This is a genomic window from Kribbella sp. NPDC056951 (genome assembly GCF_042674205.1).
Classification (GTDB): domain Bacteria; phylum Actinomycetota; class Actinomycetes; order Propionibacteriales; family Kribbellaceae; genus Kribbella; species Kribbella yunnanensis.
Map to the genome: position 1 here is coordinate 507,899 of NZ_JBHUQZ010000001.1, position 229,261 is coordinate 737,159.

At 67.4% G+C, this 229,261-nt stretch carries 206 protein-coding genes, 2 tRNA genes, 1 other RNA gene, 1 pseudogene and 1 riboswitch (1 of these 211 only partly in view); of the genes and pseudogenes, 119 read left to right on the plus strand and 91 right to left on the minus strand.

Annotated features, from left to right (window positions below; all coding sequences use genetic code 11):
* Nucleotides 1–87: 87 nt before the first annotated feature.
* On the plus strand, nt 88–663 hold the full coding sequence (locus ACFTSF_RS02465) for a hypothetical protein (RefSeq protein WP_380152115.1): 576 nt from the start codon (nt 88–90) through the stop codon (nt 661–663).
* Nucleotides 656–1,405, plus strand: coding sequence for a class I SAM-dependent methyltransferase (locus tag ACFTSF_RS02470; RefSeq protein WP_380152116.1), 750 nt, complete (start codon nt 656–658; stop codon nt 1,403–1,405). The genes ACFTSF_RS02465 and ACFTSF_RS02470 overlap by 8 nt, the downstream gene beginning before the upstream one ends.
* On the opposite strand, the gene ACFTSF_RS02475 is transcribed toward ACFTSF_RS02470, so the two are convergent.
* Nucleotides 1,396–2,211, minus strand: a complete 816-nt coding sequence (locus ACFTSF_RS02475) for a nitroreductase/quinone reductase family protein (RefSeq protein WP_380152117.1) — start codon at nt 2,209–2,211, stop codon at nt 1,396–1,398. The two genes, ACFTSF_RS02470 and ACFTSF_RS02475, sit on opposite strands and share 10 nt — an antisense overlap.
* A gap of 175 nt (nt 2,212–2,386) precedes the next feature.
* Here ACFTSF_RS02475 and ACFTSF_RS02480 point away from each other — a divergent pair, with 175 nt between their 5' ends.
* The gene (locus tag ACFTSF_RS02480; protein ID WP_380152118.1) at nt 2,387–2,932 is read left to right on the plus strand and encodes a TetR/AcrR family transcriptional regulator; all 546 of its coding nucleotides are present in this window, start codon (nt 2,387–2,389) and stop codon (nt 2,930–2,932) included.
* Here ACFTSF_RS02480 and ACFTSF_RS02485 read toward each other — a convergent pair.
* Entirely contained in the window at nt 2,914–3,642 is a 729-nt protein-coding gene (locus ACFTSF_RS02485) for a dihydrofolate reductase family protein (RefSeq protein ID WP_380152119.1), read from the minus strand. The genes ACFTSF_RS02480 and ACFTSF_RS02485 overlap by 19 nt on opposite strands.
* A 110-nt stretch (nt 3,643–3,752) precedes the next feature.
* On the opposite strand from ACFTSF_RS02485, the gene ACFTSF_RS02490 reads away from it, so the two are divergent.
* Nucleotides 3,753–4,502 (plus strand): SDR family oxidoreductase, encoded by a 750-nt coding sequence (locus ACFTSF_RS02490; RefSeq protein ID WP_380152121.1) that lies wholly within the window; start codon nt 3,753–3,755, stop codon nt 4,500–4,502.
* Here the strand turns inward: ACFTSF_RS02490 and ACFTSF_RS02495 are convergent.
* Both ACFTSF_RS02495 and ACFTSF_RS02500 read right to left on the minus strand, forming a co-directional pair.
* Entirely contained in the window at nt 4,471–4,899 is a 429-nt protein-coding gene (locus ACFTSF_RS02495; RefSeq protein WP_380152122.1) for a zinc-binding dehydrogenase, read from the minus strand. The two genes, ACFTSF_RS02490 and ACFTSF_RS02495, sit on opposite strands and share 32 nt — an antisense overlap.
* Nucleotides 4,835–5,491 carry an alcohol dehydrogenase catalytic domain-containing protein gene (locus ACFTSF_RS02500; RefSeq protein ID WP_380152123.1) on the minus strand — a complete coding sequence of 219 codons (657 nt, stop codon included), beginning with the start codon at nt 5,489–5,491 and terminating at the stop codon, nt 4,835–4,837. The genes ACFTSF_RS02495 and ACFTSF_RS02500 overlap by 65 nt, the downstream gene beginning before the upstream one ends.
* Here ACFTSF_RS02500 and ACFTSF_RS02505 point away from each other — a divergent pair.
* A complete protein-coding gene (locus ACFTSF_RS02505) occupies nt 5,480–5,881 on the plus strand; it encodes a hypothetical protein (RefSeq protein ID WP_380152124.1) in 402 nt (133 codons plus the stop codon). The two genes, ACFTSF_RS02500 and ACFTSF_RS02505, sit on opposite strands and share 12 nt — an antisense overlap.
* A complete protein-coding gene (locus ACFTSF_RS02510; protein ID WP_380152125.1) occupies nt 5,878–6,279 on the plus strand; it encodes a VOC family protein in 402 nt (133 codons plus the stop codon). Before ACFTSF_RS02505 ends, ACFTSF_RS02510 begins: the two co-directional genes overlap by 4 nt.
* Nucleotides 6,280–6,391: 112 nt before the next feature.
* On the opposite strand, the gene ACFTSF_RS02515 is transcribed toward ACFTSF_RS02510, so the two are convergent.
* Nucleotides 6,392–6,479, minus strand: a tRNA-Ser gene (locus tag ACFTSF_RS02515).
* A 63-nt stretch (nt 6,480–6,542) separates the two neighbouring features.
* On the opposite strand from ACFTSF_RS02515, the gene ACFTSF_RS02520 reads away from it, so the two are divergent.
* Entirely contained in the window at nt 6,543–7,172 is a 630-nt protein-coding gene (locus tag ACFTSF_RS02520) for a CatB-related O-acetyltransferase (protein ID WP_380152126.1), read from the plus strand.
* On the opposite strand, the gene ACFTSF_RS02525 is transcribed toward ACFTSF_RS02520, so the two are convergent.
* Nucleotides 7,165–7,980, minus strand: coding sequence for a TIGR03620 family F420-dependent LLM class oxidoreductase (locus ACFTSF_RS02525; RefSeq protein WP_380152127.1), 816 nt, complete (start codon nt 7,978–7,980; stop codon nt 7,165–7,167). The two genes, ACFTSF_RS02520 and ACFTSF_RS02525, sit on opposite strands and share 8 nt — an antisense overlap.
* A gap of 106 nt (nt 7,981–8,086) precedes the next feature.
* On the opposite strand from ACFTSF_RS02525, the gene ffs reads away from it, so the two are divergent.
* Both ffs and nadE read left to right on the plus strand, forming a co-directional pair.
* An RNA gene (gene ffs, locus ACFTSF_RS02530) (signal recognition particle sRNA small type) lies at nt 8,087–8,183 on the plus strand.
* A gap of 38 nt (nt 8,184–8,221) precedes the next feature.
* Nucleotides 8,222–9,040: an ammonia-dependent NAD(+) synthetase gene (gene nadE, locus ACFTSF_RS02535; protein ID WP_344148084.1), complete on the plus strand. Its 819-nt coding sequence runs from the start codon at nt 8,222–8,224 to the stop codon at nt 9,038–9,040.
* On the opposite strand, the gene ACFTSF_RS02540 is transcribed toward nadE, so the two are convergent.
* The 3 genes from ACFTSF_RS02540 to ACFTSF_RS02550 are packed head-to-tail and all read right to left on the minus strand — an operon-like array spanning nt 9,033 to nt 10,809.
* On the minus strand, nt 9,033–9,884 hold the full coding sequence (locus ACFTSF_RS02540) for an alpha/beta fold hydrolase (protein WP_380152128.1): 852 nt from the start codon (nt 9,882–9,884) through the stop codon (nt 9,033–9,035). The genes nadE and ACFTSF_RS02540 overlap by 8 nt on opposite strands.
* Nucleotides 9,885–9,928: 44 nt before the next feature.
* The gene (locus ACFTSF_RS02545) at nt 9,929–10,327 is read right to left on the minus strand and encodes an SRPBCC family protein (RefSeq protein ID WP_380152129.1); all 399 of its coding nucleotides are present in this window, start codon (nt 10,325–10,327) and stop codon (nt 9,929–9,931) included.
* Between the two features lie 2 nt (nt 10,328–10,329).
* Nucleotides 10,330–10,809 carry a MarR family winged helix-turn-helix transcriptional regulator gene (locus ACFTSF_RS02550; protein WP_380152130.1) on the minus strand — a complete coding sequence of 160 codons (480 nt, stop codon included), beginning with the start codon at nt 10,807–10,809 and terminating at the stop codon, nt 10,330–10,332.
* Between the two features lie 117 nt (nt 10,810–10,926).
* Here ACFTSF_RS02550 and ACFTSF_RS02555 point away from each other — a divergent pair, with 117 nt between their 5' ends.
* On the plus strand, nt 10,927–12,552 hold the full coding sequence (locus ACFTSF_RS02555) for a long-chain fatty acid--CoA ligase (protein WP_380152131.1): 1,626 nt from the start codon (nt 10,927–10,929) through the stop codon (nt 12,550–12,552).
* A gap of 704 nt (nt 12,553–13,256) precedes the next feature.
* Here the strand turns inward: ACFTSF_RS02555 and ACFTSF_RS02560 are convergent.
* Complete coding sequence (locus ACFTSF_RS02560; protein WP_380152133.1) at nt 13,257–14,072, minus strand: aminoglycoside 6-adenylyltransferase; 816 nt, start codon at nt 14,070–14,072, stop codon at nt 13,257–13,259.
* A gap of 87 nt (nt 14,073–14,159) precedes the next feature.
* Between ACFTSF_RS02560 and ACFTSF_RS02565 the strand changes: the two are divergent.
* From ACFTSF_RS02565 to ACFTSF_RS02595, 7 genes and pseudogenes are all read left to right on the plus strand, one after another.
* Nucleotides 14,160–16,415, plus strand: a pseudogene (locus ACFTSF_RS02565) (DNA polymerase III subunit gamma and tau); the annotation flags it as partial.
* Between the two features lie 552 nt (nt 16,416–16,967).
* A complete protein-coding gene (locus ACFTSF_RS02570) occupies nt 16,968–17,597 on the plus strand; it encodes a LysE family translocator (protein ID WP_380152134.1) in 630 nt (209 codons plus the stop codon).
* Between the two features lie 195 nt (nt 17,598–17,792).
* Nucleotides 17,793–18,212 carry a YbaB/EbfC family nucleoid-associated protein gene (locus tag ACFTSF_RS02575; protein ID WP_380152136.1) on the plus strand — a complete coding sequence of 140 codons (420 nt, stop codon included), beginning with the start codon at nt 17,793–17,795 and terminating at the stop codon, nt 18,210–18,212.
* Between the two features lies 1 nt (nt 18,213).
* On the plus strand, nt 18,214–18,813 hold the full coding sequence (recR, locus tag ACFTSF_RS02580; protein ID WP_344148108.1) for a recombination mediator RecR: 600 nt from the start codon (nt 18,214–18,216) through the stop codon (nt 18,811–18,813).
* Nucleotides 18,806–19,450 (plus strand): DUF5063 domain-containing protein, encoded by a 645-nt coding sequence (locus tag ACFTSF_RS02585; protein ID WP_132175992.1) that lies wholly within the window; start codon nt 18,806–18,808, stop codon nt 19,448–19,450. Before recR ends, ACFTSF_RS02585 begins: the two co-directional genes overlap by 8 nt.
* 8 nt (nt 19,451–19,458) lie before the next feature.
* Complete coding sequence (locus tag ACFTSF_RS02590; RefSeq protein ID WP_380152137.1) at nt 19,459–20,109, plus strand: hypothetical protein; 651 nt, start codon at nt 19,459–19,461, stop codon at nt 20,107–20,109.
* Entirely contained in the window at nt 20,106–20,582 is a 477-nt protein-coding gene (locus ACFTSF_RS02595) for a GNAT family N-acetyltransferase (RefSeq protein WP_380152138.1), read from the plus strand. Before ACFTSF_RS02590 ends, ACFTSF_RS02595 begins: the two co-directional genes overlap by 4 nt.
* Here ACFTSF_RS02595 and dinB read toward each other — a convergent pair.
* Nucleotides 20,579–21,772, minus strand: coding sequence for a DNA polymerase IV (gene dinB / locus ACFTSF_RS02600; protein ID WP_380152139.1), 1,194 nt, complete (start codon nt 21,770–21,772; stop codon nt 20,579–20,581). The two genes, ACFTSF_RS02595 and dinB, sit on opposite strands and share 4 nt — an antisense overlap.
* Before the next feature lie 86 nt (nt 21,773–21,858).
* On the opposite strand from dinB, the gene ACFTSF_RS02605 reads away from it, so the two are divergent.
* A complete protein-coding gene (locus ACFTSF_RS02605) occupies nt 21,859–23,067 on the plus strand; it encodes an MFS transporter (protein WP_380152140.1) in 1,209 nt (402 codons plus the stop codon).
* Here ACFTSF_RS02605 and ACFTSF_RS02610 read toward each other — a convergent pair.
* Together ACFTSF_RS02610 and ACFTSF_RS02615 are read right to left on the minus strand one after the other, a co-directional pair.
* Complete coding sequence (locus ACFTSF_RS02610; RefSeq protein WP_380152141.1) at nt 22,953–23,549, minus strand: dihydrofolate reductase family protein; 597 nt, start codon at nt 23,547–23,549, stop codon at nt 22,953–22,955. The two genes, ACFTSF_RS02605 and ACFTSF_RS02610, sit on opposite strands and share 115 nt — an antisense overlap.
* 57 nt (nt 23,550–23,606) lie before the next feature.
* Nucleotides 23,607–23,933 (minus strand): ArsR/SmtB family transcription factor, encoded by a 327-nt coding sequence (locus ACFTSF_RS02615; RefSeq protein ID WP_380152142.1) that lies wholly within the window; start codon nt 23,931–23,933, stop codon nt 23,607–23,609.
* Between the two features lie 233 nt (nt 23,934–24,166).
* Between ACFTSF_RS02615 and ACFTSF_RS02620 the strand changes: the two genes are divergently transcribed.
* From ACFTSF_RS02620 to ACFTSF_RS02630, 3 genes are read left to right on the plus strand one after another with little or no spacing between them, the layout of a single operon-like run.
* Complete coding sequence (locus ACFTSF_RS02620) at nt 24,167–25,435, plus strand: aspartate kinase (RefSeq protein ID WP_344148129.1); 1,269 nt, start codon at nt 24,167–24,169, stop codon at nt 25,433–25,435.
* Nucleotides 25,432–26,538 carry an aspartate-semialdehyde dehydrogenase gene (locus ACFTSF_RS02625; RefSeq protein ID WP_380152143.1) on the plus strand — a complete coding sequence of 369 codons (1,107 nt, stop codon included), beginning with the start codon at nt 25,432–25,434 and terminating at the stop codon, nt 26,536–26,538. The genes ACFTSF_RS02620 and ACFTSF_RS02625 overlap by 4 nt, the downstream gene beginning before the upstream one ends.
* A 52-nt stretch (nt 26,539–26,590) precedes the next feature.
* Nucleotides 26,591–28,294, plus strand: a complete 1,704-nt coding sequence (locus ACFTSF_RS02630) for a glycoside hydrolase domain-containing protein (RefSeq protein ID WP_380152144.1) — start codon at nt 26,591–26,593, stop codon at nt 28,292–28,294.
* On the opposite strand, the gene ACFTSF_RS02635 is transcribed toward ACFTSF_RS02630, so the two are convergent.
* Nucleotides 28,289–29,278, minus strand: a complete 990-nt coding sequence (locus ACFTSF_RS02635; RefSeq protein ID WP_344148138.1) for a helix-turn-helix domain-containing protein — start codon at nt 29,276–29,278, stop codon at nt 28,289–28,291. The genes ACFTSF_RS02630 and ACFTSF_RS02635 overlap by 6 nt on opposite strands.
* Before the next feature lie 1,049 nt (nt 29,279–30,327).
* On the opposite strand from ACFTSF_RS02635, the gene ACFTSF_RS02640 reads away from it, so the two are divergent.
* From ACFTSF_RS02640 to ACFTSF_RS02705, 14 genes are read left to right on the plus strand one after another with little or no spacing between them, the layout of a single operon-like run.
* Nucleotides 30,328–31,194, plus strand: coding sequence for an ABC transporter permease (locus ACFTSF_RS02640; protein WP_344148141.1), 867 nt, complete (start codon nt 30,328–30,330; stop codon nt 31,192–31,194).
* A 16-nt stretch (nt 31,195–31,210) separates the two neighbouring features.
* Complete coding sequence (locus ACFTSF_RS02645) at nt 31,211–31,999, plus strand: ABC transporter ATP-binding protein (RefSeq protein WP_344148144.1); 789 nt, start codon at nt 31,211–31,213, stop codon at nt 31,997–31,999.
* A 2-nt stretch (nt 32,000–32,001) separates the two neighbouring features.
* Nucleotides 32,002–33,090 (plus strand): glycosyltransferase, encoded by a 1,089-nt coding sequence (locus ACFTSF_RS02650; protein ID WP_344148147.1) that lies wholly within the window; start codon nt 32,002–32,004, stop codon nt 33,088–33,090.
* A gap of 17 nt (nt 33,091–33,107) precedes the next feature.
* Complete coding sequence (locus ACFTSF_RS02655; protein ID WP_344148150.1) at nt 33,108–34,439, plus strand: glycosyltransferase; 1,332 nt, start codon at nt 33,108–33,110, stop codon at nt 34,437–34,439.
* Nucleotides 34,436–35,215: a hypothetical protein gene (locus ACFTSF_RS02660; RefSeq protein ID WP_380152145.1), complete on the plus strand. Its 780-nt coding sequence runs from the start codon at nt 34,436–34,438 to the stop codon at nt 35,213–35,215. The genes ACFTSF_RS02655 and ACFTSF_RS02660 overlap by 4 nt, the downstream gene beginning before the upstream one ends.
* Nucleotides 35,216–35,225: 10 nt before the next feature.
* Nucleotides 35,226–36,395 carry a hypothetical protein gene (locus ACFTSF_RS02665; RefSeq protein ID WP_380152146.1) on the plus strand — a complete coding sequence of 390 codons (1,170 nt, stop codon included), beginning with the start codon at nt 35,226–35,228 and terminating at the stop codon, nt 36,393–36,395.
* Nucleotides 36,392–37,003 (plus strand): DapH/DapD/GlmU-related protein, encoded by a 612-nt coding sequence (locus ACFTSF_RS02670; RefSeq protein WP_380152147.1) that lies wholly within the window; start codon nt 36,392–36,394, stop codon nt 37,001–37,003. Before ACFTSF_RS02665 ends, ACFTSF_RS02670 begins: the two co-directional genes overlap by 4 nt.
* On the plus strand, nt 37,000–38,091 hold the full coding sequence (locus ACFTSF_RS02675; protein ID WP_344148310.1) for a DegT/DnrJ/EryC1/StrS family aminotransferase: 1,092 nt from the start codon (nt 37,000–37,002) through the stop codon (nt 38,089–38,091). Before ACFTSF_RS02670 ends, ACFTSF_RS02675 begins: the two co-directional genes overlap by 4 nt.
* A 1-nt stretch (nt 38,092) precedes the next feature.
* Nucleotides 38,093–39,088, plus strand: coding sequence for a Gfo/Idh/MocA family protein (locus tag ACFTSF_RS02680; RefSeq protein ID WP_380152148.1), 996 nt, complete (start codon nt 38,093–38,095; stop codon nt 39,086–39,088).
* A complete protein-coding gene (gene wecB, locus ACFTSF_RS02685) occupies nt 39,085–40,137 on the plus strand; it encodes a non-hydrolyzing UDP-N-acetylglucosamine 2-epimerase (protein ID WP_344148162.1) in 1,053 nt (350 codons plus the stop codon). The genes ACFTSF_RS02680 and wecB overlap by 4 nt, the downstream gene beginning before the upstream one ends.
* Before the next feature lie 4 nt (nt 40,138–40,141).
* Complete coding sequence (locus tag ACFTSF_RS02690; RefSeq protein WP_380152149.1) at nt 40,142–41,287, plus strand: acyltransferase family protein; 1,146 nt, start codon at nt 40,142–40,144, stop codon at nt 41,285–41,287.
* Nucleotides 41,288–41,312: 25 nt separating this feature from the next.
* Nucleotides 41,313–42,614: a nucleotide sugar dehydrogenase gene (locus tag ACFTSF_RS02695; protein WP_380152150.1), complete on the plus strand. Its 1,302-nt coding sequence runs from the start codon at nt 41,313–41,315 to the stop codon at nt 42,612–42,614.
* A complete protein-coding gene (locus tag ACFTSF_RS02700) occupies nt 42,611–44,098 on the plus strand; it encodes a hypothetical protein (protein ID WP_380152151.1) in 1,488 nt (495 codons plus the stop codon). Before ACFTSF_RS02695 ends, ACFTSF_RS02700 begins: the two co-directional genes overlap by 4 nt.
* Complete coding sequence (locus ACFTSF_RS02705) at nt 44,088–45,251, plus strand: glycosyltransferase (RefSeq protein ID WP_344148173.1); 1,164 nt, start codon at nt 44,088–44,090, stop codon at nt 45,249–45,251. The genes ACFTSF_RS02700 and ACFTSF_RS02705 overlap by 11 nt, the downstream gene beginning before the upstream one ends.
* Nucleotides 45,252–45,285: 34 nt before the next feature.
* On the opposite strand, the gene ACFTSF_RS02710 is transcribed toward ACFTSF_RS02705, so the two are convergent.
* Nucleotides 45,286–47,214 (minus strand): CocE/NonD family hydrolase, encoded by a 1,929-nt coding sequence (locus ACFTSF_RS02710; protein ID WP_380152152.1) that lies wholly within the window; start codon nt 47,212–47,214, stop codon nt 45,286–45,288.
* Between the two features lie 268 nt (nt 47,215–47,482).
* Here ACFTSF_RS02710 and ACFTSF_RS02715 point away from each other — a divergent pair, with 268 nt between their 5' ends.
* Nucleotides 47,483–48,382, plus strand: a complete 900-nt coding sequence (locus ACFTSF_RS02715) for a hypothetical protein (protein WP_380152153.1) — start codon at nt 47,483–47,485, stop codon at nt 48,380–48,382.
* Here the strand turns inward: ACFTSF_RS02715 and ACFTSF_RS02720 are convergent, their stop codons facing one another.
* The gene (locus ACFTSF_RS02720) at nt 48,383–49,243 is read right to left on the minus strand and encodes a hypothetical protein (RefSeq protein WP_380152154.1); all 861 of its coding nucleotides are present in this window, start codon (nt 49,241–49,243) and stop codon (nt 48,383–48,385) included.
* A gap of 97 nt (nt 49,244–49,340) precedes the next feature.
* Nucleotides 49,341–50,336: an SPFH domain-containing protein gene (locus ACFTSF_RS02725; protein ID WP_380152155.1), complete on the minus strand. Its 996-nt coding sequence runs from the start codon at nt 50,334–50,336 to the stop codon at nt 49,341–49,343.
* A gap of 75 nt (nt 50,337–50,411) precedes the next feature.
* Here ACFTSF_RS02725 and ACFTSF_RS02730 point away from each other — a divergent pair, with 75 nt between their 5' ends.
* Nucleotides 50,412–51,095 (plus strand): NUDIX domain-containing protein, encoded by a 684-nt coding sequence (locus tag ACFTSF_RS02730; protein WP_380152156.1) that lies wholly within the window; start codon nt 50,412–50,414, stop codon nt 51,093–51,095.
* A gap of 276 nt (nt 51,096–51,371) precedes the next feature.
* Nucleotides 51,372–52,052: an SDR family oxidoreductase gene (locus ACFTSF_RS02735; protein ID WP_380152157.1), complete on the plus strand. Its 681-nt coding sequence runs from the start codon at nt 51,372–51,374 to the stop codon at nt 52,050–52,052.
* On the opposite strand, the gene ACFTSF_RS02740 is transcribed toward ACFTSF_RS02735, so the two are convergent.
* Nucleotides 52,009–52,929: a carbohydrate kinase family protein gene (locus ACFTSF_RS02740; protein ID WP_380152158.1), complete on the minus strand. Its 921-nt coding sequence runs from the start codon at nt 52,927–52,929 to the stop codon at nt 52,009–52,011. The two genes, ACFTSF_RS02735 and ACFTSF_RS02740, sit on opposite strands and share 44 nt — an antisense overlap.
* Before the next feature lie 59 nt (nt 52,930–52,988).
* Here ACFTSF_RS02740 and ACFTSF_RS02745 point away from each other — a divergent pair, with 59 nt between their 5' ends.
* A complete protein-coding gene (locus ACFTSF_RS02745) occupies nt 52,989–54,302 on the plus strand; it encodes an alpha/beta hydrolase family protein (protein ID WP_380152159.1) in 1,314 nt (437 codons plus the stop codon).
* 182 nt (nt 54,303–54,484) lie between these two features.
* On the opposite strand, the gene ACFTSF_RS02750 is transcribed toward ACFTSF_RS02745, so the two are convergent.
* The 9 genes from ACFTSF_RS02750 to ACFTSF_RS02790 form a co-directional block, all read right to left on the minus strand.
* Entirely contained in the window at nt 54,485–55,114 is a 630-nt protein-coding gene (locus tag ACFTSF_RS02750; RefSeq protein WP_380152160.1) for a CoA transferase subunit B, read from the minus strand.
* A gap of 3 nt (nt 55,115–55,117) precedes the next feature.
* Entirely contained in the window at nt 55,118–55,879 is a 762-nt protein-coding gene (locus tag ACFTSF_RS02755; RefSeq protein WP_380152161.1) for a CoA transferase subunit A, read from the minus strand.
* Nucleotides 55,880–55,889: 10 nt separating this feature from the next.
* Nucleotides 55,890–56,801, minus strand: coding sequence for a hypothetical protein (locus tag ACFTSF_RS02760; protein ID WP_380152162.1), 912 nt, complete (start codon nt 56,799–56,801; stop codon nt 55,890–55,892).
* A 38-nt stretch (nt 56,802–56,839) separates the two neighbouring features.
* Complete coding sequence (locus tag ACFTSF_RS02765; RefSeq protein ID WP_380152163.1) at nt 56,840–57,541, minus strand: carbohydrate-binding family 9-like protein; 702 nt, start codon at nt 57,539–57,541, stop codon at nt 56,840–56,842.
* The gene (locus ACFTSF_RS02770; RefSeq protein ID WP_380152164.1) at nt 57,534–57,926 is read right to left on the minus strand and encodes a hypothetical protein; all 393 of its coding nucleotides are present in this window, start codon (nt 57,924–57,926) and stop codon (nt 57,534–57,536) included. Before ACFTSF_RS02770 ends, ACFTSF_RS02765 begins: the two co-directional genes overlap by 8 nt.
* An 18-nt stretch (nt 57,927–57,944) precedes the next feature.
* Nucleotides 57,945–58,574, minus strand: a complete 630-nt coding sequence (gene lipB, locus ACFTSF_RS02775) for a lipoyl(octanoyl) transferase LipB (RefSeq protein WP_380152165.1) — start codon at nt 58,572–58,574, stop codon at nt 57,945–57,947.
* Nucleotides 58,575–58,578: 4 nt separating this feature from the next.
* Nucleotides 58,579–58,911, minus strand: a complete 333-nt coding sequence (locus ACFTSF_RS02780) for a hypothetical protein (RefSeq protein WP_380152167.1) — start codon at nt 58,909–58,911, stop codon at nt 58,579–58,581.
* A 59-nt stretch (nt 58,912–58,970) separates the two neighbouring features.
* Nucleotides 58,971–59,047 (minus strand) — tRNA-Pro (locus tag ACFTSF_RS02785).
* Nucleotides 59,048–59,055: 8 nt separating this feature from the next.
* The gene (locus ACFTSF_RS02790) at nt 59,056–60,009 is read right to left on the minus strand and encodes a metallophosphoesterase (RefSeq protein ID WP_380153072.1); all 954 of its coding nucleotides are present in this window, start codon (nt 60,007–60,009) and stop codon (nt 59,056–59,058) included.
* Between the two features lie 32 nt (nt 60,010–60,041).
* Here ACFTSF_RS02790 and ACFTSF_RS02795 point away from each other — a divergent pair, with 32 nt between their 5' ends.
* Nucleotides 60,042–60,509 carry a GatB/YqeY domain-containing protein gene (locus ACFTSF_RS02795; protein ID WP_380152168.1) on the plus strand — a complete coding sequence of 156 codons (468 nt, stop codon included), beginning with the start codon at nt 60,042–60,044 and terminating at the stop codon, nt 60,507–60,509.
* Nucleotides 60,510–61,036: 527 nt separating this feature from the next.
* On the opposite strand, the gene ACFTSF_RS02800 is transcribed toward ACFTSF_RS02795, so the two are convergent.
* The 4 genes from ACFTSF_RS02800 to ACFTSF_RS02815 all read right to left on the minus strand — a co-directional run bounded on the left by ACFTSF_RS02800 (nt 61,037) and on the right by ACFTSF_RS02815 (nt 68,110).
* Complete coding sequence (locus ACFTSF_RS02800; RefSeq protein WP_344148225.1) at nt 61,037–63,433, minus strand: transglycosylase domain-containing protein; 2,397 nt, start codon at nt 63,431–63,433, stop codon at nt 61,037–61,039.
* A gap of 145 nt (nt 63,434–63,578) precedes the next feature.
* Nucleotides 63,579–65,930 carry an endopeptidase La gene (gene lon / locus ACFTSF_RS02805; protein WP_344148228.1) on the minus strand — a complete coding sequence of 784 codons (2,352 nt, stop codon included), beginning with the start codon at nt 65,928–65,930 and terminating at the stop codon, nt 63,579–63,581.
* A gap of 117 nt (nt 65,931–66,047) precedes the next feature.
* On the minus strand, nt 66,048–67,163 hold the full coding sequence (locus tag ACFTSF_RS02810) for an ArsA family ATPase (RefSeq protein ID WP_380152169.1): 1,116 nt from the start codon (nt 67,161–67,163) through the stop codon (nt 66,048–66,050).
* Nucleotides 67,160–68,110 carry an ArsA-related P-loop ATPase gene (locus tag ACFTSF_RS02815; protein WP_344148234.1) on the minus strand — a complete coding sequence of 317 codons (951 nt, stop codon included), beginning with the start codon at nt 68,108–68,110 and terminating at the stop codon, nt 67,160–67,162. The genes ACFTSF_RS02810 and ACFTSF_RS02815 overlap by 4 nt, the downstream gene beginning before the upstream one ends.
* A 61-nt stretch (nt 68,111–68,171) precedes the next feature.
* Here ACFTSF_RS02815 and ACFTSF_RS02820 point away from each other — a divergent pair, with 61 nt between their 5' ends.
* The 5 genes from ACFTSF_RS02820 to ACFTSF_RS02840 all read left to right on the plus strand — a co-directional run bounded on the left by ACFTSF_RS02820 (nt 68,172) and on the right by ACFTSF_RS02840 (nt 71,670).
* Complete coding sequence (locus tag ACFTSF_RS02820; protein ID WP_132413438.1) at nt 68,172–68,333, plus strand: DUF4177 domain-containing protein; 162 nt, start codon at nt 68,172–68,174, stop codon at nt 68,331–68,333.
* Entirely contained in the window at nt 68,330–68,788 is a 459-nt protein-coding gene (locus tag ACFTSF_RS02825; RefSeq protein ID WP_380152170.1) for a RidA family protein, read from the plus strand. Before ACFTSF_RS02820 ends, ACFTSF_RS02825 begins: the two co-directional genes overlap by 4 nt.
* A gap of 127 nt (nt 68,789–68,915) precedes the next feature.
* The gene (locus tag ACFTSF_RS02830; protein WP_380152171.1) at nt 68,916–69,761 is read left to right on the plus strand and encodes an NUDIX hydrolase; all 846 of its coding nucleotides are present in this window, start codon (nt 68,916–68,918) and stop codon (nt 69,759–69,761) included.
* Nucleotides 69,758–70,576, plus strand: coding sequence for an MBL fold metallo-hydrolase (locus ACFTSF_RS02835; protein WP_380152172.1), 819 nt, complete (start codon nt 69,758–69,760; stop codon nt 70,574–70,576). The genes ACFTSF_RS02830 and ACFTSF_RS02835 overlap by 4 nt, the downstream gene beginning before the upstream one ends.
* Nucleotides 70,577–70,713: 137 nt before the next feature.
* Nucleotides 70,714–71,670 carry a type IV toxin-antitoxin system AbiEi family antitoxin domain-containing protein gene (locus tag ACFTSF_RS02840; RefSeq protein WP_380152173.1) on the plus strand — a complete coding sequence of 319 codons (957 nt, stop codon included), beginning with the start codon at nt 70,714–70,716 and terminating at the stop codon, nt 71,668–71,670.
* Between the two features lie 108 nt (nt 71,671–71,778).
* On the opposite strand, the gene ACFTSF_RS02845 is transcribed toward ACFTSF_RS02840, so the two are convergent.
* The gene (locus ACFTSF_RS02845) at nt 71,779–72,456 is read right to left on the minus strand and encodes a cyclic nucleotide-binding domain-containing protein (protein ID WP_171678263.1); all 678 of its coding nucleotides are present in this window, start codon (nt 72,454–72,456) and stop codon (nt 71,779–71,781) included.
* A 134-nt stretch (nt 72,457–72,590) separates the two neighbouring features.
* Between ACFTSF_RS02845 and nth the strand changes: the two genes are divergently transcribed.
* From nth to ACFTSF_RS02875, 6 genes are read left to right on the plus strand one after another with little or no spacing between them, the layout of a single operon-like run.
* Nucleotides 72,591–73,382, plus strand: a complete 792-nt coding sequence (nth, locus tag ACFTSF_RS02850; RefSeq protein WP_380152174.1) for an endonuclease III — start codon at nt 72,591–72,593, stop codon at nt 73,380–73,382.
* On the plus strand, nt 73,379–73,945 hold the full coding sequence (locus tag ACFTSF_RS02855) for a TlpA family protein disulfide reductase (protein ID WP_380152175.1): 567 nt from the start codon (nt 73,379–73,381) through the stop codon (nt 73,943–73,945). Before nth ends, ACFTSF_RS02855 begins: the two co-directional genes overlap by 4 nt.
* On the plus strand, nt 73,942–74,703 hold the full coding sequence (locus ACFTSF_RS02860; RefSeq protein ID WP_380152176.1) for an NUDIX hydrolase: 762 nt from the start codon (nt 73,942–73,944) through the stop codon (nt 74,701–74,703). The genes ACFTSF_RS02855 and ACFTSF_RS02860 overlap by 4 nt, the downstream gene beginning before the upstream one ends.
* On the plus strand, nt 74,700–75,872 hold the full coding sequence (locus ACFTSF_RS02865) for a MarP family serine protease (protein WP_344148259.1): 1,173 nt from the start codon (nt 74,700–74,702) through the stop codon (nt 75,870–75,872). The genes ACFTSF_RS02860 and ACFTSF_RS02865 overlap by 4 nt, the downstream gene beginning before the upstream one ends.
* 51 nt (nt 75,873–75,923) lie before the next feature.
* Nucleotides 75,924–76,415 (plus strand): SigE family RNA polymerase sigma factor, encoded by a 492-nt coding sequence (locus ACFTSF_RS02870; protein ID WP_380152177.1) that lies wholly within the window; start codon nt 75,924–75,926, stop codon nt 76,413–76,415.
* A gap of 1 nt (nt 76,416) precedes the next feature.
* Complete coding sequence (locus tag ACFTSF_RS02875; RefSeq protein ID WP_380152178.1) at nt 76,417–77,016, plus strand: hypothetical protein; 600 nt, start codon at nt 76,417–76,419, stop codon at nt 77,014–77,016.
* Here ACFTSF_RS02875 and ACFTSF_RS02880 read toward each other — a convergent pair.
* The 4 genes from ACFTSF_RS02880 to ACFTSF_RS02895 all read right to left on the minus strand — a co-directional run bounded on the left by ACFTSF_RS02880 (nt 77,009) and on the right by ACFTSF_RS02895 (nt 80,541).
* Complete coding sequence (locus ACFTSF_RS02880; RefSeq protein WP_380152179.1) at nt 77,009–77,857, minus strand: alpha/beta fold hydrolase; 849 nt, start codon at nt 77,855–77,857, stop codon at nt 77,009–77,011. The two genes, ACFTSF_RS02875 and ACFTSF_RS02880, sit on opposite strands and share 8 nt — an antisense overlap.
* A gap of 53 nt (nt 77,858–77,910) precedes the next feature.
* Nucleotides 77,911–78,303 (minus strand): phage holin family protein, encoded by a 393-nt coding sequence (locus tag ACFTSF_RS02885; protein WP_344148271.1) that lies wholly within the window; start codon nt 78,301–78,303, stop codon nt 77,911–77,913.
* 31 nt (nt 78,304–78,334) lie between these two features.
* Nucleotides 78,335–79,522, minus strand: coding sequence for a Na+/H+ antiporter NhaA (gene nhaA / locus ACFTSF_RS02890; RefSeq protein WP_380152180.1), 1,188 nt, complete (start codon nt 79,520–79,522; stop codon nt 78,335–78,337).
* Between the two features lie 65 nt (nt 79,523–79,587).
* Complete coding sequence (locus tag ACFTSF_RS02895; RefSeq protein WP_380152181.1) at nt 79,588–80,541, minus strand: glutathione S-transferase family protein; 954 nt, start codon at nt 80,539–80,541, stop codon at nt 79,588–79,590.
* A gap of 187 nt (nt 80,542–80,728) precedes the next feature.
* Between ACFTSF_RS02895 and ACFTSF_RS02900 the strand changes: the two genes are divergently transcribed.
* From ACFTSF_RS02900 to ACFTSF_RS02910, 3 genes are all read left to right on the plus strand, one after another.
* Complete coding sequence (locus ACFTSF_RS02900; protein WP_344148280.1) at nt 80,729–81,487, plus strand: GntR family transcriptional regulator; 759 nt, start codon at nt 80,729–80,731, stop codon at nt 81,485–81,487.
* 410 nt (nt 81,488–81,897) lie between these two features.
* Nucleotides 81,898–82,392, plus strand: coding sequence for a nucleotidyltransferase family protein (locus ACFTSF_RS02905; protein ID WP_380152182.1), 495 nt, complete (start codon nt 81,898–81,900; stop codon nt 82,390–82,392).
* The gene (locus ACFTSF_RS02910; protein ID WP_380152183.1) at nt 82,389–82,805 is read left to right on the plus strand and encodes a hypothetical protein; all 417 of its coding nucleotides are present in this window, start codon (nt 82,389–82,391) and stop codon (nt 82,803–82,805) included. The genes ACFTSF_RS02905 and ACFTSF_RS02910 overlap by 4 nt, the downstream gene beginning before the upstream one ends.
* Before the next feature lie 459 nt (nt 82,806–83,264).
* Here ACFTSF_RS02910 and ACFTSF_RS02915 read toward each other — a convergent pair whose 3' ends face one another.
* Nucleotides 83,265–83,927 (minus strand): sugar isomerase domain-containing protein, encoded by a 663-nt coding sequence (locus ACFTSF_RS02915; protein ID WP_380152184.1) that lies wholly within the window; start codon nt 83,925–83,927, stop codon nt 83,265–83,267.
* Nucleotides 83,928–83,973: 46 nt separating this feature from the next.
* Entirely contained in the window at nt 83,974–84,588 is a 615-nt protein-coding gene (locus tag ACFTSF_RS02920) for an NAD(P)-dependent oxidoreductase (RefSeq protein ID WP_380152185.1), read from the minus strand.
* 51 nt (nt 84,589–84,639) lie between these two features.
* Between ACFTSF_RS02920 and ACFTSF_RS02925 the strand changes: the two genes are divergently transcribed.
* The 7 genes from ACFTSF_RS02925 (at nt 84,640) to ACFTSF_RS02955 (ending at nt 90,774) form a co-directional block, all read left to right on the plus strand.
* On the plus strand, nt 84,640–84,993 hold the full coding sequence (locus ACFTSF_RS02925) for a winged helix-turn-helix transcriptional regulator (RefSeq protein ID WP_380152186.1): 354 nt from the start codon (nt 84,640–84,642) through the stop codon (nt 84,991–84,993).
* A 26-nt stretch (nt 84,994–85,019) separates the two neighbouring features.
* Nucleotides 85,020–85,631, plus strand: coding sequence for a hypothetical protein (locus ACFTSF_RS02930; protein WP_380152187.1), 612 nt, complete (start codon nt 85,020–85,022; stop codon nt 85,629–85,631).
* A gap of 185 nt (nt 85,632–85,816) precedes the next feature.
* The gene (gene acs / locus ACFTSF_RS02935) at nt 85,817–87,745 is read left to right on the plus strand and encodes an acetate--CoA ligase (RefSeq protein ID WP_380153073.1); all 1,929 of its coding nucleotides are present in this window, start codon (nt 85,817–85,819) and stop codon (nt 87,743–87,745) included.
* 60 nt (nt 87,746–87,805) lie between these two features.
* Nucleotides 87,806–88,453, plus strand: coding sequence for a hypothetical protein (locus ACFTSF_RS02940; protein WP_380152188.1), 648 nt, complete (start codon nt 87,806–87,808; stop codon nt 88,451–88,453).
* The gene (locus ACFTSF_RS02945) at nt 88,450–88,893 is read left to right on the plus strand and encodes a hypothetical protein (protein WP_380152189.1); all 444 of its coding nucleotides are present in this window, start codon (nt 88,450–88,452) and stop codon (nt 88,891–88,893) included. Before ACFTSF_RS02940 ends, ACFTSF_RS02945 begins: the two co-directional genes overlap by 4 nt.
* A 63-nt stretch (nt 88,894–88,956) precedes the next feature.
* Nucleotides 88,957–89,379, plus strand: a complete 423-nt coding sequence (locus tag ACFTSF_RS02950; protein WP_344148304.1) for a MarR family transcriptional regulator — start codon at nt 88,957–88,959, stop codon at nt 89,377–89,379.
* A 417-nt stretch (nt 89,380–89,796) separates the two neighbouring features.
* Nucleotides 89,797–90,774, plus strand: coding sequence for a winged helix-turn-helix domain-containing protein (locus tag ACFTSF_RS02955; RefSeq protein WP_380152190.1), 978 nt, complete (start codon nt 89,797–89,799; stop codon nt 90,772–90,774).
* A gap of 316 nt (nt 90,775–91,090) precedes the next feature.
* On the opposite strand, the gene ACFTSF_RS02960 is transcribed toward ACFTSF_RS02955, so the two are convergent.
* The 10 genes from ACFTSF_RS02960 to pseB form a co-directional block, all read right to left on the minus strand.
* Entirely contained in the window at nt 91,091–91,558 is a 468-nt protein-coding gene (locus ACFTSF_RS02960; RefSeq protein ID WP_380152191.1) for a hypothetical protein, read from the minus strand.
* Nucleotides 91,559–91,716: 158 nt separating this feature from the next.
* Entirely contained in the window at nt 91,717–95,295 is a 3,579-nt protein-coding gene (locus ACFTSF_RS02965) for a discoidin domain-containing protein (protein ID WP_380152192.1), read from the minus strand.
* A gap of 193 nt (nt 95,296–95,488) precedes the next feature.
* Nucleotides 95,489–97,135: a cation acetate symporter gene (locus ACFTSF_RS02970; protein ID WP_380152193.1), complete on the minus strand. Its 1,647-nt coding sequence runs from the start codon at nt 97,133–97,135 to the stop codon at nt 95,489–95,491.
* Nucleotides 97,132–97,473 carry a DUF485 domain-containing protein gene (locus tag ACFTSF_RS02975; protein ID WP_344152725.1) on the minus strand — a complete coding sequence of 114 codons (342 nt, stop codon included), beginning with the start codon at nt 97,471–97,473 and terminating at the stop codon, nt 97,132–97,134. The genes ACFTSF_RS02970 and ACFTSF_RS02975 overlap by 4 nt, the downstream gene beginning before the upstream one ends.
* A 65-nt stretch (nt 97,474–97,538) precedes the next feature.
* Nucleotides 97,539–98,354, minus strand: a complete 816-nt coding sequence (locus tag ACFTSF_RS02980) for a class I SAM-dependent methyltransferase (protein ID WP_380152194.1) — start codon at nt 98,352–98,354, stop codon at nt 97,539–97,541.
* A gap of 38 nt (nt 98,355–98,392) precedes the next feature.
* A complete protein-coding gene (locus ACFTSF_RS02985; RefSeq protein WP_344152731.1) occupies nt 98,393–99,130 on the minus strand; it encodes a glycosyltransferase family protein in 738 nt (245 codons plus the stop codon).
* Nucleotides 99,118–99,933, minus strand: a complete 816-nt coding sequence (locus tag ACFTSF_RS02990) for a hypothetical protein (RefSeq protein WP_380152195.1) — start codon at nt 99,931–99,933, stop codon at nt 99,118–99,120. The genes ACFTSF_RS02985 and ACFTSF_RS02990 overlap by 13 nt, the downstream gene beginning before the upstream one ends.
* Nucleotides 99,933–101,360, minus strand: coding sequence for a hypothetical protein (locus tag ACFTSF_RS02995; protein ID WP_380152196.1), 1,428 nt, complete (start codon nt 101,358–101,360; stop codon nt 99,933–99,935). Before ACFTSF_RS02995 ends, ACFTSF_RS02990 begins: the two co-directional genes overlap by 1 nt.
* Nucleotides 101,361–101,370: 10 nt before the next feature.
* On the minus strand, nt 101,371–102,495 hold the full coding sequence (locus tag ACFTSF_RS03000) for an aminotransferase class I/II-fold pyridoxal phosphate-dependent enzyme (RefSeq protein ID WP_380152197.1): 1,125 nt from the start codon (nt 102,493–102,495) through the stop codon (nt 101,371–101,373).
* Nucleotides 102,495–103,478, minus strand: a complete 984-nt coding sequence (gene pseB, locus ACFTSF_RS03005) for a UDP-N-acetylglucosamine 4,6-dehydratase (inverting) (protein ID WP_344152742.1) — start codon at nt 103,476–103,478, stop codon at nt 102,495–102,497. The genes ACFTSF_RS03000 and pseB overlap by 1 nt, the downstream gene beginning before the upstream one ends.
* Before the next feature lie 99 nt (nt 103,479–103,577).
* On the opposite strand from pseB, the gene ACFTSF_RS03010 reads away from it, so the two are divergent.
* Nucleotides 103,578–104,585 (plus strand): PseG/SpsG family protein, encoded by a 1,008-nt coding sequence (locus tag ACFTSF_RS03010; RefSeq protein WP_380152198.1) that lies wholly within the window; start codon nt 103,578–103,580, stop codon nt 104,583–104,585.
* Here ACFTSF_RS03010 and ACFTSF_RS03015 read toward each other — a convergent pair.
* Nucleotides 104,570–106,747 (minus strand): hypothetical protein, encoded by a 2,178-nt coding sequence (locus ACFTSF_RS03015; protein WP_380152199.1) that lies wholly within the window; start codon nt 106,745–106,747, stop codon nt 104,570–104,572. The genes ACFTSF_RS03010 and ACFTSF_RS03015 overlap by 16 nt on opposite strands.
* A 38-nt stretch (nt 106,748–106,785) precedes the next feature.
* Complete coding sequence (locus tag ACFTSF_RS03020) at nt 106,786–109,089, minus strand: hypothetical protein (RefSeq protein ID WP_380152200.1); 2,304 nt, start codon at nt 109,087–109,089, stop codon at nt 106,786–106,788.
* 42 nt (nt 109,090–109,131) lie between these two features.
* Here ACFTSF_RS03020 and ACFTSF_RS03025 point away from each other — a divergent pair, with 42 nt between their 5' ends.
* Genes ACFTSF_RS03025 through ACFTSF_RS03040 form a run of 4 tightly spaced genes read left to right on the plus strand, consistent with a single transcriptional unit; the run spans nt 109,132 to nt 114,986 of the window.
* Nucleotides 109,132–109,884, plus strand: a complete 753-nt coding sequence (locus ACFTSF_RS03025) for an N-acetyltransferase (RefSeq protein WP_344152754.1) — start codon at nt 109,132–109,134, stop codon at nt 109,882–109,884.
* Between the two features lie 47 nt (nt 109,885–109,931).
* On the plus strand, nt 109,932–112,226 hold the full coding sequence (locus ACFTSF_RS03030) for a glycosyltransferase family 2 protein (protein WP_380152201.1): 2,295 nt from the start codon (nt 109,932–109,934) through the stop codon (nt 112,224–112,226).
* Nucleotides 112,226–113,056 carry a hypothetical protein gene (locus ACFTSF_RS03035; RefSeq protein ID WP_344152760.1) on the plus strand — a complete coding sequence of 277 codons (831 nt, stop codon included), beginning with the start codon at nt 112,226–112,228 and terminating at the stop codon, nt 113,054–113,056. Before ACFTSF_RS03030 ends, ACFTSF_RS03035 begins: the two co-directional genes overlap by 1 nt.
* Nucleotides 113,049–114,986, plus strand: a complete 1,938-nt coding sequence (locus tag ACFTSF_RS03040) for a hypothetical protein (RefSeq protein ID WP_380152202.1) — start codon at nt 113,049–113,051, stop codon at nt 114,984–114,986. Before ACFTSF_RS03035 ends, ACFTSF_RS03040 begins: the two co-directional genes overlap by 8 nt.
* A 721-nt stretch (nt 114,987–115,707) precedes the next feature.
* Here ACFTSF_RS03040 and ACFTSF_RS03045 read toward each other — a convergent pair.
* The 3 genes from ACFTSF_RS03045 to ACFTSF_RS03055 all read right to left on the minus strand — a co-directional run bounded on the left by ACFTSF_RS03045 (nt 115,708) and on the right by ACFTSF_RS03055 (nt 118,735).
* Nucleotides 115,708–116,820 carry a class I SAM-dependent methyltransferase gene (locus ACFTSF_RS03045; RefSeq protein WP_380152204.1) on the minus strand — a complete coding sequence of 371 codons (1,113 nt, stop codon included), beginning with the start codon at nt 116,818–116,820 and terminating at the stop codon, nt 115,708–115,710.
* A gap of 377 nt (nt 116,821–117,197) precedes the next feature.
* Entirely contained in the window at nt 117,198–118,250 is a 1,053-nt protein-coding gene (gene pseI, locus ACFTSF_RS03050) for a pseudaminic acid synthase (protein WP_380152205.1), read from the minus strand.
* Nucleotides 118,247–118,735, minus strand: a complete 489-nt coding sequence (locus tag ACFTSF_RS03055) for a GNAT family N-acetyltransferase (RefSeq protein WP_380152206.1) — start codon at nt 118,733–118,735, stop codon at nt 118,247–118,249. The genes pseI and ACFTSF_RS03055 overlap by 4 nt, the downstream gene beginning before the upstream one ends.
* Before the next feature lie 83 nt (nt 118,736–118,818).
* Here ACFTSF_RS03055 and ACFTSF_RS03060 point away from each other — a divergent pair, with 83 nt between their 5' ends.
* Nucleotides 118,819–120,384, plus strand: a complete 1,566-nt coding sequence (locus ACFTSF_RS03060; RefSeq protein ID WP_380152207.1) for a glycoside hydrolase family 10 protein — start codon at nt 118,819–118,821, stop codon at nt 120,382–120,384.
* A gap of 92 nt (nt 120,385–120,476) precedes the next feature.
* Nucleotides 120,477–121,751 (plus strand): ATP-binding protein, encoded by a 1,275-nt coding sequence (locus ACFTSF_RS03065; RefSeq protein WP_380152208.1) that lies wholly within the window; start codon nt 120,477–120,479, stop codon nt 121,749–121,751.
* A 12-nt stretch (nt 121,752–121,763) separates the two neighbouring features.
* Here the strand turns inward: ACFTSF_RS03065 and ACFTSF_RS03070 are convergent, their stop codons facing one another.
* Entirely contained in the window at nt 121,764–124,733 is a 2,970-nt protein-coding gene (locus ACFTSF_RS03070; protein ID WP_380152209.1) for a hypothetical protein, read from the minus strand.
* A 104-nt stretch (nt 124,734–124,837) separates the two neighbouring features.
* On the opposite strand from ACFTSF_RS03070, the gene ACFTSF_RS03075 reads away from it, so the two are divergent.
* Genes ACFTSF_RS03075 through ACFTSF_RS03090 form a run of 4 tightly spaced genes read left to right on the plus strand, consistent with a single transcriptional unit; the run spans nt 124,838 to nt 127,238 of the window.
* Nucleotides 124,838–125,059: a hypothetical protein gene (locus ACFTSF_RS03075; protein WP_344152784.1), complete on the plus strand. Its 222-nt coding sequence runs from the start codon at nt 124,838–124,840 to the stop codon at nt 125,057–125,059.
* Entirely contained in the window at nt 125,016–125,267 is a 252-nt protein-coding gene (locus ACFTSF_RS03080; RefSeq protein WP_380152210.1) for an acyl carrier protein, read from the plus strand. Before ACFTSF_RS03075 ends, ACFTSF_RS03080 begins: the two co-directional genes overlap by 44 nt.
* Entirely contained in the window at nt 125,264–126,505 is a 1,242-nt protein-coding gene (locus ACFTSF_RS03085) for an AMP-binding protein (protein WP_380152211.1), read from the plus strand. Before ACFTSF_RS03080 ends, ACFTSF_RS03085 begins: the two co-directional genes overlap by 4 nt.
* Nucleotides 126,498–127,238 carry an SDR family NAD(P)-dependent oxidoreductase gene (locus tag ACFTSF_RS03090; protein WP_380152212.1) on the plus strand — a complete coding sequence of 247 codons (741 nt, stop codon included), beginning with the start codon at nt 126,498–126,500 and terminating at the stop codon, nt 127,236–127,238. The genes ACFTSF_RS03085 and ACFTSF_RS03090 overlap by 8 nt, the downstream gene beginning before the upstream one ends.
* Before the next feature lie 14 nt (nt 127,239–127,252).
* On the opposite strand, the gene ACFTSF_RS03095 is transcribed toward ACFTSF_RS03090, so the two are convergent.
* Nucleotides 127,253–128,623 (minus strand): FAD-binding oxidoreductase, encoded by a 1,371-nt coding sequence (locus ACFTSF_RS03095; RefSeq protein WP_380152213.1) that lies wholly within the window; start codon nt 128,621–128,623, stop codon nt 127,253–127,255.
* Nucleotides 128,624–128,789: 166 nt separating this feature from the next.
* Here ACFTSF_RS03095 and ACFTSF_RS03100 point away from each other — a divergent pair, with 166 nt between their 5' ends.
* On the plus strand, nt 128,790–130,010 hold the full coding sequence (locus tag ACFTSF_RS03100; RefSeq protein WP_380152215.1) for a DUF2786 domain-containing protein: 1,221 nt from the start codon (nt 128,790–128,792) through the stop codon (nt 130,008–130,010).
* Nucleotides 130,007–130,522 carry a dTDP-4-dehydrorhamnose 3,5-epimerase family protein gene (locus ACFTSF_RS03105; RefSeq protein WP_380152216.1) on the plus strand — a complete coding sequence of 172 codons (516 nt, stop codon included), beginning with the start codon at nt 130,007–130,009 and terminating at the stop codon, nt 130,520–130,522. The genes ACFTSF_RS03100 and ACFTSF_RS03105 overlap by 4 nt, the downstream gene beginning before the upstream one ends.
* Here ACFTSF_RS03105 and ACFTSF_RS03110 read toward each other — a convergent pair.
* A complete protein-coding gene (locus tag ACFTSF_RS03110) occupies nt 130,503–131,081 on the minus strand; it encodes a TetR/AcrR family transcriptional regulator (protein WP_380152218.1) in 579 nt (192 codons plus the stop codon). The genes ACFTSF_RS03105 and ACFTSF_RS03110 overlap by 20 nt on opposite strands.
* A 135-nt stretch (nt 131,082–131,216) precedes the next feature.
* Here ACFTSF_RS03110 and ACFTSF_RS03115 point away from each other — a divergent pair, with 135 nt between their 5' ends.
* Nucleotides 131,217–132,716: an MFS transporter gene (locus ACFTSF_RS03115; RefSeq protein ID WP_380152219.1), complete on the plus strand. Its 1,500-nt coding sequence runs from the start codon at nt 131,217–131,219 to the stop codon at nt 132,714–132,716.
* On the opposite strand, the gene ACFTSF_RS03120 is transcribed toward ACFTSF_RS03115, so the two are convergent.
* The 4 genes from ACFTSF_RS03120 to ACFTSF_RS03135 all read right to left on the minus strand — a co-directional run bounded on the left by ACFTSF_RS03120 (nt 132,615) and on the right by ACFTSF_RS03135 (nt 138,429).
* Nucleotides 132,615–133,583, minus strand: a complete 969-nt coding sequence (locus ACFTSF_RS03120) for a GNAT family N-acetyltransferase (RefSeq protein WP_380152220.1) — start codon at nt 133,581–133,583, stop codon at nt 132,615–132,617. The genes ACFTSF_RS03115 and ACFTSF_RS03120 overlap by 102 nt on opposite strands.
* Nucleotides 133,580–134,608, minus strand: coding sequence for an alpha/beta hydrolase-fold protein (locus ACFTSF_RS03125; protein ID WP_380152221.1), 1,029 nt, complete (start codon nt 134,606–134,608; stop codon nt 133,580–133,582). Before ACFTSF_RS03125 ends, ACFTSF_RS03120 begins: the two co-directional genes overlap by 4 nt.
* Before the next feature lie 20 nt (nt 134,609–134,628).
* The gene (gene argS / locus ACFTSF_RS03130) at nt 134,629–136,308 is read right to left on the minus strand and encodes an arginine--tRNA ligase (protein ID WP_380152222.1); all 1,680 of its coding nucleotides are present in this window, start codon (nt 136,306–136,308) and stop codon (nt 134,629–134,631) included.
* Nucleotides 136,309–136,392: 84 nt separating this feature from the next.
* On the minus strand, nt 136,393–138,429 hold the full coding sequence (locus ACFTSF_RS03135) for a CDP-glycerol glycerophosphotransferase family protein (protein WP_380152223.1): 2,037 nt from the start codon (nt 138,427–138,429) through the stop codon (nt 136,393–136,395).
* 24 nt (nt 138,430–138,453) lie between these two features.
* Here ACFTSF_RS03135 and ACFTSF_RS03140 point away from each other — a divergent pair, with 24 nt between their 5' ends.
* Nucleotides 138,454–139,227, plus strand: coding sequence for a cell filamentation protein Fic (locus ACFTSF_RS03140; RefSeq protein WP_380152224.1), 774 nt, complete (start codon nt 138,454–138,456; stop codon nt 139,225–139,227).
* Nucleotides 139,228–139,516: 289 nt separating this feature from the next.
* On the opposite strand, the gene ACFTSF_RS03145 is transcribed toward ACFTSF_RS03140, so the two are convergent.
* Entirely contained in the window at nt 139,517–140,341 is an 825-nt protein-coding gene (locus tag ACFTSF_RS03145; protein ID WP_344152825.1) for an HAD family hydrolase, read from the minus strand.
* A 494-nt stretch (nt 140,342–140,835) separates the two neighbouring features.
* Between ACFTSF_RS03145 and ACFTSF_RS03150 the strand changes: the two genes are divergently transcribed.
* Both ACFTSF_RS03150 and ACFTSF_RS03155 read left to right on the plus strand, forming a co-directional pair.
* A complete protein-coding gene (locus tag ACFTSF_RS03150; protein ID WP_380152225.1) occupies nt 140,836–142,521 on the plus strand; it encodes a chitinase in 1,686 nt (561 codons plus the stop codon).
* Nucleotides 142,521–143,438, plus strand: coding sequence for a helix-turn-helix domain-containing protein (locus ACFTSF_RS03155; protein ID WP_344152831.1), 918 nt, complete (start codon nt 142,521–142,523; stop codon nt 143,436–143,438). Before ACFTSF_RS03150 ends, ACFTSF_RS03155 begins: the two co-directional genes overlap by 1 nt.
* Here the strand turns inward: ACFTSF_RS03155 and ACFTSF_RS03160 are convergent.
* From ACFTSF_RS03160 to ACFTSF_RS03175, 4 genes are all read right to left on the minus strand, one after another.
* Nucleotides 143,427–144,497 (minus strand): FAD-dependent monooxygenase, encoded by a 1,071-nt coding sequence (locus ACFTSF_RS03160; protein ID WP_380152226.1) that lies wholly within the window; start codon nt 144,495–144,497, stop codon nt 143,427–143,429. The two genes, ACFTSF_RS03155 and ACFTSF_RS03160, sit on opposite strands and share 12 nt — an antisense overlap.
* A complete protein-coding gene (locus ACFTSF_RS03165; RefSeq protein WP_380152227.1) occupies nt 144,494–145,888 on the minus strand; it encodes an MFS transporter in 1,395 nt (464 codons plus the stop codon). Before ACFTSF_RS03165 ends, ACFTSF_RS03160 begins: the two co-directional genes overlap by 4 nt.
* A gap of 83 nt (nt 145,889–145,971) precedes the next feature.
* Entirely contained in the window at nt 145,972–146,421 is a 450-nt protein-coding gene (locus tag ACFTSF_RS03170) for an aminoacyl-tRNA deacylase (protein WP_380152228.1), read from the minus strand.
* On the minus strand, nt 146,418–147,617 hold the full coding sequence (locus ACFTSF_RS03175) for an MFS transporter (RefSeq protein WP_380152229.1): 1,200 nt from the start codon (nt 147,615–147,617) through the stop codon (nt 146,418–146,420). Before ACFTSF_RS03175 ends, ACFTSF_RS03170 begins: the two co-directional genes overlap by 4 nt.
* Before the next feature lie 71 nt (nt 147,618–147,688).
* Here ACFTSF_RS03175 and ACFTSF_RS03180 point away from each other — a divergent pair, with 71 nt between their 5' ends.
* Nucleotides 147,689–148,576 (plus strand): LysR family transcriptional regulator, encoded by an 888-nt coding sequence (locus tag ACFTSF_RS03180; protein WP_380152230.1) that lies wholly within the window; start codon nt 147,689–147,691, stop codon nt 148,574–148,576.
* Between the two features lie 45 nt (nt 148,577–148,621).
* On the opposite strand, the gene ACFTSF_RS03185 is transcribed toward ACFTSF_RS03180, so the two are convergent.
* Together ACFTSF_RS03185 and ACFTSF_RS03190 are read right to left on the minus strand one after the other, a co-directional pair.
* Nucleotides 148,622–150,163, minus strand: a complete 1,542-nt coding sequence (locus ACFTSF_RS03185) for a cellulose binding domain-containing protein (protein ID WP_380152231.1) — start codon at nt 150,161–150,163, stop codon at nt 148,622–148,624.
* Nucleotides 150,164–150,191: 28 nt separating this feature from the next.
* Entirely contained in the window at nt 150,192–151,919 is a 1,728-nt protein-coding gene (locus ACFTSF_RS03190) for a glycosyl hydrolase family 18 protein (protein ID WP_380152232.1), read from the minus strand.
* Between the two features lie 206 nt (nt 151,920–152,125).
* Here ACFTSF_RS03190 and ssd point away from each other — a divergent pair, with 206 nt between their 5' ends.
* The 7 genes from ssd to ACFTSF_RS03225 all read left to right on the plus strand — a co-directional run bounded on the left by ssd (nt 152,126) and on the right by ACFTSF_RS03225 (nt 157,249).
* Nucleotides 152,126–153,184: a septum site-determining protein Ssd gene (ssd, locus tag ACFTSF_RS03195; protein ID WP_380152233.1), complete on the plus strand. Its 1,059-nt coding sequence runs from the start codon at nt 152,126–152,128 to the stop codon at nt 153,182–153,184.
* The gene (locus ACFTSF_RS03200; protein WP_380152234.1) at nt 153,181–154,338 is read left to right on the plus strand and encodes a TadA family conjugal transfer-associated ATPase; all 1,158 of its coding nucleotides are present in this window, start codon (nt 153,181–153,183) and stop codon (nt 154,336–154,338) included. Before ssd ends, ACFTSF_RS03200 begins: the two co-directional genes overlap by 4 nt.
* Nucleotides 154,339–154,484: 146 nt before the next feature.
* Entirely contained in the window at nt 154,485–155,285 is an 801-nt protein-coding gene (locus tag ACFTSF_RS03205) for a type II secretion system F family protein (RefSeq protein WP_380152235.1), read from the plus strand.
* A 293-nt stretch (nt 155,286–155,578) separates the two neighbouring features.
* Nucleotides 155,579–155,995: a type II secretion system F family protein gene (locus ACFTSF_RS03210; RefSeq protein WP_380153074.1), complete on the plus strand. Its 417-nt coding sequence runs from the start codon at nt 155,579–155,581 to the stop codon at nt 155,993–155,995.
* A 104-nt stretch (nt 155,996–156,099) separates the two neighbouring features.
* Complete coding sequence (locus tag ACFTSF_RS03215) at nt 156,100–156,318, plus strand: DUF4244 domain-containing protein (protein ID WP_380152236.1); 219 nt, start codon at nt 156,100–156,102, stop codon at nt 156,316–156,318.
* A 146-nt stretch (nt 156,319–156,464) separates the two neighbouring features.
* Nucleotides 156,465–156,824 (plus strand): TadE family type IV pilus minor pilin, encoded by a 360-nt coding sequence (locus ACFTSF_RS03220; protein WP_380152237.1) that lies wholly within the window; start codon nt 156,465–156,467, stop codon nt 156,822–156,824.
* Nucleotides 156,821–157,249 carry an Rv3654c family TadE-like protein gene (locus ACFTSF_RS03225; RefSeq protein WP_380152238.1) on the plus strand — a complete coding sequence of 143 codons (429 nt, stop codon included), beginning with the start codon at nt 156,821–156,823 and terminating at the stop codon, nt 157,247–157,249. Before ACFTSF_RS03220 ends, ACFTSF_RS03225 begins: the two co-directional genes overlap by 4 nt.
* Nucleotides 157,250–157,619: 370 nt before the next feature.
* On the opposite strand, the gene ACFTSF_RS03230 is transcribed toward ACFTSF_RS03225, so the two are convergent.
* A complete protein-coding gene (locus ACFTSF_RS03230) occupies nt 157,620–158,639 on the minus strand; it encodes a GNAT family N-acetyltransferase (RefSeq protein WP_380152239.1) in 1,020 nt (339 codons plus the stop codon).
* A 770-nt stretch (nt 158,640–159,409) separates the two neighbouring features.
* Here ACFTSF_RS03230 and ACFTSF_RS03235 point away from each other — a divergent pair.
* Entirely contained in the window at nt 159,410–160,030 is a 621-nt protein-coding gene (locus ACFTSF_RS03235; RefSeq protein ID WP_344152873.1) for a response regulator transcription factor, read from the plus strand.
* A 390-nt stretch (nt 160,031–160,420) separates the two neighbouring features.
* Here the strand turns inward: ACFTSF_RS03235 and ACFTSF_RS03240 are convergent, their stop codons facing one another.
* From ACFTSF_RS03240 to ACFTSF_RS03280, 9 genes are all read right to left on the minus strand, one after another.
* Complete coding sequence (locus tag ACFTSF_RS03240) at nt 160,421–160,828, minus strand: hypothetical protein (RefSeq protein WP_380152240.1); 408 nt, start codon at nt 160,826–160,828, stop codon at nt 160,421–160,423.
* Between the two features lie 333 nt (nt 160,829–161,161).
* Nucleotides 161,162–162,406 (minus strand): CehA/McbA family metallohydrolase, encoded by a 1,245-nt coding sequence (locus ACFTSF_RS03245; RefSeq protein ID WP_380152241.1) that lies wholly within the window; start codon nt 162,404–162,406, stop codon nt 161,162–161,164.
* Nucleotides 162,406–163,689: an ABC transporter ATP-binding protein gene (locus tag ACFTSF_RS03250; protein ID WP_380152242.1), complete on the minus strand. Its 1,284-nt coding sequence runs from the start codon at nt 163,687–163,689 to the stop codon at nt 162,406–162,408. Before ACFTSF_RS03250 ends, ACFTSF_RS03245 begins: the two co-directional genes overlap by 1 nt.
* On the minus strand, nt 163,689–164,510 hold the full coding sequence (locus ACFTSF_RS03255) for a carbohydrate ABC transporter permease (protein ID WP_380152243.1): 822 nt from the start codon (nt 164,508–164,510) through the stop codon (nt 163,689–163,691). Before ACFTSF_RS03255 ends, ACFTSF_RS03250 begins: the two co-directional genes overlap by 1 nt.
* The gene (locus tag ACFTSF_RS03260; protein ID WP_380152244.1) at nt 164,507–165,430 is read right to left on the minus strand and encodes a carbohydrate ABC transporter permease; all 924 of its coding nucleotides are present in this window, start codon (nt 165,428–165,430) and stop codon (nt 164,507–164,509) included. The genes ACFTSF_RS03255 and ACFTSF_RS03260 overlap by 4 nt, the downstream gene beginning before the upstream one ends.
* Complete coding sequence (locus ACFTSF_RS03265; RefSeq protein ID WP_380152245.1) at nt 165,430–166,848, minus strand: extracellular solute-binding protein; 1,419 nt, start codon at nt 166,846–166,848, stop codon at nt 165,430–165,432. Before ACFTSF_RS03265 ends, ACFTSF_RS03260 begins: the two co-directional genes overlap by 1 nt.
* Before the next feature lie 597 nt (nt 166,849–167,445).
* A complete protein-coding gene (locus ACFTSF_RS03270) occupies nt 167,446–168,213 on the minus strand; it encodes a hypothetical protein (protein WP_380152246.1) in 768 nt (255 codons plus the stop codon).
* Between the two features lie 404 nt (nt 168,214–168,617).
* Nucleotides 168,618–169,022: a hypothetical protein gene (locus ACFTSF_RS03275; RefSeq protein ID WP_380152248.1), complete on the minus strand. Its 405-nt coding sequence runs from the start codon at nt 169,020–169,022 to the stop codon at nt 168,618–168,620.
* 15 nt (nt 169,023–169,037) lie between these two features.
* On the minus strand, nt 169,038–171,344 hold the full coding sequence (locus ACFTSF_RS03280) for a DEAD/DEAH box helicase (protein WP_380152249.1): 2,307 nt from the start codon (nt 171,342–171,344) through the stop codon (nt 169,038–169,040).
* 213 nt (nt 171,345–171,557) lie between these two features.
* On the opposite strand from ACFTSF_RS03280, the gene ACFTSF_RS03285 reads away from it, so the two are divergent.
* The 6 genes from ACFTSF_RS03285 (at nt 171,558) to ACFTSF_RS03310 (ending at nt 178,528) form a co-directional block, all read left to right on the plus strand.
* Complete coding sequence (locus ACFTSF_RS03285; RefSeq protein WP_344153611.1) at nt 171,558–171,887, plus strand: STAS domain-containing protein; 330 nt, start codon at nt 171,558–171,560, stop codon at nt 171,885–171,887.
* A 238-nt stretch (nt 171,888–172,125) separates the two neighbouring features.
* Complete coding sequence (locus tag ACFTSF_RS03290; protein ID WP_344152902.1) at nt 172,126–174,432, plus strand: sodium-translocating pyrophosphatase; 2,307 nt, start codon at nt 172,126–172,128, stop codon at nt 174,430–174,432.
* A 65-nt stretch (nt 174,433–174,497) separates the two neighbouring features.
* Nucleotides 174,498–175,697, plus strand: coding sequence for a DUF4142 domain-containing protein (locus ACFTSF_RS03295; RefSeq protein WP_380152250.1), 1,200 nt, complete (start codon nt 174,498–174,500; stop codon nt 175,695–175,697).
* 209 nt (nt 175,698–175,906) lie between these two features.
* A complete protein-coding gene (locus ACFTSF_RS03300) occupies nt 175,907–176,881 on the plus strand; it encodes an ABC transporter ATP-binding protein (RefSeq protein WP_344152908.1) in 975 nt (324 codons plus the stop codon).
* Nucleotides 176,881–177,627 carry a hypothetical protein gene (locus ACFTSF_RS03305; protein WP_344152911.1) on the plus strand — a complete coding sequence of 249 codons (747 nt, stop codon included), beginning with the start codon at nt 176,881–176,883 and terminating at the stop codon, nt 177,625–177,627. Before ACFTSF_RS03300 ends, ACFTSF_RS03305 begins: the two co-directional genes overlap by 1 nt.
* Before the next feature lie 109 nt (nt 177,628–177,736).
* Nucleotides 177,737–178,528 (plus strand): DUF2785 domain-containing protein, encoded by a 792-nt coding sequence (locus tag ACFTSF_RS03310; RefSeq protein WP_380152251.1) that lies wholly within the window; start codon nt 177,737–177,739, stop codon nt 178,526–178,528.
* Here the strand turns inward: ACFTSF_RS03310 and ACFTSF_RS03315 are convergent.
* Nucleotides 178,519–179,517, minus strand: a complete 999-nt coding sequence (locus tag ACFTSF_RS03315) for an iron-siderophore ABC transporter substrate-binding protein (protein WP_380152252.1) — start codon at nt 179,515–179,517, stop codon at nt 178,519–178,521. The two genes, ACFTSF_RS03310 and ACFTSF_RS03315, sit on opposite strands and share 10 nt — an antisense overlap.
* Nucleotides 179,518–179,860: 343 nt before the next feature.
* Between ACFTSF_RS03315 and ACFTSF_RS03320 the strand changes: the two genes are divergently transcribed.
* The 4 genes from ACFTSF_RS03320 to ACFTSF_RS03335 all read left to right on the plus strand — a co-directional run bounded on the left by ACFTSF_RS03320 (nt 179,861) and on the right by ACFTSF_RS03335 (nt 185,631).
* Nucleotides 179,861–181,168, plus strand: a complete 1,308-nt coding sequence (locus tag ACFTSF_RS03320) for a cytochrome P450 (RefSeq protein ID WP_380153075.1) — start codon at nt 179,861–179,863, stop codon at nt 181,166–181,168.
* 207 nt (nt 181,169–181,375) lie between these two features.
* Nucleotides 181,376–182,329: an ABC transporter substrate-binding protein gene (locus ACFTSF_RS03325; RefSeq protein WP_380152254.1), complete on the plus strand. Its 954-nt coding sequence runs from the start codon at nt 181,376–181,378 to the stop codon at nt 182,327–182,329.
* Nucleotides 182,330–182,483: 154 nt separating this feature from the next.
* Nucleotides 182,484–184,058 (plus strand): diguanylate cyclase domain-containing protein, encoded by a 1,575-nt coding sequence (locus tag ACFTSF_RS03330; RefSeq protein ID WP_380152255.1) that lies wholly within the window; start codon nt 182,484–182,486, stop codon nt 184,056–184,058.
* 10 nt (nt 184,059–184,068) lie between these two features.
* On the plus strand, nt 184,069–185,631 hold the full coding sequence (locus tag ACFTSF_RS03335) for a GGDEF domain-containing protein (protein ID WP_344152931.1): 1,563 nt from the start codon (nt 184,069–184,071) through the stop codon (nt 185,629–185,631).
* Here ACFTSF_RS03335 and ACFTSF_RS03340 read toward each other — a convergent pair.
* Nucleotides 185,625–187,046: a methyltransferase gene (locus ACFTSF_RS03340; protein WP_380153076.1), complete on the minus strand. Its 1,422-nt coding sequence runs from the start codon at nt 187,044–187,046 to the stop codon at nt 185,625–185,627. The genes ACFTSF_RS03335 and ACFTSF_RS03340 overlap by 7 nt on opposite strands.
* Nucleotides 187,047–187,265: 219 nt before the next feature.
* Nucleotides 187,266–190,916, minus strand: coding sequence for an NPCBM/NEW2 domain-containing protein (locus ACFTSF_RS03345; protein ID WP_380152257.1), 3,651 nt, complete (start codon nt 190,914–190,916; stop codon nt 187,266–187,268).
* A gap of 156 nt (nt 190,917–191,072) precedes the next feature.
* Here ACFTSF_RS03345 and ACFTSF_RS03350 point away from each other — a divergent pair, with 156 nt between their 5' ends.
* From ACFTSF_RS03350 to ACFTSF_RS03370, 5 genes are all read left to right on the plus strand, one after another.
* On the plus strand, nt 191,073–192,461 hold the full coding sequence (locus tag ACFTSF_RS03350; protein ID WP_380152258.1) for an alpha/beta hydrolase family protein: 1,389 nt from the start codon (nt 191,073–191,075) through the stop codon (nt 192,459–192,461).
* A gap of 116 nt (nt 192,462–192,577) precedes the next feature.
* The gene (locus ACFTSF_RS03355; RefSeq protein WP_380152259.1) at nt 192,578–193,594 is read left to right on the plus strand and encodes a hypothetical protein; all 1,017 of its coding nucleotides are present in this window, start codon (nt 192,578–192,580) and stop codon (nt 193,592–193,594) included.
* Between the two features lie 143 nt (nt 193,595–193,737).
* Complete coding sequence (gene topA / locus ACFTSF_RS03360) at nt 193,738–196,506, plus strand: type I DNA topoisomerase (protein WP_380152260.1); 2,769 nt, start codon at nt 193,738–193,740, stop codon at nt 196,504–196,506.
* Nucleotides 196,507–196,517: 11 nt separating this feature from the next.
* Nucleotides 196,518–196,949, plus strand: a complete 432-nt coding sequence (locus ACFTSF_RS03365; protein ID WP_344152949.1) for a Fur family transcriptional regulator — start codon at nt 196,518–196,520, stop codon at nt 196,947–196,949.
* A gap of 67 nt (nt 196,950–197,016) precedes the next feature.
* Nucleotides 197,017–199,785 carry a glycoside hydrolase family 2 TIM barrel-domain containing protein gene (locus tag ACFTSF_RS03370; RefSeq protein ID WP_380152261.1) on the plus strand — a complete coding sequence of 923 codons (2,769 nt, stop codon included), beginning with the start codon at nt 197,017–197,019 and terminating at the stop codon, nt 199,783–199,785.
* 487 nt (nt 199,786–200,272) lie between these two features.
* On the opposite strand, the gene ACFTSF_RS03375 is transcribed toward ACFTSF_RS03370, so the two are convergent.
* A complete protein-coding gene (locus ACFTSF_RS03375; protein WP_380152262.1) occupies nt 200,273–200,443 on the minus strand; it encodes a hypothetical protein in 171 nt (56 codons plus the stop codon).
* 30 nt (nt 200,444–200,473) lie between these two features.
* Entirely contained in the window at nt 200,474–201,895 is a 1,422-nt protein-coding gene (locus tag ACFTSF_RS03380) for a PLP-dependent aminotransferase family protein (protein WP_380152264.1), read from the minus strand.
* Between the two features lie 64 nt (nt 201,896–201,959).
* On the opposite strand from ACFTSF_RS03380, the gene ACFTSF_RS03385 reads away from it, so the two are divergent.
* The 7 genes from ACFTSF_RS03385 (at nt 201,960) to ACFTSF_RS03415 (ending at nt 210,689) form a co-directional block, all read left to right on the plus strand.
* Nucleotides 201,960–203,072, plus strand: a complete 1,113-nt coding sequence (locus tag ACFTSF_RS03385) for a pyridoxal phosphate-dependent aminotransferase (protein WP_380152265.1) — start codon at nt 201,960–201,962, stop codon at nt 203,070–203,072.
* Nucleotides 203,073–203,082: 10 nt separating this feature from the next.
* Nucleotides 203,083–205,065, plus strand: coding sequence for a dTMP kinase (gene tmk, locus ACFTSF_RS03390; RefSeq protein WP_344152962.1), 1,983 nt, complete (start codon nt 203,083–203,085; stop codon nt 205,063–205,065).
* Nucleotides 205,065–206,234, plus strand: coding sequence for a DNA polymerase III subunit delta' (locus ACFTSF_RS03395; RefSeq protein ID WP_380152267.1), 1,170 nt, complete (start codon nt 205,065–205,067; stop codon nt 206,232–206,234). Before tmk ends, ACFTSF_RS03395 begins: the two co-directional genes overlap by 1 nt.
* 109 nt (nt 206,235–206,343) lie before the next feature.
* Nucleotides 206,344–207,012, plus strand: a complete 669-nt coding sequence (locus ACFTSF_RS03400) for a DUF4190 domain-containing protein (RefSeq protein WP_380152268.1) — start codon at nt 206,344–206,346, stop codon at nt 207,010–207,012.
* Between the two features lie 33 nt (nt 207,013–207,045).
* Nucleotides 207,046–208,128 carry a DUF4190 domain-containing protein gene (locus ACFTSF_RS03405; RefSeq protein ID WP_380152269.1) on the plus strand — a complete coding sequence of 361 codons (1,083 nt, stop codon included), beginning with the start codon at nt 207,046–207,048 and terminating at the stop codon, nt 208,126–208,128.
* A gap of 27 nt (nt 208,129–208,155) precedes the next feature.
* On the plus strand, nt 208,156–209,157 hold the full coding sequence (locus ACFTSF_RS03410) for a stage 0 sporulation family protein (protein ID WP_380153077.1): 1,002 nt from the start codon (nt 208,156–208,158) through the stop codon (nt 209,155–209,157).
* Complete coding sequence (locus ACFTSF_RS03415; RefSeq protein ID WP_380152270.1) at nt 209,154–210,689, plus strand: alpha/beta hydrolase; 1,536 nt, start codon at nt 209,154–209,156, stop codon at nt 210,687–210,689. Before ACFTSF_RS03410 ends, ACFTSF_RS03415 begins: the two co-directional genes overlap by 4 nt.
* Here the strand turns inward: ACFTSF_RS03415 and ACFTSF_RS03420 are convergent, their stop codons facing one another.
* Complete coding sequence (locus ACFTSF_RS03420) at nt 210,690–211,301, minus strand: hypothetical protein (protein WP_344152979.1); 612 nt, start codon at nt 211,299–211,301, stop codon at nt 210,690–210,692. It abuts the gene before it with no gap.
* 82 nt (nt 211,302–211,383) lie between these two features.
* On the opposite strand from ACFTSF_RS03420, the gene ACFTSF_RS03425 reads away from it, so the two are divergent.
* On the plus strand, nt 211,384–211,725 hold the full coding sequence (locus tag ACFTSF_RS03425; protein ID WP_380152271.1) for a sterol carrier family protein: 342 nt from the start codon (nt 211,384–211,386) through the stop codon (nt 211,723–211,725).
* Between the two features lie 128 nt (nt 211,726–211,853).
* On the opposite strand, the gene ACFTSF_RS03430 is transcribed toward ACFTSF_RS03425, so the two are convergent.
* Nucleotides 211,854–212,657: a hypothetical protein gene (locus ACFTSF_RS03430; RefSeq protein ID WP_380152272.1), complete on the minus strand. Its 804-nt coding sequence runs from the start codon at nt 212,655–212,657 to the stop codon at nt 211,854–211,856.
* Between the two features lie 120 nt (nt 212,658–212,777).
* Here ACFTSF_RS03430 and ACFTSF_RS03435 point away from each other — a divergent pair, with 120 nt between their 5' ends.
* The 6 genes from ACFTSF_RS03435 (at nt 212,778) to ACFTSF_RS03460 (ending at nt 219,128) form a co-directional block, all read left to right on the plus strand.
* Nucleotides 212,778–214,079, plus strand: a complete 1,302-nt coding sequence (locus tag ACFTSF_RS03435) for an MFS transporter (protein ID WP_380152273.1) — start codon at nt 212,778–212,780, stop codon at nt 214,077–214,079.
* Nucleotides 214,080–214,275: 196 nt separating this feature from the next.
* Nucleotides 214,276–215,031 carry a hypothetical protein gene (locus ACFTSF_RS03440; RefSeq protein WP_380152274.1) on the plus strand — a complete coding sequence of 252 codons (756 nt, stop codon included), beginning with the start codon at nt 214,276–214,278 and terminating at the stop codon, nt 215,029–215,031.
* 22 nt (nt 215,032–215,053) lie between these two features.
* A riboswitch (cobalamin riboswitch) is annotated at nt 215,054–215,235 on the plus strand.
* A gap of 24 nt (nt 215,236–215,259) precedes the next feature.
* Entirely contained in the window at nt 215,260–216,282 is a 1,023-nt protein-coding gene (locus tag ACFTSF_RS03445) for an ABC transporter substrate-binding protein (RefSeq protein ID WP_380152276.1), read from the plus strand.
* On the plus strand, nt 216,279–217,271 hold the full coding sequence (locus ACFTSF_RS03450) for a FecCD family ABC transporter permease (RefSeq protein WP_380152278.1): 993 nt from the start codon (nt 216,279–216,281) through the stop codon (nt 217,269–217,271). Before ACFTSF_RS03445 ends, ACFTSF_RS03450 begins: the two co-directional genes overlap by 4 nt.
* The gene (locus ACFTSF_RS03455; RefSeq protein WP_380152280.1) at nt 217,268–218,290 is read left to right on the plus strand and encodes a FecCD family ABC transporter permease; all 1,023 of its coding nucleotides are present in this window, start codon (nt 217,268–217,270) and stop codon (nt 218,288–218,290) included. Before ACFTSF_RS03450 ends, ACFTSF_RS03455 begins: the two co-directional genes overlap by 4 nt.
* Before the next feature lies 1 nt (nt 218,291).
* Entirely contained in the window at nt 218,292–219,128 is an 837-nt protein-coding gene (locus ACFTSF_RS03460; RefSeq protein ID WP_380152281.1) for an ABC transporter ATP-binding protein, read from the plus strand.
* Nucleotides 219,129–219,413: 285 nt separating this feature from the next.
* On the opposite strand, the gene ACFTSF_RS03465 is transcribed toward ACFTSF_RS03460, so the two are convergent.
* Complete coding sequence (locus ACFTSF_RS03465) at nt 219,414–220,871, minus strand: PLP-dependent aminotransferase family protein (protein ID WP_380152282.1); 1,458 nt, start codon at nt 220,869–220,871, stop codon at nt 219,414–219,416.
* 28 nt (nt 220,872–220,899) lie between these two features.
* Between ACFTSF_RS03465 and ACFTSF_RS03470 the strand changes: the two genes are divergently transcribed.
* The 3 genes from ACFTSF_RS03470 to ACFTSF_RS03480 are packed head-to-tail and all read left to right on the plus strand — an operon-like array spanning nt 220,900 to nt 223,336.
* A complete protein-coding gene (locus ACFTSF_RS03470) occupies nt 220,900–221,691 on the plus strand; it encodes a methyltransferase (protein WP_380152283.1) in 792 nt (263 codons plus the stop codon).
* Nucleotides 221,688–221,831 (plus strand): hypothetical protein, encoded by a 144-nt coding sequence (locus tag ACFTSF_RS03475; RefSeq protein WP_380152284.1) that lies wholly within the window; start codon nt 221,688–221,690, stop codon nt 221,829–221,831. Before ACFTSF_RS03470 ends, ACFTSF_RS03475 begins: the two co-directional genes overlap by 4 nt.
* A gap of 20 nt (nt 221,832–221,851) precedes the next feature.
* Entirely contained in the window at nt 221,852–223,336 is a 1,485-nt protein-coding gene (locus ACFTSF_RS03480; RefSeq protein WP_380152285.1) for a CHAD domain-containing protein, read from the plus strand.
* A 117-nt stretch (nt 223,337–223,453) separates the two neighbouring features.
* On the opposite strand, the gene ACFTSF_RS03485 is transcribed toward ACFTSF_RS03480, so the two are convergent.
* From ACFTSF_RS03485 to ACFTSF_RS03510, 6 genes are all read right to left on the minus strand, one after another.
* Nucleotides 223,454–225,097: a cation acetate symporter gene (locus ACFTSF_RS03485; RefSeq protein WP_380152286.1), complete on the minus strand. Its 1,644-nt coding sequence runs from the start codon at nt 225,095–225,097 to the stop codon at nt 223,454–223,456.
* Nucleotides 225,094–225,432 (minus strand): DUF485 domain-containing protein, encoded by a 339-nt coding sequence (locus tag ACFTSF_RS03490; protein WP_344153021.1) that lies wholly within the window; start codon nt 225,430–225,432, stop codon nt 225,094–225,096. The genes ACFTSF_RS03485 and ACFTSF_RS03490 overlap by 4 nt, the downstream gene beginning before the upstream one ends.
* A 190-nt stretch (nt 225,433–225,622) precedes the next feature.
* On the minus strand, nt 225,623–227,161 hold the full coding sequence (locus tag ACFTSF_RS03495) for a cation acetate symporter (protein WP_380152287.1): 1,539 nt from the start codon (nt 227,159–227,161) through the stop codon (nt 225,623–225,625).
* Between the two features lie 11 nt (nt 227,162–227,172).
* Nucleotides 227,173–227,559 carry a hypothetical protein gene (locus ACFTSF_RS03500; RefSeq protein ID WP_380152288.1) on the minus strand — a complete coding sequence of 129 codons (387 nt, stop codon included), beginning with the start codon at nt 227,557–227,559 and terminating at the stop codon, nt 227,173–227,175.
* A gap of 1 nt (nt 227,560) precedes the next feature.
* Nucleotides 227,561–228,304, minus strand: coding sequence for a LytR/AlgR family response regulator transcription factor (locus ACFTSF_RS03505; protein ID WP_380152289.1), 744 nt, complete (start codon nt 228,302–228,304; stop codon nt 227,561–227,563).
* A gap of 9 nt (nt 228,305–228,313) precedes the next feature.
* Nucleotides 228,314–229,261, minus strand: partial view of a histidine kinase gene (locus ACFTSF_RS03510; protein WP_344153032.1) — the 3' portion only. It continues 183 nt past the right edge of the window; the window shows 948 of its 1,131 coding nt (coding positions 184–1,131); the start codon falls outside the window, past its right edge; its stop codon occupies nt 228,314–228,316.

Consider the following 229,261-nt stretch of genomic DNA (forward strand, 5'->3'; position numbering starts at 1 on the left):
ACCCTTTTCCAGAAATCGTCACATCACGCACAGTCACGATGACCCTGAGTAGCCAAAAGTGTCATAACGCAGAGGCAGACTGACCTGATGCCGATCCTCTTCGTCGATCTTGAGACCACCAGCGTTCGTGAGCCGTGGCTGCCCGGCGGGCGGCAGATCTGGCAGTTGGCGGTGATCCGGCGCGAGGACGATGGGCGCGAGACTGCGTACAACCGCTTCGTGCCGTTGCAGGAGTTGGATCTCGCGCGTGCCACCGAGCAGGCGCTGACGATCAGCCGGTTCGATCGGCATCCGGAGTCGCACGGGTCTGCGGCCGATGTCGCCTCCGGGCGCGAGATTGCCGAGCTGATGGTCGAGCTGACTGCGGATCAGCCGGTGTGGGTTGGTGCGGCGCCTTGGATGGATGCGAGCGACGTACTGCATCTGATGCATCTGCAGGGGCTGGTGCCGTTGGAGGCGGCGGATGTGCCGTGGGACTTTCGGCTGGTTTGTGTGATCAGTCAGTTGCTCGGGCGGACGCGGATGGGGCCGACGACCTCGGTTGGTGAGATGGCGGCGTTGGTCGGGATTGATCAATCGGTCTATGCGATCCACGATGCGCTCGCGGATGCTTATTTCGTTCGCGACCTGTTTGATGCGCTGACAGACTCGGCGGATGGATGAGGCTGTGCGGGGCAACCAGGCGGTCTGGGAACGGGCTGCGACCAAGTACGTCAACGAGTACGACGAGATGCTGGACCTGGCTCGCGGTCGGTGGGAACTGTTTCCGCGAGAGCTGGAGTTGTTGGAGCCGGTGCTGTCGCGCGGTCCGGTGGTCGTGCACTTCCAGAGTGGGCACGGGTTGGATGACACTGCACTGATCCGGGCGGGGGCGCGGAGCGTGGTCGGCGTCGACTACAGCGTGGTGACAGCGGGTGCGGCGCAGCGGCGGGCGGCGGAGGTCGGCGTACCGTGTCACTACGTTGCTGCTGAGGTTCCCGGCGTACCGGTGCGGGACGAGTGTGCGGACCTGGTGTACACCGGCAAGGGCGCTGTGATCTGGATGCGCGATATCGACGCGTGGGCGCGGGATGCGGCGCGGGTACTGCGGCCTGGCGGCAGCCTCTTCGTGTACGACGCGCATCCCGCCGTACCGATGTGGTCGTGGGATGAGGACGAGCCGCGGATCCGCCCGGACCGCAGCTACTTCGCCGAATCGCATGTCAACGACAGCTTCCCCGGCAACGGCGCGCGCGAATGGCAATGGACGCTCGGCCAGATCGTCACCGCGATCACGCGCGCCGGGCTGCGGCTCGACGTACTGGAGGAGTACGCCGAGCCGTTCTGGCGGCCGGACGACGGCTACACGGCTGCTGCCTGGTCCGGGCGCCTGCCTAACGCCTATGCCCTACTCGCTCACAAGTAGGACAGCAGCGCTGCCTCCTCGCGATCGAGGTGGGCCGTCAGGAGAGCGACGATCCGGTCGATCTCGGGGAGCAGGTCGGGCTGCGGTGTGGTGAGGAGCTGCTCCAGCTCCTCCAGGTGTACGGCGAGTTGGTCGTGCTCGGACTGCAGTACGGCGATCTCGTCGGCCAGCTCGGGGTATTGCTCGAGCATGGCCGGGAAGATGCCGCCCGACTCGCCGGTGTGGTGATGGTGCAGGCCTTGGCACAGCGTGAGGCAATTGACGCGCAGTTGCGCCCCGATCCCCGCCGTACCGGAGGTCGCGACCTCCTTGCGGATCAACGCGAGCTCCTGCCGGAAGACCGTATGGATTCGAATGAGCAGATCCGCGAACGAACCGCTCCCACGCTGCGGCCCGATCTGCTTCTGCGCAAGGGCGATCACGGGGATCGTCCGCGTCGTACCGGCCTGGTAATCACCCCAGCCCTTGTCCGCCTCGACGAGCCGGGCGAACACCTCGTCCCGCTCCGCGCCTTCAAGCGGGACGGCGTCGGCCTGGTAGGTGAACAGACCTGTCTCGACGGTGACCTCTGGGTTGGTGAGCAGGTTGAGGTACCAGTCCGGGTGCTTGTCGGAACCGCCGGCCGACCCGACGACCAGCAGGCGGTCGCCGTCGGGGTAGTACCCAATAAAGGCGGTGTGGGACCGGCCCGTACGGCGGCCAAGCGTTGTCAGAAGCAACATTCGTTCGTCGGCGAACGGCCCGCTCAGCTGGCCGTTGTTCGCGCGGAACTCGGTGATCAGTGCATCGGTAAAAGGGTTCGGCATTCTCTTCTCTCGGTTGGGGATACTGCGCTGGTGCGGTGAGAGAAGACGAGGGCGGCCCGCGGGCGGCCCCTTCGGCGCTCAGAGAGCGACCGGGAACCCAACTCGTGAATGGCGCAAGGCCGACCCGGTAGTCACGTTCGCCAGCATACCTGCCGCCAGGGGCCACAATGGGCCGGTGACCTCATTGCGCGACCGCCTGGTCGAGGCCGGCGTCGAACTCCTCGAAACCGACGGCCTCGCGAACCTGTCCCTCCGCGCGATCACCCGCCGTACCGGCGTCTCCCACGGCGCCCCGCGCCGGCACTTCCCCACCCACAACGCCCTACTGGCCGCCATCGCCAGCACCGGCCTCGCCGACCTCGCCGCCCGCCTCCAACTCCCGGCCGAGGGCTCCGTCGAGGACCGCTTGGTCGCGGCCGCCGACCGCTATTTGGAGTTCGCAGCGGAACGCCCCGGGATGTTCGACCTGATCTTCCGGCACGACCTGCTGGAAGGCGCAGGCGGGAACCTCCGCGAGCAATCCCTCCCGCTCCTCCAGACCTTCATCGACCTGGTCGCACAGTCGCACCCCACCGACGCACCCGCCCGAGCCGTAGCCCTGTGGACCAACCTGCACGGCCTAGCCACCCTCCGCGCCACCCACACCCTCGAACTCCTAGAGGACCTGGACGTACCGGCCCTCACCCGCCACATCGTCCAAACTCACTTGACCACCTCATAACGCAACCCCAGCACCCCATCCGCCGTCGGCTCCGCACTGACAAGCTTCAATTCCACCGGTGCGCCCTCCTCGCCATCGAACACAGTCGGTACGCCGGCCCCGCCCACCGCAGCCGGCAACACCACCAGGTGCAACTCATCCACCAGCCCGGCCCGGAGCAGCGCCCCGTTGAGCCCACCACCCGCCTCCGAAAGGACGCACGTCACCCCAAGTACGTCGTACATCCGTTGCAGCGCAAGTCGCAGGTCAACCCGCTCATCTCCGGCGACCAAGTACGGGATGCCCTCGCGGCGCAGGTATGCCAAATACCTAGCGGGGGTTGAGCGCGCAACCAAGAGCAGCAGGTTCGTCACGCCGTCGCCCTGCTGCGTCCACTCCACCCGCCCGCGGCCGTCGACCACTGTGAACCACTTCCGATGCCCTGCGGGCGGCTCCGGCAGGAAGTCCTCAAAGACTCCCTCAGCCTCCGGCAACTCCAGCGGCCCCGCATCCACCGTCACAAACGTCCCGCTACCTTCGAGGATCGCTGTCGGCGCATACAACTCCTCGATCAATGCCGACCGCGCCGCCTCCGCATCGTCCGCCCCAGCCGGCCGCAACCCGCGCCACACCGCCCCCGCCTCGGCGTCCATCAACAACCGCCGACGCCCGACCGTCACCCGCGCGTCGACCGACGAGGTCACCGAAACCACCACCCGAGGAAAACCCATACCTCGTTCCTACCAATCCCCACCGACATTCTTCGCGGCTCGAGATGTCACACAGTCGGGCTGCGGCGGGTCCTGGTGTGCGTGAACATGAGTGAGCGAAAGGACATGAGATGAAGACCATCCTCGTCACCGGCGGCACGGGGCGTCTCGGGCGGCCGACCGTCGAGCGGCTTCGTGCTGCTGGTCATACGGTTCGGGTGCTCAGTCGACGTACCGGCTCGGGATTGATGACTGGCGACTTGAGCACTGGCGACGGGATCGCGGCCGCGGTTGACGGTGTTGATCTGGTTGTCCATCTCGCGACTGGACTCGGGCGGCGTGATGTTCAGCAGGCGCGCACGCTGCTCAGCGCGACCCCGGCGGCCACGCACGTGATCTACATGTCGATCGTTGGTGTGGACGAGATCCCGCTCTCCTACTACCGCTACAAGCTCGAGGCCGAGCGCCTCGTGGAGGCTCATCCGGCTCACACGATTCTGCGCGCCACGCAGTTCCACAGCTTGCTGGACAAGATCTTCAGCTTGAAGCTCCCAGCGCTCTTTGCGCCAGCGGCGATGCTCCAGCCGATAGCGGTCGAGGACATCGCGGCACGCCTGACCGAGCTCGTCGCCGACCCCATCCCGGGCCGAGCGGCCGACATCGGCGGTCCAGAATCCGTGTCGATCCCCGACCTCGCCCGCACCTGGAAGGCCGCTCGGAACTCGCGTCGGCCAGTCGTCCCACTCCGAATCCCCGGCAAGATCTTCCGCGCCTACACCGCCGGCTCCGCGCTCGTCCCCGGACCGCCGTACGGGACGATCACCTTCGCCGACTACCTCGACGGCGGGGTCAGTCGACGTGCAGGACGGCCTTCCCGGTGATCCGGCGGTCCAGCAGAGCCTCGATCACGGCCGGGGTCTCCCGCCAGGATGATTCCAGTTCGATCTGACCGTCGAGGCGCCCAGCGGCGAGTAGGTTGCACAGCCGGGCCAGGTCGGCGGCCACGCTCGACGGTTCGTCGAAGTTGTTGAGGGTGTAGATGCGGGCGCCGGGTGAGCGGGAGTACCACCCGGCGCGGAAGGTGATCGGCTGCTCCTCATCCTGAGTGGCGAGACTGACCACCACGCCATGCGGTGCCAGGTGCTCAATGGCCTGCCCGAACACCGTGCCTCCGACCGCCTCCACGATCAGGTCGAAATCACCCTCGATCCGCTCAGTGACCCACGTCCGCGCCTCGCAAGTCGGACGCTCGACGTACCAGCGCTGTGACGTGCGCACCAGCCAACTGCGCAAGCTGTACGGCGAACCGTCCGACCCCGCCCGTTGCGCCGGTGACCAGCACCCGCTTGGCGAGCAGGAGCCCGCCGATCTCGAGCGACCGCAAGGCCGTGAGCGCGGCAGTCGGCAACGTCGCAGCCTGTACGTCGGCCACGCCCTCGGGGATCGTCGCCATCCACTGCGTTGAGATCGCAGCCAGTTCCGCCCAAGCGCCCTTCCGTCGTACCAGCCCCACAACCCGGGACCCGACCGCCGGCCCACTGCCATCAGCCGCAGCCTGCACGACAACGCCGGCCGCGTCCCAGCCAGTGACCGCTCCCTCCGGCAACTTCGCCAGATCGAGCACCTCACCCTGGTTCAACGAGAACGATCGAACCTGAACGATCGCTTGATCAGGAAGCGGCACCGGGTCGGCAACAGTGGTCAAACGAACAGACCGATCAGCCTTGACGAGAGCAAGCACCTTCCCGACGATAAGCCGGGTCACGGACGCCGGCCACGCCCTTGCCCGGAAAGGCAACTTCCTCGTCCTGACATGTATTCTGACCGGCGCTTCTTCCGCCGAATCAGGGACACAGGGATGCCGACACACGAGTGGGCCACAGCCAGCGACGGATACGGCTCGCCCCGGCGCCCCTACCGGAAGGCTCAGCTGATCCTCGGCGTGGCCTTGCTGATATGCATGGGTGTCGTCGTTGTGCGCCAGCTGACCGGTGCGCCGGGTACCAAGAACTACAAAACCAGCGTCGATTGCCAGGTGAACACAGTCGGCTCGCAGGGCACCGTGACGATCAACGGCACCATCACCGGCGACTCCACGAGCTACTCGGTGACTGTCGACGTACTGGACGTAGCCTCACAGCAGCGGATCGGCGGCCAAACCTTCGAAGTCCGCGGCACCAACACCTTCAGCGGAACCACCCCAGCCGAAGCCCCCATCGGCGCCTCAGGCATCGACTGCAAAATCACCAAGATCTCATGACCCAACCGCGGATGCAGATCGGCGCAGTCACCATCACCGCAGCCCCGCCTCCGCACACCCGCGACCTGGCCAGCTTCTACGAGCGCCTGCTCGGCTGGCGAATCGTCGACGAAGGACCAAAGAGCGGTTGGTTCCAGCTCCACCCACCCGAGGGCGAGACGGACGGGACCCTACTCGGCATCAACATCGAGTCCGACCACGAGCACGAGCGCCCGGTATGGCCGAGCAAACCCGGCCACCAGAACGCCACGATGCACCTCGACATCGGCGTCGAAGACCTCGACGAAGCGGTCGCCTGGGCCCTGGAAGCAGGCGCGACCCTCGCCGACGCCCAGCCCCAGGAGCACGTCCGCGTCATGCTCGATCCCCACGGCAACCCCTTCTGCCTGTGCCGCTGAACTGAAGAAGGGCCGGTCGCTGATGCGATCGGCCCTTCCTTTGTTCAGCCCCTGCGGGTGACCACGTCGTGCGTTGCCCAGTGGAAAGCTGGTCGGGTGGCCGCTCGGAGAGTGGCGGAGGATACGAGATTCGAACTCGTGAGGGGTTGCCCCCAACACGCTTTCCAAGCGTGCGCCCTAGGCCTCTAGGCGAATCCTCCAAGCGGAGAGGATACGCGAGAACGAGTTGACTTCGGAAATCGGGGCTCGTCTAGGGTCGGGACATGGGTGCTCCGGATCCGAATGTCGTCCATCCGATGCCTGAGGCTGAGCGGGTGGTGTTGCTGAAGGCGGTGGTGAAGTCGCCGTTGATCGAGGTGGGGGACTTCACGTACTACGACGATCCGGAGGATCCGACCGCGTTCGAGACCGCGAATGTGCTCTATCACTACGGGCCGGAGCGGTTGCGGATCGGGAAGTACTGCGCGCTGGGCGAGGGGACGACGTTCATCATGAACGGGGCCAACCACCGGATGGACGGACCGTCGACGTTTCCGTTTCCGATCATGGGTGGGGATTGGGCGGAGCATTTCGACCTGATCACCGGGTTGCCGGGGCGTGGGGACACGGTGGTGGGGAACGACGTGTGGTTCGGGTACCGGACGCTGGTGATGCCGGGGGTGACGATCGGTGACGGGGCGATCATCGCGTCCGGGGCGGTCGTGGTCGACGACGTACCGCCGTACGGGATTGTTGGTGGGAACCCGGCCAAGCTGATCCGGCAGCGGTTCGGGGATGAGGACGTGGAGCGGCTGTTGCAGATCGCTTGGTGGGACTGGCCGGCGGAAACGATCACTGCGAACGTTCGAACGATCATGGCCGGCCAGATCGAGGACCTCGAGCAGGTTAGGTAAGCAGGGTGGGCGCCAGGGCTCGCCACTGTTCGGTCGGCTGAGGGCCGGTGATGCCCGTGATCACGTTGATGGCGACGTGGTCCGCGCCGGCGGCCAGGTGTTCGGAGAGCTTGGCCTTGATATCGGCCGGGGTACCCCAGGCGGCCAGGGCGTCGACCATGTGGTCGGGGAGCTCGGCTTGGTCGGCTGCGCTGAAGCCTTGGCGTTCGAGAGAAGCGGCGTACGCCGGGATCGTCGGGAAGAAGCTGATGGTGTCCCGAGCGATGGCGCGAGCCTTGTCCGCGTCGGTCTCCTGTACGACGAGGTGGCTCACCGCGAGCAGTTTGTCCGGCCCGAGCCCCTTGCGCGCCTCGGCGGTGTACTCGGGCGTGATGAGGAACGGGAAGGCCCCGGCAGAGTGGTCGCGCGCCAACTCCAGCATCCGGGGCCCGAGGGCTGCGAGGAGTCGGTGCTCGACGGGCACCTCAAGCTCTTCCAGGTATGCCGTGAGTCGCTCGATCGGGCGTGGTCCATGCGCCCCGCCGAGACCGACCGTGAATCGGCCCGGCGCGCTCGCCTCCAGAGCCGCGTACGTCGCTCCGACGTCGGCGGCCGGATAAGTCACGATCGCCAGGACCCCGGTGATGAACTTGATCGAGTTTGTCGCTTCGATCAGGTCAGTGATCGTCTGCAATCCGGGCAGTGGGCCGCCGGACAACCAGATGGCCGGGTAACCGAGTTCTTCGGCGGTCTGCGCGGCCGCGAGCGAATGTGGGCTGCTGTCCAGGCCGGTCGCGATGCCGAACCGGCCGAATTGATGATCTGTCACGTACTCAGCTTGCGGCGCTGCGGGTTCGCAGAGCCAGGGTGTTCGCTCACAGCGTGGGGGGAGCGGCCCGATTCCCGGTCGGCCGCTCGCATCCCGTACACTTTCGACTGGTTCCCCGCGTGGCGGTATCTCGCCCAACTCCCCCAGGGCCGGAAGGCAGCAAGGGTAAGTGAGCTCTTCCGGGTGCGCGGGGAATCCTCATGTCCAGGCCCGATCACACCAGGCCCGTGAGGGAGCCCCGATGAGCGACGAGCGCCGCTACCTGCAGGAACTGATCATCGCCGAGCTGGGTGTGCCGGCGTCGTTCGATCCGGAGGCCGAGATCGAGCGCCGGGTCGAGTTCCTCGCCGACCAGCTCCGCCGTACCGGCGCGTCGTCGTACGTGCTGGGGATCAGTGGTGGGGTCGACTCCGCGACCGCGGGGCGGCTGTGCCAGCTCGCGGTCGAGCGGGTCCGCGGTGAGGGCGGTCAGGCGACGTTCGTCGCGATGCGCCTCCCGTACGGCGTTCAGGCCGACGAGTCGGATGCGCAGCGCTCGCTGAAGTTCATCCAGCCCGACGAGACGCTCGTGGTCGACGTGAAGCCGGCCACCGACGCCATGGTCGAGTCGGTGCGGCACGCCGGGTTCGGGGAGCGCGAGGACTTCCACGTCGGCAACGTCAAGGCGCGGCAGCGGATGATCGCGCAATACACGGTCGCCGGCGCGCGTGGTGGTCTGGTGGTCGGGACGGATCACGCGGCCGAGGCCGTGATGGGCTTCTTCACCAAGTACGGCGATGGCGCGTGCGACCTGACTCCGCTGTCGGGGCTGACCAAGCGCCGGGTTCGCGAGATCGGCGCCCGTCTCGGCGCGGCTCCCGAGATCACCGGCAAGGTGCCGACCGCGGACCTCGAGACGAACAATCCCGGCGTACCGGACGAGGTCGTTCTCGGTGTCACGTACGACGAGATCGACGACTTCCTCGAGGGCCGTGAGGTCGACGAGAAGGCCGCGAGCACGATCATCGCGACACACCGCCGGACGGCGCACAAGCGCGTCGTACCGCTTGCTTTCAGCTGAGGACGAAGTCGGTCACCAGTCGCGTGTAGGCGTCCGCCGCCTCGGCATGCACGAAATGCCCTGCAGTGGCAGCGGAGTAAAAGGTCCCGTCCGGTACGTCGGTCTCGAACCGCGCGATCTCCTCCGGACTGGTGACCGGGTCGCAGGCACCCTTGATCAGCAACGCCGGCTGGGTGATCTGCGCGAGCAGCGGTAGCAACGACTCGAGGAACTCCGGAGTCTCGGTGATCACCTGTGAGAAGTGGCCGGACCGGGCGTGGAGCTCATCGGGGATCTCGGTGTCGGCGGGGAGCACTAGGTCCTGGGTGTCGGGGCCGAGGTAGATCTCCATCCGGCGGTCGCCCAGCTGATGCAGGAGCGCGATCCGGTCGTCCCACATCTGCTTGGTCGGCGGGCCCTCGTGCGGCGGGAGCTGTACGTCGGGCGCGATGCGCTGTGCTGCTCGGACCAGGGTCTCGGAGTTCAGCTCCACGTCCCAGGCTGGGTTCTCGAAGATGACCTTCGCGACGGAGTCCGGGTGGGCAACGGCGTACCGGAGTGCCAGGCGGCCGCCGAACGAGTGGCCGAGAATCGACCAGCTCTTCAGACCGAGCGTCTCGCGGAGGGCCTCGAAATCCGCGATCAGATCGAGCTCGGTGATGGGGCCGGTGAGTGGATCGGACTGCTGTACGCCGCGTTGGTCGGCGCCGATCACGTGGAGCCGCTCGGCCAGTCGGTCGCCCTGGAACGAGAGGAAGTCGTACGAGCCGGAACCCGGCCCGCCGTGCAGAAACAGCAGTGGCGGCGCATCTGCGGCACCACGCCGGTCGACGTACAGCCTGGTTCCGCGGACCTCGATCAGCATGCCCGGGAGCCTAGGCGCTCGGTGCATCGGTTGGCAGCTTCTGGTCAGGCGCTGTGGGCCAGCTCGCGGAGGCGGTTGGCGAGGCGGGCCAGGCGGATGGTGGCGATGTTGCGGTACGCCGGGCGTAGGACGGTGGCGAGTGGGCCGGTCTGCTCGAAGGTGTGGGTGACCTGGCTGTCCGGGCCGATGGTCCAGCTGCCGACCTCGCGGAAGCCGGGGACCTGCCAGGTGATCTCGATGCGGTCCGCCTCGACGGCTGTGTAGTGCAGCTCGCCGGACAGGCCGGGGCGCACGCGCAGCTCGTAGTGGGAGCCCTCCGCCGCGGCCGGCGGGCCGTCGATGGCGAGGAAGGCCTCGTTCCACTCGGGGAGGGTGAGGGCGTCCAGCAGGAGGTGCCGGATGGCGGTCGGACGGGCCGGGATGGTGTCGGTCGCTTGCTCCATGTCTATCTCTCCTGGGCGAATGCTTGGGCGGGGTCTCGTCGGCGGGCCAGGGCGGCGCCGGCGGGGAAGCCGTCGGCGACGGCGCGGAGGGTCGCGATCGTCTCGCTGAGCTCGCGGCCGGTGACCAGGCCGTCGATGGTCCGGTGCAGCCGGTTCTCCGCGGTGACAACGCGGCGGTGCAGCGCGCGGCCCTGGGCGGTCAGGCTCAGCGCGAGGTAGCGCCGGTCCGCCTTGTCGACGCTGCGCTGCACCAGGCCCTGGGCAACGAGTCGGTCCACGAGGCGGCTGGGGCTGTTACCTGTCTCACAGACCAGCAGTCCGCCCAGTGCATTCAGTGTGAGTGGGCCGTGGTCGCGCAGGACCCGCAGAACCTCGGCCTGTGAGGGCGTGATCCCCAGCGGGCGCAGCTCTGCGGCGAGCAGCCGGTTGCCCTCGCGCTGGATCGCCAGCACGAGATAACGCAGCTCCTCCAGGACCTTCATGCCCAATAGATTACACGACACGTATGTCATGTCATCTATCTGAGGGCAGGAAGAGTGCCGGAAAAAGTCCTGCTGAGGTCATGGTCAATGCGACATCGGGACTGGCACAGTGTCTGCATGAAGGGTCTGATGCAGGACTACCAGCTGTCCCTGGACACCATTTTTCTCCGGGCCGAGCAGTTCTTCCCGGACCGGACCGTGCACACCGGCGGGCCGGCGCCGACCACGGTGACGTACGGCGAGTGGGCCGCGCGGACCAGACGCCTGGGCGGCGTACTGGACACGCTCGGGATCACCGCGGACGGCCGCGTCGGCACCTTCGCCTGGAACTCTGGACGCCACCTCGAGCTGTACTTCGCCGCGCCGTGCACCGGCCGCGTGCTGCACACACTCAACATCAGACTCTTCCCCGACCAGATCGTCTACATCGCCAATCACGCGGAGGACGAGGTCGTCTTCGTCGACCGCTCGCTGCTGGGGCTGTTCCTGCCGCTACTCGATCGGCTCCCGCTGCTCAGACATATCGTGGTGATGGACGACCTGCCTGCCGGCGCACCCGGTGTCGAGGTGCCGGATGACCCACGCTTCCACGACTACGAGGAGCTGCTGGCCGCTGCCGAGCCGGTCGAGTTCCACGTCGAGGACGAGAACCAGGCGGCCGCCATGTGCTACACGAGCGGTACGACGGGGAATCCGAAGGGTGTCGTCTATTCGCACCGCTCCACCTGGCTGCACTCGATCGGTGTCCTCACGAACTCCGCCATCGGCCTGGCCGAGACGGACACCGTGATGCCGGTCGTGCCGATGTTCCACGCGAACGCCTGGGGTCTGGCCCACGCGGCACCGATGGCCGGCTCGAGCCTGGTCTTCCCGGGACCGGACATGAGCCCCCAAGGCATCCTCAAGCTGATGAAGGAGCAGGACGTCACGCTGGCGGCCGGGGTCCCGACGATCTGGCAGGGCCTGCTGCCGCTGCTCGACGGGGTCGAACTGCCCCACCTGCGGCGGATCCCGTGTGGTGGTTCCGCGGTGCCGCTGGCGCTCTCCGAAGCCTTCCGCGCCAAGCTCGGCAAGCCGATCCTGCAGGCCTGGGGCATGACCGAGACCAGCCCGGTCGCGACGGCTGCTCACGTCCCGCCGCGCTACGCACACCTCCCCGAGGAGGAGCAGGCCCACTTGCGAGCCAGGCAAGGCGTCCCGATCCCCGGCGTCGAGGTGCGAATCGTCGAGCCCGGCACGATCACCCCACTGCCCTGGGACGACGAGGCCACCGGCGAACTGCAAGTCCGCGGCCCCTGGATCGCCGCCGACTACTACCGTCCCGACGCCGGCGTCCAGCTCAACACCGAAGACGGCTGGATGAAGACCGGAGACGTCGCGGCGATCGACAAGTTCGGATCAGTACGCCTGGTCGACCGAACCAAGGACCTGGTGAAGTCCGGCGGCGAGTGGATCAGCTCCGTCGAGCTAGAGAACCTCCTGATGGCCCACCCCGACGTCAAGGAAGCCGCCGTCATCGGCGTCCCCCACCCGAAATGGGACGAACGCCCCCTAGCCTGCGTCGTCCTCCACGAAGGCGCCTCAGTCACCGGCGCCGACATCCTCGACTATCTCCGCCCCCAGGTCGCCAAGTGGTGGCTCCCGGACGCAGTCGAATTCATCGAAGAAGTCCCGAAAACCTCAGTAGGCAAGTTCTCCAAGAAAGACCTCAGAACCCGCTTCGCCAACTACCACCTGGAGTAACAGGCTCACTCCACTTCTGCCGGGTGGGTTCGTACGGCGGTGGTTGCTCGCCGCTGCGGTCGGCTCACAGAGGGGTGTGGCTGGGGTCGCCTGTGGCTGGGCTGCTTGGCGAGGTGGGTTACCGAGGTGGGCGTTGCTTGGGGCTGACGGGCTTGGGTTGCGGTCGGGGGTGATGCGACCTGTTGGGTGACCCGTCGCGGTGGTTTCTGCTGGTTCACGGTTGTCCTGCGGCACTAGGCATCCGTGAACCGCTTGCCCGGGTGCCGTCTCGCTCCGAAAGGTGCAGGGTGGGGTGCATCTTGGGCCGGTCAGGGCGGTTATCGTCCCCATCCGCTGTGGGGTGGCCGGTCCGCCACGGTTAGCTGCCCGACTGCACCCACCGCGGGCTGCTGCCCGCAAGCACCCCCGCGGGTGGCTGCCTGTAGCACCATCGGGGCGGGCCGGCTTCCAGGCCTCCGTTGTTGCTGGCGGCAACCAAAGCCTCGCGACCCCCGCCGCGCCCAACAACCGGGGGCTTGGACAGGACATGGTGGGCAGGAACAGGTGATTTCTTGTTGACACCCACCGTGCGGTCTCCACACCCCCGAGAAATGGCACCCCGGTCAGGCGAAGGCCGGAGCTGAGATGCGTGAGGCAATCGGGGATGCATTGGTCGTAGAGGGTGGGCGGCGAAGAGGTTCCGGGTAGCGGAGTGGTGGGGGTGGTTAGGTGAAGGGGACGCCTAGGTGGTGGTGGAGGTGGGTGAGGGTGGCGTTGATGAAGGGTGTGGGCCAGGGGGTGCCGGTTGCGTCGGCTAGGGCTTGGCCTCGGTGGAGCATTTCGTGGCAGAGGTATTGGTTGGCGGCGATGATTTCGGTGGGGTTGTAGGTGGCTGGTGGGACGGCTTCCAGGGTTGCTCGTTGTTCGGGCGACAGGAGGGCGTTCAGGCGTTTGGCGCCGCTGGTACGGCGGACTCCGCGTTCGGCGAGCATCAGGCGGATCAGGAGGTCGCGGACTACGCCGATGCCTTGGTTGGCGACTACCAGTTCGTCGCGGCCTAGGACGGTGACCAGGTTGCCTAGGAAGTAGAAGAACATCGGAACGACGTGTTCGGGCCAGTACGGCGTTCCTGGGCGACCGTGTTCGGCGGGCTGATCGCCGTCGGGGAACAGGGTGCCGTCGCGGTCGAACAGTACGCGGACGCCGTCGTACTGGAAGCGGTCGAACGACGTGAGCGGATGCGCGATCAGGTCTACGTGCAGCCAGTCCGGGGTGATGCCGAGGCCGCCGGCTAGTCCGGGGAGGCGGTCGGTGAAGACGGTTGGTCCGGCGACTTCGTGCAGGACGTCGTCCCAGTGCTGTTCGAACCAGTTGATACTCGCGTCGGTCACCACCAGGTGGACGTCCAGGTCGCTGAAGCGGTCCTCGGCGCCGGTTGCGTAGCTGCCGATCAGGTAGACGGCCAGTACGCGGTCGTCGGCCGGGAGGCGCTCTTGGGCGCGTTGGATCATCACGTCGTACCGCTCGTCACCGGAGCCCATCCGCTCACCCTAGGTGGGGCGGGACCGGCGCGCGGATCCGATCCGGGCGGCGGTGGTTTTGTCGGCGGGCGGCGCTAGGGTTGCGGCGTGGAAGCACCCCTTGCGTTGTACCGCCGGTATCGCCCGGAGACGTTCGCCGAGGTCATCGGCCAGGATCACGTCACCGCGCCGCTGCGGAACGCGCTGAGCAACAACCGGGTGAATCACGCCTATCTGTTCTCCGGGCCGCGCGGGTGTGGCAAGACCACCAGCGCCCGGATCCTGGCCCGGGCGATCAACTGCGAGAAGGGCCCGATCGCCGAGCCGTGCGGGGTCTGCAAGTCGTGTACCGACCTGGCTCGCGGTGGGCCGGGCAGTATCGACGTGATCGAGATCGACGCCGCGTCGCACGGTGGTGTCGACGACGCGCGGGACCTGCGGGAGCGGGCGTTCTTCGCGCCGGTCGAGAGCCGCTACAAGATCTACATCATCGACGAGGCGCACATGGTGACCACGCAGGGCTTCAACGCCCTGCTGAAGCTGGTCGAGGAGCCGCCGCCGCATTTGAAGTTCATCTTCGCTACCACTGAGCCTGACAAGGTCATCGGGACGATCCGGTCCCGGACGCACCATTATCCGTTCCGGCTGGTGCCGCCGAAGGTGCTCGGCGACTACATGGCGACGCTGTGCGAGGCCGAGGGTGTTGCGATTGAGCCGGCCGCGCTGCCGTTGGTGGTGCGCGCGGGTGCTGGGTCGGTGCGTGACTCGCTGAGTGTGCTCGACCAGTTAATCGGTGGGGCGGGGCCGGCCGGGGTGACGTATGAGCTGGCGGTTGCGCTGCTCGGGTTCACGCCGGATTCACTGCTCGATGCGTGTGTGGATGGGTTTGCGGCGCACGACAGCAAGGCTGTGTTCGAGACGGTCGAGAAGGTGATCGAGACCGGGCAGGACCCGAAGCGGTTCGCGGAGGACCTGCTGCGGCGGTTGCGGGATCTCGTCGTGCTGTCCGCGGTGCCTAATGCGGTGGTGTCCGGGCTGATCGAGGCTGCTGAGGACCAGGGTGAGCGGCTGCAGACTCAGGCGGCGGGGATTGGTTCTGCTGAGCTGACGCGGGCTGCGGACATTGTTGCTGCTGGCTTGTTGGAGATGCGTGGTGCAACGGCGCCGCGGCTGCAGCTCGAGCTGATCTGCGCGAAGGTGCTGTTGCCGGGGGCGGATGATTCCACGAATGGGATTCAGGCGCGGCTCGATCGCATGGAGCGCCGGCTGTCCATGGGTGTTCCCGCTGCGGCGGACGGTGGGTATGTCGCATCCGAGCCCGCCCCCGACGCCGCCTCCAGCCGAGCAGCTGCCCGAGCCGCCGCTGGTGGAGGAGCTGATGGTGGCGCGGCTCAGAGCGCGCCTGTGCAGGCAAGCTCTGGTACGGCGGGCGCTGTCGCACCTGACCGTGGTCAGGTAGCCGGTGGTCCCGCCGGCGGCGATGCGGCGGGTGGCGCCGTGCCACCTCACGCCGCTGCCGCCGGAAGTTCTGTGAGTGGGGCGGGCGCAGGAACTGGTGCCGGGGGCGACGCGGGCCGTGCGGCTGACGCCGCGGGTGGAGTGCCCGGTGGCGTGAGCGGTGGAGCAAATGCCGCAGGCGGAGTGCCGGGCGGTGCGGGCGGCGGAGCAGGTGCCGCGGGCGCTGCGGGTGCTGGTTCGAGCGCTGGTGGTGGGCGGCAAGGGGCGTGGGGGGATGAGTCGGGGGGTGTGAGCTCGCAGGCTGCTGCGCCTCCTGCGCCTGCGTCTGCGGCGGCTTCTGCTGCTGGGGGGGCGTCGGTGGGGGCTGTGGGGTTGGCGGATGTTCGGCGGTTGTGGCCTCAGGTTTTGGAGGCTGTTAAGGCTAAGCGGCGGTTCGCTTGGATCATGCTGAGCCAGAATTCGCAGGTTATTGCGGTTGATGACCAGACGTTGACGCTGGGGATGGTTAATGCCGGGGCGCGGGAGAGTTTTGCGCGGTCCGGGAGTGACGAGATTCTGCGGGAAGCCATGATCGACACGATCGGGTTGAACCGGCGGATCGAGGCTGTGGTTGATCCGTCCGCTGATCCGGGTGCGGGTGGTGGCGGGGTTGCTGCGCCGCGGGGTGGTGGGCCGCAGGGTGGGGCAAGTTCGCCGGCGCCTGGTGGATCGAGTGCCGCGGTGAGTGGGGGAGCCGGTACGCCGGCAGGTGGACCCACTGGCCCTGCGGATGGAGGTCCGGGAGCTAGCGGTGACTCCGGGGCGGGCGGCGGAGCAGGTGCCGTGGGCGGTGGTGCCGGTGCTGCCGGTGCCGCAGGTGGTGGTGCTGGCGCTGCGGGCGGTGGTGTGGGTGCCGCAGGTGGAGTGCGGAGCGGCGATTCGGCTGGTGGCGGGTCGGTTGGGGGAGGCGGTGTCTCGTCGACCCCCGCGGCAGTCGTTGCCAAGAGTGGAAGTGCTGGGGCGGGAGCTGGTGCTGCTCGGTCGGGGAGTTGGGGGGACGAGGCGGGGGCTGTGGCTTTGCAGGAGCCGCCGCCGGACCCGGAGTACGACGTACCGGAGCCTGAGGCGTGGGAGCAGAGCACACCGGCAGTAAAGGCCCCGGCAGCGCCGACGGCGCCGGCGGAAGCAGCGGCTGGCGGCGATGGGGATCGGGGGCAGCAGGCTGCTAGTAAGCGGCGGGCGGCTGAGGCTGCGGTGGCGGCTGAGCAGGCTCGGCGTAGTGCGGCCGCGCCTGTCGTCGAGGCGAAGGCGTTGACGCCGGAGGAAGAGGCGGACGCGATCGGTGAGGACGATGTGGTGCTCGAGGAGGACTCGCGGTCGCACACGGATCTGCTGCGGGACACGCTCGGGGCCGAGATCATCTTGGAAGAAACCAACGGGACCAGGTGAGAATGCACCCCGTCGTGTGACGATCGAGGGGTGCCTATCGATGAGCAGGTCTTTGTTGCGTTCGTTCTGACGACGTTGCTGGCGATGGTGGTGCCGGGGCCGGACATGTTGTTCGTGCTGGGTTGTGGGATCCGCGGCGGCGCCAGGGCCGGGATCCTGGCCACGGCTGGAGTCGCCACCAGCGAGATCATTCATGTGGCGTTGGCGGCGGCTGGGCTGGTCGCGTTGTTCCACGCGGTGCCGGCCGCGTTCACGGTGACGCGGATCGTGGGTGGTGCCTACCTGGTGTACATGGGGATCCAGTTGATCCGCAAACGAGGCAAAGGCTTCGATGAGAACGCGGAGAATGCCGGTGTGTCCGGTCGGCGGGCGTACTCGATGGGTCTGCTGACCAACCTGATCAATCCGAAGATGGTGACGTTCACGCTGGCGTTCCTGCCGCAGTTCGTCGACCCGTCGCGGGGCGCGCTGTGGGTGCAGTTCGCGATCCTCGGGGTGGTGCTGGTCGCGCTCGAGTTCCTGGTGGACGGCGCGGTCGGGGTGACCGCTGGGCGGATCGGCGGCTGGCTGCGGACCCGGGAGAAGGCCCGGCGGCGGCTCGATGCGACCACCGGTGGATTGTTCATCGGACTCGGTGCGCGGTTGGCGCTGCAGCGCTAGTTGTCCACCGGTTACCCACAGTGTCTGTGGGTAACCGGCGCAGGTTTCCACACGTTCCACAGGGGTGTGGGTGAAGCTGTCCACAGCCCTGTGGAAAACTTGGGGAGACTGGTCGGTTTCCGGGGGATCGAGGGGTTGTCCGAGTGACCGGCTAGGGTTGGTGGGAATTCGGTGGCGGCTCGACGAGGAGATCGCGTGTTCGACGGTGGCGGTGCTGGTGGTTTCGACATGTCCAACCTGCTCGCGCAGGCTCAGGCCATGCAGGACCAGCTGATGAAGGCGCAGGCCGACCTGGAGACCCAGGAGGTCGCGGGCTCGGCCGGTGGTGGGTTGGTGACCGCGCTGGTCTCGGGCACCGGTGAGCTGCTCAGCCTCGACATCAAGAAGGAAGCCGTCGACCCCGACGACACCGAGACGCTGGCCGATCTGATCGTGGCCGCGGTCCGGGACGCCTCGGAGAACGCGAAGGCCGCCGCCGCACAGGCGATGGGCCCGCTGGCCGGTGGCCTGCCCGGTTTCGGTGGCCCGGCCGGTGACGTGCCGAGCCCTGAGCTGCCCGGTGGCGGGATCGGTTTCACCAAGCCGTCCGGTCCGCCCGGCCAGAACCCGGTCTGACGTGTACGAGGGGGCCGTTCAGGACCTCATCGACGAGCTCGGCCGGTTGCCGGGCGTAGGGCCGAAGTCTGCCCAGCGGATCGCGTTCCACCTGCTGGCGTCCGACGAGACCGACGTACGGCGGCTCGCGCACGTGCTGGTGCAGGTGAAGGAGAAGGTCAAGTTCTGCGAGATCTGCGGCAATGTCGCGGAGGAGCCGCAGTGCCGGATCTGCCGGGACCCGCGCCGCGACCTGAGCCTGATCTGCGTGGTCGAAGAGGCCAAGGACGTGGTCGCGATCGAGCGGACCCGCGAGTTCCGCGGCCGCTACCACGTGCTCGGCGGGGCGATCTCGCCGATCGAGGGAATCGGGCCGGACGAGCTGAGGATCAAGGAACTGCTGCAGCGGCTGGCCGGTGGCGAGGTCATGGAGATCATCCTGGCCACCGATCCGAACCTCGAGGGCGAGGCGACGGCGACGTACCTGAGCCGGTTGCTGCGGCCCATGGGCTTGCGCGTGACCCGATTGGCTAGTGGACTTCCAGTAGGCGGTGACCTCGAGTACGCCGACGAGGTCACACTCGGACGGGCGTTTGAAGGGCGACGATCGATCGATGACTGAATCAACCGATATGGCAGAGCGCACGCTGAGCATCGGCTCGGACGACCTGACCGAGTTCGCGGAGCAGATCGCCGACCAGGTGCAGAGCTTCCTGATCTCGGTGCGCGACATCGCCGCGCAGCCGGACGAGGACGGTGTCGACGAGGGACTCGCCTCGTTGCCGTACCTGCTGCTCGAGGTCAGCCAGCTGCTGCTGGCCGGCGGCCGGCTGGGCGCCTTCGAGGACTTCGTCCCGGAGGAGCGTTTCGAGTCCGACGCGGGCCCGGATCCGGACCTGGACGCGATGCGGGACCGGCTGGCGGTGCTGTTCGAGGGCCTCGACGAGTACGCCGAGGTCTTCGACCCGTATGCCGCGCCGCCGGAGATCACCGTGAACCGGCTCTCCGACGACCTGACCGCGATCGCGACCGACCTCGTGCACGGCCTGGCGCACTACGAAGAGGGCCGGATCGTCGAGGCGCTGTGGTGGTGGCAGTTCTCGTACGTGTCCACCTGGGGTGCGGCCGCGAGCGCCGTACTGCGGGCGATCCAGTCGCTGATCGCGCACGACCGGCTGGAGCCGGCCCACGACCCGGAGACCGAGGCCACCGACCGCGAGCTGGTCGAGGTCGCCGAGGAAGCCGTCCAGCGCCGGTAGTCCGCGCGGTGTCGGTCTATGAGGTGATCCGGCGACTGCCCGATATCGGAGCGGTCCGCCGGGTCAGTCGCGCGCTCGCGGTCCTCGATCTGGTGCTCGGCGGCGACGACGACATCCTGCCGTTCTTCGCGTTCGACGCCCGCTGGTCGGAGACCGAGGAAACCGCGTTGATGCGGGACGGTTCGGGGAACGAGTACTCGATCGTGTTCTCGCCTGATGGTGCGTTCGCGTACGGGTTCGACCACGAGTCGCCGATGTCGCCGTACGCGAACGGCAGGAAGGTCTGGCCGGGACTGCTGGACGGCGTCCCGGAGGTCTTCCACGCGGCACGCGACGAACCGGCGTTCTGCGATGAGGGTGTCCCGCGCGCGACCGTCTGCTTCTGGCGAACCACCACCGACGACGCCTGGCGAACCGGCCCGGTGGAGGTGAACCGCGATGGGGCCGACTACCTGTTCGAGCTCCTCGCGGACGGTCGCCCGGAGGCGTACCTGTCCTTCGCCGAGGACTACTTCGGCGTCGAACTCGACATCGAGCCCATCCGCCACATCTACGCCCTGATGCCACTCACCGAGTACGTCGTAACCTCCCTGAACCGCGAACGCCGCCTCCCCGACCTCGCCGAAGGAATAGCCGAAATCGGCTACCCCCGCTCATGACCGCGGTTCGCGCGATCGGTCCGGACGACCAGCGAGCGGTCTCGCAATTCCTCGCCGTGGCCGGCAGCGGTACGACGGTCGTCGTCCACGGCACCACCTTCGACGCAACAACTCTGCCGGGCCTCATCGTCGAGCGCGACGGCGAAATCGACGGCCTGCTCACGTACGACGTACAAGGCGAGGACTTCGAGGTCGTCACCCTGCATGCAGCCGAACGACAAACCGGAGTCGGTACGGCGTTGCTCCAAGCAGCGACCGAGATTGCGCGGGAGTCCGGCGCCAGGCGGTTGTGGCTCGTCACCACGAACGACAATGTCGATGCGCTGCGGTTCTACCAGCGTCGCGGACTGCGGTTGGTCGCGGTTGCGAGCGGAGCGGTTGACGAGTCGCGCAAGCTGAAACCCACGATCCCGCTGGTCGGCGACTACGGGATTCCGTTGCGGGATGAGCTGACGCTGGAGCTCGTCTTCTAGTCCGGGAGCATGGGGACGGTTAGGCCTTGGTCTCGGCCTAGGAGGATGCCTCGGGTGATGGCGTTGGTGCCGAATTTGTCTTTGACCTGGTCGAGGGCTGCGTCCAGTTCGTTGTTGGCGGCTTTGTCGAAGGGGAGGGCTAGTTGGAGGGCGGCTTCGTTTTCCAGGTTGCCTACTGAGATGCCGATCATGGTGAGGCCTTGGGTGGTGATGAGGGGTTGGGCGGCGGCTAGGAGGGCGCGGGCGGTGATGAGGACGGCTCGGGTCTGGTCTGTTGCTTGGGGCAACGTGTGGGAGCGGGTGGCGCGGGTGAAGTTGTCGAAGCGGAGGCGGAGGGTGACGGTGCGGCCGGAGCGGCCGGCTGAGCGCATGCGGCGGGTGATGCGGTCGACGAGGCCGGCCAGGATGGCGTCGAGGGTTGCCGGGGATTTCGGGGAGCGGCCGAGGGCGCGTTGTGAGCCTATGGATCGCCGGCGTTTGCCGACCTCGATCGGTCGGGGGTCGCGGTTGTGAGCGAGTGCGTGTAAGTGGCGTCCGGAGGCTCGGCCGAGCATGGCGACCAGTGCGGCCTCGGGTAGTTGGGCGACGTCGCCGACCTTGGTCAGGCCGCGGGTCCGCAGCTTCTCCGCGGTCACCTCGCCGACGCCCCACAATCGCGAAACGTCCAACGGATGCAGGAATTCCAGCTCGTACGCCGGGGGCACCTCGAGCAGCCCATCCGGTTTGGCGATCCCACTCGCCACCTTCGCCAGGAACTTCGTCCGCGCGACCCCGACCGTGATCGGCAGCCCGACCCGTGCCAGTACGTCGGCACGCAATCGGCGCGCGATCTCGACCGGTGTACCGGAGATCTTGGCGAGGCCGCCGACGTCGAGGAATGCTTCGTCGATCGACAGTCCTTCGACCAGCGGCGTGGTGTCTTCGAACACCTTGAAGACCGCCCGGCTGGCCTCCAGGTACGCCGACATGCGCGGCTCGACCACGATCGCCTGCGGGCAGCGCTGCCGGGCCTGGCCGCCGTTCATCGCCGTCCGCACGCCGAGCGCCTTGGCCTCGTAGCTGCAGGCGAGCACGACCCCGGCGCCGACGATCACCGGGCGGCCGCGCAGGCGCGGGTCGTCCCGCTGCTCGACCGATGCGTAGAACGCGTCCAGGTCGGCATGCAGGATCTTCGCCGTGTCCGCCGCCACGAACATATGTTCGCATACTCTCACGCGATCAAGATAGGGAGAAATCCCGAGGCGCCGCACGACTTTGTCAGGACAGAATCGTCCTCATGGACCTGACGGCGTACCGCGATCTCTGGCGAACCCCTGGTGTGATGACGCTGCTCGCGGCAGCGCTGACTGCCCGGATGCCGGTGATGGCGACGATGGTCCCGCTCGCGTTCCTGGCCAAGGACGCCTCTGGGAACTTCGGCTGGGCCGGTGTGGTCGCAGGTGCCTACTCCATCGGTACGGCGGTCGCCAGCGTCGTCTGGGCCCGGATGGCGGACCGTCGGGGCGCGCGCCGGGTCGTGATCGTCACCGGGATGGCGTGGGCGCTGATGATGGCCGTGACGGCGGTGCTGCCGTACAGCTGGTACCGCGTGCTGCCGGTGGCTGCCGCTCTGGCTGGTCTGTGCGTCGCCCCGGTCGCCTCGACCTCCCGGGCCGCCTGGCCGCGGTTGGCGCAAGGCGGTCGGCTCCGAGTGCTCTACGCCCTCGACGCGTCGGCCACCGAGCTGCTGTTCGTCGTGGGACCAATGCTCGGTGCGGTCATCGTCAGCATCGCCAGCCCGCGAGCCGGTCTGCTGTCCTGTGCGGTGCTGGCTGCCGCGGCGATCTGGTGGTTCGGGCTGAAGCAGCAGTCCACGTCTACCAGTCTCCCGGCGGACACTGAGCGGCCCACTGCCAAACAACTGCTGCTGCATCGCCACCGGCTGCCGTTGGTGCTCGCGTTCGCCTGCATGGTGACGGGCTTCGCCGCGATGTCGCTCGGCATCGTCGCCTTCGCGGATGAGCACGGGAACCGGCTGATCGCGGGCATCCTCGAGACCGTGGCCGCGCTCGGCAGTCTGATCGGTGGGCTCGTCGGCGGAGCGCTACCGGGTGGCCGCGACTCCTACGTCTGGAAGCGGATGCTGGTCTTCACCGTGCTCATCGCCGGCTGTTTCTTTGCGACCGCTTCAGTGGTCGCCCTGGCGATCGGACTGTTCGCGTCCGGCTGTCTGATCGCGCCGACAGTCGGTGCGCTCTACGAGCGGCTCGGCGCGATCACCCCGGCCGCTGCCCGGACCGAGATGTTCGGCTGGGTGCTCAGCGGCGGGATGCTCGGCTCTGCGGCCGGTTCGGCCATTGGTGGTGTGGTGGTCGAGACCTTCGGCGTTCGTTACGCGTGGGCCCTGATGGCGGTCCTCGGAGTGCTCGGCACACTCGCCGTACTGCGGGTGCCGCCCCATCGCCCGGCCGAGTCCACACTCGAGAGTGCTCCGGTCGCCGCGTAGTGCACCTTGTAGCCCGCCTCGAGAGTGCCGGAAAGCCCAGCGCACAAAGAGACGAGCTTGAAGGAGCGCCGGTCCAGCGCAGTGCCCTGTCCGGCGCGCACCGGGTGGATCTGCAACGTCACATCGTCCAGCAGCCGCCACCGCAGCAATGAGCGGATCAGACCAAGGCTCCCGATCACATGCAGGTCCGGGCCGGGCACCTGCTTGAGGGCGGCGAGCACTCGGCGCGGATCGCCCTTCAGGACTTCGCTGTGCGGCTGGTACGCCACCGGGGTCGACGCGAGCACGAGCTTGCGGACGGACCGCAGTCCCGCGACCGATCCGGCGTACTGCTCATAGGTACGGCGGCCGAGCAGCACGGTGTTCGCGCCTGCAGCCAGTTCGTCGATCACACTGCCGAGTGCCGGTGCTGGCAGCCAGCGCTCCGGCCGGTCCACGATCCCGTCTTCCGACATGCACAGGTTGGCAATGATCGCTCGCATCCGCGTCTCCTTGGTCGTCTACAACCTCGATGCAGGGAGTGGGCGGAAGGTTGCGGCTCAGCGGCGGCCGCGGTGAATCTCGGTCTCCAGGGCGTCCAGCCGGTTGTCCCAGAACTTCCGGTACCGGTCCAGCCACCCGTCGATCTCGCGCAAGGGTTCCGGGGCGACGGCGTACAGGCGACGCGTCCCGGCCACGGTAACCGTGGCGAACCCGTTGTCGCGGAGGACGCGCAGATGTTGCGAAACGGCCGGTTGACTGATGCCGAATTCCGCGTTGATCGTCGCGGCGATGCTGCCGGCCGGCAGTTCGCCGTCGGCCAGCAGCTCCAGGATCCGGCGCCGGACCGGGTCGCCGAGGATGTCGAACGCGTGCACGCCGGCCATTGTTTCAGTGATGACTTATATGAACAAGTGGTCCACTCCGCCGGAGGCCTTCCGGCTCGGCCGGGCCGGCACGGGCGAACCTCCCGGCGCCCCGGCGATTCCCCGCAGCATCCGCCCGAGGTCTGGTCGGCCGGTAGGCAACGACGAGGTCACGGCTAGAATGAGCCCCGAGACTACGCCTGGTGCAGTGCCGCACGGCGTACCGCAACCAGTGGTTTTGAGGAGACACAGCTGTGGGACGCGTCGTGCACAAGTACGGCGGTTCTTCGGTCGCCGACGCCGATTGCATCAAGCGTGTGGCCCAGAGGATCGTCGCTACGAAGAAGGCCGGCAACGACGTGGTCGTCGTCATCTCGGCCATGGGTGACACCACCGACGAGCTGATGGACCTGGCCAAACAGGTCTCTCCGCTGCCGCCGCCGCGCGAGCTCGACATGCTGCTCACCTCGGGTGAGCGGATCTCGGCCGCCCTGCTGGCGATGGCGATCGCGAACCTCGGCTACGAGGCGCGCAGTTTCACCGGCTCCCAGGCCGGCGTGATCACCACGTCCGCGCACGGGAACGCGCGGATCATCGACATCACCCCGGGCCGCCTGGAAGAGGCGCTGGCCGAGGGACATGTCGCGATCGTGGCCGGGTTCCAGGGGGTGGCGCAGGACACCAAGGACATCACCACGATGGGCCGGGGCGCCTCCGACACCACCGCGGTCGCGCTGGCCGCCGCGCTGGAGGCCGACTACTGCGAGATCTACACCGACGTCGACGGCATCTTCACCGCGGACCCGCGGATCGTGCCGGCCGCGAAGCACATCCCGAAGATCTCCTACGAGGAGATGCTCGAGATGGCCGCCTGTGGCGCCAAGGTGCTGCACCTGCGCTGCGTGGAGTACGCGCGGCGTTACAACGTCCCCGTTCATGTGCGTTCCTCCTTCTCGCAGAAGGAAGGCACCTGGGTTGTCGATGCGAAGGAACTCGAACAGATGGAACAGGCGATCATCTCCGGCGTGGTCCAGGACCGCAACGAGGCCAAGATCACCGTGGTCGGTGTACCGGACAAGCCGGGTGAGGCGGCCCGGATCTTCCAGACCGTCGCCGGTGCCGAGACCAACATCGACATGATCGTGCAGAACGTGTCGGCGGTCGCGACCAACCGGACCGACATCTCCTTCACGCTGCCTCGCGTCGACGGGTCCCGGGCGATGTCCGCGCTGGCCCGGATGAAGGACGAGGTCGGCTACGAGCAGCTGCTGTACGACGACCAGATCGGCAAGGTCTCGGTGGTCGGGGTCGGCATGCGTTCGCACCCGGGCGTTTCCGCGAAGTTCTTCTCCGCGCTCGCCGACGCCGGCGTGAACATCGAGATGATCTCCACCTCGGAGATCCGGATCTCGGTGGTGGTGGACGAGAATCTGGTGGATGCTGCCGTGACCGCGGCGCACACCGCATTCGATCTGGACGACGAGCACACCCAGGCTGTCGTGTACGGAGGAACTGGACGGTGACCCCTGTGAGCGCTGTGGAGAACACGATCGACGACCGGACAGGTCTGCCATCACTGGCGGTGGTCGGCGCGACCGGCGCCGTCGGCACGGTGATGCTGGCCCTGCTCTCGACCCGGGAGAACGTCTGGGGTGAGATCCGGCTGATCGCCTCCGAGCGCTCCGCGGGGAAGCAGCTGCTGGTCCGCGGCGAAGAAGTCGAGGTGGTCGCGATCAGCGAGGCCGCCTTCGAGGGCATCGACGTCGCGATGTTCGACGTACCGGATGAGGTGTCGGCGCACTGGGCGCCGATCGCGGCCGCGGCCGGTGCCGTCGTGGTGGACAACTCGGGCGCCTTCCGGATGGATCCGGACGTTCCGCTGGTGGTCCCCGAGGTGAACGCCGAAGCGGCCCGCAACCGGCCGAAGGGCATCATCTCGAACCCGAACTGCACGACGCTGTCGATGATCGTGGCGATGGGTGCACTGCACCACCGCTACGAGCTCGAGCAGCTGGTGGTCGCGTCGTACCAGGCGGCCTCAGGCGCCGGTCAGGACGGCATCGACGCCCTCTACGACCAGCTCACCAAGGTGGCCGGCAACCGCGAGCTCGGGACGACACCAGGCGACGTACGGCGGGTTGTGGGTAACGCCCTCGGCCCGTTCCCCGCGCCCTTGGCGCTGAACGTCGTACCGTGGGCCGGGTCGCTCCGGGACGGCGGCTGGAGCTCGGAGGAGCTCAAGGTCCGCAACGAGTCCCGCAAGATCCTCGGCCTGCCGGACCTGAAGGTCTCCGCGACCTGTGTCCGCGTCCCGGTCGTCACCACGCACTCGTTGTCGGTCCACGCACGGTTCGCCCACGAGGTCGACGCCGACGAGGCCCGCGAGGTGCTGCGCGATGCCCCGGGCGTGCTGCTGTTCGACAACCCGGCCGAGGGTGAGTTCCCGACCCCGGCCGATGTCGTCGGCACCGACCCGACCTGGGTCGGCCGCGTGCGCAAGTCCCTCGACGACCCGAACGCCCTGGAGCTGTTCGTCTGCGGCGACAACCTGCGCAAGGGTGCCGCCCTGAACACCGCCCAGATCGCCGAGGTCGTCGCAAAGGAGTTCGCCCCGGCGAAGGGCTGAGAAGGTGCAGCTGTCGCGCCGATCGCTACTGGCAGGGAGTCTGTCGGTCGCGGTGCCCTTGGTCGTGAAACCGGCCGCCGAACCGCTGGCGGCCGTGTGGGCAGTGAACGACGGCGAGAAGATCGAAGCCGACGACCTCGCTAATCCGAACAAGCAACGCAACAGCGCTTGGGACGGCCATACCGCGCGCGTTTTCGGGGCGCGCAATGAGGTGGTTGCGTTCCAGTTGGTGGCGGAGGCTGGGGCTGGCGGCATCGGTGCGTTGTCGGTTCGGTTGCCTGTACTGCGGCAGGTGGGTGGGCCGGGGGTGATTCGGTACGCGCCGCCGGCTGCGGATCCGACAGACACCGTTGGTCGGCAGATCCAGGTGTTCTCCGAGCGTTGTATGAGTATTCGCGAGAAGTCCAACGCGGACTGGATCTACCTGCGTGATTCGCTGGCCGAACCGCCGGATGTCCTTGGAGACAAGCCGGTTCAGCTGGTCCCGGAGAATGCGGCGCAGGGTGGGTTTCCGCTCGCCGTACGGGCGCTTGCCAACCAGGCTTTCTGGTTCGACATCTACATTCCGCGGCATGCGCCGGCGGGGATCTATCGCGGGCAGATCGAGGTGCGCGCTGATCATCAGGTCCGGGTGGTGCCGGTCGAGCTGACGGTCTTTGCGTTCACGCTGCCCGATCAGAACAGCATCGACGCGATGTTCTACTACGAGGGTTCACAGGTCGAACTGCGGTACGGGCGCAATCTCGATCCCGTGTTCCATCGGTTCGCGCATCGCCATCGGGTCGAGTTCGTGGACGGCTACGACATCGCGAAGGCCAGTGCCGCCCGATCACGGTTCACCGGCGCGGATTTCACCAAGGCGAACGGGTACGAAGGCCCTGGCGAGGGCGTTGGGAACAGCCTGGTCACGCGCACTTTCTACGGCCCTGAGCCTGACTTCGACACTCCCGAGAAGGCGAAGGCCAACGCGCCACTGTGGACCGATTGGCTGGCGCACAATCTGCCGGGGAAGAAGACCTTCCTCTACATGCCCGACGAGCCCGGGTCCGAAGAGTTCGCGTACATCCGCTCGTTGTCCGCAGCCGTGCGGGAGTCAGGCGCGCCGCTGCCGATCTTCGTCACCCACGCGTACGACGCCGGTCTGGGTGACTCGATCGATATCTGGGCGACGGTTGCCGATCTGTACGACTCGAAGACCGCCGACGTACTGCGCAAGCAGGGCCGGGACATGTGGTTCTACAACGGTCAGCGGCCGAATATCGGCTCGGTGGTCATCGAATCGCCGGCCACCGATCCGCGCGCCACAATCTGGGCGGCGTTCAAGCACGACGTACCGACGTACTTCTACTGGCACACCAACCACTGGCGGCACAACCGCCAGGTTCTGCCAGGGCGCGAGCGGAACCAGAACGTCTGGGGCGACCCGGTCACGTTCCACAACAAGCGTGGCTGGTGGGCCAACGGCGACGGCGTCCTGATGTACCCGGGGGAGGACCTTATCTACCCCGACCAGAACCGGGGTATCGCCGGGCCGATCTCGACGATCCAGCTCGCCAACTTCCGCCGGGGCATCCAGGACCACCTGTACCTGACGATGGCGCGCGAACGCGGTCTGGGCGACCTCGTCGATCGGACGGTCGAGCAGATCGTCCCTGCCGTCCTCGACGAGGCCGGCCCGCGCGTCTCGTTTCCCCAGCAGGGCAACGACTACGAACGAGCCCGTCTCAAACTTGCCTTGGCCCTCTCGAAGTCATAGCCAGTTCTCCCGCGCGGCGTGCAGGGCGAGCTGGAAGCGGGTGCTGGCGCCGGTGCGGTTCATCAGCCTCTCCAGGTAGCGGAAGAACGTCCGACGGCTGATCCCGAGCGTACGAGCGATGGTGTCGTCCGCAGCGCCGGTTGCAAGCAAGGCAAGCAGCCGACGCTCGATCGGCTCCAGCCGGTCGTCCTCCGTGCCCACCGAGGCGTGCAGTGGCAGCGCATTGCGCCAGCACAGCTCGAACATCCCGATCAGCGCGGTCAGCAGGCTGCTCGGCCGGATGATCAGCAATGATCGGTTCACGTCGGTGTCGCGCACCGACATCGACACGAACGCCATCGAGCCGTCGATGATGGTCAGCTTGGCCGGTACGTCGGGCAGTACGCGCGCCTGCTCGCCGGCTTCGACACAAGGCAGGATGTTCTCGGTCAGGTATCCGGGCACCTCGACCGACTCCGGTGAGTACACGACCCGGTAGGCGACACCGCGGCTGAGCTGCTCGATCTCCTCCTGGTTCGGTCCGCCGATGTAGTACGGCGGGGAGTCGATCGCGAGGATCTCGCGCTGCGCACTGCCCTTGATCTGGTGGATCCGCTCGACGATCGCGCTGCCGGTGACGACCTCGATCAAATGCGTGGTCGACTCGTTGTGCACGGTACGGCGGAACTCGTCGTACGCGTTCAGGACCTCGATCCGGGCCTGTTTGAGCTCGGACTCCCGGCGTAGCGTCATCGCCTCCAGACCGGCGTCCGGAGGCACTGGCAGGAAGCGTGAGTGGTCGGACCCGGACCGGCGTGCCAGGCCCGCCTGGACCAGCCCGCCGAGCACGGTGTCGATCGCCGCCGACCGGTCGGGGACGCCGTCGTCCAGCTCGGTGATCGACGAGGGCCCGATCCGCAGCAGATGCTGGTAGACCTTGATCTGGTCGTCGGTCAATCCGAGCACGCGCAAATGATCGGCACGCTCCGTGTCCGTGCTGCTCACGACTCGTCCCTCCCTTCCGAAAGCCGTCACCGTCCGCTACCGCCTCTCCAGCCTAGGTCGGGCACTCCAGCGCGATCCGCACTGTCCGTGTCCTGGTGAATGCAGGCAGCGATCTTTGTTGTTCTGTCAGCATTCTTGTGCCGTGTCACCATCCGGCCACCATTTCCGCGCAGTTGTGAGCGAGAATTGAGGTCCAGCAGCCCGGCGACGGACCACCTGAGCGCCGCCGGGCTGCTGTTCCAATTCTGGCGGTTGTTCGCTGTTCCGTCAGCGGAGCCCGTTTCGGTTGGGTCTCGATCCCGGCGTATCGGTGCCCTCGCACTCCCGTGCCATCACCGGCCGTGTTGGAGGGTGTACAAACTGTGCATCTCCATCGTGAGGCCGATGAGAAGGAGAGCCCGATGCGACCGGTGCCGCGCCACCCAGCCCGCGCTGCCGTCCGTCTCGGTTCTGCCGTCCCCGGTGCCCGTCGTTCGACGGTACCGCCTTCCTGTGCGGCCTCTGGCGCGATGACCGCCGCCCTGGTCATCGTGCCCCGTGTGAGGTCCCAGGTGGTGCTGAGCGGTGCTCCGTGGATGGTGAGGCTGTCCATGGGGATGCGGGGACACGACGTCCACCGCGCGGCTCGCCCCGGCCACAAGGCACCCCTGGGACCCCGCCCGTAGGCGGTATCGCGAACTTCAGGGTCGCCCCGTACGTCGTACTGGTGAATTGACCGGGATTTGACCTTGTTCACTGGTGTTCGCGGCAGCTGCTGACGAGCATCGGCGCTGTGTCATTTCCATGCGCTGGAAGGCGTTTTGGTGCCTGCGAGCCGTCAAATGTATATTCCGGATAACGATCGAAGCCGACCGGAGCGCCGGTGGCCGGTTCGATCGGGGCGCGACGCCGGTAGCCGTGCGTACGTCGTTGCTCACACTGGAGGACCGTTGTGTCATCGGCGCCGGAGCCGATCCGCTACTCTCTTCCCGGTCTGCGTGGCCCGGTCAAACGAACACCAGCGGCTGAACGTGGACAGGACTTTCATGGCAGAGAGAGGCGTCGCCTGAATGAACGCGACTAGCGTCGACGAGGCATTCAACCCGTCGGTGCATGTGTACGAACCGCACAAGGCCGGTCTGCCGCCCTTGCGCCCGTACTTCAAAGCACTCTGGGAACGCCGCGTGTTCGCGGCGGAGATGTCGCGCACCGGTATCCGTGCGGCCAACACCAACACCTTCTTCGGGCAGATCTGGTTGGTCATCAACCCGTTGCTGCTCGCCGGGGTGTACTACCTACTCACCGACATCATCGCGGGCGGTGCCGCCCGTCAGGACTCCGGCGCGATCTTCGCGCATATGTGCGGTGGCCTGTTCGCCTTCTACTACTTCCAGGGCGCGGTCACGACCGGCGCCGGAAGTGTGGTCGGCGGCGGCAAGTTGCTGATGAACATGGCCTTCCCGCGGATGCTGCTCCCGCTGTCGGCGCTGCGGACGGCCTTCTTCCGCTTCCTGCCGACGATGGGTGTGTACGCCGCCATCCACCTGCTCACCCGGCAGCCGTTGCACTGGGTGATGCTGCTGGCCCCGGTCTTCCTGATCCTGCTGACGATGTTCGCGGCCGGGATGAGCATGATCTTCGCGGCCGTGCAGGTGTACTTCCGCGACACGTCCAGCTTCCTGCCGTACTTCATGCGGATCTGGCTGTACCTGTCGCCCGTGCTGTGGTTCGCCGAGAAGGCGCCGGCGAAGTTCCAGGACTTCATCCAGTACAACCCGCTCTACTCCCTCCTCGGCGGCTGGACCGACCTGCTGGTCCGCGCCAAGATGCCGGACGCCGAACTGTGGATCGGCGGCGTGGCGTGGGCGGTGGCCGCGCTGCTGGTCGGTTCGCTGTTCTTCATGTCGAGGGAGCGTGAGTTCGCTGTCCGTCTCTGAGGCCGAGAAGAAGACCATGTCAAACGTCGACTCAAGTCCGGCCGTCAAGGTCCAGGACGTCTCCATCACCTACCGGACCACGTTCGAGCGGGTGCCGACCTTCAAGAGCGCGATCGTCCGGTTCGGCCGTGGCGAGCGTGCGGTCCGCGAGGTCAAGGCCGTCCAGAACGTGTCCTTCGATGTGCCGCACGGCAGCACGATCGGCATCATCGGCGCCAACGGCGCCGGCAAGTCGACGCTGATGCGGGCGATCGCCGGCATCCTGCCGCCGACCTCGGGCCGGATCGAGGTGCACGGCCGGGTCAGCACGCTGCTGTCGCTGGGCGTGGGCTTCAACGCCCAGCTGTCCGGCAAGGAGAACGTCGTCCTCGGTGGTCTCGCGGCCGGCCTGACCCGCAAGCAGGTGCAGGAGCGGTACGAGGAGATCGAGGCCTTCGCCGAGCTCGGTGAAGGCTTCATGGAAATGCCGATGCGGACGTACTCGTCCGGCATGTTCGCCCGGGTCGCCTTCGCGGTCGCCGTGCACATGGACCCGGACATCCTGCTGATCGACGAGGCCCTGTCGGCCGGTGACGCCAAGTTCAAGACCAAGGCCGCCGACAAGATGAAGGAGCTCGTCACCAACAGCCGGACGATGTTCCTGGTCAGCCACGCGATGAGCAGTGTCCGCGAGCTGTGCAACGACTGCATCTGGATCGACAAGGGCAAGGTGATGATGCGCGGCGAGCCCAAGGAGGTCATCGACGCGTACACCCACTTCCTCAAGGTCGGCGCCGCCGAGGCAGTTTCGCTCGAGGACCTCTGACGATGCCTGGCAGGACAGCGCCGGACGTGGGCATCATCACGACCGGCCACGACGTCGCCGATGCGCGTCTGCACAAGATCACCGCGGCCCTGCAGCACCGCGACCTCAGTGTCGAGCTGTGGGGCCTCGGCGAGCCTGAGGGTGGTCCGGCGGGCGCTGTCGTGCACGCCGGTCCGCGCGGCAACCTGGTGCAGCGGCTGGCCCGGACGGCGGTGCTGCCGTGGCGGACCAAGGCCAAGGTGGTGATGACGGTCGACCCGGACATGATCCCGGTGACGCGGCTCGTCACCACGTTGCGGCGCCGCAAGATGGTCGCCGATGTGCACGAGGACTACACCCGCCTGCTGGCGGACCGGGCCTGGGCGAAGGGTCCGGCCGGACTGCCGGCCCGGATGATCGTCCGGGCCAGCTCCAAGCTGGCGGCCGGCGCCGACCTGACAGTTGTCGCCGATTCCCACCTTGCCCCGCACGAGGCGAAACAACGCCTGGTTGTGCAGAACTTTCCCTACATTCCGTTCCTCGCGCCGACGCCGCCCACGGGCACGCCGCGCGCGGTGTACGTCGGGGACCTGCGCGCCAGCCGTGGACTGTTCGACATGGTCGAGACGGTCGCCGCGGCTCCGGACTGGTCGCTGGACCTGGTCGGACCGGTGGCGCCGAGCGACCGTGACGAGTTGGAGGTCCGGATCAACCGGGCCGATCTGGCCGGGCGGGTCCGCCTGCACGGCCGTCAGCCACCGGCTGACGCCTGGCGGCTGACCCAGGGTGCCTGGGCCAGCCTGGCCATGTTGCAGCCGACCCCGGCGTTCGTGGAAGCGATGCCGTCGAAGATCTACGAGTACCTGGCCAGCGGTCTCCCAGTGCTGTCCACCCGGTTGCCACGGCAGACCCGGGTGATCGAGGAGTCCGGTGGCGGAGTCCTGGTGGACTCGGTGGCCGAGGCGTCGGAGACGTTGCGACGCTGGTCCGCGGACCCCGGTGAGCTGGAGAAACTGCGTGACCACGCGATCCGGTGGGCGGCCGCCAATCTGCCCACCACGACGCCGTACGACGAATTGGCCGACGCAATCCTGAACCTGCTGAGAGCATGACTCCTGAGAGGACGGGCATGACCGACCGCCCACACATGTTGTACGTCGCCTGGGGGTTTCCCCCCTGCCGGGGTGGCGGTGTGTACCGGGCGCTGGCAACCGCGAACCGGTTCGCCGCGCTCGGCTGGAAGGTGACGGTGCTGACGGCCGAGCGTGAGACCTTCTACCGGTTCACCGGAGCCGACGCGACCCTTGAGGACAGGGTCGACCCCTCGGTCGAGGTGGTCCGGGTGCCCTTCGACTGGCCGGTCATGGAGACCGACCTGCGCCGCTGGCCCAAGGCCCGGGCGCGCAACCCGCGGTTGTGGAGCAAGTGGCGCAACAAGCAGGACCTGATCCCCTTCCCCGAGCACGGCTACGGCCCCTGGCGCTCGGTGATCGAAGAGGCCGCGGACCGGATCCACGCCGAGAACCCGGTCGACCTGACCGTCGCGACCGCGAACCCGCATGTCGCGTTCACGGCGGCGTACCACCTGCACGAGAAGGCGAACGTGCCTTACGTGATGGACTACCGCGACGCCTGGCTGCTCGACGTCTTCAGCGGTAATCGGCTGCACGAACCGAACAGCCGGGCCGCGAAGTGGGAGAAGAAGCTGGTCGACGCCGCTCAGGAGGTCTGGTTCGTCAACGACCCGATCAAGGAGTGGCACGTCGAGCTCTACCCGGAGCAGGCGGGCAAGATGCATGTCGTGGCCAACGGCTTCGACCCGGAGCTGGTCCCGGACACCCAGGACCGGGGAGCGGTCGTCGATCGCCCGCTGACCTTCGGGTACGTCGGAACCGTGTCGCCCAAGGTTCCGTTGCAGGACTTCGTCGACGGCTGGAAGATCGCCGTCGAGCAGTCCGAGGAGCTGGCCGACGCGAAGGCCAAGATCCACGGCTACCTCGGGTACTACGCGGTGCCGCGGCCGGACATGCTGGCCGCGATCAACTCGGGTTCCGCGGAAGGCGTCAGCTACGAAGGCCCGGTCGGTAAGGCCGAGATCGCCAAGGCGTACGACGAGTTCGACGTCCAGCTGCTGATGCTGGGCAAGGGCAAGTACGTGACCAGCGGCAAGGTCTTCGAGTACCTGGCGACCGGGTTGCCGGTCGTGTCGGTACACGACCCCGAGAACGCGGCGTCCGACGTACTGCGTGGTCATCCGCTCTGGTTCCCGGTCACCGACGTGACGCCGGAGGCCATCGCCGCGGCGCTGATCGAGGCCGCGCACGCGGCTCGGACGGCCGATGAAGGGATCCGCCAGAAGGCGCGCGAGTTCGGCGCCGGCTACCGGCGGGACCTGGTCATGGACCCGCGCATCGAAGCGCTTGCCGACGTCGTGAAGAAGAAGAGCGAGGTGCACGCATGACTCAGCAGAAGGTTGTGCTGATGAGCACCAAGCGGCTGAAGCCGGACTACTTCGACACCATTCGCGAGGACCTCGGCGGTGGCGACGATCTGGTCCTGGACGTGATCGGCTGGCTGGCGCCGATCGACGTCGTCGACGACAAGGTCAACACGTTCACGCTGATCGGCCCGGGCCGGATGCCGACCGCCGAGGACGAGTACGACGACTTCGACGACGATGACGAGTACGACGAGGACGCGGAGGACGACGGAGACGAGTTCGACGAGTCGCCGGATGCCGTGATCGCGCCGGAATCCGTCTCGGACCCGAAGTCCGTCACCGGTGACGAGCTGACGCCGGCCGCGGCCGAGCAGCACGCCGACGGTGACCACGGTCATGGCCACGGACACGGTCATGGTCACGGCCACGGGCACCACCCGAAGAAGCGGCCGGAGCCGATGCCGTGGGGCACGGCCCGGGTGAAGCAGGCCGTGCGCTGGCGGTACCGCAAGGTGCGCCGCAAGGTCGGCCGGGCCGCGAACAAGATCGGTCCGGTGAAGTTCGTCCGGACCTCGCGGACCAGCAAGAACCTCAGCAAGGCCTACTGGAAGCGCGTTCAGAGCCGTCCCGACGTGCGCGAGTTCCTGGCGCAGGCCGATGTCGTCATCGCGCTGGACGCGAACGCGATCTGGGCCGGCTGGCACCTCGGGCAGGAGCGGCCGGACCGGCCGGTCGTGCTCGGTCTGCCCGCCGCTCGCCGCGAGCTCGACCAGCTCAAGGTTCCGGCAGGTCACTGAGGTCATGTCCATGACCGGCCATCTGCCGACGCCAGTTGCCCGGACCGCGAAGGCGGTCCGGGCGCGTCTGCGTGGTCTGCGCTACACCTACGCGACACTGCCGGCCTTCCCGCCGGTGGCCACGACCCCGGTGCGGTTACTGGTCGGACCGACCAACTCCGCCGGTCAGGGGTATCAGTGGGCCCGCGCGGCCCGCACGATCCCCGGGGTCGCGGCCGACGCGTTCGCCCTGCATCGCTCGGCGGCCTTCCGGTTCGCCGACGATTACGGCGTACCGCAGGCATGGTGGAACCAGTCGCGCTGGGCTCGTGCCCAGCGCGAACACGTTGTGAGCAACTACACCCACGTCCTGATCGAGTCCCTGCGGCCGCTCCTCGGGTACGGCGGCCACCCCGACGCGGCCGCGGATATCGCCGTACTGCAAGCGGCCGGGGTCGAGGTCGCCCTGCTGTTCCACGGGTCCGACATCCGGCTGCCCAGTCGCCATGCGGCCCGCGAGCGGTTCTCGCCGTTCACCCCAGGTGATGACCTCACCGACAAACTCGAGGTCCAGGCCCGCCGGCATGCCGCGCTGGTCGAGACCCTCGGACTGCCGGTCTTCGTCTCCACCCCCGATCTGCTCATCGACGTCCCGAAGGCCCACTGGCTACCGGTGGTCATCGACCCGGCACCGTGGGCCGCGGCGGCTCGTCCGCTGTTCACCGGCGAGCGTCCGATCGTCGTACACGTGCCGTCCAGCGCGAAACTCAAGGGCACGGCCCGGATCGACGAGGTCCTGACCGGCCTGCACGAGCGCGGACTGATCGAATACCGGCGGATCACCGGCGTACCGCACGCGGAGATGCCGAATGTGATCGGCGCCGCAGACATCGTTGTAGATCAGCTCGGAATCGGCCTGTACGGCGTGGCCGCGGCCGAGGCCCTCGCAGCCGGGAGGATCGTCGTCTCGTACGTCGGTTCGGACCTGCGCTCGCGGGTGCGTAGTCTGACTGGGCGAGAGGTACCGATCGTGGAGGCGGACGACGACACGCTGAGTGACGTCGTCGGCGATCTCGTCGCTGACACCGAGACCGCTGCCGCGCAGGCGGCAGCCGGGCCCGAGTTCGTGGCGGAGCTGCACGACGGTCGTCGCGCAGCCGAAGTCCTCAGCCAGTGGCTGACTGTTAAGGAGACCCTGTGACCACCCGCATCGCCCCGTCGGCCGACGTCGACGAGCGCGCCCAGATCGGCGACGGATCGTCGGTCTGGCACCTGGCCCAGGTCCGCGAGAACGCGGTACTGGGCAAGAACTGCATCGTCGGCCGTGGCGCCTATGTCGGGACCGGGGTCCGGATGGGCGACAACTGCAAGATCCAGAACTACGCGCTGGTGTACGAGCCGGCCTCGCTCGAGGACGGCGTCTTCATCGGCCCGGCCGTGGTGCTGACCAACGACTACTTCCCGCGCGCGGTGAACCCGGACGGGACGCCGAAGAGCGGGCACGACTGGGAGCCGGTCGGTGTGACGCTGAAGGAAGGCTGCTCGCTCGGTGCGCGCAGCACCTGCGTGGCGCCGGTCACCGTCGGCCGCTGGGCGACGGTCGCGGCCGGTGCCGTGGTCGTCAAGGACGTGCCGGACTTCTCGCTGGTCGCCGGCGTCCCGGCCCGTCATCTCAAGTGGGTCGGCAAAGCCGGCGTACCGCTGCTCGCTGTCGGGGACGGCGAGTGGAAATGCCCGAACACGGGCGAGCTCTACATCGAAACCGACGGGCGGCTGCGGCCGGCCGATGAAGCACAGGAGGAGAACTGATGGTGCAGCCGATTCCGGCCGCGAAGCCGATCATCGGGAAGGAGGAGCGCGAGGCTGTCGACCGTGTCATGCAGTCCGGCATGCTCGCCCAGGGTCCTGAGGTGGCGGCGTTCGAGCAGGAGTTCGGCGCAGCGCTGGTCTCCGGCCGGGCGTGCGTCGCGACGAACTCCGGCACCTCGGGCCTGCACCTGGGCCTGCTGGCCGCGGGCGTCGGACCGGGTGACGAGGTCATCGTCCCGTCCTTCACCTTCGCCGCGACCGCCAACAGCGTCGCGCTGACCGGTGCGACCCCGGTCTTCGTCGACATCGAGCCGACGTACTTCTGCCTGGACCCGGCCGCTGTCGAGGCCGCGATCACCGAGAAGACCAAGGCCGTCATGCCGGTGCACCTGTTCGGTCACCCGGCCAACATGACCGCGCTGCAGGCGATCGCCGAGAAGCACGGCATCGCGATCTACGAGGACGCGGCCCAGGCCCACGGCGCGACCTGGAACGGCGCTCCGGTCGGCACCTTCGGCGACTTCGCGATGTTCAGCCTGTACCCGACCAAGAACATGACGTCGGGTGAGGGCGGCATGAACTCGGTCGCCAACGAGCACCTCGAGCGGCAGATGCGGTTGTACCGCAACCAGGGCATGCTCAAGCAGTACGAGAACGAGGTCGTCGGCCTGAACAACCGGATGACCGACCTGCACGCCGCCATCGGCCGCGTGCAGCTGACCAAGGTCGGCGGCTGGACCAAGCAGCGGCAGGAGAACGCGGCCTTCCTGGACGCGAACCTGGCCGGTGTCGGCGTCCCGGCGGTGGCCGACGAGGCCAGCCACGTGTACCACCAGTACACGATCCGCGTCACCGAGGACCGTGACGGTTTCGCCAACGCGCTGCGCACCGAGTACGGCGTCGGCTGCGGCGTCTACTACCCGATCCCGAACCACCGGCTCCCGTCGTTCCAGCGTGAGCTGGACCTGCCGGAGACCGAGAAGGCCGCGGCCGAGGTGCTCTCGCTGCCGGTCCACCCCTCGCTGTCCGAGGACGACCTGAACCGGATCGTGGCCGCGGTGAACACCGTGGCGAAGGCTGGTGCGTGAGATGGCGAACCTGAAGGCTGGCCTGATCGGCCTCGGCATGATGGGCCGTCACCACGCCCGCGTGCTGGCTTCCCTGGACGGCGTGGACCTGGTCGCCGTCGCGGACCCGGGCGGTGACAAGTTCGGTGTCGCCGGCGGTCGTCCGGTGCACTCCACCATCGAGCAGTTGATTGCCGAAGGCATCGACTACTGCATGGTCGCGGTGCCGACCCAGTACCACGCCGAGATCGCCAAGGCGCTGGCCGAGGCCGGCGTGCACGCGATGATCGAGAAGCCGCTGGCCGGTTCGTCGGCCGAGGCGACCGAGATCGCCAAGGCGTTCGAGACCGCCGGCCTGGTCGGCGCGGTCGGTCACATCGAGCGGTACAACCCGGCGCTGCAGGCGCTCCGGGTCCGCCTCGAGGCCGGCGAGCTGGGCGACATCTACCAGATCACCACCCGCCGTCAGGGCCCGTTCCCGGCCCGCATCGCCGACGTCGGCGTCGTACTGGACCTGGCGACGCACGACATCGACCTGACCGCGTGGGTGACCCAGTCCCCGTTCGTCACGGTGTCCGCGCAGAGCGCGCACAAGTCCGGCCGTGACTACGAGGACCTGATCGCCGTCACCGGCAAGCTGGCCGACGGCACCGTCACCAGCCACCTGGTGAACTGGCTGTCCCCGATGAAGGAGCGGCTCACCGTCGTCACCGGTGAGAAGGGCGCCTTCATCGCCGACACCCTGACCGCCGACCTGACCTTCCACGCCAACGGCACGGTCGCCACCGCGTGGGACGACGTCGCGCACTTCCGCGGTGTCAGCGAGGGCGACATGATCCGGTACGCGATCAGCAAGCCCGAGCCGCTGCGCACCGAGCACGAGCAGTTCCGGGACGCCGTCCTGGGCAAGGAAGCCGACATCGTCACGCTGCAGCAGGGTCTGACGACCGTTGCCGTCGCCGAGGCCGTCATCCAGTCGGCCGCCGAGGACCGCACCATCAAGGTCGCCGGCGCATGAAGGTCCTGAGCGTTGTCGGGGCCCGTCCCCAGTTCGTGAAGCTCGCCCCGATCGCCGAGGCGTTCGCGGCGACCGATCACGAGCACGTGATCGTGCACACCGGTCAGCACTACGACAAGAACATGTCCGACGTGTTCTTCGCCGACCTGAAGATCCCGGCGCCGGACGTGCACCTGGGGATCGGGTCCGGCAGCCACGGCGTGCAGACCGGCGCGATGCTGTCCGCGATGGACGCCGTACTGGACGAGCACAAGCCGGACTGGGTGCTCGTCTACGGCGACACCAACTCGACGCTGGCCGGTGCACTGTCGGCCGTGAAGATGCACCTCCCGGTGGCTCACCTCGAGGCCGGTCTGCGGTCGTTCAACCGGCGGATGCCGGAGGAGCACAACCGCGTGCTGACCGACCACGCGTCGGACATCCTGCTCGCCCCGACCCAGGTCGCGATGGACCACCTGGCCAACGAGGGCCTGAAGGACAAGTCGCGGCTGGTCGGCGACGTCATGACCGACGTCTGCTTCCGGGTTCGCGATGCAGTCCAGGACAAGCCGCTCGACCTGCCGTTCAAGCAGGGCGAGTACCTGGTCGCGACGATTCACCGCCCGGACAACACCGACGACCCGGAGCACCTGTCCGGGATCATCGAGGGCCTGGCCAACATCGGGCGCCCGGTGGTTCTGCTGGCGCACCCGCGGCTGGTCGCGAAGTGTGCGGAGGCCGGTATCAAGCTGGAGCGTCCGGACGGTTCGCTGCACGTCCGCGAGCCGCTGGCCTACCCGGAGATGGTCCAGGCCGTCATCGGTTCGGCCGGTGTGGTCACCGACTCCGGTGGTCTGCAGAAGGAGGCCTTCCTGCTCGGCCGCGTCTGCACCACGCTGCGTCCGGAGACCGAGTGGGTCGAGACCGTCGAGGCCGGCTGGAACGTGCTGACCTCCGACGTGAGCAAGCTGCCCGAGCTGGCTGCTCGGACGGCCCCGACGGGCGAGCGCCCGATGCCGTACGGCGACGGTCACGCGGCCGGTCGCGTGGTCGCCACGCTCGCCGAGTAGTTCGATGACATTGGCTGCCGGGGACCGAGTGCAGCCTGTTCAGGGAGATCCTGAACAGGCCGCCTCGCCCTCGGCAGCTGTTGTTTTCAGGCCTCGGGTCGAGTCGCTCACCGGCCTGCGCTGGTGGGCGGCGTTCTTCGTTTTCACCCACCACATGGGCAATCTGGCCCCGCTGCCGATCCGCGAGTTCCTGAAGCTCGGCACCTCCGGGGTGACGTTCTTCTTCGTCCTCTCGGGTTTCGTGCTGACGTGGTCGGCCCGGCCCGGTACGTCGGCCGGCACGTTCTACCGCCGCCGATTCGCCCGGATCGTCCCGGCCCATGTGGTCGCGCTGATCCCGGCGCTGTTCGTGTTCTACCGGTTCGATCCGCCGGAGAACCTGTTCTGGATCAAGCCGGTCTCGATGACCGCGATCGTGTTGTCGCTGTTCCTGCTGAACGGCTGGTCGAACAACCCCGACATCCTGTACGGCGGCAATCCGGCGTCCTGGACGTTGTCCATCGAGGCGTTCTTCTACGCGTTCTTCCCGTTCCTGCACCGGGTTACCGCGAAGCTGAAGCTGGCCGGAGCGCTCGCCCTCGCGGCGGCCGCGATCGCCATCGCCGGCGGATACCGACTGACGCAGTACAACTGGGTGGACCTGCCGACGCTGCCGCCACCGTTGCTGCACGCGGTCGCGTTCGTGGTCGGTGTCGCGATCGCGATCGCCTTGCGTTCCGGCTGGACCACCCGGCTGCCGGCCTGGACCGGGTACCTGGCGATCGGGATCGGCCTGGTCGTCCTCACCTACACCTTCCGGCACCCGGGCAAGGTGCCGTTCGGTACCGAGATCAGCCTGCTGCAGAAGGAGATTCTCACTCTCCTCTACGGCTTCTTGATCCTGGTCGTCGCTGCCCGGGACCTGCGCGGGGGCCGGTCCCTCCTCAGGAGCAAGCCACTGGTCGCGCTCGGCCAGTGGTCGTACTCCTTCTATCTGGTGCACGCCACCGTGCTGTACGGGATCAGAGAACTCCACGGAAGCAGCGAGCCTGTTTCGTGGTTGAACCTGACCTGGTACGCCGGTGTCGGCGCCGTATCGATCCTCGCCTCGTGGCTGCTCTACAAGTTCGTCGAGCACCCGCTGGAACTCAAGCTACGAGGCTCCCGTTGAAGAATCACTATCTAGTGGAGTCAGTGTGCGCGTCAGTGTAATTGCCTTGGGCAAGATCGGTCTGCCGTTGGCGGTCCAGTTCGCCTCGAAGGGGCACCAGGTCGTCGGTGTCGACATCAACGAGAAGTTCGTCGAGCTGGTGAACGCCGGCCAGGAGCCGTTCCCGGGTGAGGACCACCTGCAGGAGCTGCTCGCCGAGACCGTGGCCGACGGCCGCCTGCGGGCGACCACCGACTACGCGGACGCGATCCCGAACAGCGACGCCGTCGTCATCGTGGTGCCGCTGTTCGTCGACGAGCAGACCGGTGAGCCGGAGTTCGGCTGGATGGAGAACGCGACCCGTTCGCTGGCCGAGCACCTGACCCCGGGCACCCTGGTCTCCTACGAGACCACGCTGCCGGTCGGCACCACCCGGAACCGGTGGAAGCCGATGCTGGAGGAGATCTCCGGCCTGACCGAGGGCACCGACTTCCACCTGGTGTTCTCGCCGGAGCGCGTCCTCACCGGTCGCGTCTTCGCGGACCTGCGCAAGTACCCGAAGCTGGTCGGCGGTCTGTCCGACGAGGGTGCGAAGCGCGCCACCGAGTTCTACGAGGCCGTGCTGGACTTCGACGAGCGTCCGGATCTCGAGCGTGGCAACGGCGTCTGGGACCTCGGTTCCGCTGAGGCCGCCGAGCTGGCGAAGCTGGCCGAGACCACCTACCGCGACGTCAACATCGGTCTCGCGAACCAGTTCGCCCGGTTCGCCGGCCAGAACGGTATCGACGTCACCCAGGTGATCGACGCGTCGAACTCGCAGCCCTACAGCCACATCCACCGCCCCGGCATCGCCGTCGGCGGCCACTGCATCCCGGTCTACCCGCGGCTCTACCTGTGGACCGACCCGGAGGCGACCGTCGTCCGCGCCGCCCGCGAGGCGAACGCCGGGATGCCGGACTACACCATCGGCCTGCTCGAGGGCGCGTACGGCGAGCTCAAGGGCGCCAAGGTGGTCGTCCTCGGTGCGTCGTACCGCGGTGGCGTCAAGGAGACCGCGTTCTCCGGTGTCTTCCCGGCCGTCGAGGCGCTCAAGGGCCGTGGCGCCGAGGTCTTCGTGCACGACCCGATGTACACCGACGAGGAGCTCACCAAGCTCGGCTTCACGCCGTTCGCGCTGGGCACGCCGGTGGACGCGGCCGTGCTGCAGGCCGACCACGCCGAGTACTCCGAGCTGTCGCCGGCCGACCTGCCCGGCATCACGGTGCTCGTGGACGGCCGCGACAAGACCGACGCCGCCAAGTGGGCCGGCGTCCGGCGGATCGTGATCGGAAGGTCCGTCCGCCAGTGACCCAGCCCGACCTGCGGGTGGTGGCCGGTGCACAGACGATCGTGCTCCGGCCTTCGGCCACCCGGGAGTCGTCGAAGGAACTGGTCGACGGCACCCTGGTAGTGCATGTCCCGATGCGACACCCGCAGGTCGGTGACCGACACAAGGTCGCACTGCTCGACCTCAAGGCCGACGTGGCCCACGGGCGCGTCGGCCGTTTCGAACAGCTGGTACGACGGGCCTGGCTGAAGGTGCTGAAGCTGGACCGACGGCCGCGTGCTTCGAAGGCACAGCAACTGGAGCTCACCGTCGGTGGGCTGATCGACCGACTGCAGCCGGATGTCGTGTACGCACAGGACCCGGCGGCGCTCTCCGTCGCCACCCGTGCCGCCGACCGCGCGAAGCTGCAGAAGCGAGCGCTGAAGGTCGTCCACCAAGACGCCGGTGCGCCCCGGCAGCAGAGCGCTACCCGAACGGACGAGCGGCGGTTGCTGATCGGTCCGGTGAACAGTGCGGGCCAGGCGTGGCTTTGGGCTAAGGCACTGGAGCAGGTGCTGCCGACAGAGGCGCTCAGCACCGCTGGTGCGAAGTACGAGTTCGCTGCGCACCGCACTGCGACGGCCGAGCAGTACAAGGCGGATCTGCGCTGGCAGTACGACCTGGCGGCGTACGTGCTGTCTGAGGTCAGCCACGTGCTGTTCGAGGCGGGGCGGCCGCTGTTCGGTCAGCTCCCGGGACAGCTGTGGACTGCTGACGTGCCGACCCTGGACAAGGCCGGCATCAAGCACGGGTTGATTTTCCATGGGTCGGAAATTCGCGATCCGGCCCGCCACCGCGAGCTCTTCGCGCACTCACCGTTCCAGGACCCGGCTGACGAGTTCACCCAACGCCTGCAGGCCGCCAACGACGCATTGCGGCGCCACCTGACGTCGTACGAGGGTCCTGTCTTCGTCACCACTCCGGACCTGCTGGATTTTGTCGACCACGGCACCTGGCTGCCACTGACCGTCGATGTGCACGCTCTGGCGTCGGACCAGCCGGTGCTGGAGCGCGAACGGCCCGTGGTGCTGCATGCACCGTCCAGCGGCGCTCTGAAGGGCTCGGCGCACGTGGACCCGGTCCTGACCGAGCTGGACGCGCTCGGCCTCATCACGTACCAGCGGGTCGAGGGTGTGAAGCACGCCGAGCTGGCCGAACTGGTGAAGGCCGCCGACATCGTCGTCGACCAACTGGCGTTGGGCTCGTACGGCGTGCTGGCGTGTGAGGCGATGGCTGCCGGGCGAGTGACTGTGGGACATGTCGCGGACCGGGTGCGGGCGCAGTTGCCCACCGAGCTGCCGATCGCGGAAGCCACTCCGGGCGACCTTCGGGACGTGATCGAGCGCCTGGTGACCGAGCGCGAGACAGCTCGGAAGCTGGCCGACAGTGGATCGGCGTACGTTCGTGACCTCCACGATGGCCGCAGTGCGGTCGCAGCGCTGCTACCTTTCCTCGGTGGCAGGTGACATGCGGGTATTGATGATTGCGCAGTCTCCGATCGCCGGGGACTCGCGAATCCTTCGCGAGGCAACCGCGCTGGCGGATGCTGGGCACACGATTCACATCATCGGGCGGGACGTGCCCGAGGGCTTCGAGATCGGCCCGAAGATCACCGTCGAGTCGGTGTCGCGGTCCTCCGGGCTGCGCGCCGGTGGGGGAGGTCTGGCGGTCGGGCACGGGCGGCGTGGGCCGAAGGTGCTGGCCAAGCGCTTCGGGCGCTGGCTGCTGCTCCCCGAACACCGGCTGCGCACCGAGAAGCAGTGGCGGCTCGCCGCGGCCCCGCGAGTAGCCGACGCCGGACCGTTCGACGTCGTACACGCGCATGACTTCAACACGCTCGAGCTTGCCGCCGAGTACGCCGAGCTCTGGCAGGCCGTGTTGGTCTACGACAGCCACGAGCTGTGGTTCGACCGCGCCCTGCCGGGCCGACCGACGCCGTTGTGGCGGGCGCGTGGCCGACAGTTCGAGGCCACGCTGGCGGCGAAGGCGCGCGTCGTCTTCACCGTCTCCGACGGCATCGCCGTCCGGCTGCGGGACCGCGGCCTGAAGGACGTCCGCGTCATCCGGAACACCTTCCCGAAGGCCGACTTCGTCCCACCGCCGCTGGAGCGCCCCGAAGGACTCCTGTACGCCGGCCGCGTGGGCGCAGGCCGCGACCTTCCGACGGTGGTCGGTGCAGCACGACAGTTGGCGCCGTTCCGGACCGTGTTGATGGGGTCGGTGGATCCCAACTATCGCTTGGATCTGGGCCCGGTCGAGGTCGTCGCCGAGCGCTCCATCGACCAGGTCGACGAGACGCTGCGCTCGTACGGAATCTCGCTGGTCACACTGACCAACACCTGCGAGAACCACCGCCTCGCACTACCCAACAAACTCTTCCACGCCGTCAGAGCCGGCGTACCGGTCGTTGCTGCCGATCTCCCCGAGCTCCGAGCAGTCGTGACGTCACACAACCTCGGCACCCTCTACACCCCCGGCGACCCCGTCTCCCTGACGGCCGCCGTACGGGCCCTGATCGAGACCTATCCCGTCTACACCGCCGGCATCCGCGAAGCCGCCGACGAACTCAACTGGGAACACGACGCCGCAACCCTCGTCAAGGCCTACTCCGAGCTGTAGAAAGGCCCCGGCTCGAAAGCCGGGGCCCCTGGTCTCAGCGGGAAGCTTCGACCATTTGTTCCATCAGCTTGGTCGGGTCCTTCTCGGGCTCCGGCTGGGCGAGGCTGTCAGCCGCGACGCGCTCGCCGGGGGCACCGGCGGTGTTGAGCGCGGCGGTGTAGCCGGTCAGTGGGAGGGTGAGGGACGACCGGGTGGGGTCGACCGTGAGGGTGGCCCCGGTGAACGGGACCGACGGGTTGTCGGGCTCGACGGTGAGGACGAGACCGAGGCGGTGACCGGGGGCGAAGACGATGTCGTCGGCGTTCAGTTCGAACGACAGGTCGTAGTACTTGCCCGGGGTCAGGTATTCCTTGTGGTTCAGGGTTTTGTAGTGACCGACGTCGGCGAGCGTGCGGACGACGACTGCCGCGTCCGAGACCTTGGTGTTGATCTTGGTCTGGGCGTAGCAACCGGTGTCGAGTGCGTTCCCGTCACCCCAGCAGACGCGGGTGTTCGGAACATTCGTGATGTTGGAGTAGCGGGTCGCCGTACCGTAGTCGACGATCCGGGCCTTGATCCCGGACGCGACCTTGTCCGACTTCACCCGGACCGACACCTTGCCGGTGCCACTGATCCGGACTGCCTTCTCCAGCTCGTCGCTGAGGAACACGGCCCGGTTCGGCTTCGGCGTCGTCGGATCCAGTACGACGGCATCCGTCGACTCGTCCTCGGTGCCGGTGAAGCTGATCGGGTCACCGGAGGCGGCCGCGATCGACAGTCCGCCGGCCTTGGCGTTCTTCGCCTTGCCGAGGTTCAGTTTGACCGGGCGGACACCGGCCGCCGGCCACCGCTTCTCGTGGGTGTACGTGCCGTCCTCGCGCATGATGGTGGCCTGCGGCTGCTGCATGATGCCGTTCTTCAGACCCTGCAGCCAGTAGTCGAACCACGGGTGCAGCTCGTTGACGTACGCGTCCCGCAGGCTGAAGCCGTCCAGGTGCACGCCCTGGTGCAGCAGAATCTTCCGCGGCACGTTGTACCTGACCAGCTGGTCCCACCACTCGCCATAGTGCCGGGTCTTCACGTTCTCGTCGTCGAGACCGTGGATCAGGAACACACTGGACCGGACCTTGCGTGCGTCCAGGTTGTAGTTCCGCGGATCCCAGAACTTGCTGTAGCTGCCGGTCGGGGTGTCGGAAGCCGCCTCGACCTCATCGGTCAGCGCGACACACCGCGGTGTCTTGTCGTTGCTGACATAGTCGTACAGGAACTCCATGTACTTGTCGTAGAACGGCACCCCGTTCGCACGGGTGTAGTCGTACCAGCTGGAGATCGCCGCGATCGGGACGATCGTCTCGAGTCCGCGGACGCCGGTGCTGGCCACGGAATTCGCGATCGTTCCGTTCCACGACGTACCGATCATGCCGGTCTTACCGGTCGACCAACTGGCCTTTGCCTTGCTGCCGTCAGGGTTGTAGCCAGGCACCCGGTTGTTCAGCCAGTCGACGACCGCCTTGGTCCCGAGGACCTCGTAGTCGCCGCCGACATCCGTGCAGCCGGTCGAGCGGTTGGTCCCGGGCATGTCGACGAACGCGACGGCGTACCCGCGCGGGACGAAGTAGTTGTCCAGCCAGGTGCCGTAGACCTGGCGGATTCCCTTGGAATCGAAGTACGACGACGGGTCGCCGGCGTAGTACGGCGACGCCTGGATGATGACCGGTACGTCGATCCCGGCCGCGTCGGCTTCACCCGGGCGGATGATGTCGACGGTGATCTGGTCGGTGACGCCGTTCTCGTCGTTGTCGGTGCCCGGGACGTCGACCGCGATCCGCTCCCGGATCGCGTTGTCGTAGTCATAGGCGGCGACCGTCTGCGTCCCCTGCACGAACGGCTTGTCAGGTTTCGCGGTCGCGGTGATGGTGGCGGCCGGAATCAGTGCGGCCGCAGCAAGCAGGATCGTTCCGGTACGGAACGGAGTTCTGCGCATGCGTGTCTCTCCCCTTTGGGCGGTGGGTCGAATCCACGACGGCCCTCCCTCGAACGGGCCGTGGTTGTGGTCTGCACCTTATGCATTCCGGACTATCGCTGTCAGTAGAGATCTCGTCTCAGTCGGTCACCCGGCGCAGGTCACGGGTAATACTTCGGCCCGTCCGGCTGCCCCTCCGGGCATAACTCCGCAGGTCGCGCCGGTATCGAGTGGTGTGAAGGCCGGAGGGGTGCCTTCACCAGAGACCGGACTCGATGAGAGGAACACCATGAAGCTTCGTCAGGCAGCGACACTCGCGGGGACGGCGGCACTGCTGCTGGCCGCTGCCCCGACCACCGCCCAGGCTGCCACCAGTACGGCGGGATGCTCGATCAACCTGGGCGCGGTGACGGCCGCCGGGGTCCACACGTTCCGCACGGTCACCCCGCCGGCTTCGTCGGCGACCGTGAACACTGCGGGTGTATTCGGTGCCGGCAAGGTCAAGCTGACCACGTCGTTCATCGACACCCCGGCCAGCCAGGGGACGCCGGACGGCTCATCGCACCGCTACGGGTACGCCGTACTCGAGGACACGCTGATGCGGGTGAGCTACAACACGAAGCCCGACGGGACGCTGGACGGCTACACGATGAGTCCGCTGATCGAGGGCTTCACCGGGTACACCGCGATCGAGTTCTCGCAGTACGTCAACGACAACACCGGGTTCAGCCGCCACCACTTCTATGCCCTGCGTGCCGACGGCACGCTTGAGCGGCGTGACCTCGACAAGGGCTGGGCGGTCAACGGCACGTACGCCGGTCTCCCCGGGATCAAGGCGATCGCGCTGATCGGCCAGACCGCGACGTACGACACCTTCCTTGCCACCACGAAGGCGGGCGGCCTGTACACCGTGCACCTCCCGGTCAGCTCGCCGATGAAGCCGGTCCTGAAGACCGTCCGGTCGTCGACCTGGCAGGGCTTCGAGACCCTGATCGCCGACCGTTGCGGTGCGTCCGGGACTCTGCTGGTCGGCATCGACAAGGACACCAAGACCGGGCATGTCTACGAGCTCAGTCGCGCCAACGGCACCGCTACGACGATCAAGTCGGTCGGAACGCTGCCGGGTGGCGCTGCCGACCCGATCAACTTCCGCTGGGCTCCGGAGCTGGGCTACTTGCCCGGCGAGTGATCACACCACCAGATGCAGTTTCACGGGGGCGACGCCGATCTCGAGGCGTTGCCCCCAACTGATGGTCAGCGTGTCGGACTCCATGCCGTCCCCGAAGACGACCAGGTCCGACTCGGCGGTGATAGTCAATGTGTCGGGCGCCTTCAGCAGGCCCTCGGTGTTGTCGGTCCCGGTCGCGGGTGACGGCCAGGCCTCCCGCACGAACCAGCACAGGGTCGGGTCGATCGGTCCCGGGAGCGTGAGCGCGCTATGGCGTTCCTGCCAGGCCGAACGGCACCACCCTGTCGACCCGGTTCCGGTACCGACCAGGATCCCGGACGACGACTGCCGCTCCTCGTCGAGCCAGTACCGCGCGGACTGGTGGGTCCGATGACCGACGTACACCTCGTTGAGGGCGATCAACTGCTGCCCGTCGTCGGTGGTCGCGGCGACCATGGTGCGTTCCGCGACCTCCCGTACGGCGAGCAGTTCGGTGATCTTTGCTGGTTCGTGCGCGACGAGCACACCGGGATTGCGGCCCGGCTCGGGGTTGATGCCGATGACTGGTTGGCTGTCCAGGTACTTGGCCACGTTGGCGACCAACCCGTCCTGCCCGACCGCGATCACCACGTCCTCCGGCCCGAACACGAACCGGTCGAGATCGTTGCGCTCGGCAACAGTACGCCGCCAGTCCAGCGGAATCGCCGCAGAAACCGTAGCCAGCGCCTCGACCTGAGCCTGGTGCCGCGCATCCAACTCAGCCAGATCCCGCCCACGCCCAGCCAGAAAGAACCCAGCCTGCTGCCGAGTCCCATGCCGCCCAATCAACTCACTCAGCTCAGTCGCCCGATGCACAATCACCGCCCGCGGCGGAAGACTCATGCCGCACCGCCAACGGTGCAGCGAGCCCGGGGGTGCCCGCTGACGACGGCCGCCCGGCGAGCCCAGTCCCAGGCCGGGGCGTGCCCGCCCTTCCCGCTCACGACGCTTGCCCGGCGAGTTTCGACAGCAGTGGGGTGATGAGGTCGGGGGTTAGGTTGAGGGTGCCGATCTCCGGTAGGGCGCCTTGCTTGATTGCCATCGCGAGGATCGTGCCCTGGTCCAGTTCGGCGTACGCGTCGAGCATTGCCTTCTCCGCTGCAGCCTCGGCCGCGCCGATGACGCGCTTCGCGTCCGCCTCGGACTCGGCGAGTGCCCGCTGCCGACCGGCGGCCGCTTGCGTCTCGATCTGACCGGCGGCGGCTGCTTCGGTGGCGCGCATGCGCTCGTTCTGGCCGCGCTGGTTGACCAACTGCTCCTCGCGACGCGCGAGCTCGATCTGGTTCTGCAGCTCGTTCTCCGCGATCGAACGCTCGCGCTCGACCGCCATCGCACGCCGTTCGTACGTCGCCTTGTCCGCAGCCTGCTGCACCATCTCTCGGGTCGGCGTCTGCAGCGCCTTCTCGACATCCCGCTCGGCCCGGACCGCGACCACCCGGACGTCCTCGACGCCGATCCCGAGCCCGGTCAGCCGCTGATCCTCCCGCAGTCCGGCGCCGACCGCCCGCCGCAGCTGCGTCATACCCTCGGACAGCGCCTCGGTCAGGCTCATCCGGGCGAGCAGGTCGAGCGCGGTCTGCTGCGCGAGCTCAGTCAGCAACCCACCGAGCTGCTCAAGCGGCGTCGACCGCCACATCCCCGTGTCCGGGTCGATCCCGAAGTCCAGCCGAGTCGCGGCCAACCCAGGGTCAACCACGCGATACGTGACAGTCGCCTGCACAGCCACGTCCTGGAAGTCCTGGGTCCGCCCGTGGAAAAGCAGCGGCTGCTCGCGGTCATCGACCGGGATCTCGCTCAGCGAGGAGTTCAGCGCCCGGAACCAGAACGCCTGGCCGGCGCCGTCGTGCGCGACCTTCCCGTTCCGCAGGTGCCGCACGTGGGTGGTCGGGTTGGCCCGCAGATGACTGATGAAGCGGAACCGCGTGATGTCTGCCATGTCTCTCCCTTGTCGTCACTTTGACGATAAGGGGTGCGTGACTTCTCGTCAAGGTGACGATTAGAGTGGTTCGTCATGGACTTCGTGCCGCTGGGCCTCGCCACCGACCTGGTCATCCTGACCGTCCGCGACGCCGCCCTGCAGGTGCTGCTCATCCGCCGCGGCATCGCGCCGTACCGGGGCCGCTGGGCGCTCCCCGGCGGTTTCGTCCGCGAGAACGAGGACCTGGAAGAGACCGCCCGCCGCGAACTCACCGAGGAAACCGGCCTAGCCACCGACCGCATCCACCTCGAACAGATCGCGACGTACGGCGCCCCTCGCCGCGACCCCCGCGGTCGCGTCGTCAGCGTCGCCTACCTCGCCTTGGTCCCCGACCTCCCCACCCCGGTCGCCGGCACCGACGCCGAGTCCGCCCGCTGGGTCCCCGCCCCGGACCTCCTCGCCGACCCCGCCCGCCTGGCCTTCGACCACCACCAGATCCTCACCGAAGCCGTCGAACGAGCCCGAGCCAAACTCGAGTACTCCCCGCTCGCCGCCGCCTTCTGTCCCCCCGAATTCACCATCTCCGAACTCCGCACCATCTACGAGGCGGTCTGGGGCACCCCCCTCGACCCCCGCAACTTCCACCGCAAAGTCACCAAAACCCCCGGCTTCGTAGAACCCACCGCCACCACCACAACCCGAGACGGCGGCCGCCCGGCTCAGCTGTATCGGCGAGGCGCGGCCACGACCCTGCATCCGCCGATGACGCGCGGTTGAGGACCGCCAGCACCCGCCATCCCCTTGACCCGGGTGCGACCGGACCGCCAGCACCCTGCCCCGGGTGTGACCGGACCGCCAGCACCGTCCATCCCCATGACCCGAGCGTGAGCCGGACCGCCAGCACCCTCCATCTCCCATGACCCGGGGGGTGTGAGGCGGACCGCCAACACTCACCAACCTCCGCGGCGCCTGCTCCGCCACGCTCAGCTCCCACCCGAAAACCGCCGCTGAAAGGACTTGGTGAGTGGGGGCGGTCCGCGATTAGCTCAGCACATGACTTTCGCAGGACTGCAGGTACTGGTGACCGGGGCCGGGCGCGACACCGGCCGTCAGTTGGCGCTCGCGTTTGCTGCCCGCGGCGCGCACGTCCTCTCAACCGCGCGCACCCTCGCAGCCGCCGAAGAGACATCCGCGTTGATCCGCTCAGCCGGCGGTACGTCGACAAGCGCCGTACTGGATCTGTCGGATCCGGCGTCGATCGCGGCACTCGAAGTGGATCGCGTGGACGTGCTGGTGAACAGCGCGGCGCGGTATCTACAGGAGACGGCGTCGCCCGAGGAAATCTCCGATGCGATCGCTGGAGCCGGGACCGGGACCGTGTTGCTGACCGAGCGGTTGCTCCCGCTCCTCCGCGAGTCGGAGCGGCCCGACATCGTCAACCTGATCTCGGCCGCGGGGGAGAACGGGCAGCATCGGTCGACCGCGCATGCCGCCTTCTACGCGGCGAAGCATGCGCAGGCCGGGTACGCCGAGATCCTGTCCGAGCGGGTTCGCCCGGAAGGCATTCGGGTGATCTCGCTCTTCCCGCCGGACTTCGTGCAAGACGGTCCGCGGGAGACCGGTGCCGAGCTCACTGCGCAGTCCGTTATCGACTGTGTTTTGTTCGCTGTTGGTCAGCCGAGGGACTGTTTCATTCGAGCTTTCCACTTCGAGCAGCGAGCTCCTCAGCCGTGATCAGGTTCGTGTGGGTGCCCGCCGACCCGCACGCCCAGGCTCCGGCAATCGTCCCGGCCTGAGCGGCGTCGTACCAGCTCACCCCGTCCAGCCACCGCGCCAGGAACGCCGCCACGTAGGCATCCCCGGCCCCGTTCGTGTCGACCACCGGTCGATCCGGTAGCTGAAGCGCAAGGATGTGCTTCGGCGACTCACCAGGGAGATGCAGATAACTCCCATCCGCCCCGGCCATTACGACGACCACCTGCGCGCGGCCATGCCCAAAGATCCAACTCACCGCGTCATCCGGCAACGCACTGGCCGACACGAACACGATGTCCGCCGAGGTCGCGAAGTCCCGGTGGTAGTCGTTCCGCCCGTCCCAGTCATGCAGGTCGGTCGAGATCGTCCGCTCCGCGGCCAACGCGTCCGGGAGTGCATGCCGAGCGAAATCCATGATCGACACATGCACGTGCCGCGCATGCGAGATCCCCGGCCGCCACAACTCCGGATCCACCCGCAACCCCGCCGGATGCCGCCCGTCGTAGAACGACACCCGCTCCCCGTCCGGCGTCACCAGGTTGACCGACCGCCGCGTCCCGTTCGGATGCTGCACGAAGTACAGCGGCATCTGCAGATCCCAGTACAACTGCCGAATCCGGAACCCCTCGTCGTCCTCCCCGATCACATCCGCCAACCCGGCCGGAACCCCCAGCAGATGACACCCGAGCGCAACCCCGTGCCCCGTGTGCCCCACATAGGTCTCGATCGGCCCGACCCCCACCGTCTCCCGGCCGCCCAGCTCCAACCCAGGCACCCGCACGATCGTGTCGACCCCAGCACCGCCCACCACCAACACATCCAGCTCCACCCGTCCGTCATACCCGACTTTCGTCACCCCCAACAGGTGCCTTCCGCCACTCGAAGCACCCAGCGGTAGGACGAGAGCCTGAATCCATGCTCACCAGACGCCTCCTCCTCACCGCCGCTCTCCTAGCCCCCGCAGCCCGCGCCGCCCACGCCACCGGCCTGGGCGGAGGAGGGGCGCAGCCGCCAACCCCCTGGACCACCGGCTCCGCAGCGGTCACCCCGTCCGGCGGCGCGGCGGTCACCTCCTCCCGCGCTTCCGCGGTCGCGTCGCCCATCCCGCTGCGATTTCCCCGATCGACCGGGCCGTTCCTGGTGGGCACCAGCGAACTGCATCTCGTGGACCAGGCCCGAAGCGATCCGTGGGTGCCGAGCCGAACCCGCGAGCTGATGGTGAGCGTCTGGTACCCGGCCCAGGCCGTGGGGGAGCGGGCCGCGTATCTGCCGCCGGGGACGGCTGAGGTGTACGGCGAGGGGGCGGCGAGCGCGCTCCAGCAGCCGGTCGGGAGTGTCGACTGGGTGGGCGCGCGCAGTCACGGCGTACTGATGGCTCCGGTACGGCGAGGCCGCTACCCGGTGGTCGTGTTCTCACCGGGGTTCGGCGTACCGCGTGGGCTCGCCTCGGTGGTGGTCGCCGAGCTCGCCAGTCGCGGGTACGTCGTCGTGACCGTCGACCACACGTATGAGGCGGCGGCTGTCGAGTTCCCCGGCGGTCGGCTCGAGATCCAGACCCTCCCCGCCACCGGATACGCGCTCACCGCCCGCGCGACCCGCATTGCCGACGTACGGTTCGTGCTCGACCAACTGACGAGGCTCGCCCGCGGTACCAACCCGGATGCCGCCCAACGCCCCCTCCCAGACGGCCTCGGGCAGATCCTCGATCTCGGCAAGATCGGCGCCTTCGGGCACTCGGCCGGCGGGATCACCGCGGCCGACGTGATGGACGTCGACCGCCGGGTCCGCGCCGGTATCGACCTCGACGGACAGCTCGGCTACGGCTACCCCGACCCCGCCTCAGTGCCGGCCGTCAAACACGGCACCGACCGACCATTCCTGCTCTTCGGCACCGGCGGTACCGGCCCGAACGGCGGTCCAATGACCCACCACACCGAGCCGTCCTGGCGGATGTTCTGGGAGAACTCGACCGGCTGGCAGCGCGACCTCAACCTCCCGAACGGAAGGCACTACAGCTTCATCGACCACCAAGTGCTGATCCCGTGGTTCCAGCGCTTCTTCACGGTCCCGCCGGAGCTGATCGCGAACACGATCGGCTCCGCCGACCCAGCGGCCGTCCTACGCGCTCTCCGCGCGTACATCCCCGCGTTCTTCGACCAGCACCTGCGGCAGCGTCCGCAGTACGGGGTCTGGCGCCACGCCCTCCCCGAGACCACCTTTATTCGCTGAAAAGCTGAGGCAGTACTCCTTCGCCTCGGCGTACGGCCCGTCCGTGGGCAGCATGGAGCACCGCACCTCCAGGTGCCGCAGGCTGCACAGCGCTCGATCCAGGTACTTCACGATCCGGCCTCCTTGAACTCGCTGACGAGTTCAAGGTTCGCCGTGTCGACTATCCGGTCGCGTCCCCAGATCTAATGACTTATCGGAGCCCCGGTCCTCTCCTGCAGCTCCTCGAAGGACACCCCGTCAGCGAGCTCGACCAGTCGCAGCCCGTCCGGCGTGACATCCAGTACGGCGAGGTCGGTGATGATCCGGTCGACGACTCCGCGGCCGGTGTAGGGCAGGTCGCACTCGGTCAGGATCTTGTGCGAACCGTCCTTGGCGACGTGTTCCATCAGCACGATCACCTTCTTGGCGCCGTGCACCAGGTCCATCGCGCCGCCCATCCCCTTGACCATCTTGCCGGGGATCATCCAGTTCGACAGGTCGCCGGTGGCCGAGACCTGCATCGCGCCCAGGATCGCCGCGTCGATCGCGCCGCCGCGGATCATCCCGAACGACAGCGACGAGTCGAAGAAGCTGGCCCCCGGCAACGTCGTGACGGTCTCCTTGCCGGCGTTGATCAGGTCCGGGTCTTCCTCGCCGTCCACCGGGTACGGACCGACGCCGAGAATCCCGTTCTCCGACTGCAGTACGACGGTCACCCCGTCCGGGATGTAGTTCGGTACCAGCGTCGGCAGGCCGATCCCGAGGTTCACGTACGAACCGTCCTCGAGCTCGGCCGCGGCCCGGGCCGCCATCTGCTCACGCGTCAACGGCATGGGTCACGCCTCCTTCGCAGGCTGTACGGTTCGCTTCTCGATCCGCTTCTCAATGTCCTTGCCGACGGCAACCACTCGCTGGACGTAGACACCCGGCAGGTGGATCGAGTCCGGATCCAGCTCACCAGGCTGGACCAGTTCCTCGACGGTCGCGATCGTCACCCGCCCGGCCATCGCGGCCAGCGGGTTGAAGTTCCGCGCACTCCGGTCGAAGACCAGGTTCCCGTGGGTGTCGCCGCGCAGCGCGTGCACCAGCCCGAAGTCCGTGGTGATCGAGTCCTCCAGCACGTACGTCGTACCGTTGATCTCCCGGGTCTCCTTCGGCGCCGAGGCCTTCGCGACCGTGCCGTCGGTGTTGTACTTCTGCGGCAGCCCACCCTCCGCGACCTGGGTACCGACCCCGGCCAGCGTGAAGAACGCCGCGATCCCGCAGCCGCCGGCCCGGAGCTTCTCGGCCAGCGTGCCCTGCGGGGTCAGCTCGACCTCCAGCTCACCGGACAGGAACTGCCGGGCGAACTCCTTGTTCTCCCCGACGTACGACGAGGTCATCTTCGCGATCCGCTTGTCCGCGAGCAGGATGCCCAGGCCCCAGTCGTCGACACCGCAGTTGTTCGACACCACGCTGAGCCCGCTCACCCCCTTGTCGTGCAGGGCGCTGATCAGGTGCATGGGGTTGCCACACAGCCCGAATCCGCCGACCGCGAGGCTCGCGCCGTCCTCGATGTCGGCGACCGCGGCCTGCGGCGACTCGTAAGTCTTGTCCATGCCGACGACTCTAAGCGGTCGCCGACACCTGCTCTAGTGCCGCTAGCTCGTGACGCGCCTCATAGTGCGCGTCTTCCAAGTCAGGCAGTTCCAGTACGGCGCTCAGGTGCGCCTGCGCGGTTTGCACGTGCCCACAGCACCGGGCGGCCCGGGCCAGCCCGATGTGAGCCTCCGCAACGGTCTCCGGCAGCTCAGCGCGCTCACCGAGCACCAGCGCCATGCTGTAGTCGTGGCGAGCCGCGTCTAGCTTCCCCTGCGCCCGGTACAGGTCACCACGACGACACAGCAGTACGCCGACCTGTTCGTCCAGCCCGAGTCGTTCCGCCAGCTCGAGTGCCTCGGTGGTGAGCTCCAGTGGCGCACCGACCGACTGCTGGAGCGCACTGAGCGCCAGGAACGTCCCCCAGTCGTCCTCAAGCATGCGGAACCGGCCCAGCGCCGTACGGAGGGCTTGTGCGGCCTCTTCGGTGGTCGCTCGGGTCAGCCCGGGGTAGCCGCGGCACAGCTCGACGGCTGCTCGCGTCCAGGCCTCACCGCCCTCGTTGCGGGCCAGCACGTCCTCCACGACCTCAGCAGGCTCGAACGGGCCGAACACGAGGCACCACAGCAGCACGGTCGCGGAGTACCGGAAGGGTCCCTCGGTGGTGTCCACGATCTGCTGTGCGAGCTCGATCTGCTCCTGCTCGGCCGAGGCGGCGCCGTGGATGACGGCCAGCAGGTATTCCTCGTCCAGCCCGACCGGTACCGTCCGGCCGAGCATGCTGAGGACCCGCTCGGCCGCTGCGGCCGCCTCGTCCTCCAGCCCGCGTGACCACCAGTACCGCGAGTAACGAGCCACGAGGCGAAGTGCTGTTCTCAGATCTGTGTCGCAGGCGCGTTCGACCGCACTGACGACCCCGCCCCCGAACTCCACGTAGCTCATTGTTACCCCGCCACCCAAGCGTCAGGGAGGTGGGGTGGTCAGAAACGCAGTACGCCCCACTGCGGTGGGTAGTGCATGTTGGCGACGTACTGCGGCGACCAGACCCAGAACTCGCTCTCGGCGCCCTTCACATAGCTGTTGCCGGCGATCGCATGCGGCCACTGGCAACGCATCAGGTTCATCCGCCACTCGTCACCCGGCTCCGGCGCGGTCGGCTTGGTCTTCGTCCACTGTGCGAGGTCGACCCACGGTATGGCGAGCTCGACCGTCCACCCGGTGTCGGTGTCGGACGGGTCGTTCACGGTGCCGTCGAGATGAACCGCGGTGCGCAGCCCGGGCAGGTTCGTCGGATCGATCGCCTCGCCACCCTCGTCGTACGGCTTGGTGAGGGTGAGCTCCCAGATCGTCCCGAGCGGGTTGATCTCGAACTCGTAGTAGTTCGCGCCGTCACCGTCGGGGTCGAGGAACACCTCGAAGTTGTTCTCGAAGTACAGCCGGCTGTTGTGCTCGGTCATCGTCGTCCACAGGTGCGGCTCCTCGAGCTTGCCGCCGACGTACAGGTAGTCGTCGTCGTACATCAGCTTCGCCTGGGTCCGGAACCGCGGCGCCGGACCCTCGCCGAGGATCTGGACGAAGTCGGTCGTCCACGGCGCGACCTCCCACGCGGGATCGGTCAGCGTCCCGTCGAGGTTCGGGGCGGTCGAGGTCCGCGGGCAGTCGTAGACGGGCAGATCAGGCATCAGCGCGCTCCAGGAGTCGGGCGACCAGATTGGCGAGCAGGAACGTGATTGCGGTCAGTACCGGGATGACGGCCAGCGTCCACGGCGAGGACAGGCTGCCGGTCAGGAAGGCCAGGACGACGGCCAGCATGAACGCGACCCCGAGGAACGCGACCAGTCGCGGATGCGGCATCGCGAGCCGGCTCAACGCGATCCCGCCGCCGACCATCGTCAGCACCACGATCACGAGCAACAACGGCAGCCCGAGAGCGCCGCAGCTCGTGGTGTCCCGGAAGCGTTCGCAGCCCTTCTCGCTGCCCCACACCAGACCGATCGTGGCGAAGCCGCACAGCAGCCCGACGACGGCCAGGATCAGCAACGGCGGGAGCGGTGGCTTCTCGTCCATCCCCGCACAGTAGCGGGCTCAGGCCGCTCCGAGGGAGTGCGCGATCGCGTCCCGTACGGCGGTGTCGTCCGGAACCGGGTGCCCATTCTCGGCCGCCAGCTCGGCCAGCGAAACCATCGTGACGTCGTGCAGCCCACAGGTCGTGAACGTGTGAAACACCGACATGTCGGGGGCGACGTTGACCGAGAACCCGTGGCTGGTCACACCCTTCCGGATCCGCATCCCGATCGAGCACAACTTCCGCCCGTCCGCGGTCCACACCCCGACGAGACTGCTCGCGCCCTTCGGCGTCTCCCGCCGTACCAGCGGGAACCCGAGCGACCCGAGCGCCTCGATCAGCCCGTCCTCCACCCACCGCACGACATCCACGACCCCACGCCGCTTCACGTCGATCACCAGGTAGCCGACCAGTTGGCCGGGACCGTGGTACGTCGCGAACCCGCCGCGATCGACCGCCACCGCCGGGATGCCCGCTGTCTCGGGCGGCAGGTCTTCGGCCGCCGTACGGGATCCGTAGGTGATCACCGGCGGATGACTCAGCAGGAAGAGCCGGTCCTCAGCCGTCCCCGCTTGCCGTTCCTCGACCCAGGCCTGCATCTGCTTGCCCGCGACGTCGTACTCGACTTCACCCAGATCAACTCGCTGCACACCTTCAGCGTAGGCCGCGCGACCAGCGCCGGTTCGAGAGCCAGACGAGTGGCAGCAGGAGGAGCGGCGCCACGATCTTGAAGTACGTCGCGATCGGCACCTGCCCCGCGACCGCGCCGAGCGGCAGCAGCAACAGCAGCACGATCCCGAACCCCTGCAGGACCCGCCCCAGCGGCACACGCCGGCGCCAGTGCACCGGAACCGCCGCCCACGGCGCGAAGAGCACCATCACGATCCGGAAGCCGCTCACGTCGTCCCGGAAGCTCAGCAGGATCGGTACGACGACGAGCGCCGTCCACACCGCGAGCACGATCGGTCCGACGACTCGGCTGCGCATCTCAAGTACCTCTCAAAAGACTGAGGGTCAGTCACCGGAGTGACTGACCCTGAATCTCGTGGTCGGGCTGACAGGATTTGAACCTGCGACCTCTTCGTCCCGAACGAAGCGCGCTACCAAGCTGCGCCACAGCCCGAATCGCCGTTAGCTTACATGCGCTGGGGCGTGGGACGAAATCGGGTTTACGCGGGGGACGAGAGTGAGCAATGTCGCTTCCGGACGGCAGGCGAAACGGACCGGCGCGTACGGCGAGGTGCCGAGTCCGGCCGAGACGTGGAGAGCCGCTTGGCGGCCGCTGCTGCCCCAGGTGGACAGGCCTTTGACCCGGGAGGCGTCGAGGTCGCAGTTGGTCACCAGGGCGCCGTAGAACGGGACCGCGAGCTGACCGCCGTGGGTGTGACCGGCGAGCACCAGGGGATAGCCGTCGTCGACGAACGCGTTCAGCACCCGCTGGTACGGCGCGTGTGTGACCCCGATCGAGAGGTCGGCCGACGGATCCACCTCGCCCGCGATCACGCCGTACCGATCGCGCTTGATGTGGGGGTCGTCGGTGCCGGCGAAGTCGAGGCGCAAGCCGTTGACCTTGAGGCTCGTCTTCGCGTTGTTGAGGTCGGCCCAGCCGGCGTCGGTGAAGGCGCGGCGCATCTCCTCGAACGGGAGGTCGGGGCCGTGCGGCTTGTGGCGCTGCTTGTTTGCAGGCAGCAGGTACTTGCCCGGGTTCTTGAAGTGCGGCTTCCAGTAGTCGTTGGAGCCGAACACGAAGACGCCGGGAAGATCGAGCAGATCACCGAGCGCCCGCAGCAACGGCGGCACCGACTTCTCGTGGGAGAGGTTGTCGCCGGTGTTGACGATGAGGTCGGGTTCGAGCGCGGCCAGGTCGTTGACCCAGCCGATCTTCTTCTCCTGTGTCGGCATCAGGTGCAGGTCGGACAGGTGCAGCACCTTCAACGGCGCCGAGCCTTCGGCCAGCACCGGAACCGTCACCCTGCGCAGCGTGAACCACCGCACCTCGACGACCGCCGCATACGCCACACAAGCTGCCCCCACGGCCCCGACAGCAGCCGTGGCCTTGAGGGTGTTGGTGGCTATCCTGCGCAAACTCATTCACCCAGCCTGCCACAATCTCTGCTATGTCCAACTCCGGAATGAAACAGCGCCTGCACGACGACATGACCGCCGCCCTCAAGGCGCGCGACGAGATCCGCAAGTCCACCCTGCGGATGGCGCTCACCGCGGTCACCAAGGCCGAGGTCGCCGGGAAGGAGGCCCGCGAGCTCTCCGACGCCGAGATCCTCGACGTCCTCGGCTCCGAGGCCAAGAAGCGCCGCGAGTCCGTCATCGCCTACCGCGACGCCGGCCGCGCCGAACTGGCCGACAAAGAACAGGCCGAGGCGGACATCCTCGCCGAGTACCTCCCCGAACAACTCACCGCCGAAGAGATCGCCGTACTGGTCACCGAAACCATCGCCGCCACCGGCGCCGCCGACCTGGGCCCCCGAGGCATCGGCAAAGTCATGGGCGCCCTCCAGCCCAAGGTCAAAGGCAAAGCCGACGGCGGCGCCGTCTCCGCCGAGGTCAAGCGCCAACTAGGCGCCTAATAAAGGACACCGCCTCCGGCGGCGACAGTACTTTCGGCGCCTCCGGCGCGTACACCCCACGTGATCCCGCGCCCCTGGGATTCGACGGACGTCACGTGGCCGTCGGGTACGCGGCGCCGGCCGGAGCCGGTCTGCTCCTCGGATTCCCGATGCTGATCGGGGACCTGCTGCTCCGACACATCGCGGGGGTGGGCTCGGCGCGCGGATCTGTCCCACTCACCAACCCGCTCCTGGGCGGTCCGGGCCAGTCGCGCTGAGCGTGAACCGAGCAGGCTAGGCAGAGTTGGTGAGTGGGGGCGGTCCGCCTCTCTCCTCCCACCCCCTTTCTCGCCTCATTCCTCGGCACAGTGGCTTCGCTCGACGCGCCACCACCAGCAGCTCGCCTCGACTGTGAGGAGATTGTCGCCGGTAAACGATGGACAACGGCACGGAGGTCGCACTCGACCGCCCACTCCCCACACTCGCCGACCCCGAGGGCAAGACCCGGTGGAGCATTCTCATCGTGGTCGCCCTCGGGCTACAGCGCCCTAGCAGTTGGGGAACTTGGGGTCCCAGGGTTGGCAGCCGGGGGTGCCTCCGCCGCCGGGCTGGTTGTCGCCTGGGTCGCCTTGTTCGTTCTCGTTCTCGTTGTTGCCTTGGTTGTTGTTACCGCGGCTGCCGTTCGAGACGAAGATGGTGACGGTGGAACCGGCCGGGGCGCCGTCGCGGCGGCGGGGGTCGGTGTAGGCGACGGTGCCGGCGGCTTCGTCGGAGTTGACCGGGTCGGGGCTGATCTGGGCCTCGAAGCCGGCCTGGCGGAGTTTGTTCGCGGCGTCGTCGGGGTTCATGCCGTTGACGTACGGGAGCTCCTCGTTGTTGCCGCGCTGGGTCTTCTCGTCGGGCGCGGTGAAGTGCGTGGTCGGGTAGTACTTCAGCGCGTTCTGCATCGCGGTCTTCCACAGCGGACCGGCGGTCATCGAGCCGGAGGCGTCGTTGATGTCCTGGCCATCCAGGGTCTGACCGGAAAGACGCTTGTACGGCGGGCTCGCGTCCGCGACCACGGCCGCGCTGGCGAGCTTGCTGGAGTAACCGGAGTACCAGACGGCCTTGGCCTCCTGGATGGTTCCGGTCTTGCCGGCCAGGTCGCTGTTGCCGAACTTCAGCCGGTTACCGGTACCGCCCGGCTCCATGACCTGGTGCAGCACCTCGTTGACCCCGTCGGCCACCGCCTCGGGCAGCACCTGCTTGCAGTCCTGACCCGGGATCTTCAGCGACTTGTTGGCCGCGTCGCGGACCGAGGTGACCAGCCAGGGCGTGCAGTACTTGCCGCGGGCGGCGAAGGCGGCGTACGCGCTCGAGAGCTGCAGCGGGGTGATGTAGCCGACGCCCAGCGTCATCGACGGAACCTGCTCCAGCGGCTCACCGTCCTGGGCGTTGTACATCCCGAGGGACTTGAGCAGGGTCGCGATCGGGCACAGACCGACCTTCTGGGACAGCTGCAGGAAGTAGGTGTTGGTCGACTTCTGCGCCGCCTGGATCATCGTCGGGTCCGGCACGTTCTTCGTCGAGTTCGTCGGGCTGTAGCTGTCCTCGACCCCCGCCGTACCGTTGCAGGTGCTGAACTTCTGGCCGCCCATGTGCAGCGGGCTCGGCGAGTTGATCTTGTAGTTGATCGAGTAGCCCTTCTGGATCGCCGCGGCGATCGTGAAGGCCTTCATCGTCGAACCGTTCTGGAAGCCGCCGAAGCCACCGGCGTACGACTTCTCGACGTTGTAGTTGTACGACGTCCGGTTCTTGCCGTTGCCGTACTTCCGGCTCTGCACCATCGCCTTCACCAGCCCGGTCCCGGGCTCGACGATGGTGATCGCGGCGATCGCCTCGTCGTCCGGCTTGGTGTGCTCGTCGATCGACTTCTGCGCGGCCGCTTGGATCTTCGGGTCGAGCGAGGTCCGGATGGTCAGGCCGGCCGTCTTCAGGTAGTTGGCGCGGTCCTTCGGGGTCTTGCCGAAGGCCGGGTTCTCCTTGAGCTGCGCGACGATGTACTCGCAGTAGAACGGGTACGGCGAGTTGCCGCAGCCGATCTGGTTCTTGCGGACCTTGGCCGGGTCGACGACCGGGGCCTTCAGTGCCAGGTTGGCCTGGTTCACCGAGATGACCTTGAGCTCGAGCATCCGGCGGATGACCACGTCGCGGCGGTCCTTGGAGCGCTTCATGTTGTTCGTCGGGTCGTAGGCGGTGGGGCTCTTCACCATGCCGGCCAGCATCGCGGCCTGGGCCAGGTTCAGGTCCTTCGCGTCGACCCGGAAGTAGTGCTGCGCGGCGGACTGGATGCCCCAGGCGCCGTCGCCGAAGTTCGCCAGGTTCAGGTACTTCTCGAGGATCTCGGTCTTCGAGAACTCCTTCTCGGCGGCGATCGCGTAGCGGAGCTCGGCGATCTTGCGCTGCGGGGTGGCGGCGGTGGCGGCCTCGACCTCGGCGGGGGTGTTCGCCTTCTCGATCAGGCTCATCTTGATGAACTGCTGGGTGATACTCGAACCACCCTGCTGGACCGAGCCTTCGGTCTGGTTCACCGCGAGCGCGCGCAGGGTGCCCTTGAGGTCGAGCGCGCCGTGCTCGAAGTAGCGGTCGTCCTCGATCGCGACGATCGCCTTCTGCATGATCGGCGCGATCTGGCTGAGCTTGACCGGGACCCGGTTCTTGTCCGCGAGGGTCGCGATGACGGACCCGTCGGCTGCCCGGATGGTGCTCTTCTGCTTCAGCGGCACCTCGTCGAACTGCTGCGGCAGGTCCTGCAGGGTCTCCGACGTCTTCTCCGTCGTGAACCCGGCCAGCCCTGCCAGGGGCATTGCGAGACCTGCTGCCAGCGCGCCCGACAGCACACTCACTCCGAGGAACAGAACCACCGACTGGACGACCCCACGATCGCCCTTCTCCCGTACGCGCATGGTTGTTAAGACTACGTGACCGGCTTTTCGGGTTACCGCTCGCGCTGTGAATTGCGTCACAGCGTCTGGACAAAGTTCATCCTAAAGAACGAGGGCCCGAGCAGGTGCTCGGGCCCTCGCCACAACAGCCGTGAAACGGCGGGTGTCAGGCGGCGTACTGCCGCGCGTCCACCTGGGCCGGTTCCAGCGCCAGATCCAGCACTTCCCGTACGTCGCTCACCGGGTGCACCGTCAGCTCCGCCAGCACCGACTCCGGTACGTCGTCCAGGTCGGGCTCGTTGCGCTTCGGGATCAGGATCGTGGTCAACCCGGCCCGATGCGCCGCGAGCAGCTTCTGCTTCACGCCACCGATCGGGAGGACCCGCCCGGTCAGCGACACCTCACCGGTCATCGCGACCTCCGACCGTACTGGCCGTCCGGACAGCAGCGACGCCAACGCGGTCGTCATCGTCACGCCGGCCGAAGGACCATCCTTCGGTACGGCGCCCGCCGGCACGTGGATGTGAGTGTTCCGCTCGGCCAAGTCGCTGACCGGCAGTCCCAGCTCCGCACCGTGTGAGCGCAGGTACGACAGGGCGATCTGCGCCGACTCCTTCATCACGTCACCCAACTGCCCGGTCAACGTGACTCCGGTCGGGCCGGTCTCCTTGTCGGCCAGCGACGCCTCGATGAAGAGCACGTCACCACCCGCACCGGTCACCGCCAATCCGGTCGCGACGCCTGGGAGCGACGTACGCTCCGCAGACTCCGGTGTGAACCGCGGCGAGCCCAGGTAGCCCTTCAGATCACCGTCACCGATGGTCTGTGCACCCTCCGACTCGCCCAGGGCGATCTTCGAGGTGACCTTCCGCAGGACCCGGGCGATCGCCCGCTCGAGCTGCCGGACACCGGCCTCCCGCGTGTACTCGCCAGCCAGCAGCCGCAGCGCCGATTCCTCGACCGTCACCTCGTCCGCCGTCAGGCCCGCCCGCTCCAGCTGTCGCGGAAGCAGGTGGTCACGGGCGATGGTGACCTTCTCCTCCTCGGTGTAACCGTCCAGCTGCACCAGCTCCATCCGGTCCAGCAGCGGACCGGGGATCGAGTCCAGCACGTTCGCCGTGGCCAGGAAGACCACGTCGGACAGGTCCAGCTCGACCTCCAGGTAGTGGTCCCGGAAGGTGTGGTTCTGCGCCGGGTCGAGGACCTCCAGCAGGGCGGCGGTCGGGTCGCCCCGGTAGTCCGCACCTACCTTGTCGATCTCGTCCAGCAGTACGACGGGGTTCATCGAACCGGCCTCGGTGATGGCCCGGACGATCCGGCCCGGCAGTGCGCCGACGTAGGTACGCCGGTGCCCACGGATCTCGGCCTCGTCCCGAACACCGCCCAGTGCCACCCGGACGAACTTGCGGCCCATGGCACGCGCCACCGACTCACCCAGGGAGGTCTTACCCACACCAGGAGGCCCGACCAGCGCCAGTACGGCGCCACTCCGGCGACCGCCGACGACGCCCAGACCCCGGTCCGCGCGGCGACGCCGTACAGCCAGGTACTCGGTGATGCGCTCCTTCACGTCGTCCAGACCGGAGTGGTCAGCGTCCAGCACAGCCCGCGCCTCGCGCAGGTCGTAGCTGTCCTCGCTGCGCTCGTTCCACGGCACTTCGAGCACCGTGTCGAGCCAGGTCCGGATCCAGCCGACCTCAGGGGACTGGTCGGACGTCCGCTCGAGCTTGTCGACCTCAGCCAGCGCGGCCTTGGCCACGTGCTCCGGCAGGTCAGCAGCCTCGACGCGGGCCCGGTAGTCCTCTTCCTCGGACTCGGCCTTGCCGTCCAGCTCGGCCAGCTCCTTGCGGATCGCAGCCATCTGCTGGCGCAGCAGGAACTCCCGCTGCTGCTTCTCCATACCCTCCTGGACGTCCTTCTGGATCGTCTCGGAGACCTCGAGCTCGGCCAGGTGGTCCTTCACCCAACCGATCAGCTTCTCCAGCCGCTCGGTGACGTTGGCGTTCTCCAGCAGCTCGGACTTCTGCTCGTCGCTCAGGTACGACGCGTAGCCGGCCAGGTCGGACAGCTCCGCCGGGTCGGTCACCTGCTTCACGGAGTCGATGACCTGCCACGCGCCACGGCGCTCCAGCACCGAGGTGACCAGGCTCTTGTACTCGCGGGCCAGCTCCGCCGACCGCGCGTCGGTGATCTCGTGCAGCTGGGTCGCGCTGACCCAGAGGGCGGCACCCGGACCGGTGGTCCCGGCGCCGATCAGAACCCGCGCCGTACCGCGGATCACTGCTGCCTGGGCTCCGCCCGGCAGCCGGCCGATCTGCTCGATCTCGCCGAGCGTCCCAGCCTTGGCATATTTCCCGTCCAGCCGCGGTACCAGCAGCACCTGGTCGGCACCGGAGGCCTGCGCGGCGTCGATGGCCGCTCGCGCCTCGCTGTCGGCGAGGCGGACCGGCACGACCATTCCCGGCAGAACGACGATGTCGTCCAGCGGCAGAACCGGAAGATTCAACGTATCGGTCACGCTGTCACACCCTTATCCAAAGATTGAGTCTGACAGGCTCAACCAATGGCCCCACCAGGTCATTCCCGAGGTGCCCGGCGTTCGCTGAGGGTGAAATGGAGGGGGGCTCCGCCTCGCTCAGGCGGTCAGCAGGTCACCGATCTGGCGTAGGCCGGTGAGGTCGTGGACGTCGTCGGCCAATGCGGGCACCTCGACGGTCGGGATCGAGCGGTGACCGCGCTTGAACCGGTCGGCGCGCTTGTGATCGGCGACCACCTGCTGCATCTTGTCCGCGTGCAGCCGGAGCAGCGCGGCCGTCAGCGGCGACTTGTCCGCCTCCTCCAGCTTCTCCGCCGCCGCAAGCGACCGCTCGGCCGACAGATCGGTCGCCTCCGAGTTCGTCACCCGATTCAGTACGACGCCCGCCAGCGGCATGTTCTCTTCGCGCAACCGCTCGGTGAAGTACGACGCCTCCCGCAACGCGTCGTTCTGCGGAGCCGCGACCACGAGGAACGCGGTATGCGGCTCCCGCAGCAACGCCACCGTCTTGTCAGCCCGCTGCCGGAATCCACCGAACAGCGTGTCGAACGCGGCGACGAACGTCTGCACATCGGTCAGCACCTGCGCGCCGAGAACCTTGTTCATCACCGACATCGCCATGTTCACCGCCGTCGACATCAACCGGAACGGCCCTTTCGCCGGCGCCAGCAACAGCCGCAGGAACCGCCCCTCCAGCAGCGACGCAAGCCGCTCCGGCGCATCCAGGAAGTCCAACGCCGACCGCGACGGCGGCGTATCCACGACGATCAGATCCCAGTCCCCAGAAGCCTCAGCCTGCTTGTGCAGCTGCCCAAGCTTCTCCATCGCCATGTACTCCTGCGTCCCCGCGAACGAGGAAGACAACGCCAGATAGAACGGATTAGCCAGAATCTGCTCGGCCTTCTCGGGCGTCGCATGAGCCAGCACGACCTCGTCAAAGGTCCGCTTCATATCCAGCATCATCGCGTCCAGCTGCCCGTCACCACCCACCCCAGCAACCGCCCGAGGCGTGTTGTCCAACTCGGTAAGCCCCAACGACTGCGCCAACCGCCGAGCCGGATCAATAGTCAGTACGACGACCTTCCGCCCCCGCTCCGCCGCCCGCAACCCAAGCGCCGCCGCGGTCGTCGTCTTCCCCACCCCACCCGACCCACAAGTCACCACAATCCGAATCCCGGGGTCGTCAATCAACGCATCCAGATCCAGTTCGCTCATGCGCGGAACTCCTCGGCCAGGTCGATCAGGGTGCCGTGATCGATTCCTTCGGGCTGCAGCATCAGCTCGGTGACTTGCTTGCCTAGGGCATCTATTCGGTCGCGGTTCTCGCGCTCCAACCCCACCCGCACCGCGTGGTCCCGCGCCTCCGCCGCCAGTGTCGCCACCAACTCCTTGCTCACGGCAACTCCGGCCGCACGCAACCCCTTCGACAACTCCGTCGCGGGCAGTTTCTCCTTCACCGCAAGGGCAAGCGCGTCCTCGTCGAGCGGACTGTGCCGAACCATGTTCACCACGACCGACCCGATCCGCAGGTCCAACGCCTCCAACTGTTCGACCGCGTCCAACGTCTCCTGGACCGGCATCTCCTCCAGCAGCGTGACCAGGTGGATCCGCGTGACATCCGACCGCAGCATCCCCATGATCGCGTCGGCCTGGTTCCGGATCGGCCCGACCTTGGCGAGATTGGCGACCTCGTGGTTCACGTTCAGGAACGACCCGATCCGCCCGGTCGGCGGCGCGTCCAGCACGACCGCGTCGTACGCGAGCTTGCCGTGCGCCTTGCGCCGCGTCGCCTCGTAGACCTTGCCGGTCAGCAGTACGTCGCGTAGTCCGGGCGCGATCGTGGTCACGAAGTCGATCGCCCCCACTTTGTCGAGCGCCTTCCCAGCACGACCCAGGTGGTAATACATGTCGAGGTACTCGAGCAGCGCCGCCTCCGCATCCACGGCCAGCGCGAACACCTCCCCACCCCCGACCCCGGTCGCGATCTTGCGTTCGACGTACGGGAGAGGCGGTGCGTCGAAGAGCTGCGCGATGCCCTGGCGGCCCTCGACCTCGACCAGCAGTACCCGCTTACCCTGCTCGGCCAGCGCGAGCGCCATGGCCGCGGCAACGGTCGACTTCCCGGTGCCGCCTTTGCCGGTGACCACGTGGAGTCGCGCCATAAGGACCAGAGTAGGACGTGGCCCACGGCACACCCCGCACGCTCCCGTTAGAGTCCACCCTATGAAGAAGTTCGAGTACTTCACCGCGCCGCTGCTGGTCCACTCGACCAAGGAGATCCTGGACAACTTCGGCCAGGACGGCTGGGAGCTGGTCCAGGTCGTCCCGGGGATGAACCCGGAGAACCTGGTCGCCTACTTCAAGCGGGAGATCGAGTCCAAGTGAGCCACCCCGAGGAGAAGCTGGCCGAGCTCGGCCTGAAGCTGCCGGAGGTGGCCAAGCCGGTCGCCGCCTACGTTCCGGCCGTCCGGACCGGCAACCTGGTCTACACGTCCGGTCAGCTGCCGCTGCGCGAGGGCACCCTGATCGCCACCGGCAAGGTCGGCGACGCCGTCACCCCCGAGGTCGCGAGCGAGTGCGCACAGCAGTGCGCGCTGAACGCCCTGGCCGCGGTCAAGGCCGAGATCGGCGACCTGGCGAACATCAAGCGGATCGTCAAGGCCGTCGCGTTCATCGCCTCGACCCCGGAGTTCACCGGTCAGCCCCAGGTCGCCAACGGCGCCTCGGAACTGTTCGGCGCCGTCTTCGGCGACATCGGCCAGCACGCCCGCAGCGCAGTCGGCGTACCGGTCCTCCCCCTCGACGCCCCCGTCGAGGTAGAACTCATCTTCGAGGTCTGACCCCACCCCCGCCGCCCCCCACCGCAATTTGGCTGGCTAGGCAGGGGTTTTGGGGGTTCTCCACCGTGGTTAACGGTGGAGAACCCCCGATTTGGGTGGCTAGGCAGCCAAATCGGAGGTTGAGTGCATGGTGCGGGATCTGAGGTCCGAGCCGCTGACCGGCCGGATGGCCGAGGCGGCGTTCGCGCATGTCCGGGAGTCCCGGACCCCTGCGGAACCACGTCCCGCCTCGACCGTGATCCTGCTCCGCGACACCGCGGCCGGCCCGGAGGTCTACCTGCTCCGGCGGCAGCTGTCGATGGCGTTCGCCGCCGGTATGACGGTCTTCCCGGGCGGCCGCGTCGACCCGACCGACGCGACCGTCGCCGACTCGTGGTCCGGTCCGCCGCCCTCGTGGTTCGCCGACCGCCTCGGCTGCTCACGGGAAACAGCCTCCGCGTACGTCGCTGCCGCCGTACGGGAGACGTTTGAGGAATCCGGCGTCCTCCTCGCCGGTCCGTCAGCCTCATCGGTGGTCGCCGACACCAGCGGCGACGACTGGGAGGCCGACCGTGTCGCCCTCGAGAACCGTTCGCTTGGCTTCGCGGACTTCCTGCACCGCCGCGGCCTGGTCCTGCGCGCCGACCTGCTCGGCGCCTGGGCGCACTGGATCACCCCCGAGTTCGAACCGAAGCGCTACGACACCGCCTTCTTCGTCGCCGCCCTCCCGGCCGGCCAGATCACCCGCGACGTGACCAGCGAGTCCGACCAGGTCGCCTGGCTCCGCCCCGCCGACGCGGTGGCAGCCGCCGATACAGGCTCGGTCCTGATGCTTCCCCCGACGTACCTGAGCTGCGCCGACCTCACGCCGTACGACGACGTCGCCGCGGCCCTGGCCGCCGCCGGGAACCGCGAGATCCCCACGATCATGCCGACCCTCCGCATCGAAGCCGACCTCGCGTACCTCGAAAACACCGCCCTGGAGCTCCCGTGACCGCTGAACGAGTCACCGACTACGCAACCCGAGTCCTGGCCCCGAACCCAGGCCCGATGACGCTCGAGGGCACGAACACCTGGATCCTCCGCGCCCCGGAATCCGCCGCCGACCGACCTGACGCGGCTGCTGACGCGCCCCGGACCGCTCGCTCGATCGTGGTCGACCCCGGTCCGCCCCTCGAGGACCACCTCCGCGCCGTACTGGCGGCAGCGGGCGACGTAGCCGTCGTACTGATCACCCACAAGCACCCCGACCACACCGAAGGCGCCGCCTGGTTCGCGAACCAGGCCGGCTGCGGCGTCCGCGCCGTCGACCCCGCCTTCCGCATCCCCACCGACCACGCCCACGGCCTCGCCGAAGGCGACGTCATCACCGCCGACGGCCTCCGCGTCGAGGTCCTCCCCACCCCCGGCCACACCCTCGACTCCGTCTGCTTCTGGCTCCCGCAGGACGGCTCCCTCCTCACCGGCGACACCGTCCTAGGCCGCGGCACCTCCGTAGTAGCCCACCCCGACGGAGCCCTAGCCCCCTACCTAGACTCCCTCGAAAAACTCCTAGCCTTCACCAACTCCGCCGCCGCCCCGAAACGCCTACTCCCCGGCCACGGCCCAGTAATCACCGACCCCGCCACCGTCCTAACCCACTACCTAACCCACCGCCGCGAGCGCCTAGACCAAGTCCGCCAAGCCCTAGCCGCCGGCCACACCACCCCCGAGGCCGTCGTCAAACACGTCTACGCAGACGTAGACCCCACCCTCCACCCCGCCGCCGAACGCTCCGTCCGCGCCCAACTCGACTATTTGACTGGCTGACCAGCCATATCAGGGGTTCTCCACTCAAATTGCGGGTGTAGAACCCCTGATTTGAGTGCCTAGCCAGGCAAATGAGGGTTATCCACAGGTTTGGGTGAGGGCCCCCGGGGCGGGGTTGGGTGGGTGATCCTGGGGTGATGAACCCGGTACTTACGGCCGTCGCGAGCGTGCAAGGTGGTGTCTTCAGCCGTCGGCAGGCGCTCGACGCGGGGTACACGCCTGAACAGGTGCAGGAACGTCTGCGCGACGGTCGGTGGGAGCGTGTGCGTCACGGGCAGTACGCCGAACGAGTCGACCTCGGCCACCTCCCGCCCTGGGAACGCGAACTCCAGCTCCATCGGCGACTCGTCTATGCCGCGGCGAACTCGATGCGCCCCGGGACGTTCGCGGTGAGCCACCACTCTGCACTGATCATGCACGGCATCCCGGTGTGGGAGGCGGAACTGTCCGAGGTACAACTGACCAGGACGAGCGGCTGGCGCAACGGTCACGCAGCCGGCGTCAGGCACCATCGAGGAGTGCTGAGTACGGCGGACTTGGCCGCGGTCGACGGTTTGCCCGTCACCGCCCTGGCCCGCGCGCTGGCCGAGACCGCGGCCGCGAGTTCGTTCGAATCGGCGGTCGTGAGCGCGGACGCCGTACTGCGGACCGGTCAGGTACCCAGTGATGAGTTCGCACGTGTGCTCGGGGCGGCCGAATTCTGGCCGGGTGGTCCGACGCTACGAGCCGCGCTTGCCTTCGCGAATCCGTTGGCGGAGTCGGTCGGCGAGTCGCGGATGCGCGTCCTCATCCATCACCTGGGCCTGCCGGCACCCCTCCTGCAGGTGGTCTTCGAGGACTCTGACGGCTTCATCGGCCGGGTCGACTTCTACTTCCCCGACTACAACCTCGTGGTCGAATTCGACGGCCTGATGAAGTACTCCGACGGTTCGAGTGAGGTCTTGATCCAGGAGAAGATCCGCGAGGACCGGCTCCGGGCCCTCGGGCTGCAGGTCGTCCGGACCATCTGGGCCGACCTCGAAACCCCGGCCCGCACCGGCAGAATTCTCCGTGCCGCCTTCGACCGCTCCCGCCGTACCCATTTGGCTGGCTGAGCACGCAAATTGGGGGTTCTGCACTCATAACCACGGTGCAGAACCCCTGATCTCGGTGGCTAGCCAGCGAAATTGCGACCGTACGGCGGGGTGGGGACGGGCGCGGGGTTAGCGGGCTCGGCGTTGGAGGCGGTCTACGTCCAGGAGGACTACGGAGCGGGGTTCCAGGCGGACCCAGCCTCGGGAGGCGAAGTCGGCGAGGGCCTTGTTGACGGTTTCGCGGGAGGCGCCGACGAGTTGGGCCAGCTCTTCCTGGGTGAGGTCGTGGTGGACGTGGACGCCGTCGTCGGCGGTGCGGCCGAAGCGGCTGGCGAGGTCCAGGAGGGCCTTGGCGACGCGGCCGGGGACGTCGGAGAAGACGAGGTCGGCGACGACGTCGGAGACCTTGCGCAGGCGGGAGGCCAGCTGCAGGAGCAGGCCGCGGGCCACCTCGGGGCGGCCGGCCAGCCAGCGTAGGAGCTCGTCGTGGGTCAGCGACATCATCGAGGCGTCGGTGACGGCGGTGACGGTGGACGAGCGCGGTCCGGGGTCGAACAGTGACAGTTCGCCGAACATCTGGCCCGGGCCGAGGACGGCGAGCAGGTTCTCGCGGCCGTCGGCGGAGGTGCGGCCGAGCTTGACCTTGCCCTCGACGACGATGAACAGCCGGTCCCCGGAGTCGCCTTCGTGGAACAGCACCTGGCCACGGCGAAGCCGGCTCTCGGTCATCGAGGCGGCCAGCGCGTCGGCTGCCTCGTCGTCGAGCTGACTGAACAGCGGCGCCTGTTTGAGCACTGCGGCATCCACTTTGGGGCCTCCTAGGACCTTCGACCACGTCTTCGGCCGGGGGATCGCCCCGCCCGGCGAGGTGAGCGTATCCACCCGCTCGCCCCAAAACCGTAGCCCCTCCAGTGTCGGCCCCGCCACGTAGGCTGGCTGGTATGCCATCCCAGCGTGTCGCGGAAGCCGTCGTACACCCCGTCCCCGGGGCCTTGGAGACGGTGACGCTGAAGCTCCCCCGTAAGGCCCCGGTGTTCGCCGAGGAGACGTCCAGCCAGCTCGTCCGGCGGGCCCGGAAGATGCACAAAGTGCTCACCGACACCTACCCGGACGCGCACTGTGAGCTCGATTTCACGACTCCGCTCGAGTTGCTCGTGGCCACCATCCTGTCCGCCCAGACCACCGATGTGATGGTCAACAAGGTCACCCCGACGCTCTTCGCGAAGTATCCGACGGCCCAGGCGATGGCCGAGGCCGACCGCGAGGAGATGGAGGCGATCCTGAAGCCGACCGGCTTCTTCCGCGCCAAGACGAACAGCGTGATGAAGCTCGGCCAGGTCCTCGTCGACGAGTACGACGGGGTTGTCCCAGGCAAGCTCGAGGAGCTCGTGAAGCTCCCCGGGACCGGTCGCAAGACGGCGAACGTCGTCCTCGGCAACGCCTTCAACATTCCCGGGATCACCGTCGACACGCACTTCGGCCGGCTCGTCCGCCGGTTCGGTTGGACCGAGGAGGAGGACCCGGTCAAGGTCGAGCACATCATCGGTGACCTGTTCCCGAAGAAGGACTGGACGATGCTGTCGCACCGGCTGATCTTCCACGGCCGCCGCCGCTGCCACGCCAAGAAGCCCGCCTGCGGCGCCTGCCCGATCGCCCAGTGGTGCCCGTCGTACGGCGCTGGTCCGACCGACTACGAGTCCGCCGCGAAGCTGGTGAAGGTCCCGGCCGCGTGAGGCGCGTGCTGGCGGCCGCCGTCCTGGCCACGGTGCTGGCGGGCTGCGGAGCAGGAGCCGGTACGCCGAGCGCCGGGCCGAGCGCGATTCCCGGAGCCGACAAGTTGGTTGCCTGCCCACCGACCGAGTCCCGGCCGCCGGTGAGCAACGGTCTGCCCGACATCACGCTGCCGTGTCTCGGCAGCGGGCCGGATATCCGGCTGGCCGACCTCCGCGGCCCGCTGGTGATCAACGTGTGGGCGCAATGGTGTCCACCGTGCCGCGACGAAGCGCCGTACCTGGCGGCCGTGCAGAAGAAGGCCGCCGGCAAGCTGCAGATGCTGGGGATCGACTACGTGGACACGCGGCCGGAGCTGGCCGTGAAGTTCGCGCTCGACCGCGGGCTGAACTATCCGCACCTGGTCGACCGCGAGAAGCTGGTGCGCACGCCGTTCAAAGTCGGCGGCCCGCCGGTGACGGTCTTCGTGGACAAGGACGGCAAGTTCACGCTGCACAACGGGGCGTTCACCTCGCAGCAGCAGTTCGAGCAGTCGATCAAGGACCGGCTGGGGGTTTCGCTGTGACGTTCGACGACGTACAGATCCCGGACTGGCTGCGTCCGCTGGCGAAGGCCTCCTCGGACGTCGACCCGAACCTGCTGTCCCGCTTCCTGCCGCCCGACGACCCGTCGGTGCGGAACTCCGCCGTCCTCATCCTGCTTGCCGAAGGCAACGACGGTCCCGAGGTACTGCTGACCGAGCGCTCCTGGACGATGCGCAAACATGCCGGCCAGATCGCGTTCCCGGGCGGTGGTGTGGATCCCGAGGACGGGACCGGCGCGGAAGGCCTGGTCCGGACCGCGCTGCGGGAGGCCTGGGAGGAGACCGGGCTCGATCCGGACGGCGTCGTACCGTTCGCGACCTGGCCCGCGCTCTGGGTCCCGGTCAGCAACTTCGGCGTGACGCCGGTGCTGGCCTGGTGGCGGACGCCGTCCCCGGTGGCCGTGGTGGATCCGGCCGAGGTCGCCTCGGTGCTCACTGTCCCGGTGCAGACCTTGGCCGACCCGGCGTTGCGGGTCACCTGCCGGCATCCGTCCGGGTTCACCGGGCCGGCGTTCCTGGTCGGTGACCTGTTCGTCTGGGGATTTACCGCCGGGCTGCTGGACAAATTGCTGCTGCTCGGCGGCTGGGCGCGCGACTGGGACCCCTCGAACGTCGTACCTTTACCCGACCGACTGGTCGAGGCGGCCTGGCGGAGTGAGGGACGCCGTTCGGAGGACGTACGGCGGATGACCGCCATCGAGCACGACCTCGGCGGGAACGATCCGGAGGGTGTGGAGTGAGCAACCTCGACTGGGCGCTGGTGGTCGTCACGCTGCTGGTGGCGATCTCGGGGTACATCGAAGGCTTCGTGCTGGGTGCATGCGCCACCCTCGGGCTGCTCGGCGGCGCCGCAGTCGGCGTCTGGGGCGTACCGCGAGTGCTGGACAACTTCTCGCCGAGCGTCTCGGTGTCGTTCGCCGCCCTGGTCCTGGTGGTGATCCTGGCCTCGATCGGCCGCACGGTCGGCGCGATAGTCGGGTCGAAGCTGCGCAACAAGATCTCTTGGAACCCGGTCAAAGCGGTCGATGCGCTCGGCGGCGCCGTACTGGCCGCAGCCTCGGTCCTGATCGTCTCCTGGGTCCTCGGCGTCGCGGTGAGCGGCGCGCGGATCCCCAGCGTCACGTCGGCGGTCCGCGGGTCGGCGGTGCTGGCCAAGGTCGACCAGGTGCTGCCGAGTGGTGCCGACAAGGCGCTACAGGCGTTCAACGACGTGGTGAACACCGATCTGTTCCCCCGCTTCCTCGACCCGTTCGTGCCGGAGCGGATCCGCGACACCCAGCCGCCGGACAGCGCGATCGCCCGGCAGCCCGCCGTACGGCAGGCCTACAGCCGGATCGCCAAGGTCACCGGCGTCGCGAACTGCTCGCGCGGTCTTGAGGGCAGTGGGTTCGTCTATGCCCCGCAACGCGTGATGACGAACGCGCACGTCGTCGCCGGTGTCAGCGCACCGCAGGTCGAGGTGAACGGTAAGTCCTACGAGGCGAACGTCGTACTGTTCGATCCCGAGGTCGATATCGCCGTCCTGTACGTGCCGAAGCTGGACATCAAGCCGCTGCAGTTCGACTTCACCGCGAAGGCCGACGACCCGGCCGTCGTCCTCGGCTACCCGGAGAACGGCCCGTTCGACTCCGAGCCGGCCCGGATCCGCTCCGAGGAGCGCCTGCGCGGCCCGGACATCTACGGCGACCGGACGGTCACCCGGCAGGCCTTCTCGATCTGGGCCTCGGTCCGCCCGGGCAACTCCGGCGGCCCGCTGCTGTCCTCCAAGGGCACCGTGTACGGCGTGGTCTTCGCGGCCTCGGTCGAGGACAACCGCACCGGTTACGTGCTGACCGCCGAGCAGGTCTCCGACGACGCCCGCGACGGCGCATCCGCCACTCAAGAGGTCTCCACAAAAACCTGCACGTAGGGATGCAGCAGATCCGCCCGGTCGCCGCGTTCGAGGAGTGTGACGGCAACCATGGACGGACCGATGACGTACGACGAACTCGTGCGCTCGACCGAGCGCCGGCTGCTGCGTGTCGGTCTGATGCTCACCGGGAACGTGCACAGCGCCGAGGATCTGACGCAGACCGTGCTCGCCCGGGCGCACCGAGCCTGGGACTGGATCCGCGATCTGGACCATCCGGAAGCCTATCTGCGCAAGATGCTGGTCAACGAGTTCCTCAGCTGGCGACGAATCCTCAAGAACCGCGAGCTCCCACTGGCCGAACCGGTCGAGAGACCGTCCGACGAGGACATCGGCTCCCGCCAGGCGCTGAAAGACGCCACTTGGCAGTTGCTGACGAAGCTGCCTCGCCAGCAACGCGCCGTACTGGTCCTGCGCTACTACGAAGACCTGTCCGACGAGGAGATCGCCACCATCCTCGGAGTCGCCGCCGGTACCGTCCGGTCGAACGCATCCCGGGCCCTGGCCAACCTGCGCGACCACCTGTCCACCGAGGAGGACTGAGATGCCCAAGCTCACCGACGACCAGCTCGGCGACCTCCTCCGCGAAACCTTCGCCGACCACGAATCCGATTCATTGCCAGCAGCAACCAAACGCCGGCGCGTCGCGCCGATCCTGATCGCGGCAGCCGCCGTACTCGCCGTCGTCCTGGGCAGTGTCGTGTACGGCGTCCAGCGCCCCGACCCGGCGCCACCCGCAGCAACGCCCACGGCTGACACGAACGCCGACGTCTGGGCGACGGCGATCCGCAAGATCGCCACGGCCCACCAACCCGCCGGTGGCTGGCGGACACTCCGGATCTACACCACGCTGTGGAGGATCCAAGGCACCGAGGCGATTCCCGTGGAACCGAACGAGCCAATGCCGCCATCCGGCAGCCGAATGGGCTTCCAGGTGGAACGGGCCGAGCGGGACAGAATCGGGCGATTGGTCGGCGATCTCGCGCCGGTCGAATGGAGCGACGGGATTGCGGCCGCCTGTCCCCGAGACGTTGCCGAGATCACCATCGGACAGATCGCTCACTACCCGGATTACAAGCTGGTCAACGTACACATCACCTACGGCTGCACGAGCCGCGACAGCATCCTCGTCCAGGTCAACTGAGTGTGCTCAACCAGTCCAGTAGCTGGGTGTTGAAGAGTTCTGGGGTTTCCTCGTGGGGGAAGTGGCCGGCGGGGGTGATGAGTTCGTGCCGCAGTGGCGCCGTGACCAGGTGGGCCGGCGTCGTTGCGGTGGGGGAGACGGCTGGGTCCTGCGCTCCGTTGATCTGCAGGACCGGTACGGCGACCGGTGTGCGCATGCGGGCCGAATACTTCCGGCCGTCCGGGCGGAAGCGGGATCGGGCGAACCAGCGGTGATACTCCAGCGCACAATGCGGTGCCGGCCAAACCTGCAGTGCGGCGCGATACCGCCGCGACGCCTCCGCGTCTGGGAACGAACCACCGGGGGCCGCCCAGTCGCGGAGCAGTTGCTCGATGTGTACGCCGTCCTGCGCGAGCAACCGTCGTTCGGGCAGGACGGGGAGCTGGAACCACGCCGTGCGGCGCATGGCTTGTGCACGGCCGGATCGCGCCAGCAGCAAGGGATGTGGGGCCGACACGGCCGCTAGTGCGCGGACCTGACGTGGGGCCAGTACGGCGGCCGACCACCCGATGAAGCCACCCCAACCGTGGCCGACGACGACCGCATCCGGCGCCCCGAGTGAGCGGATCACACCGGAGACATCAGCGGCCGCGGTGTACGGGTCGTAACCGCGGGGTGTCTTGTCACTGGCGCCGTACCCGCGCAGGTCCATGGCGACCGCGCGATAGCCGGCAGCCGCGACGACCGGGAGCTGATGCCGCCAGGCCCACCAGAATTCCGGGAAGCCGTGCAGGAAGAGTACGAGCGGATCATCGGCCGCTCCGCACTCGGCGACGTGGAACCGTGCCCCGTTGGCCGCCACCAGCGAGTGCGACCAGGGCCCGTCGACCAGCAGGTCGACGACACCCGCCGGGCTCAGTCGCCCTTGCCGATCGCCTTGAGCACCTCGACCGACTCCTTCGAGGTCTCGATCGCCCGCTCCGGGCCCTTCGCCTTGCCGAGCGCGCGCTTGCCGAGCAGCACCAGCACGCCGGCGATGATCAGATAGACCACCGCGGCGGCCACGAACGCGAGCGCCGGGTGCAGGCCGATCGCCACGAAGGCGTAGCCCAGCGCGATGGACAGCAGGATGATCGCGAGCAACCCCAGGAAGGCCGCACCACCGAACATCCCGGCGCCGGTCCCGGCCGCGACCGCGGTCTTCTTGAGCTCGGTCTTGGCCAGCTCGACCTCGCTGCGGACCAGGTCGGACAGGTCCTTGCTGGCCTTGGCCACCAGTTGGCCGACCGTGGGCTCGTCCCCGCTCATGGTGCTCCTTCCGTGCGTCCGTGCTCCGACACTACCGTGCGTACCGGCGGTTGCGACGCACGAGTAACACCGAGGCGGCCAGCGCGGCCAGCACCGAGGCGATCAACACCGCCGCCTTCGCGCGCTCGACCTGCGCGACATCACCGGCGAACGCGAGCTGCGCGATCAGCAGTGCGACGGTGAACCCGATTCCGGCGAGCACCGACACGGCGGCGACATCCCGCCACTCGAGGTCGTTGTTCAGCTCGGCGCGGGTGAAGCGCGCGGTCAGCCACGATCCGCCGAACACCCCGATCGCCTTGCCGAACAGCAGTCCCGCGGCGATCCCGATCGCGACCGGGTCGGTCACCAGCTGCCGGATCGCGTCACCGCTCAACGTCACACCGGCCGCGAACAACGCGAACACCGGTACGGCGACACCTGCCGACCACGGGCGTAGTCGATGCTCGATGCGCTCGGCCGGTGCGTGTTCCTCGCCCGGATCCGCGACCACCCGGGTGACGAACCCGAGCGCGACACCGGCGATCGTGGCGTGGATCCCGGACTCGTGCATGAACCACCAGGTCGCGACCGCGATCGGGACGTACAGGAACGCCGTACGGATGCGGTAGCGCTGGAGGATGTACCAGACCACGATCAGGGCGGCGGCCGCGAGCAGTGGGAGCAGGCGGAATCCGTGACTGAAGAAGACGGCGATGACCAGGATCGCGCCGAAGTCGTCGACGACCGCGAGGGTGAGCAGGAATGCTCTGAGGGCGCTCGGCAACGATGAGCCGACGATCGCCAGCACCGCCAGGGCGAACGCGATATCCGTTGCCGTGGGCACCGCCCACCCCTCGGGCCTGCCGTCCTTGAGGTTGACGGCGAGATAGATGATTGCCGGGAGCACCATTCCGCTGATCGCCGCGACGACCGGGACGACGGCCTCGCTCACCTTCGACAACGAGCCGACCACGAGCTCGCGCTTGAGCTCGACGCCGGCCAGGTAGAAGAACAATGTGAGCGCGCCGTCGGAGGCCCACGACTCGACCGTGAGCGGTCCGAGCTGCAAATCGCGAACATGGTGGTACGCGTCCTGCCACGGCGAATTCGCCCAGATCAACGCGACTACCGCAGCACTGAGCAGCAGCATCCCGCCGGTCGTCTCGGCGCGCAGGGTGTCCGCGACGAAGTCGCGCTCGCGGCCGAGCAGATTCGGGAAGACGCGTCGAGTGCTCATCGGGGCCTTTCGGCTTTGGGGGTCGGTCGACTCATCGCCGACCAGACTTCCCGGCACACCCAGGGTCAGTCTACGTGGGTCCAGACGCGCGGATCCGGCCCCTTCGGCACGATTCCGGTGGGATTGATGGTGGTGTGGGTCACGTAGTAGTGCCGCTTGATCTGGTCGAAGTCGACCGTCTCCCCGAAGCCCTCGCGCTGATAGAGCCGGCGCGCGTAGGCCCACAGGTGCGGGAACTCGGTCAGCTTGTTCCGGTTGCACTTGAAATGACCGTGGTACACCGCATCGAACCGCACCAACGTGGTGAACAGCCTGATGTCGACCTCCCGCAGCGTGTCGCCGAGCAGGTAGTCGCGGTCCCGCAGCCGCTCCTCGAGTACGTCGAGCCGGGCGAACAGAGCGTCGTACGCCGCCTCGTACGCCTCCTGGCCGGTGGCGAACCCGCAGCGGTAGACGCCGTTGTTCACGTCACGGTAGATCTCGTCGATCAGCTGATCCATCTCGGCCCGATCGTCGGGGATCAGCTGCGGGGCGCCATCCCGGTGGTGGTCGACCCACTCGGTCGACAGGTCGAGCGTGATCTGCGGGTAGTCGTTGGTGACCACCAGCCCGGACACCGTGTCGACGATCGCGGGCACGGTGACACGGCCGTCGTACGACGGGTCTGTGCGCAGGTAGGCCTCGGACAGGTACTGGATGCCGAGGACCGGGTCCCGGTCGTCCGGGTCGAGCGTGAACCGCCAGCCCTTCTCGTCGCGGATCGGGTCGACCACGGCCAGGCTGATCGCGTCCTCGAGCCCGAGCAGCCGCCGTACGATCACCGAGCGGTGCGCCCAGGGACAGGCCAGGCTGACGACCAGGCGGTACCGACCGGGCTCGACCGGCCACCGGCCTTCGGCGTCCGGACCCTCGCCGGGGGACGAGGCGGAAGCGCGGCTGATCCGGTCGGTGAACCGGTTCCCCTGCCGCTTCCACTCGCCGTTCGATCCACTTTCGTTCACGAACTGTGCGCGACGCATAACGTTAAAACTACCCTGACTCGTCACTGGCCGTGAGTCGGTGGCAGCGGTTACAGTCGGGCTGACATGGTCCACCGCGACAGCGCCGTCGCGGAGTCCAGAAAGCACCCGATCGATCAGCACGACGGTCGCGGTCAGCGCCCCCGGCAACCGGTTTGCCGGCCAGAATTCCAGGGATACTGAGCTCATGGCCCGCCCACGGAACAACCCCGGCGACCTCGCCGATCTCCCCACGGAGCTGCGGCCCGACCGGCCCAAGGGTGACCAGATTCGCGAGATCCTGGAGAACCTCACCCGCTCGCTGGCCGTCGGTACCGTGCTCCCCTCGGAGCGCGTCCTGGCCGAGCGCTTCGGCGTGGCCCGGATGACAGTGCGCCAAGAGGTCGACCGCGTAGTGGCCGAAGGCCTGGCCGCCCGCCGCCCCGGCGGCGGCACCTTCGTCGCCGAGCCGCGCCCGTCGAGGATGCTGGCCTCCTCCTTCAGCCAGGACATGGTCGCCCGCGGCATCACCCCCGGCGCCAAAGTCCTCGAACACCGAGTAGGCGCCGCCGACGACACCCTCGCCCGCGAGCTCGAAGAGCCCCTGGGCACCCCCGTCCTGCACCTGGTCCGCCTCCGCACCGCCGACGGCGAACCCATGGCCATCGAGCGCACCGCCCTCTCCCTACGCCGCTACCCCGGCCTGGAAGAAGTCGACCTGGCCCAGAACTCCCTCTACGGCATCCTCGCCGAACGCTGGGGCGTAGCCCTGGGCATGGTCTCCGCCTCCATCGTCGCCGCCCCACCCGAAGGCGACGACGCAGAGCTCCTGGAGATCCCGCCCACCACGCCCTGCCTCATCATCACCTCAGCCCCCCGCACCGCCTCCGGTGAAGTCATCGAATTCGGCCGAAGCACCTACCGCTCCGACCGCTACGACATCACCGTCGCGTACCGGGCTACGTAGTTTCTTCCCCCAGCGTGCTACGCGGTCACTCCTGCGTCGCGCCCACTACGCGCGCTCCCGCCCGCCCTCCACCTTCCTCCGGGCTACCGCCCGGGACCTGCGGGCTGCCGCCCGCGATCGACTGCGTCGGCTGGAGTGGTGAGTACCCGAACTGTGGTGATGAGCGACTTCCTGAGCGTCATCGACTGTCTTGATCACTTGCTGCAATCGGCACCACGGTGCCGATATCGGCACAGTAATGCCGATATCGGCACTATAGTGTTGCCGTGGACATGTCGAACCCCGTCAGCACAGTGCTCACCTCCTTGGAGGGTGCAGTACTTCAAGTGCTGGCCCGCACAACAGCTCCACTGACCGGGAGCAAGGTCCATCAGTTGGCAGCAGTTGGCAGTGAGACGGGGACTCGGAAGGTGCTGCGACGGCTTGCGACTACCGGACTTGTCAGCGCGACGGAGGTCGGAGCCGCAGTGCAGTACACGCTGAACCGCGATCACCTGGCGGCGCATGCCGTTATGGAACTGGTGTCGCTGCGTCAGCGGCTGTTCGACTCAATCAGTGCGGCGATAGCGACGTGGCAGGTCAAGCCGGACCATGCGAGCGTCTTCGGTTCAGCGGCGCGGGGCGACGGCGACGTCGACAGCGACATCGATCTGCTGATCATCCACGGTTTCGGTGAAGACCCGACTCAGGAGCGGCTCGACCAGGTCGACGATCTTGCCGACCAGGTGTACCGCTGGAGCGGCAACCACCTGCAGGCGTACACGCTCGACCGGCCGGGGTTTCTCCAGCACATCCGGGCGGACGAGCCGATCGTCAAGGACTGGCGGCGCGATGCGGTCACCGTCTACGGAGCAGACTTCCGGACGTTCATGAACGCCCTCGTTCGTGATGAGGCTGGGCAGTGACCCCGCAGACAGGCCGCACGCAGGAATGCAATCGCGGGCAAGCGGTCGTGCGCCTGAATCAGGCACGGGCCTTCTTGGAAGCTGCTGAGCTCGTCGGCATGGTCGATGACGAGCTGGCCAACGACAATGTTGCCGCTGCTATGGCAGTACTCGCTGGCATCGCGGCCGCCGACGCGGCTTGCTGTGCGACACTCGGGCGCCGCTCTCGGGGACAGGACCACCGACAGGCGATCCGGCTGGTCGAGCAGGCAGGTGCCGATGGCAAGATCTTGGCGAAGGCGCTCGGGCGTTTGCTCGACATCAAGGACGGTGCGCATTACGGCATGGTCTACGTCGGTACTCAGCAAGCCAAGGCGGCCTTGAAGAGCGCGACCATTCTGGTCGAAGGAGCATCCCGTTTGATCACGCTGTAGCCCGAAGAAAGGTCGAGCGGGCGGGGCCTGTGTGATACGCCGCGGACCGCCCGGCCATCACAATTGTCAGTCGCCGCCTCGCCGCCTCGCCCCACGCCTCAGGTGCAGGTTCGGCGAGCAGTTGTGATGGCCTGCAGGTCCGGCCAACACCAGTTGGCCGGTGGTGCGTGACGCCAGGGACACGTAGTGGTGCCTCGCTGGACAACTTGAGTGCTGCTCACAAGCGTGGGCGATCGTCCGCTGGCCGACTAGTACGTGTCCTTAGCGCCATCCAGGCGCGCCCGCGGCGGAACATTCCCCATCACCACCCGTCGTCATCGGGAAGACGCCAAGCCCGGGTTGTCGATCGCGAGCGGGAGCGAGCAGGCCCGGGCGATAGCCTGAAGGAAGGTACGGGTGGGCGGGTGCGCGCGGAGCGGGCGCGACGCAGGAGCGACTGCGGGAGCGTGCGGGGGAGACTCAGGCGTTCAGACTGCGAAGGATGTTGGGCTTTTCCAGGCGGCTGACGATTTCGACGGTCAGCGCTTGCACGAGCATGGCGCCGATCATGGTGGAGGTGGCGCCGGTTCGTTCGGGGGTGGTGTCGACCGCGATGACCGCGTCGCCGGGGACTCCGCAGTTGTCGATGACTACGTCGGCGGTTTCGAAGAGGCGTTGGCCGGTGGGAGCTCGGGAGGTTACCGCGGTGGTGTGGGCCATTGAGGTGAGGGCGATGACGTGGGCGCCGCGCTCCCGGACTCCTAGGGCGAACTCAACGGGTACGGCGTTCCGGCCGGAGTTCGAGGCGATCAGTACGACGTCGCCGGCCTCGATGTCGTTGGTTTGCAGCAGTACGTCGGCCAGCCCCGGAAGTCGTTCGAGCAGCGAACTCTTCGCCAAACCCTCATGCAGCATCAGGCCCGGTTCAAGAACGGCCCGTACGTCGGCCAACCCGCCCGCGCGGCCGTAGAGTTCCTCGGCGATCAAATGGCTGTGGCCGGTTCCGAAGACCCAGAAGCGGTGGCCGCTGGTCATCGCCTCGACGACCAACGCGGCGGCGACCTGGATTGCTCCGATCTGGGTCTCGGCCGCGCGGTGTGCGATCGCCAGTGCCTGCTGCAGGTACTCCGAAGCCCCGGTCATGCGCGCGAATTTACCGCCGATCCGGGGCGTCGGGCGAGCATTCGAACTAGACCACTTGCCCCGCGACAACCCCGATGGCCGCCCGGTGGTGCTGGGGCCGATCCACCTCATCCACGAGTGCGATCGCGAGGTCGGCGTACGAGATCAGCTCGCTGGCCACTGCCGGCGCGACCCGATAGCTGCCCGTCCGGTCCGGCACAGCGTGGTTGAAGTCGCCGGTCGGTGCCACCGAGACCCAGTCGAGTGTCGATGCCTGGAAGACGTCTAGTGCTGCCTGGTGCGCCAGGAAGAACGGCCGGTACTCGTTCGGATAATCGCCAGTGTCCATCAGCAACGTCCCGTCCGCGGTCGGCAGGATCGACGACAACCCGACCCACACCAGCCGCTCGGCACCCGCCTTCGACAGCCCGTCGACCAACGCGCCAGCGGCTCGAGGGAAGAACGCCGTCGGGTCCGAACCACCGTCGTACACCGCCGCGATCACCGCGTCCTGCCCCGCCGCCAGCTCAGCAATCCGATCCGCATCAGTCACGTCACCGACGACCAGACCATCACCGCCGGTACGCGCAACCGCGGTCACCTCGTGCCCTCGTCGTACCGCCTCCGAAACAGCTGCTTTGCCTGCGCGCCCGCGGGCGCCGATCACCAAGATTCTGCTCATGCCGGCGACTGTAAAAAACGACCTGGTTACCGGTTGGATACTGTGGAATGCATGGAGGCGTTGCGCGCGGACATGTTCGACGAGATCTGCCCGTCGACCTTGCTCCCGTTCCGGATCGGCCCGGACAAATGGTCAGCCTTGGTGATCAAGTGCCTCGAGGACGGTCCGCGCCGGTTCTCCGAGCTCCGCATCCCGCTGGCCCGCGTCACCCCGAAGGTGCTGACCCAATCCCTGCGCGCCCTCGAGCGGGACGGCTTCGTCCGCCGTACGGAAGAAACGACGCCGGTACGACGTGTCACCTACGAGCTCACCGATTTGGGGCGCGGCCTGCTCCAACAGGTCTATTTGCTCTGCGACTGGAGTTCCGAGCACTGGGACGAGCTGCTCGACGCGCGCGAATCCTGACCCTCGGCGGCCCCTAACCTGCGCCAATGCCGCCCCTGAGGCTTGTCGCGATCGTTGCCGTCCCAGTCCTGGTTGCAGCCTGCGCGCAGCCCGAGGCCAGGTATCCGCAGAGCCTCGCTCCGTGCGACCTGCTCCCGACCGAGGCCGCACACAAGCTCACCGACGTCGGTGCGAAACTCGGCGGACCGCAGCCGAAGGAGTCGCAGTTCATCGTGCCGGACGACTTCTGCCTGTGGCGTTACAAGCAGGAGAAGGCGCATTTCTGGTCGGACTACAAACGCGGCCCGGCCGAGCGCAGAGTGTTTCTCGATGTGAACGTCATCTCGGCCGACAGTGGGGGCGCGCCGAAGGCGTCGACCAGCTTCGCCGAGGAGCGGGCACGGCGGCACCAGAACGATGAGCGCGACGTCACCATCCCGGGGATCGGTGATGAAGCGTACGCAGTCACGCCGCTGATCTTCGAGAAGCGTCCCGAAACGACCGTGCAGTTCCGCCGCTCGAACGCCCTCGTGACGGTCACCCTCTCGGGAAGCGATTGCTGTGTCGGCAACGGCAAGGCCGACATCCCGCCGGACAAACGGCGAAAGCTGGTGGTCGCCCTGGCCCAGGCGGTCGACGACTACCTGCTCCAGCGGTGAGACCACCCGTCGTACTGGTCGTCCTGTTCGGCGCAGCAGGAGGGCAGCTCGGCGATACCAAGGTTCCGTGGACGGGTCTGCGTTGGTAGAAAGGGGTCGGGCGCTCCGACGCGCCGAAGCCACGAGGAGGAGTCGCCGACGTGACGAATGCAGAGTCACCGCAGTCCGAAGCCCTGTCGAACCTGATGCACGAGGAACGTCGGTTCGAGCCGCCGGCCGAGCTCGCGGCGAACGCGAACCTGAAGGCGGACGCGTACGAGCGTGCCGAGGCCGACTTCGAGGGGTTCTGGGCCGAGCAGGCCAAGCGGATCACGTGGGCCGTCGAGCCGACCGAGACGCTGGACTGGAGCAACCCGCCGTTCGCGAAGTGGTACGCCGACGGCAAGCTGAACGCGGCGTACAACTGCGTCGACCGGCACGTGGAGAACGGCCTCGGCGACAAGGTCGCGTACTACTTCGAGGGTGAGCCCGGTGACACCCGCGAGATCACCTACGCCCAGCTGAAGGACCAGGTCAGCCAGGCGGCCAACGCGCTGCTCGAGCTGGACGTCCAGCCCGGCAACATCGTCGCCATCTACATGCCGATGATCCCCGAGACGGTCGTGGCGATGCTCGCCTGCGCCCGGATCGGCGCTCCGCACACGGTCATCTTCGGCGGGTTCTCCTCCGAGGCGCTGAAGGACCGCATCCTCGACTGCGACGCGCGCGTCGTGATCACCTCCGACGGCGGCTACCGCCGCGGTGCACCGGCCGCGCTGAAGCCGGCGGTCGACGCTGCACTGGTGGACTGCCCCGACGTACGCAACGTGCTCGTGGTGAACCGCACCGGCCAGGAGACCGCCATGGTCGACGGTCGCGACCTGTGGTGGGAGGACTTCGTCGGCAAGCAGTCGACCGAGCACACCCCGGAGGCGTTCGACGCCGAGCACCCGCTGTACGTGATGTACACGTCCGGCAGCACCGGCAAGCCGAAGGGCATCCTGCACACGACCGGCGGGTACCTGGTCGGGACGTCGTACACGCAGTGGGGCGTCTTCGACCTCAAGCCGGAGACCGACGTGTACTGGACCGCGGCCGACATCGGCTGGGTCACCGGCCACAGCTACATCGTGTACGGCGCCCTCGCGAACGCGACCACGTCGGTGCTCTACGAGGGCACCCCGGATACCCCGCACCAGGGCCGTTGGTGGGAGATCATCGCGAAGTACAAGGTCTCGATCCTGTACTGCGCTCCGACCGCGATCCGCACGTTCATGAAGTGGGGCGCGGACATCCCGGCGAAGTTCGACCTGTCGACGCTGCGCGTGATCGGGTCGGTCGGCGAGCCGATCAACCCGGAGGCCTACGTCTGGTACCGCGAGCACATTGGCGGCAACAACGCGCCGGTCGTCGACACCTGGTGGCAGACCGAGACCGGTATGCACATGATCTCCCCGCTGCCCGGCGTCACCGCCGGCAAGCCGGGCGCCGCGATGAAGGCGATCCCGGGCGTCAGCGTGGATGTCGTCGACGACGCCGGCAAGTCGGTGCCGAACGGTTCCGGCGGCTACCTGATCATCGACAAGCCCTGGCCGTCGATGCTGCGCACCCTGTGGGGCGACGACGAGCGCTTCAAGGACACCTACTGGTCACGCTGGCCGGGCGTGTACTTCGCCGGTGACGGCGCCAAGAAGGACGAAGACGGCGACATCTGGCTGCTCGGCCGCGTCGACGACGTGATGAACGTGTCCGGTCACCGCCTGTCCACAACCGAGATCGAGTCCGCCCTGGTCTCACACCCCAAGGTCGCCGAAGCCGCCGTAGTCGGCGCCTCCGACCCGACCACCGGCCAGGCCATCGCCGCCTTCGTCATCCTCCGCTCCGAAGCCGGCGACGGCGGCCCCGACGTAGTCCAGGAACTCCGCAACCACGTCGCCAAGGAAATCGGCCCGATCGCCAAACCCCGCCAGATCATGGTCGTCGCCGAACTCCCCAAAACCCGCTCCGGCAAGATCATGCGCCGCCTCCTCCGCGACGTAGCCGAAAACCGCGAGGTAGGCGACGTCACCACGCTGGCCGATTCCACCGTCATGGACCTGATCAAGACCAACCTGTCGAAGTCCGACGAGGACTGACACCACGCCGTACGACGTACTGAGGCCCCAGGACCCTTCTGGGGCCTTAGTGTTTTCCGCGTGCTGGAAGCGAAGCGGATCGAGCAGACGGACCAGGAGCGGTCGGGGCTGGCTCAGCAGTGGGGGTGGCGGTTTCGGGCGGATGCGCCGGAGTTGGCGGATGTGTGGCGGGTGTTGCCGTTTACGGAGCGTGGGGATCAGCGGATCGCGTTCGGGGCGGTGGACGGGCTGTTCAACCAGGTGCCGTTCGTGGCGTTCGACTTCCATCGGCGGCCGACGGTCACGCATGTTCATGATGCGTGGACGAACAAAGAGGTCAACACGCTCGACTCCGTCACCATCGACTCGGTGTGGGTGGTGAAACTGCCGATGGCGTTGCCGTTCTTCCAGATCGCTTCGAGTACGGACCCGGCGTTCGACGTCGACCCTTATCCGGAACCGCAGACGCCGGACCGGAAGTTCAACCGGTGGTACAAACTGATCGACACCGATCCGAACGTCGCGGCGTACTTCTTGCACCCGGACCTGATGCAGTTCATGCGGAAGCAGAAGCTGCACACCTGGGCGGTTGTCGGGGACGACCTGCTGGCGATGGAGCACCCGATCTTCGGGCGGACCAAGCCGGACGCGATCGTCGAGACGCTGGGCAAGCTCGTGCAGCTGGTCGGGCTGCTGCCGTTCCAGGCCTTCGCTCCGCCGCCGCGATGACCGCGTTCGTCGCGATCATCCATGCCGGGCTGGCCGCGGCCTGGGTTGGTGGGATGGCGTACTCGCTGTTCGTCGTCCAACCCAAACTCAAGCGGTACTTCGGTCCGGACGCGGCCGGTCGTGAGTCGCTCACCACGGTGATTGCCTCCGGCAACCGGTGGAAGGTGGTCGGGCTGATCGCGGTGATCGCGCTCAGCGGGCTCGGTCTGCTGCTCCTCGACGACTTCGCGTACTGGTGGATCCACGCGGTCAAGGGCCTGCTGTTGCTGATGGCAACAGGTATCTTCTGGTACGTCTCCTGGAAACACTGGCCGGCCCGCGTCTTCGCCACCGCCACCGAAGTGCCCGCCCTGCAACGCCGCCTGATCGTCCTCGCCACCACCATGCTCGGACTGGCCGCACTCGCCTTCGCCCTCGGGGTACTCGCAACCCACCTATGACGTTCACCACTGGGCCGTAGGCGAACGCCGCCCGGTATGCCAGGATCGAGCCTCACATCGGAGGTGATCGCATTGGAGCAGGAGACCCTGCAACTGCTGGTGAGCATGCACCGGATCGTCCGGTACTTGCGCCGGAGCCGAAGTTCCGTCCTGCACCCGACCCAGTTCCTCGCCCTGATGCTGGTCGCCGACGAGCAACCGATCCGGATCGGCGAGATCGCCGCCCGCGTCCCCTGCTCCCAGCCCACCGCGACCACCACGGTCGCCGCCCTCGAAGAAGCCGGCCTGGTCCGCCGCGAACCCGACCCCGTCGACGGCCGCGCCACCGCCGTCGTACTGACCGAAGCCGGCGCCACCACCGTCGCCGACTCCGGCCGCCAAGCCGCCGAGGAACTCGGCAAACTCCTGCACCGCCTCGACCCCGAAGAACGCACCCTCGTCCTCAACGCCGGCGAACTCCTCAACCGCCTGGCCCGCGACCTCTAACCCCCGTCTCGCCCCCGCCCCACCCCGCCCTGCCACGCCCGGCCCCGCCCCCTCGTCGCCGCCGGCGACCCCCCCCATCTCGCGGGATATCCACTCAGTTGGGGGGTTGCCCCCTGAGATTCCGAGGGGGCAACCCCCGATGTGGATGGGCATCCCCTCAGTTGGGGGGTTGGCGGGGGGAGTGGGGGGTTGCCCGCTGAGATGGGGGTTGGGGGTGCGGAGTTGCCGGTATGGCGGTTGTCGGGGGAGCGCGCCGACGGACTGTTGGTGGTGGGCGGGTGGTTGCGTCTGGGGATGGCGGCGGGGGACTACTTGCGGCCGGGGTGCCGAGTAGACGAATTCGGCGTGGGCCGAAGGGGGGATTCGGGTGGGGACGAAGGTCTCGTGGGGTGGACCTGGGGTGGGCAGAATTGTGGCATGATCCAGATTCATTTCAGCGCGGCAGACCTGGGGCGGGTGGTGTTCCCGGCGGAGCCGGAGCCCTTGTGGGAGGCGGCGCTGGCGGCGCGGGCGCTCAGTGCGCCTGCCGCGCGGGACAGCCTTCCGCCGGTCGCGCGCCGGTGGCGGCAGGCGGCGGCGCCGCTGGTGTCACCGTCGATGCGGCCGCTGTTCAAGCTGATCGCCCCGAGTGGCTGGTTCCCCGACTTCCTCACCCCGACTGTCTCGACCCCAGGCGTGAAACCGGCCGCCGAACTGCTCTCCGAAACCCCCGCAGAGGTCTTCCGCGAGGAGCTGGACGAACGCTTCCCCCGCAACGCCGACCCCTACCTGCACGGCCTCCGCTCCGGCCAACCCGCCGCCCGCGAAGCCCTCGGTACGGCGGTCGTCGACTTCCACCAGAACGTCCTGGCCCAGTCCTCCGACGAACTGGCCCGCCGGTACGCGGGTGATCTCGCCCAGCGCGCCCACACCCTGATGAACGGCGGCATCGAGACCCTCCTCCAAACCCTGCATTCCGACGTCGAGTGGTCTGCCCCGGTACTCACCGTCCACACCCAGCGCCCCAACCAGGCCATCGACGTCCACCTCCGCGGCCGCGGGCTCCAGCTCTACCCCTCACCCCTGATCGCCGAATGCCTGGTCGACGACGCCCCCCGCCGCCGCCCCGTCCTCATCTACCCCTGCGCCGACGCCCCCGCCGCCGAACCCCAAGACCCCGACACCGACCCCCTGGCCGCCCTCCTTGGCCGAACCCGAGCCGCCGTACTCCGCTCCCTCATCACCCCCGCCAGCACCACCCAACTGGCCCGCCGAGTCCGCATCTCCCTCGCCTCAACCTCCGAACACACCAGGATCCTCCGAGCCGCCGCCCTCATCACCACCCACCGCTCCCAAGGCACCTCCCTGCACTCCCTGACCCCCACCGCCCAAACCCTCCTGCAACAAAACACCTAGGTACGCCGTCGGTCGGCCCGCTAAGGTGAATACGCCGGGGGACACGAGTCCCTCGGAAGTGGACCCGGAAGCCTACCGGACGGTGGGCGTGCCGGGTCTCGCGCTTTCTGGGACGGGGCACTCCGGGGCATCGCGGGGTTTCCCGGGGATTCCAGGGGCACGGCTCGGGGCATCCAGGGGTTTCCAGGGGCAGATTGGAAATTGTTCTTCCGCCAGGCGGCGAATCCGCTACAGTTGGTGATGCCGGGGGACATGAGTCCCTCGGAAGTGGACCCGGCAGCTCACCGGACGGTGGACGAGCCGGGTTTCGCGCTTTCTACAGCTCGCGCACCTGGCAGAACGGCGCGACTATCTGCTTCCAGTCGCCGCCACGTGTCCAGCACCAGGCGACTGCGTCCGGCACCCAGAGCAGCGGATCTGCTTTGGCGACCAGCACGTCCCAGCGCAGAGTTTCGTGGCAGCCGAACCGGTGCGTGGCTTCGCGTAGCAGGCGACGGTCGTGCTCACAGGCCGACTCGTCCATTTCGATCACGAGCCGCTCGGACGAGCCTGCGCAGTCCCGGACGATCGCTTCGAGGCACCGACGGCGGTTTGTCAGGGTGTCGCGATCGGCTGTGTAGAGATCGACCAGGAGGTTGAAGCTCCTGACGACGCCGATGATCTGTTTCCGGCGCGGCGGCCGCTCATGGTTGAAGTGCAAGCGTTCCTGGCCAGGTAGTAGGAGGTTTCGCAGGGCCTTCCGATGGACTGCTACGTCGCCTGCTTGGCAATGCGCGGCAGCCATCAACAAACCCTTGGACTTGCTTTCGTCTACGAATACGTGGGTCGGCACTCGGTGACTTTGGCATGTGGGGCAAGGGGAAACGCCCTGCGACACCGGGGCATCTCGGGGCAGCTCGGGGCAGATGGAGGGGCTTGCAGGGAAGCCCCTCCACACGCGGGCTAGTTGCGGGTGATGGTGAAGGTTGTGGTGGTGTTGCGGATGTCTACGGCGTTGTTGGACAGGGTCAGGTTGTTGAAGGTGACGGTGCCTACGGCTGGGCCTTGGCCGGGTTCGGGGAGTTCGTTGGCCCAGAGGGCGAAGCCGGATTTGGCGTCGAAGGCGTCGCCGGATTTGCGGGCCCCGGTCACCGTCGTGTTGGTGAAGATCGTGTCGGCGACCGGGAACTGAGGCTGCCCGCCGACGTAGTTGGTCTGGAACATGATGCCGCTGTACGTCGGGTCGACGATGTCCAGGTCACTCACGCGGATGCCCTGGTAGACCTTCGAGGCCGAGAAGATCCACAGGGCGGGGAAGGCCTGGTTGCCCCAGAAGTGGCCGCCGGACCTGACCAGCGACACGTTCTCGAAGCGGGTCGGCGGGGTGGCGCCGAAGCCGTTCATCGGGATGCCGAAGTCGAGTGAGCTGATCGTGACGCCGGGGTAGGTGAGCATGTCGGCGGCGTACAGGTTGCGGAAGATGTTGTTCGTCCCGCCGTAGACCGCGAATCCGGCGGCCCGCCAAGTGAGTGTCGCGGACAGGTTCTCGAACACGTTGTCCCGGACCTCGCCGCCGCCACCGTCGATGGCGTTGAAGAGGGCGAAACTGTCGTCACCGGTGGAGCGGGCGTCGTTGTTGCTGACGGTGTTGCCGGCCGAGCCGTTGGTCATGTTGATGCCGTCGGCAAACATGTTCCGGATCCGGGAGTTCTTGATCGTCGAGGTGTCGGTGTTGGCGCCCCAGTAGAGACACATCTGGTGTTCGACCCAGATGTTGTCGATGGTCATGTTCGCGGTGCCGTTGAAGTCGAAGACCTTGCCCGGCCCGTCGTTGCGGCTGTCGTAGTTCCCGAAGTATGAGAACCCGCTGAACGTCGATCCGTTCGCCGCCGACGACGCGCTGAACCCGACGTCGGTGTTGGTCTGGGTCGTCGGTGCGACGAACCGGGTGTACCAGGGACCGGCGCCGACCACCTTGACGGCACGGCTGCCGACGTTGAACTTGCTCGACGTCGGGTAGTCGCCGGCGGGCAGGTAAACCCCAACCAGGCTTGAGTTCTGCGCGACCTGGTTCAGTGCGTCCTGCACGTTCTGCTGACTGAACCCGGCCGGTACGACGTAGCCCGCACCAGGGTTTGCAATCGGCGCGACCTGCTCGGTGTCGATGAAGTCGATCGAGTACGTCGTCGAGTTCGCCGGATCCTTCTGAAGTCGGATCTTGGCCCCGGCCGGCACAGTCGAGTCGAGCATGATGCTCGCTTCGTCGTAGATGTGCCGAGCCGGTCCCGCACCCGGCGAATTACTCGGACCGGACTCCGACCCATACAGCCACGAGTACTTCGATGTGAGCGGCAACGCCTTGTGGAACGTGCCATTCACATACACATTGATCGTCGAGTTGATCCCGCCCCCACCAGCCGAGTCCGGAATCGAGAACCGCGTGACGAGGGTGTTCGTCGACGCCCGGGTGGTGAACTCGACGTACGAGCCGTTGGCGTTCAGCGTGACCGCGCGTCGACCGGAGGCCTCACCAGCAAGATCGCCGATGGTCCGGTTGGGCCCGATCACCTGAGCACCGCCACCAACTGATGCGTCCTCTGCCTCGAGGTGGTCGTACGGCATGTTCGCCCCACGACCCACGAAGAACGGCCGCTCGCTGGTGTTGTTGGTCCGCTTGACCGGCAGTTCGTTCGCGTCATCCGCCAGTACGACGCGCGCCGTGTACCGTCCGTTCGCAGCCGTCCAGTTGCCCAGGGCAATGGCCGACGTGGAAGCACCAGCTGCCAGCGAACCGTTGTAGGTCCCAGTCAGCGTGGTAACAGTCGAGCTACCGTTGAGCAGCGTCAGCGTGATCCCGTGTGCCCCCGATGCAGTCGCGATACTGCCCTGGTTCTTCAGCACCACCGAGAAGGCAACGCTGTTCCCCGCGGACGGGTTGTTCGGCGTCCAGTTGACCGCCGACGCGATCAGGTCCGAGCTGGCCACCGGAGTCACCACGAGCGCGCTCGACGCAGTCGCCGAGTTGTTCGCATCGTTCTGCTCAATCACGGTGTTCGCCTCGTCGACCTTCGCGCTCAGCGTGTAACTGCCCGCATCCCGCGCACCGATCGACGCACTGACAGTCGCCGAACCGCCGGCCGCGATCGCCCCGACAGCCGCCGTACCGACCTTCGTCGTACCGAGGTAGAAGTTCACATCGGTCGCACCAGAAGCAGCCGAGCCGGTGTTGCTGACCGTCCCGCGGACGGTGATCGAGTCCGTCTCGACCGGCGAGGTCGGCGTCCACGCCAAGCCACCCAGCGTGAGATCCGGGTTCGGCGCCGGCACACCCATCACCTGGAGCTCGGCGACCTGACCAGCCGGTGCGCCCGTGTTCGCGGTGAAGTTCAGCCGTACGTCGGCCACTCGCGCGCTGACCGGGATCGAGACAGTGTTCCCCGACGACGGGCTGAAGTTGTACGACGCGCTCGCGACGATCGTGGTGAACGTCGACGAGCTCTGTTCGCGGCCGAGGATCGAGAACGTCTGGGTTCGCGGACCCCAGGCCGAGTCCGGGTTGAGCCGGATCACGATCGAGCTGAGGTCGGCGTTGGCGCCGAGTTCGGTGGTCAGCGTGGCCGGGTTGGCATTGCCTTCCCAGTACGTCGTCACGTTGTCGTCGTTCGCGTTCGTCGCGACGAACGTGTGCACGAAGCCGGACGCGGTGATCGGCTTCCCCAGTGCGAGGTTGGTTCCCGGTCCCTGACTGCCGTTCCGGGTTACCGTGTTGCTGTTCGCCGATTGGTTGCCAGCGGCATCTTTCGCCCGGACGAAGTACGAGATCGTCGTACTGGTCGGCTGGGTGTCGGTGTAGGTCAGCACGTTCCCGGCCACGCTGGTGCGCAGCTGGCCGTTGGCGTACACGTCGTACCCGGTGACCCCGACGTTGTCGGTGGACGCGGCCCATGCGAGCCGGATCTGGCCGGTGCCGGGCTCGGTGAAGGACAGGCCCCCCGGGGCGGTGGGTGCCTGCGTGTCACCGGTGACCGGGCCGTAGACCTCGAGTTCGGACAGTTGTCCGGCCGGCCAACCGGTGTTCGCGGTGACGTGGATCCGCACGTACCGCACGGTCGCGTTGCCGTAGTCGATGGTGACCGTGTTGGTCGGCGGGTTGAAGGCTCGGGAGGCGGCGGCCGACAGGTCGTTGAAGTTCTGTCCGTCGGTGCTGCCCTGGACCGCGATGGTCTGGTTGCGGGCGCCCCAACCGGACGTCGGGAGTTTGAGCACGACCTGGTTGGTGGCGATCGACGAGCCGAGGTCGACCTGCACCCACTGCGGGAAGGCGTTGTTGGCGCTCTCCCAGTAGGTGCCCTGGTTGCCGTCCGTCACGTTCGACGCGACGTAGCTCTGGGTGACGCTGCTGGCCGCGGCTGCCTTGCCGGCGGCCAGGTTCGGACCAGCCAGTACGGCGGCGCTCGCGGAAGGAGCCTGGGGGACTAATGCACTTGTCGCGAGTGTCGCGGCAAGCAAGGCGGTGAGTAACCGCCAAGGCGGAATTCGCATGGCCTCTCCTGATGGGCGGTGGAGAACGCAACGGAGCAGCGGCCACGCGAGAGTCCGGAACTTTCGTCAACTTGCTAACTTTTTGCGCAGCGCTGGCTCATTGTTACGGCACTGCTACGGAAGCGTCAACGGTTCGAGAAAAACCCAAAAGGGCCGACCCGCAGCAGCGAGTCGGCCCTTCGAGGAGTGAGATCTAGTGCTTGGTGGCACCTTCCGCGCCGGCGCCGGTGAGCGCGCGGACGGAGAGTTCGGTGTAGCGAGCCTCGGAGGACTTGTCCTTGCCGAGGTAGGTGCCGAGCACGCCGAACAGGAAGCCGAGCGGGATCGACACGATGCCCGGGTTCGACAACGGGAACCAGGCGAAGTCCGCGCCGGTGATCATCGACGTCGGCTTACCCGACACCACTGGCGAGAAGGCCACCAGCACCACCGCGGAGATCAGGCCGCCGTAGATGCTCCAGACCGCACCGGAGGTGTTGAACCGCTTCCAGAACAGGTTGAACAGCAGCGACGGCAGGTTCGCCGAGGCGGCCACCGCGAAGGCCAGGGCGACCAGGAACGCGATGTTCAGCTTCTGCGCCGGGATCGCCAGCGCGATCGCGACCGCACCGATCCCGATCGCGGCGAACCGGGCGACCCGCAGCTCGCTCTTCTCCGACGGCTTGGTCTTCGCGATGACGTTGGCATACAGGTCATGTGCGAACGACGAGGCCGAGGTCAACGTCAGACCCGCGACCACCGCGAGAATCGTGGCGAACGCGACCGCCGCGATCAGCGCCAGCAGGATCGACCCACCGACCGAACCAGCGCCACCACCGACCGACTCGGCCAGCAGTGGCGAAGCGACGTTCCCCTTCGACTCTGCAACCGGCGAACCCTTCGCGGTGTTCAGCAGCGCCGCAGCGCCGAACCCAAGGGCCAGCGTCATCAGGTAGAAGGCGCCGATCAGGCCGATCGCCCACTGCACCGAGCGCCGCGCGGACCGCGAGTCCGGCACGGTGTAGAAGCGGATCAGGATGTGCGGGAGCCCCGCCGTACCGAGGACGAGGGCGAGTCCGAGCGACAGGAAGTCGATCTGCCCGACCAGGTCCTTGCCGTAGAGCAGACCCGGCTGCAGGAAGGACTCGCCCTTGCCGGACTTCGACGCGGCCGCACCGAGCAGGTCGGAGATGTTGAAGTGGAACTTGAGCAGCACCAGGAAGGTGATCAGCACCGTGCCGGTCATCAGCAGCACAGCCTTGACGATCTGCACCCAGGTGGTGCCCTTCATCCCGCCGATCGTCACGTAGACGATCATCAGCGCGCCGACCAGGATGATGACCGCGGCCTTGACGCCCTCGCTCTTCACCCCGAGCAGCAGCCCGACCAGCGAACCGGCGCCGACCATCTGGGCCAGCAGGTAGAAGATCGACACCACGATCGTCGACGACGCGGCCGCCGTACGGACCGGGCGTTGTTTCATCCGGAAGGCGAGCTGGTCGGCCATCGTGAAGCGGCCGGAGTTCCGCAGCAGCTCCGCGACCAGCAGCAGGGCCACCAGCCAGGCCACCAGGAACCCGATCGAGTACAGGAAGCCGTCGTACCCATAGAGGGCGATCTGGCCGGAGATGCCGAGGAAGGATGCCGCCGACATGTAGTCGCCGGCAACGGCCAGGCCGTTCTGCGCGCCGCTGAAGTTGCGGCCACCGGCGTAGTAGTCGGCCGCGGTCTTGTTCTGCCGGGACGCCCACCAGGTGATGTAAAGCGTCACGGCAACGACCGCCGAGAACAGCGAGATGGTGAGCACCCGGTTGCCGGGCTCACCATCAGCGAGAGGAATCAACAGCGGGACGAAGTTCACCGGCGGCGCTCCCTCTTGTACTTGGCGTTCAGGCCGGCGGCCAGGGGATCGAGCTTGCGGTTCGCGTACCGGCCGTAGACGGCGGCGATCACGAACGTCGACACGAACTGCAGCAGGCCGAAGATCAACGCGATGTTGATATGGCCGACCACCTTGGTGTTCATGAAGTCGCGGGCCCAGTTGTTACAGGCCACGTAGGCCAGGTACCACGTCATGAAGGCGATCGTCCACGGCACCACGAAGTTCTTGTACCGTCGCTTCAGCTCGGTGAAGTCGGCCGCGTCGTGCACGGCCTCGTAGGCGCGGGCATCCCGCTCGCGCACGACATCCTCGTCCATGCGTGCACGTTAGCCCTAAGTAGGTGGTTTGTGACTTATCGGGCGTGTCCGCAATCAAAATGTTTCTACAGGTGCGGTGCGACCGGCGCGTCGAGGGTACGGCGGTAGTTCGCCAGATCGCTCGGCCGAGTCCGGTAGCACTCGGTGAAGTACGGCATCCGCAGCGGCTCGGGCGGTCGCGCGCTGGCGTCGTAGATCGCGTCGACCTGCTCCAGCACGGTCTCCCGGCGGGAGTCGGTCAGCATCGCGATCCGAGAGTGCGACTCCGCAAGCTGCCGCAGGTTGTGCCGGTCCAGGTCCTGCCAGTGCCGGAACCGTGCGGTTTCCACCCCGGCGAACATGTCCGACTGCAGCAGCGTCGGCATCGGGTCGAACTTGTCGGTGCCGTGGCTGTCCGGACCCTGGATCGCCTGCATCATCCGGCGCACCCACGGCACGACGACGTCGGCGTTGTTCCACAGCAGACCCAGTACGCCGTTCGGTCGCAGGATCCGGGCGATCTCGGGCAGCGCCCGGGCGTGGTCGAACCAGTGGAACGCCTGCCCGACGATGACCGCGTCGACCGAGGCGTGCGCGAGCGGAATCGACTCGGCGGCACCGACCATCGTGTCGATCCCGGGCCGCTTCCGGCAGACCGACAACATCTCCTCGGACGGGTCGACGGCAACCACATCGTGCCCGAGCGAGGCCGCGACCGCGGCCAGCTTGCCGGTACCCGCACCCAGGTCGAGCACCTGCAGCCCGCGTCCCGGGCCGAGGATCCAGGTCAGCGCGTCGACCGGAAAGGTCGGCCGGCCCGCGTCGTACGCGGCCGCGACAGCCCCGAACGACGTGGCGCGTGCCGCGTCGGAGGGGCCGGGGGCTGGATCATCGGTGCTCATCACGGTAAATCATGCCGTAGCAGCCCGAATGCGTGTCGCTACTCGCCGAGCTTCTTCTGCTCGATGTGGGCGTTGAGCGTGGTCAGCTCGGGGTGAGTGTCCAGAATCTCGACCAGTTCGGCACAGTTCAGGTTCGTCGCGCCGTGCTCCTCGAAGAGGGCATCGAGCAACTGCCAGTCGTCCGGAGTGTCCAAACACAGCCGGTACGACGCTCCGCCGCCGGCCCACGGCAGGTTCAGCAGGCGCATCTCGCCGGACCGGTTCTGGTGCAGGTACGGCGTGACGTGTTCGCGGTCCGCCTGCAGAGTCGCATTGGCCTCCGCGTCGTACAGGCGTTTCGCGGAGAAGACCTCGTAGTCCATGCCGCGCGGGTAGGTGCGCTCGAGGCAGTTCGAGATGTAGAGGTCGAGGTCCTTCTCGAACCGCCAGCGGTCGACGGCCGCGGAGATGATCGCCGGGTCGATCAGGGGGCAGTCCGAGGTGACGCGGACGAGGCCGTCCAGCTCGTGCTCGCGGGCCGCACCGGCGAACCGGCTCAGTACGTCGTCCTCCGAGCCCCGGTGCACCGGAACGCCCGCGTGCTTGGCCACCTCGAGGATGACGTCGTCGTTGTAGTTCGTCGTCGTGGCAACGATCACCGGGAGACCGGTCTGCCGCAGCCGGTCGAGGTGGTGTTCGAGGAAGGACTGCCCGCCGGCGGTGAGCAGGACCTTGGCCGGCAACCGTGAGCTCGTCACGCGCACTTGGGTGACGATGCCGATCTTCAGTCGTTCCATCGGAACAGCTCCCGGATCTCCGCTGGGCAGACGACGTGGTCGACGCCCAGTTCGGTGTCGGTGAACTCCTGGGCGATCTTCGCCGGGACGAAGGGCTGGTCGAGTTCGGGCCAGAGGCGTTTGATCCGCGCCTGCCCGCCGAATGACGGGTGCTCGTTCTCCAGCACCATCGGGTCGCCGTACACCCCGGGCTGCAGGCCGATCGAGGCGCCGTACAGGACGGCGGAGCTGAGCCGGTTGGACGCGACGCGGGTATGGCTGCGGAGCTCGCGGAGTTGTTTGACGAGGAAGTCGGCGTCGGTCTTGCGCCAGTGCAGACCGCGGTAGCCGTGGCTGATGACGCGGAAGCCCGCGTCGGCGTAGACCTTGCGGATCGCGGGCTGCTGGTACTCGTTCCAGTACAGGCAGACGGTCACCGGGCCGGTCTCGTGCTCGTTGATCGAGGCAACGATTCGGCCGTGGTCGCCGAGCACGTTCTGCCCTTCCCAGCCATGGAACGGATAGAAGAGGGTGCCTTTGGCTTTCTTCGCGGGAGTTGCGAGGTTTGGGTGAACCTTCAGCAGATACAGCCAGACCGAACCGATCACCGAGTAGTTGCGCAGCCCCATCGACTGACCGCGCCTTCGCACGCTGTCAGACCACACGTACTTCGGCATTCCCGGCGCGAAGTTGGTGCCATGGGCGAACCCGTCCAGGATGTTCCACCCGTGCTGCAGATACCCCCAGATCCGCGGCGGCTTGCGCAGACCGGCGTACGCCGCCATCACGTCGGCGTGCCCGTAGAAGTGGTTGGCGTGGTGCATCAGCGCCTCCGCAACACACGCTTCAACCGACGCCGAACCACCCGCGCCGGATTCAACATCGCATGCCCCAGCCGATAAGGCACCGACCGCCGAATCCCACTAGCAGTCCCCTCGAACAAGATCGCCCGAGCACTGGCATGCGCCAACTCATCCGCCAACCGAGCAACCGTGCTGAGCTGCTCAGCACTCCCCAACGGCCGAATCACGTCGCGCGTCGTTGCCGGCGCCAACGTAATCCCCACCATCGAAGCCAACCGAGCCGTCAGCTCCTCCACCCCACCCCCCGCAGGCCAAGGTTGCCTCGAGCCACTTTCCAACGCCCGCCGCACAAACCGTTCGAGGTGCTCCTCGACCGTCCCGCCGTTTCCCTCGCCAAACAGCCGGTACGACGTCCCGTCCACGATCACGTTGTCCGCAGCACCCGCCGTCGACGTGGTGCGCAACCACTTGACGTACGCCGTGATCTCCCGCCGCAACGCCAACTGATCGTCCACCCGAAGCGCCGCCAGCAACCGCTCCTCCACCAACTCACCATCGCCGGACTCAACAGGCAACTCGACACCAACCACGACGTACCAAGCAGGCGCCAACTCCACCAGCAGGCCAGCCCGCGCGGCATCCATCACCACCCGATACGGATCCATCAACGCAGGCCCACCATTGCAAGAAGCAACAACCCGAGCCGCCCGCGCGCCTGTCAGCTGCGCGTTGTCGCCAACGAGGATCTCGGCCTCAACCAATGACGGATACAAACCGTGGATGCGAGCGGAGAGGACACCCGCCCGAAGCCCACTCAAACCCGCGTCCGCGCCGCTCTGGGGCGACTGCACCTTCCGCGCCTCCACCCCCACCGCGCGTAGGGCGGCTTCGAGGGGGGTGAGGCCTGCGGGGGCGGTGTCGGCTACTGCTCGTCCCCAGTCCTCGTCTCGGGGCAGGGCGGCGGTGATGTCGGGTTGGATGAGGCGGTTGACGCTGAAGGTATTTGTTGCGCCGAGCAACATCCGCCCGTGGGGGGATAGGCGGTCGACTAGTTTGGCCAGTGCGTCAGTCCATGGCAGCGACTCGGTGTCGGGGCCGACGAGGCGCTCCAAGCCGTCCAGCGCGACGATCAGGTCGTACGTCTCGTCCGTCTCGAACCGGTCCAGCGAACCGCAGTAGACCTGGGTTTTCGCGTGGGTGAGCGACTCCGCGAGCTCCTCGGCATCCGGCGCCGACCGGACCAGGATGTCGATCGACTCGGCCTTCGCCGCGAGGTCGGCGTACAGGCTGTGGCTGTGGGGGCCGGCGATCAGTACGGTGTCGCCGGGCTTCAGGGCGGCGGCGAGCACCGCGGTTGCGGCCGGCCCGGAGACGGCGGGGCGGCTGTCGGCCGGATGGAGGTCCGACCAGTTGAGCATCTCTCCACCGACCAGATTCGATCGGGTCACTTCAGTCACGTTAGCCAACCAGTCTAGTGAGGGTCTCGATCACCCGGTCGACGTCGTTGTCGGTGAGGTCCGGGTAGAGCGGGAGGGAGAGCTCCTCGGCGTAGAAGGCCTCCGCGTTCGGGCACAGGCCGCGGGAATATCCCTGCCGTGCGAAGACAGGATGCCAGTAGACGGGGATGTAGTTCACCTGGACACCGATACCGGCCGCCCGCATTCCCTCGAAGATCTCCCGCCGGCGCCCGCCGAGCACCCGCACCGGATACAGATGCCACGCGGGATCAACACCGGCCCGCTGCACCGGCGTACGCAGCCCGTCCACCCCACCGAGCGCCTCGTTATAACGCGCAGTAATCTCCGCCCGCCGAGCCTTGAACGCCCCCAGCCGCTCAAGCTGAGACAGCCCCAGCGCCGCGCCGAGATCGGTGAGCCGGTAGTTCACGCCGTACTCATGCACTTCCTGATGCCAAGGACCCTCATCGACGATCTCGAACCGCGACGGATCCCGAACCAGCCCGATGAAGTGGAACTCATGCGCCCGCTGACCCACCGCCGGGTCCTTGCAGACCACCGCACCACCCTCACCGGTCGTCAGATTCTTCGTCGGGAAGAACGACATCGTCGTCACGTCAGCCAGATCCCCGACCGGCCGCCCACCCGCGCTCCCACCAATCGAGTGCGCCGCGTCGGCGAGAGTCCGCGCTCCTACCGCGTCGGCCAGCGGCTGCAGCGCCGCATAGTCCGCGGCCTGTCCGGCGTAGTCGACCGCCGCGATGACCTTCGTCCGCTCAGTCGTCACCGCCGCAACTGCTGCCGGATCAAGCAATGCAGTGTCCGGATCCACATCGGCGAAGACAACGCGAGCACCAAGGAGAGCCGCACACGACGCGGTAGCGACGAACGTCATCGGAGTCGTCACCACCTCATCGCCCGGCCCGACACCAAGCGCCGCATACGCGATATGCAGCGCCGCCGTCCCCGACGTACAGCTAACAGCCCGGTGCCCACCCGCCAGCTCCGACACCGCCGCCTCGAACGCAGCAACCGCCGGGCCGGTCGTCAACCAGTCTCCCTGCAGCACAGCGGTCACCGCCGCGATATCCGCAGCAGAGATCGACTGCCGACCGTACGGGAGCACTAGTGATCCACCTCGAGGATTTTCTGGATCTCCTCGATCGTGTACCACGTGTCGTTGGTGTCCGACGCGTAGTGGAAGCCCTCGTCCAGCTGTACGCCGCCCTCCGGCGGAATGTAACCCCAGGTCGCCAGATCGGGTTGCAGCACGAAGCGGTTGCCGATGGCGAGCACCCGCCGGCCTTCCTCCGGGCTGATCATCTCCTCGTGCAGCTTCTCGCCGGGGCGCAGTCCGACGTCGTGCATCGCAGCGCCGGGCGCGATCGCCTCGGCAAGGTCGGTCACCTTCATCGACGGGATCCGCGGCACGTACAGCTCACCGCCGGTCATCAGCTCGAACGAGTCGACCACGAACTCGACCGCCTGCGGCAGCGTGATCAGGAACCGCGTGCAGCGCAGATCGGTGATCGGCAGCGACTGTCCGGCCGCGTGCAGCGCGCGGAATTTCGGGATGATCGACCCGCGACTGCCCATCACGTTCCCGTACCGCACCACCGCGAACCGGGTGTCGTACGCCGCCGCGTAGTGGTTGCCGTTGATGAACAGCTTGTCCGCGGTCAGCTTGGTCGCGCCGTACAGGTTGATCGGGCTGGAGGCCTTGTCGGTGGACAGTGCGACGACCCGCTTCACCCCGGAGTCGATCGAGGCCTCGATCACGTTCTGTGAGCCGATCACGTTCGTCTGGACGAACTCCCACGGGTTGTACTCGCCACTGTCGACCTGCTTCAGCGCGGCCGCGTGGACGACGTAGTCGACCCGGTGCATCGCCCGCAGCAGCCGGGCCCGGTCCCGGACGTCACCGAGGAAGAACCGCAGCCGGGAGTCGTCGCCGAACAGCTGGCGGACCTCCCACTGCTTCAGCTCGTCGCGGCTGAAGACGATGATCCGGCGCGGATTCAGCCGCTCCAGAGCGTGCCGCACGAACGCCCGGCCGAACGACCCGGTACCGCCGGTGACGAGGATGTCGGAGCCGGTGAGGATGGACACGTCGAGCAGGCTCCTTCTGACGGACGGTAGCGGTTGCCGCTCCGAAACAATAGCTGCCCGGTTAGCGACCCTCTCAATCCACTGGATACGGTCTGTGGCGTGAGCCGTGTCGGAGTGCGCTGCGATGTAGGACCGACCCGGGGCATCGGCCACGTGATGCGCTGCCTGGCTCTCGCCGAAGAGCTCCAGCGCCGCGGGCTCACCGTGGACTTCATCTGCGACGCTGACACAGTCCCCTGGGCAGCAGCCCAGCTCACCGCCCGCGGCATCACCATTCGTCCTGCGGTCTGGACTCCTGCGGAGCACGTGGAGGTGCTCAGCCGGTACGACGCTGTCGTCTTCGACTCGTATGACCTCGACGCGGCGGTCTACTCGGCAGTCCATTCCAGCGGGCTACCGACACTCGCCATTGTGGACGGGGACTTCCGGGGCGCAGTGGCCGACGTACTCGTCGACCAGAACCTCGCCGCCGAGCTGGACCACCCAGTCCTGCCGCCCGACTCGGTCCGCCTCGCAGGGCTCGACTACGTGCTGATCCGCGACGAGATCCGCGCCCTGCGCCCGGTGGACCCGCCGGCCGCGCGGGTGGTCGACGTACCGAAGGTGTTTGCGTTCTTCGGCGGAACGGATGCCTTCGGCGCCGGTCCGGCCGTCGTACGGGCTCTGGCTGCGACAGGTGTACCTTTCGACGCCACTGTGGTTGCTCCGACCCCCGAACTGGCCGCACAGATCACTGCGGTCTCATCGCTCGTCAACGTCATCGCCCCGACGGACCGGCTCGCTGCCGCCGTGCGGGAGGCGGATGTGACCATCAGTGCGTCCGGTACGTCGACCTGGGAGCTGCTGTGTCTTGGCGCGACCGCCGGGTTGGTGTGTGTCGTCGACAACCAGGTGATGGGCTACGAGCGCGCAATCGCCACCGGTACGGCGGCTGGTGTCGGAGTACTCTCCCAACTCCAGGCGGACCCAACCGCCGCGGCTGCCGTGCTCAAGCGGTTGCTGACTGACTCAGCCGAGCGAACGAGACTCGCAGCCGCCGGGTGGCGCATGGTCGACGGTCAGGGGCGCGTCCGAGTCGCGGATGCGCTACTTCACTTGATCTCGTAGATCGTCACGTCGAGTGTCGCGTGCCGGATGCTGACGAACTCCCCGAGCTTCGGTGACACCGCGCCGGCGCGACGGTCAGCGAACAGGTAGCGCACCCCGGCATTGCGCAGTCGCTGGATGACGTCGGCTGACGGCGACTTGAACGCGGTGTCGTTGGTTGCGAGCTTGCTGCTGTCCCAGTACGGGATCAGGCTCGGATTCGAGTTGGTCTCCAACGCGATCCGGTTCGCCTGGTTCGAATACGACCAGCCCTCGACCAGTACCGGTCGCTCGGACAGAGCGGCGAGCCAGAAGTGCCGGCTGTCGCAGACGTTCTCGCGCTGGATGATGCAGTGCGCGTTGGTCGCGATCAGGTCACCTGGCTGAGTGTTCCGCCGCAACCAGCGTGCAGCCCCAGCTTCAGCAGCGGTCGCCCCGCCACGAGAGACCTTGGCGTAGACCAGCTTCGACGCACTGTCCGATACAAACGCCTGCAGCGGTACTAGTACCGAGCCGATCATGCACGCGGCCACCGCAGCGGCCACGATCGCGATTCCCAGGTTGCCCGGTCGACGAAACACCTTCCAGCCAAGCCCGACGACCACTCCGACGATCAGAAGCACAGCCAGCATCCATAGCCACGGATCTCTGTCACCAGCGGCTTTAGAACGCGCAACCGCGAGCCCGGCCAGGCTGAGCGCCCCAGCGATCCCTACCAGCGCCACGCCACGCCGGTCACCCAGACGGCCCACCAGGTTGGCCAGTCCGACACAGGCGAGCACTGCGATCGCCGGGAACGCCGTACGGAGGAAGTAGAGCTGGCTGATCCCGGACTGCGCGGTCATCAGTGTGCCGATCAGTCCGGCCACCGCGAACCCCATCAGGAACGCCGTACCGACATCACGCCACTTGCGGCCGAGGAACCACATCCCGCAGACCGCGAGTCCCCAGCTCAGCAGCGTCGCGAGCGGTGAGGACGACAACTGACTGAAGGTCTTGAACGGCTTGATCTCCGTGCCCCACGTACTCCCGCCGAAGATCGTCAGCATGGCAGCGACGAACACGACGAAGGCCAGCAGACCGCCCAGCAACGCAGTCCGATTGCTCTTACGCGCCATACCCGCGTGGACGAAGGCGAACGCGAATCCGATGCCCAGCAAGGGCAAAATCGTCGACTTGGCACCCGCAGCAACCAGTGCGAGCAGAACCAGCAGCACCCAGCGACTCCGCGGCGGCTCAGCGCGCAGGAGGTCGACCGCGACGACGCACAGCGCCATGGCGATCATGACGCCCAGGTTCTGCGTAGGACTCAGGTACGCCGCCACTGCTGTGGACAAGCCACCAAAACCAGCATCTGGAAGCGGCTGCATCGCACCGCCCAGTCCGGCGATCAGTACGGCGAGCGGCCCGGCCCAGGTCGCACCGGTCTCAGCCGTCGGAGCGAACCGACTGGCCAACGCGAAGACCAGTCCGCACCCGGCCAGGAACAGCGGTAACCAGGTCAGGGAGTGGATGAGGTCAGTCAGGTCGATCCGCGTCGCCCATGCGGTCGCAGCCGTCGACTGGTGGTAGAAGGTGTGGTACTTCATCGGCTCACCGCCAAGCCACAGTGTCGACACCGGTACGTCGTACTTCGCGCTGGCGGCCACGGCCTGCTGGAACGCCAGATCGGGGTACGAGCGGAGCGGATCGGTGTATGCGGGCAGGAACTGGCTCGGACCGCGCCGGTAGACGATCAGAACCACGACCGTGGTCGACAGTGCGAACAACCACGCCTGCAACGGCCGGAGTGGTTGCGCAACCCGCCGCCAGACCCGCGCCCGGATGTCACTGTCGATGAACGAGAGCACCATCACGACGGGTCCCCACACCCAGGACCACGCCTGCAGTCCGATCGACGCAGCGGCCAGATAGACCACGATCTGCCCTGCAGTGCCGACTGCGAAGCCGCCGGCCAGGTCCTCGACCAGGTTGCGGCTGTAGTTGCCGATCAGCCGCCACAGCGCGAAACCGGGCAGTGCGACGCCGAGTGCGATGAACAGGACGAACCGGACCACCTCGAAGAAGGTGGAGTGCTGCAGCAACAACCCGATCCCGAGGATGCCAACGGCAACACCCGCCAGTAACCCCGTGAGGGACGGCCCCGCCGTTCGCGGCCCCCGCCGCCGTGCCCGTGCGCGCATGCGCACACCCTAGAGCGAATCCGCGCGTTTACACAGGGTTATCCGAGTTCGTAGACGACAGCATCCGGAGCCCGGAAGCGGACCGTTGCCAGCGCCTCCAGTTCCGGGGACACGGCGGTCTGCGCAGGGTCGGCGTACAGCCAGCGGACGCCGTACTTGGTGCGGAGCTCCTGCAGGTTGTCGCGGGTGGGTGCGACGAAGACGCGGTCGTTCTCGGCGAGCTTGTCCTGGTCCAAGTACGGGAGGATGTTCGGGTTCAGGGCGGTGCTGACGACCTGGTCGTTGATCGTGTTCGTGTAGGCCCAGCCCTCGATCAGCACGTGCCGCTCGCTGAGTCCGGCGATCCAGAAGTGCCGGGCGTCGCAGCCCAGCGCGCTCTTGCGTGCGCAATGGGCGTTGGTGGCAATCAATTCGTCGGGGCTGGTGTGGTCGCGCAACCACCGTGCCGCGGCCAGTTGCGTGGCCGACGGTCCCAACAACGTGTCCTCGGCAACGGCTTCCGTGGGCTTCGCGTCGCCCATGCTCGGCAGTGCGCGCAGCGGTAGGTAAAGACCTGCACCCATAGCCGCCAGCACGAACCCCGCCAGAACCACGCGACCAGTCCGCTGCCGAAGCCAGACTGCCGCGAGGACACCGACCAGTGCGAGCAGGGCGATTGTCAGGACCCATGGCAGGACCAGTCCGGTCAGTGTGCCGTCCTCCCGGCGGAAAAGCACGGCGTCACTTGGCAGTGCTCGGATGATTCGCCGAGCGACCGCAGCCGCCGCCATACCGCCCAGGACTGACCCGAGCACCAGCCACTTGGCTCTGCGGATGCTGAACACCAGCATGTGCGCACCGACGGCAGCCAGTACGGCGATGATCGGTACGGCGGTCCGGTGGAAGTACATCTGGCTGGAACCGGATTGGTCGGTCAGAGCCATTCCGCAGAACCCCGCGACAGCCACCCCGATCAGGAAGATCATTCCGGCGTCACGCAACCAGCGCTTCGCCGTACCGGCCAGAACGACCAGTCCGGCGGTACCGAGCAACCAGGCCAAGCAGGTGACGACCGCGCTGATCCACATCGAGCTGTGGTCGTAGTCGCCGGTGTCCCACTCGCGCTGCCAAGCGATGAACGGGTAGACGCCGATCTTCGCGAAGGTGACCCACGGCCGGAGCGACAGCCCGGTCGAGTGGTTGCCGAAGACCACCACGATCGCAGTCAGGATCACGCTGGTCACCGCTACCGCCATCACCACTGCGCGCCTCGCCATTCGGCGTTGGCAGAGGCGGACGAACACGACCAGCCCGAGACCGCAGAGGACCAACGGGAGGATCGTCGCCTTCGAGCCGGAGGCGGCCGCTGCGATGAGCAGCCCGATCAGCCAGGTACCGCGGCTGTTGCGGCCGCGCAGAATGTCGACGATCACGATCGCCAGCAGCACGGTCAGCCCACTGCCGAGGTTCTGCGTCGGACTGCCCCAGAGGTAGGCGGTCAGACTCTCCTGCGGCAGTGTGAAGCCCGGGTACACGTTCACGGTGCCACCGACCGCGGCGACCGCGACGGCGAGCGGACCGGCCCAGCGTGAGCCCGGTGCGAAGCGGTCGGTGAGTACGAAGATCAGCGCGCAGCCGGCGAGCGTCAGCGGGATCCAGCCGATCGTGTAGATCAGATCGGTCAGGTCGACCCCGGTAGCCCAGTTCACTGCCGCGGTGAACTGGTGGAAGAAGTAGTGGTAGTCCATCTGCTCGCCGTGCACGTACGACGCCTGCAGTGGGAAGTCGTACTTCGCACTGGCCGCCAGAGCCTGCTGGTACGCCATGTCCGGGTTGTTGTATGCCGGGTCTGTGTAGGGAGCCGGTGCGACGTTCCGCGGCCGAGCGATCGCATAGACCGGTAGCGCGCACGCAGTGGCGAGCAACCAAGCAGTCAACGGGCTCACCGGGCGCTCGACTCGACTCAGCACCCGACGACGCCACCGCGGTACGGCGAACGCCGCCGCCACGACCGGGACTGCCCACAGCCAGGCCCAGCGCTGCAGACCGAGCGGCGAGACACCCATGTAGACGAGCAGCAGCGCGGAGACACCAACCAGCGAACCGGCCGCCACATCCTCAACCAGGTTGTGCCGGAACGGACTGGTAAGCCGCCACAGCACCACACCGGGCAGGGTGATCCCGAGCAGCCAGAAACGCACCAGGGCGAAGACGCTGTCGGCAGACGTGTCTCCGGCCATCAGCCAGATCACCAGCACGGCCAGAGCGGCACCGGCTGATGCTTTTGCGAGTTGGTTCACGGCGGTCCGCCGACTGGGGCGGGCGGTCGGACGTGCCGACGTGCCCACTGTGAGGGTCGGCACCCGCGCCACCATAGGGGTGCATTCGCTAAGCTGCCAACTCCTATGAGTTGGTACGAAGCGCTCGAATCCGGTGAGCTCAGCATCCGTCCGTCGGTGGACGCGGCGAAGCGGTTCGGCGTTTCGATTGACCGGATGTCGGTGTCTGCCTCGGCTGGGACGCCACTCGCCGAGGTGCTCGCTGCGATCGAGCGGTCGACGGCGGACGTCGTCGTACTGCGGTATCCGGCGCGGGAGACCACGTGGTTCGCCGCCTTGTCCGGGGGACCGCGGAACGCGCTGCTGGCCGACACTGTCGTGTACTGGTCGCTCCCGGCCGGCAAGGGTCGGCGGCCAGCCCCACTGGCCGGGTTCACGGCGAAACTCGAGCCGGCGGCGGACGACGTACTGGTCGACGACGTGGTGGCCGACATCTTCGGCGACTCCGGGAACCACTACTGCGCGAACCCGATGTTCGACCGGGCCGTCGCACTGGCCGGGCGGCAGGAGTGGGCCCGGCGGCGGATCCGGGAGGCCGGTGCGGTTGTCCTGCGCGGTCCGGACCGGCGGGTGCTCGCGCTGGCGTCCATCGACGAGCGGCGGTCCTGGACCGAGATCCAGTTGGCCGGCGTCGTACCGGCTGAGCAGGGCCGCGGCCGGTACGGGCACCTGCTGTCAGCCATCGAGGATGCGGCCACCACGCGCCGCCTGGTGGTCTCCACTCAAGCGCACCAGACCGGAATCCAGCGGATCTGGGCACGTTACGGCTTCGAACCGGTGCATAACCTCCTCACAGTCCACCTCGTTGCCGCTACGTAGGGTGCGCGGCCAGGGCGCACCCCTCGGGCGAGGGGAGTACTGCCGGAGTGACGCCTCGGCTGAGCGTGGTGGTGCCGTTCTACAACGTCGGGGAGTACATCGGCGACTGTCTGGACTCGATCGCCCGGCAGACTTGGACCGATTTCGAGGCGATCCTGGTCGACGACGGGTCTCCCGACGACAGTGCGGTGATCGCGAAGGACTTCTGCACCCGGGACTCCCGGTTCCGGATCGTGCAGCAGGACAACGCAGGTCTCGGACCGGCCCGGAACACTGGCGTCCGGCACGCACAGGGCGAGTACCTGACCTTCGTCGACAGCGACGACCTGGTCACCCGGCACGGCTTCCAGAAGCTCGTCCGCGCACTGGACCGGACCGGCTCCGACTTCGCGGGCGGTAACGCACGGCGGTTCAACAACAGCTCCGGCGTCCGACCGTCCTGGCTGCACCGCCAGCCGTTCATGCGGGACCGGTTCGCCACTCATGTGTCCGAGGTGACCGATCTGGTCCTGGATCGGATGGTCTGGAACAAGGTCTACCGACGCTCCTTCTGGGACGAGTACGGGTACGAGTTCCCCGCCATCCGGTACGAGGACTACCCGGTCACCCTGCAGGCGCATCTGGACGCCGTCACCGTCGACACCATCGCCGCACCGGTCTACTACTGGCGCGAGCGGGAGTCCGGTGAGTCGATCACGCAGCAGAAGTTCCAGCTCGGCAACCTCGAGGACCGGGTCACCTCCGCCGGACTGGTGATGGACCTGGCCGACAAGGCGCTGCCGGCGATCCGGAGCAAGCTGCACGCACACTTCACTCAGATCGATCTCCTGACGCTGATGATGGCGTTCGGCACGGTTCCGGACGGTGAAGAGCAAACCCTGGTCGACCTGGCCGGCAGTCTGCTCGGCCGACTCGACCCTGCCGCGCTGGAACGCGCACACCGCTACGACCGCATCCAGCACGCCGCACTGCGCGCCGGAGACGTCGACCTGCTCCGGCGACTCGCGATCTTCCGCGAAGACGGCGGTCTACGCGGCGGTGCCCGTGTCCTCCCGCGACCGCGGAAGCGCAAGCAGTACGTCTACAACTACCCGGGCCTGTACGACGGCGCTGTGTCGCCCGACCTGTACCGGGTCGCGGAGCAGGACCTGACGCTGGCGACCAGCGTCCGCGAGGTCAAGTGGGTCGACGGGAAGCTGTCCGTCAAGGGCACCGCGGAGATCAAGCATCTGGCGATCTGTGAGTCGTCCAGCCTGCGCATCGACCTGGTGATCGCCGGACTGCCGTATCCGCTGCACGTCCGCCGGTACGACGCCACTGACCTGCACGGGGACACCAGCCGCGTCGGGTTCGAGGTGGTGCTCGACGAGGAGCTCCTGGCCCGATGCACGGCCGGTCCGGCACATTTCGACGTACAGCTGAAGCTTGGGCGCTTGCGGCGTCGGGACCGATTGCGCGGCCAGGCTGCGGGCAGTCCGGGCTGGCCGCCCGGTGCGTGGATCTCCCCGACCAGCTGGGTTCAGCCGGGTCCCGGCAAGGACGGGTGCTTCGCCGTACGGCGGCTGTCGGACCCCTGCCGGTTGACGTCGATCGAGCACACGCCGGAAGCGCTCGTGCTGCACGGGCGGTCGTCGTTCGATGAGCCTTCGCTGTTCGTCACGCGGCCGGTGTCGGGTGGCGAGGAACAGGTGCCGATCAAGGTGGACGGCCGCGACTTCACTGCGTGGCTGCCGATCGGACCGATCATGGCGGAGATCAATCCGGACGATCCGTTCAGCCAGCGGACCACTCGGGCCTTCAGGCTCCGCGGTCCGGCCGGTGAGGAGAAACTGCTGCTGTGGACCGCCGGAGACCGCGCGGTGTCGCACGCCGAGCGCGGCCGGGTGATCACGATGACCCGCTCCACCGGCGGCTACGTCAACCTGCACGAGTCACCGATCCGCTTCGCGGCCACGGCTGTAGTTGCTGCGGGCAACATGTTGGTCGCGCGTGGACCGGACTGGGGTGAGGTGTCGTTCGCGTGGCGGCGCTTCCTGCCGGGCACCGACGACTACGTGGAAGTGCTGGCGCGGCGGAGCTTCTCCGACGACGGCTGGTCCGCTGTGGTTGAGCTGGATGCACTTGTCCCCGTCGTCGACCCGACGGTTGAGCGACGAGTGTCGGTGGACCCGACTGCCTCGCTGGCCGACTGGATTCTGTTCGCGGTCCTGCATGACGGCTCGGCCCACGCCGTACAGTGCGAGCCTTTCCTCTGCAGCAAGTTGCCGCTGGTAGTCCGCGCCGCTGGGCACTCGCTCGCCGTACGGCCGCATGCGGGCACTCTGCACGTGGAGGTGCGCTGATGCACCACCACAACCACTACTACGGGCAGGCGCACATCCTGGCGCGCTATGCGGGGCTGGAGTACGACCAGCCGCCGCGACTGCGCGGGTACCTGCAGCACGGCTGGAACATTGGCTGTGGGTGGAATCCGGTGCACGAGTTCTACGACGGTGCGTGGCGGTTCACCTGGAGCGATGCGCCGCGTCGGCGCGGCCATGCGCTCGGGCGGCGGAACTACCACAGCATTGGCGCGCCGTTCCTGTACCTGCTCGACCTGGTACCTCCCGTCGCTTCGGTGCCGGAGGAGGAGCGGGAGGGGACGCTGTGGTTCCTCTTCCATGGCTGGGAGGGCGGCAAGATCCACGGCGACCACCAGCGGCTCATCGACGAGATCCGCGAGACCGAGCCCGGTCCGGTGACGTTCAGCCTGTACTACACGGAGTACGAGCGCCCCGAAGTACGCCAGTACTACGAGGACGCGGGCTTCCGAGTGGTGTCGTTCGGGCGGCGCGGCTTCTCCTACGAGGGGACCGACAAGCAGTTCCTCTACAAGCAACTGGCCGAGCTGCGTAAACACAAGCGCGTCGCGGCCAACCGGCTCTCCACCGCCATCTTCTACGGCGTCGCCGCCGGTTGCGAACCAGCCGTGTACGGCGACCCGATGGAAATGGACGGCGAGAACCCACTGTTCGGTGGGCAGAGCCGGATCGAGCGACTGTGGCCGGAGATGCTCGGCACGTCGATCGACCTGGAAGCAGCACGAGCGACCACGGACCTGGAGCTCGGCAAGGACTGGATGATGCCGGCCGCGGAACTGCGGATGCTGTTCGATTGGAGAGAGCGTGTCTGAGGTTCTGGTGGTCCGTGGTGAGATGCAGCCCTGGACCGATCACACCACCCGCCAGCCGGTGCTCGCCGCCCTGCTGACCGACGTGATCCCGGCCAACCGCCGCACGCTGATTCTCGGCCCGCACTCCCCACTCCTGATCGAGTCCGTGCTGGCCCACTCGGCCGACGTCACCATCCTGGTCCGCTCCGTCTCCGACGCCGAGCAACTGACCGAAACCTTCGGCCCCTGCCTCCACGTGGTGGCCGGTGCCCTGGACGGCCTGCGCACAGCCACTCCCACTTTGTTCGAGGACACCGCGCCTTTCGAGGTAGTAATCGCCGCAGACGGACTCGACCGAGTCCTCGGCTACGACAGCGACCACCTGACCTGGACCGAACGCCTAGCCGCGCTCCATACGCTCACCGCACCCGACCCAGTCGTCGTACTAGGCCTCCACAACGAGTTCAGCCTCCAGAACCTCCTGGACCGCCGCCCGCCCCACCTCCGCCACGGCAACGACGAGTGGATCCCCCTCCACGACGACCCAACCCGCCCAGTCTCAGTACCCCAGTTCCAAGCAGCGCTGCCCTGGCCGGCCCAGCTGTACGCCGACTTCTCCTCCCACACCCTGATAGCCGCAGAAGCCGCCACCACCGCCCGCCCCGGCCACCTCCCCACCCGCCTAGCCGTCGAGGCCCTGGAGTCCGTAGACACCCCTCTCCTAACCTCCCCCACCGAACCCCTCGAATCGGCAGCCCGAGCCGGCCTCCTCTCCGCCGTCCCCACCACCTGGCTAGCCATCTGCAACACCCCCACCCCCCACGCCCTCTACACCCAGTCCGGCCCCACCACCCTCAAAGCCACCCCCACCACCGCCCCACACGCGTCGGCCAACGCCTCCCCCGGCACAACCGCGCTCGCGGACGCGTCAGAGCCCACGCCCTCCGGGCCCCGCGCCACCGCCATCACGGACGCGTCAGCCCTCGCGCCCACCGGCTGGCAGCTCACCCTCACCCCCACCACCGGTGCTGGGCTGGTGGACGCACCCTCCTTCACCACCTCCGCCGACAGGGGAGTCGGCTCGCTCACCCCCCTCCCACCAGAGGCCGTAGGCCTCGCCAGGCCGGCGGAGAACTCGGAGCTGCTCTTCGACCCGACGGTCGTGCCGACGGAGATCCCCGGCGGGGAGACAGTCGAAACCGTGCTGTTCCGGCTGGCTGCGGCTGAGGATGTGCCGGGGTTCCGGAAGGTTGCCGCCGCGCTGGGCGAGTGGGCGAAGAGCTCGCGAGTACTACTCCGCTGGGACGACATCATCGTCGACGGCGACACTTTCGCCTACGGCATCTCCGGCTGGGTAGCCCCCGAACGAGTCGACAAGAACGACCTGCTCGCCACCGCCTGGCTCCGCTTCCACAAACGCCTGGTCGACACCCACCGCCGCCACCCCTGGCCCCCGTGGATGATCGGCGACGACCTGGTCGCCACCTGGCTCTCGATGTCCGGCGTAATCCCCGCCGACCCAACCCCCGCAACCGCCCCGCACGTCGAATCCGCCGTCGCCGAACAACTTGCCTGGGGCAAACAACTCTCCGCCGCCCTGGCCGCCGTACTGGATCCGCGCGAACAAACCCACCCCGACCTCCGCACCACCCTCGCCGACGCCGACCGAGCCCGCCAAGAACTCACCGAACTCCAAGGCCACGTCTTCGGCCTGGAACGCACCCTCGGCTTCCGCAACAAAGCCCTCAAGACCCGCGAGAACCGCATCCGCGAACTCCGCACCCAGGTCCAGAAAGCCACCGCCGACCGCAACAAACTCCACCGCTCCCGCTCCTACGCCCTGGCCCGCGCAGTAGCCCGAGCCGCCCAGATCCGCAACCCCCGCAAACTGGCAGGCAAGGCGAAGCGCACCCTCCACAAACACCTCAACAAACTCCGCCCACCCCGCTAACCCCCTGCCTGCTGCGTCAACCCAGTGGCTCGCACCACGAGCCGGTACGACGTTGTGCACGGATCAACCATCTAGACGGGCCGGAACTGGTTGAGAGGTGCTCAGGTGAACTGGTCGGGCCGACCTTGAGCACGGTTCAACCGTTTCGCTGGGGTGTGGATGGTTGGTGGGCGCTCAAGGTGACTACCGGCCCGCGCTCTCGGGTCGCCCGGGGGATGTCTGGCGCGTTAGTCGGAAGAAAATCGGCGCCTGGACCCGAAAAATTGCCGACTAACGTGAACCTCGAGCATCACGCACCTGAGCCACAGCCCGTCAGGCCCCGACGACGTGGAGCCGCGGTCGCCGGGCCTCGCCAACCAGCCCAGCCACCCGCGTGGCCCGCCCTCTTGCTTCGTCGGCCGCCTTTGGCGGTCGAGTCCGGGGTACAGACCGAAAGGGACTCGGCCGGGGACGTGTGCTGGGGCTGATCGCCGCGTCCGGCCGACTAGAAAGACAGCATGGCTGGGCGCCGCGGTGGCTGAGGTGGATGGCGAGGTCGGTGACCGCGGCTTCACGTCGCCTGGGGTTACCGGGCTGTGGTTGCTGTGCAGGAAAGAGGCCGGCCAATGGCTGACCCGCCCTCACACACGGCCGGGCTGTCGATCGCGCGTTAGACGGTAACTATTTCGCGTATGGCACGCCAAAGTTGCCGGCTCACGCAACCCTCGCCTTAACGTCCGCGTTAGCGGCGGGCTATGAGGAGTTGGTGGGTGTCGGGCCAGTCGATTGGGTCTCCCGTGGAACTCGTGAGTGAGGCGACTGGGGCGATGCGGTTGTCGATGACCCAGTCGTTGCGCCAGGCCTTCGACGACGGGTCGAGGTGGAATCCGGCGCGCTCCGCGACCGCTGACCAGTCGGCGAAATTGAGCCCGCAGAACTGCTCATGCGTTTCGCTCAACCAGTTGTCCACATAGTCCTTGCGGGTCAGGAAGTCCATCGCATCCGCCAACCGCAGTACCAACCGATCACCCTGTACGGCGTACTCGAACGGCACGTTCGCATTTCGCCGGAAGTCCTGCGCGAACTGGAAGAATCGCGCCCGCGTCGACAACTGACCGACGTACGCCGCGGGGTCGTCGAGCGACTCGAGTTCCAGCGGCTCGGCCGGGTTGGCGCCGTCGCTGTCATCCAACCGCAGTACGACGGATCGATCAGGCTCGCCAGGTCCGCAGACATCGGAGTTGATCCAGACACCGTCCGGCGCGGTATGCGCGAACAACGCATCCGCGAACCGCTGGACGGTCTCGGTCCGCGACCCATCGGCGTACGACCAGATCTCGTGCGTCAACGCCAGCGTCAGAGTGGTGTCGATCGACCGCGCGGGGAAGACCGCCGAGCCGAGCATGTTCCGCTGGTAGAAGTACACGTTCGGGTTCCGGAAGAGCCCTTGTTCCTTCTTGTGCTCGCATTCGGCGTACAAATGCCGTGCGACCTCGACCCCGATCAGGTCCGACTCATGGAACCGCGGATCCGCATCGACCAACTGCAGTGTCGCCCCGGTCGCGCACCCGATGTCCAGAATCCGCCCCGGCCGGACGAACTCCTTGATCTGCTGCCATTTCCGATCCGCCGCCGTCTCGAACGCATCGGCGTACGTCTTGTAATCCCGCGTGGTCGTGAGCCCACCGTCGTCGCCCACCACCGGATCGTTCACGCACCGCTGCACATGCGCATCCAGTGCATACCGCTCGAACACATCCGCCGTCGCCGGATGCGCCACCGCCCGCCATTCATCATTGCCAGCAGCAACCATCAGCAACACGTCCCAAGGCCGCAACACTCCCTCAGGTTCCACGCCGACAACCTCAAACCCGAGCAATTCATACAACTTGCTCACCTCAGGCGTCGAACAAGCCACCACCGTGTTCCCCGGCGTCAACCGCACAAGGTCATCCGTCCCAGCCTCAATAGCCTTAACGGTGACCTCGGCAAACTCATCCGTAGGCGGCGTATCCACCACCCCCACCACCAACGACCGAATCCCCTCGGCGACGCTGAACCGCTCAATCGCCGCCTCCCGCCGATCGAACCCGACAGGATTCCGCTTCGTAGTCCGGTGATTGGCCGAAGTCACCGCCCAAACCACAGTCCGCCCCTGCGCCGCCTTCCGCAGAAACTCGCCCTGAAACCGGGTCAGAACATGATGCCGCCCCGGAAACAACAAGTACTCGGTCACAGCAGATCCCAGGTGAACGCCGTACCGGCCGTCACGTCGGTTCGGAAGCTGCGGCCTTCAATATCAGGAAAGAGATGCGGGGCGAGACCGCCAGCGGGCCGGACCGAGCGGACGTTGGCACGGGTGATCTGGTCGCCGGCTCGCACATCTTGAGTGACATAAAGGGAACGGCGGAAACGCAGCACGTTCTGCTCCGCTTCCTTCGGACCGATCACCGGCTTCCCGAGGGCCAACTGCGCTACTCGGGTGTTTTCGACAAGGGACTCGAGTTCCCAGGGTTCCAGGGAGAAGGCGGAGTCGATTCCGCCGTCTACGCGTTTGAGGGTTACGTGTTTTTCGATGACGGTGGCGCCCAGGGCTACGGCGGCGATGGCGGCGCCGATGCCCATGGTGTGGTCCGAGAGGCCGACCTGGACATCGAGGGCGTCGCGGAGGACCGGGATGGCGCGGAGGTTGGACTGTTCGGGCGGTGCCGGATAGCTCGCCGTACAGGACAGGACGATGATCTGCTCGTTGCCGGTCGCGCGGGCGGCGCGGACGGCGGCGTCGATGTCGGTGAGGGTGGCGGAGCCGGTGGAGATGATGATCGGCTTGCCGGTCTCGGCCATGCCCTGGACCAGCGGGAGGTCGCCGATCTCGTTCGACGCGACCTTGTACGCCGGAACGTTCAGCTTCTCGAGGAAGTCGATGGCCGTTGGGTCGAAGGCGGACGAGAACGCGACCAGTCCGAGTGAGGTGGCAAGCTCGAAGATCGGTTCGTGCCAGGCCCACGGGGTGTGCGCCTCTTCGTACAGGTCGTACAGTCGCGCCGAGCTCCACAGCTCGTGTTCGACAGGCAGCCGGAAGGCCGGGAGGTCGACGTCGAGGGTCATCGTGTCGGCGGTGTAGGTCTGCAGCTTCAAAGCCTGCGCACCGGACTCGGCCACCGCGCGGACGATGTCCTTGGCCCGCTCCAGGTCGCCGTTGTGGTTCCCCGACATCTCCGCGATGACGAACGGCTGGTGCTCCGGCCCGACCGGCACTCCACCGATCTCGATGGTGCCCTTCACTTCTTCCTCCGGTCCTCGCGCCGCAGACTGATCGGGATCACGCTCACCGCACCGCGCTGTGACGCTGCCCCCTCGACGAACCGGAAGCGCCGGTTCATCTGCCGTACGACGGTGTTGTGTTCGAGCACCTCACCGGTCAGCAGGTCGAGCCCGAGCTCGTCGAACGCGTACGCCGTCGCCTCGCGCATCACCTCGATCCAGGCCGGCAACGTCTCATCGCGCTCGGCCAGCCCTTCGGCGTCGAGGAAGAACCCCCACGACCCGGTCGTGCCGTCGAGGTCGAAGAAGTTGACCACGCCGGCCGTCTCGCCGTCCCGCACGTAGATCAGCACCCGCCGCCGCGGGTCGACCGAGGCCGCAGCCCACCACGCCGCATGCTCGGCCGCACCGATCTCGTGCGAGGTGATGCTCACATCCCTGTTCGCCTGCTGGTTCCGCAACCGCCGGATGGTGTCGACATCGTCGTCAGTGGCCCCCCGCAACATGCCTCTAACCTAGCGTCTTCCTACCAGCGTCCCGATGTGTAAACATCTTTCCACTTCATCTGTTGCGATTGTCGGAGAGTGACATGAGAGTCTGGCGTGCCATGGGCGTTCTCGGTGCCACCGCAGGTCTTTTGCTGGGCGGACTAGCCAGTACGGCGTCCGCCGCGCCGGCGCCGTCCGACGACGCCCGCTGTGCGCCCAACGCGAAGACCCCGCTGCGGCAGTTCCGCGCAACGTGGATCTCGTCGGTGGTGAACATCGACTGGCCGTCGAAGACCGGTCTGAGCGCTGCACAGCAGCAGGCCGAGCTATCGGGCTGGCTGGATGATGCGGTCCGCCAGAAGCACAACGCCGTCGTACTGCAGGTGCGGCCGACCGCTGACGCGTTCTGGCCGTCCAAGGTGGAGCCCTGGTCGCGGTACCTCAGCGGCACGCAGGGTGGCGACCCTGGCTACGACCCGCTGAAGTTCGCGGTGGCCGAAGCGCACAAGCGCAATCTCGAGCTGCACGCGTGGTTCAACCCGTACCGGCTCTCGATGGGCACTGACATCAACGCACTGCTCCCGACCCACCCGGCGCGGCAGCACCCGGACTGGGTCGTCACGTACGGCGGGAAGCTCTACTACAACCCCGGTATCCCAGCGGCACGCCAGCTGGTCGAGGACGCGATCATGGACGCGGTGTCGAACTACGACATCGACGGTGTCCATTTCGACGACTACTTCTACCCGTACCCGGTAGCCGGCCAGGTCTTCGACGACGCAGCGACGTACGCGCAGTACGGCGGTGGCATCCCGACCCTGGCCGAGTGGCGGCGCAACAACATCAACCTGCTCATCCAGGAAGTGCAGGGGCGCATCAAGGCCGAAAAGCCGTGGGTGAAGTTCGGCATCTCGCCGTTCGCCGTCTGGCGCAACAAGGCGACCGACCCGGAAGGCACTGACACCACAGCCGGTGTGCAGACGTACGACGACCTGGCCGCGGACACTCGGCGTTGGGTGCGCGAGGAGTGGATCGACTACATCGTTCCGCAGGTCTACTGGGCCGGCGGCTTCGCACCGGCGGACTACAACAAGATCGTCCCGTGGTGGGCCGAGCAGGTTCGCGGCACCCACGTGCACCTCTACATCGGCGAAGCGACCTACAAGGTCGGTACGTCGGCGCAGTCGCCCGACTGGGCGGACCCGGCCGAGCTGAGCGACCACCTGGCCTTCGACAGCACGATCCCCGAGGTCAAGGGCAACATCTTCTTCTCCGCCAAGGACGTCCGCGCCGACCGCCTCGGTGCGACCACTCTCCTCAACAACACCTGGTACACCCGCCCAGCACTCATCCCGGCCATGCCAGCTCTGGACTCGCGCGCCCCACTCCCGCCGCACGCAGTCCACGCCACCCGTACGACTGGCGGTGTCCAGCTCAAGTGGCGCAGCACCTCACCTGACAGCACGTCGTACGCCGTCTATCGCCGCGAGCTCCTGGCCGGCGACCACTGCCCGGACAACGACGCCCGCAACCTGGTAGCCACCACGCGGTCGCAGTCCTACCTGGACACCACCGCAACCCCCGGCAAGCTCTACCTGTACTCCGTCACCGCCCTGGACCGCCTGTCGAACCAGAGCGTCGCCATCCCCACCATCAGCCTGCGCTGACCTGCTAACGGGAGCATGTGAGACCTGCTAACGGTAGCCTAGAAGCGCTGCTAACAGTATGGTTTGAGGCCTGCTAATGGTAGCGTTGCCGGGTGGCAGACTATCTCGCACGTGTCGTGGACGCCGAGCTCGACGAACTGCTGTCCGGCCTGCCGGCGATTACGCTCGATGGACCGAAGGGAGTCGGCAAGACCGAGACGGCGCAGCGTCGAGCCCGGACTGTCTACACCTTGGACGATCCGGCGCAGCGACTGCTGCTGGAGGCTGATCCAGGTCGCCTCGATCGAGCAGAGCCGCCGGTCCTGCTGGACGAGTGGCAGTTGTACCCACCGGTGTGGGATCTCGTGCGACGAAGCGTGGACCGGGACATCGCGCCGGGACGCTTTCTGCTGACCGGCAGTGCGAGTCCGGTCAAGGCTCCGACGCACTCCGGCGCAGGTCGCATCGTGCGGCTGCGGATGCGGCCGATGGCGCTGTCGGAGCGTGGTCTGGAGTCTCCGACGGTCAGTCTGCGGGGCTTGTTGACCGGCTCGGGGGTGCCGGTTGACGGCGCGACCGATGTTCGGTTGGCCACGTACGCCGAGGAGATCGTCAGCTCGGGCTTCCCCGGCATCCGGCCGTTGGCGGCCCGGGCCCGGCGCGCGCAGCTCGCAGGATACGTCGACCGGATCGTCGAACGGGATTTTCCTGAACAAGGCCATCTGGTGAAACGTCCGGCCACGCTCCGAGCCTGGCTGGCTGCCTATGCGGCAGCGACTGCGACCACCGCGGCCTACAACGCGATACTCGACGCGGCGACTGCGGGAGACGCCGACAAGCCGGCCAAGACAACGACGATGGCCTATCGCGATGTGCTCAGCCAGTTGTGGCTGCTCGAACCACTCGAAGCCTGGCTCCCCACTCGCAATCGACTCAGTCGGCTGGCGTCGGTGCCCAAGCACCATCTTGCCGATCCTGCGCTCGCTGCCGCCTTGCTCGGCGTCGGCGCGACAGCGCTGCTCGACGACGTGACAGGCGAGCGGCCGCGTATTCGCGACGGAGTCCTGCTGGGACAGCTGTTCGAGTCCTTGGTCACGCTGGATGTCCGCGTCTATGCGCAGGCCGCCGAGGCGACGGTTCGTCATCTGCGGACGAGGAACGGCGATCACGAGGTGGATCTGATCGTCGAACGCGCGGATCATCGCGTCGTGGCGATCGAGGTGAAGTTGTCGCCGGTGGTGACCGATGACGACGTCCGCCACCTGCACTGGCTGAAGGCTCAGATCGGTGATGATCTGCTTGACGCCGTGGTGATCTCGACCGGCGGCGAGGCCTATCGACGTCCTGACGGCATCGCCGTCGTCCCGGCAGCGCTTCTCGGCCCCTGACGGGCTGCGGTGCTAGGTGCCAGGGGTCGTGCTGGTTTGGGAGGGTGTGAAGTTCGGAGTGGAGGCGCTGCCGGTCGGCAGCGTTCCGCTCGGGAAGGGTTGGCTCGGGGTGAAGGTGCTGCTTGGCTGCTGTGTCGGGAGCGTGCCGCTCGGCTGCTGGCTCGGGAACGTCGGGAAGCTTGGCGTCGGGCTGGGGAACCCTGGTGTGCCCGTCGGGAAGCTCGGAGTCCCGGTCGGGAACGACGGAGTCGGTGTGGGCGTGGGGAACGGGCTGTTCGCCGGCGGTGGGGGGTAGAGCTGGTAGACCCGGACGTTGCCCAGTTCGAAGCGCAGGTCGGTGAGGCGGTCGAGGTTCTTCGGGGGCTGGGTGACGCGGTCGTCGAGCAGGAGCCACTGGACGCCGTACTTGGTGCGCAGTGTCTCCAGGAGTTCGCGGGTGGGGTTGGTGAAGACCTCGTCGTTGAGACGGAGCTTCTCCTGGTCCCAGTAGTCGCTCTGCGGCTTGCCGGGGTAGGTGTCGTCGACGCGGGTGCGGTAGGCCCAGCCCTGGACCAGGACGCGGCGCTCGGCGTAGCCGGCGATCCAGTAGGAGCCGGCCAGGCAGCGGGTGGTGCTGGGTTTGTGGCAGTGCACGTTGGTGGCTATCCGGTCGTTGGAACCGGAGTTGCGACGGATGAAGCGAGCGGCCTCGATACCGCCTGGTGCGATCGACTCGTACTCCGTCAGTGACGGAGTAGCGAATTTGCGCACCGACGCCAGTGTCGGGGAGACCGTGGTGCCCAGCAGGACGGCGACTGCGATGACAGCCCAGGTACGGCGGGAGCCGCGCAGAATCAGCCCGAAGAGTCCGATGCCGATTGCTGCGATCACCAGCGCGACTGCGAGTCCCTGGCCGAAGCAGTTGGTCGAAGTGCACGAGTCGGGGGAGCGGTAGCGACCCCAGTAGATCGCCGCTGCGCCGATGAGCAGTGCGACGGCGGCAATCCAGTACTGCTTGCGTTCTAGTGAGCTCAGACCCCAGGTGGCCAGCAAAACGCCGTACAGGAAGCCGGTGCGGACGAAGAAGAGCTGTGCGCCGCCCTCGTCGTACAGGAGGGATGCGGCTGCCACTGCGGCGAGTAGACCGAAGACTAGGAACACTGGGAGCGGGTCGCGGCGTACGCGGCTTCTGATCAGCAGAGCGCCGGCGGCAGGCATCAGCCAGCCGACGACGACCACCGCGATGATCACCGGGAGCTTTCCACCGAGCAGGTCGAAGGTGCGGGCTGGGGCGAAGCGGACGCTGGACTCGGTGCCACGCAGTACGACGAAGAAGCTCAGCACGTAGGCCGCAGCGAGGCCCAAGCCGAGCACTAGACCGCGCAGGTTGACTCGGCCTCGGCGGACGGTCAGATAGACCCACGCGGCGGCCAGGCCGGCGCCGTACACGGGCAGTGTGGTCGCCTTGGTGAGAGCAAGCGCAGCGACCAGTACGGCGGCCGCCACCAGCAACCGGAAGATGTGCGCGCGGGGCGCGCGGCCGGGCTGTCGACGCAACAGCAGTGCTGTGACTGCGATGAGCGGTAGCAGCAGCACGGTCGAGAACGCCTGCGGCGGGTTGGTGAGCTGGCCGAGTGAGAACGGCCCGTCGGAGAAGACTCGGTCCGAAACGGCCCACGGCCATGAGGTGAGGTCCCCGGCCGCCACTGTCAGTCCGGCCGCGATCGGTGCGGCGACTGCGCGCCCGGTCAGCAGCATGCCGACCGCGGCTGCGCCGACCACCGTGAGGAGGATCCACGCGAACGGGATCATCCGGTGCGTCAGTACGTCGAGCGGAATGCTCGTGATCCAGTGCGATGACGCGATGTGGTCGTACGCCGCCCAGTGGCTGGTCAGCCAGCGGCCGTCGGCGTACGGGAGTCGTGGGGGGAAGTGGTGGGTCAGTTCACCCGCGATGGCGAGGTTGTGGGGTGCGTCGGAGTTCGGCCGGAGGGCGGCTGTTCCGTTTAGCGGGATGAGCTGCGAGCCGGTGCGGACGAACCACGCGGCAGTTGCGCCGACTGCCACCATCACACCCGCAGTCGCCCACCATGGTGTCGGTCGCGGGGCTCGTGGGGTACGGGGGAGCGCACGGACCATGCCAACTGCCAGTGCGGGCATCAGCAACGCCGCAAACGGCATGCTGAACAGCATCCCGACCGGATACACCAGTGCCTCAACCGCAAGCCCGAACGCAGTCCCGAGCACCACGTCCACCGTGAACCACCCGGTCCCACCGGTCAGCCGCCGCCAGAACATCGTCCCCGGGATCGCGATCACCACGAGGAAATAGGCCAGGTACGCGATCGGCATCCACACCGGATGCTCCTGCAACCCCACAAACCACGCCAACGGCAACACCGGCAAACTCACCAGCCCCGCCGTACTCATCCCCCGCCCACTACGCCGCCGCTCCCCCCGCCCCCACAACCGCCTCTTCGGCGAAGCAGGAGGAGGGGAAGGAGGAGCCGTCGCACCCTCAGCCACCTTCTCGCCGGCCTTGTCCCCGGGCTTGCGTTCGGCGTTGTCCCCGGCCTTGTCAGCCGGCTTGCCTGCGGCGTTGTCCTCGGGTTTGCCTTCGGCGTTGCTCCCACGCCCGCTACGCCGCCGCTCACCTCGCCCCCACAACCGCTTCTTCGGCGGAGCAGGAGGAGCGGAAGGAGGAGTTGTCGCGCCCTCAGCCGCCTTCTCGGCGGGTGCGTCGTTGGCCTGGCCCTCGGCCTGGCCCCCGGCAGCCTTGTCCTCGGCGGCCTTCTCGCCGGGCTTGTCCTCGGCCTCGCCCCCAGCCGCCTTGTCCTCGGCCGCTTTCTCGGCGGGGTTGCCCTCGGCCTTGCCGTCCGCCCTGCCCTTGGGTGTGCCCTTTGGGGCATCGGCCGGGGGCTTTGGGTCGGCTGGGACGGGGGGCAGCTCTTGTGTGACCGCCTCTGGTGCGGTCTTCGGGTCCTCCTCGCCAGGTGCGGTCACCCGGAGAGTCTAGGCATGCGACGGCAGCAACGAGCCGTTTACCACCGGCATGATCCCCTTTACACTCAGTAACCTCCCAGGTCTCGCAGCATCCGGGAGGTCCCATGGTCGTCCTCCACATCGCCGGCCTGCCGGTCGAAGAGGTTCTGCTCGCCGCGATCGCTGCCGCGAGTCCACTGATCGCGCTGATCGGCTGGGAGATCTCCAGCCGGGTGAAGCGGCTCAAGGCGGCCCTCCGGCGCGCTCCCGCGGATCCGGCCCGGGGTACTAAGCTCCTGGACCATGAGTGCGGTCGCGCGGGTCAGGGTCCGGGAGTTGATGGGTGAGGTGATGACCGCACAGGGCAGGTCGCTACCGGCCGACGACACAGCCGAGCTGCGCGAGATCGGATTCCGCTCGCTGGACTTCTCCGAGCTCGCACTGCGAGTCGAGGACGAGCTGGGTGACGAGCTGAACTTCGATGCCCCCGGGCTGCGCCGGATCGCCACCGTCGGCGACGTACTGGACTTCATCGAGCAACTCCAGACGGCGTGACTACGAGGCGCCGGACCACCGCACTGATCGGTGACGACAACACCGTGGTCGTCGCCGGCAAGAGCCTGACCTGGCGGACGCTGCACAAGCTCCCACAGCTGCCCTCCCCGGCCGCAGTGCTGGTCGACAACGGCGCTGACGCGCTGGCGGCACTCAGACACCATGCAGTGCACGGCACTGAGCTCTTGGTCGCGACCAGCTCGCGAGTAGACGAGTACATGCGCGAAGAGCTCGGTGAATCCGGCTTCTCGATCGTCCTGCCCGACGGAGAGGTGACTCCGGCCCGGCTGAAGCGAGTGGAGGAGTCCGGTCGCGCATGGCTGCTCACCTCCGGTTCGACCGGCCGCCCGAAGCGGATCGGTCATACGCTCGAGTCACTCACCACAGTGACCGCAGACCAGCCGCCGCGCACCTGGCTGCTGCCCTACTCGCCCGGGACCTACGCCTGGTGGCAGGTCGTCACGATCTCGCTGACCCAACAGGACCAGGGCCTGGTCGTGATCGAGCCACACGAGCTGGAGGACTGGCCTCAGACCGCCGCCCAGCACGGCGTCACAGCAGCATCCGGTACGCCGACCTTCTGGCGGCAGGCGATCTACCGCGACTCCGAGGCGTTGGCCGCCGTACCGCTGGAGCAGATCACGCTCGGCGGTGAGCCGGTCGACCAGGCGATTCTCGACCAGCTCCGCGACCTGTTCCCGAAGGCCCGGATCTCGTGGATCTACGCGTCCTCCGAGGTCGGCGCTTCGATCGTGGTGCACGACGGAAAGGCGGGCTTCCCGCGCGAGTGGCTGCAGCGCGCGCCCGATCCGGACCGCCCGATGCTGTCCGTCGAGGGCGACGAGCTGGTGATCCGCTCACCGCACCACGGCGCCGGACTGGTCGGTGCGGTGCACACCGGCGACCGGGTCGAGTACGACGGCGACCGAGTCCTCATCACCGGCCGTCTCGACACCGACGAGATCAACGTCGGCGGCTCGAAGGTGTCGGCCGGTGTGGTCCGCAACGTGCTCATGGGACACCCAGGTGTCTCCTGGGCGCGAGTATTCGCCCGCAAGGCCCCACTGGTCGGCCGGGTGGTCGCAGCCGAGGTTGTGTCGAACCACTCGCTCGGTCCGATCACCGACGCCGATCTGGTGCAGTGGTGCTCGAGCCGACTGCCGGACTACGGCGTACCGCGGCGGATCCGGTTCCTGGACGAGATCCCGCAGAAGGAGACGCTGAAAAGCGATGTCTGAGTCCGTACCGCCCGCGTCGGTCGTGCTGGTCTCGGGTGGTTCCCGCGGCCTCGGTCTGGCGATCGTCACCGACCTGCTCGCCGCAGGGATCAAGGTGGCCGCGTTCGCCCGCACAGTGACCCCAGAGCTCACCGCACTCGCGTCCAAGTACCCGGACCACCTGTACGCCGGTTCTGTCGACATCAACGACTCCCCAGCCGTACAAGCGTTTGTGAGGACCGTGGAGTCGACACTCGGCCCGGTCGACGGCCTGGTGAACAACGCTGCGATCGGTCAGGACTCTCTGCACGTCCACACCAGCGCGGAGCGGCTCGAGGACATCATCCAGACCAACCTGACCGCGCCCCTGAGCCTCACCCGGTTCGTACTGCGCCGGATGCTCGCCAAGGGTCTGAAGGGCCGGATCGTCAACGTCACCTCGATCTGCGCCCAGCGCGGCTACCCAGGCCTCGTGGCCTATTCGGCAACCAAGGGCGGCATGGACGCGGCCACCCGCTCACTCGCTCGTGAGCTGGGTGGCCGCGTCCTCGCCAACGCCGTTGCGCCCGGCTTCTTCGCCTCCGAGATGTCAGCAGTGCTCGGACAGAACCAGCTGGACCAGATCGTGCGCCGTACTCCGACCGGCCACCTGACCGAACCGGAGGACGTCGTCCCCGTGGTCCGGATGCTGCTGCTGGACAACACCAACATCAACGGTCAGGTGCTGGTCATCGACGGAGCAGCGTCGATCTAGGCCGCCAAAATGTCCTAGGCAGGCCGAATGTTCTGGTTGCGGTGGAACACGTTGTCCGGGTCGTACTTCGCCTTGATCTGCTGGAGCCGCTCGTACTTGCTCCCGTACGTCGCTCGGAGCCGGGCGTCGTCCACCTCGGTCATACCGTTGACGTAGCTACCGGTGTCGGGCCCGCCCAGCTGCAGGGCCTGCCAGAACGTGCGGACCCACTCCTGCTCACCCTCGAACAACTCCGGCACCGGCGACTGGCCGACGATGAAGACGGCGTACTGGTCGTGCCGCGCGCCACCGAAGGCGGTGGCGTCGTCGTCAACCGCGGAGTACGCCTTGTCGAGCCGGTAGAACAGGGTGACCGACATCGGCGACTTCTTCAGCGGCACGTGCTCGGTGACGACAGCGATGGCCTCATCGGTCAGCTCGGTCAGGTAGGAGCCCTTCTCATAGGAGTAGTGCCCCCAGGCGTTCGGCTCGTCCAGCGACTGCTGCAGCGCGGTGAACGGCATCGGTGTCACCAGCTCGAACGCCGGAGCCAGCTCATCGCGGATCTGCTGCAGCACAGCAGCGTGTTCCTCGGCCGAACCGAGGCCGACGACGACCAGACCGTAGCCCGTCGCGAAGTGCAGCTCGGCCGGCACGAACGGCTCCGGCGGTGCGCTCAGAGCGGCGATGATGATGTTGATGTCGGTCGACAGCGTCGGGTTCAGGTCCCGGGCCAGCTTCAGCACCTCGGTGCCCTGATCGGCGCTGAAGAACAGCAGGCCGTAGTTGATCATCGGCCCGGCCTCCTGCAGCCGGAACTCGAACTCGGTGACCACTCCGAAGTTTCCGCCACCACCGCGGACGCCCCAGAACAGATCCGGGTTCTCGTCCTCGGCGGCGCGCAGAACGCTGCCGTCCGCCGTCACGATCTGCACGGACTCCAGGTTGTCGATCGACAGCCCGTACTTGCGAGTCAGCCACCCCATCCCGCCGCCGAGCGTCAGACCACCCACTCCGGTGTGGCTGACCACACCAGCCGGTACTGCGAGGCCGTGCGGCTGCGTGGCCGCGTCGATGTCCCCCAGCAGCGCACCGCCCCCGACGCGGACCCGCCGAGCCTCAGCGTCGACTGTCACCGTGTTCAGACCACTCAGGTCGATCATCAGACCGTCGTCGCCGGCCGATGCGCCGGACATACTGTGCGCACCGCCGCGGACCGCGATCTCCAGGCCGTTCTCCACCCCGTAGCGCACAGCAGTCACGACGTCCTCGGCGCTCCGCACCTGGGCGATCACTGCGGGTCGCCGGTCGTGCACCGCGTTCCACAGTCGCCGCGCGTCGTCGTACCCGTCATCCGCGGGCGTCAGCACCGCCCCGCTGATGCTGAACTCTGCAAGCTGAGTCATCACATTCCTCCCCGATTGTGTTGTCGCCAGGCTAAGTTCCTGGACCCTGCGGGGCGGAGGTCCTTTAGGGCAGATTTTCGCGCGCATCCGCTTCCGGCACCAGGTTTTCCACAGGCTGTAACGGATCCGTTTGGGTGCGGCTCCGGACGGTGTCAGACTCGACCGCGTGAGTGACGAGGAAATCCTGCGCCTGCTGCCGATGGCGGCCGCGATCGTTGCCCTGCACGACGATCGGTCCGATCTCGAGCTGGCCCGCCTGGGGGCGTACGACGAACGCGACCAGGCACAGGTGGATCGAGTGCTGCACGGTTTCCTGTCCGGCCTGCTGCGGACCACGTGGGAGCGTGGCTGGACGCCGTCCGACCTCGCTCAGCACGGCCGTCGCGAGTTCGATCCCGGCGTCGAGCCGCTCCTGACGGCTGCGATCGCCGCGGAACATCGCAGCTACCGCGACGACACGGTCGATCCGCGCTGGCTCGACCAACTCATTGACCTCGGCATCGAAACGCCGTACACAGAGCTCGATCTGACCGCCTGGGCCACCGGTCAGCGCATCGGGCGCTACCTCGCGTTGCGCCACACGCTCGCGCTGGCCGGCTTCCTGCAGTCGCTGCCGCCGCTGGCTCGGCTGTTCCCGTCTCCAGGGACGACGGTACGGCGAACCTCAGCCGACCGGCCCGCGGTTCCGGCGAACGCGAAGATGCTCTCGCGGATCCGCAGCCTGCTCGCGAAGGCGGAGGCAACCGAGTTCCCGGAAGAGGCGGAGGCGCTGTCGGGCAAGGCGCAGGAGTTGATGGCGAAGTTCGCGCTGGACCGGGCGCTGGTCGAGGCGGATCCCGCGGTCGAGATCCCGGACGACTCAGCCGCCCGGCGGATCTGGCTGGACACGCCGTACGTGTCGGCCAAGGCACAACTCGTCGGCTCGGTCGCCACGGCGAACCGTTGCCGCACGGTCATGATCGAGCAGCTCGCCGTCGTCACCGTGATCGGAGCGGACCTCGATCTGCAGCTCACCGAGATCCTCGCCACCTCCCTGCTGGTGCAGGCGAATCGCGCAATGATTGCCTCCGGCAAGCACATCGGTCGGTACGGCGAATCCCGGACCCGGTCGTTCCGACAATCGTTCCTGATGGCCTACGCGCAGCGGATCGGCGAGCGATTGCAGGCCGCGACGGAGGCGACCCAGGCCGCCGTACCGGCTGTGGATGCGGATCGCTTGCTGCCGGTGCTCACACGTCGCGAGGAGCAGGTGGAGGCCTTGTTCACCAAGCTCTTCCCGAACACGACGACCAAGCGGACGCGGATCACCAACGGCGCCGGCTGGCAGGCCGGGCTGAGCGCGGCCGACCAGGCGCAGATCGAGGCGCGCCGCCAGGTCCGCCGATGAAAGTGCACGAGACGTCGATCGAGGGTCTGCTGCGGATCGAGCTCGACCTCCAGCCGAACGCGGACGGCTGGTTCGAGGAGAGCTTCCACCGCGACAAACTCGCCGCCGCCGGAATCCCGCCGTACGACGTCGTGCAGCACAACGTCACATATTTCGAGCGAGCTGGGGTCCTGCGCGGGATTCACGCCGAGCCGTGGGACAAGTACCTGTCGCCGTCGGCCGGTGGGGTGTTCGTGGCGATCGTCGAGCTGCACACCGGGCAGGTGGAGACGTTCGAGCTCGGCCCCGGCGATGCGTTGTACGTCCCGCGCGGTCTCGGCAACTCGTTCTGCACGACCGCGCCGCACACGGTCTACAACTTCCTTGTGAACGAGTCTTGGTCGCCGGAGCGGATCGCGGTGAACCCCTTCGACCCGGAGCTGGCCATCCAGTGGCCGTCGCTCGAGCTCAGCTACACCGAGCGGGACGCCGCAAGCCCGTCGCTGGCCGAGGTCAGGACGCGGCAGGCCTGAGCCCGCACAGCACGATGTCGAGCAGGCGCATCGCCTGCTCCGGCTCGATGTCGCGGCCCATGTTGATCCCGCCGACCAGGCGCATGATGTCGGCCAGCTCGAGCTCGGTCCGAACGTCGCCGCTCGCCTTTGCCTTGGACAGCAGCAGCTCGCCGGCGTCCTGGACGTTGGTCTTGCAGACCTTGAAGAACGCGGAGTCCTTCCCCAGCGCCTCGATGAGCTCGGCGGCCAAGGTCTTCTTGGACAGGCCGTAGCCGAGGAAGCTGCGCAGCCAGGCCGCCAGCGCCTCGAACGGCGGCAGCTCCCGGTCGAAGTCATAGGCGCGATCGCAGACCGACTGGATCTCTTCGACGTACACGGCCTCGAGCAGGGCGGTCCGGTTCGGGAAGCGCCGGTAGAGCGTGCCGATGCCGACGCCGGCCCGGCGGGCGATCTCCTCCAGCGAGGTGTCGGTGCCGTGTTCGGCGAACGTCTGCCGGGCGGCCGTCACCAGCAGGTCGTAGTTCCGGGCCGCGTCCGCGCGGGTCGGCCGCATGGAGGGTAGCGGTGTCGAGACCATCGAGCCTCCCGTCGAAGGGTCAGCAAAAGTCCGCAGAGAATATCGCTTGCAAAGCGGAGGATGCCTCCGTATTGTAAAACGGAGGAACGCTCCACTTCCTCCCACAACTGTAGCCCCTCCGGGGTAAGGAGCAATATGTCAGGCACGACCACCCGGCGACCCGGGGTTGTTCTCGCGGTCATCCTGGTCACCCAGCTGATGGTGATCCTGGATGCGACCGTGGTGAACATCGCAATGCCCAAGATCCAGCACGCCCTCGACTTCAGTCCGTCCAGCCTGTCCTGGGTGCAGAACGCCTACGCCCTGGCCTTCGGTGGACTGCTCCTGCTCGGCGCCCGCGCCGGCGACCTGCTCGGCCGCCGCCGCGTCTTCATCGCCGGTGTCAGCATCTTCACCCTCGCCTCACTGCTCGGCGGCCTCGCCCCGAGCGCCGAGCTCCTGCTCACCGCCCGGGTCCTGCAGGGCGTCGGTGGCGCCATCGCAGCACCGGCCGCGCTGACCCTGATGATGCTCACCTACCGCGAAGGTCCGGAGCGGATGAAGGCCCTGGGCTACTACAGCCTGGTCTCGTCCGGCGGCGGCAGCGTCGGCCTCGTCCTCGGTGGCATGCTGACCGACTGGGCATCATGGCGCTGGGGTCTGTTCATCAACGTCCCGATCGGTATCGGTCTGATCATCGCGGCCCGCCAGGTGCTGACCGAGACCGAGCGCGAGACCGGCCGATTCGACATCGCCGGTGCGATCACGTCCACCCTCGGCATCTCATCCCTCGTCTACGGCTTCATCCGCGTCGCCGACATCGGCTGGACCGCCCCCGAGGCGATCGCCGCGTTCACTGCCGGTGTGGTCCTGCTGGTTTCCTTCGTGCTGATCGAGCGCCGCGTCAGCCACCCGATCGTGCCGCTGCGACTCTTCCGGTCCGCATCGCGTTCGGCGTCGTACCTGACCATGCTGTTGGTGGTCGGCACGATGTTCGGGATGTTCTTCTTCCTGACCCAGTTCCTGCAGGGGGTGCTCGAGCTGAGCCCGCTGGCGGCCGGACTGGCGTTCCTGCCGATGACTGGTCTGCTGTTCGCCGCATCCCGCGTCGTCCCGAGGGTGCTCAACCGGATCGACGGCACGCGTCTGATGCTCATCGGCTCGCTGCTGATCACGTCCGGCACGCTCTGGCTCACCCAGCTGGACGCGTCGAGCACCTACCTCGCCAACGTGGTCGGACCGATGGTGGTCTTCGGACTCGGCGCCGGCATGCTCTTCATCCCGCTGGTCGGCCGGGCCATCGCCAACGTCGCACCGGAGGACTCCGGCGCCGCATCCGGTCTGCTGAACGTCGTCCAGCAGGTAGGTGGCGCACTAGGCCTCGGCATCCTCGTCACCGTCTTCGGTACGGCGAGCCGTGGCTCAGCCGGTACGACGCCCCGCGCCGTACTGACCGACGGTGTCCACGCAGCCTTCATCGGTGCGGCCGTGTACGCCGTACTGAGTCTCTCGATGATCGTGATCAGCGTGAAGCCGTGGACCTGGCTCCGCCGCTCACAGGGCCCGGCGGAAGGTGATCCACTTGCTGTGGACAACGAAGCCAAGGCTCTCGTAGAGACCGAGGGCACCAGTGGGGTTGTCGGCATCCACTCCTAACGAGGCGCGCTGGTAACCGGCCCGGGCCCCCTCGGCGAGCACTGTCGCCAGGGCAGCCCGGGCCAACCCACGTCCGCGGTACTCGCGCCGGGTGCCGACCTGACCGACGTACACCTCCCGTACGCCGGTCGCCTCGGTGTCGGCGGCCCATTCGTAGCCGAGCGCGTACGCCGCGACCGTGTCACCGTCCAGTACGACGTACGACAGCTTGGGGCGGAACGCCCGCGAGCCGGTCACGTGGGTCTTCCAGCTCTCCGGATCGCGCGGCACGGAACCCCAGTGGTCGCGGAAGGCCTCGTTGTGAGCCACCCGCAGTGCCTCGTCGAACGACGGGTCGTAGTGCACCAGCTGGAGACCGTCCGGTGTCTCGAAGGACTGGAGCGGCCCGTCCAATGGCGCTTTCATGTCGAAGAAGTACCGGGCCTCCTCGAAGCCGAGGCCACGCAGCATGGCGATCGAGCCCTCGTGGGTGTTCTTGGCACTCGCCCGAACCTCACCGGGGGAGTCCGGGAAGGTCGCCGCGTGCTGTTCACCAGCGGCGTGGATGGTCCAGCGCATCAGAGCGCCGCCCAGACCGCGCCGGCGCCACTCCGGATGCACAGTGCCCTCGACGCTCACCCGATCGACGTCGACGACCGTCTTGGCCGGATGGATCTTCGCGTAGCCAACCATCTGGTCGCCGGACCACAGTCCGACGGTGGCCCGCTCGGCATCGAGCTGCGGGTCCTCCAGCTCCTCCAGGAGGTCATCGGCGTCGTAGTTCTCGCCACCCTGGTCGACCAGCTCGCGGGCGGCGAGCAGTTCGGCCCAGGCGGGTGCGTCGCCCGTGGTGATCGGCCGGGCGACGATCCCCTCGGGCCAGTTCACTGGAACCGCTCGCAGAGCCAGCGGACGGCCAGCGGGTACCGGTACTCGATTCCGCCGTGCTTGCCGTCGAACAGCTCGAAGTAGATCTTCTCCTCCGGTACGCCGATCGCCTGCAGACCGCGGTGGAACGCAGTCGCACCGAGGTCGAGGTAGTACTCGTCGCTGCGGCCGGCGTCGATCCAGATGGCTCGCATCGAGCGCGCTGCGTCGGCGTACTGCGGTTGCTTGAGCATTTCGACCGGGTCCAGCGCCAGCCAGCGCTCCCAGACCTCAGGGATCACCTCGCCGAGGTCGTCGAACGGCAGCAGCACGGTCCCATCCGGTTCGGCGGAGAACGCCGAGGAGACGCCATAGATCTCGTAGAGCTCGATGTCCTCGTTCTGCAGCCGGCCTGCTCTCCCAGCGGCGTCCTTCAGGAAGTTCTGGATGTCACCGTCGTACTTGTCCCGCAGGATGCGGGCGATCCTGGGGAAGTCGCTGCGGTAGCTGAGCTCGAAGCTCGCATCACCCGCGTGCGTCGCCAGGGCGCCGAAAACGTCGGGGCGCATCAGGGGCATCACCATGGCGGTGTAGCCGCCGCTGGACTTACCAGTCATCGCCCGGTGGTCGCGATCCGCGATGGTCCGGTACGACGCGTCGACCCACGGCACGATCTCGTCGCACACGTACGACAGGTACTGGCCGGCGCCGGGGGAGTCGAGGCTCTGGCTGCCGCCCAACCGGGTCCAGGTGTCGACGAACACCACGATGGCCGGCGGAACGTCGCCGACCGCGAACATCGCGTCCAGCAACTCCGGGTATGGCTGCCGGAAGGCCACGCGGTTGAAGAACATCCCAAGGTGACCGGTGTACCCCATGGTCACGTAGACCACCGGGTAGCGCTGCTCGGACTCGTCGTACCCGGGTGGCAGGTAGACGAGCACCGGCCGCTCGTGCGGGTCGCCCAGCGGGTTCCCCCGCAGCAACGCGCTGTCGTACGTCTTTTGCTCGAGTCTTCCCGCCCAGTCGATCGACCACGGCAGCATCGACAACCCCCTTCAGACAGTTACATCGCGTCGGGTGCCGCGATGCCCAGTAGACCTAGCCCATCCTGCAACACCTGCCGGGTCGCCGCGCACAGCGCGATCCGGCTGCTCCGGTTTTCACCCCGCAACACCGGACACTGCTCATAGAACACAGACAACACAGCGGCCAGCTCGTACAGGTAGGTACACAGCCGATGCGGCTGCAGCGTCTCCGCAACCTGCAGTACGACGTCGTCGAAGCCAGTCAGGGCCAGCGCCAACCGCTGCTCCACCGGGTGCTCCAAAACAGTCACCAGGCCACTGGTCTCACCGGCCTTCGTGAGCAGCCGAGTCAGCCGGGCATGCGCGTACTGCAGGTACGGACCAGTGTTCCCGGACATGGCGACCATCCGGTCCAGGTCGAACACGTAGTCGTTGTCCCGGTCGCTGGACAGGTCGGCGTACTTGATCGCCCCGATGCCAACGGCCGCGGCGGTTGCAGCGCGGTCGATACCAGTCCGGTCAGCCAGCAGTGCGTCGGCCCGCTCCACCGCCTCCTCCAGGAGGGTGGTCAGCTTGACGGTGCCACCGGCTCTGGTCTTGAACGGCTTGCCGTCGGGGCCAAGTACGGTGCCGAAGCTCACGTGCTCAGCTGTAGTTGTCGGCGGCAACCAGCCGGCCGCCCGCGCCAGCGTGAAGATCATGTCGAAATGCAGCGCCTGCCGGTGGTCGACGACATACACGATCCGCTTGGCGTGCAAGGTCTTCACCCGATGCCGGATCGCCGCCAGGTCGGTAGCGCTGTAGCCGAAACCGCCGTCCGACTTCCGCACGATGACCGGCAGCGGCTCACCGTCGCGTCCGACGAACCCCGGCAGGAACGCGCAGGAGGCGCCGTCTGACTCGGTCAGCAGACCGTCCTGTTCGAGCTCAGCCACGATCACCGGCAGGTCGTCGTTGTAGGCGCTCTCGCCGACTACATCGGCTCTGGTCAGCGCCGAGCCGAGCCGCGCGTACACCTGCTCGAAGTCGGCCAGACTGACGTCCACCATCCGCTGCCAGCTCGCCCGGGTCGCCGGATCACCGGTCTGCAGCGCAACGACCCGTAGCCGGGCCAGATCCGCGAAGTCACCGTCACTGTCGAAGCGCCGCCGACTCCGCTCGTAGAGCGCCTGCAATCCCTGTAAATCAAGGGTTTCTGGGTCCAGGTCCTCTTCGAGCAGCTGCTCGATCATCATCCCGTACTGCGTGCCCCAGTCGCCGACGTGGTTCTGCCGGATCACCTCGTAGCCCACGTACCGCAGCACGTTGCAGACCGCGTCCCCGATCACGGTCGACCGCAGGTGACCGACATGCATCTGCTTCGCCACATTCGGCTGCGAGTAGTCCACGACAACCCGTTCGCCCCGCGGCGCGAACGCCGTACGGTCGTTGACTGCGGCCGCCAGAACGTCAGATCGCAAGGTCAGGTTGACGAAACCGGGCCCTGCGATCGCAGGGGCCTCGCACAGGTCGTCGACCTTCAGCGCGGCGACCAGGCGCGTAGCAACCTCCCGCGGAGGCAGGCTGAGCTGGTTGCCGAGCCGCAGCGCCAGATTGCTCTGGTAGTGGCCGAACTCAGGCTTGGTCGCCGACCGCAGCTCGGGATCGAGGGTGATACCGAAGGCGGTGGTGGACGCATCGGACAGTCTGGAGGCAAGCACAGACGACACAGCGGACATGAGAGAAGTCCTTCAAAACGACAGACGTGAACAGGGAAGGCTGAGGTGTTCAGGCAGTCTGTCGTCGTCGCGTCATGTCAGCCATTATGCATGAAGATTGCTCCAGTACGCCGAGGGTGCCGGTGACCGCTCGGCCAGCGGCGTGATCGCCGGTACGTCGTCCTCGCCCAGGAACACCCGCCGTACGACGCGTTCGCCGGCCCGGCCGTCGTCGTACTCGCAGAAGCGCTCTCGGAACAGCTGGCGGTGTTTGGCAGCCTCTGGTGCGGCAAAAGCACCACTGCGGAATGCAGCGAACAGCTCCTCCGCCGACCGGGCGACCACACCGGGGGAGAACTCGGTGACATCGAAGTAGGCGTCCCGAGGCGGTCCGTCGATCAGCAGCACGATCGGACGGTCCAGGTTCGCGTAGTCGAAGGTGAGGGGGGAGTAGTCCGCGATCAGTACGTCGGCCGCCAGCATCAGGTCGTCGAGGCGCGGACCGGCGTTCGCATCGAGCACCACCGCCTCGTCCAGCCGGCCCAGGTCGAAGTGTGACTCCTCGCGGGCGTCCAGCAGCACCAGCTGCGAGTCATCGAACCCGAGCGACGCTCTGACTGCTCGGACGTCCTCCAGGGTCGCCGTCAACAGCCGGTCGTTGCGCGGGTACCCGTACTCGAGCTCTTCGAAGTACGACGGGTAGGTGCGCTCCCAGATCTCGGAGGAGTACCGGTTCGAGGACAGGTTGAAGTCCCAGTGGTCCACCTGCTCGAAGTCCGGCGCAATGGTCAGCGTCTTGAGCGGTGTGCCGTGCTGTGTCTGCAGATGGACCTGTCCGGGACGCTTCTGCACGTCCTTCGACCAGTTCGCGTTGTTGACGAAGTACGTGCCCCGCGCGAGCAGCTTCTGGTACGCCGGTGACCCCGCGACGACGTACTCGACGCCCTCCGGGATGTCGGCCAGGTGCTCCGACTCGATCACCCAGACCCCGCGGACCTGTGGCGCCAGCTCGGCCGCCTTCTCGTAGATCGCCCGCGGGTTGCACGCGTACCGGGTGCACCGGGAGGCGGCGTACACGGCCAGGTTCGGGTCGAGTTTGGCGCGGTGCAGCAGCTTGCCGGCCGTCTTGCGGGGACTCGGGATCTGCAGCACCTTCCCGGTCACCTTGAGCGTCGAGTACGTCGCATAGTCGTCGTAGATGAGCTGCCAGCGCCGGAACCCGCGCCTGCTGCGGTCAGTGGTGTAGTCCTCCGGCTTCCACCGCTTGGCGAACGCATGGGCCGCGTGGAAGAAGTCGGCCCGGTCCTCAGGCGCTATCCGCTCCGGCTTGGCCAGTACGGCGAGGACGTGGTCCAGCGACCGGTCGAACGCGAACCGGCGCCAGCCGGCCAGCTCCGGATCGGACTGGATGAACGCGTGCACCCGGTCGTACTGATCGAAGATGTCCCACTGCCGACGGCCACTGGTGGCGTGGATGTTGCCCCCGGTGCGGTGCTGGCGGTAATGCACCACCACGCGGTCCAGGGTGGCGATGCGCTCGGCAGTGAGCATCGTGGAGTACGTCCAGGGCGCGTCCTCGTAGAAACCGGCGGTGAAGGCGAAGCCGTGCCGGGTGAGGAAGTCGCGCCGGTAGGCCTTGTTCCAGACGATCTCCAGAAAGGTGAGGAAGATCGGCCGCTCCGCCGCGGTGAACACCCCGGCGCCCTCCCGGGCGAACGCGTCGTGCCGTTGGTTGCCGACCAGCCGCCCGTCCCAGAAGATCCGCTCGTAGTCGAACAGCACGATGTCCGGCCGTCCGGTGTCGTCGATCCGCCGGGCGATCGCCTCCAGCGAGCCGGGCAGGTACAGGTCGTCGGCGTCCAGGAACAGCACGTACTCCCCGCGGCACTCCTTCAGCCCGGCATTCCGGGCCGGACCGAGCCCGACGTTCTCCTCCAGGTGCAGCACCCGCACCCGCGGATCAGCTGCGGCGTACTCGTCCAGGATGCGGCCAGAGCCGTCGGCGTCCGCGTCGTCAACCCCGAGCACCTCGAAATCGGTGAACGACTGGCTGAGCACCGAGTCCAGGCACGGTCGCAGCCACGCCCGGGAGGCATGGCAGGGGACCACGATGCTGAACTTGGGGACGGTACCGAGCGCCATGCCTAGTCATCCTAGGCTGCACGTATGACAACAGATGTGTTCGAGCCACTCGCCGGTCTGGAGGGGGTGGGGTCGGCAGCGCGCGCCGCGCGGGATGCGGTCGACGTACTGCTCCGGGACAGGGGACTGCGCAAGGTGGGCGCGGACATGACCGCTGAGGCGTTGCTGCGGGGTGCGCACGCGTCGGCTGCGCTGGCGGGCAGTCCGGCGACGCTGGACGAGGCACGGGAGGGCAGTGCGGACCCGCTGGTCACCGGGGCGGTCCGGATCACCGGTGAGCTGATGCGGCTCGCACCGCAGGTGGACACCGCACCAGTCCAGGTCTGGACCAGACTGCACCAGTTGGCCGGGGCGGATCTGGGTCCGGAGCCGACACTGGGCCATTTGCGGACTAGCCGCGAGCCCGTGCCCGACGACATCCCCGGACTGCCGCCGGCGCCGCCCGCTGAGGAGATGTGGGAGCGGGTGAGCGCGCTGGGCAAGGCGCTGAGTCAGCCGTCCAAGGCGCCGGGCCTGGTGGTTGCCGCGATCGTGCACGCCGAGCTCGCCGTACTGCGTCCCTTCCCGACCGCGAACGGATTGGTCGCCCGGGCCGCGGAGCGCGCGGTTTTAGTTGCCCGAGGCATCGATCCGGTCGCGGTCACGGTTCCGGAGCTCGGTCACTGGGAGTTGTCGGCAACCTATGTGCCGGCGCTCAATGACTACACAGCGCGAGGTCTGGTCGGCGTCCGGGATTGGTTGCTCCGATCCTGTGAAGTCGTTGCCCTGGGAGCCGAGCGGTCACCACTGGCGGGCTGAATCCCCAGTAGTACTGGGAAATGCGAACGGCGCTCTCACGGGGAGAGCGCCGTCGCTGGCACGTCGATCTGGTTACCATGCGTGCACCTGTCTGCCGCCACAGGACTAGCCTGGGTCGCGCTGCCCGGTTGGGATGGGCTGGTCGCCGCGTGGGTGCCGGATCGCCGTGCAATCTCTACCGGATCCGAAGATCCTTTGTGCTTCCTTTGTACTCCTGAAATCCCTTCCTGTGAAGGGTAAGCGCGGTGTTCATGGAGTTGAGAAGAATGAAGCAAACTTCAGCTTTCAGCTACTCAACCGATGATCTGCCACGCCGCCTGGATGCCAGCAGGAAGGCCCCGGCAGCGATCCCCGCGACCACGCCGGCGGCCAGTGCGGGACGCCGTACATCCTTGAGACGGGAACGCTCGGTGAGGCCCACCGGCTCGCTGAAATCCAGTACCGGCCAGTCTCGCGACTGCGCCAGCCGGCGCAGCGCCTTGTCCGGATTGACGGCGAACGGGTGCCCGACCGCGGCCAGCATCGGCTCGTCGGTGATCGAGTCGGAGTAGGCGTAGCTGGCCGCCAGGTCGTAACCCTCGGTCGCGGCCAGCGCCCGGATCGCGGTCTCCTTGTGCGGCCCGTAGGCATAGTCCGCGATCTCGCCGGTGTACTTGCCGTCGGCAACTACCATCCGGGTGGCGATCACCTTGTCGGCGCCGAGCATCGCCCCGATCGGCTCGACCACCTCGGCGCCGGACGACGAGACGATCACCACGTCCCGGCCGGCCGCGTGGTGCCGGTCGATCAGCTCGACGGCCTCCTCGAAGATCATCGGCGTGACGATGTGGTGCAGGGTGTCGGCGACGATCGCCTTCACGGTCCCGACGTCCCAGCCGGTGCACATCGCCGACAGGTACTCGCGCATCCGCTCCATCTGGTCGTGGTCGGCGCCGCCGAGCAGATAGACGAACTGGGCATACACACTGCGTAACACGGCGCGCCGGTTGATCAGCCCGCCGGCGTAGAACGGCCGGGAGAAAGCGAGCGTGCTCGAGCGCGCGATGATGGTCTTGTCCAGATCGAAGAAGGCGGCCGATCGGGCGGTCTCAGAGGGCTGTTCGGCGTGCTCCATGAGGTCGAGGATAGGCATCCGGGAGAAACGCCGGGCGACCCGGGCTTTTGTGTTGGCGACTCTCCCGTTAGACTGTTGATCAGTGTGACAGTGGTACTGGTCGCAACGGTCGGTTCACCGGCCGCGACGCCTGGGAAGTGCGCATCTGGTTGCAACAGAACTGAGATGTGTGAGATCCAGACTTGGGGGGTACATACCCCCTGACAGTGGCAGACTGTCGCCTCCTGAACGGCCCCCGGCTCCTCCCCCCGAGCCCGTGGCCGAAGACGGCCCCCGGTCACCCCCCCGCCGGGGGCCGTCGCCTTTCCTCCTGCAGGTCGCTCTCGCCGACGCGATGGAGCGTTTGAAAGTTTCGAGGTTCCATTCTGCGGGCTCTCGCGGGAAGCGCGTTCCACTGTACAGAATCTGTATATTTTTCAGTTTCCTCAGCGTGAGAGCGCGTTCACTTTATGCAGGGTCTTGACAATGTAGTTACGCAGCCACAGTTTCTAATCATGAAACCGCCTGCACGCCGCCCCCAGGCAGCGGTCATCACCAGCCTGATCGCCCTTGTCCTCGCCCTCATGGGTCTAGTCCTGGTCCCCGCGACCGGACATGCCGCCACCAACCTCGTCGTGAACGGCTCGTTCGAGTCCGGCACGCTGTCCGGCTGGCAGTGTGCCGCCGGCAGTGTGACCAGCTCCGCCCACTCCGGTTCCTACGGACTGCAGTCGGCCCCCAGCGGTTCCGACATCGGACGCTGCAGCCAGACGATCTCGGTCCGCCCCAGTACGGCGTACACGCTGTCGGCGTGGGTGACCGGGTCCAACGTCTACCTCGGCGTGGACGGGGGAGCGTCGACCTGGACGACCAGCAGCTCCTGGAGTCAGCTGACCGTCCCCTTCACCACCAGCGCCTCGGCCACGTCGGTGACCATCTACCTGCACGGTTGGTACGGACTACCGCCGTACGGCGCGGATGACGTCGTACTGGATGGCCCGGGCGGTACGCCGGACACCACTCCGCCGTCCACTCCGGGCGGACTGACCGTCGGCAGCCCGACGTCCAGCTCGCTGCAGCTCAACTGGTCAGCCGCGACAGATGCGAATGGCATCGACCACTACGACGTCGTACGCGGGACTGAGGCCGCGCAGAGCGTCGGCAACGTCACCAACTGGACGGCGACCGGGCTGAGCCCGACGACGACGTACAGCTTCAAGGTGCGGGCGTGTGACCCCAGCGGCAACTGCTCGCCGTACGGCGCCTCGGTCTCGGGGACGACGACCAGTGGGCCGACCAATCCGGGTGGGAGCCTGCCCAAGCACGTGCTGACCGGGTACTGGCAGAACTTCAACAACGGTGCGACCGTCCAGAAGATCTCTGACGTGCCGGCGGCGTACGACCTGATCGCGGTCGCCTTCGCCGACGCGGATGCCGCTCGGCCGGGTGGGATCACGTTCAACCTCGACAGCGCAGGGCTGGGCGGCTACACGGTCGCGCAGTTCAAGTCCGACATCGCGGCGAAGAAGGCGGCCGGGAAGAAGGTCATCCTGTCGGTCGGTGGCCAGAACGGGACGATCTCGGTTGCGAACGCCACTGCGGCGGCCAACTTCGCCAGCACCTCGCTGAGCGTGCTGCGCGAGTACGGCTTCGACGGGATCGACATCGACCTCGAGAACGGCGTCAACGCGCAGTACATGGGACAGGCGCTGCGCAGCCTGCAGAGTCAGTTCGGTAGCGGCCTCATCATCACCATGGCGCCGCAGACGATCGACATGCAGGCGACCACGTTCGAGTACTTCAAACTCGCGCTGGCGATCAAGGACATCCTGACCATCGTCAACGTGCAGTACTACAACTCCGGCTCGATGAACGGCTGCAACGGACAGGTGTACTCACAGGGCTCGGTCGACTTCATCACCGCGCAGGCCTGCATCATGCTGCAGAACGGTCTGCGTCCCGACCAGGTCGGTCTGGGCCTGCCTGCGTCGACACGGGCCGCTGGTAGTGGCTATGTCTCGCCGACGATCGTGAACAACGCGCTGGACTGTCTGGCGCGCGGTACGAACTGCGGCAGCTACAAGCCGACCACCCCCTGGCCGACGCTGCGCGGTGCGATGACCTGGTCGACCAACTGGGATGCGTTGAACGGCAACGCGTTCGCGAATCAGGTCGGCTCCCACGTCCACGCCCTGCCCTGATGCACAACTACCGCCCCGCTCCGGTGCTGGAAGCGCTCGGTGTCTGCTCGGAGGACGAGCAGCTCTATCGGGCGCTTCTGGCCCGCCCGGAGTCCACAACGACAGACCTGGCGAACGACACCGGCTGGCCGGCCACTCGGGTCAGCCGGCACCTGCGGTCACTGCTGTCTCTCGGGCTGGCCTCTCGCATGCCCGGGAGGCCAGCCCGGTACTTCCCAGCGGTCCCTGAAGCAGCAGTCGAGCTACTGGCGCTGCGGAAACAGGCAGCCATCGTCGAAGCCCGAGTCGGTGCCTCTGTGCTGACTGCCGAGTTCAGAGCCCGGCATGACGCGTTCACAGTGATTCGTGGCGTCGAAGCGGTCGCCCAGCGGTTCTACCAGGCGCAGCAGTGCGCCCAGGACGAAGTGCTGGTGCTGGATCGACCGCCGTACGTCGTCGTGCCTGTCGAGGCGCGTCGGGCGCACGGCGTCACGTACCGGACGATCTTCGACATGGACTCGCTGTCCGAGCCGACCGATCTGATGGCAGCCCGGTCCACCGGTTGCCGGATGTTGCGCGACGTACCGCTCAAGATGCTGGTCGTCGATCGCCGGATGGCGCTGCTGCCGACCAGCCACGACGTGATCGTCGAGGTCGGTCCGTCCAGCCTGCTCGACGGACTGCTCCGCCTCTTCGACCTCCTCTGGCACCAGGGCAGTCCGCTGTCCCCGACACCATCGGACGGGCCGCTGAGCTTCGAGGACCAGCAGCTGCTCTCGCTGGCCGCCGCTGGCTTGACCGACCAGGCCATCGCCCGCCGACTCGGAGTAGCCCAACGAACCGTCGAACGACGCATGCAGCGCATCCTCAGAGCCCTCGACGCCACCACGCGCTTCCAAGCAGGCCTCCGCGCCGGACAGCGAGGCCTACTGGTTTAAGTTGCGCAGCATCGCGTTGCGTTGTTCCAGTGCCTGACTGGTGGTGGGGATCAGCTTGGCGTCTCCCACACCGATCTTGCCCTGGTTCGCGGTCACGAACGCGCGGTTGCTGCTTTCGTACGCCGCCAATCCCTCGTTGGCTACGGAGTGCGCGAGCCTGTACGCGCCGACCAGCGCCAGGCTGGTGCCCTGCCCAGTCAGAAACGACGGTGCGTAGGCCGCGTCGCCCACCAGCGCCACGTTGCCTCTGGACCAGTGCGGCATCCGGATCTGGCTGACGGTGTCGACGAACAGATCATCCGCGTCGCGGAGCGCTGTCAGCATGCGCGGCACTTCCCAGCCCGCGTCGCTGAAGGTCTCAGCGATCAGGTCTGGTGACGGCTCTGGTTGTGGTTCTGCGACGGTCAGCAGGGCGTGCACCTCGTCGTCGCCGACGGCATAGACAGCCGCAGCTCTGCCTGGGGTGTTCCACATGACCACCTCGTCGGAGAGGCCGAAGGTGTTGGGCATGCTGAACCCAGCGAAGCAGTACCCGAGGTAGTGCAGGAACTGCTCTTCGGGACCGAACAGGAGTTCCCGGGTCCGCGAGTGCAGACCGTCCGCGCCGAACACCAGGTCGAACGTCCCTGTGCCACCACTGGTGAAGGTGACGTCGACTCCGCGGTCGGACTGGTCGAGTGACTCGATCGAGTCGTCGAAGACGAACTCCACGTCGTCACGCACCACGGCGTACAAGGCCTTGGTCAGGTCTCCGCGCCGTACCTCCAGGTCCTGTCCGGCGTCGCTGCCGGTAACGGCGTGCGGATTGGCTGAGGCAATCGTGCTGCCGTCCTCGTTGAGGAAGGTGATCCGCCGCAGGTCGATCTTGGTGTCCTGCAGCTGCGGGAGGATCCCCATTCGCCGCACGACTTCCAGTGCGGTGCCGCGGATGTCGATGGGGTAGCCACCGCTGCGTGGTGCGCCCGCACGCTCCACCACCGTGACTGTGTAGCCGTAGCGGTTCAGCCAGTACGCCAGGGCGGGCCCGGCGATACTTGCTCCAGAGATCAGGGCCTTCATGCTTTGACTCCCTTGCGCAGTGTGCGGATGACCAACAGGGACAGTGCGGTGACGGTGGCGGCGATGACGAAGCCGGTGCTGTACGCCGATTCAGCCGGGACCGTCGTACCGGGGAGCTTCCCGGCGTCGAGGATGGAGCCGCTGACCTGTACGCCGAAGGCGAAGCCGAGCACGCGCGTCACCAGCACCAGACTCGTGGCGATGCCGGTGCTCTCCTCGTCGACCGCGTCGGCGGTCTTGACCACCATTGCCGTGATGCAGACGCCACTCGCCAGGGCGATCAGTGCTTTGCCGACGACGAGATGCCACACCTCGGTGTGTACGAACGCCAGGGTGAACAGTGCGGTCGTCATGATGCCGATTCCGGTCGCGAGCACGGCACTCGAGCCGAAGCGCCGTACTGCGAGCCCACCGAGCGGACCGCTGACCGCCGCTGCGATGGCGCTGGGCAACAGGTACCGGCCGATGTCGGTGGAGCTTGCCCCGAAGCCGTACCCGTCCGCGGACACGTCGAACAGCTGTGGCACGAGGTAGGTCGCTACCGCGGTGCCGACGCAGACGGCGAAGGTGATCACGTAGGAGCTCCACAGCGCAGGCTTCGCCAGCAGGCGCAGATCGATCATCGGTGCGGCGGCACGGCGCTCCACCCGGATCCATCCGGTCACCAGACCGGCCAGCAGTACGACGAGGGCGCTGAGTAGGAGCGGTTGGTCGATGGCGTTGGGTGCGACCTGGAGTACGGCCATGAGCGTCACCAAGATGCCGCTCAGCAGTACTACACCGGGCCAGTCGATCCGGGCGTCCGACCGGGCCGGCGGATCGCTCGGCATCAGTCGGTGGACGGCCAGGGTCGTGATGACGATGGCCAGCGTCGGGATCGCGAACATCCAGTGCCGCGACACCCCCTCCGCGATCGGACCGGCCATCAACGTGCCCAGCATGCCGCCGCCGACGAACATGCCGCTGACCACCCCGATGGCCACCGCGGACTCTCCCGCTGGGAGGTGCTTGCGGACCAGGATGAACGAGAGTGGCATCGCGCCGACCATGGCGCCCTCCAGCACCTGGCCGAGCAGCAGGACCGGCAGGTTCGGTGCCAGCGCGGACACCAGGCCACCGGTCGCCACCACCGCCATCAGCCGAACCATGACCCACTTGCTGCCGAAGCGGTCACCGAGGTTGCCAGCGATGGGAGTGATGATGGCGCCGGTGATGAGCATCGTGATGCTGAGCAGTGCGCCTTGGGCGGGGCTCATCGACAGTTCGCGTTGCAGGAGTGGGAGCGTCGGTGTCACTACCGACTCGAGGGTACCGGTGGCGGCTGCCAGCAAGGCAAGCGCCCAGACGGCTGGTTTCCCGACCCGGACCGGACGATCCACGGTGGTTGTCATGTCTCCAGCCAACCGGGGATCAGCGCTCCGGGGCATGGCCCTTCAACCACTCATGGGGGTGGGCTTTCACCCACCCCGTCGGTTCAGTCGGTCACATCGGCGACTGTCGCGTTGAGGGCCTTCGCAAGCTCGTCGGCGTCCACTGTGATGCCAGTGCCGAAGTCGCCACCGCCGATGGAGATGGTGCCCGTGATGCGCTCGTCGGCGATGACCGGCCAGGCGTGCGTGCTGCCCAGCGGGGTGATCGTGCCGCGGAGGTAGCCAGTCACTGCGAAGGCGGTGTCTTTGTCTGGCATGGACATCCGCTTGACGCCGAGTAGCGTGCGCAGCTTCGGCCAGGCGATCTCACGGTCGCCCGGGACCAGGATGAACCGGTAGTCGTCGTCCGCCAGCCGCACCACGATCGTCTTGATCAGTTTGGCCGGTTCGATACCCCTCGCCGCGGCGGCCTCCTCCAGTGAGTTCACCGGGCCGTGCTGGGTCATTTCGTAGTTCAGTCCGAGCTGGTCAGCCGCATCCGTCGCCTTGGTCACGTGTCCAGTCTAGGAACAGCCTTCAGGGCCAGTGACAACACCAGAGCGATTGCGAACAGCACGCCGGCCTCGACTGCGACACCACTCCAGCCTGCGCGACTCCACGCCGTACCGGCTAGACCGCCGAAGATGGATGAGCCTAGGTAGAACGAGAACACGTACATGCTCGAGGCCTGGCCGGTTCCGATACCTGCGGCGTGTGCTCGGGCTGGAACCCAGCCACTGGCGACTCCGTGGACTGCGAAGAACCCTGCTGTCAGTACTGCCAGTCCAAGCACGATGAGTGGTAGCGGTGCGGCCAGAGTGATCGCTACGCCGGCCAGGGTGATCAGACAGCCCACTGGTACGACGGCGCGTCGTCCGAAGCGGTCGGCCAGCAGTCCGGCGCCTGCAGAGCCGGCCGATCCGAGCAGGTAGACGCAGAAGACCAGTCCGGAGGCGCCGGCGCTCAAGAGGTAGGGCTCACCTGACAGCCGGAACACTGCGCCGTTGTAGACCGCGACGAATCCGCCGATAGCAGTGGCTGCGATTCCATACAGCGCAAGTAGTGCGGGGTCTCGCAGTATCCGGCCGGAGAACGGGCGTGCGGACCCTGGACGGAAGTTCTGCGACGACGGCAGAAGCCACCAGACGACTGCTGCGCAGACCAGTCCCAGTACGGCGATTCCGGCGGCTCCGAACCGCCATCCGCCGAGGTCGGCCAAGCCGCCGGCGACAAGACGGCCGGACATGCCACCGACCGCCGTACCGGCGATGTAGAGGCCGCTGGCGCGTGCGTGGCTGTCGGCGTGGACCTCCTCGCGCAGGTAGGCCATAGCTACAGCTGGCAGACCGGCCATCGCTATCCCTTGCAGACCGCGCAGTGCGAGCAGCGCATGCCAGGTGGGCGCGAACGCGGCGAGTAGTGCGAAGAGCGACGTACCGGCGACCGACCAACGCATCAGAGTGGTTCGGCCGATCGCCTCTGACGCCGGTCCGACCACCAGCAGCGCCAGAGCGAGGCCGAATGTCGCGAACGACACACTGAACGCACTCTGGCTGGGGGAGACGTGGAACGACTCGGACAGGTCGGGGAGCAGCGGTTGGGTGCTGTAGAGGAGGGCGAAGGTCGCCAGCCCGGCTGCGAACAGTGCCACTGAGAGCCGGCGGTACGCCGCGTCTCCGGGCCGGTAGCCGACTGCGACAGATTGGTGCATGTCTTCGACGGTGCCACGATCGCGGTGATACGTAAAATGTCGATCTCAGCAGAAATAGATACGATATCCGTATGCATGTCGAGGATCTGCGTTGGTTCGCCGTACTCGCGGAGGCCGAACACCTCACCGCTGCGGCGACGGTGTTGGGTACCAGCCAGCCCAATCTGTCCCGGTCGCTGCGCCGGGTCGAGGAGACGTTCGGCGTACCGCTGTTCGAGCGTGAGCATCGCGGGCTGCGCCTGAATCCGTACGGTCGCATCGTGCTGGAGGCGGCTCGCGCGGGGACAGCGGCCGTCGACCGTGCTCAGCATCGGATCGATGAGCTGCTCGATCCGGAGTCGGGGATTGTGCGGCTGGCGTTCCTGCACTCGGTGGCCACGAGTCTGCTGCCGGATCTGCTGAAGGCGTTCCGGGCGGTAGGCCCCAGTGCTGAGTTCGCGCTGCGGCAGGGGCCGTCGACCGGCATCGTCGAGGACCTCGAGAATGGTGATGCGGATATCGGTCTCACGGCGCCCAGGCCGGATCCGGAGCGGTTCGGCTGGCACCCGCTCGAGCAGCAACGGCTGGCGCTGCACGTCCCGCCCGGACACCCGTTGGCTTCCCGGCGTCGCGTAGAGCTGGCTACGGCCGCGGACGAGCCTTTCGTTGGTCTGCAACCAGGGTTCGGGTTTCGGCGGATCACCGACGAGCTGTGTCGTACTGCGGGCTTCGTGCCGCGACTGGCGTTCGAGGCCACCGACCTGAACACCATCGACAGTCTGGTCGGTGCCGGGCTCGGTGTGGCAGTTCTGCCGTCGAGTGCGGTCCGCGGCAGCGACAGTGGCGCGGTGGCGGTGCCGCTGGCCGGAGTCCAGTCACGCCGCGAGATCGGGATGACCTGGCGACTCCGGGCACAGCTGACACCTGCTGCTGAGCGGTTCCGGACGTTTGTCCGGTCCCGCCCAGTCGTCTCGACCTGAGCCGGTACGGCGGGTGCCCCTGACGAGCACCCGCCGTACAGACCGTCAGAAGCCTGCAGTGATGCGGGTGAACTCCCAGTCGGGCTGGGCGATACCACTGCAGTTGGAGACCACGCCGCCGCCTGCGCAGCCGCGGTCCCGGTTCACGGACCAGAACGCCAGCCGGGCCAGGCCGTTGGTCTTGGCCCAGTTGGTGATGTTCTGCCAGGTCGCCGTCGTCGTCATCTCCTGCTGGTCGGACAGACCGTTCATGCCGGAGATGCCCTGGTGCGCGTAGGCCTGGGCGGTGGTCCAGCCGAAGACGGACTTCAGCTTGTTGTTCAGACCCGTCGAGGCGCCGACGGTGTCGTTGTAGATGTTCGAGCTGCCGAAGTCGAAGGGCATCAGCGTGAAGACGTCGATGTTGGCGCCCAAGGCCTGCGACCGCTCGATCAGCCGGTTGCCGTAGTAGTTCGGGCCGGTGGTCGACGTACCGAAGGTGAGGATCGTCTGGATCCCCGGGTTGTTCTGCTTGACGATCTTGAGGGCGTTCAGGATGCGGTCCTGGACCACCTCGTTCTCGAACTCGTCGGAGTTCTCGATGTCGATGTCGATTGCCTTCAGGTTGTAGGCGTTGATGACCTGCTGGTACGCACCGGCCAGTGCCTCCGGTGTGCTGCAGTTCGGGCCGAGCTTGTTACCACTCCAGCCACCGATCGACGGCACGATGTCGCCGCCGGCCGCACGGATCTGCGAGATCGCAGTGGCGTCCGCACTGCCCTGCAGCGGTCGCGTACCGTCCCAGGCCGCGTTGCAGCCGCCGGACGACAGGATGAACGCCATGGTGAACCACTTGATGCCGGTGGCGTTCATGACGGTCTGCGGGTTGGGCGGGTCGCCCCAGCCCATGTACAGGTACGGCGCTGCCCGCCGGCTGCCGACCGGGTCGGTACCGGCCTTCGTGGTGACCGAGATCGATCCGGTCTTCGGGCCTTCGCCCGCACTGTTCTGACCGCTCACCTGGTAGCTGTAGCTCGTGCTGGCGGTGAGACCGGAGTCCGTGTACGCCGTACCGGTCGACGTACCGACCTTCGCGCCGTTGCGGTAGATGTTGTAGCTGGCTGCACCACTGGCCGCGGACCAGGACAGGCTCACGGTCGAGGCGGTCGACGTACCGGACAGTCCGCTCGGTGCACCCGGGAGAGTGACCGGGCCACCGCCGGAGCAGGAGCCACCGTTCAGCCGGCAGGCTGCCAGACCGGGGAAGTTGCCCGGGCTGCCGTTGAAGCCGAAGGTGACGCTGGCGCCGGGTGCCAGCGGTCCGGCCCAGCTGGGCGGAGTGAACGTGTGGGTCTGCCCACTGCTGCTCCGCGTGGCGTCCCACGAGCTTGAGATCGAGTAGCCCGACGGGAAGTCGAGTGCCACCGACCACGTGCTCACTGAGCTAGTGGTGTCGTTCTTGATGGTTACTTTGCCCTCGAAGCCGCTGCCCCAGTCAGACACCTTCGTGAAGGTCGCATTGACCCCGGCCGCGTTCGCGGCCGGTGCGACAAGAAGTGCGAGCACTACTGCGGTGATGGCTGCGATCGCCATCGAGATGCGTTTCATGTTGCTCCGATCAGAGGGCGGGACGTGATCAGACCTTGCCCCAGAGTGCGGGGACGTTCGGCGGCTCCCAACCGGTCAGGGACGTGTGGCCCTGGATGCACTTGTAGGTAAGGCCGTTGTAGCTCACCAGTGCACCGGTTGCGTACGACGTGTTGGGCGCCCACGGGGTGGCCGTCGGGGGCGTCGGAGTCGGGGTGGGAGTAGGTGTCGGGGTCGGCGTGGGAGTCGGCGTCGGGGTGGGTGTAGGAGTGGGCGTCGGGGTCGGCGTGGGGCCGCTGCAGCCTGGGGTGTCCGCGTTGACCGCGTTCACGACGTGGTTGAAGAGCGTGACGCCTGCGTCGAGCGCCTCCATCGAATACATCATTGCGCCGGCCAGACCCTTGCAGTGCGCGTAGTCCGCCTTCGCCTTGATGGACTGCTGGTTGTCACCGGTCCAGAAGGTGCCGCCCTGGTAGAACCACGACGACTTCGTGGTGTCGTCCCAGAAGGTGGCGGACGGGTTGTCGACGAAGCCGGTCAGCTCCTTGTAGAAGGAAACGCCAGGAACGTTGCCACTCAAGGCATGTCCGTCAGCCGGTCCGGTCGCGGTCTGGTACTTGCCGTTGGCAGTGCTGGGCACGCCCTTCCAGCCGCGGTAGTAGAACGGGTAGCCGATGGTCAGCTTGTTCGCCGGGAACCCACCGGGGATGCCGTACGCCGGATCGCCCGTGGTCCACGCTTTGACCGCACCGTCGACGGAGTACTTCGCCGTACCGGGTGGGATCGGGTTACTCGGGTCGTTCGGCGCCTGGTACAGCGGATCCTGGAAGTTCGTCGGCCCGGTGGCATCCCAGCCACCGTGCATGTCGTACGTCATCACGTTGTTGTAGTCGAGGTACTGCCCGATCTTGTCGGTCTCGATCGTGGCGATCTTGTCCTGCCCGGCCGGTGTGGCGGCGGTCAGGTAGTAGCGCTTGCCGTTGGCGCTGCCGAGCGCGTTGAGCTGCGACCGGAACTCGGCCAGCAGCAGTGTGAAGTTCTGCTTGTCCGCAGCGCTGTAGTGGTTGCCCACATGGCCGTTCGGCGAACCGGGGTACTCCCAGTCGAGGTCCACACCGTCGAAGATGTTCGCCGCGCTGCCCGCACCGCCGAAGCCGTCGATCACCGGCAGGTCGCCCTTGATGAACATGTTCAGGCAGGAGGTGACGAACGTCTTCCGCTTGGAGTCACTGGACGCTGCGTCGGAGAAGTACTTCGAGTAGGTCCAGCCACCGATCGAGATCAGGATCTTCAGGTTCGGCTGCTTGGCCTTCAGCTTCTTCAGCTGGTTGAAGTTGCCCTGGATCGGCTGGTTCCACACGTCACCGACACCGTCGACGCTGATGTCGGCGCCGTAGGACTTGCCGTAGTCGGCGAACGCGTCACCCGCACCGTCACCGGCGTTCGGGTTGTTCTCGTCCTGCGACGCGGCCTGGTTGGCCATGAAGCAGGTGTGGTTGGTCGGGTGGATGTTCGCGAACGCGTAGTTCAGGAAGTCCAGCTTGGCGGCGGCGCCGGTGGTGATCAGGTTCTTCGGGTAGAACCCGTTGGCGTAGATCCCCCACTGGGTGAAGTAGGCGGTCTTGACGCCGCCGGCCGCGGCCGGTGCCATCACGTCGGCCTGCGTGGCCGGGGCGGCGGATGGCAGCTCGGCACTCGCGAGCGAGACGCCGGCAGCAGTGACCAGGGCGGTAGCGGCCACTGCGGCCGTCGCAGTGAGAAAACGCAATCGACTCATGGGGCGGTCCTCCGGAACTGGGGCGGGGAAAAGCGTCCGGTGAAATTTAGTTAAAGACACTTCGAAAGGAACGGTAACTGTTTCCGCCGAGTTGGTCGCGGGCTCACTGTGGCGGATACCCGCTGCTGGCGGAAAGCCGACAATCCGTTGTCCACAGGGCAGTAGTGGGCCGTCCGGAACGCCGGTGACGACTGCATCTTCTTGGCATGGACCCCACAGTGCTTCGCCCATCGGTGCTCATGGCAACTACCAACGAACGACTGCTTGACGACCTGCTCCGGCTCGCCGCGGCCGCTTCGATCACACCGCTCGTCGAGCGAGATCTGCACGGCCTGCGACGCAGTTGGCTCAACTACCCGCTGGTGATCGTCGGCGACGACCTGGTCGCGGGACTGGCCCGCACCACGCCAGTACGACGTACCGGCGTCGTACTGGCCGGATCGGGCTCGGTCTCGGATGAGCTGTATCGCCACGCCTTCGATGTCGGCGCGGAAGCAGTGTTCCGGCTACCTGCCGACGAGGTCGCGTTGTCCGGTCGACTGGTCGACACCTTGGACGGCCGCAGCCGATCGGCTGTCACGCTCGCCTTCGTCGGCGGTTGCGGGGGAGCGGGGGCCACCACCATGGCCGCCGCCGTTGCGCTCTCCGGCAATCGCCGTGGTCTGCGAACCATGCTGATCGACGGTGATCCACTGGGTGGTGGAATTGAGCTTGCTCTCGGCATCGAACGCGATCCCGGTCAACGCTGGCCTGAGTTGTTGAGTGCCGCCGGCCGGGTGAGTGCTGCCGCCCTTCGCTCCGCCTTGCCGACAGCCAACGGCCTTCCGGTGCTGTCGTGGGATCGGTCCGACGTCACCGCGCTGCCGCCGGAGACGATGCGCTCGGTTCTCAACGCCGCCCAGTGCAGTAATGACCTGGTGGTCCTGGACCTGCCGCGCCGACCCGACCCCGCTGTCGAGGAAGCCTTCGTCCGTGCGACCGCAACCCTGCTCGTCGTCCCGTGCGACATTCGCTCCCTTGCTGCAGCAAAACGCCTGGTCGGTCCACTCGCTGAGGTCGCCGGAGATCTCCGCGTCATCGCCCGCTCGAGCCGCCGTCAGGCCATCCCCGCCGCCGAGGCCGCGGCGCATCTATCCTTGCCCTTGGCAACTGTTGTCGCCGATGAGCGCGATCTCCCCGTGGCGATGGATCAGGGCCGCTTCGACCCCAACCCCAGAGGCTCGTTGGCCCGAGCTGCCGGCACTCTCCTCGATCTGTTCTTATGATCATCTCCGCCGATCTCCTCGACCGCGTCCGCGACCGTCTCGCCGTGCAAGGCGGCGAGCCAACCCCAGCGCGGGTTGCCGCCGCACTGCGTGCCGACGGCGGTGTGTACGGCGACTCCACCGTCCTCGCAGTCGTTGCTGCCTTGCACCGCGAGGCGCTGGGCGCCGGCCCACTCGACAGCCTCCTCGCCGAACCAGGCGTCACCGACATCCTCGTCAACGGCCCCGACGAGGTCTACCTCGACCGCGGCTCCGGCCTGGAACGCGTCTTCGTTCACACCGGCGACGACGCCGCTATCCGCCGCCTAGCCACCCGCCTCGCCGCTGCCGCCGGCCGCCGACTCGACGACGCCACCCCGTACGTCGACGTACGCCTCCAGGACGGCACTCGCTTCCACGCTGTCCTAGCCCCGATCGCAGCCCCAGGCACCTGTCTGTCGCTCCGAGTCCCCGCCCGCAAAGTCTTCACCCTCGACTCACTGGTCGAAGCCGGTTCCCTTCCACCCGAAGGCGCCGCGCTCCTCCGAGATCTCCTGGTCTCCCGTCTCGCCTTCCTCATCAGCGGCGGCACCGGCACCGGCAAAACAACCCTCCTGAGCGCCCTCCTGTCCGCCACAGATCCCAACGAGCGCCTCCTCGTAGTCGAAGACGCCAGCGAACTCCGCCCCGACCACCCCCACGTCGTCCGCCTGGAAGCCCGCCCACCCAACGTCGAAGGCACCGGCGAGATCTCCCTCCGCAACCTAGTCCGCCAAGCCCTCCGCATGCGCCCCGACCGCCTCATCGTCGGCGAAGTCCGAGGCGCCGAAGTAGTCGACCTGCTCACCGCCCTGAACACCGGCCACGAAGGCGGCTGCGGCACCATCCACGCCAACTCACCCACCGACGTCCCAGCCCGCATAGAAGCCCTAGGAGCCCTGGCCGGCCTCCCCCGAGAAGCCATCCACAGCCAACTCGCCTCAGCCCTACAAGCCGTAATCCACCTGACCAAAACCCCCACCGGCCAACGCCGCCTCACCTCAATCCACGTCCTGGACCGCCTCCCCACCGGCGAAGTAATCACCCGCCCCGCCGTCGACTTCCCCCCAACCGGCCCACCCACCCTCCACCCCGCCGCCACCCTCGTCACCCACCCAACCCCTAAAGCCGCCTAACCCCGGCAGGCAGGCCTCAGCCTGCCGGCACAACTTCACCCAGCTGCCCCCAAGGCCGCGGCCTGCCCCCGTAGGCAGCTCACCTCCACCCGTCGCCCCACCCCAAGCGCTCATCCCTCGCCTGACCACTCCTCTCAAGGATTCGCATGAGCCGCTTCCTCGCCACCCTCTGCTCTCTGCTAGCCCTCCACCTCCTCTTCCCACTCCCGCTCCACCCCCTGCGCCGCTTGACCACCACTCCACATCGCCCGACCGCCACCCGCCTCTCCACCCGCCGCCGATTCCTCCTGCTCGTCCCAGCAGCCGCACTCGTCCTGCTCGCCCTCGGCCCACCAGTCTTCTTCTCCACCGCAGCAATCGCCGCCATCACCACCCTCGCCTGGCTCCAGCGAGAACAACACCGACGACAAGCAGCCGCCACAACCCGCCGTACCACCGTCATCGAAGCCCTGGACGTACTAGCCGCCGACCTGGCAGCAGGCCGCCCACCCATCGACGCGTTAGGCGGCGCCGCCACCATCGCCCCCGACCTCCGCCCAGCCCACGCCGCAGCCAAGCTAGGCAGCGACGTCCCAACAGCCCTCGAGCAAGTCGCCCGATCCCCAGGCAGCGAAGGCCTCCGCGCACTAGCAGCAACCTGGCGCGTAGCCGAGGAATCCGGTGCCGCCTTCGCCACCCTCACCGAACGCCTAGCCGACTCCCTCCGCGCCAACGAAGCCATCCACCGCCAAACCGCAGCAGGCCTAGCCGGCGCCCGCTCCTCAGCCCGAATCCTCGCCACCCTCCCCCTCTTCGGAATCGCACTCGGCTACTCCCTCGGCGCACACCCCTTGACGTTCCTCACCACCACCCCACCCGGCTGGCTATGTCTCACCAGCGGCCTAGCCCTCACCGCCCTAGGCCTCCACTGGACCACCCGCCTAGCAACGCAAACCCCTTGCCCATGACAACTACATTCCTAGCCGCCACCGCAGCCGCCCTCTGCACCACCCTCCTCTTCCGCACCCCCGCCAACCTCCGACGCCTACAACCCACCGATGCCGCTCGAGCCAGCCCACCCCGAGCTCACCGATTAGTAGCCGCCACAGCCGCCTGCGCCCTACTAATCCTCATCACCCCACCGTGGGGACTACTGCCAGCCGCTGCCGCGTACTACCTCATCCCGCGATCCCTGTCCCGCCTAGAACCAGCCGCCGCCAAACGGAGACGCGCAGCCATCGCCAACGACCTCCCCCTAACCATCGAACTCCTAGCCGCCTGCCTAAGAGCCGGCCGCCCACCCCAACAAGCCTTGACCACTGTCGCCACAGCCATCCAAGGCCCACTAGGCGACCTCCTCGCCGAGATCGCCCACCGCCTAACCCTCGGCGCCAATCCCCAAGACGCCTGGTCCCTCCTCCACGCCGAACCCCCGTGCGCCGCCGTAGCCCGAGCCATCGACCGCTCCCTAACCTCCGGCGCACCCCTCTCCCGAACCCTTGAACGCCTAGCCAACGACACCCGCCAAGCCCACCACCACACCGCCGACCAACACGCCCGCACCATCGAGTCCCGCTCAGCCCTCCCCCTAGGCCTCTGCTTCCTACCCGCCTTCGTCCTGCTCTCGATAGTCCCCACCATCGCCGACGCCCTGATCCCCTACCTGACCCACCCCTAAAGATGCCCAAGGCAACCAGTTGTCCACAGCCCCGAACTTCTTTCCCACCAACCCGTTTCCCCCTGCATCTTCTTGACAAGAACACCAACCCAGGAGGCCCCTCAATGTCCCACCCCAACACCCCCGCCCGCCGCCCCCGCCGCTTCCGCACCCCCTCCGAGCGAGGCGCCGCCACCGCCGAATACGCCGTAACCATCGTCGCCGCCTGCGGCCTAGGCGGAATCCTCGTCTCCCTCCTCAAGTCCGACGTCATGCTCAACGCCCTAAAGGCCCTCATCAACTACGCCCTAAAACTCGCCGGCGTAGAAGGCCTAGAACTCTAAGAACCCCAACGCTCTAAAGCCCCAGAGCTCCAAGAGCTCATCGTCCTAAGTAGGCCCGGCGCTCCAACCGAGCCCGCGCTCCACCCCCAAGGCCGGCCGCCCCTCCGGCGGCCGGCCAACCGCACTCGCCCACCCGATGGACCCCTATGCCTCAGACCCGCACGCAACGCGGCGCCATCACCACCGAAACCGCAATAGTCCTCCCCTTCCTACTAACCCTCCTCCTAGCCGGCATCTGGTGCATCGGCGTAGTCACCACCCACCTCCAATGCATAGACGCCTCCCGAGACATAGCCCGAGCCCTGGCCCGCGGCGAATCCCCCGCCGACATCCAATCCCTCATCCACCAAATCACCCCACCCGCATCAACCGTCACCTACCAAACAACCCCCACCATCCAAGTAGCCGTCAAAGCCACCCCAAGACCCTTCCTCCCTTTCCTCCCCACCCCCACCCAATCCGCCCAATCCACCCTCCACCCCGAACCAACCGCGCCCACCCCATGACTAGCCCCCACCCGCACCCCCACACCCCACCAGCCCGCCACCGACAGAGAACCAACCCCACCCGATCACCCCGCCGCACACGCTCCGACCAAGGCAGCGGCACCATCCACGTCCTAACCGCCTGTCTCCTCCTAAGCACCGCCCTAGCCACCGCAATCCTCTGGGCCGCCATCTCCACAGCCCGCCACCAACTAGCCGCCGCAGCCGACCTAACAGCCCTCAGCGCCGCCTACTCACTAACCACCACCCCCTGCCAAACCGCAGCCCAAACAGCCACCGCGAACAACGTCACCCTCACCGCCTGCACCCCAACCCCCACCGACGTCACAATCCAGGTCTCCCTCCCCATCCCCCTCCCCTTCCTCCCAACCCAAACCCTCACCACCACCTCCCGAGCAGGCCCCCTCCCCAACCCACCGCCGTAAGGCACCACCCCCATCGCCCCAGCCCCGCAACACCCTCACCTCACCGAGCGCCCATCCCAGCCCGCCGCATCCCGTGTCCACACCACGCACAGGCACACGACGCACGGCGCACCACGCACAGGCACACGACGCACGGCGCACCACGCACAGGCACACCACGTACGGCCGCGGCCCGCCATGAGCGCCGCGCCCCACGACCGCATCACCCTGCTGCCGCGACCGCCGCCACCTCGGCTCCGCGCGCCCCATCTCGCGACGCGGGCACCTCGTCAGGTCTTACCGGCACACAGCGGTTCGCTACTCGAGCAGCTCTGCCTGTCTCGACACGCGGTTCAGAGCCTCGCCTCGGAGGCGTCAGGTTGGAGCTTGGTCAGGCGCTCGGGACCGGGAACTGGAAGACCGACCAGCTGTCGACTGCGTGGAACCCGAGCAGCGCGTTGACCGCACGCATATGAGTGTTGTCCTCGGCATTCCAGGACTCGATCACGCGGAGCGGAGGTTCCTGCGAACGCGCATACGCGTGATTAGCCGCCTTGACGATCAACCCCAGACGTCGACCCCGGTGAGCCGGCTCGACGATCGTGACTCGCTGCCGAGCGCGAGCATCATCCTCCGTCTCGAACGCCAGCTTGGTCCGAGCAACGACCTGACCAGTCGCGTCGCACCGGGCGGCAGTCGAATACGACCGATAGCCGCGACTCAGCTCAGACGCTTCCTGCCGACGTACCCGCCCCACGTCATACACCTGCTGCTCGACCGCCAATTCACCCGATGGCGCGTCGACCATAAGCCGACTCTGCAATGCCGCCACATCCTCGACGACATCGTCAGGTGCCACATCGCGCCACTGCACCAGCGAGTACCCCTCCGCATGAGTCCACGCCTCAGCAAGCAACTCCTCGTCATCGCCCGAACGATCCGCGACCCAGCAATGCGACCGAAGACTGGTCGACCCCGCCCGATGACCGCGGCCGGTCAGATACCGATATCCAGCCTCATCGCGCGCAACCCCACCCGGCAGCCCGCGAACCGCCTGCACCTCGATCAACCTCCGACCACGCCGACGAGCAGCCGCATAAACCCCCTCCAGCAACCCGCTCCCAACCCCACGCCGCCGGTACCGCGGATGCACCATCAGTTCCAAATAGACCAGACCCAGATTCTCCAGTTGAGGCAGCTGATACGACGCGACCCCCACCACCCGACCCCCGTCCCAAGCCACCAGCACCTCTTCGCTCACCTCCGGCGCCGGCCGCTCAAAACGCCCCAAGTGCTGCCGCCGGCTCGGCGCAGGCAAGCCCGGCAGATCATGCCGACCGACCGCGACCATCAGCTCGTACCACTGATCCATCGCCGCCGAGTCCTCCGGATCAAGCAGCCTGATGGTCATACCAGCATCGTCCCGGCCACCCCAACCAACCAGCAATCCGATTACCTGCCCCGCCACCTGAGCCCATCCGTCGAATCACCCCGCACCCACCGACGCCGCCCACCCGCCTCCGTCGGTCGGGTTGCCCGGACCACCAACGTCCCCCACCCGCATCCGTCGGTCGGGTTGCCCGGACCCACCGACGCCGCCCACCCGCGTCGGTCGGGTTGCCAGCGCCGCTGACCCGGCTCTTCCACGTCCGTTCGCGCTCCGATTGGTGGCACATCCGAACACTGGTCGGGGGTGATGCCCCAGCCTCAGCCCGATCTGGAGTGAGCGGCACGGACCGCCCTCGTGACGGTTGAGGGACTCGGCCTCGGCGGGGTGAGCGACGCGGCCTCCTCTTGGTCTGGGGCGAGTGGCATACGCCTGCCCTCGTCGAGGGAATGAGCGAGCAGCCCACCGGGTCCGCGTGAGTGGCGCCGCCTCACTCGGGTCAGGGGTGAGTGGCACGGGCCCCACTCGGGTGACGGGTGCATGACGTGGCCCGGCCGAACTCTGGTCCAGGGTGGGCGATGCGGCGTCGCCTTGTTGCGGGTGAGCGACACGGCGCCCCTGGGCCGGGTGACTGGGGGTGCCGGGGCGGTCGCGATCTGGTCGCAATCTGGTAGAGATGCCGCGTTGATCTGGACGGGGTGCGGCGGCGGCCTTCATGATCTGGAACCGACGTTCTGCCCACTATCTCCCGGACGCACTTCCCCGGCGCCCGGACGGTGACCCCGGAGGCTCGTTTGCCCGACCCCATCCGGCTGTTGCTGGTCGACGACCAGATCCTCAGCCGAGGCGTCCTCAGGAACGGTCTGGAGCGCGAACGCGACCTCAAGATCGTTGCCGAGATCAACAGATCCGACGATGTCGTCGGTGCCGCCAAACAGCACCGTGCGAACGTCGCTCTGCTGGACGCCGCCGGACCGGGGACCGCCAGCATCTCCGTCACCACCGAGCTCCGCACGCTGATCCCTGAGTGCCGGGTCGTCATCCTCACCACGTACGGCCGTCCGAATCACCTTCGGCGTGGGCTGGAGGCAGGTGCCAAGGGGTTCGCGCTCAAGGGGTCGCCGGCACCGCAACTGGCCGATGCTGTCCGTCGGGTGCACCTGGGTCTGCGAGTCGTCGACGCCAACCTCGCCGCCGAGTCACTCAGGTATTCCGACACCCCGCTGAGCCACGACGAGACCGACACTCTCCGCGCGGCCCGTGACGGTGGTTCGGTCGCGATGATCGCTCGGTCGCTCCATGTCTCCGAGCGCGTAGTCCGCCGCCGTCTCTGGTCGGCCATCGGCAAGACCGGCGCCCGAACCCGCTCCGACGCCATCCACATCGCCGAACACAACGGCTGGCTCCTCGACTGACCCCGCGGATGTCGGCACCGACCTGAGGTAGTCCGGTGGCGCGGCGGTCTCCGCGCTTGGAAGTCGGCGCCCAGGTCGCCGGCGAGGCACTACGTGTCCTTCGACGTCGGTAAGGACACGTAGTAGTCGAGTGGCGCTGCAGTCTCCACGCCTGGAGGCCAGCGTCCGGGGCGCTGGCGGGGCACTACTACGTGTCCTTCGCGACATCGTTCCCGTCGCAGAGCGAGGGGTAGTCCTGCGGCGCCCGCTGAATCTTCCGACGGACAGGACGTATACGGCCTGTCGGCGTACCCGGTTGTCGGACGTGAGCGTGCCGGCGACACCCAGTAGGTCTATACGTCCTGTTCTTCCGCAGATCGCGAATGGGCGGACGCGGGAAGTGAGGTGGGGCTAGAGGTTGTCTAGTTGGGTCCAGAGCCAGCTGGGGCCGGTGGTGGTGGCGCCTAGGGGTTGTACTCGTTGGCGGAGGCCTCGGTCGGCGGTTACTACGGTGACGGCGGGTGGGGTGGTGGGGGACAGGTAGTCGGCGGTTACCTCGGTGATCTTGTCGTCGCCGGAGGCGGGGGCGAGGATTACGCGGAGCGGGGCCAGGTCTAGGGGGTCGCCGTCCAGGGCTTTGCGGGCGGCGCCTTCGAGGATTACGGCGATGGTGGTGCCGGGGAGAGTTTGCTGGAGGTCGGCGAGCTTCAGGAGGAGGCGACGGGCGGCTCCGGGGCGGTCGCGCCACCAGCCGTCGGGGCGGGAACCGATCACGTTGGCGGCGTCGACCACGATGACCTGCTCGTCGGGGCTGCTCATGCCGTCAGTCTGCCTGCTTCCCACACAACCAGACCGCATGGCGCGGACCGCCGCCACTCACCAACTCCCGAGGGGCCTGCTCCACCACGCTCAACCTCCTGCCGGCGAGTGCTGTCGGAGGAGGTTGGTGAGTGTCGGGCGTCCGGCTGACATGCAGTTGGGCGCGACGGCTTGGTGTGGACCGCTGCCACTGACCAACTTCTGTGGGACCTGCTTCACCGTGCCCGTCCTCCGGCGGGCGGCCGTGGTTGGAGGGGCTGGTGAGTGCTGCATGTCCGGCTCTCGCGGGAGTCGTTCGACCAGGTCCTGCTTCGGCGGGCGGCTTGGGTTGGGTTAGGTGCAGCTGGAGAGGAATTGGCCGGTGTGGGTTACGAGGGTGTGGGGGCCGGGGGTGGCGGGGAGTTGGTGGTGGGGGGAGGTGATGGGGTGGCGGGTGCCGTTGGGGGATAGGACGAGGGTGTTGGGGGCGTCCAGGGCGATCAGGGTGTCTTCTACTCGGAGGAGGACGGGGGCGGTGTAGGTGGTGGAGATGGCGGTGCGGCCGGCGGTTAGGGCTTGGAGGGTGGCCTCTACCAACTCGGCGGGGGTTTCGGCTGCGGCGTCTACGGCTAGCCAGGTGGTGGGGGTACCGATCGGGGTGGGGCTGGTGGGGTTGTGCCAGTCGCTGCCGCCGATGGCGACGGTGTCTAGGCCCCAGGCTTGCCACCAGGCGATGGGGCCGCCCCAGTGGTGGTCCAGCCAGGAGGAGTGCCAGATTTCGGCTAGTGGTGGGTGTTCGGTCAGGGGGTGGCGCCAGGCGCAGTCGCCGCCCAGGGGGTGGTTGATCGAGAGGAGGCCGCCTTGGCGGGCTACTTCGGTGACCCAGGTGGAGGCGGGTTGGCGGAAGTCGATGGCGGTGAGGTGGCCGAAGGCATTGGCGTGGCCGGTGTCGGTGGTGACTTCCTGGCCGGGGATCAGGCCGATGCCGAAGCGGTCGCTCAGGCCGGGGAGCTCGCGGTGGTGGGCGATCGTGTTGTGGTCGGTGATCGCGAGTACGTCGAGTCCGGCGGCGACGCCCAGTGCGGCCAGGTTGGCGATCGGGGTACTGCCGTCGGAGTGCAGTGAGTGGGCGTGGAAGTCACCGGCGATCCACTTCAGGCCAGGGGTGGCCGGGAGGGTACGGCGGGGTGGGCGCTCCGGTACGGCGATCGCGGCCGAAGCGTCGGCGTACGAGGTCAGGCCGGGGATGTCGGCGACCGGTCCGGTGACTGCCTCGACGATGAGTTCGGCGCCTTCGGTCGGGAGGCGGTGGAGGCCGAGGACGACCCACCAGGTGCCGGGCTCGAGTTCGCCGGGGACGTAGCCGGGGGTTGCCGCGGTCGGGGTGATCGCGAAGGTTTGTCGTGCGCCGCCGGACCAGCCGCGCCAGCCGTCGGGGCCCTCGAGGCCGATGTCGATGACGACGCCGTCGATCGGTGGAATCGTCAACGTGACAAGGAGTCCGGGGCAGTCAGCCGGCACGTCGACCGGGAGCGAATGCCAGGGGGATTCGGCGCGGTCGTCGAGTGTCCAGCGGCGACGGTACGACGTGACTGCCATCAGGCGACCGTGGTGGGCCGGCGGGCGAGGAGTTCCCCGGACTCGCGGTCGTACAACAGCACGCGGTCGGGTGGTGCCGTGAGGAACACGGGCTTACCGGGCTCCGGCTCCTGTTCTTCAGGAACTGTCACACCGATCAATGTTCCATCGCAGTCGACGCTGACGAGTGACTGAACGCCAAGGTTCTCGGCGACGACGACAGTTCCCCGCAACCCAGGTCCGACCGCATCGCCGGTGCTGAGGGTGAGGTACTCGGGGCGGATGCCGACAGTTACCTCGGCGCCTGCGGGGACAGAATAAGTTGCCGCTGGCAAGCTTCCGCCGGCGACTGATACCACCCCTACGCCGTTCCGGATCGAACTGTGGTGAGCAGGGAGGGGGCGGCTCGCAAGCCCCGAACCGGTCGCTGAGGAGGCATCGGCTGGGATGGCGTGATCGGCCGGCGTGGCGAGGATGGTGTCGTCTGCCGCGGTGGAGTTGGTGCCGGGCGCGGCATTCGCGGTGGGCAAGGTGGCGAAGGTGGTGTCGTCTGCTGCTGCGGCGACTACTCCGGGGAGGAGGTTCATGGGGGTGGAGCCGATGAAGTTGGCTACGAAGGTGTTGGTGGGGCGGGCGAAGACTTCTCGGGGGGTGCCTAGTTGGCGGAGTTTGCCGGATTCCATGACGGCTATGCGGTCGGCCAGGGCCAGGGCTTCGGCTTGGTCGTGGGTGACGAAGACGGTGGTGATGCCTAGGTCGCGTTGGAGTTTCTTGAGGAAGGTGCGGGCTTCGAGGCGGAGGCGGGCGTCGAGGTTGGAGAGGGGTTCGTCGAGCAGCAGGACCTTGCCTTGGGAGGCGATGGCTCGGGCTAGGGCTACGCGTTGTTGCTGGCCGCCGGAGAGTTGGCCGGGGCGGCGTTCGAGGAGGCCGTCGAGGGAGAGTTCGCCGGCGGTGCGTTCGGCGGTCTCCGCGCGGGTCGCGGCGGCTACTCGGCGTACTTTCAACGGGTAGGTGATGTTTTCGGCGACGTTCATGTGGGGGAAGAGGGCGTAGTCCTGGAAGACCATGGCTACTCCGCGCTTGCCGGGTTCGGTGCGGGTGACGTCTGCCGCGTCGATGCGGACGGTGCCTTCGGAGGCGGACTCCAGGCCGGCGATGGTTCGTAGCAGGGTGGTCTTGCCGCAGCCGGATGGGCCGAGGAGGGCGAAGAACTCACCGTCGGCGACGTGCAGGTCGAGGCCGTCTACGGCGCGGACGCCGTTCGGGTAGACGGTCGCGAGACCCTCGATGTCGATACCGGCCATCAGGACTTGATCCCTCCGTGGAAGCGGAACCCGTAGCGCGAGTTCACCAGTAGGTACAGAACGACGACGGGGATGGAGAACAGTAGCGAGAAGACCGGCAGGACCTGCAGGTTCACGCTGCCGCCTTCGTCGGTGAGCGTCTGCATCAGTACGGCGCCAGGTTGCAAATCGATCGAGCGGATGAGCAGGAACGGCACGAGGAAGTTGCCCCAGGAGTTCACGAACGCCCAGACCATGATCGTGGCCAGCCCGGGTCGCGCGACCGGCAGTACGACGTCGCGCAGGATCTGCAGCGTGGATGCGCCGAAGACCCGCGCCGACTCCTCATAAGACTTCGGGACGGCGTCGACGAAGTCCTTCAGAATGAAGATTGCGGCCGGCAACAATCCGCCGGTCATCACCAGCGCGACACCGAACCGCGAGTCGATCAACCCCAGTTGGTAGATCATCACGAAGATCGGCACCATCGCCGCCGTACCGGTGACGACCGACGACAGCAGCAGAAGCCCGTACAGCAGCGCATCCCGCCCGGGGATCCGCACCCGCGACAAGGCGTAGCTGGCCAGCGCGGCAAAAGCAGTCACGGCCAACGCGGTAGTGATGCAGATGATCAGCGAGTTGACCATCGAGTGCAGCGCATAGGGATGGTCGAGGGTCTTCCGGACGTTCTCCAACGTCCAGTCCGGCCAATGCACGCCCAGACCAGGGTTCTTGTCGAACGGCGCGGACGCGATCCACAACATCGGTACGGCGAAGAACACCGTGATCGCGCAGATCAGCACGTAGAAACCGATCCGCCGTACCACGTAGGTCGGTGTCATGCGCGCCTCCTCAGCAGCCGAAGGTAGATCAGCGAGACGAGCAGGTTCGCCAGCAGGAGCAGGAAGGAGATGGCCGACGAGTAGCCGAGCTCACCGCCTTGCAGCGCGACGTTGTAGATATACACAGGCACGGTCTCGGACTCGTGGTTCGGTCCGCCCTTGGTGAGCAGGAACGGCGAGAAGTCGTTGGCTGTCCACAGGGAGATCAACAGGGTGTTGGTAAGTACGTGACCCCGGATATGCGGGAACACCACGTCCCGCAGCGTCTGCCAGCCCGATGCCCCGACCATCCGGGCCGACTCGAGCTGTGATGGCGGAACCGCTTGCAGGGCTGACGAGTAGAGCATCATCGAGAACGCCGTACCGCGCCAGGTGTTGAACACAACCAGGCACACCATCGGATAGTCGATCAGCCACGCGGTCCCCGCCGTGCCGAGGATGCTGTTCAGCGTGCCGGTGTCCCGGTCGAAGAACGCGACCCACAGGTACGCGACCACGGTCGACGGCAGGATCCAGGCCAGCAACGTCAAAGCCTCGACGGTACGGCGTACTGCCGGGCGCGCGCGGCGGAGAATCCAGGCGAGGGTGAAGCCGAGGATGTTCTGGCCGATGATCGCCGAACCGAGCACGAACAGCATCGTCAGCCACAACGCGTTGTGGAACAGGGCGTCGTTGAGCGCGCGGGTGTAGTTCGACAGGCCGACCATCGACGGGGAAACCGCCTCGATGCCGGTCAGCCGGTAGTTGGTGATGCCGATGTAGATCGTCCAGATCGCGGGGAACACCAGGAACGCGGCAATCAACAGCAGCGCTGGAGCGACGAAGGCGAGCGCGCGGCCGATACCGAGCCCGGCCACGTCCCGCGCGGGGGCGCGTCCCCGCGCCGGCTCGGCCGGCACGGGTGAGGAGGTGGCGGTCATCAGTTCGTGGTGACCTTGTCCTTGCCGCCGGCCGCGGTCTCGACGGACTTCTGGTACGCCTTAGCAGCAACATCGGTGGTCTTGCCGCCGATCACATCCGCGGTCGCCTGCTGCAGGGCGGCCGAGATCTTCGGGTACTCCGCCAGGCCCGGTCGGTACTGCGTGATCGGCAGCACCTTGGTGGCCACGAAGTTCAGCATCGGGTCGCTGGCGAGGACCTCGGTGTTGACGTCGGTCCGCTGGGTGATCTTGGCCGCGCCGTTCAGGGATTCCTTGACCATCTCGGCGGAGTTCATGAACTGCAGCAGTTCCCAGGCCTGCTGCGGGAACTTCGTGTTCGGGTTTATCACCGTCGCACCGCCACCGGACATCGACACGAAGTCCTGGCCCTTGACGCCGCTACCCGGCTTGGCAGCCGGGATCAGGGCGTAGCCGACAGCGCTGTCGCGATCGGCCATCTTGGCGACGCCGGCCTTCGGCTCCACCACGCTGCGCCAGAAGTAGTCGCTCTCCAGCAGGATGCCGATCTTGTTCGCGGCGAACTCGGCGAACGACTTGTCCCGGCCCTTGGCCTCGCGCTGCAGCACCGGGTCACCGAGGCCGGAGCTGTAAATCTGGTGGTAGAAGTCGAGCACCTGACGGAGCTGCGGGGTGTCGCCGAGCCACTTGCCGTCGGTGTTGATCGCCGCACCGGTGCCGACCAGCAACGGCAAGACGCCCTGCATGGTGGTCGCCTCGCCCATCGCCGTACCGCCGTTGATCTGGATCGGCGTCACTCCGGACAGCGCCTTCAGCTTCTGACCGGCCTGGATGATCTCGTCCCACGACTTCGGCTGCCAGTCCGCCGGGAGCCCGGCCTGCTGGAACAGCTTCTTGTTGAAGTACAGGACACGGCCGTCGGTACCACCGGGAACGCCGTACCGCTTGGTCTCGAAGGTGCCGAGCTGCTGCACCGACTCGGGGATCTGCTTCCAGCCGTCCCAGTTGTCCACCTTGGCCGCGTCGCCGACGGTGTCGGTGAGCGGTTTGATGTACCCGGCCTGGGCGAACTCGCCGACCCAGATGCCGTCGATCGAGATCAGGTCCGGGCCGGACTTGTTCGACAGGTCCAGGGACAGCTTCTGCTTGTAGACCTCGTCGTCGGAGCCGTCGCCCTGGAACTTGACCGTGACGTCGACGCCCTTGGCCTTCTGGTCGGCGACGAACTTCGGGATCAGCACGTCCTCGGTGAAGGTCGCGCCGGCGCTGCTCTTACCGCCCTTGACCGCGTTCGAGCCGATGGTCAGCTCGACCTTCTTGGCGTCGGCGTTGCGGTTCGCGTCCTGGTCGCCGGAACCCGACGAACCGAGGCAGCCGGTCAGCAGCAGGGCGGCTGTGGTGCCGAGGGCAACAGTCGTGGACAGCCGGAGTGATCGCATCAGAGGGCTCCTTGCGAGGGTCAGTACTGCGCGTGCCGGTCAAACATTGACACTGCGCGGCGGCTTTGTGAAGACAATTGCCCAAACGGTGTACGGCGGGTAGTCGCCGCTCCGGCGGCGGTTACCGGGAGTCGCGATCCGGCGTCAAGTCGGAGTCCCCCGGGGAGCATTGCGGGTCCGTTAAAGTGCGCTCAAGGTTCTGTCGCAACCGGTAGTGGAGTAGATACAGAACGTGAAGTCGCGTTGTAGCGTCTTGCCGTTCGGTTCATCGGATCGGAGGTGACTGCGAATGTTGTATTCGGTTCTTCACCTGGTAGACGACCTGCTGTTCGGGCACTGGCATCACGGCCACTGGTGCTGGTGGTGACAGGCACCGACTGGTGAGTCCTGCTGAGGGAGGGCCCGGACGGTGACGACGGCGTACGGCTCCCGCTGACGCGCAAGCAGCGGAATCCCGCGCCGATCCCCGAGCACCGAACCACCTGACCGACGACGGATCGCCAGATCTCACAACTGAAAGCAGTGTCGATCTCTAAGGAGTGAGAAAACAGCCGGCCCCGACAATGTCGGGGCCGGCTGTCCGTTGGTGCTGGAGCGTTACTTCTGTGCCAGCTGCATCATCTGCTTGGGCAGCACCGTCATCTGGGCCGGGATCGGCAGCTTCGGCCGAACCAGTTCCAGCAGGCTGCCTGCGGCGTTCGCGATCGGCAGCGGCAGGGCCAGGCCCAGCGATGCCAGCAGCGCGTTCACCAGAGCCAGGACTGCGCCCAGGATGTCCAGACCCGGCAGCGGCAGTGCGCTCCAGCCCTGGACCGGTGTGCCGGTAGCACCCATGCTTCCGGTCGGTTGTGCCTGCTTGGCCTTCCCCTTGCCAAGCAGTGAGGTGAGAGCAAGACCGCTCGCGTCGTTCACGAACGTGCCGGCGCTCTCGTCGTAGCTCCACTTCTGGCCGTCGCCGCTACGGCACGGCAGCACCAGCAGCGGGGCCGCGGCCGGAACCTTGGCCAGGTCCGCACCGCTGTCCAGGCAGGCTCCGGTCTTGGCAAGGGCGCCACCGACGCTCTTGCTCATCGCGACCTGCAGCTGGCCGGACTCGGTGTAGATCCACTCCTGGGTCTTGCCTTCCTTGCCCGGAGCACAGGCCATCATGACCGCCATCGGGACCGAGGCGGCCGCGACGAAGGTGAGGCAGTAGCGGGTGTCGGCGCGGGTGGCGATCTGCTTCGCCACGCCGATCTCCACGCCCGGGGTGGATCCGCGCTCGGTGGCCACGTTCGCGGCCTGGGCCGGGATGGCCGTGGCCAGTGCGACGCTGACCGCGAGGACTACCACGCCGGTACGGGTGAACAGTTTACGGGTGATCAAGACAACCTCCGAAGGTCGTACCATCTCGCGGCGTCAGGTCGTCGGGACCCCGTTACGAGAGCCGGTCCGTGTTTCCGGGAACCGCTTCGCCACCCCTTGCGCGGTGGGCGGGTTGCGGGTCGATCCCCCGTGAGGAGGCGGTGTGGCCCGGAAGGCCGACAGTGACTCAACGCGACGTTGACGCCACGACCAGTAATGCACAGCTCGGTCGGAGTTGGTGATGGCAAGACGGCGGAACTTGATGCCAATGGCAACTAACTGCCAGCAAAAAGTCGTTGCGGTGGGCATCGAAATCCGGCTGCGGGGTGGCCGTGCCCGGGCTGTGTTTCGATCGAGATGTTCCGGACATCAACGGATACTGGGGTAGTCCACTGTGTTGGTTGATGCCCTGGGCAACAGAGTTGTCAGTGGGGCTGCTTGGTGTCCGTGGTGTCGGAGGCCACGTGCTGCTCGGTGGCCAGTCGCTCGGAACCGGTTGTCTCGTCAGCTACCTCTGCGTCGCGGTCCTCGGTCAGTTCCGGAGTCTCGTCACGCTCGGTCACGGCAGGCTGGGTCTTGGTGGCGACCTGGGCGCGCAGGGCACGCACCTCCTGGTGCCGGCGCCAGCCGCGGGTCGCACCCTTCTTCGTCAGCCACAGTCCGGCCACCAGGGCAGCGCCCGCGGTCGCGCCGAGGAAGAACAAGGTCGGCACATTCACGCCGAAGTCGATGCCGAACACCGTCATGGTGGTGGACTCGGTCGACGAGACCGAGACGCCCAGGCCGAACAGTACGGCGATGACGATCAGAACGATTCCGAGGACGAACATGGCGCACGCTGCCTTTCAGGCCTCACTACTGAGTAGTGCGGTGAGCAGCGCCACCGCGCCGCTCTTGTCGAGTGGGTTGTTCTGGTTCCCACACTTGGGTGACTGTACGCAGGATGGGCAGCCATCCGTGCACTCACAGTGTGCAATGGCATCCCGTGTCGCGGTCAACCACTCGCGAGCTGCCGCGTACCCGTGCTCGGCGAAACCCGCTCCGCCGGGGTGGCCGTCGTACACGAAGACGGTGAGGCAGCCGGTGTCCGCGTGCCGGGCGGTGGAGACGCCGCCGATGTCCCAGCGATCGCAGGTGGCGAACAGCGGCAGTAGTCCGATCGACGCGTGTTCGGCGGCATGCGCAGCACCCGGTACGTCGTCCAGTCCGAGCGCCTCGATCGCGGAGTCGGGCACTGTCCACCAGACCGCCTTGGTCCGCAGCGTCCGTTCCGGCAGATCGAGTGGCTGCTCGTCGAGGACATCGCCGGTCGAGATCAGCTTGCGCTGGAACGAGATGACCTGACTGGTCACCTGGACCCAGCCGCGCGACAGCTCGGCCGTCCCCCAGCCGCGGGTCTCTTCGGTCGCCAAGACGCTGATCTCGGTCACATCGCGGGCGAACGTCGTGTAGTCCGGCGCGGCCGGCTCGACGATCGCAGCATGGCCCTCTAGATCGAGCGTGCGGACCAGGTAGGACTCACCGGCGTGCACGTAGACAGCGCCCGCATGCACCGAGGCATGTGCCGAGCCGCCGTCCACAGTGCCGAGCAGACGACCGGTCTGGTCCTCCACGATCTGCACTGTCTTGCCGCCGGCCGATCGGATGTCGATAGCGTCGACTGCGCGCTCACGCCGGGTCCAGAACCAGCCATGCGGTCGCTCGCGCAGCGCCCCCTGCCGGACCAGCTGGGCGATCACGGTGGGCGTCGTACTGCCGAAGACCTCATAGTCCGCCGCAGTGAGCGGCAACTCTTGCGCGGCCGCGCAGAGCTGCGGTCCGAGGACGTACGGGTTCTCCGGATTGAAGACAGTCGCTTCAACAGGTCGCCCGAACACAGCGGTCGGGTGGCGAACCAGATAGGTGTCCAGCGGATCGTCGCGAGCCACCAGCAACGCCAGAGCGTCTCCACCGGCCCGACCAGCGCGACCGGCTTGCTGCCAGAGCGATGCGCGCGTGCCAGGCCAGCCAGACAGCAGTACGGCGTCCAGCCCGGCAATGTCGATCCCCAGCTCCAGGGCGTTCGTGGCGGCGACTCCGGTCAGCTCGCCACTTTGCAGCATGCTCTCAAGCCGTCTGCGCTCCTCCGGCAGATAACCAGCCCGGTACGCCGACACCTGGTCCATCAACGTGGGGTCGACCTCAGCCAGGTTCTCGCGAGCTGTCATTGCCACCGTCTCGGCGCCACGTCTCGAACGGACGAACGCGACCGTCCGGACGCCCGACACGACCAAGTCGGTCAGAAGGTCGGCCACCTCGGCCGGAGCAGAGCGTCGTACCGGGGCGCCGTTTTCACCATGTAAAGAGGTGAGCGCTGGTTCCCACAGACCGAAGGCGATCCCGCCGCGCGGTGAACCGTCGTCAACGACCTCGACCATCGGCAGACCGGTCAGCCGCTCGCCCGACACCGCCGGCTCGGCAACCGTCGCGGATGCGCAGACGAAGACCGGATTGGCGCCGTACTGCGCGCAGACTCGTCGCAAGCGACGCAGTACGCCGGCCACATGCGCACCGAAGACACCGCGGTAGTGGTGGCACTCGTCGATCACCACGTACTGCAGGCAGCCGAGGAAGCGGGCCCAGCGCTGATGGTTCGGCAGGACGGATCGGTGCAGCATGTCCGGGTTGCTCAATACATAGGTAGCGTGGTCGCGAGCCCAGTCGCGCTCGGTGCGCTCGGAGTCGCCGTCCAACGTCGTCGGGCGCAGCCCGGGCACCGTGTACGTCGAGACTGCGCGTAGCTGGTCGTGCGCCAACGCCTTGGTGGGAGAGAGGTACAGCACCGAGGCGGTCCGCCGATGCGGTGAAGCAGCCTGCGCGATGCTCAGCGTCGCAAAGGCAGGCAAGAGATAGCCCAGTGACTTGCCGGACGCAGTCCCCGTCGCGACCACGACATGACGACCCGAGTACGCCGCTTCGGCCGTGGCGACCTGGTGGATCCACGGCGCCGCGATCCCGGCGTCGGCCAATTGGTCCAGCACCTCGGGTGGAACCCAGCGCGGCCACTCGCACGTCCGCCCCGGACGCGCCGGCACCGACTCCACATGGGTGAGCCGATCGGCCCGGCCGGTGGCGAGACGTCGCAGTACGGCGGCCGCCTCACCTTCACGCATGCGGTGAGCCTAGTTGGCCCCATGGACAGTGGAGTTCTGGTCCAGTCGTTGTGCACGGATTCGTGCACCCACCGGATGCGCGTGCGGATGCACGCGGCTTTTTGTGGACGGAGATCGACTTTCGATGCAGCGGGATGAAAGAGTTTTCCACAACGGTCCTTCTCACGGTCCGTACATGGTTGAATGCAGCAGTTCACGGGATCGGAGGCCGAAGTGGATCTGTCGCTGACCGCGCGCGCCGAGGGCGGGCGCACCGTCATCGAGGTGGCGGGGGAGATCGACGTCTACACCGCACCGAAGCTCCGCGAGAAGATCGCAGCGCTCGTCGACGACGGGGTCTACGACCTGGTCCTGGACCTGGAACGCGTGGAATTCCTGGATTCCACCGGCCTCGGGGTCCTCGTCGGCGGACTGAAACGGGTGCGGACGCACGACGGCTCGCTGGCGCTGGTCTGTACCCAGGAACGGCTGCTGAAGATCTTCCGGATCACCGGTCTGACCAAGGTGTTCGACATCCACCCGGACGTCGCATCAGCCATTTGAACGGCCCGTGAATGGCCTGGACCACAAGCGAAAAGGTGTCCGCATCGGCACTGTGCGTGACACTGCCGCCTGAGCGCCCCGGTATGGCGTAGACCACCCTGCCTGCAGGTCTGGTCGCGATGCCGCTAGAGTGACCCACCGCGTCATGTCCTTGGCGCTGTTTGTTATTTTCCCCAACCCTTCGGTTGCGGCAGATGGGGGCCGTCAAGCCTGGATGGGTTGCCTACAAGGAGGACGGATGTCCGCGCTGCTTGCACCACAAGCGGTGGATCTTTCGTCGAGCAACACCACACTGGTGATCGTCGTCGGAGTGATCGCGATCCTCGCGGTCGCCATTGCGATGGTTTTCCGGAGCCAGGTGTTGGCCGCGAACGATGGCACCGAGAACATGAAGACGATCGCCGCCGCGGTCCAGGAAGGTGCATCGGCCTTTCTGAGCCGGCAGTTCCGGACGCTGTCGATCTTTGCTGTGGTCGCGTTCCTGTTGCTGTTCCTGCTGCCCGCGCACACGGACGGCGACAACGCGACGACCCTGAAGATCTTCCGTTCCGTCTTCTTCCTGGTCGGTGCGGGCTTCTCCGCGCTGATCGGCTACCTGGGCATGTGGCTCGCCACGCGCGCCAACGTCCGGGTCGCCGCGGCCGCTCGTGACGAGGGCCGCGAGCCCGCGATGCGGGTCGCGTTCCGGACCGGTGGCACCGTCGGTATGTTCACCGTCGGCCTCGGTCTGCTCGGCGCCTCGGTGGTGGTGCTGCTCTTCAAGGGTGACGCCCCGACCGTGCTCGAGGGCTTCGGTTTCGGTGCCGCCATGCTCGCCATGTTCATGCGAGTCGGCGGCGGTATCTTCACCAAGGCCGCCGATGTCGGCGCCGACCTGGTCGGCAAGGTCGAGCAGAACATCCCCGAGGACGACCCCCGCAACGCCGCCACCATCGCCGACAACGTCGGTGACAACGTGGGTGACTGCGCCGGTATGGCCGCGGACCTGTTCGAGTCGTACGCCGTGATGCTGGTGGCGTCGCTGATCCTGGGTAAGGCCGCCTTCGGCGAGCAGGGCCTGATCTTCCCGCTGATCGTGCCGGCCATCGGCACCATCACCGCGGTCATCGGTGTCTTCCTGACCCGGCCGCGGACCGGCGAGAACGGTCTGCGCACGATCAACCGGGCGTTCTACATCTCCGCGGTGATCTCCGGACTCCTGTGTGCGGTGGCAGCGTTCGTCTACCTGCCGAGCAGCTTCGCGGACCTGACCGGCGCGGCCGGTACGGCGATCGCCAACAACGACGGCGACCCCCGCATCATCGCGACCGTCTCGGTCATCATCGGTATCGTGCTGGCCGCCATCATCCTGGCGCTGACCGGCTACTACACCGGTACCGAGGACAAGCCCGTCAAGGACGTCGGCAAGACGTCGCTGACCGGTGCGGCCACGGTCATCCTGTCCGGTATCTCGGTCGGCTTCGAGTCCGCCGTCTACACCGCCGTCGTGATCGCGGCAGCTGTGTACGGCGCCTTCCTGGTCGGCGGCTCCGGTGTCGTGGCACTGTTCGCGATCGCGCTGGCCGGTTGTGGTCTGCTGACCACCGTCGGCGTCATCGTCGCGATGGACACCTTCGGCCCGGTCTCCGACAACGCGCAGGGCATCGCCGAGATGTCCGGTGACGTGGACGGCGAAGCGGCTCAGATCCTCACCGAGCTGGACGCCGTCGGCAACACCACCAAGGCGATCACGAAGGGCATCGCGATCGCGACCGCCGTACTGGCCGCGACCGCACTGTTCGGTTCCTACACCGACGCGATCCGGACCTCGCTGGCCGACAACTACGCCAAGTTCGAGGCCGACGCGCTGGTCTTCAACCCGGGCACGCTGGTCGGCATCATCCTCGGTGCGGCCGTCGTGTTCATGTTCTCCGGTCTCGCGATCAACGCCGTCGGCCGGGCCGCCGGTGCGGTCGTCTACGAGGTCCGCCGGCAGTTCCGGGACATCCCCGGGATCATGGAGGGCACCGGCAAGCCGGAGTACGGCAAGGTCGTCGACATCTGCACCAAGGACTCGCTGCGTGAGCTCGCGACCCCGGGTCTGCTGGCGCTGACCGCACCGATCGCGGTCGGCTTCGGCCTCGGCGCCGCGGCGCTGGCCGGCTACCTGGCCGGTGCGATCGGCGCCGGCACGCTGATGGCGGTCTTCCTGGCCAACTCCGGTGGAGCCTGGGACAACGCCAAGAAGCTGGTCGAGGACGGTAACCACGGCGGCAAGGGTTCGGCCGCGCACGAGGCCACCATCATCGGTGACACCGTCGGTGACCCGTTCAAGGACACCGCCGGTCCGGCCATCAACCCGCTGATCAAGGTGATGAACCTGGTCTCGGTGCTGATCGCCCCGGCCGTCGTCGGCCTGTCGGCCATCGGCGAGGACGCCAACACGCCGCTGCGGCTCGGCATCGCGATCGCCGCGGTCGTCGTACTGGCTGCCGCGGTCGTCGTCTCCAAGCGCCGGGAGTCGGTCATCGCCGACACCCCCGCCGAGGCGAACATCGCTGCCTGACGCACTACCCGTAACGGCCCGCCGGACCACGTGTCCTGGCGGGCCGTTCCGTTTACGGTTGACTTGTGAGACTTGCGCGAGTGCCGGCTATTTTGCTGCTCGTCGCGGCGGGCGTGCTGGGAACGGCCCAGCCCGCCGGCGCGGCGACGCAGCCCGATGCCGAGTACCTGAGCCCGGCCCACGCGCTCAACCTGACGATCATCGCCGCCGCCCACACGGCGTCCGGCCAAAGTACGTCGTCCTGTATCCGCAAGGTCGCAGGCCGGCTAGAACGCGATCATCGGAAACTGGCCGCCCAGGAGAACGCGGTTGCCGCCCGGCTCGATCTAGAGCTGGCGACGACGGTGGCGGCCGACCAGCGCCGGCAGCTGGTCGCGCTGGCCGCGAAGGCCGGGAAGAAGGGGTACGACGCCGCCTGGCTGCAGTTCCAGCGGGAACAGCACCAGGAGTACCTTAAGCTGGTCACCGGCGACATCCCGAAGTCGGCGTCCCCTGCGGTCGAGTCGGTGGCCAACGGCGCGAAACCGGTGATCGAGATGGACCTGCGGATGGTGACCGGCCAGTGCAAGGCTGCGACGCCGACGCCGTCCGTCGATACCGGTGCCGGCGGCATGGTCGCGGATGCCCGCCAAGCGCGCTCCCGGGCCGCGCTGGGCCTGATCGTCCTCGGTCTCTTGCTGTTGCTGGTGGGCAAGTCCGTCCCGGTCCGCCGGCGGCTGCTCGGCATCGGCGCACTGGGTGTCGGCCTGGTGATGCTGCTCGGTGGTGCGGTGCAGGACACCGGCCAGGTACCGAAGGCCGCGGCCGGCCCGCAGGAGCGGGAGGCCGCTGTACCACCCGTCGAGGTGAAGGTGCCGGGCCTGCTGACCGTGCGGGTGCGGCCGGTCGCGGCCGGTGGGGACGGCCGGCTGCAGGTCCCGGCCACCGCCGACGTGGGGTGGTGGGCCGCCGGCGCAGCGCCCGGCGCCCAGGGTGGGACGGTGCTCCTCGCGGGGCATGTCGACACCGCTCGCGGACGGGGCGTCTTCGCCAAGCTGTCCGAGGTCCCGATGGACACGCGAGTGGCCGTCACGGACGGAGCCGGCGAGCAGCATTGGTACAAGATCGTCGCGCGCCGTACGTACCGGCAGAACAACCTGCCGCCGGACCTCTTCAACGGCTCGCAGAAACCGCGGCTGGCGCTGGTGACGTGCACCGGCGCCTACGACCACGCCGCCCGCCGGTACAGCGACAACCTCGTCCTGTACGGCGTCCCGCTCGACTGACCCAACTGGTAGTCACTCCCGTTCTCGGGGGTGCTCGGGGTGCCGCTCAGGGGTTCAACCGATATCGCCCCGCACTGATCGGCAGCCAGAATCAACCCACGGGTGGACACACCGGGTCCGCCCCGGGTCCGATGATCTGGACCGGTCGGGCATCGATACTGAGACGACACAGCCCAAACTGGCGCGCCACCCGAACGAGGAGTACGGCGATGATCGAGGCACACGGCCTCACCAAGCGATACGGCGCCACGGTTGCCGTAGACAATCTGTCGTTCGAGGTGAATCCCGGCAAGGTGACCGGCTTCCTGGGCCCGAACGGCGCCGGCAAGTCGACCACCATGCGGATGATCCTCGGTCTGGACACCCCGACCGCCGGCGACGTGCTGATCGACGGCCAGCACTACAGCGATCTCAAGCGGCCGCTGACCAAGGTCGGCGCCCTGCTGGACGCCAAGTGGGTGCACCCGAACCGGTCCGCCCGTGCACACCTGGCCTGGATGGCGGCGTCCAACCAGCTGCCGAAGAACCGGGTCGACGAGGTGCTCGAGATCGTCGGCCTGACCGAGGTCGCGGGTAAGCGCGCCGGTACCTACTCGCTCGGTATGTCGCAACGGCTGGGTATCGCCGGCGCGCTGCTGGGCGACCCGGAGATCCTGCTCTTCGACGAGCCGGTGAACGGTCTCGACCCCGAGGGCATCGTCTGGATCCGCAAGTTCATGCACCGGCTGGCCGACGAGGGCCGGACCGTGTTCGTGTCCAGCCACCTGCTGTCGGAGATGGCGCTGACCGCGGAGGAGCTCGTGGTCATCGGCCGCGGCCGGCTGATCTCGCAGTCCAGCACCAAGCAGTTCGTCGACCAGGCGAGCGGCAGCAGCATCAAGGTGCGCAGCCCGCAGCTCGGTCAGCTGCAGAACCTGCTGAACGGCGGTCCGATCAGCACCCGGATCGAGGATGTCGAGGACGAGGGCAAGGTCCTGTTCGTCGACGGCAAGATCAGCACCGACCAGATCGGTGAGACCGCCGCCGCCAACAACATCGTCCTGCACGAGCTGACCCTGCAGCGTGGCTCGCTCGAGGCAGCCTTCATGCAGATGACCGGCGACTCGGTCCAGTACCACGCGCACGACCAGGCGGGGCCGGTGCCGCCGACCGAGGTCGTCGTGGCAGAAGAGGAGAAGATCTGATGTCCCTGGTCACCGTGGAGCGGATCAAGCTCTTCAGCACCCGGTCGCCGTGGTGGTGCATGATCATCGCGCTGGCCCTGGCCGACGGTTTCATCACGCTCGGCTTCCTCTTCGCGCCGGACGACGTCAAGGCCACCTTCACCCCGGCCGCGACACAGGGCACCTACCTGTTCGGCATGATCGTGATGATGGCGATGGCCTGCCTCGCGATCACCACGGAGTACCGGTTCGGAACGATCCGGACCAGCTTCCTGTCGGTCCCGAAGCGGATTCCGGTGCTGCTGTCCAAGACGCTGGTCGCCGCCGTCCTGAGCGGTCTCGTCGGTCTGGTCTCGGCCTTCGCGGCCTGGGGCTTGGGCTACGTCCTGGTCCCCGATGCCGACCTCGCGATCAACTCCGGCGCCGAGTGGCGCGCAGTCCTCGGCGTACCGCTGGTCTACGCACTGGCCGCGGTGCTGGCCGTCGCGATCGGCACGCTGGTCCGGCAGAGCGCCGGTGCACTGGCGATCGTGATCTGCTGGCCGCTGCTGCTCGAAGGCATCGGCCTGGCCATCCCGAAGGTCGGCGAGTTCCTGGCCGACTGGGGCCCGTTCTCGCGGGTCAGCTGGTTCCTGGGCGGTGAGCAGCCGGGCAGCGATCCGTCGGATGCAGTCATGTCGCCGACCTTGTCGCTGTTCTACTTCGCCGCGTGGGCCATCGGTCTGCTGGCGATCGCACTGGCAGTCGCGAAGAAGCGCGACGCGTAACAAAGCTCGGCCGGGCTGAGGGGTCCTGGTCGCTACGGCCCGTGGAACTTCGCGTTCCACGGGCCGTTCTCTTTTGTGCTGACCTGCCCGCTCGTCTAAGGTCCGCCGCATGACTGACTGGGCAGCGGTGCGCGCCGACGACTTCGCCGTACCGGCTGATCGGCCGTTGGACGAGCTGGTGGGTGAGCTTTCGGAGCTGTTGCGGTCGGCTGATCCGATCGAGCGGGACCGCGTGGCGTACTCGACGTTGGCGACGTGGATCGGGCGTGGGGTGCCGTCCGAGGGGCAGCTGCGTGAGCTGGGCGACGAGATGGCGCGGCGATTCGGGGACACCGAGGTTCAGACGCGGACGTTCGCACCGTTGATCCTGGACTGCATCGTGTCGGCCGGAGTCTTCGAGGCGAGCTGGGTGCCACCGTTCGAGCGCTGGTACGTCGCTGAGACGGATCTGCGCGGGATTGACGCGAAGCTGGGCTGGCTGCACGCAGTGGCGCACGGGGCCGACCTGCTGGGGACTCTGGGGCTCTATCCGGCGGTAGAGCCGGTGGAGATGCTGCGACTGGGCATCGGACGGCTGCTGACGCCCACTGAGTACGTTCTGCGGGACATGGAGGACGATCGGCTCGCCTACGCGCTGGCGGCGACTCTGACGCGGTCTGAGCTCACTGTGGAGGATGCGACCGAGTGGTTGGTCCCAGCCTTCACTGGGATCGTTCCGGCGGGCTTGTCGGTCAGTCCGGTGAACACCAACACCACTCGGACGTTGCGGGCGCTCTATGTGTTCGTGGACCGCGGTGTGCGGCTACCTGACACGAGTGAGGCCACGCAGATCCCGCATGCTGTGCAGATCAAGGCGCAACTGGTCGAGGTGCTTCGCCTGGTGTCGCGGAGCTACTTCTGAGGCATCGCGCGCAGCACGGTCGTGAACTGCTGCAGACAGGTGTTGGCGGCTGAGACGGAGTACCCGTCCCACCAGGCTGTCGGATCCAGCCGCGCGACCCGACCGGCCTTGACCGCGGGCAGCTGGGTCCAGATCGCGTTGCTGGTATACGACTTGAACGTCTGGTCCGGTCCGGCGTTGAAAGCACCGCCGCCGAGGAAGTAGAGGATCACGTCGGCATCCGCGAGCACTCCGACGTGTTCGCGACCGATCGGGTAGTACGTCTCGGTACCACCCGATGCGGTGGTCGACCGATTCCGTCGTACGCCGATCTCGTCGAGAATCGTGGCGCCGAAAATCGGTCCGCGGAGGATGCGCAGTTCGTCGTTCGTGAAGCGGAGCAGAGCGACGGAGTGCTTTGCCAGGAAGGCCTTGTGCTCGGTCTTCACCTGGAGGGAGCGCTCGCTGAAGCTGCCCAGCGCGGCGTCCTGCCTGCCGGATTCGCCGAGCAGGTCGGCGATCAGTCGTACCGACTCTTGCCAGGGCTTGCCCTTGCCGGCGTTCTCGTACGGGACCGTCGGGGCGATCGCGGACAGCTGCGGGTAGAGCTCCTTGATCCGCTGCAGGTTGCCGATGATCAGGTCCGGCTTGAGTTTGACCAGCTTCTCGAGGTTCGGCTGGTTGAAGCCGAGCGACTGGAAGCCAGCGGCCGGCCGCGGCAGGTAGCCGGGCACCGAGACGGCACCGTCGAGAGTCTCGGAAGCGACCAGCGGTGCGCCGACCTCGAGGCTGACCTGCAGACCGCCGGATGCGTCCAGGGAGACGACGCGTTGCGGGGAGACCGGGATGTTCGTGTTGCCGAGTGGATGCTGCACGTTCCGGGTTGCGGCGATCGACGGCCGGATGTCACCGCCCGCGCCACATCCGCTGAGGCCTGCGACAACCGCCGCACTCAGCAGGCCGGTGAATCCCCGGCGGCCCAGGGTGGCTTGGCTGTCGACGTACGGCATGCGGGTAAGGCTACCCTTGCTCAATGGAGTCCGGATCCCTCTCAGGGCATCAGCCGACGGGTGGTTCGCGCATCCTACTTTCGGCTGGGTTTTCCCTGAACTGCCCCCTAGGTACGGCGTGCCGTGGGCCCGGGCCCGGTACAGGTAGATTCCGGTGGCTGCAGAACCGTTGTCCGTGACAAGGTTCGAAGCAGGCACAAACTCTGGTCCCCTCCCAGGGTGGTGCCAACGCCACTACCGGAAGTAGTGCCTACACCATCAAGATCTGGTCCTCGGCACCGTTAACTTTTGGTTGACGGAAGCAGTCGGGGGCAGCAGTTTTCAGAGAGGGCGCGTGGAAGTCATGGTTGCGACATACCTGAAGAGATGGGTCGGCAACCGGATCCTCAGCAGGACCACCCGCAAGGGCGGTGGTCTCGACCTGCTGAAGTTGCGGGTGTTTCCCAGCGAGGTGACGCTGCCGCTGCGGCGGGAGGGCGTGGACCCGCAGCCCGCGCTGGCCCAGGTCCGCGAAACGGATCCGGTGCACCGGTTGGTGCACGTCTTCGGGATCACCGTCTGGCTGGTCACCGGGCACGCCGAGTCCAAGGCCGTCCTCGCCGACACCACGAATTTCAGCAACGACGTCCGGCACCTGATCGGCTCGGACCCGAACAAGCCGTCCGAGGGGATCGGCGGTCTCGGGTTCACCGACCCGCCGGACCACACCCGGCTGCGCAAGCTGCTCACCCCGGAGTTCACCAAGCGCCGGCTGGCCCGGCTCGAGCCGGTGATCGAGAAGATCGTCAACGACCAGCTCGACCTGATGGAGGCCAAGGGCCCGGTCGTCGACATCGTCTCCGACTTCGCCTTCAACGTGCCGTTCCTGCTGATCGCCGACCTGCTCGGCGTGGAGGAGCAGGACCGCGACCGCTTCCGCGCCCTCGGCCCGGCGCGGTTCGACGTGTCCGCCGGTGGGATCGGCCTGTTCGGATCGGCCAGTGAGTCGCGCGACTTCCTGTTCGAGATCGTCCGCAAACAGCGCGCGAACCCGGGGGACGGCCTGATCGGCTCGATCATCAAGGCCCAGGGCGACGACCTCGACGACGTCGAGCTCGGCGGCCTCGCCGACGGCGTCTTCCTCGGCGGCTACGAGACCTCAGCCAGCATGCTTGCTCTCGGCACCCTCGTGCTGCTGCGCAACCCCGAGAACTTCGAGCGGATCCGCACCGAGCCCGGCGCCGTCGACCACATCGTCGAAGAACTCCTCCGCTACCTGACCGTCGTACAGGTCGCGTTCCCCCGCTTCGCCCGCCACGACCAGGAGCTGTTCGGCAAACCGGTCAAGAAGGGCGACCTGGTAGCCGTCTCCCTGTCCGGAGCCGACCGCGACAAGAACGTCTTCGGCGACGACGCCGAAGACTTCTACCCCCGCCGAGCCTCCTCCGCCGCCCACCTAGCCTTCGGCCACGGCATGCACCGCTGCGTAGGCGCCGAACTAGCCCGCATGGAACTCCGAGCCGCCTTCCTGGCCCTGGCCCACCGCTTCCCCAACCTCGCCCTCGCCGTACCCGAAGAGCAACTCCGCTTCCGTGAACTCTCCATCGTCTACGGCCTGGACTCCCTCCCCGTCCAACTAAACGCCACCAAATCCCACCAAGCCGCCGGCTGACCACCCGGACCTGAGCCACTCACCAACTGTCTGGTTGGTGAGTCTGCAGGCGGTGTTTGAGCGTGGGGGCTCGTGGTCTGGCGGGGTTGGTGAGTGCCTGGGGTCCGCTTGCGGAGGAAGCCGGCGTGGCGGCGGTTGCGGGAATCGGTGGGTTGTTGGCGGTTGTGCGGGTGGTTGGAGGGGGTGGGGGTGGCGTGGGATGGGGGGATGGGTGATGACGTGCGGGTTGGGGTTTTGGCGCCTTTGAGTTTGCCGGGGTGGGCGGCGGCGGGGCGGCAGTTGGTTGCGGGGGCTGACGTGGCGGCTCGCGAGGTGGGGATCGAGCTGGTGGTTCGGGATACGAGGGCTGATCCAGTGGCGGCTGTTGCGGCGGTGGATGAGTTGGTGGGGTTGGGGGTTGCTGCGTTGGCTGGGGAGTATCACAGCGTCGTGGCTCGGGCGGTTGCTGGGCGGACGGCGGAGCTGGGGGTGCCGTATTTGTGTTCGTCTGCGGTGATTGACGAGTTGGTTGAGGAGGCAACGGACTGGGTGGCTCGGATTGCGCCGGTGCAGTCGCGGGGGTGGCGGGTGTTTGCGGAGTACCTGGTGAGCATCGGGCACGAGCGGGTTGCTGTGGTGGCGCAGGCGAGTGTGTATTGGGCTGCTGGGGTGCGGATTCTGCGGGAGCACCTGCGTGAGGTTGTCGAGGTGAGCGTCGACTCGGTGTGTGATGAGTTGGTGGAGAGTGGGGCTACCGCGTTGTTGTTGCTGGTGGGGACTCCGGAGCCGGCGGTGCCGATTGTTGAGGCTGTACGGGCGGATGGGCGCCTTGCTGACGTGTTGATCGGGGCTCCGGCGGGGCAACCCGAGTGGGCGGGGCTGACGGGGATCCCGTTCTTGCGTTACCTGCCTGAGGAACTGAGCCCGCTTGGGGCTCGGGTTCGGGCAGAGCTGGGGGAAGACGCTTCGTTTGTTGCCTTTGAGGGGTACGACGCGATCACCGTGCTGGCGGAGTTCTTCCGGACAAACGGTTCCTGGTCGACGGTTGCGGTCGAGGGGAGTCGCGGGCCGATCACGTTCGAGCGTAACCAAGGCATCTGGCAGTGGCGCTGGCCGGCGACCCAGGTGGCCGAGCTGGACCCTGTGAATCCAGAGCAGTTTCGCATTTTGCATACCGGCTGAGCCGGACACTCGGGAAGAAATCTTTGCCCAAGTATTACGGGTCGTGTGGAATTTGTGGCACTAAGTGGCCGATGGCTGGTTCGGGGCGTGACAGGGGGCGGGGTCGGTGGCCAGAATGGGCGGTCCGGTTCGGCTGTGGTGACTAGGGGCGGTGATGGGCGAGGTGGCGATGAGTGGCGCGCTGACCGCCCGGATCGCTGCTGCGATGACGGCGGCCCAGTCGGGTGGGCATGCGACGGCGGCGGCTGAGGTCGAGCAGCTCAAGGCCGAGTTGGGCGACGTACCGAGTTATCAGTTGGCTGCCGTTGAGTATGTGCGTGGGGTGACCGCACATCATGCGAGTGACGCGGATGAGGCGTTGCGGGCGGTGGATGCGTTGGTGGAGATCGCGCAGGCGATCGATGAGCCTGGCTGGGAAGCGAATGCGCTGCCGATCCGGATCATCAACCTGGCGCGCAGTGGGCGTGGTGGCGACACGGTCAACGATCTGGTGGCGGCGGAACACGCGCTGAGCCGGACGCGGGATGCCGGGCTGACCGCGTGGGCGCATACCGGGTTGGGTTACGCGTACGACGTTCTGCGGCTTTTCGAACTGTGCATTCCGCATTACGAGCAGGCGGCGCAGCTGGAAGACGATGTGTTCGAGTTGGCTGAGTCGACAGCGATCGACCGGTTGAATCTGGCTGAGACGTATCTGCGCTGGGCGCATGAGCTCGAGCGGTTGGGTGATCCGTCGTACGGGCAGGAGATTCGCGAGCGGCAGGCCTCGGCGGCGTACTGGGCTCGTGAGGCTGAGCGTGTGGTTGTCGACGACGAGAGCCAGGAGTACTGGCGGTTGAGCGCGCGGCTGTGGGTCGCGGCTGCGGCGGCGGAGTCGGATCCGGCTGTGGCCGTCAAGGAGTTGAGCGAGTGCCGCGACGAGATCAGCAAGCTGGGTGAGACCGAGCGGTTGGCGATAGCGGGCGCCTATCTGGCGCGTGCGTTGGCTGCGAAGGGCGATCCGGACGAGGCTCGCGCAGCGGCCGATCGGGCTGCTGCGGATCTGATTCCGTTGGCGGATCCGTCGACGCATCTGCTGGTATTGCAGACGCGGTCCGAGCTCGCAGCGGCCAGCGATGAGCCGGGAGCCCTTGCAGGGTTGGAGTATGCGCGGTCGGTGGCCCGGGGTTGGTGGAAAGAGCGACAGCGGGCGTTGAACGCCGTACGGCATGCGCTGGTCAGTCACGACCTTTCCGCGCGGCACGACGCGGAGTGGCACGCGGCGCGGCAGGATCCCCTGACAGGCGTGGGAAATCGCCGGGCGCTCGACGAGCGGTTGACGGCGGCCCGCGATTCCGGGCGCGCAGTCACCTTGCTGGCCATCGATGTGGACGACCTGAAGGTCGTCAACGACACGCATGGGCACGCCTGCGGAGACCAGTTGCTGCAGGTTGTTGCCAATCTCCTGGTAGAACAGGCCCGAGCGACCGATGCCGTGATTCGATCGGGAGGCGACGAGTTCTTCGTCGTACTGGATCAGCCGGATGCCAAGGGCGGCGCCCAGCTGGCGACCAGGATCCGGATCGCGGTGGCGGCGATCGCGGCGACCGCGGACCAGCCGTGGTTGCGGCAGATGGGGCTCAGTATCGGGTACGCCGCGACGGCGGAAGGTGTCGGCGTGGACCACCTGGTGGCCACCGCCGACCGGCGGTTGTACGACGACAAGCGCCGGCACAAAGTGAGGCAGTGAAGGAGATTCGGTGCGCGAGACGTCGGGGGTGACGGCGCGGATCGCGGCGGCGATGACCCGGGCACAGTCCGGGAACCCGGCAGCAGCCGGGCTGGAAATCAATCGCTTGCTAGTTGAACTCGGGACCGAACCCAGCCACGAGCGAGCCGCCGCGGAGTACGTGCGGGCGGTCGCCGCGCATCACGCGACCGACGCGGTGGAGGCGCTGGACGCGGTCGACGGCTGCATCCGGGTGGCCCGGGCGATCGACGAGCCAGGCTGGGAAGCGAATGCGATCGCGATCCGGATCGTCACGCTGATCCGTACCGGTGAAGGCGGCGACTCGGTCGCCGACCTCGTCGCGGCCGAGAACGCGCTCTCCCGGACGCGTGATCTCGGTCTGGCAGGCTGGGCGCACACCGGCCTCGGCTACGCCTACGACCTGCTGCGCTTGTACGAGCTGTGCATTCCGCACTTCGAGCTGGCCGCGGACGGCGATCACGTCCCGCTGGGACTGGCCGAGGCGCCGGCGATCAACCGGCTCAACCTGGCGGAGTCCAACCTGCGCTGGGCGCACGAGCTCGAGCGGCTCGGAGATACGTCGTACGACGAAGAGATCCAGGTACGGCGGCATGCCGCGCATCGCTGGGCTGGTGAGGCGGTCGATGTGATCGTCGGCGCGGACCTGATCGGGTACTGGCCGATCGCGGGGCGGATGTGGTTGGCCGCGAGCAACGACCTGACAGATGCGGGTGAGGCGGCGGTCATCCTCAAGGACTGCCGGGACCAGCTGGCCAAGCTAGGTGATCTGGAGCTGGCTGCGATCGCGGGCACCTACCTCGCTCGCTCGTACGCCGTGACTGGGCGACTCGATGACGCGGTTGAGGCCGCACAGCGGGCCGGGAGTGAGCTGCCGCCGACATCTGATCCGCCAGTGGAGGCTCTGGTGCGTCACACCGCAGTGCAGATCTCTGCGGAGGCAGGTGATTCCGGAGCGGTGACAGGACTGCAGTACGCACGAGCGATCTCCAGAGGCTGGTGGGCCGAGCGGCTGCGCGGTCTGTACGCCGTACGGAGCGCACTGGCCAACCACGAGCTCTCGATCCGCCATGACGCGGAGTGGAGAGCCGCACGGGAGGATCCGCTGACCGGAGTGGGTAATCGGCGTGCACTGGACGAACGCATGTCTGTTGCGCACGATGCTGGGCGGTCGATTGCGGTGCTGGCGATCGACGTGGACAACCTGAAGGTCATCAACGACAGCTACGGACATGCGTGCGGTGACGAGGTACTGCGACGAGTCGGGCACCTGCTGCGTGAGCAGAGTCGCGCGGAGGACGTGGTGGCTCGGGCGGGCGGTGACGAGTTCGTCGTCGTACTGGACAACCCGGACGAGCGTGGTGCGCGGGAGCTGGTCGAGCGGATCAAGGCGGCCGCTGAGCGGGTGGCCGCGGTGGCAGTGGAGCCCTGGTTCGCCATGCTGCGGTTGAGCATCGGGCAGGCGACCAGCACGGACGGAACGCCGGTCAACGAGCTGATGACCGTTGCAGATCAACGCATGTACGCCGAGAAGCGGCGCCGGCGTACTCAGTAGTCGAGGAAGCCCTCAACCAGCAGCAGGCGGATCTGCGGCAGGTACTCGGTCAGTACGTCGACCAGTTGCCGGTCCAGGAGGTCAGCCAGCGCAGCCAGGATCTGGCCGACACTCAGGTCACCGTCACACGCACCGACGAACCCGGCCATGACAGTGTCGACCTGCTCAGCCCGCCGCATACCGCGCTGGCGCCGCAGCACGATGGTTGCCGGGTCCTCGGCACCTGGCTGCCCGGTCGTCTCCTGGATCACGTCGTCGGCGACTACCAGGTGCAGATCGGTCAGGTCGGCCGGAAGCCCTTCCTTGCGTTCGAAACGGCGCAGTACATGCGGTCCGATCGGACGCTCGATCTCGTACGGCCACTCCTCGGCGTCTAGCGTGCCAGCCACGTTGTGCAAGGTGATCCAGCCCATGCCGATCGCCTCGACCTGCTGGTCGTCCAGCCAGCGCATCCACTCGTCATAGCGGGTCTGGTACGCCGGTGTGCCGTGGAGACCGGCGTCCCGCAGCCACAGCTCGACGTACTCGGAGGGGTCGAGCTGCTCGCGTTGCACCACCCAGGCGGAGCGGTCGCCGGTCCAGGAGGCGAGGCGGTCGCTCCAGTCCTGTCCGCGGACGCAGGTCCAGTTGGCGAGCAGCTGGCACCAGCCACCGTCGGTCAGGTGCTGCGGGGCCTGCTGAACGAGCTGCTGAACCAGACTGTCGCCGGCGAAGCTCGTCTCGCGGTAGGTCAGTTGTGAGTCCGGCGGGGAGATCACGTACGGCGGGTTGCTGATGATGAGGTCGAATCGCTCACCGGCAACCGGCTCGAAGAGGCTGCCGGTGCGGACGTCGAGGTCGATGCGGTTGAGTGCAGCGGTCGCGCGAGCGAGTTCGAGTGCGCGCGGGTTGACGTCGGTGGCGACGATCTGGTTGACGCGGTTCGCGAGGTGGAGTGACTGGATACCGCAGCCGGTGCCGATGTCGAGCGCACGCTCAGCGTTGATCGGCACAGTCAGGTGGACGAGGCTGAGGCTGGCCGGTGCGATGCCCAGCACATAGTCGGACCGCATGGGCTCCCGGCGGCCGTCGAGCCCCGGTGTCAGATCCGCAACCACCCACCACTGCTGGTCGTCCTCCGCGAACGGCCGGATGTCGAGCACCGCTTTGTCACCGTCGACGATGCCGAGAGCAACCAGATCGATCCCCGGAAACGCCTTGTACACAAGCTCCTTCGGCACAACCTGCTGAAGCAGAAACAGTCGGATCATCGTGTCCAGCGCGTCGCCGCTACCAGTACGTCGTACCGCCAGCGTCGTCTCGTTCCGCACCAACGCCCCGTTAGCCTGCTCGCCCAGCCGCGCGGCCACACCCTCCACCGTGTACCCCGCACCCAAAAACGCCGCCCGCAACCCCTCAACAACCGTCCCCGTCATTTCCACCCCCACATCCTCCCACCCACCCCGCGCAAGCCAACCCCCCAGTTCAAGGGGCAACCCCTCGTTTCAAGGGGCAACCCCCCAGCCGAGTGGTTGCCCATCGAGTTGGGGGGTTGCCCACTGAGATTCTTGATGGGCAACCCCCTATGCGAGTGGTTATCCATCGAGTTGGGGGGGTTGCCCCACGGGGCAGGGGCGTGGGTGGGTGGGTGGGGGTTAGGGGGTGCAGGTGAGTTTGGCGTTGGCCCAGTCGGCGTGGTCGCTGGTTACGCCGTCGCCTCCGTCGGTTACTTGGAGGGTGAGGGTTTGGGCGCCTGTTACGTCCACCGAGACGGTGGCGGTGGGGGAGGTGCCGGTGAGGAGGTCGGAGGTGTGTTTGGCTACTCCGTCGGTGAGGACCTTGAAGGAGACTTTGCCTCGGTCTTCCATTTCGTCGTCGACGCCTACCTTGGCGGTGAAGGTTTGGCAGTTGCCGGCTAGGCGGACGGTGACTACTGAGGGGGCGTGGGTGCCCAGGCCCTTCGTGTACGTCGTTCCGTCCAGGGTGAGAGTGGCTCCGTCGCCGGGGGCGTCTTCGCCGTTGCTGTGGTCGCGTTCTACTGGGCCCCAGCCGTTGGTGGAGTCCAGGAACTCCAGGTCGCTCACCCACTGCTCGCCACGTGGGGCGGGCGGTAGTGGCTTGTTGGCGATCGTGGCTGCGAAGAAGCCGAGTCCGCCGCCGGGCAGTTTGATTGCCTGCACGGTCTTGCCTGCGTCGAGTGGTACGGCGGTGTAGAAGACTCGGTAGTCGGTTGTGGTGTTCGCCAACCCGGCTGGGGTGTAGCGGCCCTTTGTCGAGACTGCGAGTTTGGCGCCGCCGGTGGTTGCGTCCTGGCAGCACCAGTTGGGTAGCTGGAACGTCGCCTGGGACTGGGTGCCGTCGGTGTAGAGGATCGTCACCGCGCCACGTGCGTTCAGACTGGCTCCGGCACCGAGCAGTGCGAGGTGTGATCCGGTACCGGACACCAGGATCGGCGCGGACTGGTTCTTCACCAGGTTCGGCGTACCGGGCGCTCCGGTCGGCCAGGTGAACTGCGCGTCCTGGACCGTGACAGTTGCCCCAGGCTTGTAACCGGCCGCGGCCAGCGCCTCACCGTTGAAGCTGTTCCCGGACCCGTCGAAGTTGCCTTTAGCGTACGTCGTGGCGTCGCTGATCCCCACGGTGTTCGCAGCCTGCGACAGCGACCCGTATGGCAGCTGCGCAGTAGCAACCGCGTTCTGCACATATCGCTTGCCCCCAGCAACATACGAAGCAGCGAGCGACAGCGTGAAGCTAGCGGGCTGTACGTCGGCTCCCGGAGTGACCTGCAGCTTCGTGCTCACCGTCTGCCCGGGAAGAACCGAGGCGAAGGTGTGCGCTCCGGCCGAGGTCCAGCCGGCGGGCAGCTGCAGCGCGAGGTCGACGTTGCGGACCGTGGTGCGAGTGTCGTTGCGGAAGGTTGCCGTGACCTCGGTGGCCTGCCCGGGGGCGTTCCACAGCGCCGGGCTGCTGAGTTCCGGCGTACCAAGGGTGTTGGCAACATCCGGACCGCCGACTGACGACGTACCGAGCAGCTGGACCGTGGCGCTGCGCGACGTCGACACAGACGCGGTCTGCACCGTGACCACACCGTCCTTGTACGTCGACTTGACCGGCCGACCGTCAACCAGCACAGCGTGCGGTGCCGACCCCGTGTGCACGGTTAGCTCGTACGGACGCGAGCCCGGCTTACCGGCGTACGAGCCGTTGAGCGCACCGATTCGGACGGTGATGTCACCCCGCCCATCCCGCGGTGCGTCCACAGCGAACGTCTGCTGCGCCGACTGCTTCGCACGGGTCACCCGGTCGTCCTCGAACAGCGTGAACGACGACTTGCCCTGCGGGTAGATGTCCACCGTGAGGCGGTCGCCAAAACCCTGCTCTGCGGCCGCATTGATCCCCGGCTTCCACATCGGTACGACGGCGCCCGCCTTCACGAACAGTGGCAGCGTGTCGAGTGCAGCGTGGTACCCGTTGACCGTCGTCGGCCCCTGGTAGACCCGCCCGGTCCAGTAGTCGATCCAGCGTCCTTCCGGCAGGTAGATACCGCTCTTCACCTCGTCCGCACCCCACATCGGTGCGACCAGGAACTCCTTACCAGCAAGGAACTCGTACTTCGTGGTGTCGTCCCACGTCTTCGGGTCGTTCGGGTACTCGAGTACCAGCGACCGGTTCAGCGGTGCGCCGGTCCGGTGCGCCTCGGCGGCGTACGTGTAGAAGTACGGCAGCAGACGCTCACGCAGCTTGAGGTACTTGCGGTTGATCTCCGTGTACGGCGCTCCGTACGCCCACGGCTGCTTGATTGCCGGAGTCGCCCAGCCGGACATCGTCATGAACGCCGGGTTGAACACCTTCCACTGCAGGTCACGCACGTACGACTTGGCCGAGCCACCGAAGATGCCGTCGACGTCACCGGCGCTGTAGGCGACACCTGAGTTGCCAGAGCCGGTGATGGCCGGGATCTGCCACTTGATCGCGTCCAGCGAACCACTGTGGTCGCCGGTCCACTGCACTGCACACCGCTGCGCACCGGCCCAGCCCTCAACCATCCAGGCGAACCCACGTGCGTTGCTGTGCTGCTCGATACCGTCATGTGCGGTGTCACACGCGCTCAGCGCGTACCGGTAGCCCGGACCGACCCAGGCGACGTCCAGCTTGCGCACGCGCACCCCTGCCTCGCCGACCTCGGCCGGCTGGCGGTCGAGCGAGGACTGCGTCCACAGGCCCATCTCGATGTTCCGCTTGCGCAGTTCGTCACCGGTCTGCTTCAACGCAGGGATGTCCCGCTTACCCCAGTACGTGCCGTCGACCTTCTCGAACTCGGTGTTGTCGGAGTAGCCGCAGCCATAGTCGTCATTGACGAGCATCCAGCCGCCAGGCATGTCCTCATCGCGGAACCGCTGGGCGACCTTCACCGCGTCCAGAGTGGTGACCTTGTCCGGGTTCACCTTCCAGTCGTTGGCCGGGTCCGGGTCCTTCGCGTAGTGACCGCGGTTGTAGCAGTCGGAGTCGCCGTACTCGAGCCCGTAGATCGGCGGCATGAACGGCCGGCCGGTGAGCTCGGTGTAGCGGTCCAGCGAGGTCTTGAGGTCCCCGATGAAGTAGTACGCGTCGAAACGCTTCTCGTCGTGCGTAGCGGTCACCGGGCTGCCGAAGCTGTAGCTGCCGGGGTCGAACGTGTTGCGCAGGACGCCGTACCCGGCGGTGCTCATGTAGTACGGCGACGCGTTCGGGTTGCCGCCGTCCTCCCAGTTGAAGTCCTTGGAGATCTTGATGGTCTCGTCGCGGTGCGAGAAGCGGCCGTTCTGCATGCCGCCGCCGAAGAACTGCTCGTTCGCGCCCCGGGCCAGTGACTGGGTGGTCGACGTGTCGGTCCAGGACAGCGGTGCGGCCTCGGCCCAGACCAGCCGGTCGTCGCGGTAGACGCTGAACTTCAGCGGCTTCTTCTGGGCCCGGACCTCGATCTTGCCGGTCGTCAGCGCGTAGTACGACCCGCGGTCGCGCCACGAGGTCTTCGGGCTGCCGTAGTCGGTCTTGGTGACGATCGTCGACGCCGGGTCGTCCGGGTTCTCCGGTGGCGTACTCGCGGGGTCGGTGAAGGTTCCGTCCGGCGCCAGCCACAGCCGGAACACGTCGTCCTTCAGGAACACGACCCGCACCTTCGCGGCACCGGCGCTGAGCGTGTACGTCGCTCTGTCGGCCGCGAACCCGGTGATGTCACCGAGGGTGGTCCCGGCGGCCTGCGCCGAGGTGGTCGTGCTCACAAGAGCGCCCGCAAGGAGCGCTATCGCGACTACTGAACGTTTCATGCGGACAAAGATGCTCACAAGGCCTCACTTCACGCATCTATGAACAAGTTGCGCTCATTGAAGCTCACCGCGCCGGAGTTGTCACCACGTCGGCCGTCATGAAGTTGAGACGAGGTCTCCATCACAGGGTGAAAACAGGCGGTGACGATGAGTCGCATGGTCAACTCAGGTCCCAGTAGTCACATCCGTCACACCACGAGCGGCACGGTGGGCCGGCGTGGGCTGCTCGCCGGGGGCCTGGCAGCCGGAGCTGTCGCCGGGCTGGGCCTCACCGCCCCCGGGACCGCCCACGCGTTACCGGTCGACCCCGACGGCTGGCGCGAACCAGCAAGCGATCCCCACGCCGCCGTACGGGCCAAGGGTGATCCCAATTTCCACCCGGTGAAGTTCCGGCTTCCGGAGCCGAGTGGGCGGAAGTCGCTGGGGACGACCTCGCTGCACCTGATCGACGACAAGCGGCCGGACCCGACCATGCCCAGCGGCAAGCGCGAGCTGATGATCAGCCTCTGGTACCCGTCGACGCTGATGGACGACAAGCCGCTGGCGATGTACATGCCGAAGCGGACCGCCATAGAGGTCGACGACAACTGGACAGGCGAGTACGGCCTGGCCCTACCGACCGGGACGTTCGACTTCGCGAACACCGAGACGCACAGCCGCCAGAACGCGCCCATGCAGAAGATGAAGCACCCGGTGCTGCTGTTCTCACCCGGCTACCAGTACAGCCGGTTCGTGAACACCGCACTGGCCGAGGACCTGGCCAGCCGCGGATACGTGGTGGTCGCGATGGACCACACCCACGAGACCCCGACCGAATTCCCCGGTGGGCGGTTCCTGCCCGGCGTACCGGCCACGCAGTTGCCCGATCCGCTCTTCACCCGCCAGTACGTCGACACGCGGGTCGCCGACGCGCGGTTCGTGCTCGACCAGCTCACGCAGCTCGCGGCTGGCCGCAATCCCGCGGCCGAGGGGACCGAGCTCCCGTCCGGCCTCGGCATCGGGCTGGACATGCGTCGCGTGGGCATGTTCGGCGTCGGTCTCGGCGGCTATGCGACCGCCGACACGATGCGCGCGGACAAGCGGATCTCCACCGGTCTGAACCTGGACGGCACGCTGCAGGACGACCGGCTGAAGGGTCCACCGGCCGAGGTCGCGCTGAAGGGACTCAAGCAGCCCCTGCTGTTGTTCGGTTCGGACGAGACCCAGTTCGTCGATCCGAAGAAGGACCACTTCGACCTGTCCTGGGCGACCTTCTGGGCGGTGCAGAAGGGCGGCAAGCTCAACCTCAGCCTGGCCGGGTCCAAGCAGAAGGCATTCACCGACTACCAGTTCGTCTTCGACCAGGTCTTCCGGGAGATCTACGGCGACGACCCGATCATCACGTCGGTGATGACCGCACTGGTCGGCAAGGTCGAACCGGAGCAGAGCGTGCGGGCGCAGCGCCGGTACATCGCGGCGTACTTCGACACCACTCTGCGCCGGCGCCCGGACCAGTTGCTGACCCAGAATTCGCCGGAGTTCCCGGAAGTGCACGTTCGCTGGTGAAACCTACGACCGTGGAGTGAACGCGGTTCCGGCCGCGGTCTGATTCGCGGGCGGCCGATCGCGGGTTGGCTGGTCGCATGATCAGTCGACGCCTGTTTATCGGTGCCCTGGGTGCCATGACAGCCACCACAGCAATCCCAACTAGTAAGACAAGTACGCCGTACCGGGTGGAGCTGCCCGCACCGACCGGCCCGCACGCCATCGGCAGCAAAGAGCTGCACCTGGTGGACCACACTCGCCCAGACCCGTGGCGGTCCGGACCGCGCGAGCTGATGGTGAGCCTCTGGTACCCCGCGCTCCCCCTGCCCGGTCCAAGGACGCCGTACGTCGGTAGTGCCGTCGCGCCCGCGTTGGCCACCGAGATGACCAGCTACCTGCGGTTGAGTACCGACACGGTCGATCTGGCCGGCAGCTCGACGCATGCGCGCCGGAACGCGCCGGTGAATCGCACCGGGCCCGTTGTGATGTATTCGCCGGCGTCAGCTACGTCACGCGTCATCGGGACGAACCAGGCCGAGGATCTGGCCAGCCATGGCTATCTGGTCGTCACGGTCGACCACACCGGGGAGGCGCCGGTGGAGTTCCCGGGCGGCCGGGTGGTGATGCCGTGTATACCCTGGGAGGACCCGGTCGCCGAACGGACGGCCAGAGACACGCGGGTTGCCGACCTCCGGTTCGTCCTGGATCGGCTCCGGGTGCATCGAGCCGGAGTGTTCGGGTACTCGATGGGTGGCGCGGCGGCCGCTTCGGCGATGCTGGTCGATCGGCGGATCCGGGCCGGCGTCAATCTCGACGGCGGCATGTACGACGGTGATCAGCCGAGCGAGGTGGCGCGGAGAGGCCTCGACCGGCCGTTCCTTTTGTTCGGGGCCGGCGGGCATTCCCGGGCCACCGATCCGAGCTGGGAATCCTTCTGGGCGGCGCAGCGCGGATGGAAGCGGGAAGTGCTGATGCCGGACGGTGGGCACGGGTCGCCGGGTGACTATCAGTTCACACTCCCGGCCCTTGCCCGGCTGCACGGCGTACCCTCGGGTGACTTGAAGCCGTTGGTCGGGACGGTGGACCCGGCGGTTGCGGTGGCTCGGGTGCGACGCGCGGTAAGAGGGGTTTTCGGATACTTTCTGAAACCCTGAGAGGGGTGTCCGGCGGCGGACCGGTTACGGTGCGTTGGCAGCGAAGTGTCACGAGCTGGAAGAAATACGTTGTCGCCCGCCGTACTCTGTCCTCGGACGGGCCGGTCGGGCACGGGGGAACATGACGGTGCGAGAGGAGCACGGTGGCAGGGGCAACAGGGACGAAAGCCGCGGCGACGGGAACGTCGTCGTCGGGTGGTCGACGTCTGGTGATCGTCGAGTCGCCGAAGAAGGCGCGGATGATCGCGGGCTTCCTGGGTGCCGGATACGTGGTGGAGTCGAGCTTCGGCCACATCCGGGACCTCCCGAAGGGCGCCGACGAGATCCCGGCCAAGTACAAGGGACTGCCCTGGGCCCGGCTCGGCGTCAACATCGAGGACCACTTCGACCCGTTGTACGTCGTACCGGCCGACAAGAAGGCGCAGATCCGCAAGCTGAAGGATCTGCTCAAAGAGGCCGACGAACTCTTCCTCGCCACCGATGAGGACCGCGAGGGCGAGGCCATCGCGTGGCACCTGCTCGACGAGCTGAAGCCGAAGGTCCCGGTCAAGCGGATGGTCTTCCACGAGATCACCCCGAAGGCGATCCAGGACGCGGTCGGCGCGGCCCGGGACATCAACGAGTCGCTGGTCGACGCCCAGGAAGCGCGCCGCATCCTGGACCGGCTGTACGGCTACGAGGTCTCGCCGGTGCTGTGGAAGAAGGTCATGCCGAAGCTGTCGGCGGGCCGGGTGCAGTCGGTCGCGATCCGGATGGTGGTCGACCGGGAGCGGGAGCGGATCGCGTTCCGCTCCGCGTCGTACTGGGACCTGGACGCCAAGCTCGACGCCGGCGAGGGCAAGACGCCGCGAATCTTCCCGTCGCGACTGGTCGCGGTGGACAGCAAGCGCGTCGCCCAGGGCCGGGACTTCGCCCCGACGGGTGAGCTGAAGAACGCCACCACGGTCCACCTGGATGAGTCGACCGCCACCGCGCTCGCTGCGGCGCTGCAGGACTCGACGTTCAAGGTCCGCTCGATCGAGTCCAAGCCGTACACGCGCAAGCCGTACGCGCCGTTCCGGACCACGACGCTGCAGCAGGAGGCCGGGCGCAAGCTCAACATGTCCGCCTCGCAGACGATGCAGATCGCGCAGCGGCTCTACGAGAACGGCAACATCACCTATATGCGTACCGACAGCGTCACGCTGTCGGACACCGCGATCACCGCGGCCCGGGCGCAGGTCCGCGAGCTGTACGGCGCGTCGTACCTGCCGGACAAGCCGCGGGTCTACACGTCCAAGGTGAAGAACGCGCAAGAGGCCCACGAGGCGATCCGGCCGGCCGGTGAGAACTTCCAGACCCCGGCCCAGACCGGGCTGTCGGGCGCGGAGTACCGGCTGTACGAGCTGATCTGGATGCGTACGATCGCGTCCCAGATGAAGGACGCGGCCGGCAACAGCGTCTCGATCAAGATCGACGCCAAGGCCTCGAGCGGGGAGAACTGCGAGTTCACCTCGTCCGGCCGGGTGATCACCTTCCACGGCTTCCTGAAGGCGTACGTCGAGGGTGCGGACGACCCGTCCGCCGAGACCGACGACCGCGAGACGCAGATCCCGGACGTGTCCGAGGGCGATGTACTGCCGGCCACCGAGGTGCTGGCCTCGGGTCACGAGACGAAGCCGCCGGCCCGGTTCACCGAGGCGACGCTGATCGCGCAGCTGGAAGAGCGCGAGATCGGCCGGCCGTCGACGTACGCGTCGATCCTGGGCACGATCCAGGCCCGCGGCTACGTGTACAAGAAGGGTACGGCGCTGGTGCCGGCCTGGCTGGCGTTCGCGGTGGTGCGGCTGCTCGAGCAGCACTTCACCCGGCTGGTCGACTACACCTTCACCGCGTCGATGGAGGACATCCTCGATGAAGTTGCCGCCGGCAACCTTCAGCGCGAGGGCGTGCTCGGCCGGTTCTACTTCGGCGACGACGAGACCGAAGGTCTGCAGTCGATGGTCACCGACCTCGGCGATATCGACGCCCGCGAGATGTCGACGTTCCAGGTCGGCGGTCCGGACAGCGGTGTGGTCGTCCGGGTCGGGCGCTACGGGCCGTACGTCGAGGACAAGGACGAGCGGCGCGCCAATGTGCCGGAGGATCTGCCGCCGGACGAGCTGACCGTCGAGAAGGCGGCCGAGCTGCTCGAGCAGCCGTCGGGTGTCGAGCACGAGCTCGGCAACGCGCCGGACACCGGGCTGAAGGTGGTCGCGAAGGCGGGCCGCTTCGGTCCGTACGTGACCGAGGTGCTGCCGGAGGACGCGCCCAAGGGCGCCAAGCCGCGGACCGGGTCGTTGCTGAAGTCGATGCAGCTGGACAGCATCGGGCTCGACGACGCGATGAAGCTGCTGTCGCTGCCGCGGGTGGTCGGCAAGGACCCGGAGAGCGGTGACGAGATCACCGCGCAGAACGGGCGCTACGGGCCGTACCTGAAGAAGGGCACGGACTCGCGGTCGCTCACCTCCGAGGACCAGATGTTCGAGATCACCCTCGACGAGGCGCTGAAGATCTACTCCGAGCCGAAGCAGCGTGGCCGGCGTGCTGCCGCGCCGCCGCTGAAGGAGCTCGGCGCGGACCCGGAGTCCGGTCAGCCGGTCGTGGTGAAGGAGGGCCGCTTCGGTCCGTACGTCACCGACGGGGAGACCAACGCGACGCTGCGCAAGGACGACTCGGTCGAGACGATCTCGCTGCTGCGCGCCGCCGAGCTGCTGGCGGACAAGCGGGCCCGCGGACCGGTGAAGAAGAAGGCTCCCGCGAAGAAGACGGCGGCGAAGAAGACCGCTACGAAGAAAACTGCTGCGAAGAAGACCGCCGCCAAGAAGACGGCAGCCAAGAAGGCCCCGGCGAAGAAGACCGCGGCCAAGAAGACGGCCGCGAAGAAGTCCTGAGGGGGCTCTCCATGACGAGCGCCGTTGAAGTGTCCGCGCAGCGGTTGCGGGATCGGGGTGAGCGGGTGACCCCGGCCCGGCTCGCGGTCGTCGAGGTGCTCGCCGGGACCGAGGAGCACCTGAGCGCCGAGCAGATCGGCGAGCGTGCCGAGGCGTTGCGGCCCGGGATCCACCGGGCCACGGTCTACCGGGCGCTGGACGCGCTCGGCGAGTTCGGGCTCGTCACGCATGTCCACCTCGGCCGGGCCGGGACGACGTACCACCTGGCCGGCGATCTGGCCCCGCGGCACCTGCACCTGCGCTGCGCGGAGTGCGGGACCGTGTACGACGCTCCCGGCGACATCCTGGAGTCCGCCCGGAAGAAGGTCCTCCGCGAGCTCGGATTCCACCTCGCCCCGGAGCAGGTCGCGCTCGTCGGCGTCTGCAAGGAGTGCCGACCCTGATACGCCCTGTCCATATCTGTTGATCGGTGTGGATTTGTGCGCAGGTCTGGGCTTAGGCTCATGACTTGTGACGGATGAGCTGAGCTATGTCGAGGACTTCGCCCCCGGTGAGAACGTGCTGCCGGCGCGCGCCTGGCTGGATGACGACACCGCGCGCGTCGCGCTGAGCGGGGACTGGAGCTTCCGGCTCTCGCCGAGTGTGGCCGACGCGCCGGACGACCTGAAGGACCCGGACACCTCCGGCTGGGACACCATCGCGGTGCCCGGGCACTGGCAGCTGAGCGGGTACGGCGCTCCGGCGTACACGAACGTGGTCTACCCGTTCCCCGTCGAGCCGCCGTACGTGCCGACGGACAACCCGACCGGGGACTACGTGCGGACGGTTTCTGTGCCTGCCGACTTTGCGGGTTCGCGGATCGTGCTGCGGTTCGAGGGCGTGGACTCGCGGTTCGCGGTCTGGGTGAACGGCTCGCTCGTCGGATGGTCGTCGGGGTCGCGGTTGCCGAGCGAGTTCGACCTGACTTCGGTCGTGACTCCGGGGTCCGAGGCGCAGATCGCCGTACGGGTGCACCAGTGGTCGGCCGGTTCGTACGTCGAGGACCAGGACATGTGGTGGCTGTCCGGGATCTTCCGTGAGGTCAATCTGCTGGCGCTGCGACCGGGTGCCGCGACCGACGTGTTCGTGCACTCGTCGTACGCCGATGGTGTCGGAACGCTCCGCGTGGACGCCGACGTGGCGGGGACGATCGACGTACCGGAGCTGGGTTTGTCGGTCGCGACTGGTGTGGATGTGACTGCTGCTGTCGAGCCGTGGAGTGCCGAGAGCCCGCGGCTGTACGACGGTGTGCTGCGGACCGACGGTGGTGAGGTCCGGCTGCGGATCGGCTTCCGGACGGTCGCGATCGTGGACGGCATCTTCACGGTCAATGGGAATCGTGTGTTGTTCAACGGAGTCAACAGGCACGAGTTCCACCCTGAACGTGGACGCACGTTGACTGAGCAGGACATGCTTGACGATGTATTGATCATGAAGCGGGCAGGAATCAATGCTGTCCGTACGAGTCATTACCCGCCGCACCCGCACTTCCTGTCGTTGTGTGACGAGTACGGGCTGTACGTCATCGACGAGTGTGACCTCGAGACGCACGGGTTCGGGTACGAGCCGACGCCGCCGGACCTGCCGAACCCGGTGATGGACCCGCGGTTCCGCGACGACCTGGTCACCCGGATGCAGCGGATGGTCGGCCGCGACAAGAACCACCCGTCGATCGTGATCTGGTCCCTCGGCAACGAGTGCGGGATGGGCGAGAACCTGAAGGCGATGTACGACGCGGCGAAGGCGATCGACCCGTCGCGGCCGGTGCACTACGAGCGCGACACCGAGGCCGAGTTCGTCGACATCTACTCGCGGATGTACACCGACCCGGCCGGGTGTGCGGAGATCGGGGCCGACTCCTCGAAGTACCGGAACCTGCCGTTCATCCTGTGCGAGTACGGGCACGCGATGGGCAACGGGCCGGGCGGGTTGCTCGACTACCGCGAGGTCTTCGAGAAGTACCCGCGCTGCCAGGGCGGTTTCATCTGGGAGTTCATCGACCACGGCCTGCGGACGACGATCGACGGCCGCGAGGTCTACGCGTACGGCGGCGACTTCGGCGAGACCATCCACGACGGCAACTTCGTCTGCGACGGCCTGCTGTTCCCCGACCGGACCCCGTCACCCGGTATGCACGAGTTCAGCAAGGTGATCGAGCCCCTCCGAATCGTTGCCGATGGCAAGGGTGGAGTCACGGTCACCAACCACTACGAGGTTCTCGACACCTCCCACCTGACCTTCCGCTTCATCACGGAGGTCGAAGGCAACCGCACCGGCTCCGGCAGCCTCACCATCGCCCCAATCGCCCCCGGGGAGACCGTGTCGCTGGACCTCCCGCCCTTCGACACCACCCAGCCCGAAACCTGGCTGACGGTGACGGCCGAACTGACGGAGTCGACGCCCTGGGCGGACGCCGGCCACCGAATCGCCTGGGGCCAGGTCCGCCTCGACGAGCCGGCGGAGGCTGTGGTTGCTGCTGGTGGTTCGCCTGCAGAGGTCACTGCCGGTATCCACGGCATCAGCTTCGGTGCGGTGTCCAACGCGAAGCTTGAGGTGTGGCGGGCGCCGATCGACAACGACGCGCAGCCGGGTGTTGTCGAGGCCTGGCGCGAGCAGGGCCTGCACCGGGTGCAGCACAGGATCGTGTCCGCCGGTGAGCACGACGGCGCCTATGAGGTCGTCACCCGGACCGCACCGCCGCAGCTTCAGTGGGGTCTGCGCAGCACCTGGCGCTGGACCACCGTCGACGGCAGCGTGCAGCTCGACCTGAGCGTCGTACCGGAGGGGCAGTTCCCGGAGGTGCTGCCGCGGTTGGGCATCACCTTCGAACTGCCGAAGGTCGACCGCGTCGAGTGGTTCGGCACCGGTCCGAACGAGGCGTACGTCGACACCCGCGCAGCCGCCGCGGTCGGCAAGTACGCGTCCACGGTCGCCGACCTCCAGACGCCGTACGTGCGTCCCCAGGAGAACGGTCAGCGCATCGACACCCGCTGGGCGACCCTCGACGGCCTCCGCATCGACGCCGTCGACACCCTCTTCGGCCTCACCGTCCGCGACTGGACCACCGCCGACCTGGAGAACGCCACCCACGCCGCGGACCTCAAGCCCCGCGACACCACCTACGTAACCCTCGACCTGGCCCAAACCGGCGTAGGCACCGCCGCCTGCGGCCCAGCCCTCCCCGACCGAGACAAACTCCACACAACCCCCACCACCCTCACCATCCGCTTCACCCAATAAACCAGCAGGCGGGCGCTCCCCCTCCGAGCGCCCGCCTCGCTGCCCCCTGCCAGGCAGGGCCGGGATCCTCCCCAAACCGGTTCGGGAAGGATCCCGGACGCATTCCGGGGGCAGATCCTCCCCAGACCGCGCCCGGGACGGGGCGCCCGCTCCCCAAACCGGTTTGGGGAGCGCGATCGCGGCAGCCATGTGTGTGGTCGGAAGGTGGCCGACGGGTGCTCAAGGTGAACCGCCCGGGCGACCTTGAGCACGGTTCGACCGTTTCGGTGGGCGTCAGATGGTTGATGGGTGCTCAAGGTGACTCACATCCCGGCGAGCTCCAGCGGCGGCCTGCGTGGGGTACGGCGTGCCCGGGCGGCCACCGGGTGGGTCCACCCATCAGGTTGTGGGTTCTGGACCCGCATGCGATGGGGGAACCCACAGGCTCGTGGGGTAACCCGCAAGATGCCGCGAGGGCCGAGGCGTGCCTCGAGCGACAACGGGTGAGCTACAGGCGCTCGTCGCGGAGGGTGGAGATGTGCTCGGTCGAGTCGTCCGGCGACACCTCACCTGCGGGGAGCTTGATGGGCGCCGGGTCGGTGGCTGGTATGAGCCGGCCGCGTCGGATCAGGTCGGCCCGGCGGCTGGCCTGATCGTCACCAGCGGGGATGTCGTTCATGTACTCCAGCCTAGGAGCTGTGGGTCCCGTTCAGATGGCTATGGCTGGGCGGGTGGGGATGGGGGCGGTGGTGGGGGGTTTGTAGGCGTGCCAGGCTGCGGTCAGGCGGGTTACTGATTCGGTGAGGGTGGTCTCGGGGGTGTGGAAGTGGAGGCGGATGTAGTGGGGGCTTCGGCCGGTTAGGTCGAGGCCGGCGCCGGGGAGGACGGCTATGCCGTGGCGGAGGGCGGTTTGGGCGAAGGAGTTGCCGTCGCCGGTGGGGAGGCGGATCCAGAGGACTTGGCCGCCGGTGAGGGTGGGGTAGTGCCAGGTAGGGAGGTGCTCCGCGAGGAGTGCTGTCAGGTGGGTGTGGCGGGACTGGAGGGTGGCACCTACGTTCAACCCATCGAGGAGGGGGACTAGGTGGGCTGCGGCGAGTTGGGCGGGGACGTTGCCGCCTAGGTCGTGTACGGCGCGGAGGCGGGCCAGGCGGGTGATGAACGGGGCTGCGGCGCGGATCCAGCCGATGCGGAGGCCGCCCCAGATGCTTTTGCTGAGTGAGCCGATCGAGATGACGGATGAGCCGTACGCCGCGAGCGGGGTCGGGCGGTCCTGTCCGGGGAAGCCCAGGTCTGCGGGGACCTCGTCTTCGATCAGCGGTACGTCGGCCGCTGCCGCGGCGCGGGCGAGGCGTTGTCGGTCGAGTCGGGGGAGTACTGCGCCAGTCGGGTTGTGGTACGTCGGAATCACGTAAGCCAAGGCCGGACGCCGTACCCGCACCGCGCTCTCGAAGCCGTCCAGTCCCACCGGCAGCCCACGCAGCACTGCGCCCCGTTCGCGGAACACCTCCAGCGCTCCGGGGAACGTGGGTGCTTCGGACAGCACCTGATCGCCTGGTGACACCAGCGCATGCGACAGCAAGGACAGTGCCTGCTGACCGCCGTTGGTGACGAGCACCTGGTCAGCCACGGTCGGTACGCCGTACTGGGTGTAGCGGGCGGCGATCGCCGTACGGAGTGCGAGGTGGCCGTAGGGGTAGTAGCCGATGTCGCCGCTGATTGCAGTGAGCTCCGGGATGATCCGGGTGTAGGCCTCGGCTAGCACAGGAGGTGGTTCGCCGGGTGCTGCGCAGATGGCGAGCAGTACGCCGTCGTCCCGCGTCTCCAGTGAGCCCAGGAAGATCGGGTCGGCCGGCGGATCCTCAGACGCCACCGGTGTACCGGCGACACGCGTGCCACTGCCCTGGCGGCGCACGATGCGGCCTTCTGAGCGCAGCAGGTCGTAGGCGGCGACCACGGTCGTGCGGCCGACGGCCAGTGCCTCGGCCAGCGTGCGGTCGGGCGGCAGCAGCACACCGGCGGGCAGTTCGCCGTCGTCGATCAGCGCTCGCATGCGGGATGCGAGCAGCACGTACAGCGGGCCGCGGCCGGACGACCAGCGGCCCAGACGGTCACAGAGCTCGATTGGTCTCATTGCCAAACCAATTTAGCCGGATTGGCTCTGGGATGGCCAGCCCCGGCACCAGACCATCGAAAACATGGCGAACTTCGTGCGCAATCCCATCCAGACCCTGTCCGACACCCACCCGCAGCACGACCTCGGTGAGAGCTACGGCCCGGAGCTGCGCCTCGCCGACCTGCTCACCCCGGAGCTCACCGCGCTGGAGCTCGGCTATGGCACCAGCCAGGGCGACCCGAAGCTACGAGCCGCGGTCGCTGCCGCACACGGAGTCGAAAAGGACCAGGTGGTCGTCACGATCGGCGGGCAGCACGCGATCTTCCTGCTGGCGTTTCTGCTGGCAGACAACGGCGGTCAGGTCGTCACGACTGCACCCCTGTTCCCCATGGCCCGCAATGTCTGCGATGCGGTCGGTGCGGACGTCCGAGTGATCCCGCTGACCTTCGACAACGGCTACCAACTCCAAGCAGCTGATGTCATTGAACAGCTCACGTCTGACACCAAGCTGGTCAGTCTGGCGAGTCCCCAGAACCCCTCCGGTGTCGCCGTACCGCTCAGTGTCTTCCGCGAGATCTCCCAAGCCATGGCGACCACCTGCCCCGAGGCGTACCTACTGGTCGACGACACCTACCGCACCGCCTCGTACGGCGACGATCCGATCGCAGAGTCGGCTCTGACCCTCGGGGACAAGGTGGTGACGGTGGCGTCGCTCTCGAAGTGCCATGGCGCTGCAGGACTCCGCACTGGCTGGGCGATCAGCACGGACGCCGACCTGGTCGAGCGCCTGGTGACGGCGAAGTTCAGCACGGTCGTGACCGGCTCACCGATCACCGAGGCGCTGGCCGCGCGCGTCTTCGAGCTGCAGGACGAGATCCTCGCCGTACGGCGTCCTCGGCTGGCGGAGGGGGTTGCGGCGACCGAGGCATGGGTGGAAGCGAACGCCGACCTGGTCGAGTGGGTCCGCCCGGATGCCGGAGCGCTGTGCTGCGTCCGCATCCGCCCGCAGGTCGACCTCGCCAGGTTCCGGGCGACCTGGGACGAGCTGAGCATCCGCCTCGCCGAGGGTGAGTGGTTCACCGACGAGCCGCGGGTGTTCCGCCTCGGTTTCGGCTACCCGCCGCCGGTCGAGCTGAAGGCTGCCCTCGACGTCCTGACCACCGCACTGCACAAAGCTGTCCAACCAGCCGACTAGTCTTGGCGGCGTGCCGGAGGTATATGACCCGCTGACCGATCCTGCACCGGCGCACGATGTGCGCGCGGTGCTGCGGATCCGGGCGTTCCGGCGGCTGTGGATCGCGTTCGGGCTGTCCAGTCTCGGCGACTGGATCGGGCTGCTGGCGCTGACCGCGATGGCGAAGTCGTTCGCCGGTGACGACTACCAGGCGGCGAACTTCGCCATCGGTGGTGTGCTGTTCCTGCGCGTCCTGCCCGCGCTCGTGATGGGTCCGGTGGCCGGCTGGGTCGCGGACCGCCTGGATCGACGGGCGACGATGATCATCGGCGACCTGATCCGGGCCGCGTTCTTCATCAGCATCCCGATCGTCGGCACGCTCACCTGGGTGCTGGTGGCAACGGTGCTGATCGAGATCGTCAGCCTGGTCTGGGGTCCGGCCAAGGACGCCAGCGTGCCGAACCTGGTGCCCCGGCACCGCCTGGAGGCGGCCAACCAGCTGAGCCTGATCACGACGTACGGGACGGCCCTGCCGGCCGCGGCGATCTTCACCGCGATCACCCTGGTCAGCCGCTGGGCCGGCGACTTCGCGATCGACCTCGCCGTCTACGTGAACGGCGCGACCTTCGTCATCTCCGCGCTCGCGATTGTGTCGGTGCGCGAGATCGGCCGGGCGGTGCACGAGCACGAGCAGCATCCGACGCTGTGGCGGACCATGGTCGAGGGCTGGTCCTACGTGACCGGTACGCCGGTCGTCCGCGGGCTCGTGGTCGGGATCTCCGGCGCGTTCGCGGCCGGTGCGGTCGTGATCGGCCTCGGCCGCACGTACGTCGAGGACCTCAAAGCCGGCGACCCCGGGTACGGCGTTCTGTTCGGCGCCGTCTTCGGTGGTCTCGCGCTCGGCATGGGGTTCGCGCCGCGGATCTTCTCCGGGCTGTCGCGGCGGCGGTTGTTCGCGGCCGGTCTGGTCGGTTCGGGGGTCTGCCTGGCCGGGCTGGCGCTGATCCAGCAGATCGAGATCGCGACGATGATTGCGATCCTGCTCGGCTTCAACGCCGGTGCGTCCTGGGTCTCGGGTTACACCCTGCTCGGTCTCGAGGTGCCGGATGCGGTTCGGGGCCGGACGTTCGCGTTCGTGCAATCGGCCGTGCGGACGGTGCTCGCGGTCACGTTGGCGATCGCGCCGTTCGTGGCCGGTGCGATCGGGCGGCACACGTACTCGATCTCCGGTCATTCGGTGACCTACAACGGCGCCTCGATGACGATGCTGATCGCCGCGGTCGTGGCCGGCGTGATCGGGTTGCTGGCATGGCGGCAGATGGACGACAGGCCCGGCGTACCGTTCTGGCGGGATCTGCGCCGGAGCTTCGGCAAGACGCCGGGGGTCTATCCGACCACCGGGCTGTTCATCGCGCTCGAAGGCGGTGAGGGTGCGGGCAAGTCGACGCAGTCCGCGCTGCTCGTGAAATGGCTGGAGGAGCAGGGCCAGCAGGTTCTGCTGACACGCGAGCCCGGCGCGACGGAGCTCGGTCAGAAGCTGCGCGAGATCATTCTCGACCCGGCCACTGGTGACATCTCGGACCGCGCCGAGGCGCTGATCTACGCGGCCGACAAGGCTGAGCATGTGGACTCGGTGATCAAGCCCGCGCTCAAGTCGGGCACAGTCGTGATCACCGATCGGTACGTCGATTCTGCGCTGGCCTACCAGGGTTCCGGGCGCGACCTGGACCTGTCGGACGTCGAGCGGGTGAACCGCTGGGCCACCGACGACCTCCGCCCGAACCTGACCATCGTGCTCGACCTGCCGCCGAAGAACGGGCTCGGCCGGTTCGCCGAGCGGGACCGGATCGAGGCCCAGTCGGCCGACTTCCATGAGCGCGTGCGGACGGCGTTCCTCGAACTGGCCGCCGCCGAACCCCAGCACTACCTCGTCGTCGACGCCACCCAGGACCGCGAGCAGATCGCCGAGCAGATCCGCGCCCGCCTGCAGCCAATACTCCCGAAGGTGAACTGATGACGGTTTGGGACGACCTGGTGGGTCAGGAGCCTGCTGTCGCCGTACTGCAGAAGGCGGTGAACGGCGCTGCTGCCGTGGTCCGGGGTGAGTCCGGGGCTGCGGTGGTCGGGATGACGCATGCGTGGTTGATCACCGGGCCGCCAGGGTCGGGCCGGTCGAATGCGGGGCGTGCGTTTGCGGCGGCCTTGCAGTGTCAGCAGGACGGCTGTGGCGAGTGCAACGAGTGCCGTACGGCGCTCAGTGGGGCGCATCCCGATGTGTCGCTGATCCGTACCGAGTTGCTGTCGATCCGGGTCAGCGAGATCCGGGAGCTGGTTCGCCGGGCCGCGATGAGCCCGACGCAGGGCCGGTGGCAGGTGATGGTGATCGAGGACGCCGACCGGCTGACCGAACAGGCCGCGGACGCGTTGCTGAAGAGCATCGAGGAGCCCGCGCCCCGGACGGTGTGGGTGCTGTGTGCGCCGACGGTCGAGGACGTCGTACCGACGATCCGGTCGCGGTGTCGCCTGCTGGTGCTGCGGACGCCGCCGGTGAACGCGGTGGCGCAGATGCTGGTGACCAAGCTCGGGATCGACGCGGACCTGGCCGGGTTCGCGGCGCGGGCCGCGCAGGGGCACATCGGGCGAGCCCGGGCGTTGGCGCGGGATGAGGAGGTCCGGGCGCGGCGGTCGAAGGTGCTCGAGGTGCCGTTCGCGTTGCGGGATCTCGGGGCTTGCCTGAAGGCTGCGCAGCAGTTGGTCGAGGCGGCCAAGGAAGAGGCCAAGGCGAGCGCGGAGAAGGTCGACGAGAAGGAGCGGGCCGCGCTGGAGCAGGCGCTCGGTGTGGGCACGAAGGGCGCCAAGCCGCGCGAGGCGAACGCGGCTTTGAAGGAGCTCGAGGACCAGCAGAAGGCACGGGCCAAGCGCTGGGAGCGCGATGTACTGGACCGGTCGCTGGTTGATCTGATGGCGCTGTACCGCGATGTCCTGGTGGTGCAGACCAAGGCGGGAACCGAGCTGATCAACGCGGAACTGACCCGGCAGATCGATGCATTGGCCGGTCGAACGACGCCGGAGCAAACGGTTCGTAGGCTGGCCGCGATCACCGGTTGCCGCGAGGCGATCGAGACGAACGTCGCCCCGCTGCTGGCACTCGAGGCGATGACGATCGGCCTGTTCGAAGGCTGAGATCGCCGTCCGGTGACTGGACAGCCGTTGTAACACCGAGGGTAGTCGGCGCGATGTCCGTATGTCCGGGCAAAACAGCTCGCTCGGCAGAACCGCCGAACGGACCCTCATGAGCCAGCCGCCCTCCCCGATCCAGCCTGCGCGGCCGTCGTTGCCGTCGGCCGAGTCGTGGCTGGACGGCGTACCGACGCCGGCGCAGCAGCGGCAGGATCGGTATGCCGTGGCGGCGCTGGTGACGAGTCTGCCCGGGCTGGTGCCGGTCTCGGTGGTGCTCGCGGGGATCGCGTTGCGGCGGATCAAGCGCAGCGGCGGGCGCGGGAAGCGGTTCGCGTACGGCGCTCTGATCGTGTGCCTGTGTTGGGCGATCTTCACCGGGGTGGCGGTGGCGCTCGGGTTGTACGGGCAGCTGCGGGACGGGATCGGGCGGACGGTACCGATCGCGCAGGTCGAGGTCGGGCGCTGTTTCGACGCGGACCTGGAGGCGGACACGCTGCGGATGGCGCGGATCGCGAACTGCCGGACCGAGCACAGCGGCGAGGCCTACGCGAAGGTGCGGGCCGACCTGGCCGGACGGACCACGGACGAGACCCAGACGATCGCGACCAGTGCCTGTACGACGGCGTTCGGGACGTTCATCGGGACGCCGTACGAACAATCGGAGCTGGACATGTACTACGTGGTCCTGCAAGATCGTGCTGTTGCTGACGGCAACGTGTTGTGCCTGGTCGGGATGCCGGGGACCCGGTTGAGCGGTAGCATGCGCGGATCGCAGCGGTAGCAGGGTGCGCGGGGGAAACACCTGGGGGAAGTCGTGAGTCAACCACCGTACGGTCCACCACCGGACCGGCCACAGGACACGCCAAGGTCCTTCCCGAACTACGCACGCCCGGACGACGACGCGACCCAACCGGTCCCGACGTCGGACCCGACCTTGCCGCTCCCCGTGCAGCCGCCGGCGACCCAGCCGCTCCCCACCCAATCCGGGTGGGCTGCGCCAGGCCAGCCGTCGACCGGATCCACGCCCGGCACGTCGCCATACGGCCAGCCGACCGGGCAAACGCCGTACGGCGGGCAGCCGCCGGGGCAACCGCCGTACGGGCCGAGCCAGCCGCCGTACGGGCAGCCGCCGGCGCATGTGCCGGTGCCGTATGGGCAGGCTCCGGGGCCGGCACCCTATGGCGGGCAGCCGCCTTATGGGCCGGGTGGGTTTCCGGCGGCCTACGGGTACGGGTATCCGGGGCAGGCCGGTAACAAGACGAACTCGTTCGCGATCGCGTCGCTGGTGTGCGGGCTCGGTGGGTTCGCGACCGGGATCTCCGCGCCGTTCGGCGTCGGCTTCGGGATTGCGGCGCTGGTGCAGCTCAAGCGCCGGCCGCAGGAGGACGGCAAGGGAATGGCGATCGCCGGCATCATCACCGGCGGTGTGCTCACCATCGGCTACACCGTGCTGATCGTCGCCCTGGTCGCGCTTGGTGTGTGGGCTGAGGGACAGAACGACGACTACGGCGCCCCGTATCCGCGCTCGACCACCTCGTCCTACACGTACGTCGACGACCTGGCGGTCGGCGAGTGTTTCAACGGTGACGTGGACACCGACGAGGTCACCCGCCAGGACTGCGCCAACGCGCACGACGGCGAGATCGTCTCCAACGTCACCCTCCCCGAAGGCCCGTACCCCGGCGACAGCCAAGTCGATCGAACCGGGAAGAACCGCTGCGCCCAGGAGTTCGGCACCTACGTCGGCAAGCCCTCCGCCGACTCCGAACTCACCCTCGGCTGGTGGACCCCGGACGAGGAGCTGTGGGAGGAAGACCACGACCGGCTCGTCGTCTGTGCCGCCTTCGCGCCGACCGACGAGCGCCTGATCGGCACAGTCAAAGGCACCAAACGCTAGGTAGAGAAGTACGCTGACCGCGTGGGCATGGTGATGGCGGTGTCGTTCGAGCGGTACGGGCGGCTGTATTACCTGGATCCCGGCCCGCATCGACCGCGGGTCGGGGACAAAGTGCTGGTCCCGACCGACGACGGTCCCGAGGTCGCCGAGTGTGTGTGGGCACCGCAGTTCGTCACGGAGGAGATCGGCGGGCTGCCGCTGTGTGACGGGATCGCGACCCCGGCCGACCTCGACCGCGACGAGCAGAACCGGCAGCGCCGGGCCGATGCGCGGGTGATCGCGAAGCGGCTGATCCGCCAGCACGACCTGCCGATGAAGGTGGTCGGGATCGATTTCGTCGACCGGCGGGCCGATGTCGACCAACTGGTGATCGTGTACTTCTCCGCGCCGCACCGGGTGGATTTCCGCGAGCTCGTGCGGGATCTGGCCCGGGGTCTGCGGGCGCGGATCGAGCTCCGGCAGGTCGGCGCGCGCGACGAGGCTCGGCTGCAGGGCGGGATCGGGCCGTGCGGGCGGGACCTGTGTTGTGCGACGTTCCTGAAGGACTTCGAGCCGGTCAGCGTGCGGATGGCGAAGGACCAGGACCTGCCGCTGAATCCGCTGAAGATCTCCGGCGCGTGCGGGCGGCTGATGTGCTGCCTGAAGTACGAGCACCCGCTCTACCAGGAGTACAACGCGAAGGCCCCGGCCGTCGGGACTGCCGTGGAGACCCCCGCGGGTGATGGAGTGGTGGTAGGGCACAACGTGCCGAGCGACACCGTCGTGGTCCGGCTGGCGGCTTCCGGCCGGCGCTGCGCCTGCAGCCGCGCGGACGTGTGCTCGCCGCGCCAGCAGTACGAAGCCTCCAGTACGACGACACCTGACGCCGTACCGGTCGAGCTGCCGGCCCCCGCCGTACGCCGGGAGCCGGAACCCGAGCCCGCTGTCGTGGAACCCGAGGCAGTTGCGGAGACGACCGAGGAGCGGCGGCAGCGCAAACCCCGCCGCCGGCGCCGCCTGAACCACGAAGAGGGAGACACCCCGCAGTGAGATTCCGCAAGACGACCACAATCCTGGCCGCGCTGGCGGTACTGCTGAGTGGATGTGGCGTGGCGAGCCGGGCGCAGGATGCGGACTCCGATGGCGGTGGGCCGAGCGGGAAGCCGTCGGCCGGTCCGGTCGGTCCGATTCCCGCGGGGCTCGAGCAGTTCTACAACCAGCGGCCGGACTGGAAGCGCTGTGGCAACAACCAGCAGTGCGCCACGATCAAGGTGCCGCTGGACTACACCAAGCCCGCCGGCAAGACGATCGAGTTGAGCGCCCGTAAGGTGCTCGCCCGCGACCGCGTCGGCCGGATCGGGACCCTGTTCATCAACCCGGGTGGACCGGGCGGATCGGGTGTGGAGTTCGCTGCCTCGGCCGGGTTCGTGCTGGGGCAGTCGCTGCTGCGGAAGTTCGACGTGATCGGCTGGGATCCGCGCGGTGTCGGCCAGTCGACGCCGGTGAACTGCCTGGACACCGAGCAGCTGGACAAGTTCATCGCTGCCGACGGCAGCCCGGACGACGACGCCGAGATTACCGAGCTGAACGACGAGGCCAAGACGCTGGCCAAGGGGTGCGAGCAGCAATCGGGTGAGCTCCTGCCGCATGTCGGTACGAAGGACGCCGCCCGCGATATCGACGTACTGCGCGGGATCGTCGGCGACGCCCAGCTCAACTACCTGGGTATGTCGTACGGCACCTTCCTGGGCGCGACGTACGCCGAACTCTTCCCGAAGAACGTCGGCCGGCTGGTGCTCGACGGTGCCGTCGACCCGTCGAAGACGTCGCAGGACAACAACATCGCGCAGGCGAAGGGTTTCGACACCGCGCTGGACGCGTTCGCCGAGGAGTGTGCGCAGCGGCAGTGCCGGCTGGGCAGCAGCAAGGCCGATGTCCTCGCCAAGGTTGACAAGCTGATCAACGACAGCGATGCGCACCCGCTGCCGGGGGACGGCGACCGCGAGGTCACGCAGGCGATCGTCGTACTCGCAGTCATTTATCCGCTGTATGCGAAGGACCTGTGGCCGCGGCTCGAGGACGCGGTGCTCGACGGTCTGGAGGGCAAGGGCGCGCGGTTGCTCGCGCTCGCCGACCAGTACACCGAGCGTGAGAGCTCCGGCTATGCGAACAACCAGAACGAGGTCATCTACGCGGTGAACTGCGTGGACCGCCCGGATATCGCCTCGGTCGCGCAGGCCAAGTCCGAGGAGCCGAAGTACAAGGCGGCGTCCCCGCGGTTCGGTTCGTTCCTGCTCTGGGGCTCATTGGCCTGTGCGAACTGGCCGGTCAAGGCGGAGGACAAGCCGCACCCGATCAAGGCCGCTGGTGCGAAACCGATCGTCGTGGTCGGTACGACGCGTGACCCGGCCACGCCGTACGCGTGGGCCGTTGGACTCGCGGGCCAGCTGGAGAGCGGGGTACTGGTCACGCGGGACGGCGACGGGCACACCGGCTACAAGGCCGGCAACCAGTGTGTCGACAACGTCGTGGAGACCTACCTGCTGCAGGGCCAGGCCCCGACCGCCGATATCAGCTGCTAGTTAGCTGGGGCGGTTGGTCGACACCTGGAGCGTCTGGGTGGCGCGCTCGAGGACGGCCCGCAGTGCGGCCTCGTCCTGCGGGCGGCCGCCGACGGTGATCTCGACGGCGGTGCTGTCGCCGTTGTCGGTGGAGATCCAGCGCGACAGACCCATCCGCGGTCCGCGGGTGTCATCGACGTACTTGTAGACGAGCGTGCCGTTGTCGCGGCTGAGCACGTTGAGCTGCCGCTCCTGGATGCTGCGCTCGCGGTCGCTCACCTGACGGTCCGGGGACTTGCTGCTGCCGCGGGTGTCGAACCGGATCTGCCAGACGCCGGTCGGGTCCAGGAACCGCGGCCGCTGGCCGTCCTGGGTGACCTTCCACGTCGAGGGGACCTCGGCGGAGACCGGGTTCTTCTCGGTGCCGAAGGTCTGCGCCGTGTACTGCAGGCTGTCGGCCTGAAGGCCGTCGCCGCGGGGCGTCGTGGTCGGAGGCGTCTGACTGGTCACGACCTTGTTCGACTGCTTGTCGTCACCGTTGCCGTTGATCGCCAGCACTGTGCCGAAGACTGCAACGCCGACGGTCATCCCCGCCAGCGTCATCAGCAGTGCCTGGTGCCTGGGCGTGAGCATCCCGACCTCGCTTCCGTTTCTCAGGCTTGATTATCGACTACGAAGGGGGCGCGATCACAATTGACGCGTACGCTGGCTCGTCGTGAGCACGCCCTTTGATCAGGCCCTGGAGCGGTACGACGCGGGCACGGCCGAGCGGCCCGACCTGAAACTGCTGACGAAGGAGTTGCTGAAACTCCTGGTGGCCAAAGCGCCCGGACATGCGGTCGAGGTCCGCGTCCCGCCGTACGGCGCTGTGCAGTGCATCGAGGGTCCGCGACACACCCGCGGTACGCCGGGCGCGGTGGTCGAGTTGCCGGCCGAGTTGTGGATCGAGCTCGCCCTCGGCCGAACCACCTGGCCCGAGGCGCGTAGTACCGGGAAGCTCCGGGCGAGTGGAGAGCGCACCGATCTCAGTGCATTGTTGCCCTTGGTAACCAGTTGATGACTGGCCGGATTCTTGCTGAGCATAAAGGTGCCGCGACACCCCGCCCCGGGTGCCGCGGCTACCAGTAAAGACGCTTCGAGAAGCCAGAAAGTTCACTCACCGAAGAAAATCGGCGGAAAACTTTCTCAGCGACCGGCGGTGTTGGTGCGCCAGACCACCGTGCGGCCGTTCACGATCTGGAGGTCGCCGCTGTTCTGCAGCACCAGGACCGAGCCCTTGCGGGTGGTCTTGCTGGCCCACAGCGGCTTCTTGGCGGCGCTGTAGACGACCAGGTTGCCGTCACCCTGCATGGCCACGAAGGCGCCCTTGCTCTGGGTCTTGGTGCTCCACAGCGGGGTCTTGCCCTTGTAGAGGACGAAGTTTCCGTCACCCTGCATGTACGCCCGGTAGGTGCGGTTCACCGACGTCATGAACTCCGGGTACTTCAGCACGCGGTTCATCCCGAGCGTGCCGACCACCATGTAGCGGCTCCAGTTCGGCTTGTTCCGGGTGTTGTAGATCACCAGGTTGTTGTCGTTCTGGACGATCAGCCGGGCGTTCGGGCTGGTGCCGGTGTTGCTCTGCCAGACGATGGTCTTGCCGGAGACGACGGTCAGGTTGCCGTTCTTCTGCATCACCAGGACCGAGGCCTTGCGGTTGGTCGCGGTCGACCACAGCGCGGTCTTGCCCTTGTAGAGCACCGCGTTGCCGTCGGACTGCATGAGGAAGGTGTACTGGCCGTTCTTGGAGCGGATGTAGTTGCCGGCCTTCAGCTTCTGGCCCGGCAGAAGCACGTCCGAGACCGCAGCGGCCTTGGTGACCGCGGTGGGTGCGGTGACGGTGCTGGTCGTGGCCTGGGCGGCCACGGGCGCAAGCAGGGTGGCACCGGCGGCGGCCCCCGCGGCGAGGGTGGCGAACACCTTGGTGCGTACCGACTTGGTCGAGATCATCCGGTTTCTCCGTCTGTCCTGGGGATATTCAGGGAGATTGACGCCGAGGGCAACCAATCGGTTCCACGGTAGGGAGAAAAGGGTTCTTCGCCCGGGGCGATCTGCTGACAGGATGTGCCGGTGGCAGCAAGTTTCCGAACGCGGCTGGCCCGGCTGCGTGTCGACCTGACTCCGTGGCGTAGTTCGCGAGACTTCCGGATCCTGATGGTCTCCGGCTCGGTCTTCTTTCTCGGCAGCATGTTCGGGTACGTCGCCCTGCCGTATCAGCTGTATTCGCTGACCCACTCGAACTTCGCGGTCGGCGCGATGGGCCTGGTCAACATCGTTCCGCTGGTCGTCTTCGGCCTGTACGGCGGCGCGCTCGCCGATCACGTGGATCGGCGAAAGATGCTCATCTTCACCGGGATGGCGCAGGTCGCGGTGTGCGCCGTACTGCTCAGCAACGCGCTGTTGAGCAACCCGCAGGTCTGGATCATCTACGTCTGTGGCGCGCTGAACGCGATCGCCGCCTCACTGCAGCGGCCGAGCCGCGACGCGCTGTTCCCGCGCGTGGTGAAGCACTCCGAGCTGCCAGCCGCGGTGGCGCTGAACGCCCTGACCATGCAGGCCGGTCAGCTGGTTGGCCCCGCGCTGGGCGGTGTGCTGGTCGGTACGGCGGGGATCAGCTGGGCGTTCGGTATCGAGCTGGCCGGGTTGTCGATCGCAACCCTCATGTACTTGCGACTCAAGCCGTACCGGGTCGGCGAGCACTCCCAACCACCGAGTCTGCGCGTCATCGGCCAGGGCATCGCGTACGCCGCGCGCCGCAAGGACCTGCTCGGCACGTACGTCGTCGACATGGTCGGGATGTTCATGGCGATGCCGATCGTGCTGTTCCCGGCGTTCGCCACCGAAGTGCTGAAGGAACCGAAGCTGCTCGGTGCGCTCTACAGCGCGGAGGCGGTCGGCGCGCTGATCGCGACCCTGACCAGCGGCTGGAGCCGCCGCGTCCATCACCATGGCCGGGCTGTCGTGATGGCAGCCGCCTGCTGGGGTGCGGCGATCGGAATCGCCGGTCTGGCGCCGAATATCTGGTTCGCGCTTGTCTTCCTTGCGTTTGCCGGTGCTGCGGACATGGTCTCCGGCCTGTTCCGTTCGGTGATCTGGAACCAGACGATCCCGGACGAGATGCGCGGCCGGCTGGCCGGAATCGAGATGCTGTCCTACATGCTCGGCCCGCTCGGTGGCCAGGCCCGGTCGGGTCTGGTCGCCGACCTGACCAGCGTCCGGACGTCGATCGTCAGCGGCGGCATCCTCTGCGTGGCCGGCGTCGCAGCCACCGGCGCCGCCCTACGCGACTTCTGGCGGTACGACGCTCGCACCGACGAGCACGCGGTGCGCGAACGCGATCTCCGGGCCGCGGCCGAGGCGGACGAAGCGTAGGCTTTGGCGCACTATGCGTATCCTGCCGCTCGCTTTTGTCGCAGTGCTCGCCAGTGCGTGTGGGGGACCCGGGCAGGAGACCGCGCCGAGCGTGCCGCCGCTCGTGTCGATCAGCACGACTCCCACTCAGACACCATCGTCAACTCCGTCGAGTACACCGCCGACCGCGAAGGTGGCCGACACGTTGTGTGTTCGGATGGACCAACCGCTGGTGCAGGCGACACTCGCCGTACCGGTCGTGCAGATTCAACCCAAGGCACCGCCGGCCGACTTCGGCGTACCGGCGACGTATGACACGTGTCAGCTCGGTCTGAGCACCAGTCCGAACGGACCGGTGCTGCGGGTCGGGGTGTCAGTGCAGGCGGCGACCAAGGCGACGCTGGCTGCCGCGCAGAAGGCGTACAAGGGGAAGCCCGCGGTTGTCGGTGCGGGCGGCTTCGGAAACGACACATCGGTGGTGTTCCTGTTCGACGGTCGCCTGTACAAGGTCTCGGGACCGAAAGCCACGCTCGCGAAGTACGTCGTACTGGGGCAGGAGGTGGTTCGGCAGGCGCCCGGGCTGCCCGAGGCGGAGCCGTTGATCACTCGGTCGGAGTGTGAGCGTGGCTCGTCGGCTGCGGCGAAGGTGATGGGGGCGCCCGCGTCGATCCGCCGGGACGGTCAGACCGAGCTCGGGGACCTGGTCTGCGGGTGGGTTTCCGCGAACAGCGTGCTGTCCTCGTCAGTACGGCGTACTCCGAACGCGGTCGCGTTGATGACCGCGATCCGGAAGACACCGACTGCGCAGGCGATCCCGCTCGGTGACGAGGGTTACGTGGACACCGCGACCGGGCGGACCACGATCCGGCTCGGCGACAACAAGCTGGTCGACCTGGTGCCGTTGCCGGCGCGGGCGGTCAACCCGGACACGATGACCCAGTTCGCGCTCGCGATGCTCTCGCAGTACCGCTGAACCTGCGACTCAGTCGCCGGTGTTACTGTGGCGGCGCCGTGGTGCTCGGGAAGCCGGTGTGATGCCGGAGCGGCCCTCGCCACTGTGATCGGGAGTTCACCGGCAGTCCCTCTTGAGGGAGGTCACTGGCCCTGTGCTGGGAAGACCAGGCCGGTGGATGCAGTCCCGTCAGCCAGGAGACCGGCCACGGCATGTGATCCGTCCACGAGGTGCTGGAGGAGCGGTCCTGTGCTGCGCAAATCCGTTGTCCCTGTCCTGCTTTTGAGCCTGCTCGCCGGTTGTGGCACGTCCACCGCGGCCAGGCCGCACGGATCGATCATCACCGTGCAGAACTGCGGGATCGACGTCACCGTCAGCGGTCCGCCGAAGCGGGTGTTCGCGGCGTACCAACCGGCCATCGAGATGGCGCATGCGCTGGGCATCTCCGATCGCCTGGTCGGTACGGCGTACCTGGATGCCGAGGTGCTTCCGGAGTACGCGAGCGCGCAGACCAAGGCGAAGTACTACAAGAACCTGCCCAGCCGCGAAGAGCTGCTCGCGGCGAACCCGGATTTCGTGCTGTCCGGGTTCAACGACGTGTTCAGCGTCGGTGGTGGCAGCGACGAGAGCTTCGGGAGCCGCAAGAGCTTGGGCGAGCTCGGGGTCCAGACGTGGATCTTCAGCCCGCTCTGCCCGACCGCGGACGGTAAGGGCGACGAGGCGATCGACCCGGCCAGCGTCACGATGGACAACGTGTACGCCGACCTGCGCGACCTCGGCAAGCTGTTCCGGGTCCAGGATCGGGCCGAGGCGGTGATCGCCGATCAGCAGAAGCGGATCGCCGCGGTCGCGGCGAAGGTGAAGAGCGCGCCGAAGCCGACCGTCGCGATTCTGCGACCCGGGATGGAGGGTGGTGGATTGACCGTCTCCGGCGGGCCGGACTTCGGGACCGTGCTGATCAAGCAGGCCGGTGGGGTGAACGTCTTCGCCGACCTGACCGCCAAGCGGAACGTGAAGATCGGCGTCGAGGAGCTGATCAAGCGCAATCCCGACTACATCCTGATCAGCGGGTGCTGCGATGCCGCGTTGACGCCGGCCTCGACACAGCCCGAGGTGGACAAGATCCTCGCGAACCCGGCGTTCCAGAACCTGAAGGCGGTACGCAACAAGCACGTCGTACCGTGGCTGTTCGCGAACCACTCGGCCGGTGTGCGTGGTGCTTACACGACCGAGGACATCGCCAAGACGATTCACGCTGACCTGTTCAAATGAGGTGGCGAGCGGCCGGACTGCTCCTGTGCGTCGCTGTGCTCGCGGTCTCGGTCCTGCTGTCGCTGAGTATCGGGAACCAGTATTTCGGGGCGCATGACGTCTACCTGGCGCTGGCGAACTTCAGCGGCAGCGACAACGACCGGGTGATCCGCTATCTGCGGCTGCCGCGAACCGGTGCGGGGTTGTTGGCCGGTGCGGCGCTGGGTCTGGCGGGTGCGTTGATGCAGGGCGTGACGCGGAATCCGCTGGCGGATCCGGGGATTCTCGGGGTGAACGCCGGGGCGGCGCTGGCCGTGGTCGGGGCGATCGGAATGCTGGGCGTGCAGAGCCTGACCGGGTACGTGTGGTTTGCGATGGGCGGAGCGTTGGTGGCGACCGTGGTGGTCTACCTGGTTGGCGCGATCGGGCGGGGTGGTGCGACGCCAGTGAAGCTCGCGCTGGCGGGCGCGGCGATCTCCGCGCTGTTGGGGTCGGTGACCTCCGCGATCACGTTGCTCGATCTGTCGACGTTGAACGAATTCCGCTTCTGGGTGGTCGGATCGCTGACCCTGGCGACCGGTCCGGTGATCGGTCAGGCGGTGCCGTTCATTGCTGTGGGCATCGTTCTGGCGTTGGTTCTCGGGCGGTCGCTCAATCAGCTTGCGCTGGGTGATGAGCTGGCTCGGTCGTTGGGTACGCGGGTGACGTTGGTGCGGGTGTTGGCCGGTCTGGCGGTCGTGGTTCTTGCTGGTACGGCGACTGCGATCGCTGGGCCAATCGGGTTCCTGGGGCTCGCCGTACCGCATGTCGCGCGGACACTCGTTGGTGCGGATTATCGGTGGATTCTGCCGTGGTCGATGGTGCTGGCGCCCGCCGTACTGTTGCTTGCGGATGTTGTCGGGCGGTTGGTGGCTCGGCCGGATGAGCTGCAGGTCGGGATCATCACGGCGGTCATTGGCGCGCCGGTGTTCATTGCGCTGGTTCGTCGTCGCCGGTTGGCTGCGCTGTGAAGACACTGCGGGTTGGTCCGGTCTCGACGCGGGTGGATGTCTCCAGTGCGGTCTGGTCGTCTGTTGCTTGGGTGCTGACGCTGGCGGTCGGAGCGCTCTCGCTGACCCGGGGTGACTATCAGATCCCGCTGGCGTTGGTGCTCGAGACGCTTGCTGGCAACGGCACGCTGATCCTCAACGACATCGTGGTCAACAACCGGCTACCCCGAGTCCTGGTGGGGATAGGAGTCGGTACGGCGTTCGCCGTGTCGGGGGCGATCTTCCAGCGGCTCGCTCGCAATCCGCTGGTGAGTCCGGACCTGATCGGGGTCAACGCCGGGGCCGCGCTGGTCGCCGTACTGATGATCACTGTGCTGGGTAGTGGATGGATTCCGGGTGGTGCGCTGCTGGGGTCGTTGCTTGCGGCAACCGCTGTCTATCTGCTCGCGTACCGCGATGGGGTTTCCGGGTATCGGCTCGTTCTCGTCGGGATCGGCGTGACGGCGATCATCGGCTCGGCCACCGCCTATCTGCTGACGTTGGCCGATATCTACACGGCGAAGAGCGCATCGCAGTGGCTGGCCGGGAGTCTCGCCGGGCGCACGTGGTCGCACGCCGTACTGATCGGCGCCGCGCTCGTCATCCTGTTGCCGATGGCAATCGCCGGTGCTCGGCAACTCCGGTTGCTGGAACTCGGCGACGACCTCGCTCGGACACTGTCCGGTCGCGTCGAGCTGTCCCGGGCGATGCTGATTCTGATCGGGGTTGCCCTTGCTGCGTTGGCGACTGCGGCCGCGGGGCCAATCGCCTTCGTCGCTCTGGTGGCGCCGCAATTGGCTCGCCGGTTGGTGGCCGAGCGCGTTGCCGGGTTGCTGATGGCCGGTGCTCTTGGCGCTTTGCTGGTGGTGGCTTCCGACTTGCTCGCCCGAGAGATCTTCGCGCCGACGCAGTTGCCGGTCGGAATCGTGACTGCGTTCCTGGGAGCGCCGTACCTGCTCATCCTGATGGCCCGCGCCAACCGCATCGGCCGAGGAGGCTGACATGACCGAACTCCGGGCAGACCAACTGACACTCGCGTACGACGGTCGTGCCGTCGTACACGAACTGTCGGTGCTGATCCCGCGGCAGCAGATCACCGTCATCGTCGGCGCCAACGCCAGCGGCAAATCCACCCTGCTCCGCGGACTCGCCCGCCTGCTCACCCCGCGCGGCGGAGCCGTCTACCTAGACGACGTCAACCTGGCCAAAGTCGGTGCCGCCCAACTGGCAACCCAGCTCGGCATGCTCCCGCAACAACCAGTCGCGCCCGAGGGCATCACCGTCTCCGACCTCGTCGGCCGCGGCCGGCATCCGCACCAACGCTGGTTCCGCCAATGGTCTCTCGAGGACGAGCAGGTGGTGAACTCAGCGCTCGCCGCGACCGGCGTCGCCGACCTCGCCGACCGCTCACTCGACGAACTGTCCGGCGGCCAACGCCAACGAGTCTGGATCGCCCTGGCCCTAGCCCAAGACGCCGACACCATGCTCCTGGACGAACCAACCACCTTCCTGGACCTGGCCCACCAACTAGAAATCCTCGACCTCGTCCAAGACCTCAACCGCCAACACCACAAGACGATCGTCCTGGTCCTCCACGACCTAAACCTCGCCGCCCGCTACGCCGACCACCTAATAGCCCTGAAGGACGGCCAAGTAGCAGCCACCGGCACCCCCACCGAAGTAATCACCCCCCAACTCGTCGCCACCATCTTCAACCTAACCGCCCAATTAGTCCCCGACCCCCTCACAAACACCCCCCTAGTAATCCCCATCCCCAGACCGACCCCAAGCAACAGCCAGCCATCCGCCCACCCACCCCCGTTCCCGTCTGGTGGGTAGACCCATCCGGTGGTGGGTTGGCCAATGGGAATCTGGTGGGCCAACCCGCCATCTCGTGGGTATACCCATCGCGGGGTGGGGGTTGATTGGACAGTGGGGGTGGGGTTTCACCGGCCTTTGGCCGGCTGCACCGAACGGTGCTCAAGGTCGCCCCGAGCAGCCCACCTTGAGCACCCGTCAACCACCTTCCGCCCGCGCGCGTGGTTGACCCGTGCCCAACGTCGTACCGGCTGATGGGGACGCAGTAGGTGGTGGGGGCCGCGGGCTACCCGAGCGGTTGGTGTGTCAGGGGAGGAGGGTGGCTAGGGTTTTGATGGCTTGGGTTAGGTCGGTGGGGGTTCTTGCGGCGTAGCCGAGGACCAGGCCGGGGGCGTGGGGGAGTTGGCAGTGCCAGGAGAGGGGGTGGACTTTGATGCCTGCGGTGAGGGCGGCGGTGGCTAGGGCCACGTCGTCGACGTGCTCGGGGAATGTGATGGTGAGGTGTAAGCCGGCGGCGGCGCCGTGGACTGTTGCGGTGGGCAAGTAGTTGGCGATGGCGGTGGCCATGGCGTCGCGGCGGGTGCGGTGGCGGCGGTGGACGTAGCGGAGTTGGCGTTCGAGGTCGCCGGAGTTCATCAGGTGGGCGAGGGTTAGTTGGGGGAGGGCGGCGTTGCCCAGGTCGGCGCGGCGTTTCAGGGCGATGAATTCGTCGCGGTACTGCGCCGGTGGGACGATCCAGCCGATGCGCAGCGCGGGGGCGAGTAGCTTGGAGACGCTGCCGGCGTAGACGACCTGTTCGGCCTGCATCGACCGCAGGGCGGGGATTGGCGGGCGGTCGTAGCGGTGTTCGGCGTCGTAGTCGTCCTCGAAGATCAGTCCACCGTCGGCGGCCCACTGCAGGAGGTCGCGTCGCCGCTCACCCTCCAGTACGACGCCTGTCGGGAAGTGGTGTGCCGGAGTCACCATCACCACCTGGGCACCCGACTTCCGCAGTACGTCGACCTGCAGCCCACCGGAGTCGACCGGGATCGGCCGGGTCCGGAGTGCCCATTCCTCCAGGTGCTGACGCGAACCGAGTGAGCTCGGGTCCTCGACCGCGATCTCGGTGATCCCGCGGGCCGCGAGGTGGTGGGTGAGGAGGGAGATGGCCTGCGCGACTCCGGCGACGATGATCACCTCGTCGGGGGCGGCGGTGATACCGCGATAGCGCGCCAGCCAGGTCGAGACGGCTGCGCGCAATTCCGGCGTACCGGACGGGTCGCCGTACCCGAAGGCGGAGGCTTCGAGGTTGCTGAGGACTGCGCGTTCGGAGCGCAGCCAGGCGGCCCGCGGGAAGGAGGCCAGATCCGGTACGCCGGGAGTCAGATCGATGCGGGCTGGTGCGGCGCGGAGTTCGTCGAAGATGTCGAGACCGGGTGCGTTGATCCGCGGCGGCCGCGATCCCGACCGGGCGCGCGGTGCGGGCGCGACAGCCGGTGCGGCGACCACGACCGTGCCTGCGCGGCCGCGGCCGCTGACCTGGCCGTCCTCGGTGAGTCGTTGGTAGGCCTCGGTGACCACGCCGCGAGAGACCTGCAGCTCGGCGGCCAGCAAGCGGCTGGCCGGGAGCCGGCTGCCGATCGCGAGCCGGCCGTCGGAGATCGCCGCCCGGAGTTGGTCGGTCAGCCAGTCGGCCAGACCGCCGACCGGCGCCTCGGCAGGGTTCAGCTGGAGGAAGTCCGCTCCAATGGTCCTGGGGAAGCCGGCTTGATTGGACCTGTCCATCGGTCCATTGTGGCGGCACCTTGGAGATATGAGAACCGATTACGTGCATGGCTACACCGCGGCGGAGACCCGCCGGCTCAGCGACCAGGCGCAGACCCTGGCCGAGCTCCTGCACGGTGGCATCGAGTTCCCGCCGGGAGCGCGGGTGCTCGAAGCCGGCTGCGGGGTCGGCGCCCAGACGCTCCAGCTGGTCACCCGGAACCCAGGCATCGACCTGGTTGCGATCGACATCTCCGAGGAGTCGCTGGCCCAGGCCAAGGAGCGGGTCGGGCCCGAAGCGCGCGTCGAGTGGCGATGCGCCGATCTTCGTGAGCTCGTGGGTGAGCAGTTCGACCACATCTTCGTCTGTTTCGTCCTCGAACACCTCAGCGATCCGACCGCCGCGCTGGTCAGCCTGCGCCAACTGCTGCGGCCCGGCGGGACCATCACGGTGATCGAGGGCGATCACCAGTCGGCGTTCTTCCACCCGCGCAGTGCGGCCGCGCAGGCAGTCATCGAGTGCCTCGTCGACCTGCAGGCGGCGGCCGGCGGCGACTCGCTCATCGGCCGCCGCGTCCAACCGCTCCTCGAAGCGGCCGGGTACGACGACGTCCGCACCGAGCCGCGGACCGTGTACGCCGATGAGACCCTGCCGCACCTGGTCGACGGTTTCACCCGGAGGACGTTCATCGCGATGGTCGAGTCGGTGCGTGAGCAAGCTCTCGCCGAAGGTCTGCTCACACCAGCCGAATGGGCCGCCGGCATCCGCGATCTGGAGCGAACCGCCGAGTCCGGCGGCACCTTCCACTACACATTCTTCAGAGGGGTAGGACGAACATGATCGGCTTCCTGACAATCGTCGTACTGACCGTGTGGGGGCTGGAGCGCAACCACCGCCGACAGATCCGGACCATCTCGGACAACGGCGTTCCCGATCGCGATCTGGAACGGCTGGTCGGCGATTTGAGGGCTGGTTCATGAACTGCTGGTAAACAAGAGGCATGCCGACCGAGCAGACTGAGATCGAGACCAAGTACGACGTCGCCGAGTCGACCCATCTTCCGGCACTGCACGAGTTACCTGGTGTCGCGAGTGTCGCGCAACCGGTCGAGCTCGATCTGGAGGCGGTGTACTTCGACACCGAGGCGCTCGACCTTGCGATCAACAAGGTGACGTTGCGACGGCGGACCGGCGGTGAGGACGACGGCTGGCACGTGAAGTTCCCGAAGTCGTCCGGTGCGCGGCTCGAGGTGCAGTACCCGCTCGGCCGGGCGGTGCGGAAGGTTCCGATCGCGGTCGTCCGCACGGTCCGGGTGCACGTCCGCGACCACGAGCTGATCCCGGTCGTCACGCTGCAGACCCGCCGCGTGGTCCACCGCCTGCTCGACGCGAACGGCGACGTACTGGCTGAGCTGGCCGATGACCGCGTCACGGCGACGACCGGTGATGGCGAACCGGACAGCTGGCGTGAGTGGGAGGTCGAGCTGGTCGGCGGCGACCTAAAGCTCTTGGAGGCGGCCGAGACGGTACTGCGTTCTGCGGGTGCCGAGCCGGCCGCCGGGCCGAGCAAGCTGGCGCGGGCGCTCGGTGATCGGCTGCAGCCCGGCGACCAATGGGAGCTCCCCGCCAAGCCGCGGACGGCCGACGTGTTCCGGGCGTACGCCGCCGAGCAGGTGCAGGCGATTCGTCAGCGGGATCCCGAGGTACGACGGGATGCGCCGGAGGGGATCCACAAGTTCCGGGTCGCGACCCGGCGACTGCGGTCGGCCCTGGCGACGTTCCGTCCGGTCATCGACCGCGAGGTCGGGGACGAGATCCGGGCCGAGCTGAAGTGGCTGGCCGGTGAGCTCGGGGTTGCCCGGGATGCCGAGGTCCAGCGCGCGCACTTCGCTGCCGAGGTCGGCGAGCAGCCGGTCGAGCTGGTGATGGGCCGGGTCGCCGCGCGGATCGACGATCACCTGCGCGGGGTCTACAAGGAGGGCCGGGCGGGTGCGCTGGCCGCGCTGGAGAGCGAGCGGTACTTCCGGCTGCTGGACACGCTCGACCAGTTGGTCGCCGAGCCGCCGCTGACCGGTGACAACCGGAAGGCCGCCAAGCAGCTCCCCGAGTTGCTGCAGCACGACCGCAAGCGGATGAGCAAGGCGGTGCGCCGGGCGCAGAAGGCCGAGACCTCCGAGGAGCAGGACCACGAACTCCACGAGGTGCGCAAGGCCGCGAAACGACTCCGGTACGCCGGAGAGGCCGTCGTACCGGTGTTGGGTGCGGAAGGCAGCACGCTGGCCACGCGGGCCGAGGAGGTGCAGGAGATTCTCGGCGACTTCCAGGACTCGGTGGTGTCGCGCGAGCTGCTGCGGGAGCTCGCCGTACAGGTGCATCTCGAGGGTGGGAACGCGTTCACCTTCGGTCGCCTGCACGCGTTGGAGGAAGCCCGCGGGAAGGCCTCCATCGAGGCGTTCCTCGAAGTGTGGCCTTCGTTGAAGTTCTAGATAGACACAGCAGAAGGTCCCGGTTCAGGGAATACCGGGACCTTCTGGAGGCGGAACTTTGGGGCTGCCAGGCAGGTCCGCCGAACTTCGCAGGGCCTGCCTGACAGGTCTTGGGGGTTAGTGCACCGTCGCCTTCTCGGCGCCCGCGCCGGTCAGCGAGCGGACCTCCATCTCGGCGAACTTGTCGACGTCGACCTGCTCCTTGCTGGTCAGCGTGCCGATGATGCCGAGCACGAAGGCCAGCGGGATCGAGACGATGCCGGGGTTGTCCAGCGGGAACCAGTGGAAGTCGATCCCGGTGTCGGTGATCATCGACAGGCTCGCGCCGGTCTTCTTGTCCACCTTGCCGGAGACGACCGGGCTGAAGACGATCAGGAAGATCGCCGAACCCAGACCGCCGTAGATGCTCCAGAGTGCGCCGCGGGTGTTGAAGCGCCGCCAGAACAGCGAGTACAGGATGGTCGGCAGGTTCGCGCTGGCCGCCACCGCGAAGGCGAGGGCCACCAGGAACGCGATGTTCTGGCCGTTGGCGAAGATACCGCCGACGATCGCGACCGCGCCGATCACCAGCACGGTGATTCGGGCGACCTTGACCTCGCCGTCGCCGCTGACCTGACCCTTCTTGATCACCTGGCCGTAGATGTCGTGCGCGAAGGACGCGCTCGCGGTGATCGTCAGCCCGGCCACCACGGCCAGGATGGTGGCGAAGGCGACCGCCGAGATGACACCCAGCAGGATCTCGCCGCCGAGCTCGTAGGCGAGTAGCGGAGCCGCCGAGTTCGCCTTGCCCGGAGCTGCCCGGATCGCGTCCGGTCCGACCAGCGCCGCGGCGCCGTACCCGAGCACCAGGGTGAACAGGTAGAAGATGCCGATGATCCAGATCGCCCAGCTGACACTGCGCCGGGCCTCGCGAGAGTTCGGCACCGTGTAGAAGCGCATCAGGACGTGCGGCAGACCCGCCGTACCGAGAACCAGTGCCAGGCCGAGCGAGATGAAGTCGAGCTTGCTGATCCCCGTTGCGCCGTACTGCAGACCCGGGCTGAGGAGCTTCTCCCCGACCGCCGGGCTCTTGTCGACTGCGGCGCCCAGCAGGCCGGACAGGTTGAAGGCGTACTTCGCCAGCACCCACAGCGTCATGATGCCGGCGCCGAGCACCAGCAGGACGGCCTTGACGATCTGCACCCAGGTGGTGCCCTTCATGCCGCCGACCAGCACGTAGGTGATCATGATGATGCCGACGACCGCGATCACGACGCTCTGCCCGGCGCGGTCGGAGATGCCCAGCAGCAGGGCCACCAGACCGCCGGCGCCGGCCATCTGGGCCAGCAGGTAGAAGAAGCAGACACCCAGCGTCGAGATGGCCGCAGCCATCCGGACCGGACGCTGCTTGAGCCGGAAGGACAGTACGTCGGCCATCGTGAACCTGCCGGTGTTCCGCAGCAGCTCCGCGACCAGCAGCAGTGCCACCAGCCAGGCCACCAGGAAGCCGATCGAGTACAGGAAGCCGTCGTAGCCGTTCAGTGCGATGGCGCCGGCGATGCCGAGGAACGACGCGGCCGACAGGTAGTCACCGGCGATCGCGATGCCGTTCTGCGGGCCGGTGAAGGAGCGGCCGCCGGCGTAGAAGTCGGCCGCGCTCCGGTTGTTGCGGGAGGCCCGGATCACGATCGCCAGGGTGGCCACCACGAACAGCGCGAAGATCGCGATGTTGACCTTGGGGTCCCCGACGGTTGCCTGCGGCAACAGCAGTGGCGCGCTCATACGGTCTCTCCCTCGATCTGGTCACGCAGGTGCTTGGCGTCCGGGTCGAACTTCTTGTCGGCCCAGTTGACGTAGAGCAACGTGATCGCGAAGGTGGAGACGAACTGGCCGAGGCCGAACAGCAGGCCGACGGTGATGTTGCCGCCGATCTTGGTGGACATGAATCCCGGCGCGTAGTCGGCGAGCAGGACGTAGACGAAGTACCAGACCAGGAACAGCCCGGTCATCGGGAACACGAAGCGGCGGAACCGGCGGCGCAGTTCGGAGAAGTCCGGTGACAGCTGGACATCTCGGTACGTCGTCGGTTCCGGGTCGCCCGGCCGAATATCACTCATGCGCGGGACCTCCAGACAGGGGATAGGCCGGGCGGAACCGGCACGTTGTGCTGACCCGTACTGTGGTTCAGCTCACGCCCGCCCGACAGCACCCACACGCATCGAGCGCTCAGCGGGCCAGCCCGGGCGACCGGCGGGTGCACCTCCTGCGCCGAACGGTCGATCCCTCACGACCAGCGGTGGACCGGGCTCAGGGCAGTGGCGTGGGATCGCGGTCGACGTTGACGGCTTCGGGGGTGTGCAGGCGGACCATGCTGCGGGCGGCGCCGGCGGGGATCGTGTGCGGGGTCAGCTTGGAGACCACGATGACGGTGAGGAAGGCCAGCGGCATGGTCCAGGCGGCCGGCTGGACGACCAGGGCGCGCGGCCAGCCGCCGGTGGGTGCGCCGATCACGTTGACCAGAGCGGCCGCGCTGGCTGCGACTCCACCGACGACGAGACCGGCTGCTGCGCCGGTGGTCGACATGCGGCGCCACCAGATGCCGAGGACCAGCATCGGGCAGAAGGTCGACGCTGCGACCGCGAACGCGAGTCCCACGGTGTCCGCCAGGCTCAGCGCGCCGGTGAGACGGAAGGCGACGTACGGGACTGTCATGGCCAGCAGTGCCGCGATGCGGAAGCTGTTGACGGCCAGGTAGTCCCCACCGGTCAGACGAGTCAGTCTGGTTCGCAGCAGGTCCTGGTCGATCACTCCCGCGATTGCGACGGTCAGTCCGGATGACGTGGACAGGAACGCGGCGAAGGCTCCGGCTGCAACCAGCGCTCCGAGCAGGTCTCCCGCCGTACCGGGGAAAATGCGGCTGGGCAGTTCCAGTACGACGGTGTCCGCCGCACCTGAGACCAGGTCTGGTGCGAACGAGCGGCCGAGGATCGCGTACATCGGCGGGAACAGGTAGAAGAGACCGAGCAGTGCCAAGACGACAACCGTCGTACGGCGGGCCGCGCGGCCGTCCGGGTTTGTGTAGAACCGGACCAGTACGTGGGGCAGGCCCATGGTGCCGAAACACAAGGCCAGTAAGAGCGAATAGGTCGAATAGAGCGGGTGGTCGCGGCCACCGGCTGTGGAGAGTGGCTCGGCCCATTCGGACGCAGCGCCCTGCAGTGACTGGAGTACGCCGATCTGGTGGTCGCCGGAGCGCCAGGCGATCAGGATGACGAAGATCGGTGTCGCCAGTGCGGTGAGTTTGAGCCAGTACTGGAACGCCTGCACGAACGTGATCGAGCGCATGCCACCTGCGGCCACGTTGATCACCACGATGACCGCTACGACGGCCGCGCCGACGTCTGGCGGCGCACCGGTGACGGTCTGGAACGTCAGACCGGCACCGCGCAGTTGTGGCAGTAGATAGAGCGTGCCGATGCCGACGACGAGGCCGGAGCAGATGCGGCGCACCATGGCTGACTGGAAGCGGGTCTCGGCGAAGTCGGGCAGTGTGTAGGCGCCAGAGCGACGGAGTGGTGCAGCGACGAGGACGAGCAGCATCAGATAGCCGACGGTGTAGCCCACTGAGAACCACAACATGTCGGCGCCGTTCACCAGCACCAGACCGGCGACTCCGAGGAACGATGCGGCACTCAGGTACTCGCCGCTGATGGCAGAGGCGTTCCAGCGTGGAGTGACCGCGCGACTGGCGACGTAGAAGTCACTGGTGGTCCGAGAGATCCGCAGCCCGAACAGACCGATCCCGATCGTTGCCACGATCACCAGTCCGATGCCGGTGAGGCTCATCGCGGACGACATCACTGCCGCCCGACGAACTCGGTGAACTCGGTCTCGATGCGTTCGGCGTTGCGGACGTAGATGCGGGCGGCGACGTACACGACCGGGTAGACGACGATGCCGAGGATCACCCAGGGGAGGGGGAGACCGAAGATCGCGAAGGTGCGAGTGGGCGGGACCAGCCAGAACAGCAAGGGGATGCTGCCGAGGACCAGAGCAGTGCTGCCGATCACTGCGAGCGTGAGGCGGAGCTGGGACTGGATCAGCGAGTTCATGTAGACCTCACCGAGCCGCGTCTGCTCATCGATCTCCCGCGTACCGGTCGGAGTGGCCGGCCGACGGGCCGCACTGGTCCGCGGACTCGTCACTCGGACGCGGCGGGGACCCTGCGGTGTGTTGGTGCTCATGTCACGGGCGCAAGGAGGTGGAGCGGACCAGGAGGTCGCGGAGCTCACGCGTGTGCCGCCGGCTGACCGGAAGCCAGTCATCACCGACCCGTACGGCGCAGCGCCCGCTCTCGACGCGCATCTCGTCCACATGCGCGAGAGCGACGAGAGTACTGCGGTGGATCCGGGTGAAGCCTGCGTCGCGCCAGCGCTCCTCCAGCGTGCTGAGCGGGATGCGGACCAGGTGTGAGTTCTGACCGGTGTGCAGTCGGGCGTAGTCGCCCTGGGCCTCGACATACCGGACCGACGAGCGTTGCACGAACCGCGTCACCCCGGCGAGCTCCACCGGGATCACCTCGTCGCCATCGTCAGCAGGTTGCGGTCCCGCCGGTGCACCGGCCGTGACGACGCGTCGGACCGCTTCGGCCAGCCGCTCGGCGCGGACCGGCTTCATCACGTAGTCCGTGGCCTCCAGCTCGAACGCCTGGACCGCATGCTCGTCGTACGCGGTGACGAAGACGATCTGCGGACGGCTGGCGAACTTCGACAGCACCCGGGCCAGGTCGATCCCGTCCAGGCCGGGCATCTTGATATCGCAGAACACCACGTCCAGGTCGGCCGCCTGCAGGATCTTGAGCGCCTCGGGGCCGTTGGAGGCCGTCCGGATCTCACCGATCCGCTCGTCGCGCCGGAGCAGGTACACCAGCTCGTTGAGCGCCGGCTCCTCGTCATCTGCGACCAGCGCCCGCAGTGGTATCTCCGCCATAGCCTCACCCTAGGGGGAGGCATGCACTCCTGAGGAGTATTTGGGAATCCGGAAGGTCACCTTCGTGCCCGCGTCGACCTGCGTCTCGACGACCAGGCCGTAGGCGTCGCCGTACACCTGGCGGAGGCGGGCGTCCACGTTGCCGAGGCCGATCGAGTCGCTGGCGGACTCACCGGCCAGGACTGCGCGGATCACCTCGGGGTCGCTGCCGGCGCCGTCGTCCTCGACGCTGATCTCCGCCTCGTTGATCTGGTCCCGGGCGCGGATGGTGATCCGGCCGACGCCGGTGGTGCCCTCCAGGCCGTGGCGTACGGCGTTCTCCACCAGCGGCTGGACGACCAGGAACGGTACGACGACGGGGAGCACCTCAGGGGCGATCTGCAGCGAGACGGTCAGCCGCTCACCGAAGCGGGCCTGCTCGAGAACCAGATAGCGCTCCACGTTGCGCAGCTCATCGGCGAGCGTGGTGAATTCGCCGCCACGACGCAGTGCGTAGCGGGAGAAGTCAGCGAACTCCAGCAGCAGCTCACGCGCGCGCTCGGGGTCTGTGCGCACGAACGACGCTATGGCTGCCAGAGCGTTGTAAATGAAGTGCGGGCTGATCTGAGCGCGCAGTGCGCGCAGCTCGGCCTCCATGGCTCGGGTGCGCTCCTTGTTGAGCTCTGCGAGCTCCACCTGACCGGACACCCAGCGGGCGACCTCTTCGGTTGCCCTGACCAGCGCTGCCGACGACCGCTCGCTGTAGGCGACCAGTACGGCGACCACGCGCTCCTCAATCACGATCGGCGCGACCGACGCCGTACGGATCGGGCACTGCGGGTCTCCGCAGGCAACGTCGTGTACGCCGAGTACTGCGGTCCGGCCGGTGCGGAGAGTCGGGCCGGCCAGGGTGCGGGCGTCCCGACGGTGGTTGCTCTCATACGCGCCGCCGACCCCGTCCCACGCCAGTACGCCGGA

Excerpts from the sequence above, each read along its gene's own strand:
- ACFTSF_RS03165 (WP_380152227.1), bottom strand. The coding sequence starts at position 145,888 with ATGACAACCACCGTGGATCGTCCGGTCCGGGTCGGGAAACCAGCCGTC.
- ACFTSF_RS03365 (WP_344152949.1), top strand. The coding sequence starts at position 196,518 with ATGACGAGCGCCGTTGAAGTGTCCGCGCAGCGGTTGCGGGATCGGGGT.
- ACFTSF_RS03450 (WP_380152278.1), top strand. The coding sequence starts at position 216,279 with ATGAGGTGGCGAGCGGCCGGACTGCTCCTGTGCGTCGCTGTGCTCGCG.
- nadE (WP_344148084.1), top strand. The coding sequence starts at position 8,222 with ATGAGCGACGAGCGCCGCTACCTGCAGGAACTGATCATCGCCGAGCTG.
- ACFTSF_RS03155 (WP_344152831.1), top strand. The coding sequence starts at position 142,521 with ATGCACAACTACCGCCCCGCTCCGGTGCTGGAAGCGCTCGGTGTCTGC.
- ACFTSF_RS03400 (WP_380152268.1), top strand. The coding sequence starts at position 206,344 with ATGAGCCAGCCGCCCTCCCCGATCCAGCCTGCGCGGCCGTCGTTGCCG.
- ACFTSF_RS03315 (WP_380152252.1), bottom strand. The coding sequence starts at position 179,517 with ATGCCGTACGTCGACAGCCAAGCCACCCTGGGCCGCCGGGGATTCACC.
- ACFTSF_RS02605 (WP_380152140.1), top strand. The coding sequence starts at position 21,859 with ATGGACCTGACGGCGTACCGCGATCTCTGGCGAACCCCTGGTGTGATG.
- ACFTSF_RS03150 (WP_380152225.1), top strand. The coding sequence starts at position 140,836 with ATGAAACCGCCTGCACGCCGCCCCCAGGCAGCGGTCATCACCAGCCTG.
- ACFTSF_RS02870 (WP_380152177.1), top strand. The coding sequence starts at position 75,924 with ATGGACGGACCGATGACGTACGACGAACTCGTGCGCTCGACCGAGCGC.
- ACFTSF_RS02745 (WP_380152159.1), top strand. The coding sequence starts at position 52,989 with ATGCTCACCAGACGCCTCCTCCTCACCGCCGCTCTCCTAGCCCCCGCA.
- ACFTSF_RS02510 (WP_380152125.1), top strand. The coding sequence starts at position 5,878 with ATGACCCAACCGCGGATGCAGATCGGCGCAGTCACCATCACCGCAGCC.
- ACFTSF_RS02965 (WP_380152192.1), bottom strand. The coding sequence starts at position 95,295 with ATGCGAATTCCGCCTTGGCGGTTACTCACCGCCTTGCTTGCCGCGACA.
- ACFTSF_RS03280 (WP_380152249.1), bottom strand. The coding sequence starts at position 171,344 with ATGCGTGAAGGTGAGGCGGCCGCCGTACTGCGACGTCTCGCCACCGGC.
- ACFTSF_RS03500 (WP_380152288.1), bottom strand. The coding sequence starts at position 227,559 with ATGAGCACCAACACACCGCAGGGTCCCCGCCGCGTCCGAGTGACGAGT.
- ACFTSF_RS03135 (WP_380152223.1), bottom strand. The coding sequence starts at position 138,429 with ATGGCGCTCGGTACCGTCCCCAAGTTCAGCATCGTGGTCCCCTGCCAT.
- ACFTSF_RS02485 (WP_380152119.1), bottom strand. The coding sequence starts at position 3,642 with ATGGGTTTTCCTCGGGTGGTGGTTTCGGTGACCTCGTCGGTCGACGCG.
- ACFTSF_RS03505 (WP_380152289.1), bottom strand. The coding sequence starts at position 228,304 with ATGGCGGAGATACCACTGCGGGCGCTGGTCGCAGATGACGAGGAGCCG.
- argS (WP_380152222.1), bottom strand. The coding sequence starts at position 136,308 with ATGTCCGCTGTGTCGTCTGTGCTTGCCTCCAGACTGTCCGATGCGTCC.
- ACFTSF_RS03420 (WP_344152979.1), bottom strand. The coding sequence starts at position 211,301 with ATGCTCACGCCCAGGCACCAGGCACTGCTGATGACGCTGGCGGGGATG.
- ACFTSF_RS02715 (WP_380152153.1), top strand. The coding sequence starts at position 47,483 with ATGAAGCTTCGTCAGGCAGCGACACTCGCGGGGACGGCGGCACTGCTG.
- ACFTSF_RS03480 (WP_380152285.1), top strand. The coding sequence starts at position 221,852 with ATGCCGACCGAGCAGACTGAGATCGAGACCAAGTACGACGTCGCCGAG.
- ACFTSF_RS03320 (WP_380153075.1), top strand. The coding sequence starts at position 179,861 with ATGGTTGCGACATACCTGAAGAGATGGGTCGGCAACCGGATCCTCAGC.
- ACFTSF_RS02760 (WP_380152162.1), bottom strand. The coding sequence starts at position 56,801 with ATGAGCTACGTGGAGTTCGGGGGCGGGGTCGTCAGTGCGGTCGAACGC.
- ACFTSF_RS02975 (WP_344152725.1), bottom strand. The coding sequence starts at position 97,473 with ATGGACGAGGATGTCGTGCGCGAGCGGGATGCCCGCGCCTACGAGGCC.
- ACFTSF_RS02725 (WP_380152155.1), bottom strand. The coding sequence starts at position 50,336 with ATGGCAGACATCACGCGGTTCCGCTTCATCAGTCATCTGCGGGCCAAC.
- ACFTSF_RS02585 (WP_132175992.1), top strand. The coding sequence starts at position 18,806 with ATGACTGAATCAACCGATATGGCAGAGCGCACGCTGAGCATCGGCTCG.
- ACFTSF_RS03240 (WP_380152240.1), bottom strand. The coding sequence starts at position 160,828 with ATGAGCAGCCCCGACGAGCAGGTCATCGTGGTCGACGCCGCCAACGTG.
- ACFTSF_RS02795 (WP_380152168.1), top strand. The coding sequence starts at position 60,042 with ATGTCCAACTCCGGAATGAAACAGCGCCTGCACGACGACATGACCGCC.
- nhaA (WP_380152180.1), bottom strand. The coding sequence starts at position 79,522 with ATGAGCACTCGACGCGTCTTCCCGAATCTGCTCGGCCGCGAGCGCGAC.
- ACFTSF_RS03340 (WP_380153076.1), bottom strand. The coding sequence starts at position 187,046 with ATGACGGGGACGGTTGTTGAGGGGTTGCGGGCGGCGTTTTTGGGTGCG.
- ACFTSF_RS02595 (WP_380152138.1), top strand. The coding sequence starts at position 20,106 with ATGACCGCGGTTCGCGCGATCGGTCCGGACGACCAGCGAGCGGTCTCG.
- ACFTSF_RS02875 (WP_380152178.1), top strand. The coding sequence starts at position 76,417 with ATGCCCAAGCTCACCGACGACCAGCTCGGCGACCTCCTCCGCGAAACC.
- ACFTSF_RS02520 (WP_380152126.1), top strand. The coding sequence starts at position 6,543 with ATGGGTGCTCCGGATCCGAATGTCGTCCATCCGATGCCTGAGGCTGAG.
- ACFTSF_RS03115 (WP_380152219.1), top strand. The coding sequence starts at position 131,217 with ATGTCAGGCACGACCACCCGGCGACCCGGGGTTGTTCTCGCGGTCATC.
- ssd (WP_380152233.1), top strand. The coding sequence starts at position 152,126 with ATGGACCCCACAGTGCTTCGCCCATCGGTGCTCATGGCAACTACCAAC.
- ACFTSF_RS03475 (WP_380152284.1), top strand. The coding sequence starts at position 221,688 with ATGATCGGCTTCCTGACAATCGTCGTACTGACCGTGTGGGGGCTGGAG.
- ACFTSF_RS02735 (WP_380152157.1), top strand. The coding sequence starts at position 51,372 with ATGACTTTCGCAGGACTGCAGGTACTGGTGACCGGGGCCGGGCGCGAC.
- ACFTSF_RS03075 (WP_344152784.1), top strand. The coding sequence starts at position 124,838 with ATGGTCGTCCTCCACATCGCCGGCCTGCCGGTCGAAGAGGTTCTGCTC.
- ACFTSF_RS03125 (WP_380152221.1), bottom strand. The coding sequence starts at position 134,608 with ATGCTGCCGTGGTCGATCGACTGGGCGGGAAGACTCGAGCAAAAGACG.
- ACFTSF_RS03260 (WP_380152244.1), bottom strand. The coding sequence starts at position 165,430 with ATGACCGCCACCTCCTCACCCGTGCCGGCCGAGCCGGCGCGGGGACGC.
- ACFTSF_RS03275 (WP_380152248.1), bottom strand. The coding sequence starts at position 169,022 with ATGTTCGTCCTCGGAATCGTTCTGATCGTCATCGCCGTACTGTTCGGC.
- ACFTSF_RS02720 (WP_380152154.1), bottom strand. The coding sequence starts at position 49,243 with ATGAGTCTTCCGCCGCGGGCGGTGATTGTGCATCGGGCGACTGAGCTG.
- ACFTSF_RS03255 (WP_380152243.1), bottom strand. The coding sequence starts at position 164,510 with ATGACACCGACCTACGTGGTACGGCGGATCGGTTTCTACGTGCTGATC.
- ACFTSF_RS03205 (WP_380152235.1), top strand. The coding sequence starts at position 154,485 with ATGAGCCGCTTCCTCGCCACCCTCTGCTCTCTGCTAGCCCTCCACCTC.
- ACFTSF_RS02945 (WP_380152189.1), top strand. The coding sequence starts at position 88,450 with ATGACCGCGTTCGTCGCGATCATCCATGCCGGGCTGGCCGCGGCCTGG.
- ACFTSF_RS02490 (WP_380152121.1), top strand. The coding sequence starts at position 3,753 with ATGAAGACCATCCTCGTCACCGGCGGCACGGGGCGTCTCGGGCGGCCG.
- ACFTSF_RS03140 (WP_380152224.1), top strand. The coding sequence starts at position 138,454 with ATGACAACAGATGTGTTCGAGCCACTCGCCGGTCTGGAGGGGGTGGGG.
- ACFTSF_RS03025 (WP_344152754.1), top strand. The coding sequence starts at position 109,132 with ATGAGTTGGTACGAAGCGCTCGAATCCGGTGAGCTCAGCATCCGTCCG.
- ACFTSF_RS03250 (WP_380152242.1), bottom strand. The coding sequence starts at position 163,689 with ATGGCCGGTATCGACATCGAGGGTCTCGCGACCGTCTACCCGAACGGC.
- ACFTSF_RS02920 (WP_380152185.1), bottom strand. The coding sequence starts at position 84,588 with ATGAGCAGAATCTTGGTGATCGGCGCCCGCGGGCGCGCAGGCAAAGCA.
- ACFTSF_RS02465 (WP_380152115.1), top strand. The coding sequence starts at position 88 with ATGCCGATCCTCTTCGTCGATCTTGAGACCACCAGCGTTCGTGAGCCG.
- ACFTSF_RS03055 (WP_380152206.1), bottom strand. The coding sequence starts at position 118,735 with ATGTTGCGGGGGGCCACTGACGACGATGTCGACACCATCCGGCGGTTG.
- ACFTSF_RS02895 (WP_380152181.1), bottom strand. The coding sequence starts at position 80,541 with ATGCGTCGCGCACAGTTCGTGAACGAAAGTGGATCGAACGGCGAGTGG.
- ACFTSF_RS03395 (WP_380152267.1), top strand. The coding sequence starts at position 205,065 with ATGACGGTTTGGGACGACCTGGTGGGTCAGGAGCCTGCTGTCGCCGTA.
- ACFTSF_RS03175 (WP_380152229.1), bottom strand. The coding sequence starts at position 147,617 with ATGCACCAATCTGTCGCAGTCGGCTACCGGCCCGGAGACGCGGCGTAC.
- ACFTSF_RS02665 (WP_380152146.1), top strand. The coding sequence starts at position 35,226 with ATGACCGGCCATCTGCCGACGCCAGTTGCCCGGACCGCGAAGGCGGTC.
- ACFTSF_RS03355 (WP_380152259.1), top strand. The coding sequence starts at position 192,578 with ATGACAGCCACCACAGCAATCCCAACTAGTAAGACAAGTACGCCGTAC.
- acs (WP_380153073.1), top strand. The coding sequence starts at position 85,817 with ATGCACGAGGAACGTCGGTTCGAGCCGCCGGCCGAGCTCGCGGCGAAC.
- ACFTSF_RS03460 (WP_380152281.1), top strand. The coding sequence starts at position 218,292 with ATGACCGAACTCCGGGCAGACCAACTGACACTCGCGTACGACGGTCGT.
- ACFTSF_RS02960 (WP_380152191.1), bottom strand. The coding sequence starts at position 91,558 with ATGGCTGCCGCGCATTGCCAAGCAGGCGACGTAGCAGTCCATCGGAAG.
- wecB (WP_344148162.1), top strand. The coding sequence starts at position 39,085 with ATGAAGGTCCTGAGCGTTGTCGGGGCCCGTCCCCAGTTCGTGAAGCTC.
- ACFTSF_RS02615 (WP_380152142.1), bottom strand. The coding sequence starts at position 23,933 with ATGGCCGGCGTGCACGCGTTCGACATCCTCGGCGACCCGGTCCGGCGC.
- ACFTSF_RS03490 (WP_344153021.1), bottom strand. The coding sequence starts at position 225,432 with ATGAGTGATATTCGGCCGGGCGACCCGGAACCGACGACGTACCGAGAT.
- ACFTSF_RS03410 (WP_380153077.1), top strand. The coding sequence starts at position 208,156 with ATGGTGATGGCGGTGTCGTTCGAGCGGTACGGGCGGCTGTATTACCTG.
- ACFTSF_RS02730 (WP_380152156.1), top strand. The coding sequence starts at position 50,412 with ATGGACTTCGTGCCGCTGGGCCTCGCCACCGACCTGGTCATCCTGACC.
- ACFTSF_RS03160 (WP_380152226.1), bottom strand. The coding sequence starts at position 144,497 with ATGAAGGCCCTGATCTCTGGAGCAAGTATCGCCGGGCCCGCCCTGGCG.
- ACFTSF_RS02915 (WP_380152184.1), bottom strand. The coding sequence starts at position 83,927 with ATGACCGGGGCTTCGGAGTACCTGCAGCAGGCACTGGCGATCGCACAC.
- ACFTSF_RS03245 (WP_380152241.1), bottom strand. The coding sequence starts at position 162,406 with ATGGCAGTCACGTCGTACCGTCGCCGCTGGACACTCGACGACCGCGCC.
- ACFTSF_RS02980 (WP_380152194.1), bottom strand. The coding sequence starts at position 98,354 with ATGAGCACCGATGATCCAGCCCCCGGCCCCTCCGACGCGGCACGCGCC.
- ACFTSF_RS03225 (WP_380152238.1), top strand. The coding sequence starts at position 156,821 with ATGACTAGCCCCCACCCGCACCCCCACACCCCACCAGCCCGCCACCGA.
- ACFTSF_RS03110 (WP_380152218.1), bottom strand. The coding sequence starts at position 131,081 with ATGGTCTCGACACCGCTACCCTCCATGCGGCCGACCCGCGCGGACGCG.
- ACFTSF_RS02505 (WP_380152124.1), top strand. The coding sequence starts at position 5,480 with ATGCCGACACACGAGTGGGCCACAGCCAGCGACGGATACGGCTCGCCC.
- ACFTSF_RS02840 (WP_380152173.1), top strand. The coding sequence starts at position 70,714 with ATGAACCCGGTACTTACGGCCGTCGCGAGCGTGCAAGGTGGTGTCTTC.
- ACFTSF_RS02655 (WP_344148150.1), top strand. The coding sequence starts at position 33,108 with ATGACCGACCGCCCACACATGTTGTACGTCGCCTGGGGGTTTCCCCCC.
- ACFTSF_RS03105 (WP_380152216.1), top strand. The coding sequence starts at position 130,007 with ATGAAAGTGCACGAGACGTCGATCGAGGGTCTGCTGCGGATCGAGCTC.
- ACFTSF_RS02750 (WP_380152160.1), bottom strand. The coding sequence starts at position 55,114 with ATGCCGTTGACGCGTGAGCAGATGGCGGCCCGGGCCGCGGCCGAGCTC.
- ACFTSF_RS03305 (WP_344152911.1), top strand. The coding sequence starts at position 176,881 with ATGTCCCTGGTCACCGTGGAGCGGATCAAGCTCTTCAGCACCCGGTCG.
- ACFTSF_RS03330 (WP_380152255.1), top strand. The coding sequence starts at position 182,484 with ATGGGCGAGGTGGCGATGAGTGGCGCGCTGACCGCCCGGATCGCTGCT.
- ACFTSF_RS03290 (WP_344152902.1), top strand. The coding sequence starts at position 172,126 with ATGTCCGCGCTGCTTGCACCACAAGCGGTGGATCTTTCGTCGAGCAAC.
- ACFTSF_RS02680 (WP_380152148.1), top strand. The coding sequence starts at position 38,093 with ATGGCGAACCTGAAGGCTGGCCTGATCGGCCTCGGCATGATGGGCCGT.
- ACFTSF_RS03265 (WP_380152245.1), bottom strand. The coding sequence starts at position 166,848 with ATGCGATCACTCCGGCTGTCCACGACTGTTGCCCTCGGCACCACAGCC.
- ACFTSF_RS02540 (WP_380152128.1), bottom strand. The coding sequence starts at position 9,884 with ATGCTGATCGAGGTCCGCGGAACCAGGCTGTACGTCGACCGGCGTGGT.
- ACFTSF_RS02930 (WP_380152187.1), top strand. The coding sequence starts at position 85,020 with ATGCCGCCCCTGAGGCTTGTCGCGATCGTTGCCGTCCCAGTCCTGGTT.
- ACFTSF_RS02780 (WP_380152167.1), bottom strand. The coding sequence starts at position 58,911 with ATGCGCAGCCGAGTCGTCGGACCGATCGTGCTCGCGGTGTGGACGGCG.
- ACFTSF_RS03350 (WP_380152258.1), top strand. The coding sequence starts at position 191,073 with ATGGTCAACTCAGGTCCCAGTAGTCACATCCGTCACACCACGAGCGGC.
- ACFTSF_RS03180 (WP_380152230.1), top strand. The coding sequence starts at position 147,689 with ATGCATGTCGAGGATCTGCGTTGGTTCGCCGTACTCGCGGAGGCCGAA.
- ACFTSF_RS03060 (WP_380152207.1), top strand. The coding sequence starts at position 118,819 with ATGAGAGTCTGGCGTGCCATGGGCGTTCTCGGTGCCACCGCAGGTCTT.
- ACFTSF_RS02755 (WP_380152161.1), bottom strand. The coding sequence starts at position 55,879 with ATGGACAAGACTTACGAGTCGCCGCAGGCCGCGGTCGCCGACATCGAG.
- ACFTSF_RS03095 (WP_380152213.1), bottom strand. The coding sequence starts at position 128,623 with ATGACTCAGCTTGCAGAGTTCAGCATCAGCGGGGCGGTGCTGACGCCC.
- ACFTSF_RS03185 (WP_380152231.1), bottom strand. The coding sequence starts at position 150,163 with ATGAAACGCATCTCGATGGCGATCGCAGCCATCACCGCAGTAGTGCTC.
- ACFTSF_RS03300 (WP_344152908.1), top strand. The coding sequence starts at position 175,907 with ATGATCGAGGCACACGGCCTCACCAAGCGATACGGCGCCACGGTTGCC.
- ACFTSF_RS02650 (WP_344148147.1), top strand. The coding sequence starts at position 32,002 with ATGCCTGGCAGGACAGCGCCGGACGTGGGCATCATCACGACCGGCCAC.
- ACFTSF_RS03375 (WP_380152262.1), bottom strand. The coding sequence starts at position 200,443 with ATGAACGACATCCCCGCTGGTGACGATCAGGCCAGCCGCCGGGCCGAC.
- ACFTSF_RS03385 (WP_380152265.1), top strand. The coding sequence starts at position 201,960 with ATGGCGAACTTCGTGCGCAATCCCATCCAGACCCTGTCCGACACCCAC.
- ACFTSF_RS02560 (WP_380152133.1), bottom strand. The coding sequence starts at position 14,072 with ATGGGCTCCGGTGACGAGCGGTACGACGTGATGATCCAACGCGCCCAA.
- ACFTSF_RS03310 (WP_380152251.1), top strand. The coding sequence starts at position 177,737 with ATGACTGACTGGGCAGCGGTGCGCGCCGACGACTTCGCCGTACCGGCT.
- ACFTSF_RS02640 (WP_344148141.1), top strand. The coding sequence starts at position 30,328 with ATGAACGCGACTAGCGTCGACGAGGCATTCAACCCGTCGGTGCATGTG.
- ACFTSF_RS02660 (WP_380152145.1), top strand. The coding sequence starts at position 34,436 with ATGACTCAGCAGAAGGTTGTGCTGATGAGCACCAAGCGGCTGAAGCCG.
- ACFTSF_RS02830 (WP_380152171.1), top strand. The coding sequence starts at position 68,916 with ATGGTGCGGGATCTGAGGTCCGAGCCGCTGACCGGCCGGATGGCCGAG.
- ACFTSF_RS02985 (WP_344152731.1), bottom strand. The coding sequence starts at position 99,130 with ATGGAACGACTGAAGATCGGCATCGTCACCCAAGTGCGCGTGACGAGC.
- ACFTSF_RS03035 (WP_344152760.1), top strand. The coding sequence starts at position 112,226 with ATGCACCACCACAACCACTACTACGGGCAGGCGCACATCCTGGCGCGC.
- ACFTSF_RS03470 (WP_380152283.1), top strand. The coding sequence starts at position 220,900 with ATGAGAACCGATTACGTGCATGGCTACACCGCGGCGGAGACCCGCCGG.
- ACFTSF_RS03215 (WP_380152236.1), top strand. The coding sequence starts at position 156,100 with ATGTCCCACCCCAACACCCCCGCCCGCCGCCCCCGCCGCTTCCGCACC.
- ACFTSF_RS03465 (WP_380152282.1), bottom strand. The coding sequence starts at position 220,871 with ATGGACAGGTCCAATCAAGCCGGCTTCCCCAGGACCATTGGAGCGGAC.
- ACFTSF_RS02550 (WP_380152130.1), bottom strand. The coding sequence starts at position 10,809 with ATGAAGGTCCTGGAGGAGCTGCGTTATCTCGTGCTGGCGATCCAGCGC.
- ACFTSF_RS02800 (WP_344148225.1), bottom strand. The coding sequence starts at position 63,433 with ATGCGCGTACGGGAGAAGGGCGATCGTGGGGTCGTCCAGTCGGTGGTT.
- ACFTSF_RS02900 (WP_344148280.1), top strand. The coding sequence starts at position 80,729 with ATGGCCCGCCCACGGAACAACCCCGGCGACCTCGCCGATCTCCCCACG.
- ACFTSF_RS03200 (WP_380152234.1), top strand. The coding sequence starts at position 153,181 with ATGATCATCTCCGCCGATCTCCTCGACCGCGTCCGCGACCGTCTCGCC.
- ACFTSF_RS02475 (WP_380152117.1), bottom strand. The coding sequence starts at position 2,211 with ATGCCGAACCCTTTTACCGATGCACTGATCACCGAGTTCCGCGCGAAC.
- ACFTSF_RS02470 (WP_380152116.1), top strand. The coding sequence starts at position 656 with ATGGATGAGGCTGTGCGGGGCAACCAGGCGGTCTGGGAACGGGCTGCG.
- ACFTSF_RS03430 (WP_380152272.1), bottom strand. The coding sequence starts at position 212,657 with ATGATCTCGACCAAGTCGGTACGCACCAAGGTGTTCGCCACCCTCGCC.
- ACFTSF_RS02990 (WP_380152195.1), bottom strand. The coding sequence starts at position 99,933 with ATGCACCACGCCAACCACTTCTACGGGCACGCCGACGTGATGGCGGCG.
- ACFTSF_RS03080 (WP_380152210.1), top strand. The coding sequence starts at position 125,016 with ATGAGTGCGGTCGCGCGGGTCAGGGTCCGGGAGTTGATGGGTGAGGTG.
- ACFTSF_RS02885 (WP_344148271.1), bottom strand. The coding sequence starts at position 78,303 with ATGAGCGGGGACGAGCCCACGGTCGGCCAACTGGTGGCCAAGGCCAGC.
- ACFTSF_RS02770 (WP_380152164.1), bottom strand. The coding sequence starts at position 57,926 with ATGGACGAGAAGCCACCGCTCCCGCCGTTGCTGATCCTGGCCGTCGTC.
- ACFTSF_RS02815 (WP_344148234.1), bottom strand. The coding sequence starts at position 68,110 with ATGGCGCGACTCCACGTGGTCACCGGCAAAGGCGGCACCGGGAAGTCG.
- ACFTSF_RS03230 (WP_380152239.1), bottom strand. The coding sequence starts at position 158,639 with ATGACCATCAGGCTGCTTGATCCGGAGGACTCGGCGGCGATGGATCAG.
- ACFTSF_RS03090 (WP_380152212.1), top strand. The coding sequence starts at position 126,498 with ATGTCTGAGTCCGTACCGCCCGCGTCGGTCGTGCTGGTCTCGGGTGGT.
- ACFTSF_RS02820 (WP_132413438.1), top strand. The coding sequence starts at position 68,172 with ATGAAGAAGTTCGAGTACTTCACCGCGCCGCTGCTGGTCCACTCGACC.
- ACFTSF_RS02610 (WP_380152141.1), bottom strand. The coding sequence starts at position 23,549 with ATGCGAGCGATCATTGCCAACCTGTGCATGTCGGAAGACGGGATCGTG.
- ACFTSF_RS03380 (WP_380152264.1), bottom strand. The coding sequence starts at position 201,895 with ATGAGACCAATCGAGCTCTGTGACCGTCTGGGCCGCTGGTCGTCCGGC.
- ACFTSF_RS02955 (WP_380152190.1), top strand. The coding sequence starts at position 89,797 with ATGATCCAGATTCATTTCAGCGCGGCAGACCTGGGGCGGGTGGTGTTC.
- ACFTSF_RS02810 (WP_380152169.1), bottom strand. The coding sequence starts at position 67,163 with ATGAGCGAACTGGATCTGGATGCGTTGATTGACGACCCCGGGATTCGG.
- nth (WP_380152174.1), top strand. The coding sequence starts at position 72,591 with ATGCCATCCCAGCGTGTCGCGGAAGCCGTCGTACACCCCGTCCCCGGG.
- ACFTSF_RS03345 (WP_380152257.1), bottom strand. The coding sequence starts at position 190,916 with ATGAAACGTTCAGTAGTCGCGATAGCGCTCCTTGCGGGCGCTCTTGTG.
- ACFTSF_RS03015 (WP_380152199.1), bottom strand. The coding sequence starts at position 106,747 with ATGCGCGCACGGGCACGGCGGCGGGGGCCGCGAACGGCGGGGCCGTCC.
- ACFTSF_RS02765 (WP_380152163.1), bottom strand. The coding sequence starts at position 57,541 with ATGCCTGATCTGCCCGTCTACGACTGCCCGCGGACCTCGACCGCCCCG.
- ACFTSF_RS02710 (WP_380152152.1), bottom strand. The coding sequence starts at position 47,214 with ATGCGCAGAACTCCGTTCCGTACCGGAACGATCCTGCTTGCTGCGGCC.
- ACFTSF_RS03440 (WP_380152274.1), top strand. The coding sequence starts at position 214,276 with ATGGACCAACCGCTGGTGCAGGCGACACTCGCCGTACCGGTCGTGCAG.
- ACFTSF_RS03495 (WP_380152287.1), bottom strand. The coding sequence starts at position 227,161 with ATGAGCCTCACCGGCATCGGACTGGTGATCGTGGCAACGATCGGGATC.
- ACFTSF_RS03325 (WP_380152254.1), top strand. The coding sequence starts at position 181,376 with ATGGGTGATGACGTGCGGGTTGGGGTTTTGGCGCCTTTGAGTTTGCCG.
- ACFTSF_RS02690 (WP_380152149.1), top strand. The coding sequence starts at position 40,142 with ATGACATTGGCTGCCGGGGACCGAGTGCAGCCTGTTCAGGGAGATCCT.
- ACFTSF_RS03485 (WP_380152286.1), bottom strand. The coding sequence starts at position 225,097 with ATGAGCGCGCCACTGCTGTTGCCGCAGGCAACCGTCGGGGACCCCAAG.
- ACFTSF_RS03145 (WP_344152825.1), bottom strand. The coding sequence starts at position 140,341 with ATGGAGCACGCCGAACAGCCCTCTGAGACCGCCCGATCGGCCGCCTTC.
- ACFTSF_RS03220 (WP_380152237.1), top strand. The coding sequence starts at position 156,465 with ATGCCTCAGACCCGCACGCAACGCGGCGCCATCACCACCGAAACCGCA.
- ACFTSF_RS02645 (WP_344148144.1), top strand. The coding sequence starts at position 31,211 with ATGTCAAACGTCGACTCAAGTCCGGCCGTCAAGGTCCAGGACGTCTCC.
- ACFTSF_RS03190 (WP_380152232.1), bottom strand. The coding sequence starts at position 151,919 with ATGAGTCGATTGCGTTTTCTCACTGCGACGGCCGCAGTGGCCGCTACC.
- ACFTSF_RS02925 (WP_380152186.1), top strand. The coding sequence starts at position 84,640 with ATGGAGGCGTTGCGCGCGGACATGTTCGACGAGATCTGCCCGTCGACC.
- ACFTSF_RS02545 (WP_380152129.1), bottom strand. The coding sequence starts at position 10,327 with ATGGAGCAAGCGACCGACACCATCCCGGCCCGTCCGACCGCCATCCGG.
- ACFTSF_RS02555 (WP_380152131.1), top strand. The coding sequence starts at position 10,927 with ATGAAGGGTCTGATGCAGGACTACCAGCTGTCCCTGGACACCATTTTT.